Source organism: Vibrio fortis (genome assembly GCF_024347475.1).
Taxonomy (GTDB): domain Bacteria; phylum Pseudomonadota; class Gammaproteobacteria; order Enterobacterales; family Vibrionaceae; genus Vibrio; species Vibrio fortis.
Genome location: NZ_AP025488.1, coordinates 691,512 through 922,197 on the forward strand (window position 1 = coordinate 691,512; position 230,686 = coordinate 922,197).

A 230,686-nucleotide genomic window follows, 5' to 3' on the forward strand; every position below is an offset into this window, starting at 1 on the left:
ACCCTCTACCAGTTAATTAATGAACAGGTCATTCCGGGAACCGGTATTAATGCCGAAGATTTTTGGCAATCATTTGCTGATATCCTCAAAGACCTTGCCCCAAAAAACAGAGAGCTATTGATCAAGCGAGAAGACTTGCAGCATCAAATTGATGTGTGGCACCAAGAGCGTGCGGGTCAAACGTTGGATCCAGTTGAGTACAAAGAGTTCTTGCAGCAGATTGGTTACCTAGTACCAGAAGGTGATGATTTTGAAGTTACTACAGCGAGCGTAGAGCCAGAGATCGCGACTCAAGCGGGCCCACAATTGGTTGTGCCTATTATGAACGCACGTTTTGCGCTTAATGCGGCAAATGCTCGTTGGGGCAGTTTGTACGATGCCCTTTATGGCACAGACGTCATCAGTGAAGACGATGGTGCAGAGAAAGGCGGCAGTTTCAATCCAGTACGCGGCGCAAAAGTAGTCGCTTATGCTCGTGAATTTCTAGACGAAGCGGCACCACTTAATGGCGTATCCCACAAAGACGTCACAAAATACAGCATCAGTAATGTCAGCATTGGCAATACGCTGACCGCGACCCTAGAAAACGGCGAAGAAGTTACGCTTATCGAACAGGGGCAATTTATCGGCTACCGAGGCGATGCAAGCGCTCCTTCTTGTATTCTTCTTAAGCACAATAATTTACATATCGAAATCCAAATCGACCCAAGTGCCCCTATCGGCAGTGTCGATGCCGCTGGGGTTAAAGACGTTCTGGTAGAAGCCGCACTTACAACCATTATGGACTGTGAAGACTCCGTTGCAGCGGTAGATGGTGAAGACAAAGCGCTAGCTTACCGAAACTGGTTAGGCTTGATGAAAGGTGACTTGCAAGAGTCATTGGAAAAGAATGGAAAGACGATAGTTCGTAGCCTAAACCCAGATCGCCAATACACAAGTGTCAGCGGTGGTGAGATCTCTTTGAAAGGTCGAAGCATGCTGTTTGTGCGTAATGTTGGCCACCTAATGACTAACCCAGCCATCATTGATGAAAAAGGTAATGAAGTACCAGAAGGCATCATGGATGGCATGATCACTTCTCTCATCGCGATGCATGATTTGAAGGGTAATAGCCCATATCAAAACTCAACAGCGAACAGCATCAATATCGTAAAACCTAAGATGCATGGCCCAGAAGAAGTGGCGTTCACTAATGAGTTGTTTGGTCGAATCGAAGATGCCTTAGGCCTTGATCGTTTCACGATTAAAGTTGGCATTATGGATGAGGAGCGTCGTACCTCAGTTAACTTGAAAGAGTGTATCCGAGCAGCCAAAGACCGAGTGGTGTTCATCAATACTGGTTTCCTAGATCGCACCGGTGATGAGATCCACACTAGTATGGAAGCAGGCCCATTTGCTCCAAAAGCACAATTGAAAACCATGACTTGGATTGGCGCGTACGAAGATCAAAACGTCGATCTTGGTTTGGCATGTGGCCTACAAGGCAAGGCTCAAATTGGTAAAGGTATGTGGCCAGAGCCAGACAATATGGCCAAGATGATGGAAGCCAAGCTAGGTCATCCTAAAGCGGGTGCGAATACGGCATGGGTTCCATCGCCAACCGCGGCAACGCTGCATGCGCTTCACTACCACCAAGTTAGCGTACCAAGTCGTCAAAAAGAGCTTCGTGAGCGAGTACGAGCGAATGTCGATGACATCCTAACGATTCCATTACTGGGTAACCAAAAACTAACGGCTCAAGATATTCAGAGTGAACTTGATAACAACACTCAAGGTATTTTGGGTTACGTAGTGCGCTGGATTGACCAAGGTGTCGGTTGTTCTAAGGTGCCAGACATCAACGATGTCGGTTTGATGGAAGACCGTGCAACACTGCGTATCTCTAGTCAGCACATTGCAAACTGGATTCGTCACGGTATTTGTGATGAGGCACAAGTGATGGCAACCATGAAGCGCATGGCTGCTGTGGTTGATGAGCAAAACGCAGGAGACCCAAATTACCGTAATATGGCGGATGACTTTGAAAATAGCATTGCGTTCTCAGCTGCTTGCCAGTTGGTCTTCGAAGGTTGCGCTCAGCCAAGTGGCTACACTGAGCCTGTGCTTCACGCGATGCGCCTGAAATTAAAAGAATCTACCCAATAACAGATATCTAATAAAACGAATTTCACAAGAAAAGTGAAACTGTAAAATCCCTGTTATTAACCAAGCCCAAGGTGCCGCACTATTTAGTGCGGCTTTTTTTGTTTTAAATTTCAGTGGTATAGATTGACTCTTTGTCTGGTTTTAGCTCAGTCAATCAAGATGATCTTGCGCTGTAAAATTGACAAAATCTGTAAAATTAACACTGTGAAGTTTTTGTTGTGAAATTGTTTCTAAAATCGATGTAGTCTTTAGTTACTGCAAAACACAACGCAATAATCAATTAAAAACGGGTCGATTAAGCTTTTTGATCTAGATGGAATTTAAAGCCGTACGAGGGAAAGACTATGAACATGCTTACATTGGATAAAACAGAACTTCACAGAAACCATTCTACCTTTATCGCTGAAGCTGTCTTTGCTGTCGAAATGGTTAAAGCGGATAAACAGATGGAAAAGCAACGCATGGCGAAGCAACTGCTTGATACGCTTTTCCCTCTAGAAAACGGTTCGCACGAAGATGCAGTGAGCTACGAGATCGATTACCGTCACGTTCAAGTTTACTTCAAAAATGGCGAACACACGGGTTTGAAAAGAGCGAAGCACTTTGTGGCTTACGCAGGCGACAAATCTAAGCCTTCAGCAATCCTGTTCCGCGATGAAAGCGGCACACACGTTGAAGTGACTATAGGCGCTCGTGCTGGTACTGGTCGTCTAGAGCTAGTAAACATCGAAGATATTCAGCTAGAAACATGCACCACATTTGGTCAATCGGAAGAGAGCTACTCATCAGGCATTAGACACTGGGTTAGCTTGGTACAGGGTGATGAGAAAGGTCGACCAACAGCGTGTAGCGAAGATAAAGAGTACACGGCGAAAAGTGGTGACGACTACAGCCTAGGGTTTAGTTTTGCACTGTAAGGTGACTTCAACGAGGCGGGATAATCTTAAACCGTAGACATAAAAAAGAGCGACAGCATTTAATGCGAGTCGCTCTTTTACTATCTAGGGCTCAATTAAGCGTTTAGCTCATGCTTAATTACATACTCTAAGCCACCCACGATTGCCGCAACTTGAGCGTCATTACACTCTTCGTCAGTCACTTTGTCGCTGTCAGGGTAAACTTCAGTTGTTGTGCCGTATTTGCAGTTAGTTACGCCACCACACAGGCCAAGCTCCTTCATTGGATAATTAATCACACCGTGTTGAGTCACCTCTGAACCAATGATCTTGCCTGCCGCATCTGCTGGTGCGATATGAGTAACCTTCTCAACAGATGCGATAACTGCTGCTTGGAAGTCAGGCTGCGGGTTTTCTGTATCACCCACTGTGTAGAAGCCATCTGGGATCATACCTTCGATGTACTCAAGACCGTCACGCGCAGCGAGAGCAGGGCGGAATTCAGTTTCATCAGAGTCCGTTGTTTCATGAAGGTCTATGTGCATTAGGACTTCTTTAGGAAGAGAAGCAACGAGTGCACGTAAGTTCGCTGACTCTTCTGCAGGTGTATTGTCGTAGAAAGAGCGGTTTGGATCGACAGCGTTTGGATTCCAACGGTTAATCACTTCGTAACCCCAAGGGCTCACACAAGGTGCGATAACGATGTTGAAGTATTGGCTGTAGTGTTCTGCTTGTGTATCTGCGAACTTCAGTGCGCCATGAACACCGCTGGTTTCGTAACCATGAACACCACCTGTCACTAATACTGTTGGTTTGTTCTCATCCCAAGCCTTGGTCTTGATTGCGAATAGAGGGAAGCGCGTTTCGTCATAGCTGAGTGCGCCGTATTGCTCTAAGTCGAAACGCTCAGCCAGTGCTTTGATTTTTGGCACGACTTCTTGTTGGTATTCACGCTTGATTGTTTGGCTTTCACGCCATTGTCGACGTTCAGCTTCGCCCCATTTTTGTCCAGCAATACCGATAGGGTAAGTTGAAGAGGTGTGCATATCCATGTCCTATTAATTGAGCTAAGTATGTGTGGAGGATAAAGTGCAATAAGCAGTAAAACAATCAATTAGAAGGATGTTGATGAACAATTGACATAAAAGGCTTATTCTACCCGCAGAGTTTGGAAAGGGAGTGATTCCCAAAGGAAATATGATGCTAATTCTTATTCGTCTTTTAAAGCTTGCGGTTATTTGTGCGATATTTTTTTCTGCATTCGATTTGATTGAATATGGCCAAATTGAATGGGTAGGTCGGTTACTTAGTCGTATCTAGACCAGTCTAATCTTGCTTCAATAAAAATGCCGCTGACAGAAAGTTAGCGGCATTTTTGATTCTTGTTTAGTCGTCCCTTTGGGTGGGGATAGACGTCGAGGTGATTACTTTACTGTCCAAGCAATCGTCTCACCACCACGGATTGGCACTACGATGTCTGAACCAAACGGCATCGTTTCTGCTACGTTCCACTCCTCTTTAGTTAAAGTCACGGTGTCGGTGTTGCGCGGTACACCGTAGAAGTCTGGGCCGTTGTGGCTTGCAAATGCTTCTAGGTTTTCAAGCTTACCTTCTTGCTCAAATACTTCTGCATAAAGCTCTACTGCTGCGTGTGCTGTGTATGAACCTGCACAGCCACATGCTGATTCTTTCGCGTCTTTTGCGTGAGGAGCTGAGTCTGTACCTAGGAAGAACTTCTTGCTACCGCTTGTTGCAGCTTCAATGAGCGCTTGCTGGTGGGTGTTGCGCTTAAGGATAGGTAGGCAGTAGAAGTGTGGTTTGATGCCACCAACCAACATGTGGTTGCGGTTGTAGAGTAGGTGGTGTGCTGTGATGGTTGCAGCAACGTTTTCGTTGGCGTTCTTCACGAATGTTGCAGCATCAGCCGTTGTGATGTGCTCTAGGACAATCTTAAGATTCGGGAAGTCATTGACGATAGGTGCCAATACTGTGTCTAGGAACTCTTTCTCACGGTCAAAAATATCAACGTCGTGAGTCGTCACTTCACCGTGTACAAGCAGTAACATGCCGACTTCTTGCATCGTTTCTAGTACGTGGTAGATATTCTTCGCAGACGTCACACCTGAATCAGAGTTTGTTGTTGCGCCAGCTGGGTAAAGTTTCGCAGCAACAACGGCACCTGATGCTTTCGCTTTGCGAATTTCGTCAGGAGTGGTGTTGTCGGTTAGGTAAAGTGCCATCAGTGGCTCGAATTGCTCACTTGGCTTTTCTGCCATGATACGCTCACGGTAAGCCAGCGCCATTTCTGTATCAGTTACAGGTGGGACAGTGTTTGGCATGATTAAAGCTCGACCATTGTAACGGCTGATATCGCGAACTGTATCTTTCAGAACTTCGCCATCGCGTAGATGAACGTGCCAGTCGTCAGGACGAGTAATCGTAAGTTGTGTCATTGAAAGCTCCCACCAATTGAAATGTTATGTAGTTGGAGCCTAAACGAAGCGAAATCTGTGAAAGCAATCGCTTACGTTTAGGCGACAGGATGATAGTGGAAAAGCTGTTTTATTTCATCCTATTTTTACTACTTCATTGGTAGAAGCTTCGATCTCTAAGACTAAAAGTAATAATTGTATTAAATATGTTCGATTATCGAGTCGCAACCCATAACCCATGGATCATCCCCGGCACCCAGAAGAAAATCGTAAGTACAATGTTGATCAAGAGGTCTTTGCCTGCGCCGCGTGCGACAAACACACCTAGCGGTGGAAGAAGAACACATAGGATGATGACGAGTAGTTTATTCATGATAATTCCTTTTTATTCAATGAAGTTCTAGAGGTCTCACCTTGCAGGTTACTCTGAAGCTGCAAGGTCTCTATTTTTATAACACGACCAATGGTTAAAAGTATATTTAGCTCACTTCTCAATATAATAGCTGAATATCAAGTGTTTAGTGCGAGTCAGTTCCTAAAACTATGTGCATTTGTTAGCATTGTTAAAAATCTAATAACATTGGAGTCGTTATGTCAAAGTCCTCGGAAGTGCAAAGTCCTTATCTCTCTCAGGTGAATGTTTACCCTGTTAAATCAGTTGGTGGGATTTCACTATCAAGTGCATGGGTAGAGAAACAAGGTCTGAGTTTTGACCGACGTTTTATGTTGGCGCTGGCAGATGGATCAATGGTGACGGCTCGTAAGTACCCACAAATGGTGAAAGTGTCATCTAGTTTGCAACCTGATGGCTTGATTTTCACTTGTGAGGGTAGGCCTGCTCTGCGTTTGAAATACAGCGAGTTCAAAATGCAGGAGACACCGGCAACGGTTTGGAAAGACAATTTCATGGCTTACACCACCAATGATACTGCTGATGATTGGTTCAGTGATGTTCTTGGACAACGTGTCGAGTTACTGTTTACAGGTGAGCAGTCTAACCGTGTGCGTGAGAAACTTGGTCATAACGTAAGCTTTGCCGATGGTTACCCGCTTCTCATTATTAGCGAAGCATCATTAGAAGAGCTAAACCGCCGTAGCCCAGAGCTACATACCATGGACCAATTTCGCACTAACTTAGTGGTGTCGAATACGGAAGCCTTTGGAGAGGATGGTTGGAAACGAATTCGAATCGGTGAAGTCGAGTTTGAAGCGGTGAAGCCTTGCCAGCGCTGCATCTTAACCACGGTTGATGTGGATAAAGGTGAGTTTCGACCTTCCAAGGAGCCACTGAATACCTTCTCTCAATTCCGAGCTGATGAGACTGGGGGCGTTTTCTTTGGCCAGAATCTTGTCGCGAAAAATGAAGGTGTGATTAAAGCAGGCGATAAGATTGAAGTGCTTGAGACCAAGCCTAAAGAGCAGTATGAAGATACGTGGGTTGAGTCACTGCACTTAACATGTGTTGAACGTGAAGAGATCGCACGAGACTTCACCACATTTTGGTTAGAGCCTGTGAAAGGTGACAAGGTCTTACCTAGTTATCAGCCAGGTCAGCATCTTCCGATTGAAATGACTATCGATGGCGAAAAAGTTTCGCGTCGCTATACGCTGTCTTCTAGTCCATCACGAGCGGGTCGTCTCGCTATCTCGGTGAAACGTGTCGATGATGGTCGAATCTCAAACTGGTTAAATGATCATTTCCAGGTCGGTGATACGCTAGTGGCGCAAAACCCAGACGGTGCTTTCTACCTAGAAGAGAATCCAAGTCACCCACTATTGCTGCTTTCTGCGGGCAGCGGTGTCACGCCTATGCTTTCGATGCTGCGTTACCTTTCTGACCACAACCAAGTGGAAGATGTGGTGTTCTATCATCAATGCAGCAGTGAGTTGGACATTCCTTATCAACAAGAGATTCAAGAGATTGCCGATAAGCATCCAGGCCTGAAAGTGATTTACTCACTAAGTCAGCCTGCCAAAGATTGGCAAGGATTGTCTGGGCGCTTGAGTGTTTCTCACATCGCGAAAATCGACGATCTTCATCGACGCCAAGCATTTGTGTGTGGCCCAGATGGTTTCATGGACAATGCCAAAAAGATGCTGATTCAAATGGGCTTGAACCCACAGCATTACCATCAAGAAGCATTTGGTGTTAACCAAGCGACTGAAGAAGTGGTGAAAACCCTACAGTTGAGTGTGAATGGTTACCTGTTTGAAGGCAACAACCAAGGTACTCTGCTTGACCAAGCAGAAGCCGCGGGTGTTTCAATTGCGTCAAGCTGTCGAGCTGGATTCTGCGGGGCATGTAAGGTGACTCTAGAGTCGGGACAAGTGCATCAACCTGATGTTCCAGCCCTGCAAGATCATGAGCGTAACATGGGGCAAGTATTGGCGTGTTGCTGTGTACCACAAACTGATATTGAAGTTGTCGATTAAGTTGATGGCTTAGCCGAGAAAGGCCAATAGACGTTAGTAACAAAACGAAATAGCTAAAAAACGAAATGAAAAGGCCGACGGTGAACTCACCGTCGGCCTTTTGCTTAGCTAATCTCGTGTTTTATAGGTGCGTGATTTATTACGCCAGTAGCCAGAGTTTAGTCGTAGATCGTTGGGATCGGTTGACGTTTGTGCTGGGTCGCTTGGTAGATGCTTACTAGACGATCAGAAACCTCTTTAGACACTTCTTTGCCTTCAAGGAAGTCATCAATCTGGTCGTAAGTTAGGTTAAGTGCATCTTCGTCCGCTTTTTGTGGGTCGAGTTCTTCTAGGTCAGCTGTAGGTACCTTCTTAACCAGAAGCTCTGGTGCGCCTAGTGTCGCTGCTAGTTCACGAACTTGGCGTTTGCTTAGGCCAAATAGTGGTGCAAGGTCACATGCGCCGTCACCATGCTTAGTGTAGAAACCTGTGATGTTTTCTGCTGAGTGGTCAGTACCGATGACCAAGCCACCTACATAGCCAGCAATTTCGTATTGAGCAATCATACGAGCACGCGCTTTTACGTTGCCTTTCACAAAGTCAATCTTAGCTGAATCTGTTGGGAGTAGACCTGTGCCTTCAAGCGCAACATGAGACGCGGCATGCAGGCCATCTACGCCCGCTTTAATGTTTACTGAAACAGATTGAGACGGCTGGATGAAAGAGAGAGCTAGCTGCGCTTCATCTTCGTCTTTTTGCTCACCGTAAGGTAGGCGAACTGCAATAAACTGGTATTCGTTGCTGTTGCTTGATTCGTTAAGGCTGTCTACTGCTAGCTGAGCGAGACGTCCACATGTTGTCGAGTCAACACCACCGCTGATACCCAGTACAAGCGACTTACATCCTGATTGTTGTAGTTTGGTTTTGATGAACTCTACGCGACGATCTACTTCAAATTGAGCGTCAATTGATGGGAGAACGCGCATTTCATCACGAATTAACTGTTCCATTCGTATTCCTTTCCTGCAAGCAAATTGAAATCTAGTGTTATCATACCGAAATCAATAGAGATAAAAACCTCTTTACACAGTGAGATAAAAGAAGGCAGCAACAAGCGATGGAAAAAATAGCGGTTTTTGGTAGTGCATTTAACCCACCAAGTTTAGGGCATAAAAGTGTCATTGAATCTTTGGTGCACTTCGACCGAATTTTATTGGTACCGAGCATTGCCCACGCATGGGGGAAAACCATGTTGGACTATGATATTCGATGTCAGCTTGTTGAGGCATTTATCAATGACTTGGCTATTGAGCAAGTTGAACTATCTTTAGTAGAGCAAAGTTTGTACACCCCAGGTGAGAGCGTCACAACGTACGCGGTATTAGAAAAGCTTCAAGAATCTCATCCAATGGCCGATATAACTTTTGTCATCGGGCCGGATAACTTCTTTAAGTTCTCGTCTTTTTATAAGTCAGACGAGATCACTGAGCGTTGGTCTGTGATGGCTTGCCCAGAAAAAGTAAAGGTTCGTAGCACCGATATCCGCAATGCGATAATAAATGGTGATGACTTTACAAATTTGAGTACAAAGTCAGTTACAAACATCTTGCAAGATGGTGGGCTGTATAAGACAATGTAGCCCTTAATCCTAAGAGGTCAGAGCACTATGCTAAAAAGAGCACTCTTAACGACAAGCTTCGTCGTTACCTTCAGCCTGCACGCGCATGCTGAATGTGATCTATTCAGCCTAGACTCGATCATGTTTGACTCTGATGAGCAGACAACATGCCTCAACTTTTCAGACAGCCTTGAATCTTTCAGTCAACGAATGCTGAGCCTGAGTGGTTTCAGCGATGAAACGGAAGCATCTTCAAATGACTACTGGTCTGATTGGGTACTGAAAACTAAAGATTCACCTATCATCACCCAAAGTATTAGCTCAAATTATGTTGGTTTGGGTATGTGGTTCCCTGAAGATCTCGAAGACAAAAAGTACGACATGACCACAGAAGAGTGGATCCTAAACCATGGCTTGCAGTTGAGTATTGGCTTTGGTGAGAAGTCAGTGGGTGAACCTCGTATGCGTTTCGATTATCGTTGGCACGATGCTAGAGAAGCCGACATGATGATGCAGATAGAGTTCCCGTTCTAACATAGCGCATCTCAAGCAAGATATAGACTGTAGAAAATCAATCCGAATTAAAAAAGCCGCGACACTCATTGTGTTCGCGGCTTTTTGTGGTTCTGGCTGATGATTTCAGTTTATAGCGTATCGCCAAACACAAGCATACATAGCTGCTCAAATTCTTCGGTTTGACCTGAGAACAACTCATCGATCACTTTCTCTTTCTTCTGGCCAGATTGCATGCGCTTTTTCGCTTCACGCATTACCATCACAAGCGTCTGTTCTTGAGAAAGTGGCGAGTCTTCAATATTCCAGCTATTGAATCGCTGAGATAATTCGCTTTCACACAGCAGTGGCTTAAAGGTCAACACCTCTTGCTTAACGACCGCTAGCAGCTCTTTGAAGGTAGGGGATGCGTTGTTGGTGTCTTTGTTTTTAACAGCCAACGTTGCCAGCTTATCGAGCAGCGCTTGAGACAATGGCGTTTGGTTAACGTAGCCCGCTTGCTTAGGGAAAGCATCGGTTAGGCGTACTGAAAAGTCGACGCGAGCGATCCGAGTGTTTGGAAAGTAGGTCAGTGAGGTTAAACAATCAAATGGGATCCAAAGGCTCTGGCCTGGCTCAATTGCGTGTTCCTGTTTACCAATCTTAATCAAAACTAATCCGCTTTCAACGGATACAAGGCTATGTTTTACCACTTTTTTTCTAGGAGTGATTTCTAGGTGGGAGTAGTAAGCCGATGTGTATTCGATAGCGAAGTTCATAGAAGGTCCTTAGTTTTGCGGCCGCTAAGATTACCGTTAATTTTAACGTATGCCAACAATAATGCAGGTAAATCCGATGTTTCTGGTCTGACCTTGTCAAAAGTATGGGCTCTGTAGCTGCGAGAAAGCAAAACAATGCGTAGAATGAGCCAGCTTTTTATTAGATGTAGTGAAAAATGACCTCTCAGACTGATCCATATATTGATATTCGTCCTTATAACGACGATGAAATTCCTGCTGCACTTGATCGCCTAATTAATGATGAAGAATTCATCAGCGCGATCCTAAACTATCGTTTCTCTAACCACGCAGCTTGGTTCCAAGCCATTATGAGCCCAATCTTGCGTGTTTATTTGAAAATGAAATGGAGCAAGCTGCAGAGCGTAGAAGCGATTCAGATCGAAGTAAAAAAATACCTTCGTGATACGTTAGCTAATACGACTAAAGGTGTGACTTACACTGGGCTTGAGTCGTTAGATCAAAACCAGTCTTACCTTTTTGTCTCTAACCACCGCGATATCGCCATGGATCCAGCTTTGGTTAACTACGCACTGCATCAGCAAAATCACAATACATGCCGCATTGCGATTGGTGATAACCTGCTTAAGAAACCATGTGCGACTGAGCTTATGCGTCTAAACAAGAGCTTTATTGTGAAGCGCTCGCTAAAAGGCCCGCGTGAGATGATGAAAGCGCTTGGTCAACTCTCTTCTTATATCAAGCACTCTCTAGATACTGGAAACTCTATCTGGATTGCGCAGAAAGAGGGACGTGCGAAAGATGGCAACGACTTCACTGATCCAGCAATCCTTAAGATGTTCCACGTTGAAGGACGTAAACAGAAAGTCGCATTCGCCGAGTATGTAAAATCGCTGAAAATCGTTCCGGTTGCGATCTCTTACGAAAATGACCCATGTGATACTGCTAAAGCGCTGGAGCTGTTTGAAAAAGACGTCAATGGTTCATATGAGAAAGGTGAATTTGAAGATATCGAAAGCATCATTCAAGGTATTGTTGGCAATAAAGGCCATGTACATGTTGGCTTTGGTTCAGTGATTGAACAAGATTTTGAAACACCTGAAGCATTGGCTGAAGAGATTGACCGTCAGATCCATGAGAACTATAAGTTGTTCCCAGTTAATCTGCTTGCAGCAGACAAAGAAGACGATAGCATCACTGACGCAGTAAAACGTGAGTTCGAAGAGAAACTGTCAAGCATTCCTCAAGGTGCTCATCAGTACCTGATTGATAGTTATGCTAACCCGGTAAAGAATGTCGGTTAATTTAGTCTCTTAGTTTAACGACTAGCTTAACGACGAACTTGTGAAATATAAAAAGGAGCGTAATGCTCCTTTTTTGATCGCTTTACATAACAATCCGCCATGCCGGAAGCTGTTTATCGGGCTACGGCGCCCCCCAAGTTTAGTGTCGTTGGCCACTTGCTAATAACATTCCCACCAAGATAGATATTGCCATTCACTGTCATCACATCGGGAAACTGCGTAATCGCAGAGCCACCTATATAGAGGTTACCTTCAACTACGATACCATTTGGTAATTCGGCCAATGGGGTTCGGATTAAGCTCAAGTCGCCTTTTACACGGAATCCATTTGGCAACTTCTTTAGGGGTGTATCGGTGAAGTTGATAAACCCACCCACCTTGACTCCTTTCGGCCAGTTTTGAATCTGACTACCAAGTAAGTTGGCATAGCCTTTGATGGAAGTACCCGATGGTACACGACTGAGTGAGCTGTTGGCGGCTTGTAGGCTACCACCGATTTCTAGCCCTTTGGGCAGTCGTTTTATCGAAGTTTTCTCTATATTTAAATTACCTTTGACGATCAGCCCACTTGGTAACTCTGTATACGGCTTATTGCGTAGATAGAGATTTCCGTAATTGTCGAGATGATTCAATATTTGATAGTGATCGAGGGGCAGGGAATAACTATTTGATATGGTGAGTAAGCACGCAAGCAATGTGACAATTCTGAGCATAATGGCGATCTTCTAACAGAGTTGTGCTTACTATATCGGAATTTGCATACGAGCCCAGAAATATTGCCAATAATTGTTAATTTTAGCCAATTAAAAAGAGAGCGAAATATAAGTGAAAAGATTAAATGCAATTAAAGTCATATCTTTGACAGTAATCGCGGGTCTATTTGGGAATAACGCAAACGTTTATGCCGATAATATTATTTCGGTACCAGCGAAAAAAGCCGTGATTGTTTCACAAAAGAATACGCACCCAAGGGTCTGTTATTATGACGACAAGGCATACAGCTTAGGGGCTGTGTTAGAAATATCTGGTGTTGTGATTCAGTGTGCTGAGCAGAATGATTTTGAGTCAAATGGCGCACTTTCCTGGAAAACTCTCGAAAAAAAAGACGAGCAATAGGCTCGTCTTTAACAATTGAGTAGGGCGCGTTATCGAGCGATTGAACGAGTTTTTAGTTCAAAAATAATCTTCTCAGCACTTACTTCGAACTTAAAACGTGTACGTAGTTCGTTGCTTTCTTCTGTTAGATCCGTTGATTCAAACTCAACGCTGCTTGAAACTTGTTTAGCTAAATCAATGTACTTAGCTAGCTCTGCTTCCATTGCTTCTTTCGAGTTACCGTAGATTACAACTTCCGCTACATCGTCGCCTTCTTTAATGATGAAACCCATTTCGCCTGCACAACCGCAAGCTTCGCATACATCATTAGTGCCAACATCTTGGTTCATAAATAATCCTCTTACAAAATCTGCGGTTATTTTACCGAGCAATTTGATCTGTATCTACAAAAATTAAATCCTTTGGCCTATCTTGCATTGGTATGCTATGTTGTTTGTTGAGGAAAACAATGAGCATGGCGTTTTATAAATGTGAATATGGGTGTGATCAAGCTCATATTTTTCTGAAAATTAGTGTCATTAATTTGTCAGAATATCATTCAGTTAGTTGCACCCTGAATGATTTTATAAGAGTATCTATCGCTTGATAGGTATTTATATAATGAATTTATTGTTTCGCATTTCATATTCTAAGCGGTTATTTTAAAACACTGCTTTAGAACGGTAAGGTGATTTCCGAAGACGAATTAAACAAAGTGCGCAAAGACGCAACACTGTAAAATTGGTCGTACAGAGTATTGTCGTGCTTTTAGGCGTAAATACTTGCGAAAAATCGCCTTACTCACATAATGCTGATAACGATTTTCATTCTGACTTCATTTGATGAGTTAGATGGATTTACAAAAAGAAGAGCCTGAATATGCCAAAGCGTAGTAAAGAAGATACAGAAATCACTATCCAGAAAATCATGGATGCCGTAGTTGACCAGCTACTAAGACTGGGTTACGACAAAATGTCATACACGACGTTGAGTCAACAAACGGGTGTTTCTCGTACTGGTATTAGCCACCACTTTCCAAAGAAGACAGATTTTACGGCAGCGCTTGATGGTCGTATCTTCAAAATGTTCATGGAACACATTGATTTTGAAAATGGTCTAGATGCATTTTCTGATAGCTGGATTAAAGCCCTGGAAGATGCTGAGTTCCTAGCAATCTTACGCCTGCTATTCCACCATATCGTTACTTCAGAAAGCGCACACGAGTTCGCAGCAAACGGTATTGATCGTCTATACAAACTGACTGAAACTCAGTTTGGTGACACAAGTGGTAAAGAACTAGAATGGTTAATTGGTAAGTCTCTGATTCAAATGAGCAAATAATCCATTGAAAGAAAAGCTCCTCATTAGGAGCTTTTTTTGTGCCTGCTGTTTCATGATCTACAATCCTTTGGCTCTTATGTTTGACCTAAAGACAATGAGGTAACCACGTTAAAAGGTAATGAATTTGGCACATCTAATCGTTCGATTTTTTGTGAATCTTTAGCAAGAACACCTATTGTTGATTTGGACAATAGCTTAAATGGCCGTGAATGGCGTTTTATGCCTTTAGAAACTAAAAAGAGCACCATGAGGTGCTCTTTTTGTTTTTTAGCCAGCAGGATGGACTTGAGGGAAGCTCATCGTTGGGTGTTTTTCGACGATACTTCGATATCCATAGACGTCTTCAATCATCTCAGGCTTTAGTGCCTCCCACGGCGTCCCATCACAGACGAGCTGTCCATCTTTCAGAACCACTAAACGATCCGAATATTGCGCCGCTAGGTTTAAGTCGTGGAGCACTACAATCACCGCTGCGTTTTGTTCGTCAGCCATCTTACGGGCGATTTTTAACGTGTTGTGTTGATGAGCAAGATCAAGAGCTGAGGTTGGCTCATCGAGCATCAATACACATTGATCGCCTGAATGGTGCAGTTGAGTTAACACGCGAGCTAAATGCACACGCTGTTTCTCACCGCCTGAAAGCGATGGGTACAGACGTTGAGCCAGATGAGAGACATCTGCAGTTTCCATTTTCTCTTGCGCGATTCTAGTCAGTGCTCGGTTGGGTTCTTGTAGTGGAATGCCACCAAGCTCAACTACTTCGTTCGCGAGGAATGGGAACGTGAGCGTACTGTGCTGTGGGAGCATGGCTAAATGCTTGGCCAGCGTACTCGGTGACCATAGTGATCTGTCTCGACCAAAGTAATTGATGTGACCTTGGCTTTCAATCTCTTGGCATAACGCCTTGAGTAATGTGCTTTTTCCAGCACCATTTGGGCCAAGAAGTGTGGTGACTTTACCTGCTTCGATCTCGATAGAGACATTATCGAGAATAACTTTACTGCCAAACTTTACATGAATGTCGCTGGCTTTTAAGGCTGGGGAGTGCATTACAAAATTCTCCCTTTTTGTTGGAACAGTAGATAGAGGAAAAATGGTGCGCCGATGATCGCGGTGACAATGCCAACCGGTAGTTCGGCAGGTGCTAGTACCACGCGTGAAAACATATCCGCAGCGGTCAGTAATAGCGCGCCCAATACTGCTGATAATGGAAGTAAGATGCGGTGATCTGGACCTGCGAGCATGCGACCCAAGTGAGGAATTACTAGGCCAATGAATCCAATCATACCCGATAGGCTTACCGTAATACCCACGCCTGCTGCCGTCAGCAAGATCAACTGGCGTTTGAGCTTTTGAACGGGAATACCTAAGTGTTGTGCTTCTGATTCTCCTAGTAGTAGGGCGTTTAGCGACATGGCTTGGCGATAAAATAAGATAAACAGTACAACCAAGGTAACAAGGGCCAAAATGATCCCTGACCATTTAGCTCCTGCCAATGACCCCATCGACCATAGAGAAAGATCCCTAAGCATTTGATCATCAGCGATGAAGTTTAAAAAGCCAATACCAGCACCTGACAGGGCGCTAATCGCGACGCCTGCCAATAGCATGATGGTCACGGAAGTACCGAACTTGCCTGTACCCAGCTTATAAACTAAAAGTGTCGTTAACGCGCCGCCAAGGAAAGCAAATACAGGAACCGCAGCAAAGTTCATGAAACCTGGGTAGTTAAGGGTCAATTCAGAAAAAAGAACGATTGCCAGCGCTGCACCTAATGCAGCACCTGCAGAAACACCAATGATCCCCGGCTCTGCTAATGGGTTTCTGAACAGCCCCTGCATAACAGCGCCACATAGCGCCAATATTGCACCAATCACCATACAGAGAATGGTTCGAGGCAGTCGGATCTCTTGAATCACGAGGTTGATGTGAGGAGCAAGTTCGTTGTTTGGGATAAACAAGCTAGCCGCACTGTCACTCAAGCTAATGTTCATTGGCCCAACAGTAATCGAAAACAAGGCAATGAAGACTAAGGCGATACCAAAGCCTGTCATTGAGGTTTTTAAAGGGACGGTTCTTAACAGCATAATGAGAGCCTTAAACTAAACGCACAATCAGTAAATTAATTCGGGTAAAAACGTGCGTTTAAGCGTTTTGCTTCGGCAAGGCTCGCAAGACCAAGGCCGCCTACCAATGCGCTGCCGTTGACGGTAATGATTTGTTTGTTCATGCCTGCTGGGGTTGCGGCGAGCATTGGTAGCGATTTGAGAATGGCATCTGCCCCCCCCATCTTTTGGTAGCTACGACCACTGACAAGAATGATATCTGGCTGCATCTCCACCATAGACTCCATAGATAGTGGTTTGTATGAAGTTAAGCTATCCGCGGCTGGGTTAATACCGCCAGCCAGTTCGATAATGGCGTTAGGTGAGGTCTCACTGCCTGCGACATTTGCTGGACGACCTTCGTGAAGTAATAAAAACAGAACTTTCTTAGCTTCGTTTTGAGGAACTTGGTTGGCTTCAAGCGCAGCGATCTGCTTGTTCACGCTCTCTTTGACCGCTTTAGAGTTCTCTTCCGTGTGAGTGATCTTTGCGATTTGGTCGATACGCTTGATTAAGCCAGCGACGCTTGCTTCTGTATTAACAATTTCCACATCAACACCGGCCGACTTTAGTTGTGAAATTGCGGTATCTGGACCCATTTCATCAGAGCCAATCAGAGTCGTTGGTTGCAGGGCAATTAGGCCCTCTGCTGATAGATTACGGTGATAGCCAATTTTCGGCAGTTTATCTGATTGAGGGAAACGACTAGTAACATCAATCGCGACCAGTTGATCTTCAGCGCCAAGCGCTAATACAAGCTCAGTGACTGCACTGCCAGCACTGATAATACGTTGTTGCGCTTCGTCGGCTGCAATCGCAGAGTGAGTCGCGAAAGAGAGACCTAACATCGCTGCGATCGAAAGTAGCCCCTTCTTGAGCGGCTTTTTAACTGAATGATTGAGCTCTTTAAATGTATTCATAATTCTATTCTTATTGTTTGTTTTTGTCGGTCCGCTTATTGGACGACATGATTTGAAAGTGTTGTTAAAGGCGTAGTTTGGTAGCTACGCCTTTGAATTTTCTGCCTATCTATTCGCCTTCGGTCAGTAGCTGCGTAGCTGGGATACCGTTGTCTTGCAAGAAGGAGAGTAGCTTGACGAGATTCTGCACATCTGCGGTTTTATCCGCACCTATGATGATTGGCTTCTTGCTGTCACCAGAACCGACTTCTTCAAGTAGCGCTAACTTAAAGTTCTCCCAATCAATGTACTCTTTGCCATTGATTGCCCAGTAAGGTTCGCGGTTAAGCAGGTTTACGCTGATCGAGTCTTTATGCACCTCAGACACATTGCTGCTGTCATTACTTGGTAACTCAACGTCTAACGACTCCAACTTCACGGAAGCGGTAAGAAGCAAGAACACCATCACGATAAAGATAATGTCCAAAAGTGGTGTCAGATCAGGCGCTAAGCTTGATGCATTGTGATTCTGAGAGACTTTGATCATGACTAGCGCGCACCTTCCGTTGCAGCAGTCTGCTGAGATGACGTAATGTGAGTGGTGGTTGGTTGCATCGACATGCCTTCTAACCACACGTTGACGTAGTTCAGTGTGTGCTCCAATTTCGCCAATACTCTGTCGGCCCATAAACCAAGCAGTTGTGCACCGGAAATGGCAGGAAGAGCGATGATCAAACCAGCTGCGGTGGTGCGCATCGCAAGGCCAAGTCCATCCGCGAGGTCATTCGGGGTGATACTGCCCGTTGTCGCAGCAACGCCTTTAAACATCTCGATGAGACCGAGAACAGTACCCAGTAGGCCGATCAGTGGGCTGATCACGCCAATCAAACCAAGCAGTCTTAAACCTGCATGTAGCTGGTGGCGTTTTTCTTGAAGCCAAATACCTGCGGCATCCTCGCGCAGTCCCTTTGAAAAAGAGTGGTGAGCCAGTACCATCGAAACGCCTTTGTAGAGCAGAGGTCGCTTGTTGGACAGGTCAGCGGCTAGCGTTTCAATTTGGCGGGTATCTGTTGGTGAGATCTGGTGAAGCTCTTTACGAATAGCGCGGCGTCCAACACCGATACTCAGCATCACTTGGAAAATACGCTCAACGATGATCATGGCAGTAAGTGCTGAGCAGATAAGCAAAGGCCACGTCATTAGGCCGAGTTGCTCTTGTAAATAACTGATTTGTTGCATGTGTTAGTCCAACTTAAAACGAACAGGTACTTGTACACGGTGAGCGATTGCTCGACCATTTACGGTGTGTGGTGAGAATTTCCATTTTTTGATCGCATCAAGTGCAGCCTTATCAAGAAGTAGGGCACCTGAAGAATTCACTAATGCTTGCTTAACTTGCTTGCCGTCTTCATCAAGCCAGATTTCATAAGTAGCAACCCCTTCTACGCCTCTGCGTCTTGCTTGCCTAGGGTATTTAGGCGGTGTCGGACGCGCACTGAAGGTTGGTTTGGTCACTAGTACAGGTTCTATATTTGTAAGGCCTTGGTTGACCGCTTGAGGCTGAGCTTCATTGTGCTCTCTACGCTCTACTTTTTTCTCGGCGATCTTCTTATCGGGCTGTGGTTTAACAGGCTCAGGTTTCTTTTCCACCACTTTCTTTTTGACTGGTTTTTTCTGTACGGGCTTTTTCTTTGCCTGTTTTTTTACTGGCGGTTTAGGCTCAGTTTTTTTGACGAGCTCTTTTTTGGGCTCAGGTTTTGGTTTGTTAGTGATCGCTTCTTTTTTCGGCTTAACCTTTTTCGGTTCTGCTACTGGAGGTGGTGTCGGTTCTACAGGCGCTTCTGTAATTTCAGGTTCAGGAGTGACTTCAGATTCAACGGGTTCGGTAACCGTTTCTTCACGTTGAACGGATGGTGGACGTTGAGGCTTGAAATTGAGCGCAACGGTTTTCGATTCTGCGCCCGCTGGCATAGCAAATACCTTTGATTCTTGCGCGACAAACAATAACGCAGCATGAATCACCAATGAGGCTCCCCCCGCTATGACATACCTTGGAACGTTCACAATTAACCCTTCACCTAAACGAAAATCTGGCACCGATTATTGCTTAGAATCTAAATAAGATCAATTATCAATTGCATTATCATTTCAGGCTATTTATGATTCTCTCAGTTTTTAGCGAATAGTCTTCCAAGCTTTGCTCGGTAAGCGTTTAGGTAATTTATATGACTCTCAATATTTATAAATTTGACGAATCTGTTTTGGGTGTTTCAACACCGGATCCGTTGCGTTTTGCGTTTGCGAAAAAGCACTCTGCACATGCTGGCGGAAGTTCGACGCCGATTGCTCAAGATAAGAAGTTGAATTTATTCGATGAATTGATGCTGACGGAAGGAAAAAAGCAGGATAAACGTTGTCTGTATATTCACATTCCTTTTTGCAGAGTGCGTTGTACTTTTTGTAATTTCTTCCAAAACGCAGCCAGTCGCAAGCTTGTTGATGATTATTTCGAAGCACTGCTTTGTGAATTAAAACAAAAAGCAAAAACGCCTTGGGCACAGTCTGGGCTTTTTCATGCGGTTTACATTGGTGGTGGTACACCGACCGATTTGTCAGCACTGCAAGTAGAACAACTCGGTAAGGCAATTCGTGAACACTTCCCATTAGCAAACGATGTTGAAATGACCCTAGAGGGGCGAATTAACCGTTTTAGTAATGAGATGTTTGATCGTGCACTAGAAGGTGGCTTCAACCGATTCTCTTTTGGTATTCAAAGCTTCAATACCAAGGTACGTCGCAGCGCAAAAAGGTTAGACGACCGCGAAGTGGTTCTAGAGAGAATCAGCTCGTTGAGTAAAACTGAGCAAGCACCAATCGTACTTGACCTGCTTTACGGATTGCCACACCAAACCATGGATGTCTTCGAGCAAGACTTACACGATTACATGTCGACGGGCGCTCACGGTATCGACTTATACCAACTGATTGTAGGTGGTGATGCGCCAATGCTGAACTTGGTTGATAAAGGCAAAATTCCACCTCCTGCGACAACCCCTGATAAAGCAAGTATGTATTTGGCTGGCGTGGAGTTCATGGAAAAGCACAAGGTGAAGAAACTGAGTGTCAACCATTGGGCCCGCGATAATCGTGAACGCAGCATCTACAACAGTTTAGCTAAGACATATGCCGAAGTACTGCCTATCGGTTGTGGTGCCGGTGGTAACGTAGGTGGTCACGGCATCATGCAGCACCGAACGCTAGAGACTTACATGGATTCGGTTAAACGTGGCGAGCTTCCAATCGCCATGATGACAAAGCAAAGCGAACTTGAACCTATCTTCTCTTCACTTAAAGCGGGTTTTGATTCTGGAGTGGTACGCAGAAGCTTATTGCCTACTTTCATGGGACAAGACACGTTTGACTATTTAAAACCTCTATTTTCGCATTGGCAAAGTAACGAACTGGTCGAATTATCTGAAGACTACTTAACTTTAACCAATGCGGGCAGCTTCTGGGCTGTGACATTAGCGCAAAGCGTTATTCAAATTTTGAATGCGGAGTACTTTGAAGCGAATCCACAAGCAAGACCTTCTCGTCCTGCTCATCACCCACATGCTGTAAAGAAACACGCATAATTAATAATGGAAATGAATTCAATGATAGATACAACGGTAGATATGATCGAAACACTAGAGCAAAGCGTGGCTCGTATTCTTGAAGAAGAGCCTAAGCTACTACCTACAGCGATTGCAGAAAAGTTAAATGTGACCGAAGCGGAAGTTGTGGCTGCATTCCCAGGCGACATGTCTGTAATGCTAGATGGTTCTCGCGCTCAAGAGATCCTTGAGGGCTTGGTTGGCTGGGGCCCAGTAACGACGATCGTTCATTCGTTTGGTTCAATCTTTGAAGTTAAGGCGCCTTTCCCTAAAGGTAAAGTGGCTCGTGGTTACTACAACCTGATGGGCAAAGAGGGTGAGCTACACGGTCACCTTAAATTAGACAACGTGAAACATGTGGCGTTGGTGAGTAAACCATTCATGGGGCGTGAGAGTCACTACTTTGGTTTCTTCAGTGAAACTGGCGAAAACATCTTTAAGATCTACCTAGGTCGTGACGAAAAACGTGAGATTATTGCTGATCAAGTAGAACGCTTCAACGTGTTAAAAACGCAAGGCTAACCCCAAGTTTCGCGACTTGAGATGAGTAACTATTAGAGCGAACCAAGGGGAAACAACAGTGTTTCTCCTTGGCCAAAAATATAATAATTTAGAGAAAGTAAATAAAGGAATCACCATGGAACAGCAAGTAAAACAAGAACGTCTTCAAGGTCGTTTAGGTCCTGAAATCAAAGAGTTCCGTCAAGAGCGTCGTACGCTGCAACTGGCTACTGTTGATGAAGAAGGTCGTCCAAACGTGAGCTACGCGCCGTTTGTTCAAAACCAAGAGGGCTATTTTGTTTTAATTTCTGATATCGCACGTCACGCTCGCAACCTGAAAGCGAACCCGAACGTCTCATTGATGATGATTGAAGACGAAGAGAGTTCAAAACAGCTTTATGCTCGTAAGCGTTTGACGTTTGATGCAACGGCATCCGTTGTTGAGCGTGAGAGTGAGCTTTGGACGCAAGTTATCGGGCAAATGAAGGAGCGCTTTGGCGAGATCATTGATGGTTTAAGCCAGCTTCAAGACTTTTCACTGTTTAACCTCAAAGCAGAAAGCGGCTTGTTCGTTAAAGGCTTTGGCCAAGCATACCAAGTATCAGGCGATGATCTGGTGGACTTCGTTCACCTACAAGAAGGTCACAAAAAAGTATCGAACGAATAACCTAGTCCAGTTGATTGATGAATGGCTCTCGCGTCTTGTGAGGGCCTTTTTTATGCGCCCAAGGTTGTGTTTATGTTTGCTTTTACCAAGGTAATATCTAATAGTGTGCACGAGATACCTATTAGGAGCATTAAGTGAAACCAGTAAGCCGAGATTGGGATGAATTCTGTTATCCGTTTATTTACGAAGAAAGTCCTGCGTGTGATTTTGAGATCCTCTCCGACGAGCTGTGCTGTCGTATTGGCTTAATTCTCACCATGGATCTCGAGCCGCAAGTTCGAGACGTTGTAACTCGCTTGCAGCCAAATGTTTATCATTTGAATGGTTCGGTTCGAGGGAAGCTGGCGATCACTGAACGAGAGCTGAGTGAGCTCAAGGCTGACTATCATGCGATACGCGAACGCTTAGAGGGCGGATTCTCTGGATTTGTATTGCCAGGAGGGTGCCGAGTTGCGAGCGAACTGCATTTGGCGCGTTGCCAAGCAAAGAAAGTGGTGAGAGCGCTGGTGGCAGTCGAACACAGCGGTAAAAAGTCACCGGCGGATATCTTATTCAAATATGCCAACTTAGTTGCCAACACTCTGTATGCGTTGGCGTCACTAACAAACTTTATCGAAGGTGTTGAAGAGGTGGAGTTTGTGAGCAAAAGCTACCCGATGCCAAAGAAGTAAAGCTCAAGAGTGCGGCGAGGTTTTCTCACCGTTAAATCGTAACTTGTTGCTTTTTAGGCGTGCTTTCTAGTGATTTTGCGCCTTTTAGCATCGCTTCTATCAATTCACCTGCATTGAACTTTTCTAGCGCCTCATGCGCACCGACTTGGCGTGCTCTATCAACACAGATCTCACTCGACAGCGAAGTATGCAAAATACAGTAAGCGTGGCGTAGTGAATCATCATTTTGTACTTCAAACGCCAGTTCATAGCCATCAAGTCCCGGCATCTCGATATCACTCACAAGAAGGTCTATCGCTTGCCCGCGTTGTGCTTGATCACGCATCATTTTCAACGCGTCCATACCGTTATTACAGATGCTATAAGGAATATTGATACTATCAAGCGCGTCCGAGAGCTGCTTTCTGGCGATGAGTGAGTCATCGACCAAAAGAATGTTGAGGGCCTTCAGTCGTTCACGTTCGATGTCAGTCAACATTGGGATCTGAGCATTCTCATATTCAGGGTAGATTTTTGACAGTAGCAGTTCAACATCCAGCATTTGTACGATGCGATCTTCATAGCGCGTAATACCAGTGACAAAAACGTTTCGGCCGACGCTCGGTGGCGGTGATTCAATACTTCGCCAATCACATTCGATGATCTTGTCGATAGAGCGGACTAAGAATGCAACGACGGTTCTTAAGCAGTCAGTGACGATCAAAACACAGCTTTGATACTCTTGTGGTGAAATCGGTCGAAAGCCGACCGCTGCCGACATATCAATCACAGGAACGGTAAGGTCACGTATGGTGACAGTGCCGATAACATGGTGGTGAGAGTAGGGCAGTTGAGTCATTGGCTGAAAGGGAACGATCTCTCTTACTTTCAACGTGCCGATAGCAAAACTCTGAGTCAAAGATAGCTTAAACATAAGCATCCCCTGAGACTGGCTCGCCTTACTGATCGTTTTCGCCATTGTTGTCTCCTGATTTCGACGTTGTTTTTGTATTTATAAAAATCAATGTAAAGGGAATCACGCACTGCGGCAAGGGACTTAATCAATTTTACTGCTGTTTTGGGCTTCGCCGAGCTTAATGGAGTGAAGATTGGTCAGTCTTGAGTTAAAATCACCGCATCGCAACACAATGAGAAATATCATGGCAAGAACCGCAGCAGCGCTTCATATTTTAGTGAAGCATAAAGAACAGGCAGAAGACATTATTAAGCAGCTGAAGAAAGGCGCTAAATTTCAGACTCTTGCTAAGAAGTATTCAACCTGCCCATCAGGCAAAAAAGGCGGCGACTTAGGCGAGTTCAAAAAGGGCCAAATGGTGCCTCAGTTCGACAAAGTGTGCTTTACCGGAGAAACATTAGTACCACACTTGGTGAAAACCAAATTTGGTTGGCATGTAGTGAAAGTACTTTACCGCACCTAGTGATTAAGCGTGTAGTGGAATATAAAGGAGCGTAAATACGCTCCTTTTTTGATACTTAAAGCCAGTTTTCCTTAAATATGGTGGAGTTCTTCATCCCAGATGTTATGCGATATTTTTGGCTACGCCCTGATTTATCCCCCTAAGCCTTAGCTAGGTAGGAGGATGGAATTCTTAGGCATGGCAATATAATTAACGCCATTCTTAGAGAGAATGTATCTGCAACCTTCGTCTTTTACTCTGTAGTTTAAGGTTGCGACTGAGTTTGGTAGGAGAACCACATGGAGAGTTCAGCAATGTTAAACCAACCAGCTACGGATGTTATTTTACATGCCTTCGATTGGCGTTATGCCGACATCGCGGATAACGCTGCACTGATTCAAGAGCTAGGCTATAAATCAGTATTGGTTTCACCAGCAATGAAGTCGCTACGTAGCGATAAGAACAAACCACAACAGAAACCAACCCAATGGTGGCAGCGCTACCAACCCCAAGATTATCGTGTCATCGACAACCAGTTGGGTGACACAAAAGACTTTGCTGCAATGGTTGATATCCTTAGGCAGCATGGCTTAAGAACTTATGTCGATGTGGTATTTAACCATATGGCGAATGAATCGAGCATTCGCAGCGACCTGACGTACCCAAATCAAAACGATCTTAACGATTACCAACAAGCGCCAGAATATTACGAGTCGATTCGATTGTTCGGCGATTTGTCGAAGCCACTATTTGATGAGAACGATTTTGTTGAAGCGTTTGGCATTAAGAATTGGCGTGATAAATGGGAAGTGCAGAACGGTCGTATTACTGGTGGCCCAACTGATCCGGGCTTACCAACCTTGTTAGACAACGAAAACGTTGTTGAGCAGCAGCGCAGTTACTTGAAAGCATTGAAAGCCATGGGTGTCAAAGGCTTCCGTATTGATGCGGCTAAGCATATGACTCTAGCGCACCTGCGTAAGGTATGGACAGACGATATTTGCGAGCAAATGCATATCTTTGGGGAGATCATCACTGATGGCGGTGCAACTGAAGAAGAGTACGAGCTGTTTCTAGAGCCATATCTTAAGCATACTCGCTTAGGTGCTTACGATTTCCCGCTATTTAATACTATCTTCAAGGCTTTTGATAAGAAGGGAAGCTTTAAGTCGTTGATCAACCCATACTGTTTTGGTCAGGCTCTTTCAAATACGCGAGCGATCACTTTTGCCGTGACACACGATATCCCGAACAACGATGTATTCCTAGAATACGTGATGGATGAAGATGCTGAGAAACTGGCTACCGCATTCATTCTAGGACGCGATGGTGGTGTGCCTTTGATATATAGCGAGCTTGATACTAGTGGAATCAAAGACCGTGATGGTAAGCCACGTTGGTTCAAGGATTGGAAAGCGCCATACATGCGTGGAATGATTCAGTTCCACAACTCTACTCATGGTGAAACAATGCGTGTTGTTGAAGCGAATGATGATCTATTAGTGTTCGTTCGTGGCGACAAAGGCATTGTGGTGATTAACAAGTCTAAGCGCAGTAAAACAGCCAATCTGACTTGGTGTGGCTCTGTGACTGATACCCTCTCAGGTAAAGTGTTTGAGAGCGATGAGAAGACACTAACACTCAAAGTGGAAGCCAACAGCTGCTTGATGTTACTGGCCAACTCTGAAAGTGAATCGGCTTAGTTGAGTTCTAATTAAGCAACTCAGGCACGGCAATTCGTATTAAAAAGGCCAGTTTGATATTCAAACTGGCCTTTGCTTTTTCAGTCATTAATAGCGATCAAGCTATTGAACGCTAACGCGAGTTACACGACGAACTTGTTCAGCAACTCATCTTGTTGGCGAACGTTATCTGTTTGTACTTGCATTGCTTCGTTTGCTTGCTGTGCTGATTCAGATACCTGAGTTGATAGGTCTTTGATCTTCACAGTGTTGTTGTTGATCTCTTCTGCTACCAGACTTTGCTCTTCGGCCGCTGATGCAATTTGAATGTTCATATCAGAGATACGTTGAATTGCATCACGGATACGGTCAAGTGCCGAGTTCGCTTCTTGAGCACGCTCTACTGCATCTGTTGCAGTGTCTTTACTCTGATTCATCGCGTTCGATACTGAGCTTGCGCCAGCTTGAAGCTGTTCAATCATGTTGCGAATCTCAGTAGTCGACTCTTGTGTGCGCTGCGCCAGAGTTCGAACTTCGTCTGCAACAACCGCAAAACCACGACCAGATTCACCTGCACGGGCTGCTTCGATAGCTGCGTTCAATGCTAGGAGGTTAGTTTGGTCAGCAATGTCGTTGATTACTTTCAAGATCGTTTCGATGTTTGCAGTCGCAGACTCAAGCACTTCAACTTCAGCTACCGCTTGGTCAATACGAGAAGATAGGTTGTCAATGGCTTGCGTAGTATCGCTTACCACTGAAGTACCATCTAGTGTCGCTTCATCGGCTTCACGAGCTGCTGCTGCCGCGCCTTGAGCGTTGTTTGCCACTTCGGTCGCCGTTACGGCCATCTCGTTCATTGCGGTTGCGAGCTGTTCAAGTTCTTGAAGCTGTGTGCTCATCGCGTGTGCAGACTCTTCTGCACCTTGAACCGTGATTTCAGTACCGCGCTTGATTTCAACACCAATCGCTTTCGATTGAATAATCTGTTTCTGAAGATTCTCAGTGAAGGTATTGAAGCCTTTCGCAAGTTCAGAGAACTCTTGGTCTGTGTTGGTATCTAGGCGCTTAGTTAGGTCACCTTGACCGCTTGCCACATCATTGATCGCTTGGTTTAGTGCGTCTAGTGGACGCATTAGTACACGAATCAGTACGGTTAGTGCGATAACGCTCAGAACAACAGCAATCAAAGAGTAGATGATCGAGCTGCTTTTTAGTTCAGAAACCGTTTGGAAAGCAATTTCTTCGTCGAGAATCGCACCCACATACCAGTTTTCACTTGGAATAGGCGTAAAGCTTACTAGGAATGACTTACCGTCAATTTCGATAGTCTGCGAACCTTCGCGAATAGAAGCTTGTGGTAGGTAGCTTGAAAGCTTCTCACCATTGTTCTTCGCTTCTGGGTGCGCGATGGTCGTGCCGTCAGCAGTGACTAGGAATAGGTAACCAGCGTCAAACAAGTTCACCTTATTCACGAGTGTCGCTAAGTTGGTCAGTTCTAAGTCGTAGAACATACCTGCTGTGAATTGGCCATTATCTTTAACGGGTGTACCCACAGAGATAATGACTTTTTTGCTTGATGCATCTACATATGGGGCTGTTACAACAAGAGAGTTTTTAGATTTAGCATCAATGTACCAAGGACGAACACGAGGGTCGTAGTCTGGACCTGCGTCCCAACCGTCATCATTCTCGATAACAAAACCATTCGCTTCATAACCAAAGCCTACAGCGAGAAAGCTGCTCTTTAGTTTTGGTTTTTCTAAGATAGTTTTTACGTAGTCACGATCTTGCGGTGCAATTTCGATAACTTCAGTTGTCGATTGGGCAAGTGCTTTTTTGGCCGTCATTTCAGATACAACGGTATTTTTCACACCTGCAACCATCTCCTTGAGGCTGGCGTTGACATGACTCTCAACCGCTCCTCGAACAGTGTATAGCTGCTGAATAGACAGTAGTGATACTGTGACTAGCAGTAAGGCCGATGATGCTGCGACCACCTTATGGCTAAATTTCATTGAGTATTCCCCTTCTCACAGGCTTTGCGAAGACCAAATTAACTATTGTTTTTATTGTTCTATATATATCGGCAAATAAATTCCTTACTTGAAGATATTTTCACAAAAAAGATTACAAAACCACAACAAAATAAACAACATAAAATTCCGTATGTTGTTTATTTATATATTTCTCATTAAAGTTCATAGACTTGTGTTGAAAGTATGTTAATCGTTTGCGCACCTATGATGCATAAGGCTTGGGCTCTTGTTGAGTTTAAGTTGAAGAGTGGGTTACTCAGATATTTTTAATACTTATCAATATAATTTAATTTATAAATGATGTGAGTGCTTAAATAATATACAAGGGGTTTTATATAGGTGGAGAAATAAAAAAGCCTCACATTAAGTGAGGCTTTGAATATCTTTGCATCAAGCGTAATTAAAATATCAAATGCGCTACGCCTGCGATAACTGGAAGGGTAATCAATGTACGAAGAATGAAGATGATAAACAGTTCAAAAATGTTAACTGGGATCTTACTTCCAAGTAGCAATGCCCCGACCTCTGACATGTAGATAAGCTGTGTTACCGACATCGCTGCAATCACGAAACGTGTCATTTCGTTATCAATAGAGGCAGCAAGAATGGCAGGGATAAACATATCCGCAAAACCGACAACAATAGTTTCAGATGCTGCAACCGCTTCTGGTACACCTAGTAGCTCTAGGAACGGAATGAAGGGTTGACCCAAAATAGCAAAGATAGACGTGTACTCAGCGATGATCAGAGCAATAGTACCTAGACCCATTACAACTGGAAGTACGCCAAACACCATATCTACTGCGTTGCGAACACCTTCACCAAAGACACCCTTAGCTGACTTTACTTGAGATGCTTTGCTAACGGCTAGCTCAAGACCCCAAGAAAACGTGCTGTGACCCGCTGGGATAGCGTCAGCATCTTCTTGTGGTTTAGAACCATCAATAAATGTGTCTTTTTTCATGCTTAGTGGTGGTAAGCGAGGAATCACAACCGCAGCAACGAAACCAGCTAGACAGATCGCAGCATAGAAAGGTAGGAACAGGTGCTCTAGTTCTACCTGTGCGATAACCACAAGGCTAAATGTAATAGAAACTGCTGAGAATGTAGTACCAACTACCGCAGCTTCACGCTGAGTGTAGAATTTGTTTTCGTACTGCTTGCTGGTTAATAAGATACCAACACTGCCGTCACCCAACCAAGATGCCATACAATCGATCGCACTACGGCCTGGTAGGTTGAAGATCGGGCGCATCACTTTACTTAATAGTGTGCCAAATAGCTCTAGTAGACCGAAGTTAAGAAGCAGTGGAAGCAGAAGACCCGCAAAGATGAAAACAGAGAATAGCGTTGGCAGTAGGCCTTCAAGTACTAGTCCACCTGTATTCTCTTCCCATACTGCCATTGGACCTACTTGGAAGAAGGTCATCACTGCAGCTGCACCACCGATAACACGTACCGCTAACCACAAAGGAGAAGGATTGAATAGGCCGTTTAAGAATGGGCTAGATTGAATAAACGCAGGCTTGAAAAGTTTAGTGCAAATGGACGCGAGCGCCATAAACGCAACAATCGCAGTGATTGCAGGTACCAACACATCACCAAATACGGCTTGGATGGACTTTGCAAGGATTGCAACTGGAATGGTTAGGTCACCTTCATAGCTGATAGGCGCCATGAATAAGAATAAACCGATGAGCGATGGGATTAAGAAAATCCAGAAACTGCTTTTTGATTTTTCAGTATTTGCAGTGTTCATGTTGTTAGACATTGTATAGTTCTCGTATATCTACTCGTAAAAAGCCACATCCTTGGCATTTTTATGCACTAAACATCCGTATTCTTTCATTGGCGGCAAGACTACATAGTATTATGTGAACTTGCAATACTATTCATCGTAGATCGGTAAATATTCACCACCTGCATGCTGCCATTGCCAGAAAGTTTAGTATAAAGTTTCGCAGATGTTACTTTTGTTTTCGTTATGTTGCTAGTTTTTTATAAAATATCTAGCTTATTCGTTTGGCGGTAGAGGTATAGCCAGTAGACAAACGCGATCACAAAGGCAAAAGAAGCTGGGAAGGCTAATGCAGTAATCTCGAATTTTTGGAATAGGCAAGCGCCCACTAAACCGCCTGATAAGAAGCCGATGACGATAAAAAGTAGCAGCTTGGCCTTACGGCGATCGAAGGGCGTACCTTTTAAGCGTGCACCAATCATAATACCAAGGTCAGTAATAATACCGCTCATGTGCGTAGTGCGAATGATGGCACCACTATAAGTCGTGATCATTGCATTTTGTAGTCCACACGCCGCTGACGCGAAGTATTGACCATAAGCATAGCCGTTAAGTAGTGCCCACAACGCTGTAAATAGCAGTGCCCCTTCAATACAGAGTGCGACACCATAACGTCGCCCTAGCTTGAGCGCTTGATTTTCTATAAAGAATCCACTGAATGCTGCACCTAGCATAAAGCTGACAATGATCAGAATTAGATGCCAAGAGATTAACGATGGGGTGAGTAGGCTACTACCCAGCAGTGAGATGGTGCCAGAGAGGTGTGAAATCGCTTGATGTTGGAACCCAAGCAGGCCAATTGCGTTAACACTGCCCGCTAGCCCGGCAAGTAAAAGTGCACCATATTCAATCCAACGAGGGAGTTTAGAGATCATGTGCGTGGCCTGATGAAGAAAAGAAGGGGCGGATTATAACGCTAGCAAAATCTAACGCTAGCGTTGTCCACAGAGAGAGTTTGATCTTAGGCAATCAATCGCGATTTAGTTAAAGCGTTCCATTTCACAATCAAACTTCACCCAGCCATGTTTGCGCTCTTCATAAACGGAAAAGCTTGGAATAGGGAAATCCCGCTCTTTGAATAGACCAAGGGGCACAATGAGAGCATCCGGAGCACCTGTAGTTTGCAATAACATAGTAGTGCCGCATTTTGGACAGAATTGATAGTGAACTTCGTTGCCGCTATCGCTAATGCGCGAAAAGCTGGTGACTTCTCCACTTAGGGTGACTTGTTCGCTGGCAAATCGAGCCTGCACGCCAAACACACTGCCAGTTCTCTTTTGGCATTCGTAGCAGTGGCATACCGCCGTTCTGAGTGGTTCACCACGGCAAACTAAGCTGATAGCACCACAACGACATTCACAACTTCTTACAGCTTTCTCATTCGCACTGTTTGTATTCATGCACAACTCGCTTTCTGGTTAAGCTCATATTGCTAATTATACTAAAGCCATTTAAGGTCTGCACAAGTCGATGAAAATCAAAGAATAGAAGTTCATGAAAAAGAAAATTTTACCGATTCCGCTGATCCTGCTAATCCCGATAGTGATGCTGGTGGTTGTGATTGTAGCGGGGCTATATCGCTTTAGTTTGACCGATGAGGAGATACTCGCCAAGTTCCCTTCGTCTCAGGTGAGCTACGATCCTGTGGTTGAACTGGTGTTTGACCTAAAGGCCACAAACCCTTGGACGATTAAAGTGCCAGAGACCCAAGCATTCGCTTTTATTGACGAGTATATGGATTCCAAGCACATCGCTTCTGGTCGATATGATTCAGGTGCAGAGCGCGGAACCGTACAAGTCGCGACTGATAAGATCGTCGCTTTTGCCGTTGAACAACACCAGATGTTTGTTGCACCAATGTGGGTTTCTAACCAAGGCTCTGGCGTGTTTCATTACTTGGCCCTGTTTAAGTTTGATAAAGCGCGTAGCCGAGTCGTATTAGTCGATGAGCTGTTATTGGGTGATCGTATTCAATTAGAAACGTTGGATGTTACTGATGCTGGTGGTGAAGCGCGAAATAGCTATCAGGGTTTGGTGAGCTTTAATCAACATAGTACCCAGCAATCTTACTCAGAGGCTCCTGACGAGAAAGTGATGTTGAGCTTTAGAGTAAATAAGCAATCAATTGAAGTGCATTAAAGGTTTTAATAGTGCATTGTTTTGTTGTTTATGTGAGCCAAATTACATATTATCTTAGATAGTTGACTGAAATTTAGACACAAAATTGGTTTTGTGTTGGACAATTTTTACAAATGGAGCTTGCGAATGATTAACAAACGCTTTTTTAAAACCAAAGATGAAGTAGAAGTGACCTTTGAGCTAGAGGCTCAAGAAGCGAATTCAGTGTCTATTGTCGCTGATTTCTTGGACTGGAAGGCTGCGCCGATGAAGAAACTGGCAAAAGGAAAGGTCTACAAGTTCAAAACACGTCTACCAAAGGATGGGGAGTTTCAATTCCGCTACCTAGTGGATGATCAACAATGGGTTAATGATGCCAATGCTGATCGCTATATCCCGAATGAGTTTGGCGAAGACAACTGCTTAGTGTCGACGGCAAACGCATAGCCGCGATTGACTCTTTAAACTGGATGATAAAGCAGAGGCAGTAATGTCTCTGCTTTTTTATTTCCACAGTGAATAGATACTGGAGAGTTCGGCGACAATAACTCAATGACTTAGCATGATCGAGTAAGATTGCGGTCATATTATGACAATGTATTGATGATTTATGCGTTTGAAAAGCATATCCTATGGTCTTTATATCGTAGAAAGACCTGTTTACCGTGTATTCAAAACTATTTTCATCTCCGTTTGCTGCGCTTTCGCCCGTAAAAAAGATAACCATTTTGGGATTGCCCGTATTCGCCTTAATTGGCGTGGCGATCAATTCATCTCAGTCGAGTTTAACGGGAACCATTGAACTCAACTTACCAGACTCAACCGTGATTGAGTCAATCCTCTCTCCATCACACAACGTGATTGAGCCACCGACATTCGAGTATCAGATTCAAACTGGCGATAGCTTGAGTGGTATCTTCACTCAATTAGGTTTCTCTTATCAGTCGATGATGAGTGTTATGGAGACGGACTTAAACTACTTAGCACTTGATACGCTTCAGCCAGGTAACCAATTGCGTTTTTGGCGTAATGAAGAGACAAACAACCTTGAGAAGATGGAGTTAAGCTTCAACGTCGCTGATAAGGTTGTATATCGTCGACTTGAAGATGGCAGTTATGAGTTTGAAGATATCTCTATTCCTGGCGAGTGGAAACAAAAGCCAATGGTTGGTGCTATTCACGGAAGCTTCTCGACATCGGCAAACAAACTTGGTTTGAGTAGCGTTGAGATCGACCAAGTGGTTTCGTTATTGAAAGACAAGCTTAACTTCAGTCGTGACTTACGCGCGGGTGATACCTTTGAGGTATTACAACGTGCTCAGTATGTGGACGGTGTCGCAACAGGTAAGCGTGAAATAGAAGCGGTGAAGATCGTTAATCGAGGTCGTTTAGTCTCCGCTTATCTTCATAGTGACGGTCAATATTATGATGCCAAAGGCGACAGCCTACAGAGAGCTTTCCAGCGCTACCCAGTAAGCCGAAACTGGCGTTTAAGCTCGAGTTTTAACCCGAAACGCTTGCACCCAGTAACAGGTCGTGTCTCACCTCATAACGGCACCGACTTTGCGACTCCAATTGGTACGCCAGTGCAATCGACGGGTGATGGTACTGTTATCATGACGCGCAAGCATCCATACGCGGGTAACTATGTTGTGATTCAACACAGCAGCACTTACAAAACGCGCTACTTGCATTTGAGTAAGATTTTGGTACGCAAAGGCCAGCAAGTTTCGCGTGGTCAGCGTATTGGACTCTCGGGTAAAACAGGTCGTGTTACTGGTCCTCACCTTCACTATGAATTGATTGAACGTGGCCGCCCGGTAGACGCTATGAAAGCAAATATCCCGATGGCAAACTCGGTGCCTAAGAAAGAGAAAGCCGAGTTCTTTGCTTTGCGTGATAAAGCCGATGCATTGTTAGCGGATCAGGCTAGCCTTTAGGTCAGTTTGAAACTCAAAAATAAGCCGTGAATAATGAGTTATTCGCGGCTTATTTTATGGCCCAGGGAATGGCTTCTAGTGTCTTGTTTGTCACCTTTCGTTTTCTAGCTGCGATTCAATTTCATCTCTATCAACAGTGAGTTCGATTTTTGATCTACCCTGTATCTTGGCGATCATGTCACGTGCGGGCAGAGGGCAAGAGAAGAGAAAGCCTTGTATCTTATCGCACCCCATCGTATGCAACTTTTCGAGCTGTCCTTTATGTTCGACCCCTTCAGCCACCAAGGACACACCTAGTCGATTCGCCAGTTGAACGATGAGCCAAACGACACTCTCTGCCGTGTCACTGGTCAGTAGTCCCTTAATAAAGGTTGCATCGATCTTGATGCAATCAATAGGGTAGCTGTGGATGTAATTCAAACTAGAGTACCCAGTACCAAAATCATCGAGTGCGATGGTAAAGCCTTGTAGCCGCATAGTACTGAGTACGTTCTTGGTCTCTTCAGTTGGGGATAGTAATACGGTCTCTGTCAGTTCAATAACAAAGTCACGTTTATCGAAACGAAAATGTTTGATCATCTTGGTTAAGTAGTTGAGATAGCGTTGGCTGTCATGCAGTTCGTGGGCTGAGCAGTTGATGCCGAGCCTTACCGGATAACCAAGACCATTTTCTAAAAGCGCTTTTGCTCTACAGGCGAGCTCTATGACTCTTTCCCCTAGCTCAACGATCAGCCCCGACTCTTCAGCCACTTCGATAAACTCAACAGGGGATATATTGCCATGTTTGTTCGTGCGCCAACGAGCGAGCACTTCAAAGTAATCCCACCGTTGGGATTGCTCACTTACTATCGGTTGAACTACAACAGTTAAGCCTTGTTCTGAACGTGGGTCGATGGGCTGAGAAAGCTCGGTTTTTAATGCGGCGATCAGTTCTGCCTTACGATGATAAGCCGCACTGAGGTGTGTGTCGTAGCACTTAACACGAGTATTCGCAGCCTGCTTACACGCTTTCAAAGCAAGGCTGGTATTAAAAATAAGTTGCTCGATATCTTTCATCCCATCTTGGGAGCGGGCGAGCCCAATACTGATGTTGAAGTCGAGTTGCAGTGTCGTACCGATACGGCTGTGTTTGAGTTCCCTCAATATGGCGTCGCAAACACTGAAAGGGTCCGAGTGATAGGTAATGAAGGCAAATTCATTGCCAGCTGTTCGGAATGTTAGGTTCTTCTCAGGCACTACTGCTTTGAGAATGTCTGCCAATTTCTGCAGTACCTTGTCACCAATGTAGTTGCCATGCATGTCGTTGATGGCTTTGAAGCTGTCGATATCAAGAATTGCCAAGGTAAAAGGAGGGTGACTCTGCTGAGTAATCGACTCTAATGTGTCCGCCAAACATGAGCGATTGAGTAGGCCAGTAAGACTGTCGTGAGAGACTTCATAACTGAGCTGGTGGACGAGCTGCTCTGATCGATCGTTGAACCACATCTCTCTAAGAGTATGAGTCATGATATTGGCAAAGATCTGATGATGTTGAATCACCTGTTGTTGAAGGTTGTTATCTAAAGGCTCCTTAAAAGATGAAAGTAATACTCCCATCACTTCACCGCTTGGTGTTTTGGTTGGTATTGCCAATAAATGATTAGTTTTAACTACTTGGGTAAAAGCTTCCGACGGCAATAGGTTAACGATATGTCTTGCAGCATTGCTATCCGGGTGATGATGACGAACAGCTTCTTGATAGAGCTGGCGATGCAAAGGGTTAATTCTGTCGTGATTTATACGATGATCGTGGGCAATGATCATGGGTGATATCTGATCGGGAAAGTACTTACGTTCAACCAAACTAGTGTAGTCAGTATCGTAAGCACTATGTAGACTCAAAACGGCAGATTCGAGAAGGTCTAAGCCATCTAACTCTAGAAGTTGACCGACAGTTTTGAGCTCAATTTCAGTGCGTTTATGGGCGTATATCATATGCACCCCCTAGCCATTTGCTTATTAAATTTAGTATATGCACATTGGTTAGTATGGCGCTTATTGATTAGATTTCAAATATCGTTGAGAACTTTTCTCACTCATCGTTCAACGTGACCAAGGGTTAATAGAGCGGGCTTCCCTCTTGTCTTAATCGCTCTTTTAAGTGGTCTAAAAAGAGTGTGGTTAACGTATGGGAGTAGTCGAGGCTAGGGTAGTAAGCATAAACCATGAGTTCATCCGCGGTTACGTCTGGCAGAATACGAACCAAGTTACCCTGTTTAAGTTCCTCTTTGATGATGGTGCCGTTGGTTAATAGAATACCAATACCTCTTTTCGCTGCGTGAAAGAGAGCTTCTGGGTTAGTCGTCGCAAAGTTTCCTCTAAGCGTTATCCGCTTACCTGTGGCGAGCCTTACCTCTCGATCAGGGCGTTCTCCCCACACCAAGGAATTATGTTTCCCTAACTCTGAAACGTCTTGTGGGGTGCCGTGCTTTTCTAGATAGTTTGGGGCTGCATAAAAGCCCGCCTTATGTTCAAAGAGAGGTGACTTTTTGAAAGCAAGTGAGTTGAGTTGCTCCAACTCGCGGCTAATCACGAGATCTAGGCTAAGCTCAGGGACTTGGCCAGGTGTTGTGGTGATCAGTTGAACCTTAATATCTGGGTATTTTTCCAAGAAATCATCAAGATACTGCACTAGAAATTTGGACCCAACTGCAATGGTGGCGCCGATTTTCAGCAGACCTGCAGGGGTTTGGTTAACAGAACGTGTCTCGTCTACGATAGATTGCCAGTTTTCCAACTGTGCCTTTGAGCGCGTGTAAAACAGTGCGCCCGCTTCTGTCTGGCTAATAGAGCGAGTTGTGCGCTTTAGTAGCTGTGTGCCAATGCGAGTTTCTAGCCAATTAACGCGCTTACTTATGGCTGAGCTGGTGGTATTTAGCGCCCTTGCTGCACCATTGAAACTGCCTTCTTCGACTACTTTTATGTAGCTCTTAACGTTAAGAATCCAATCCATATTCATTCCTAGTAGGACTTAATCTAATTCCAAAGTGGCTAATTATCATCGCGTAGCTTTGAATGTAGACTCATTATATGAATAAAATTGAATCAAAAGGAACGATATTGAACGCATCTGACTTTAAAAAGACGCCACTGCTCCTTGCAATGATGATCATTGCGACCGGGCAAGTGGGTGTGAGTATTTACTTGCCATCACTGCCACTGATTTCATCGGATCTGAATATTTCTCAGGTCGATGTTCAACTTCTTGTTACGCTTTTCTTAGTGGGTTTTGGTGCATCTCAGCTGTTTTATGGTCCTATGTCAGATGCAGTCGGTCGCCGGCCGATATTTTTACTTGGTCAAGGCGTTTATCTGATTGGTACGGTGATCTGTTTTACCTTTTCCGACAGTGTTGGCGCATTGGAGTTTGGCCGTCTATTACAGGGCTTGGGTGCTGGTAGTGCTTCGGTCCTGGGGCGTAGCGTGCTAAGAGACAGCTACGATGGAGGCCAACTGACCAAAGCACTCTCTTATATCTCGCTAACGGCTTCTATTATCCCAATCATTGCCCCTGTATTTGGCGGGTGGATAGCATTTCACTTGGGTTGGGAATCGGTATTTCTGTTTGTTTTGATTTATTTATCAGCCATCTATACCTTGGGTTACTTTGTACTGCCAGAAACCTTGCCTTATGGCAAAAGCCGATTTGAATGGAAAAGGGTGATTAGAAACTATGGAAGCTTGTTGTTGAATCGCCAAGTCGTCGGCAGCGCGAGCTATAACTGGGTGAGTTATCTTGCAAGCCTAGTGACCTTGTCTCTGTTCCCATTTTTGATGCAAGAGCAACTCGGATTGAGTGCGGCCGACTATGGTTCACTTATGATAGTCCCTTCCGCAGGCCTGATGATGGGTAGCGTATTACTGAATATCTTCAATAAACGCTTTTCAACGACGCAATTGATGGCAACTGCAATAACGATCATTTTTGCAGCAGGTACGTGGTTGCTGGTGAGTGAACTAACGATCTTTAATCTTATATGGGCCTTTACTTGGTTAGCCATTGCACAAGGTATCTCTTTTCCCTTATCGATCAGCATGCTTCTTGAGCCTCATAAAAAACAAGCGGGTGCCGTTTCTGCACTTTCTGGTTCCATCCAGATGTGCTTGGCTGGGTTATTAGGCGGCTACTTAGTTGAAACCTGGGTAACGACTCACGTTCAGCTTGGCTGGTTTTATATGGTATCAGGCAGTGTGATGGGCTTGGTGTTGTTTGCTTCGAACAAGCGCCGTATTGAGAAGAGCAGCGGTTCAAAGCAGTATGCATCGTAATGATTGAGTTTAGCGACGCTGTTTCTTACAATGTGCGAGTTCATTTAATAGGTAAATAAATCATGCAGCATAAAGAATTCGAAACATTGGTAAAGGCTATCTGTGATCTTGAGACACTTCCTCAAGCTCTGGAACTGCTAAAAAGCAGCGAAGAGGCTGAAGTCGCGGAAGCCGCAGCATCATTGAGTGGTCAATTTGCGCTGGCTGAAGTAGAAAATGAGAAGCGTATTTACCATGTGACTCAGCAAGAAAATGAGCAGGGTGAAGAGCAAGAGTTTGTTGAGCATGTAATGAATGAAGGTGACGATTTGATTAAATTCGCTGCGTGGTTCTTTGATTCTATGTTTGGTGTTAAGCAGAAAGAAACTTACCAAACAGCGGGCAAAACATACCGTCAACCTAAACGTAGCTAATCGACTCGATATTAACTGGACTATTTATAAGGTTAGATGACAGCTTAATTGGTTCCTGTATGAGCTCTACTTCGGTAGAGCTTTTTTGTACCCGTTGTCGACTTTAGGTTATGTTATGTAAATTAGTTACCAAAAAGTGTGATTAAAGTCTTGTTTTTGGGTTGTTTAGGTGTAAAATTACCACGTAAAGAAAATTTATTACATGTATGGTGATTATTATGAGTTACGAATTAGGCAATGTTTACGTGGGTCATATTGTAGCGAAAAACATGATGCACGAAGCGCTACATGGCAAACCAAAACAGAAGAAAATTTCATTCGTTAAACGAATGATGAAGAAAATGGCAAACTAGTCATTGTTCTAAAGGATTTTAAAAGGGCTTAAGCGAAATGCTTAAGCCCTTTTTCGTACTCAACATAACATCAGTTTTAATGAAATCACTGTTGATACGTCTCTTTGTGGATGGACACAAAATTCTGAGCGATGATTTTCGATACTAAACCTTAGCCATTGGATTGGTTAGAAAGGTCTACTACGTTGTTTGGAATGGTATCTAGCCCTTTCTCTTTCATCCAAGCTTCTAGATTATCAGCACCACCAATGTATTGACCGTCTAGCCAAATTTGCGGAACGGTGACTGGTGTTTTTTGTCCGATATGTGCCTTAACTTCTGGGATCATTCGGTACAGTGCTGCGCTGTCTTTTACTACATCGTGATACTGGTATTCGATGCCGGCTTCATCAAGCATTTTCTTAGCTTTTACACAGAAAGGGCAGGTTGCTTTACCATAAACGATGTTGCCTTTAAGGGTATCACGCTCAGTCCACTCTTTGATAACAGACTGCACCAATACACCGCGGTTTAGTGCTTCACCTTGGCTAACAACTTTTCCTTCTACGACTAAGATCGGAGCATGCCAAGCGCCATACTTCAACGGCTCCCACCAATGAGACAGCCAATCTTTTACCTCTAACTCTACGTCGACATCAGATAATTCATTATCAAACGTATCCTGTAGAATATCTTTGGTCAGGGTACACTCACCACAAGGGATATTGACTTTAAATGGTCCCCAGCTTCCGCCCCAGCGATATAAGGTAATTTTAATTGGTTTGCTCATAGTGACATCCTCGTTTAAATCTCTTGTAAATATAGAACGATAAGCTCTAATTTTTCTTTCAAAGAAATTTAAATTTATCTTCACTTCCTAATTGATTCGCAGTTTTCTGAGTAACAAAGAAGTAAAACAGTGTAAGACGAAATTAACGCTCTTTCTTGGTTTCCCTATGGGTAATGAAAGCAACAGAAGCAATGATGATCGCCGCGCCAAGCCAGAGACGCCCTGGTGGTACCCAGCTAAATACAATCCAACCAGCGAGTACATTAAGAGGCAGTTTCGCGTGATCAAAAGGTTGAACGAATGACGCGTCTGCAACCGAATACGCTTTTACAATCGCCCATTGTGCGAGCGCGGTGAGCACGCCAATAACAACAAGGATCGCCCAGATGTTAAAGCCACTCGGCATTTGCCATTCAGTGGCTGCCAACAAGATGTTAAATGGTGTAATGAGTAACAACAGGTACACCACCATAGTAGAAGGGCTATCGTCAGATGAGAGCTTTTTCACCATCAGTGAGTAACATGCCCAGAAAAATGCGGCGCCTACCGGCAATAGCGTTGCCCAGCTAAAGTCATCCGCCCATGGTTCGAGGATGATCATCGCGCCAGCAAAGCCAGCAAGCGTCGCGCCCCAGCGTGCTTTACCAACATTCTCTTTTAAGAATAAACCTGAACCCACAGTCGCAAATAGTGGCGAGGTCATAAGAAGTGCAATGCCTTGCCAAATCGGCACTGGGTATGCGAGCGCCCATATCCACAACTGGATACCAATAACCGATAAGAACACACGAGCGATGTGCATTTTTAGATTGTTGGTCTGTAGAGCTCTGCGGATCCCGAGTGTTTGCAAGTAAGGAAGAATTGCAAAGAAAGCGATGGCGTATTGAATAACAGCAACTGTCGTGGAGGCGAGCCCAAAATGGATACTGGCGATTTGGGTTAAGCTGTTAATGATTGCGAATGCAAGGCCAGCGGTAAGCATCCAGCTTGCGCCTTGAATCGGGTGATGTTGAGACATAATGTTTCTAGTTCATTGATGTGGTTTACGTATGATACGTATTTAGAACAATGAAACCAGAAAAAGAGTTGATGAAGTTGGTCGAAATAATTGAAGGAAACAAAAAAGCTGAGTAATTACTCAGCTTTTTGAGATTCTGTGTAGGATACTAGATTAGAAATCGTAGCGTACACCTAGGCGAAGCGTATCTTCACCTTCAGTTACAACGCCTGCAGTCTTAACTTCGTCTAGACCATTTAGGTAGTACGATAGGTAAGTACGGAAGTTGCTGTTGAACTTGTAGTAACCTGCCAGTTCAATACCGTCTACCGCATCAACTTTGGTGCCGTTTGCTAGTTCATTCTCTTGGTATGTGTATACCGCTGCTGCAGAGATTTGTTTAGTGAACTTGTATTGCGCCGCAAATTCCATCGCTGTGAACGACTCTTCGTCAGTCAGCGTTGCTTTGTCGTTTAGGTCACCCATTGAGTAAGTTGCTGCAAGATATAGGCTGTCTAAAGAGTAAGCAACACCCGCTAGAATTTGGTTTGCGCTACCTGCGCCAGCACCCAAATCTTCAGCTGCGTAAGTTAGACCAAGATCTAGACCGATAGGCAGTGAGTAAACACCAGAGATACCGTAGCCATCAGAATCTTTTGCGCTGTTTGTTTTGTAAGTTGCTTCTAGTTGAAGCGCATCAAAGCCACCGCGGTATGCAAATACGCCGTCTTCTTTATCAGAAGCTGAATCGATAACTTGCTGAACACCAGAGAACTCAGTGATATCGGTGAAATCTGAAACGATAACCGATGCCATGTCTTGACGACCGAAAGAGATAGCTTGGCCATCAAAGTCAACGCCAGCGTACATGTAACGGTTTTTAAATGTATCGTCGCCAGAGCCTTGCTCTGCTTCATAGAAGCCAAACGCAGTTGCTGTATCAGTTAATTGCGTTTCACCTTTTAGGTTTAGACGAAAGCGAGTTTTGTCTTCCATTGAGCCTTCAACTTCTGCACCACCTGAACCGATGAAGTCACCACGGAATTCCGCGCGACCACCGATTTTAAGTTCGGTGCCGTCAGAGCTGTAAACTGTTGCTGCTAGAGATGAACCTGAAACTAGTGCTGCTACCACTGCAGAAGCTAGAACTGCCTTTTTCATAATCACTTACCTTGTATTGTAAATTCCGTGAGCGTAGTGCTCGTTCTTTTCGAGATGGGGTTAATTTAGAGCAGCCAAATTAAGCTTTCATTTCTGAGAAATTACATTTTCGTGAATAGGGAACTTTTTATTAGTTATTAATTTCATTGCACTTTTGTTTCATTTTTATTTTTGATAGTGAATGAATAATCGATTATTGGGTTGTTTTTGATTTTTTATTCGTTTGCAACGGGAGGAGGAAATCGAGGGGTAACTTATTGTTATGACTCAATTCATTCATGGAATTAAAGGTTGTTATGAGGATCGATTAGGTTATGATTCAACCTGTGGTAAACGGATTAAATTAAGCGCAATGGCGGGGAAACCGAATGAAAACAGAGTACTTAGGAGATGTATTACAAGGAAGACAGGTAATTACCTCTCTTAATGTTGACGATCTCCCAGTTGGAGAGCACCAGTTTTGGTTTCAAGTGACCAGTGATGGGCTTGGTCAGCCTAAGAATATGCCTGTGTCTGTTTTCAAAGGGAGCCAAGACGGGCCAAAGCTAATGATAACTGCGGGTATTCATGGTGATGAGCTGAATGGTGTGCTTGCCGCGCAACAGATCATTCGTGAGCTAGTCGGTAAAACGTTGAAAGGGACGGTGACGATTGTACCGACCGTTAACCTACCGGGCCTGTTGAATCATAGCCGTGACTTTGTCTCCTCGGATCCAGGTTCGTGCCCTGCTAACTTAAACCGACTATTTCCTGGTGATGCTCATGGCTTAGCGGCCGAAAGATTTGTGGCATCGTTATGGGAGCATTTATTGAAGCGCAATGCCACGTTTGCTGTTGATCTTCATACCCAAACTCGTGGTGCGGTTTACCCACTATATGTATTCGCAGATTATCGTATCGAACAGTGTGTTGAAATGGCACGCCTAATGAGACCTGATTGTGTTCTAAATGATCCCGGTGATCCTGGTATTTTGGAAACGGTTTGGAACCGAAGTGGTATTCCAAGCATTACCGTTGAGGTAGGAATGGGCAAAGTGACCCAACCAGAAATGATTCAGCGTGCGGTGGATGGGGTATTCAATATTCTCGGTTATTACGGCATGTTGGATGAAAGCTTCGAAGCTTCTTCCTTACCTGATATCGATTGGGTCGCAGGTGACAGTGTTGTCTCCATACGAGCAGATATTGGTGGTTTTGTACTGCCTCAAGTGACGCTGTTACAGCAGGTTACCGCTGGTGATCTGTTAGCCATTCAATATGATGCGTTTGGCAATGAATGTCGTCGCTATTTATCGCCTTCGAAAGGGCACGTATTGAGTTACAACGTGGATGCGCTTCGAGAGCCTGGTGCTTTAGTTGCGCGTTTACTGTGTTAGATGAAACAGCACCGATAAATCATAGATAAAAAAAAATCGAGCAGAGCTCGGTTAAAGGACAGTGGCCATAGAGTAGGCATGTTTGTTGAGCTCTTTGTCTCAACACTCTCTAAGTTAGTCGCAGTAAATGAAACTTATGTGGACTAATGATGACACTTTGAAACCACTTTAATTTCATTGAGATGACGAAAAATGGAAGCGTAATTCGCTTCCATTTTTTATGCTGACTTAAAACGCTTGGTCTACGACGTCTTTAAGCCTGTCATAAGGCATGTATCCCGGAAGAAGCTGACCATTAATGATCATTGTTGGTGTCCCAGTTAAACCCAACGCAGAAAATGTTTGATGGTTGGTTGTAAGAACAGAATCCAGCTCAGGTGTCGACTTTAACAGGTCTTCTGTGCCTGTTCTTTTCGCTACCGCTTCCAGAGAACGAGTGGTATGTAAGCCGCTCTTTGCTACAAGGAGATCATGAACTTCGCTATACGCTTCTGGTTTTTGTTGCCACACATTCATCGCGTAGAGCGCAGAGTTGGTGTCAATTTTATCGAGTTTCTGCTGCTTGAATGACATGTAAACATTAATCACTTTAATGTCGTTACTCTCTTCGACGAGTTGACCTAATGCCTTCTCTAGACGTTTACAGTAAGGACAGTTGTAGTCAGTAAAGTTGATGATGATGTTTTTGCTGTCTGGATTTCCCATGATTGGATGAGCAGGGTTGTTGTAAAGCCAATCATGACTGTTAGCTTGTGCCTTTTCTGCTTGCTCCTTACCCGCTAGATATTGCTGTAAGCTGGTATGTAGGCCAGAAATGGTTTCTGGATTCTCTTTCAGAAAGGTGTTGATCTCTTCCAGTTGTTGCTCTTGTTGAGAGCTTAATGCTGCGAGTGCTGTGGTAGAAAATAAAGCACTAAGGATAACGCCAGCCAGTAGATGTTTCTTCATTATTGATTCTCTATTTGAGGCCACTCTTCATGTCTAGTTAGAGTGGCGTTGTTATCAGTTAGGTTGTTTACGCCAAGGCTGCGCGTAACCAAATGCCCAGAGGTGTGGTGACACCCGTTGTAATACTTTTGATTTCTCCATCTTTAATGATGGCAATAGTCGGCGTGACGCTGATTGCCCAATCACGGCCAATGTGACCGTTAGTATCGTTGAGCACACCAAAGCTGTAGTCCTTAGCTTGCATATAACGCGATACTCGCTCGTCAGAGCCGGAAGACAAAGAGACAGAGACGACATTGTGAGATTTCGCTAACCAATCGACACTTGGACTGACGAACTTACACGCGCCACACCAAGTAGCCCAGAAGTAGACAATCACAGGTTCTCCTTGCTTACTCAGCTCTAGGAGATCGATTTGTTCTCCTTGAATTGTCGTTCCCACCATAGGTAACGCATCACCTTGAGGCATAGACTGTGCGCGATAGAAATCCATTGCTGCAGAGATAATGCCGACAATAAGTAGGATGGATAGCAGCTCTTTGCTCCAACGTTTAATGCGCTGACTGACTCCGCCTTTCTTTTCAGCGAGTTGTTCCGTTTCATTGGTCTTGGGTTGAGCCATAATTGTTTACCTCGCAGATTCGATAGTACTAACCACCGTGTCACTATTTAAGATGACCGGCAGTGCGATACCTTTTGGTGCATCAGGGCCGTAAACAATATTGAATGGAACACCGTAGCGACCGTTACTTTGCAAATAGTCCGTAACGCGGTCACTTGGCGTGGTCCAATCGCCTTTCATCAGCACCATGTCTTGTTGTTGGAGGTGAGCATAGACAGGATCTTGCAAGATCACGCCTACCTTGTTCGCTTTACAGGTGATACACCACTCGGCGGTGACATCGACAAATACCGTTTTACCTTGAGCGACCAAGGCTGGAATTTGTTTAGCATCGAGCGGCTGCCATGGAAGATCGTCAATGATAGGGGTTCTCCAGCGCTCTGCCGTCATACTTCCGGCAATTAAGCCGACACCAGACAGTACAGTCGTGATCGCCAAGAGAGGCGCCATTACTTTACGTCCAAGTTTCATTCCTACCCAAATCAATACAGCGATGAACATCGTCGTGCAAAGAACAATGGTCGGAAATAACCCGATAAATGGCTTAAGCAGGCTAGCTAACCAAAGGCTGGTTACAAACATCATGAAACCAAACAATAGCTTCACTTTATTCATCCAGGTGCCAGGCTTAGGTAGGAGTCGTGTCAAACTTGGGAACAGAGCAAATACCAACCAAGGGGAGCTCATCCCTAAACCAAGTGCTAAGAAAATAGCCCAAAGTTCGACGTAGCTGGCGCCTAAAGCATAGGCAACCGCCGTCCCTAAGAAAGGAGCACTACAAGGTGTCGCCAGCAGCGTAGCAAACATGCCTTGCACAAAATGACCCGAGTGCGAATTGTCGCCCTGTGTCGCCATCCATGTACTCATTCCTGAGGGGAGTTGAAGCTCAAACAAACCAAGTAGGTTGAGTGAAAACAGTAGGGTAATGATTAACATCAATGTGATGAACCAAACACTCTGGAATTGGATGCCCCAACCAACGGCATTGCCGCCCAGTTTGAGTAACGTCATCCCCGTCGCAAGTAGGGCAAATGAAGTCATCACCCCTAGTGCTGACGCGATAAACGAGATCCGAATGTGGTTATTTGATGCCCCTTGATTCTGGACAATGCTGTTGAGTTTCATACCAAGCACTGGCAGCACACACGGCATAATGTTGAGAATCAATCCTCCAATCAGCGCAAATCCAACCATGACCCAGAAGCCTTGGGTTGTGTTTTCATACGCAATAGGCTGAGCGCCGACGGTAGCAGACAACTCTTCTGCGAAGCTGGTATCCGAGATGGTTACGTTAACGACACGCTCTGTAAGGTCGACTTCACCCAACCAATTTGAAACGTCAAATACTGCGGTTAGTGTGTTGTTTGTGATATGCAGAGTTGGCTGAGCAAAAAAGTCATCGATGACAGATTCACCATCAATCAAAACTTGCGGCTTGTCCCATGCTTGATCATTGTCGAGCTGAGCCACAAGCTGCTGATTGGTTTTGTCCCAGAACAACTGCTCGTTTGATACGTGGTAAGCAGACTTAGGAGCACGACTCATGCCTTGGTTGAACAAGAACATTGCCTGTTCATCAAGAGCGAGTGATTGACCATCAATAGGTAGCTCAATTGCGTAATCGTGAAGCACGCAGATGGTTGTACATGATGGGAACGTCAACTTGGCGCGAAACAGTGCGGGTTGACTCGGGTCTTTTAGCGTTAACGTCACCGGGAAGCTAACGTGCTTTTTGTACCCGAGCGTCATCACACCCAGTTGCTCGTAGTATTTTGGAATGGGCCAATGCCACTCGACAGATTCGATATTGCTCGACTCTGACCAGTCCCAGCTCGGCGGAATACCACCTTCACCTGGGCTGCGCCAATAGGTCTTCCACTCTCCAGAAAGCTCAACATCAAGGACAGTTTGAATGACCTTTCCGTCGTTTGATTGTTCGCCTGTCGACATCATCCGCATTTTTACGGGTGGGTGCTCAGGTGCGCTGATCCAGCCTGTGCTTTGAGCATAAGCAGCCATTGGCAACAGTATTAATAACGTAGCCAGAAATTTTACGCATATGCGAGTAGCGGCTGCTAAACGATCAGCAACGCTATGGGTTCGTGTGTTGTACACAAATGTATCTCCAAAAAGTAAATAAAAAGGGTGAGAGGCCCTCTATCTACTCTCTAAATATACAATGCTCTAAGTGAATGCGGTGCTTAACCGTTCTTGCTGCTCGATCGTGATTCGCTGGAATCCGAGAGGATCTAGGTGCGCTAACAAGTGCAATAACAAGTAAAAAAGCGAGAGGAAGAACCCATCCTGTTAGTGGTGCTGAAAAAGACGGTAGGTTTTTGGAGAGACTACAACTGCTTTTATCAGGAGAGGTCAAAGGCTGAGAAGCCTCAGGTCCAAAAACATTGTTATACAGCGACTGCACTTCTGAAGAAGTTTCAACAGAAGATGAGGGTTGGGTGGCATTAGTAATAGAAGGTACAGGTTGTGGGAATGTTTTACCTTTAGATATACCAACCGCCAAGCAAGTCATGATGACTAGCCCGGTAAGCATTAAAGCCCAAAGTGAGCGCTGCTGGGTCTGGTGGTAGTTGGGTAAAACAGACAGTGTAGATTCCTGCACATCATAAAATAGTGTGCACTAGGGTAGTGAATAAATGAATTGCCGACAAGTCATAATCGCGTTAAAGCTGAGAACAAATGTAACAAGGTGAATGGGTTTGACTGACACAGGGCAAAGAGTAACCACGAATGGAGAACAAGCTTGAAAGCGAACGATACAAAAAAGCCAACCCTTAGGCTGGCTTTAGATTTTTAATGTGTCGATTTTTGATGAATTAGTGAGTACGGCGAGGGCCGTTGCGCACTAAATCTTTACCCGTTTCGAATATCTCATCGGTGATCCAGCGAGAAAGAAGGAGTTGGTGGCTGCTATTGAATACAGCAACGAAGTGACGACCGTCTGCATTGTTGGTTGCCATACCAACGCCTTCAACACCCTCTAGGCCTAGACCGCCAGACTCAACGGCAATCAGAAACTTCTCTAGTTCTTCCAAAGAATCAATAATATCAAGTTCGTTATTCATCTTTATTACTCGTTATTTTACGGTTTAGCGACTTCCATTATAGCTTTTTATAGAGCCGCATTTTTTGTTGGGCGCTACTCTACAGGTCATCCGCGTAGAATGAAACTCTCAAATTTTTGAACTCTCTTGGAATTCTGAGCGAGATTTGAATTGTTTCTATTTAAATAATTGTTATTCATATTCTTTTTACTATTCTTTAAAGTGGTTTTCGGTCTTTATTAGAGGTTAAGGATGATGAATTTTTGGCGATATCTACTGTTGATGTTGGCACTGGTAACGTCTGTGAGTTTTGCAGAAAGCATCGAGAAAATATCAGAAACTCAAGATCAGTTAATGGTGGAGTTAAGTGAGCTACAATCCGCTCATGAGGCTGAGAAGCCTTTTCTAGAAGATATTTTGAGGCGTAAGAACCAAGGATTACGTGACGAGCTTTTCACTCAGTTATCTTCCGACAACAAGGTGCTGGTGGACAAAGTACTTGGGCAACAAGTAACGATGCTTGAGCAACTTCTGGAAATGAACGAAGTTAAGATCGTCACTCTGAGTAAGGAGAATAGAACGACAGAGGGTGAAGCGAAAAAGAGCATTGAGCTGCGCGTCCAGAAACGTATCGGCATGATGGATGATTACTATCGTCAGTTGGCGAAAACGCTCACTTGGTCAAGCGATCGTGGTATTGATGTCGCCGCATCTAAAGAGAAGCTTAAAATGGCGCTCGTTGCGCGCTCCGAATATCTGACTAATGCCATTTTATACACAGATACTCAGCGTCAAGATTTAGAAAAACGTCTCGCCTTTGTTGGTGACGAAGAAAAGGCGACTATAAACAGCGAGTTGGAACGTTTTAGTGAGCGTACGAGTGTGATGGTCGCCAGCCTTGAAGAGACCATCTCTTTGATGGAGCCTTACGGGGTCGATGTGACGTCATTCAAGCGAGTATTACTGGCAACAACCGGTGACATTAACGCCGATGTATTGGAGTGGAATGTTGCTCGTGACTTGCTAGAAGGCTGGGTGAGAAGCTTTGGTTCGTGGGCATTTGAGAATACACCATCGTTTGTGGTTAAGTTTGCGCTGTTTCTGGGCATTCTCTACGCAACCAGTCTGTTAGCAAAACTTGCTCGTAAAACCGTTCGAAAGAGTGTCTCTCACTCTAAGATGGACTTTAGTGTCTTGATGCAGGACTTCTTTGTCTCGATCGCATCAAAAGCGGTAGTGTTCATCGGCTTGCTCATTGCACTATCTCAGATTGGTATTGAGCTCGCACCGCTACTGACCGGTTTTGGTGTTGCGGGTGTGATCATCGGTTTTGCATTACAAGATACGCTCTCTAATTTCGCGTCGGGCCTTATGATCCTTATCTACCGCCCATACGATGTAGGCGATATGGTAAAAGTGGCTGGAGTGCAGGGCACAGTTAAAGACATGAGCTTGGTGTCGACGACAGTGCAGACCATCGATAACCAACGTTTAGTCATTCCGAATAATAAAATCTGGGGCGATGTGATTAACAACATTACCGCGGAGCGGGTTCGTCGTGTGGATATGGTGTTTGGTATTGGCTATTCCGATGATATCGACAAAGCGAAGGCGGTATTGAATGACATCATTATCACTCATCCTAAAGTGCTGAAAAAGCCAGAGCATATGATCAAGCTTCATACATTGAATACTTCATCGGTTGATTTCGTGGTAAGGCCTTGGGTTAAAACCGACGATTACTGGGATGTTTACTGGGATGTGACTGAAACTGTGAAGAAACGATTCGACGAGGAAGGTATCACCATTCCATTCCCTCAGCGCGATGTGCATATCTATAATCATGAACAGAGTTAGACGGTTAACTTGGTCGTTAGATTGAGCTACTGACAACAAGAGAGAAAATAGACGTTCGTACAGCGTCTATTTTTTTGTTCCACATATCTTTAAACGCGTATTAAATCTCTGTGATGTCGAATAATTCGGTATCATGGCCACAGACTGAAATAGCGAAGCATAGCGACATGGATAACCCAGAGCAGAAACCACGAATCAGAAAAGCGACCCGTATTGAGAGTGTCATGAACTCTGCGATGTGGCACCTCACTCAGCGAGATATGACTGAACATGAACTTATCTCTAAGCTAAAGGTAAAAACGGATAACCAAGAGTGGATTGATGAAGTTCTGCAGCGAATTCGTGATTTTGGGTATTTGAAATCGAATCAGGATTTCGCTGAACAGTTTGTCGAACAGTCCTTTTTTGGCGAGTTCGGGTCGTCCTATATTCTCGAAAAATTGAAGAAGAAAGGACTAAAAGAATCAGAGATTTATGATGCTATCCATAAAGTCAAAGCTGACAAGAATATCGATGAGCAGGGGCTACTCAATGAGCGGATCAATAGCTATTACACTGAGTTCAATATCAGCAGAGAAAAGCTGGTTGCTACCTTGCAGAAGCGAGGATTTAGCTATCAACAGGTCAAGATTGCCATTGATCAGCATCCAAGTAGTTCGAATCTGAAAACCAATATTCAAATCAAGGCAGAAAAGGCTGATTTAGAAAAAGAGGTTTTAAAGTACGCGCGTAAAGGCAAAGGGCTAACTGCCATCAAACAAGAACTCAAGCAACGTCAGATTGATACTGATGGTATCAACGAACTCATCGACAGGCTGATCAATGAAGAGCAACTAGACTTCTATTCAAGCTGTTTAGAACAACTTCAAAAGAAGTCTTACGACGTGAATGATCATAAAGAGCGAGCAAAGGCATACGCTATGCTCTCTCGTAAAGGTTTCTCTTCAGATGAAATTAAATTCGCACTCTCCGAGGTTGATGGCTCTAACGAATAGCGCAAGAGTTTTCGACAATGCCGAGCCCGTTTCTCAATGCGAATTGAGTCAACTCGATATGATTATCTAGGCCAAGTAATCCGAGCATTCGGTACTTATGAGACTCAATGGTTCGTGGGCTCAAATGGAGCTTCTCGGCACACTCTTTGGCGCTATGGCCCTGAGCGATTAATGCTAGCACTCGGGATTGCTTCTTCGATAACAAAAGCAGCTTGTCACTGTCGTCTTGCAGGCAAGTTTCACTCTGTTTCAATGAACGCGCCAACGTTGAGTGTTGCCAATAACAGAGCCAGATCTCACAAATCAATTTAAGACGCTGTATGTCGTCTTGAGCGAGCTTTCTTGAGGGATCATGGAAGTTGCTAAATGATAGTGCCCCCCAACGCTGTCCAAAAAGTTGCAAAGGGATAATGCAGTGCCATCTTCCCCCTTCATTGTGCAACTGCTTCAAAACAAAGTTGCCGTTGTTGGCCATCTCATGTTCGTTGAACGTGAGATAAGTTTTGGGTGTTTTGAGTAATTTGAGGTAATCATGGTGATTACCACCCACAAACAGGTTCTTATTGATAGGTGGGATATGCTGCTTAGATACAGAGCAAGTTTTGCCTTCTTCTAGACAAACCATTGAGTTTGGAAACAGAGTCAGTCTATCAATGTCAAACCAATCAAGCACGTCGAAACCAGCCTCTGACCAAGCACGATTAAAATTGGAAGGGTCACAGTTAATTAGCGCAGACGATTGCTCCATAACTAATTGTTCGAAGCTCTTTTTGTTTGTATCCATGTGTATACCGGGTATAGCCATATCAATTTCAAGAGAGTACTCAGTGATAATGTACACTGTTCAATTGGCGTATTTATAACACGCGGCGATTTATAAAAAAACAGCATAAATGCAAAGCAGTAAATGTACTGCATAAATCTTAGGTTAATTTTACGACAATTTATTGGTTTTCATTATAGTCTGTCGTTGCCATGAATTCTTTTAATAGCACTTTTTTGCCCATCACCGCATTACCTGTTTTATTGTTGCCTTTTAATGCTGCATCGTCCCCAATGTTTCTTTATGCTCAATCCCCAATTCACTCAAACGTTCTGTCAACGCAACTGCGGAGCGCCGAGCCGAATAGAACAGGAATCTTTGAGTTCAAATCTTCGTATACACAAGCGAGTATTTGGGCCCACACTAGCGATTATTCACTGGATTACTACCAGAATCAGACCCATCTAGCATTGCAGTGGCAAGTCTCTCCAGTTTGGAAAACAGAGCTCGAGTACCGCAAGGTGACAGCGGTAAACAATGGGTTGGACAGTTTTGTGATGGGCTTTCATGATCTATTTGGTATTGGTCAAAATGGTCGAGATGAAGTTGAAGATGATCAATTTAATATGGACTTTCACAAAGCAGGTATTTCAATCTCTGACTTCGAAGGGGATGATTTGACCAATGCTGTGACTTGGTACAACGAGTTACTACTTTATAACCATGGTCCAAGCGCATTATCGATTGGGGGCTCGCTGTTTTACAACAAGGTCAAAGGTGGTGAGTTTGCACGTTCAAGCTTCGAACAAGGGATACAAGCTAACTATAGTTTTATTAATCCACAACATCGAATCTTTACGACATTAGGATTGGTGCATCGTAATGGAGATAAATACGTAACTGAGCTTGAAAACTTCAGCTTTAGTTGGGCTGTCGGATACGAGTACATGTTCAATTTGCGCCATAGTGTTGTCCTTGAGTCATTGAACTATCATGGTTGGGCGACCAACGATCCTGACTTTTCAGAACCTTCTAATGAAGTGGTGCTTGGCTATCGCTACCGCTTGCAACCCGTCATGATTGAAGCGTTGATGACTGAAAACATCCGTAACATGGATAACAGCACCGACATCGCATTTACACTCAGTTTCGGAATTAAAATGTAACCTAAGCTCGATATATAGAGTTCAAATAAAATTCAGGAAAATTATGAAATGCCGTAAATTTACGGTACCTCGCTGAATGAAATTTAATGAGAATGGCGCCACACCAAAAGTCTTGCTGATAAAAGACTTAACAAACACAACATATAGGTAGTGGTCACCATGAAAAAAACACTCATTGCTCTTGCGATTGCAAGCATCTCTAGCTCTGCGTTTGCGGTAAGCACAAGCAGCCAAAATAGCCAAAACGAAGAAATGTTCGCGTTTAATCCAATGCACAAAGATCAGTTCTCAGTATCTGGTTCTTTCGGTGTGGGTGGTTACTACGATACAGGTTCAAAAGCATTCTATGACGATTGGGCAACAGGCCTAACTCTGGCTCTTAATTACCGCAATAACCGCGTTGTGGCTTACGTAGAAACAGACCTAATGCTTAACTACACAACAGACAACAATGTTGCGAATGCTGACGCTGCAACTTCTGGTTGGGTTAACGGCATCGACACTGGTCCTGCAACGCACGTTGATAAAGCATGGATCGGTTTTGATACTGGCTACGGTATCGCGTCTTTCGGTTGGGAGAACGACACAGCTCTAGATAAAGTTGATGGCGCTGGCGATACAACTTACGAGTTCGGTGCTTCTGCTGGTGATGCATCAGATGCGTTCAACGTAGTTAAGTTCCAAGGTGCAACCAACGGTTTTGCTTACGCTATCTCTTACTTCGAGACTGAAGACGATCACAACGATGCAGACAAAGGCGTGAATGGTTACATCGGCCTTGAGCAAGAAGTATTCAGCGTATACGCAGGTTACGAAACTCGTGATGATGAGAAAGACTACGAAGTTTACTCTCTATCAGGCAACATGAAGCTAGGCTCAATGAAACTTGGTCTAAACTCTTGGATTGATCAGAACGACGAGATGAAGAACACTGGTTTCTACTTCTCTGGTGGCTACACGCTATCTGAAGACCTAACAATCGCTGCAGGTTACGCGTTCAACACGAACGAAGAAGACAACCTATCGGATGTTGACTCTTCTTACATCAACGTTGCTGCAATGTACCGAATCTCTGATAACGCTGACATGGGTATCGATATCAAACAAGACCTAGAAGGCGCTCGTATCGGTAGCTCTGACCTTCAATACGATGAGGAAATTCACGTATTTGCAGCGGCTTACTACTACTTCTAAGTTCGTTAATCAGAGAAAGCTTGCCCGGTCTTTCTCTGGCTATTCTCGTGCTTAATAAGCTATCCACTGTTTACAATAAATCGCCACTTCTTTATCGAGGTGGCTTTTTTGCGTCTCTATAATTCTGAGAGTGACCAATGATCAAAAGCATAACAGCGCAGGGGGTGATTTATGGAAACCCTACACTGTTTACCTGCAATCCAAATCGTGAAGGCAAATATGAGCTGGCCCGCAAAGTAGGGCGAGTACCTGGCTCACGCCCACAAGACCTTCAAAACAAGGTATATGTAGATTCACTTGAAGCAGCCTATGAGCTGCTCAAAACAAAGCACTATTACATTGTGTTGTCAGGAAAGGTGTATGGTATTCACCGTAAGTCGTTAAGAAACATCGACTCGGTTGAAATCACTTACCATGAAGATGAATTAATGACACTAGCCTAGTGTATTGTATCTGCGAAGTTGCGCTGTGCCGTCCCTTTTTAGCGCGATAGGAACACCAATCAATCTCAGCATTGGTTTGTGTTTCGTTCTCTCGCCACTCATTTCGGCAACTGCAAACGTAGAACCACAATAAATAAGCCGCTCTATTTAGATTCTGGTCGATTAGAACTCTAATAGAGCGGCTTTTTGGATGATATGCGGCGAATGTTACCGCTTCATATACATTGATTAAGCGTGGTACTTGTCGGCTATATAGCCTTCAAACGCTTCTAGCATCATTTCGTCTGACTTTTGGTTGTTAGCGATCTCAAAGGCGCCATCAACAATACTAATTTGAGCGTTGAGGCTGCTAGCCGATGCTCTCTCTCGTTTCGAAAGTGCAGCAATCTTATCTTGCTCGATTTGCCAAGCTTGAGCGCTGGTTAGATTACACGCGTCGGCTAGGTATTTAGCATTAAAGCCTTCTCCAGTAAGACGCTCGATGGTGGTGTTGTGATTAACACGGTTTCCATCATGCCAGTAATGCTTAGCAAGCAAAGGTCCAATCTCTGGGTTATCGGTTAAGTAACCAAACTTGTCAGTGAAGTAAGCGCGCGTTTGATAAACCGCCATGTGTGCCAGTAAGTAACCTTGGTAAGCACAGGCTGCTTCGTCAGAAAGTAGGTGAGGGATCGCCATCAATGGGCGAGGGCTTGATTCTAACCCTAGGATTTCCTTCTCAGTACGACGAGCAAGTTGAGTGATGTTTTCCGGCGTTAACTCGCTGTCTTCGAGCTGGTAAAGTGCACGTTCAAAGTACGGAACAACCAGAATACAGCGTTCTTGATAAGCCTTGAACGGTTGTTTGCTGTCGATCATCGCTTTGATCAAAGAATCCGGAACAGGCTCGCCTTTTGCGTTCAGTGCATATTGCTTCAGCCAGTCTGCATCATCCAGTAGGCTGTCACAGAACATCGACTGAGTTTCTGCATAAGCCATTGAGGTTGGAGAAAACTCTTGTGAGAAGCAAGGTGCGTTCATCTTCACATTGGCGAAGTGCGCAGCATGTCCTCCCTCATGGAAAAGCGTATTGATACCATCGAAACCGCTGCCCACTTGATCGGGTTTGGCGTTACTGGTGAAGTTGACTTGTGCAGGCACCCATTGACCTTGGTCGTAAAAAGAGGGCGTAGGGCCGTGACAAAAACCATTTGGGTATTTGCCTTTTCTATCGAGTAAGTCGAGCTTAAGTGTCGCCTGGGAATACTCGATATTAAGACGCCCAAAAGATTCTACCCAACGTCTAAGTGATTGTGAAAAAGGCACGTATGGGTCTAGCTCATTCATCACATCACCTGCAAAGGAGTAGGTGAAGTTATGACCTGCGAGCGCAGATTCGCCTTTTTCTTTTGCCAAGTTATTAAGGCTGTTTAGGTGGCTGTCTCGAGTGCGAACCTCGAAGTCATCCAAAATGGCAAACAGCTCTTCGGTCGTCATTTGTTCGGTTTTCACAACTGAGTAGTCGAAGTAGTTATTAAAACCGAGCGAACGAGCGAATGCATTTCTCTGTTGGATCAGCTCAATGAAACCGTTGCCCAGCAACCACTGTTCAAGGTCAAGTAAGGCTTGGTGAGCAGAGCGACGAACAGCTTCACTAGCACTATTTCGAATAGAAGAACCCAGCACAGGTAACGAGCCTTCTACTTGTTTACCTTCTTCATTGGTGTAGGTCATGGTGTGGTTCTGTTTCTTCTCAAACAGTTCGGCTTCAAACGCAATCAATTCAGATTTAAATTTTTGCGCATCCTCACCCTCTATCGCATGAGCTTTGAACGTGGCCAACCAACCTTGAAGGCCTGTTACGGTTGCACTTTTCTCTTCGTCATCTTGGATTAGATACGCTTTATTCAGCTGCGCTTCAACCTCAGCAATTTTGTCTGCATTGCTGAGAAATTGAGTCCATGCTGTTTGTGCGCGCGTTGACCCATCATGGTCGCCGCTAATGCCCATGTACGTATCCCAAAAGAAAGCTTCTTTCTCCTGATGAACAGCTAGGTAGTCTTTGTTCAGCTGGTTGAGGTATTGAGTTGGGTTCATGTTATTCCCTTAATTGATATCCTGATTCGTGTGGCGATCTATCAATGTCACTAGCCCTCAATAATCTATTTTTCGACATCGCGATTTGATCATCGAAGAAGTCATAGCTTACGGCCATTTAGTAAAGTCATTGATATTTAGGAGGTTATTCCTAGGCCACAATGGTGCAAATCATACTTGAACGAGTTACACGGCACAGTGATGTCTATTCCTAAATGGTCATTTATTTGCTCAATTTTAGAAAGTTATTCGTTCTTTTGGTGAATATTAAGTCGCTACGTGTATGTTGAAATTAAATATATAGAATGATATTCTATTTGTGTAATGGTTCTCAACGTGATGGATTACGTTATTTAAGCAAAGTGATTTTCTCTGACGGGCATGCATGCCCGTTTTTTTTGCTTCCAATCCAGTGATTCGTACTTAATTTACTTATATGTACGTATAATCGAAGATTCTATGACAAGGATTTCTTCATGAAACGCATTTCGAACTTTTGCCTCTCTTTTATCCTTCTATTTAGTTTTTCGGCTTTCGCCAGTGAGTCTTGGTGGTTTCGCACCGTGTTTAGCAATGAAATAAGCGCTCCAGATGCCGCGAGTTTGGTGCATGATGCTGAACTGTTTGACTGCGGTGACGAAGAAGGAACGCTGCTGTGTAGTGATGAGACAAACTACTATGATCTAAAGGTGTTTGTTGAACTCGCGTTGATGGAGGGAAAGGTATCATTAACCCGACTCTCTTTAGCTAATACCAAGTTGAATGACACCAAGGCTCAACTCTATTTGCGTAAAGACGGATTACAGCTGAAATCGGCAACCATAAACGGAATTACTTTTGATGTTTTGAAAGAACTTGAGTTAGCCAAGCTGCGAGGTGAGAGCCTGCAAAGTGTCGACCAGGCACTGGTCACTTTTCTGAACACAACGCCTTCTTCGGGCTCTGCATTAATTAGCAGTAAATCCATGGTTTGGTATTGGCCAGAGAATGAATCGGCAGTGGTAATGATGCGACATGAAGAACAAGAAATTGTCATCGAGCTGACTAGAAATATGGTTAATCTGTAAACATCATTGGCCTTGTTCGGGGCTGTTTTTGTAAGAAGTTCACATTTTTGTAGTGGAGCTTATCGGCGATGGCTTTATTAATTTGAGGCTATAATTAAATAAGCATAGGATACGGTTATTACTGATATAGGAGATAACCCATGGTTGCAAAAGTAACAATCGCGCCACAAGGCCCAGATTTTTCTGAGCTGGTTCAAGGATACTGGCGTATGGCTGAATGGGGCATGACTCCTCAACAGCGCCTCACTTTTCTTAAACAGCATATCGACTTAGGCATTACCACAGTAGACCATGCAGATATTTATGGGAACTACCAATGTGAGAAGCTGTTCGGCGAAGCGCTCGCTTTAGAGCCAAGTGTTCGCGAGCAGATTCAGATCGTCACTAAGTGCGACATTAACTTGTGTGGAGACCATACTCCTGACCGCAAGATCAACCATTACGACACCAGTGCTCAGCATATTTATCAATCAGTGAACAACTCTTTGGAGCGCCTCGGCGTTGATGAGATTGACGTTCTACTTATTCACCGCCCAGATGTACTAATGGATGCGGATGAAGTGGCAGAAGCGTTCAACGAACTGTATAAGATCGGTAAGGTGAAGCACTTTGGTGTGTCAAACTTCACGCCTCGCCAATTGGAGCTTTTACAATCACGTTTGGGTAAGCCTTTAGTGACCAATCAAGTAGAGATCAATCCACTGAACTTTGAAGTGGCTCATGATGGAACACTCGATCAACTGCAGATGAACCGTATTCGTCCGATGGCATGGTCATGTCTCGCTGGTGGCGAACTGTTTACAGGCAAGAGCGAACAGGCTGTGCGTGTGCGTAATGAGCTGGAAGCGATTCGTAAAGAGGTTGGTGCTGCAAGTATCGACCAAGTGATTTATGCATGGGTTCGTCGTCTGCCATCAAAACCCTTGCCGATTATCGGCTCAGGAAAGATTGAGCGCGTACAAACTGCGATTGATGCGTTGAGCATCGAGTTGACGCGTGAGCAGTGGTATCGAGTTTGGGTAGCATCGAAAGGTCACGGTGTGCCTTAGGCTTTAATATATCTAGGTTTAGGATATAGAAAGAAGGCCAGCGTTTGCTGGCCTTTCTGTTATGGTTTGGTAGCTACCGTATACTTTTTAAGCTCTTCGTCATAGTCAATACCGTTTGATAGATCGGTAATGCCAGTGACCATTTCTCCATCAACTGCGTTATAAAGTAGGAATGGTGCTTGACTAAGATCACCCTCAATGCTGTAAAAATGGCAGTAGGAAAATTCACCAGTTGGTTGATTAATAAGAAATTTGTAACCGTTTTGTTTAGCTAATTGGAAGTTTGAAAAACTTGGGGTTCTGCTCGTACTTCCCCCTTCTTTAGGAGAATTACCGTAGCGGTTATCTTCATAATGATCAGAGTTAGTCAGATCTTGTAGTAGCCAATAGCAAGAACGATTGTTATTGATCGTTCTTTGGATACCCGACGCTGAATTCCAAACCGGGTAGCAGCTTCCGGTATAATTGGAGTAAATACCTTCGATATTGAAGTCAGTTGCGTTTTCATCACGCCCTTCTTCTACATCTCCCCCGCGCGCCAAACAAGCGGCTTGGTAAATGTTCACGGCAGTTTGAAAGTTTTCTAGTAAGGTAGAACTAGATGCTGATCTTGCATCATCGGCGATGGAAAGAAACCTTGGTGCAGCCACAGCGGCAATAGCTCCAATAATGACAATAATTATAATCAGTTCCAATAGTGTAAAGCCGTTACTAAGAGATTTATGTTTCATTTGCCAATGCCTGTTGGATTAATATTCTAATTTATCAATTAAGAATGATGTACGATAACATATTGAGGCGCTGAGTGTGTCTTAAATTTGAGATGCATTCACTCTCTTTATTAATGAGTAAATTAACAATGGCTACTATTGAGTGGAATATTTTCTAAAAACACTCATAATGCACTCTGTTTTTCATTAGCTGGAATTGTCCTGTGACCACTGCAAAATTCTCTTCAATTGCCCTAAAACCAGAACTTATTCAAACTCTGGACTCTTTGGGTTATACCGAAATGACACCTATCCAAGCACTGAGCTTGCCTTCTATCCTTGGTGGTAAAGATGTCATCGGCCAAGGCAAAACGGGTTCAGGCAAAACTGCTGCCTTTGGTTTGGGTGTGCTACAAAACCTTCGTGTTAAGCGCTTCCGAGTTCAATCATTGGTGTTATGCCCAACGCGTGAATTGGCTGACCAAGTGGCGAAAGAGATTCGTACACTGGCGCGTGGTATCCATAACATCAAAGTACTCACGCTTTGTGGTGGTATGCCAATGGGACCACAAATTGGTTCTCTAGAGCATGGTGCGCACATTCTTGTGGGTACGCCTGGTCGTATTCTTGATCACCTTGATCGTGGTCGTATCGACCTATCAGAACTGAATACACTAGTTCTTGATGAAGCTGATCGTATGCTAGAGATGGGCTTCCAAGATGCGATTGATGCGGTGATCGATGCAGCGCCGAAACAGCGTCAAACATTGCTGTTTAGTGCGACGTTCCCGAAACAGATCAAGTCTATTGCTGATCGTATTATGAATAACCCAGAAATGGTGAAAGTAGAGTCGACGCACGATCACTCAAGTATTCAGCAGCATTTCTATAAGCTTGAAGGCACAGAAGCGCGTGATGATGCACTAGAGCTGTTGCTTCTTCATCACCAACCAGAGTCTGCGGTTGTTTTCTGTAATACAAAGAAAGAAGTTCAGAACGTAACCGATGAGCTCGCACATCGTGGTTTCAGTGTAATTGAACTGCATGGAGACATGGAGCAACGCGAACGTGATCAGGCGTTGGTTCAGTTCTCAAACAAAAGTATCTCGATTCTAGTGGCAACAGACGTAGCGGCTCGTGGTCTTGATGTTGATAACCTAGATGCTGTATTCAACTTTGAGTTGTCTCGCGACCCTGAAGTTCACGTACACCGAATTGGTCGTACTGGCCGTGCAGGCAGTAAAGGTGTTGCTTGTAGCTTCTTTAGTGAAAAAGAGATGTACCGTGTTGCTCAAATCGATGAGTACATGGATATGCCGATTGAGCCATCTGAATTACCGGAAAAACCGGTTGCGAAGCCATATTACTCAAACATGGTGACGATTCAGATTGATGGCGGTAAGAAGGCGAAGTTACGTGCGGGTGACATCCTAGGTGCACTAACAGGCCAAGGTGGTATTGAGGGTAAGTCGGTAGGTAAGATTAACCTTTTCCCAATGCGTGCGTATGTGGCTGTTGAAAAGTCGGTGGCTAAGAAAGCGTTGCGTAAGATTGAATCTGGAAAGATGAAGGGAAGACAGTTCCGAGCTCGAATTCTTAAGTAATTCGAACGCCAAAGTTCTTGTGACGCCCTAACGGCACTCTGATTTCAAAGTGCCGTTAAGACTATCCACACAGCTCTATTCATCTGGGCGAATAGAATAGAGATCATTGATATGCTTACCCTCACCAAGATACCAGTTCATAGCTTCCTGACGATTGTTCGCTAATATCCTTACTGTGGTTATTTTTCCATCTTCAAAATAGCAAAGCTCATATTCTATCTCGCTCGAATAATGAGGAATAGCGGCCATAGATTGCCTCCCAAATACTAACCTGCGATATTTTATGCAAATATCATACCTTTTTGTATGTATAGTTGCTTATCAAGTGGTCAATAAATTACGAAATTCATCACTGCCAACAATTATTTTATTTTAATCATTTACCCAAATAGAGAACTTGGCAAGTTCATCTCTCAATTTCTTTATAAATCCCACCAAATGAAGCACAACAATCTAAACTTTCTGTGAGTAAATGTTATGGATAGAGTAGCTTGTATGAAATTTCATCGATATTTGGCGGTAATATTGGTAAGCCTTGCCACATTCGGATGTGCGACTAAGTTTGCATACAACAATATTGATTGGTTTATTATCTCGTATATTGACGATCTAGTGCCGCTGAGTTCAACGCAAGAGTCTGAGCTTGAGAATCGGTTGGAAGGGCTACAGCAGTGGCATAAATCCACTCAACTGCCTTTATATATTCAGCAAATCAATAACATTCAGGCAAAAAAGCGGCAAACGATCACCGCTGATTTTATTGGACAGCAGGGTAATGAAATTAGAACGCATATTCGAACTATTGTGACAAAATTTTCGCCAGATATATACGCGTTGAGTTTACAGTTGTCGCCAGAACAGGATCAAGAATTCTTAAAAAACTTCAAAGCGAAACAACAGGAATATTATGATGAGCGTTTATCTTTAGATGATAAACAAGCGCGTGAATTCTATTCCGAACGTCTGAAAAAAAGAATGGAACGTTGGTTAGGAGAAATAAACTCAGAACAGAATATCATCATTAAAAACTGGGCTAACGAGTGGGTAAATACTAATCAAGATTGGTTCCAATACCAGAAGAATACTTATCAAGCCGTATCAGATTTGGTGGAGAAAAAAGTCGACTTACCGTTTGTGCAAATGACGATGATGCAATTGTTGCTCGACAACGCCTCCTATTATCCAGATACGCTTCCTCAGAAGCTTAAAACCAATAATCAAATATCGGCCAAATATCTGGTACAAATTGCGAAGACGAGTAGTGACACTCAATGGCAGCATTTCATGGATGAACTGAGCACTCTCAAATCGACTTTGATCGATCTGCAAAAGTAATTCATGCCTATATGTGTCTTTGCTTCTCTAACAGTTGTCGTACCGCTGCTTTGCTTGTTTTCGAGATTTTTTGCATTAGAGCAAAGTCTGGGTTGGTGATACCGTGATGAGAGTGAAGCTCTTCTAACATCACTAGCCACAGTTTAGCTGTCATCTCCGAATCTGCTAACGCTCGGTGAAAGGTGCCGTCATTTTCAATCTGTTTGTAGCGTACAAGGTCACCCAACTTATGCGTTGGTGCATCTTGAATCAAACGGCGCGCGATCAACATCGAGCACGCGAATTGCCCATCATAACCTTTACTAACCAGCTCAAGCTCTGCATCTAAAAAACGCTTATCAAAAGAGGCGTTGTGTGCCACCAAATGGCTGCCTTGGATAAAGTCTGCGAACTCACTCATAACCTCTTCACAGCTTGGTGCAAGCCTTAACATGTTATTGGTAATGCCTGTGTAGCCCTCAATAAAACTGCTGACTCGAAAACCAGGGTTCATCAACTGCTGAAACGTATCGACGACTTCGCCGTTTACTAACTTAACAGCACCAATTTCAATAGCGCGGTCGCCCATGTTGGGAGACAGACCTGTGGTCTCGAAGTCGAGTACGATAACTGAGTGGGCAGAAGGAGATGGCATAGTAATTCCTGATGAAAGTGGCTTAGCGACAATTTTATTTGATGACAAGTTCGGTATATCCGGTCGACTCGTCATGTTCGCGCGTAAATGTGAGATCTGGGTAGGTGTGCAAGATAAGCTCAGCGGTGGTTGCGATGATTGTGCCTTCCAGCAGGTGCCCGCCAATGACTTTACCTGTTTCATCTGCGAGTGAAATATGAATGTGCTGGTGGTCGGGCGTCAGAGTCCCCATTACTGACACAATCTCAAACGGTGCTTCGATTTCAAGAGTCTGGTCAGCGTTGGCTAAACGAAGATGGATAGAGGACACACAGCCAACACAAGAGGCAATCGAGCCTGCTGAAATTTGGTGTTGTTTGACTAAACTTTGAATTGCTTGTTTGAGATCTTGTCCTCTGGACAGCCTTACGGCAATTGGAGTGATCATATTGCTTCCTTACCTTCACGCGAGAAGAAAATAAAAGCGAAGTCTTATGACCTCGCTTCGTTACAGAATGCGTAAATTCTGTTGTTCTCTTTTGTGCTTAGGTACGAAGTTAAGCACAGAAATTGGTACTGGTTTACGAGGCTCAAACCCTTCAATCACACGACGCTCAATCAAATGGCCGAGACGCTTCTCGATGATACAAAGATTTTTAAAGTCATCTTTAGAAAGGAATGAAATCGCCTCACCGGATGCATCTGCACGTCCAGTACGACCGATACGGTGTACATAGTCATCTGCAGGGAACGGTAAGTCGTAGTTGACTACGCGAGTCAGGTTGTCGATATCGATACCGCGAGCAGCGACACCTGTTGCCACAAGGAATTGTACTTTTCCTTTCTTGAAGTCTGCTAGGACTTTTTCACGAATCGCTTGGCTGCGGCCACTGTGGAATGATTCTGCGTGAATACCACGTTTCTCCAACTGAGAAACCAGTTTGGCTGCGCCGTGTTTGGTCTCGATGAAGATTAACGCTTGCTCCCAGTTTCCTTCCTGAATCATATGGCTCAAGAGCGCTGATTTGCGGTCTTTATCGACCGTCACTAGCCACTGTTCTATGTTGGCTTTTGATGCTGCGTGCTTAGCAATTGAGATCTCTTCCGCTTCTTGAATAGCGCTCTTAGCAAGATCACGAACTGGGTTAGATAAGGTAGCTGAGAACAGCAAGTTTTGTACGTCTTGAGGAAGGCGTGCAATGATTTTGTTGATGTCTTCAATGAAGCCCATGTCTAGCATGCGGTCTGCTTCATCAAGTACTAATACTTCTACTTCTTCAAAGTACACGGCTTTTTGACCGTACATGTCGATCAAGCGACCTGGGGTCGCAACCAAGATATCAACACCTTCAATTAAGCGTTCTTTTTGGTGCTTGTATTCAACACCACCGTACATTGCTAATGAGGTCAGGTTTAGGTGCTTTGCATACTTTTTGATATTGCGATCAACCTGAACCGCTAGTTCACGCGTTGGTGCAAGGATCACGGCACGAATACGTTTTTTACGCTGAGTTGTCCCTTTACTTAATATCTCCAAAATCGGCAACACAAAACTCGCGGTTTTACCGGTACCGGTTTGCGCTGCAGCGATAAGGTTACGACCAGAAAGAACAATAGGAATTGCTTTTTCTTGGATTGATGTCGGCTTGTCGTAGCCGAGTGCATTAACGGCTTTAACAATAGGGGAGCTTAATCCAAGTTTGGAAAATGGCATAGGAGCCTCTGTATTTATGAAAATAGAGTCATCGAACGACTCTATTTTAACTGAATCTGGAAAAATAAAAGGGCTCAGCGAGCCCTTTTATCGAAATAGTAAGCTGGCGATTAAGCGTTCTCGTTAGACGCCTGTTCAGCCATAGATAAAGCCAGCGCTTCTGCTGCTTTAATACCATCAATGCCTGCTGACAAGATACCACCTGCGTAACCAGCACCTTCACCTGCAGGGAAAAAGCCTTTGAGGTTGATGCTCTGGTAATCTTTACCACGTTTGATGCAAACAGGAGACGATGTACGAGTCTCAACACCTGTTAGTAGGCCGTCTGCACTAGCAAAGCCTTTGATCTTCTTATCGAACGCAGGGATTGCTTCACGAATAGCTTCGATAGCAAAGTCTGGCAGTGCTTTAGAAATATCAGTTAGGTGGATACCCGGTGTGAATGATGGTTGAACATCACCCAGCTCACTTGGATCACGACCTTTCAAGAAGTCACCGATTTTCTGTGCTGGTGCATCGTAGTTTTCACCACCTAGCACGTATGCGCCAGTTTCCAATTCACGTTGGAAACGGATGCCAGCTAGTGGGTCACCTGGGTAATCGCGTTCAGGATCAATACCTACAACGATCGCACTGTTCGCGTTACGCTCGGCACGCGAGTATTGGCTCATGCCGTTGGTAACAACGCGGCCTTCTTCAGAGGTAGCGGCAACCACAGTACCACCCGGACACATACAGAAGCTGTAAACCGTGCGACCATTCTTACAGTGGTGAACCAGTTTGTAGTCCGCAGCGCCAAGAATTGGGTTACCAGCGTTAGGACCGAAACGCGCTTCATCAATCATTGATTGTTTGTGTTCGATACGGAAACCGACAGAGAATGGCTTCGCTTCCATGTAAACACCGCGTTCGTGCAGCATTTCGAATGTATCACGAGCACTGTGACCAACCGCTAGGATAACGTGGCGAGACTTAATCTCTTCACCGTTAGATAGCGTTAGACCTGTGATTTGACCATCTTCCATGTGGATGTCATCAACACGTGTGCTGAAACGAATTTCGCCACCAAGTTCGATGATCTTCGCACGCATCTTTTCGATCATGGTAACCAGTTTAAAGGTACCGATGTGCGGCTTACTTACGTATAGGATTTCTTCTGGAGCACCAGCTGCAACAAACTCTTCGATCACTTTACGACCGTAGTGTTTTGGATCTTTTACTTGGCTGTATAGCTTACCGTCAGAGAAAGTACCAGCACCGCCTTCACCGAACTGTACGTTTGATTCTGTGTTCAGCGTACGCTTGCGCCAGAAACCAAAAGTATCTTTAGTTCGTTCACGTACTTCTTTACCACGCTCAACAACGATTGGTTTGAAACCGCTTTGCGCTAGGATAAGTGCAGAGAATAGGCCACATGGACCAAAACCAATAACAACAGGGCGCTCAGTTAGATTCTCAGGAGCTTGAGCAACAAACTTGTAAGCCATGTCTGGCGTTACTTTTACATGAGGGTCGCTCACGAACTCTTCGAGTAGCGCTTCTTCGTTCTCTACCGCGACATCAAGTGTGTAGATAAGAAGGATCTTTGTTTTTTTACGAGCATCGTAGCCACGTTTAAAGATATTAAAAGAGATAACCTGATCAGCAGTGATGCCCAGTTTCGCTTCAATTGCGTCTTGGATCTCGTGCTCTTCATGGTCGAGTGGAAGTTTAATTTCGGTTAAACGTATCATGTATAGATGTCTCGTTTTATAGGTGTCTTAGCTTGGCACTGCGGATCTCATCATAGTCGTTGAGAGAGTGCTTCGCTCACAATGGCGCGCATTTTACGAGAAATTGAATTCTCTGTCATAATAAATTGAAAGCAGAAGCGAATTTGGGGTGAGATTCCCTTGAGATAATATTGAATTTTGCTTTGGGATGAGTATTATCCCCATTCCTCAATTTTGACTAACTTAAGAGCAGAGCATCATGGCATTTGTCGTCGGCGATAATTGTATCCAATGTAAATACACTGACTGTGTGGCTGTGTGTCCCGCAGACGCATTTCATGAAGGTCCAAACTTCATGGTAATCAACCCGATTGAGTGTATTGACTGTGGCCTATGTGTGCCGGAATGTGATGCCCAAGCCATCTATCAAGAAGATGAAGTACCTGAAGATCAGCAGATCTACATTGAGTTGAATGCGGAATTAGCAGAGCTGTGGCCCGTTCAGACTGAAGTGAAACCTGCAATGGATGAAGCTGAAAAGTGGAATGGTGTGCCAGATAAGCTAGGTATGTTAGAGAAATAGAAAACAGAATGATTTAGAGGGTTGGTATGAAAATGCCAACCCTTTTTGTTATCTCATGATACGAGATACGAGATACGAGATACGGGATGCGAGGACGTCGTTGAGTTAAATTAACTGTGCTGACGACGCATGTTGTCGAGGATAATCCCTGTCGCCATCGCGACATTCAAAGACTCTGCACCACCAAAAGCTGGAATGGTGATTTTATCCGTTACGAATTTTGCTGCGTGCTCACGAATGCCGTGAGATTCACTACCCATCAATAGAATGCCGTTGGCCGCAAACTCTGTGCGGTGAACGCTCTCGCCTTCAAGGAATGCACCGTAAACCGGCAGGTTCGCTTTCTCAAGATAGCTTGGCAGGTCAGTTTGGCTAACTTGAACTCGACCAAAACTGCCCATAGTCGCGCTGATAGTTTTCGGGTTGTACGGATCTGCACAATCACTGCTCGCAATAATGTGCTTAATGCCATACCAATCGGCAACACGAATAATGGTACCAAGGTTACCCGGATCTGAAACGCCGTCGAGTGCGATCATCAATCCACTTGCTTTAGGTAGTTCAAAAGACGGGATTTCAACCACAGCAATAGCGGCATTGTTGCTGACCAGTGTGCTTGCTTTGGTCAGATCATCTAAAGATGCTTCGACACAATCAAACCCTTTCAATGCTGCTTGGTTGTGAGCCAGGAACTCAGCCGTTGCAAACACGTTCTTCACAACAAGGTCGCTATCCATAAGCTCAAGTACGTTTTTTTCACCTTGAACAAGGAATAGACCATGTGCTTTACGTTGTTTCTTTTGACCTAAAGCGCGCAGGAGTTTTAATTGGTTTTTTGAAATCATGTTTTTGTCCTAGATATAAGCCCGCGCATTATAGAGCAAAGGTTGGGGAAGACAAAGTGGGAGAGCTGTTTGCGTACTATTTAAAATCAAAAAGCGCACCTTTCGATGCGCTTTTGATGTCACTTAGCCATGTATGGTGAATACTGGATTAGTACGGTACTGGGTAACGTCTAAATACGGTATTGATGTCAGACAGTACTTCTTCGGAAAGTGGTTTACTGAATGCCGCCACATTCTCTTTCAGCTGGTCTAGGTTGGTTGCACCAATAATCGTCGACGTTACGCCATCAACTTGGTTACACCAAGCCAGAGCAAGTTGGCTTGGGGTAAACCCGTGGGTCTTGGCAACTTCGACGTACTCTTTGACTGCAGAGTTAGCTATTTCAGTGTCACGGAAAATACCTTTGCGTTGCATGTAAGTCCAACGACTGCCTGCAGGGCGAGCACCATCAATGTATTTGCCGCTAAGCATACCAGCAGCAAGTGGGGACCACGGTAGGAATGCAATGTCTTCGTGAACGCAGTTTTCAATTAAGTATGGCCAATCTTTAGCATGCAGGAGGCTGAACTCATTTTGAATCGACACCATACGAGGTAGGTCATGCTTGTCACTGAGCTTGAGGTAAGTATTGATGCCCCAAGTCGTGTCATCTGACAGACCGCAGTGGCGAATCTTACCGGCTTTAATGCAGCTCGCTAGCGCCTGTAAGATCTCAAGCATCTGATTTTCGTGCTCTTGACGGTCAATATCGCTAAATGAAATATGCCCTGGGAAATGCTTACCGAAATGCGGTGTAGTGCGATTTGGCCAGTGCAGTTGGTACAGGTCAATATAGTCTGTGTTGAGTCGCTTTAGTGATGCGTCGACCGCAGCAATAACGGCTTCTCCAGTAATAGGGCCGCCACCGCGAACCCAAGGCAGACCTGCACCGGCAATCTTGGTCGCGATGATCAACTCACCACGGCGTTGTGGGTTACGTGATAACCAGTCGCCAATAATCTCTTCTGTCTTTCCGTAAGTTTCTGGGGATGGCGGTACCGCATACATCTCTGCGGTATCGATGAAGTTTATCCCTTGGCTCAGGGCGTACTCGATCTGTTGGTCGGCTTGCTGTTGAGTATTTTGCAGGCCCCATGTCATGCTACCAAGGCAGATACGAGAAACAGGAATTTGGCTGCTTCCTAACTTTGAATATTCCATTGGTTACTGGATTCCTATTGTTATACGTCCACCGCAGATGAGAGTTTTGACGAAAAAATAGCGGGTGGCGTGAGATGGAATACAAATTAGTAACATAAAAAAGCACGTTGGGGTACGGTTTTTCACGAAGGAGAGAGTAGTTGAATGAATAGCAGAGCGAACACGCGTGAGCGTAAATTAACTTAGATAAAAGGTGTCAAGATTGGATCCGGATATGGGGAAACTAACGCCCTGCAGGGAGATATCAGGGCGTGATACGGCTCTAAGTGGATGATCGACTTGGACCTATTTTAGTCTTCCGCGTTCATTCCACCCTGTTGCTGAACCTGTCTTAAAGCTTCCAGTCTTTGAGATTCTTTGTCTGTCGATGCCGTTTTAACTTGTTCCTCAGTCGCTTGAGGAGCAAAAACAAAGTACTTATTGATAGTCATAATCGAACCCTCATGTAACGTATGACATAGTTTGCTCGAAGGATAAACTGTGATCATCATCCGTTTTGTTCTTTTTTTAGGCTGAGAGCAGAGGGCGTAGAATGCGAACAAAACGACCGTTTATCATCCTCTTGCAATAAGTAACTGACGAAACCCTCTAATTTCAAGTATAGGAAGCCCAGATCATTTCGCAGAAAAATGATTTAGAGCAAATTACTCATCCTTTAGGGGCGTAAGATGAGCGTTCACACATCAACGCTTCAAGACTACCTTTCTCAAATCTTAGTCTATTCGAATCATAATTATGTTGATGAATCAGTTAGTTAAATCCATGGTGAGAACAAGTTATGGAACAGTTAGTTGAACGTTTTCTTAAGTACGTGACCTTTGATACCCAGTCGAATCCTTCGAATGCGCAGTGCCCGAGTTCTAGTGGGCAGATGACCTTTGCAGAGGCACTTAAAGAAGAGTTGATTGCATTAGGGCTAAGTGATGTGAGCCTAGATAGCAATGGTTACTTAATGGCGAAACTGCCGTCGAATGTTGATTTTCCAGTACCCGCGATTGGTTTTATCGCGCATATGGATACCGCTCCTGATGCATCTGGAGCTAATGTAAAACCTCAAGTCATTCGTGATTATCAGGGTGGTGTGGTGCAACTGGGTAGTAGCGGAGAGTGTTTGGATCCAAAGCAATACCCCGATCTCAACGCGTTGCGTGGCCACGATTTAATTACGACTGACGGCACGACGCTACTGGGCGCTGACAATAAGGCGGGGATTGCTGAGATTATTTCTGCAATCGCGTTGCTTAAAGCTAACCCTGAGTTAAAACACGGCGACATTTGCATTGGCTTTACTCCCGATGAGGAGATTGGACGTGGCGCAGACTTGTTCAATGTTGAAAAGTTTGGTGCTGAGTGGGCTTACACCATTGATGGTGGTCCAGTAGGTGAGCTGGAGTTTGAGAACTTTAATGCCTCTAGTGCTGATGTTATCTGCCACGGGGTGAACGTGCACCCAGGGACGGCGAAAGGCAAGATGGTCAATGCGATGAACATCGCCGCACAATTCCAACTTATGATGCCAGCAGAAGAGACGCCTGAATGCACTGAAGGTTATGAAGGTTTCTACCATCTCAAATCAGCTGAGATGGGTGTCGCGCGTTCAGAGCTTGGTTACATTATTCGTGATTTTGAGCGTAAGGGCGTAGAGCAGCGTAAAGCGTTCATGCAGCAAAAAGTCGATGAGCTAAATAGCCGTTTAGAGAAAGGCCGCGTGGAGCTGGTTTTAACTGACAGCTATTTCAATATGAAAGAGATGGTGGAACCACATCAGCACATTATTGAGTTGGCAAAACAGGCGATGATCACGTGCGACGTAGAGCCGATGATCAAGCCAATTCGAGGCGGTACGGATGGCGCGCGACTCTCGTTTATGGGGCTACCATGTCCGAATATTTTCACTGGTGGCTACAATTTCCACGGCATCCATGAATTCATCACGGTTCAGGGTATGGAGCTTGCTGTGAAAGTGATCGTAGAGCTATCTCAAAGTACCGCGACACATTATCAAAAATAAGACGAGAATTAGTGCTTTATCCCTTTGTATTTTAGAGAGTATTCATTAATACTTTCTATAAATATAAGGGAGTAAGCGATGAAAAAGTTGATTCTACTTTGCACCCACCTTGCTGTGGGTGCTTTTGGTTTTGGGCTAGGGGTTTACGCTCTACCCATTTTGATTGAGCCCGAGTCACCGTCGGTTAACTCAGTGCAAGCCGTGACTGAAAAAGCAGTTTTGAGTGGTGAATTCACCAAAGATCGTCAAGACAGTGATTTTCTTCATTGGGGAGAAGGGATTGTCTCCATTACCGAGGATGCGATTGCCTTTGAGGGGGAGCTTGCTCCGGGGCCAGATTATAAACTCTATTTATCGCCGACCTACGTTGAGACAGAAGCTGCATTCAATGAGCTCAAGTCAACAATGATAAAAGTCGGCGATGTAAAAACCTTTGATCGTTTTATGCTCTCTTTGCCACAAGAGACAGATCTCACTCAATACAATACGGTTGTGATTTGGTGTGAAACTTTTGGCGAGTTTATTACTTCTGCAAAGATAAAATGATAGCCTAAAAGAAGCTGTTAATAACTCATAAAGCGCCTATTAACTGGGCGTTTTTATTAGGTAAAGTCATCATCATTCCAAAGGAAGTTGTAATGGAAAAAATGTGGCAAGTGATTGATTTCTTGTTGGCACACAAAGGTTTGTTCAGTGCATTAATCATCGCTGTTGTTTTAATTATTCGCCGAATCACACTATCTCAAATCCGAGGCGATGTTGCTTTTCTCTCTGAAGACCAGCGTAATTGGATGTCCCGCACCAAGAATGGCACCTTCGCTATCATTGTGGTCACTCTGTTCATTCTTTGGCAGTCAGAAATCAGTGAATTTGCACTGTCGTTAACGGCGATTGCAGTGGCGATTGTGGTGGCATCAAAGGAGATCATCCTCTGTTTTACGGGTTCTATCCAAAGGGCGAGCTCACGTTCTTTCCGCATTGGTGACTGGATTGAAGTCGGTAAGATCAGTGGTGAGGTCATTGAGCACAACTTGATGGCGACTGTGATTCAAGAGATCGACCTATACCACGGGCAGTACCATTACACAGGCAAAACCGCCACGTTGCCAAACAGCATGTTTTTTACTTATCCGGTAAAGAACCTGAACTTCATGAAGCGTTACGTTTACCACGACTTTTCTATTGTGGTGAAAGAGTTCGTTAACTTATATCCGCTGATCCCAGGGTTGATTAAGCAGATTGAGGCGCACAGTGAGGACTTTATTGAAGTTGCTCGTCGTTACAATGCCGTTATCGAGCGTCATGCTGGAGTCGATCTTCCTGGTTCAGAACCGCATATTCATGTAACGAGCGGAGCGACAGGGGAGCAAGTTGTGCACTTCATGATTTTCTGTCCTACAGAACAAGCTTCTCATCTAGAACAGGAAATCCGTCGTGACTTTATGGAGAGCTATGCTCAAGCCTTCCCAGAAAAAGAGTAATTGTTGGCACTGTTAAACAGGTCGTAACTATTTAACACGTCGTAACTGTTAAACAAGTCGTAGCCAATAAATAGTAGAAAGCCGATAACAGAGACCCTGTTATCGGCTTTTTTGTATGTGTGCATTGAGCGATATAAACGAATGAGCCCGCTCAGTATTGGGTTAATCCAGTTCTTCGACTGGTAACCAATCTACTTTTACGCCTGCTTGTTCGAACATATCTTGGCTGACTTTGATCTTATCGCCCCAACGCGACAGAAAGTCTTCACTCTGTGCAGGACAGTGAACCGCAGCAATGCCCGTTTGAATGATCTTCGCGGCGCAATTTGGACACGGAAAGTGTGTCACCCAGATTTCACAACCGTCTAGATCTCGCTTAGCAAAAAGAATCGCATTCTCTTCTGCGTGCAGTGTCTTCAGATACTTCATCTCACGATCATCGGTGTCGGCACTGTCTGACACACCATGCGGGTATCCATTAAAGCCAACGGAAACAATACGGTTGTGTTTGGTAATTACGGCACCAACTTGAGTCGAGGGATCTTTGCTCCATGAGCCGACCAACTCTGCCATTTGGTAAAAACGCTTAGCCCATTTTGAAATCATGTACATTACCTTAACGATATATAAGACATATTTTAGATATGAAGAGTCATCATGTTAGACAATATCCTGTCAGACTAAAAGCCTAAGCCTAAGATTTTCAGGAAAAATGTAGCGTAAATGTAAGCCATTTATGTGCATCAAGTTTCTATTTACATGCTGAAACATTTTGCCTGGTAATAATTGATATTCCTCGGACAATCGTCGCAATTGTGTTACGTAAATTTTTATACTGTTCTATTTTTAACTAGCGACGGTATACCAATGCGTAAAAAGCTACTCCTGACCGCTCTGGCCAGCTCTATGATCCTTGTCGGCTGTGGGCAAGATGCCCAAAACGCCCAACAAGCGCCTTTACCTCTCGTAGCAGTACAGGATGTTAATGTTATTCCTCACCAACAAAGCAAGTCTTATATCGGTCGTATTGAAGCTGTAGAAGATACAGCGATTACGGCTCAGGTATCAGGTTACCTTCAAAACCGTCATTTCAAAGAAGGACAAATGGTTGAGAAAGGTCAGCTGCTTTACACCATCGAGCCTTCTTCTTTTGAAGCGCAAGTAGCGAGTGCTAAAGCATCCGTTGCTCAAGCCAATGCTAACCTTAAGAAAGCAGAACTTGATTTCAATCGTGGTAAAAACCTGCTTCCAAAAGGCAGTATTTCTCAGTCTGAATTCGATGCACTCACAGCCGCGCTGTTAGGTGCACAAGCGCAACTTGAAGCAAATCAAGCTCAGCTCAACTCAGCGAACGTGCAACTTTCACATACTCGCATTGAAGCGCCGTTTGCAGGTCGTATTAGTGATAGCAAAGTAAGTACGGGTGACCTTGTGTCGCCATCTTCTGGTGTACTAACCACCTTAGTGAGCCTAGACCCAGTACATGCCGCGTTTAGTATCAGTGAACGTGAACGTTTAGCGCTAGGGATGGATCGTATCGAAGGCGATGGCAGCAGCGATACCGACCGCGTGGAAGTGCAAATCATCTTAGAAAACGGTGAAGCGTTTGAGCACCTAGGTAAGCTTGATTTCTTAGGTAACCGAATCAATCTAAATACCGGCACTATCGCAATGCGTGCTATTGCTGACAACCCACATCAACAGCTACTTCCAGGTCAACACGTACGTGTAAATCTTCGTGACAAGCAAGAAATCGACGTAGTGACTATCCCACGCCGAGCAGTTCAGACTGACCTTGAAGGGGATTTCGTGATGGTGCTTGTGGAAGGTGAAGGCGCGCCAGTCGCTGAGCGTCGCAATATCGACATGGGTCGCCAAGTTGAAGGTGGCGTGATTGTGCATTCTGGTCTTGAAAAGGACGATGCGATCATCACACAAGGCCTACAGCGCGTTAGAAATGGAATGTCAGTGCGTATTCAGCCTTCAGCTTCTGAGAAAGCGGAGTAAGGGGCACAAGTATGCTAAGTCGTTTCTTTATTCAAAGGCCTAAGTTTGCCCTTGTTATCTCAATTATTCTGACGCTGGCGGGGGCTATTTCATTGGCTATTCTGCCAGTTGCAGAGTATCCAAAAATCAGCCCGCCATCGGTGAGTGTTTCTGCATTCTATACAGGTGCGAGTGCTGAGGTTGTGGAACAGGCGATAGCCGACCCCATAGAGACCTCAGTCAACGGTGTAGAAGACATGATCTACATGTCGTCAAAGAGTGCGAATGATGGTTCATACAACCTAAACGTCACCTTTGATGTAGGTACTGATCCAGATATGGCTCAGGTAAACGTTCAGAACCGTGTTGCTCAAATTGAGTCGAAGCTGCCACAAGAAGTAAGAATGGTTGGCGTTACGGTGAAAAAACGTTCTCCAGACTTGCTGATGGTACTGAACTTTTACTCACCAAACGGTAAGTACGATGACCAGTTCCTGATCAACTACGTTAACCTCAACATCAAAGACCAACTGGCTCGTGTTAGTGGCATCAGTGAAGTAAACGTATTGGGTGGCGGTGAATACGCGATGCGTGTTTGGTTAGACCCTGAAAAAATGGCTAACCTAAATCTGACTACAACCGATGTTTATGCGGCGTTGGCTGAGCAAAACGTTCAGGTAGCAGCAGGTCGTATCGGTGCCGCGCCATACAACAATCCTCAAGAAGTTCAGTTTAACTTGGTGACCAAAGGTCGCTTAGAGACGGCAGATGAGTTTGAGAATGTTGTTTTACGAGCCAGCCAAGATGGTTCGACGGTTTATCTGAAAGATGTTGCTCGTATCGAGCTTGGTAAGAAGTTCTACGATGGTAACGGCAAATACCGTGGTCAAGACGCTTCTATCGTGACGTTGTCACTACAGTCGGATGCGAACGCACTTGAAAGTGGTAAAGCGGTTATGGCGATGCTAGAAAACCTTAGCCATAACTTCCCAGAAGGTATCGCTTATGAAGCGAGCTACGACACAACTGTATTCGTTGCTGAATCGATCAAGGGTGTAGTAAAAACGCTTATAGAAGCTATTTTGCTGGTTATCGCTGTAACCTACCTGTTCTTAGGTAGTGCACGTGCCACGTTGATCCCTGTTGTGGCCATTCCGGTATCCTTAATCGGTACTTTTGCCGTGATGCAGATGACCGGATTTACCATCAACACAGTAACCCTATTTGGTCTGATTCTCGCGATCGGTATCGTGGTAGATGATGCGATTCTGGTTATCGAGAACGTTGATACCACCATGGCGAAAGATCCAACTATCTCTCCTCGTAAAGCAACGCTGATAGCGATGAAAGAGGTAACGGGTCCAATCATCACATCTACCTTGGTACTACTTGCGGTATTTATCCCGGTTGCAATGCTTCCAGGTATTACCGGCATCATGTATCGCCAGTTCGCGCTGACTATCTGTATTGCCGTTGTTATTTCGTCGATTAATGCACTGACGCTATCTCCTGCATTGTGTTCTCTGGTTCTAAAGCAAGGCGGTGGCAACACAGCACGCTGGTACCAAGCGTTCAACCGTGGCTTAGAGAGCGTGACTAAGAAGTACGGTCAAATCGCAGGCTTCCTTGTGAAGAAAGGCGTACTGCTGTTTACCTTCTTCGTGGTGGCATTGGCAGCAGTAACTTACTTCTCGAAGACAACGTCAACCGCGTTCGTACCTCAGGAAGATAAAGGTATCTTGCTGGTTAACGTGCAATTACCAGATGCTGCTTCTCTGTCTCGTACTGAAGAGGTAACTGAGCACTTGCTAGAGATGGTTGAGCAAGAGCCTGGTGTTGATGGTGTAACGCTAGTAAATGGTTATGCGTTCATGACAGGTGCATCGGCATCGAATGGTGCGTCGCTGTTTATCAAATTGCACGATTGGGACATGCGTAATGCGTTAGATGGCGATCATTCAGCGTCAGATATCTCACGTCGTATTAACGGTCGCGCTGCGATGGAACTGCCACAAGCGGTGGTATTCGCAATGGGACCTCCAGCGGTTCCGGGTATGGGCGCAGCGTCGGGCTTTGAGTTTGTTCTAGAAGATACATTGGGCCGTAGCCGTAGTGATCTTGCAATGGTCATGGATGACGTGATTCAGAAAGCGAACCAGCAGCCTGAGATTGCACGTACCTTCAGTACCTTCCGTGCGAACGTTCCACACTACTACGTGGATATCGACCGTGAAAAGGCGCAGCAACTAGGTATTCCACTGTCTGAAATCTTCCAAACATTGCAAGGTAACCTGGGTTCTCTGTACGTGAATGACTTCACCATGTTTGGTAAGAACTTCCGCGTAACCATGCAAGCCGACAGTGAGCACCGAAGCAGCATGGAAGATCTGCAACGTTTCCACGTTCGTTCTTCATCAGGTGAGATGATCCCTCTTAGCACACTGGTGACGCATGAGCAGATCTTTGAACCTGATGTAGCATGGCGTTACAACATGTACCGCAGTGCAGTGATTCAAGGTCAGCCGGCTCCGGGTTACTCCAGTGGTGACGCGATTGCTGCAATGGAACGTGTTGCTGCCGAAGTTCTTCCTCAAGGCTACCAGTATGAATGGACAGGCATGGCGTATCAAGAAGTACTTGCGGGCAACCAAGCCATCTTTGCGTTTGCATTGGCTCTGATCTTCATCTACTTGTTCATGGTTGCTCAATACGAGAGTTGGACGATCCCTGTGGCGATCATACTGGTGGTACCGGTAGCGACATTAGGTTCATTCTTGGCGCTTAACTTAACAGGGACACCACTCAACTTGTACGCGCAGATAGGTTTGGTTCTGCTCATAGCGCTGGCAGCGAAAAACGCAATCTTGATTGTGGAATTCGCTAAGGTCGAGCGCGAAGATAAAGATGTACCTATCGACGATGCGGCGGTGAAAGGTGGTACCTTACGTTTCCGTGCGGTAAACATGACCTCTTGGTCGTTTATCTTAGGTATCTTCCCACTTATCTTCGCGGCGGGCGCTGGTCACGTGAGTCAAAACTCGCTCGGTATTTCACTGATTGGTGGTCTGTTATGTGTGTTGTTAGCAGGTACCTTCCTCATCCCAGGTTTCTACGCATTTGTTCAGCGTAGACGTGAGAAAGCCCATGGCGGGAATACCAAACTTATTCCGCTAGATGATGAATAACGCGATTTGAGATTAACCTCATGAAATAAAAGGCTTAGCTTCTGCTAGGTCTTTTTTATATCCAAACGGAATATAAATTCAGCTCTATATACTATTTATCGAAATATATCGTTGAGTTTGTACTCTAAAGTAGATCTTCTAATAAAATAGTGTTTTTTAAATAAGTGGCTGATATATAATGAAATACTTGCTTTCGGTGAACGTGTGTATGCTCGAAAATGTTTGCACAATATTGTGAAGTGATTCAAAATTACCGAGTTATATTTCGTTCTTTTGTGCATTGAGGTTCTTATGAAGGTCATTGATTTATTTAAACACCGTAGTGATAGTGTTTCGCCACAACACTCAGAGTTTATGCAATGGATGTCTCCAACTCTAAGAGAGTACTGGGGCGACTTTCTGAACCGCACACAAAATAGCCACTTCTTTGCATGGGTACGTGATCACCATAAACCTGCTGTAAATGAAGATGCGCCGATCACGCCAGTAGAAGTTGCACCGGTTGAAAAACCAATTGAGCTAAAGCCTGAAGCGCAAGCTGTATACGATGAGCTTTCTGCACAGATCGGTGAAGTGATCCATACGGGTGATTGGATTCATGTTGGCCAAGACCGCATCAACCAGTTTGGTGAAGTGACAGAAGATATGCAGTGGATCCATACGAATCCTGAAAAAGCGGAATCTGACTCGCCATTCAAAACAACCATCGCACACGGTTTCTTGACTCTATCTCTACTACCGCGTCTAACCGATAGCGTTGATCCTGATAAGTCACAGTTCCCGACGGCAAAAATGGTGGTTAATATTGGTTTAAACCAAGTACGTTTCCCATACCCAGTTAAATCAGGTAACAACGTGCGCGCGAAGAGTACTCTGACGAAAGTAACACCAATTCGTAAAGGTCTTGAGATTGAACGTGAGATTCGTGTCGAGATCGAAGGCGTACGCCGCCCAGGTGCTGTGGTTGTTTCAGTGATTCAACTGCACTTCTAAACGAGAATTAGTTTTTAAGAATAAAAAGAGAGAGCCTTGAGCTCTCTCTTTTTCGTTTGGGGTTCAGATTATTTCACTCGAGTGTATCCGTACTCTTCAATAAGGTCTTGTCCTTGTTTTGAGCTAACGAACTTAACAAAGTCTTTACTTTCATCTGAAACCGACTCTCTCTTGTAAAGGATCAAGAATGGGCGAGCCAGTTCATAGCTGTGATTTGCGATGTTTTTAGAAGTTGGTTCTACGCCATTGAATGAGATAGCCTTGATTGAGCGGTCGATTGAACCGACAGACACGAAACCAATCGCATGTGGGTTGTGGTTAACAATGGTTTTTACCATGCTGTTGCTGTTCACAACCAAGTTGTTTGGGTTGATGTCTGAGACCATGCGGTCGTTAATGATTTTAGTTAGACCCATTAAGCTTTCAAAGCTATAGCGAGATCCAGACGACGCTTCGCGAGTGACCACTGCGATAGGCTGGTCTGCGCCACCAATCTCTTTCCAGTTAGTGATCTTACCCTTGTAGATATTAAATAACTGTTCGCGTGTGATGTTTGCCAGTCCATTTGAACGGTTAACCACAACAGCCAAACCATCGTAAGCGATAGGCTTAACGGCTAAATCATCAGTTTGCTCTTGGTCGGTTAGACGACGTGAGCTCATCCCCAAATCCGAAACACCCTTGTTCACCATAGTAATGCCCGCAGTCGAGCCTATGCCTTGAACAGCGATATAGTTGTCAGCATGGGTTTTATTATACTCTTCGGCCAACACATCCATAACACGAGCTACAGAGGTCGAGCCTGAAATTGTGGTTTCTTGCGCTAGAACGGTTTGAGAAGACAAAGCGAATGACAAAAGAGAGGCAAGAGCGACTCGTAACATATACAACTCCTAGTAGATTACATTTGCCGCCTATCATAGGTAGCAAATATGACATTTTTGTGAAACTCCATGCGGTTGAATTATGGCAGTCTCGCGTACATTTCATAAATGCCTGCTCACATTTCATAAATGTCTTGTTCGCTAAACGAAGAGTTCAGTTCTAAGCTCTAATGAGGATTGTTCGCCAGACGAATTGGTGTCAAGGAGGGACGTGGATGTCGGTAGTACAGATAGAGCTTAGTCGACTTCTACATGGTGCAGAAAAGCTATGCACCTCACGCAACCAAAGTTTGCCCGTTGAGCTAGGAAAATCACTGTTTGAAGAGTGCGAGGGCGGTGTGGTTTTTTCAAAAGCTCACTACCTACTCGATTCATCTCATAGCGACTACACCGATGATGTTGCGAGGGTGGTATTCAGTCCGACCGATGCTATTTGGCTGGTGGAAGTGCCATTAGATGAAGGCTCGCAAGGAGATGTGGTGTTATGGGGGCCTTATCCTTACCTATCTCGTTCAAAGGATTTGGAATCGATTCTCCATGAAATAGAAAAAGACCCAAAAGCTTACTTCTGGGTCTAGTCGTTGATGTAATTGTTTCTCTTTTTAAATCGACTTATCTTGCCTTAATTTCAACGCCGGTACTCATTGCGTGGCTTTGCGCGATGAGTGCACGAAAGTCTTTGGGTGTTTTTCCATGATAGTTTTTAAATGCGGTACTGAAGTGTGCGGCACTTTTAAAACCAGACTCGTAAGCAATTTGAGTGATTGACTTAGTGGAGGTTCTTAGCTGCGTTGCAGCATGAGCAATTCGCTTGATCTTCAATAGATTTGAGAATGAGAGGTCTTCTGCTGACAAACGGCGTTTTAGAGTCGCTGGAGACATACCCATATAGCTCGCCAGCGTATCTAGCGAGATATTGTTTTCGATATTCTGTTCAATATAGTTAATCACCTTCTGTGTCACTGTCAGCTTTGAGGCTCTGCCAATGACAGCAAGAAGGGAAGGGTGTGCTTCGACCATTAAAGACAGCAGAGCGAGGCTCAACTGGGTGACTGCGTAGTCATTTTGAGTCGACTCACTAGCCAGTGCTAAGAGCATGTCTTTAAGCTGAGTGAGATTATGGTCGTCGGCATTGAACTTGATGTATTTTTCTGGTGGTCGTACTGACTCGAGATCACCAAATTGATTGATAAATTTTTGAAAAATTGAAAGGTCGAAATCTAAACAGATGGCGTTGAATTCGCCATGTTCGGTATGGACTGAAACGTCTTGTATTTCACCTGAATTGTAGAGCGCAAATTCACCAGCTTGGAGAGAGGCTTGAGTGCCATTGGGTAATGCAAAAGAGATACTGCCTTGACGAACGATGAAAACACCATTTCTTGAGGCGGGGTATCGTTCCCGTTTCCTGGGTGTAAAGTTTCTAAATTGAGTGACATTGATTGATGGCATATACACTTCTTTGACGTTCTGATTGCTTAAATGCTTCCTCACTGAACCTAATATGCATTAAGTTACTTAGTGTTATATAGCAATAATAGCTTGTTTTGTTGTTATTTTTAGCGAGACGGCAATAAAAAAGGCGCTAATTATTAGCGCCTTTAGAAGAGTTGCTCAATAAGGATTAGCTTGTTTGTTCGCTCGCTTCTTCCTCTTTGCTTGGTTGGTCAGCAAAGACTTGAGTTGGCTTAGCGACTAAGCTGCGGTTTTCTTGGTTAACCTCAGAGAGAACGACTTCTAATACGTCTCCCAGTCTGTATACCATTTCTTTATCGATAGATACAGTACCCATATCACCATTGCACTCAATTCTTTCTTTATTATCAAGAATGAGAGAGCCTGGAATGAATGCCGCTGCGCCGTTCTCTAGTAGGCGTACACGCATACCTGCACGGTTGATGTCGAAGATCTCGGCTTGGAAACGCGTTTCTTCCGCTGGTGCATTGGCAAGTGTACGAGCATATAGCCAATCGCCAACATTGCGCTCTGCCATACCGTGGTGACGGCGATGCAATGCCAGCTCTTCACCGACAGTTTCGTCTGGTGTTTGAATTGGTGCTTTGCCCAGAATATGTGCTTTCAGCATACGGTGGTTAATCATGTCGCCGTATTTACGGATTGGAGATGTCCAAGTCGCGTAGATATCTAGGCCCATCGCATAATGCGGTGCAGGCTCATTGCTGATCTCGCTGTATGCTTGGAACTTACGAATACGATTGTCGTAGTAGTTGCTCTCAAGTGAACCTAACCAACGACGCAGAGCTGCAAAGCCTTCAAGTGATGCGATTTGCTCTTCTGTATAAGGTGTTTCTGCTTGCGGGTTTACCAGTTCAAGCACGTCTGCCAGTTTGTCTGCTTTGAAGCCAGCATGACAGTTAAATACACCTTGGTTGAAGCTCTCTTTTAGCACACGACCAGCACAGATATTCGCGCTAATCATTGCTTCTTCAACTAGTTTGTTCGCACTACGGCGCATGTCAGCGTGAATCGCTACGACGTCGTTATCTTCACTCAGTTCAAAGCGGTAGTCAGGGCGGTCTGGGAATACGACAGCATTTGCTGAGCGCCAAGCAGAGCGAGCCTTAGCAAACTCATGAAGGTCAGTTACAATTGCTGCGATCTCTTCGCTTGGTTGCCACTTCTCTGATGCCCCAGTTTCTAACCAGTCAGACACGTTGTCGTATGCCAGGCGAGCGTGAGACTTGATGTTAGCTGCGAAGAATTTAATGTCATCGCCAATAACACCGTCTTTCGATACAGTCACAGTACAGCAAAGCGCTGGGCGCTCTTCGTTTTCGATCAGCGAGCATAGGTTGTCTGCAAGGTCACGTGGCAGCATTGGAATGTTACGGCCTGGTAGATAGATCGTGAAGCCGCGATCGCGTGCGACCTTATCCATTTCGTCGTCAGGTGAGATGTAAGCTGTTGGATCCGCAATCGCAATCGTCAGTTCAAAATCGCCATTCTCATTTTTCTTCGCGTACAGCGCATCATCCATATCTTTGGTGCTTTCACCATCGATGGTAACGAATGGTACGTGCGTCATGTCGATACGCTCTAAGTCAGCGTCATCGTTGATCTGCCAGTTGTCGATGCCTTCAGGCTCACTGTTCGGTAGATCGTTTTGAGCAAGCGTTACCCACCAAGGTGCGATTTTGTCATCAGCATCGGTGATCTTCTCAGAGATCTGTGCGAGGAAGCCGGTATCGCCTTTTAATGGGTGTTGGATGATGTGAGCAACAACCCAATCGCCTTCTTTTAGCGTTTCTGGGTTTAGACCCTTCTTCGCTTTGGCTTTTAGTTGTAGCTTTTTGAGCTGTGGGTGATCGGGTACAACGTTAAGGCGGCCTTTGAAAAGCTTAACGCGAGCGATAAATCGAGTAAGACCTTGTTCTACTAGCTCTTCTGGCTCTGCGACTTCACGTTCTTTTTCAGTACGGATGATCGCGACCACTTTGTCACCGTGAATACACTTCTTCATGTACGGTGGCGGGATGAAGTAGCTAGTTTTGCTATCTACTTCTAGAAAACCAAAGCCTTTTTCTGTTGCTTTGATTGTACCTTCCTTTTTAGGAAGTGTTTCTTGGATTTGCTGTTTTAGCTGAGCGAGTAGAGGGTTATCTTGAAACATCTTACTTTTATCTTACGAGAACAATTGAGCACACTATAATCATTGCGAGGCCTGATTACTACTTAAAGCACATGACAGTGCAAATTAAATGGTGACACAGAATATGGGTGACTTTGCACGATAAGTCCCCATTTGAGTGGGTTAACGTCAAATTTTGATGACAAGATAGCCAAAAAATCAGTAAATCAGAAAAATATGTGATGTATTTCAATTTTTTCTGGCTTTTTTTATGCATTTAAGGAATAATCCGCCTCCCTTAGACGTCCCTAATGGCTTGATGCGTTTTATTACTGCTTCGCAACTGAACGGAATCAGTATCTGATAGGATCAGTATTGGAATTGGTAGAGCTCCCGGGACCTTTTGTTTACTTAATATAGTGGGATCCCAATGTCCGAATCTGTAATTCAATTTAATGAATTAGCACTTAACGAAAACATCCTTTCAGCTCTTGATAGCATGGGTTTCGTATCTCCAACTCCAATCCAAGCGGCAGCAATTCCTCTTCTTCTTGAAGGTAAAGACGCACTAGGTAAAGCACAGACAGGTACTGGTAAAACAGCAGCTTTCTCTCTGCCTCTACTGAACAAAATCAACCTAAACCAACACAAACCACAAGCAATCATCATGGCTCCTACTCGTGAGCTAGCGATCCAAGTTGCTGCAGAAATCAAAAACCTTGGTCGTGATATCAAAGGCCTTAAGGTTATTGAAATCTACGGTGGTGCTTCAATCGTTGACCAAATGCGCGCTCTAAGCCGAGGTGCTCACATTGTTGTTGGTACACCGGGTCGTGTTAAAGACTTACTAACTCGTGACCGTCTACACCTAGATGAAGCACACACATTTGTTCTTGATGAAGCAGATGAAATGCTAAAAATGGGCTTCGTAGATGACGTTACTTGGATCCTTGAGCAAGCTCCAGAATCTGCACAACGTGTACTATTCTCTGCAACTATGCCTCCAATGGTTAAGACTATCGTTGATCGTTACCTACGTAACCCTGCGAAAGTTGATGTTGCTGGTACTAACCACACAGTTGACAAAGTAGCGCAGAACTTCTGGGTTGTTAAAGGTGTAGAGAAAGACGAAGCAATGTCTCGTCTTCTTGAAACTGAAGAGACTGACGCGTCAATCGTATTCGTACGTACTCGTCAAGACACTGAGCGTCTAGCTGACTGGCTATCTGCACGTGGCTTCAAAGCTGCTGCTCTGCACGGTGATATTCCTCAGTCTCTACGTGAGCGTACTGTTGATCACATCAAAGAAGGTGTTATCGATATCCTAGTAGCAACTGACGTTGTTGCACGTGGTCTTGACGTTCCACGTATTACTCACGTATTCAACTACGACATCCCATTCGATGTTGAGTCTTACATCCACCGTATCGGTCGTACTGGCCGTGCTGGACGTAAAGGTAAAGCGATCCTTCTAGTTCGCACTAACCAAATTCGTATGCTTCGCACTATCGAGCGTGTAACTAAGTCATCAATGGAAGAAATCCAACTTCCTCTACGTGACAAAGTAGCAGAAGCTCGTCTAGCTAAACTTGGTGCTGAGCTTGAAGCTGAGAAAGAGCACAAGTCTCTAGAAAACTTCGCTGAGCTAGTTGCTAAGCTACAAGAAAACCTAGAGATCGACCCAACGACTCTTGCTGCAATGCTTCTTAAGCGCCAACAAGGCAAGCGTCCACTGTTCTACATTGGCGAAGACCCAATGATCGCTGCTATCGAGCGCGATAAGAACCGTCGTAAAGAACGTCGTGAAAACCGCGATCGTGACGGTGGCCGTGGTGGTCGTGACTTCAGCAACCAAGACTGGGATACATACCAGCTTCAAGTTGGTCGCGAGCAAGGCGTTCAAGTTAAAGACATCGTTGGCGCTCTAGCAAACGAACTAGGCCTAACTAAAGGTTCTATCGGTGCTATCAAGCTTGACCAAGGTTCAACTTACGTTCAACTGCCAAAAGCAATGAACTCTGAAACTGCGGGTAAACTAAGCAAGCTACGCATTCGTCAAAAAGAAGCTGGCGCTGTTGTTGTTGATTTCAACGACTTCCGTGAGCCTCGTCGTGGCGGTGGTCGTGATGGCAACCGTGGCGGTCGTGATGGCGGTCGCGGTGGTTACCGTGGCAACCGTGATGGTAACCGCGAAGGCGGTCGTGGTGGCTACCGTGGTAACCGTGACGGCAACCGCGATGGTAACCGTGAAGGCGGCCGTGATGGCGAGCGTCGTTTCGACCGTAACCGTGGTGGCGACCACCGTGGTAACTACCGTGGCGAACGTGGTCATGGTAACGGTAATGGCGGCCGTGGTCGTCGCAATGACCGTGGCGAAGGTTAATCTTAACGATTACCAAGTCTAATTAAGAAGAAGCCGAGCATCTAGCTCGGCTTTTTTGTGCGTGTTACTTTGTTTAATTCGAAGCGAGTATTAATGCTTCACTATTTGCTCTGTTCGTTAAAAGACAGAAAAATAATCTCGCTAGAAGGCGAGGGGAAGCTTATCACTCGAATGGAACTGCTGTGTCCAATTGATAATACTTGGTAGCGGCTTTGGAGCACTGTACAGATAGCCTTGAATCAGATCGCAGTTCATCGCCATTAACGTATCTAGCGTCTCTCTGTTTTCGACACCCTCAACAATCACATCAAATTTTAACCCATGTGCCAGCGCAATGGACGTTTCGACGATGGTTCTATTTTTTTCATTGTGAACGATGTCTTGGATAAAGCTGCGGTCGATCTTGATTTGATCTATCGGTAATTCACTCAAGCGAGCCAGTGAAGAGTAGCCTGTGCCGAAATCATCCAAACTAATGCGATAGCCTAACTGTTTAATACGTTCTAAGCGGGATTGGCTATTTGGGATGTCACGAATGGCGGCCGTTTCTGTAATCTCAATGACTATGCTTTTCGTGATATTTGGATTCGCAGCAGACGCCTGCGCGAGTAACTTAAAGACCTTGCCGCCGATTATGTCTTTTGCTGATAAGTTAATGTGGATAGGCACAGATATGTTTTGAGCCTGAAAGCGTTCAAGATCCCCAAATACCTGTTTAATTACCCACAACGTAATGTCAGTGATCTTATTGCTCTGTTCTGCGATAGGAATAAATTGAGCAGGAGAGATAAACTCGCCCGAATCTGACTGCCAGCGAATCAGAGCCTCAAACTCGATGACTTGCTCAGTTCGAGGACAAACAATCGGTTGGTAGTAGAGCTTGAACTGGTTGTCGTCCAATGCATGCTGTATCTGACTAGCAATAGAGAGGTTTTGTCTCGCCCCTTCTATCATGGTTGGTTGATAAGAGATAAGGCTTAAGCCTTGGCTCTTTGCTTGATACATACTGATGTCGGCAAAGTTCAGCAACTGCGCCATATCTTTCGCATCGCTTGGATAGTGACTCGAGCCAAATACCACGCTCGTTGATACCTCGAACTGCCCGACGATGAACAGCTCTTTTAAGGCGAGTTCAATGTAACTGACAAGCTGGTTTAGTTCGAACTGAGAGTTACGATTGGTGATGACTACAAATTCATCCCCTCCCAAGCGAGTGAGTAGTTCATCAGACTTGGTCAGCTTTTGAATTCGCTGGCCTAGTTGAATAAGCAGTTGATCACCGCAGTGATGCCCAAGTGCATCATTCACTTGTTTGAAGTTCACCACATCAAACATCAAAACCGTAAAAGGTGAGTGTTGCTCAATGCGGCTAGACATTTCTTGTAGGCAATAGCACCTGTTGGGTAAGCCAGTAAGAAGGTCATGACGGGCGTTGTAGTGCTCCTCAATGGCTTTCTGATTGAGTTCGGTAATAGAAGCTAAGCTAAAGCGTACGACGGTAACCACAAAGACACTGCCAAAGAACAGGATCAGAGAAACACCCACCACCAGTGAGTCGATGTTGTCCAATACTAAAAGTGCATCTAAAAAAAGACTATAGCCGATAACAAAACCGACGATCAGCCCTGATAAAAGCTTCCACCCTCTTTTCTCTGTGATGTGGCAAATCTTATGCGCAAAAACCAGTCCAATGCCTAGAATGATGATACCTAGGGTGACTAATACAGCAGCAAAAATAGACAAGAGTTACGTTCCTTGTATCGTTATTTTAATTATACAGTTTGTTGTCCTGTAATTTAATTGTAGACCATATGTAGCATTGAGTACATATATTGTACATCTATGTGGTGGATTAATGGTCGATTCAGATTAAAGATGTCAATAAGAGACAAAATATTTTTGAGCGCAAAGTCTATAATTTATAGATATATACATCTGGTTGAATTCAACTATTTTTTAATTTTCAAGCGTAAAAGAAATGAATTGATGACTAGGATCAACTAATTTGTGTTAATTTAGTTAAATATTCAAAACAAAAGTTGAAAGATTCAAAAATTATTGAATAATGGGCTTAAATAAAATTGAAGTAAAAGCTTCATCAAATTCGTACTGAAACAGGATCCATATCCAATGTCTAATTCGTTTGTTCTGGTTATTAACTCAGGTAGTTCTTCTCTTAAATTCGCTGTTATCGATTCAGTAACAGGTGATGCAGTTGTTAGTGGCTTAGGCGAGTGTTTTGGCCTTCCAGAAGCGGTAATTAGTTGGAAACATAATGGTGAGAAAGTTGAAGAAGCGATTACGGCTCCTGACAACCACCACCAACATGCAATTACTCGTATCGTTGCACTAATGGAAACACTTGGTTTCTCAAGCGATCTTGTTGCTGTTGGTCACCGCATCGTTCACGGTGGCGAGAAATTTACTTCTACGGTTCGTATTAACGATGAAGTACTGGCTGAAATCGAAAGCCTGTCTGACCTAGCGCCACTGCACAACCCAGCAGGTGCAAAAGGCATTGAAGCTTCTATGCAAGCTTTTCCTCACCTTCCTCAGTTTGCCGTATTTGACACAGCGTTCCACCAAACAATGCCGCAAAAAGCATTTACTGGTGCGATTTCTGGTGAGCTTTACAAAGAATACGGTATCCGTCGTTACGGCTTCCACGGTACAAGCCACTACTTTGTTAGCCGTGAAGCTGCAAAAATGCTGAACAAACCCGTTGAAGAAGCGAGCTTCATCTCTGTTCACCTAGGTAACGGTGCGTCAGTTTGTGCGATTGAAAACGGTAAATCAGTAGATACATCTATGGGCTTTACGCCGCTAGCGGGTCTAATGATGGGTACTCGTTCTGGTGACCTAGACCCAGGTGTTATCGAGTTCCTAATCAAGAAAGGTTGGACGACTGAAAAAGTATTCGACACGCTAAACAAGAAGTCTGGTTTCCTTGGCGTATCTGGCCTAACTTCTGATGCACGCGGCATCCTAGAAGCGATGGAGAACGGTCACGAAGGCGCTAAGCTAGCGTTTGAAGTCTTCACTTACCGTGTTGCAAAATACATCGGTTCTTACATGATCCCTCTAAGCAGCCTAGATGCAGTAATCTTCACTGGTGGTATCGGTGAAAACTCTCTACCAATCCGTCGCGAGATTCTAGCGAACCTGAAACTTCTAGGTTTTGTTGAAGACGAGAAGGGTAACGAAGATGCACGCTTTGGCGCAGCAGGCGTTATCGCGAAGTCTGAGCTTCTAGACGCAGTAGCAATGGTTATCCCAACCAATGAAGAATTCGTGATTGCTAAGCAGTCAGTAGAGCTTCTGTAATCTGCTAAATCGTCATTACATATTGAAAAGCGAGCCTAGTGCTCGCTTTTTTCGTTTTGGCATGTTGGGTAGGCTAAAGCTAAATACCTACACTGAAAGCAACGGTCATTAGGTGTTTGGTTGTCTGGAGGTTGCTTTCAGCTTGTTCCTAGCTTTCCAATATCTCGATTGCATGTTTCGGTTCTAATTGTAGCTGCACCGTAGATGAGAGGTAATGTGAGATAGGTAACTCATTATGGTTTTAAGTTGCTGATAATGTTGAATTAAATGTTAGTTTTTGGGAGGGGAGGATCGCTTCGTCGTCACTTAACTGAGTAACTATTGTAACCAACTGTAACGCTGCACTGAGAGTGCAACATGCTCTAAGCTTAGCTGTTAGTTTCACTGTAAATAGTGAAACTGAAATAGGGCTTAAAATGACAAAGTTGTTGAGTGTGTTAGCGTTATCATCTGTAACTTTTGCCGCAGTGGCGAGTGACAGTGATACAACACAAGATATGTCAGATCCGCTAGCTGTATACACCCAGGTAGGTATGGGGTACACAGACAGAGGTTTGAACCTTAAGTTGGGGCAAACATTCGATACAGGCAATGACAACACCATGGGCATGAATGTCTTCGAGTTGAAGGGATTCATGGGAGAGACGTTTAGTTGGGATGATGAAGCGAATAATAGTGTTGATTCATTTCGTTTTAGAAGATTTGGGGCGGATTTGACGAACGGTCGAGGGTCTCAAATTGATGCTAATTACGATCTTGCGACTGAAAGCGGGACTCTCTCTTACAGTGTTATTCAAACAATCCCCAAAATTGGCCCAATACAGCTCTACCCATTAGCTGGAGTAGGGGCGTCAATTGGTAACAATGTTGTCGGCGATGATGGGCACGTCATTAGTGGCTATTCGATTCCCGGTACATTTGCCGTTATTGGTACCTATGGCAAACTCGATATTACGGACAAAATTTGGCTAAATTATAATCCAATGTGGATGTCGACTTTATCTGGCTCAGATAACTTCAAGAATCAAGGAATGGCTGGAAAGTCAGATCTACTCGCTCATGAGTTTGCTGCTTCATATCAAATTAATCCGCGATTGAACGTGAGATATTTTGCCAACTGGACCGAGCATGATAATTTTATGGACGGTGAACACCGTCTAGAAGTGAATTATCAACTTTAGGTTTTTCTTTAGCCACATAGCACCTTATAACCATCAAGCACCTGAAATTATAGGGTCATCAGTATAAAGCTCTTGGTGTCTGGGGGGTTAAAGAACCATCCCAGCTAATGAGAGCTTTGTGCAAGGTTACGTGATCAGAAAATCTCTAATTGGAGGGAATGTTATGGATGCTGCGTATGACCCATATGCATCTTTCAATCTGTTGTTAAGTGAAGATTTATATCCGGCTCTTTATAAATCGTTCATGACGACACCGCATAGAAAAACCTATAAAGCAGGGGAGCAGATAGTCTTTCAACACGTAGAGCTTGATAAGATGGGCTTTATACTGATGGGTGAAGCGGAGATCGAAATTGTCTCTGATGATGGTGATTTACTTATCCCTGAAAAGTTTTCCTCTAATAGTCTGATCAATGCAGTGTCGTTCATAGATGGTTGTAGTTCTCCTGCTGCAGTCGTGGCGGTCAGTGAATGCACAGTGTTATTTATTCCATATTCGAAGCTACGAGCCGATGCTGATCTGTGTCGTGAAGCAACCTTGATTGCAGGTTTATGTGCCGCTTCTTTGTATCGAATAGCCGAAAAACTGCTGTCTACGGCTTTGCTGTTACCTTTGAGCGAAAGGGTTTTGCAAAGGCTAGAGCGCCTAAAAACGGAAGGTAATCAAGTCTCTATTACAGCGGAAAAATTAGCTTCCTATTTGGCCGTCAGCAAACATAGGGTGCATAGAGTACTCAATAGCCTTGAACAGGAAGGTTTAATCGTCAATACATATGGAAGTGTTCAACTAGTCGATAGGTAGACTCGTGAGTGCTTCGCTCATGCTTGTTTTATCTCCATGGAAGCTTACCAAACCTTTATCTATGGCTTCTGAAATGGACATTCTTTTCTCCACAACAGCACCTAAGCTGGCTTGAGTCATAAGAATTACCTTTGATAAGGATTCTGGTGGCGGAACATCGATGGATATACCTCTAGATTTTTCAGAATCTATCTGCGACCACAATGGGATGTCGACCAAGACAATGTAGGCGGACTCAAAAGCGGGATCTTTCAAACTGTTTGCGAACAAACTCAACCACCAGGAAGCTCTTTGGAAGGTTGGTCCTGGTGGTAAGGTTGTTGGCTCCTCAATATCGCCGTGTTTGGAATAGAAAATGCTCGCGAATTTCATTTTTTCTGCTCCAGGAATAGCTTCTTGTTCAAAGCCATCAACCCCAAAATGCAGTGGACAGGCTAAAGTGGTTAATGGAACAACAAGGCTTAGCAACACCGCAATACTTTTCTTAAACATCTCTTTCCATTCGAGCCGTCAATCTAGTTAGTGGGGCAATAATATTCTGACGCTATCCTTCCAAAGTTGCATTTCGCAATTTTAGGCGGCGACCCTGTTGATATTCTGGATTCAACCTAATGAAAACAGGAAAACAACATGTCTAAATTATCTAAATTAGCTGTCGTGATGTCAGCAGTACTATCCACTTCTGTAATGGCAAGCACTTCACTATCTGTCAGTGATAATAGTGTGGTAAGCCCTACTGGTGCTGTTGTGGCAGAAAGCCTAAATGCTAAAGATGGACAGTACACAGATGGTGCTTACGAAGTGGCACCAGGTGTTTGGTCACTAACCGGTATGGGAATGGACAATGTAAACGTTGTTGAAACTGAAAACGGTATTGTTGTTTTTGATGGTGGTTTAAGCAAAGCATACGCTGAGAAAGCCATGTCTATGCTACCAGAGAACATAGCAAAACAACCTGTAGTAGGCCTGATTTACACTCACTGGCATTACATTGTTGGTGCTGGTAACTGGAATATTTCTGAAGACACCATTGTTGTCGCGCACGAAAACCACAAGGCAGAGCTAGGTGCTGCGCTGTCTACTGATTCACCTATGTCGAACGTCCGACAAATCCGTGGTGGAATCCAACTTGGTTCGTTTCTACCTGCAGAAGGTCCAGATTCACCGTCTGTGACAGGCCTTGTGAATGTTAACTTTACACCTGAAGAGATGAAATCTTACACCCCACCAAATAAGTTAGTTGGTGACGAAGAAACCTCAATTGTTATTGATGGTATGGAGTTTATTACTCACCAAGCACACACTGACACACTTGATGGACTCAGCATCTACATACCAGAGAAAAAAGCGAGTGTAGATAATACTTTCTGGGCTCATGGTCTGTTCAACTACTCAACCCTACGTGGCGACCGTTGGCGTGATATTGGCCACATGGAAACCGCTATCGAATGGCTGCTGTCTAAAGATATTGAACACAGTCTTAAAGTGCATGGAAAACCAGTCACAGGTGAGGTGTTTAAAGAGCAACTCGAACATCAGTTAATTGCTACACGCGCATTAGTTTCAGAGACAGAAAAGGCCATTGGTGCTGGTATGTCGCCTGACGAACTTCAGTACTCAGTGACTATTCCAGAAGAAATCGCTGACTCTCCTTGGGTGGCAGAAAACTATGGTGAGTGGTCGTATCATGTACGTCGTTACTACAACCATGTTATGCATTGGTTCGGAAACGACTCTATTGATCTTCATCCACTACCGAGAAACCTTGAAGCTGAGAAATTGGTAGAAGCCATGGGCGGTACGGGTAAGGTCATTGAACTCGCTAAACAAGCGCAAACAGATAATGATCATCAATGGGCAGCACAGCTTGCGACTTATGCCATCCGATCTGGAGACGAAGCCGCAAAACAAGTTAAAGCTGACTCTCTAAGAGCAATGGCTCAGAAAGCAACGGCATCTAATACCCGTAACTGGATGCTTACACACGCTTTGGTGCTAGAAGGGAAAGTTGAACTGCCAATGGTTCTAACTGGCGAGTATTAATCAAGTCATGGCCTCATTCCAAACGTTATGAGGCCAGTTTGGGTGGGTTATGAAAAAGTTGTTTGCGATTTACTTACACTCAATGATGCGTCTGGCTGAGAAAAACTCATTAGCAAGACGATTACTTAGAAGTGGCAACTCGGTATTAGTTCGTTATCTGGTCAATCGATACAAGAAAGGTGGGTTGGCGACATGGCAGTCATTCTGGGTTCCCGCTTTTCGTGAGTATGGTGATCACCGTTCATCTTACTTGATTAACAAGATGAATATAGACATCTCAGATGCTCAATCGGTGGGGTCTTATCATGACTATGAAGATCCGATCTTTGGAGTAGAAGGTCATTGGGAAAAAGATTCGGAAGGAAATGCTATGAGAGTTGAGACGGCCTGTGCTGTCTGTGATGACTTGATGAAAATGACCAATGATGAGAAGTGTCGAAGTGATTTCTGTCGCCACATTGTTACTGCCATGGAGCAGGGGACAGGTAAAGCGATAAATGAAAAGTATGACGTTGAAATTATTACTCTCCTAACAGAAGGTGATGAGTCTTGTAAGTTTGTTCATACGATTAAGTAGAGTTGTGTTTTTATTTATTCTTAATGGAGGCCACTCATAAATTGAGTGGCCAAATTGTCATGAAGTATTCCGACACCCTGATCGAAAAATATGGTTTTAGCGATCAACTAGCAACCAAACTAAGGGCTATGGGAAGGATAAAAACGGTAAAAAAAGGGAGCTTTGTCGTTTTTAAAGAGCAGACTGTTGATTTCTTAACTTTCCCACTCGAAGGTCGTTTTGGTTTAAGTTCGTCTTGTGCTGAACGCGCCAATAGTGTGTTTAGTATAATCACGCCTGGGACGGCTTTGAATGAAGTACAGTTGTTACTTCGGGAAGTTAGTTTAACTGACATATTGGCTACAAAAAACTCGGTGGTTTTGCAGCTGCCATTCTCCGCTTGTGAAGTGCTTTTGAAGGAATCTATCGAGTTTTCTAACTTTCTTGGTGTCTCTTTGGCTAAAAAACAACGAGTCTTTCACACGTTGTTTCAGCTTAGGGCGATGAAATCGAATTCAGAGAAAGTTAACCGTGCTCTGGAGTTAATAGCAGATATATCTGACAACGGCGTTGCCGCAATCAACTTGATCAGCCTTGCTTCATTATTGTATATGTCGCGAAACACGGTAAGTAAAGAAATCAAGAGCTTGATTGAGCAAGGAGGGCTTGAAGAGGTTGAGGATGGTTATCGTGTATGCCATCGCTAAATTGTCATTATTAAGTTGAAAGCGAGCCAAGTGCTCGCTTTTTCATTTTAGACATTTTGAACTGCTTTTTTCGCTACTCTCAACCCCATTTGATATCCAGCTTCTAACTTGTCTTTATCGGTAGTTAGCCTGCCTACCTCGAAGGCGTCATCAGGGGCAATGACCTCAATAGTACAGTCAGGCGGAGGGCTCTTAATGAACGCTAGGGTTTGATTGTATTGATCGGCGCGAGTGATCATTGCTTCAGCAAGCTGAGGCGTCTTTTTCATGAGCTTACGAAGTAACCAAGCCGATCTAGGCGGGCGCTTTTCATAACCTTGTTTTTGGGAGAGGATCACCGTGATCTTTTTGGCTCCACGATTATATGCTTCAATGACGGGAATTGAGTCGACTACACCGCCATCAATCATTTTTCGACCATTGATGGTTAGTGGCGTGCGATAAGCCATTGGTACTGAGCAAGATGCTTTGAGTAGCTCCTCAAGGTTATCTTCATTGCCTTGAGTATAAACCGCAGTACCGTTATCAACATCGGTGGTCACGACATGAAAGGGGAGAGGTTGTTCGTTAAAAGCTTGCATGTCATAAGGGTAGTTCTGTGCAATGTGATCCCAAAGCCAGTCAAGCTCTAACAGATGTCCGCCTTTAGCAAACCTTTTGAAGTCGATAAACTCAGGCCGGCAAGAGTAATCCGATATGATTGTGTAAGTCCGCCCACGTTGATTCGATAACCATGAGGCGATGTTTGTTGAGCCTGCAGACACGCCTATGCAGAAATCAAAAGGGTTGTAGTTGTGATCTAAAAAACCGTCCAATACACCAGCAGCAAAGATGCCTCTCATCGCTCCACCTTCTACGACTAGGGCATGTTTCATTTCTTTTGTCATTGTTTATCTATTCCCTGACGTTTGTACCTTCCATCTAATATTCATAGAAGAGCATAAACTCTATTAATACTAGATTCGTAGTTTGATGTGTAGATCTAGTATTAAAAACTCTTCTACCCATAACACTTCAACTCAACAAAACAGCGACAGAGGCTAGGTGGTCCAGCGTAATGTCCGCGTTTTTGGGAACGTAGCAAATTTAATGTAGTGTTATTGTTTAATGCTTGCTGCTTATTGCCTACCGCTTACTGTCTGGGTAATGGATAACGTTGTGAAAGACGGCGTTTTCGTTCCCTGTGTTTTTGTAGCCGTGTATTTGATGGGCATTGAAGCGGACGGCTTGTCCTGCATGTAATGGGTGCCACTCATCATCAAAAAAGACAGCCATTTCACCAGAAATACACAGAATATGTTCTGTAACACCTAAATTGTGTGGATCTGACTTATGTTGGTACTCAGGCGCTAAAGTCAATTCGAAGATCTCAAAGCCCAACTTTGGTTCGAATGGGAACAGCAGGCTGACGAAGAAGCCGACATTGTACTCTTCGCGCCTTAATTCGTTGGCATCTCTAAACAGGCTGGTGAGTTCATTATTTGAACTGGTTGCAATAAAGCTGGAAAAGGAGACTTCGAAGCCAGAAGCTATTTGCCATAGTTTTGCCACGGTAGGGCTAGACTCTCCACGCTCAATTTGCCCGAGCATCGCCTTACTAACCCCAGTTGCCAGTGCTGTTTTATCTAAGCTCCAACCCTTTTCTTGTCGCAGGCGTTTTAGGTTTTCGCCCACTTTTATTTCTGATTGCATATTTTCTCAACAAAAATTTTTGATAAACAACTTGTGCGTTATAGCGCACAGGTGCTAGATTGATTCTATGGACGTTATAACGCACATAGGGAGAGATTAACATGACTAAGCTAAAACTTTCGCATGTCACCACCGGTTTTATTGCCGTCTTCATTGGTTATGCGAGCGCGGCGGCGATAATTTACCAAGCTGCAATGAGTGCTGGGGCAACACAGCAACAAGTGGCGTCATGGTTCTGGGCGCTCGGAGTAGGAATGGGGGTTACAACGATATTACTTTCATTCTGTTACAAGAAACCGATAGTAACCGCTTGGTCTACTCCCGGAGCTGCATTACTGATTACATCCCTAGATGGTTTGACAATGAATCAAGCCGTTGCTGTATTCTTGTTCAGCTCGCTTTTGATTACTTTTGTAGGGCTCGCTGGGGTATTCGAAAGAGTACTCAAGCAGATACCGACAGCGCTCGCGTCTGCAATGCTTGCGGGTATTTTGCTTCAATTTGGTTTGGGTATGTTCGCATCTCTGACTGTTGAAGTAGAGATAGTAGTGGTCATGTTAGCTATGTTTCTTTTGGCGAGATCTTGGCTGGGAAACCTGTTGATCCCAAGTATTTTTGTGGTCGCTTTGATGATGTGTATCGGTATGGGGAAGCTCGATGTCAGTGAGGTTTCCTTAAGTTTGACAGTACCTGTCGTCATCGTTCCCGATTTTGAATTGTTCTCCTTGATCAGTGTAGGGGTTCCCTTGTTCATCGTGACAATGGCATCTCAAAATCTGCCGGGGTTCGCTGTATTGAAAGCCAATGGTTACCAAGTCGATTCGTCAAAAGTGATTACAACAACAGGGGTTACAGGATTGTTGTTGGCGCCTTTGGGTGGTTTTGCTTTCAACCTTGCGGCGATCACGGGGGCAATCTGTATGGGGCCTAATGCCGATGAAGATCCTAAAACTCGATATATGGCTGGGATATCTATGGGCGTGTTTTATCTTTTAGCTGCCATCCTCGGAATGTCATTGGTTTCTCTGTTCAGTGCTGTACCTACAGCGATTGTTATTGCAATAGCGGGGCTGGCAGTGATGCCGACGCTATTAAATTGTTTGACAGTATCAATGGCTGACGTTCGATATCGAGAGCCTGCGTTGTTTACCTTTTTGTTCACGGCTTCAGGGATCAGCCTAATGGGTATTGGCAGTGCATTTTGGGGTATTTGTATCGGGTTATTGTTTTGTTGGGTACAGGATTACAAATCTAAGTCTTTCAACGTAGATAGCACATCATCGACATAGTCACCCTTGACCCACTATTTGAGTACGACTAATGGAGAAGTGAATCTTAAGATGAAACGTGATGGTATAGGACAACCTTTCGAGCCTGATCTATTCACTAATTTAGGATTCCCAACGTGGCTATAACGATTGAACATCCAGAGTGGCTAGCGAAGTTTTGTAGTCAAACGCTTAACGCAACTTACCCAAACACAGATAAGACAATATCGCTCGGGTCTTTGACAAGTATTGAAATGCCAGAGTCCCCAAATATGACTGTTTCCGATGGGGCTACTGAGCCACATCGGCATCAGTTCTGTTTTGATTCAGAGCTGGGGCGAGTCAGAACCAAGTACTCGGAGACTCTGATTGATACCTTGATGTTGCAACGAGAAGCGCTGTGGTTGTCTCGTCTCAATAGTCAAGGGTTATCCTCCCAGCGCTGCCTCGACTTCTATCGAGATGGTACGCGTGCTGCGTTGTTGACTAACTACATTGAGGGACAGTCGCTTTCAGAGTTCATACAGCGCAATCAAACCAGTGATGTTGCCTTGGTTGCGAACATCATTGATCAGTTGTTGAGTGAGCTAGAAGAGTTACATAGACGCGGATATGTGCATGGAGATATCAAACCTTCCAATATTCTGTTATCGGAACAAAGAATTGTCTCTTTCATTGATTTCTCGAATGCCCGCCGCGTCGGAGATAGTTGGCAAGAACGAGGTATAGAACAATATTCACCGAGCTATCGCTATCCGAAGAACGCTTTTTCCCAACTGCGTCACCGTGAAGCGCATCCTGTTTGTGATAGCTACGCAAGTCTGATCACTATCGCGCTGTTAATCGGCGCTCCTGCAAACAACCTTCCCGTTGATTTAGGCAGTTCTCAAGCGATTGATTTCTTTCTAGGTTTGTCACAACACGAAACTTGGTTGTTACTGCCTAAATTAACTCAAGAGAGTGTCCAATCTCATATCGATAACGTGATTAAAGATTTAATCTAGTGGTCATTAAATAGGGTGCTCGTCACTCAGATAAACAAAAAAGGCTGATGTTCGTGTGGACATCAGCCTTAAATTTATCCGTCTTTGACCTTAGTGATTAAACTGATTCACCAGGCGTTTTAGGCTTTGTAGGTGGGTTGCGAGGGATTCTGCACGTCTCACGGATGTTGAAGAAAGCTCGCGCGTTTCAATAATCGCTTGCTTGACTCGAACAACATGGTCGTTGATGCCGTGGGTTACTTGCACTTGCTCTTCAATGGCTTGAGAAGTTTGAGCACTTTGCTCGTTGATCGATATAAGATCTTGAACAATCGCTTCAAAAGAGGCTCTGCTTTGTTGAGACTTCTCGACACAGACTTCAGAAGAGTGAATGCCTTCCTCGATAAAACGGCCAGTTTGATTTACGGTGTTCTGTAAGATCTCAATACGCGAGCGAATCTCTTCAACTGAAGAGCTTGTCTTGCCAGAAAGGGCTCTAACTTCATCAGCAACCACAGCGAATCCACGCCCTTGCTCACCTGCTCGCGCCGCTTCTATTGCTGCATTGAGCGCCAGAAGGTTTGTCTGTTCAGCGATACCTTGAATCATAGACAGAATCGCTTCAATACCATCTACGTCGTTGTACAATTGCTCAAGTGCGGATTTAGAGCCAGTTAAGTGTTCGCTAAGCTCATGGACAGTTTGAGCAGCTTCTTCAACCGTAGACGCTCCTTGCTGAGCCTGATCTTGCGCGTTAATCGCGAAGTCCGCGCTCTGTTTGGCTTGGTGGGCGACTTCATCTATTGATGCCAACATCTGCTCCGCAGATACGGCCATTGCGTCGGTAGCGAGATCTTGTTCTCCCAACTCATGATCAATACTTTGGCGATTCGCAAGCTCTTGTTTGGCTGAATCGATCAGGTCGGTAGACGTTTCTGAAGCTCGAGATGTAACTGCGCGTAGTTCCGCGCTCTTCATCTGCATGGCGAGTTCGATTGGAGATAAATCATCACAATAGCCCGTATATGGCTTTTCCATGATCGGATTATGGTAGTTATTTTCCGCCAACGCATGGATCGTCGAGAGACGCTGCTTAAACATGACAGCACAGCCTGCTTGAGCTAAAACAGTGGCCAGCAAAGCGAAAGCAACTATGGTTGTCGGAACGATACCGGATAAGAGTGCTAATCCTAGTACAGCTTGCAGACCGAGCAGTACGTAAGAGGTGAGAAGCCAACGCATTCTGCGCACTTTAACCTTTCCCGCATGCATTTGAGCATACAGGGCTTTGGCTCGCTCAATTTGGCTGTCGGTTGGTTGCGTTCGCACGGATTGGTATTCGTGGACAGAGCCATCAGCGTTACGAATCGGTGTAACAAATGCAGAGACCCAATAATGACCCTTATCTTTACACTTGTTCTTCACCAAACCCATCCAGCTGTTCCCCGATTGGATGTACTCCCACAGCTGAGCAAATGCCGCCTTTGGCATGTCTTTATGGCGAATAAGGTTGTGAGGTTGACCTAACAACTCTTGTTCGTTGTAGCCAGCAACATGGTAAAAGTCTTCATTACAATAAGTAATATTACTTTCTGGTGTGGTGGTTGAAATAAGACTATCCGTATCTGAAAAGCGAACTCGTTCATCATGATTGTTCATTACGTACTGCCTTGTATTTGTTATAAGAATTTATTGTTTTATAAGGCGCGTATTATCTTATAAGTGTCAAATTAATGCCTTATCAATAAATTGACGTCAGTCATTTTTTAACCAATTGAAAATTGATATGAGTTGATCTGGATCAATACGGAAAATATCTAAATAAAATATCCGTGAAGTTAATCGATAAATTGAGATTAATTGCCTCTATAAATGGAACCAATATTCCATATTTTTAATCATGTTCGCGCGTTTCCGTTATGGGGATTTTGGAATAATGCACCACTTTGGAGCATGCTCTGCATCATAATTGGGAGTGTAATTACTTGAACTGTATATAAATTAATCATACAAGTTAATTAATCCCCCTCTTTTGTATGTGGTCTATAAATTGCTTTGTTTTATATAGATATAAAATAAAACAAGGAATGTAGATGAACCTTACGGATCAGGAACGTCATTGGCTTAAATGGTTTGGCGCAACAGGTAAGATTGCGATGAGAAAGGCCTGTTTTCTAAATCGAACGCGAACTCGGGAATTAGAGCAGACGTTTGAAAGTATTGCGGAGACACGAGTACAGTTGCTCAACAATTGGGTAAAAAACCAATGGGATTTTCTTGAGGATGCCGCGCTATATGTTGCGAGTAGAACGGAGGAGCAGACGACTGAAACTTTACAGCGACTGCTCAATCGCAGCCCAGATATCTCAGAGTTGGCAGTTGTGGATGAAAGAGGCATAACCCAAGCGTCTAGTTACAGCAATCATGTCGGATATACCCTCACAGACCCTAAAGCGCTTACTGAAGGCTTAAAAAAGCGTTACTTACATGGGCCATACATTGATGAACGCACGCTAGCCGTCGGCGCTTCAAGTTCTTCTTTTCATGATCAAGTTACCCTGATGTTCTATGTGCCATTTTCTCGCGAAGACGGCAAGCCTCTGTGTTTGTGTGGTCGAATTCCTAATGATGTGATTGGCGATATTATTCAGCGTGAAGCTGGGCATATTTATAGTGAGTCGGGGGACAACTATATTTTTATGGTGCAATCGAACCATGACCCACGTATTGAGGCTGGAGTTGCACTGTCTCGCTCTCGGTTTGAAGACAATACCTTTTCTCATGGTGAAAACTTAAAGCAGGGGATTAACACGGATTGGGGCGTGGTGAAGGTTCAGCATCACACCGAGTTTGAAATTCGATTTACAGACCCTGCGACCAAGCAATTACACCCTGGCGTGAGGGAGACGATCAAAAACGGGAATAATGTATTTGTTGAGTACCCAGGTTATTCCGACTACAGACATATTCCTGTGATTGGTAAGGGCGTCACGTTTCAGCTCGACGGCTCACCGGATAAGTTCGGCATGATGTGTGAGTCTGACTTGGAAGAAGTGTATCGAGACCGCAGCCTGAGCTACACCTTATCCAAACATTTTATCGGCAGCATGCTCTTTACTCTTTTCTTACCACTCTTGCTCACCCATCTGTTTGATTTGTCACCTCTAATTCAAGTCGGCTTGATGTCGTTATGTATGCTGTTGAGCCTTGGTTTGTTTCGAGCGTTCAGTGCTAAACCTTTGGTCAATAAAATGAGTAAGATGACGATGGTAATGCAGACGCTTGCAGAAGGAGACGGTAATCTTAGTCGCAGACTCGACCCAACGACTTTTAGTAGCGATGAGTTAGGCAGTTTAGGGCGTTGGACCAATAGTTTTATAGATAACCTCGATGGGATTATCAGTGAACTTATTCACGCAAGCAGTGAGGTTCGCCAAGTATCGGAATCGATGTTTAGGCGCAGCGTAGTGATGAATCAAGCCAGTGATGATGCCTCTCATTCTCTTCATAACATGTTGGAATTGAGCCAACATCAACAGAGTGAGATTACTAACGCGACGGTTTCCGCAACCCAGATGGATACGGTGATGAAGCATGCTGTCGAAAGCGCTGAAGAGGAGTACAAACAGGCTGCGCAAGGAATGGAGTCTGTGCGTCATATTGTTGAAAGTTCGGCAACCAGTGTTAATGAAGTGAACAATGAGATGAGTAAAGTCTCAGATATCATCAACATCATTACCGACATTACAGCTCAAACGAACCTGTTAGCACTGAATGCTGCGATTGAATCAGCAAGGGCGGGTGAACATGGCCGTGGCTTCTCTGTTGTGGCATCAGAAGTGAGAACCTTAGCCGACCGCACTTCGCAAGCGGCCAATCACATTGGGGATCTTATGAAAGAGTTACATGCTAAATCGCGTAGCGCGGTCGCATCTATGGAACAGGGCGTAGAGAACGTGAGCCGAGGCAACTTGATGGTGGATTCTAGTGCGCGTAGTGAGCAGATGCAGGCCGCCGTCGCCGAATTGTTTGCGACCATGTCGAAGCTGGATGAGAACAGTCAAGAGAACGGTCACACCGCAGATAAAGCTCAACGTTCGATTTCGGATCTGCAAACCTCGACTCAGCAATTGGCACGTCGCGTGACGCTCATGGGGAATGCACTAGGCCGTTTAGAACAACTCATCGGTCGATTCGAAGTAAGTAAAAAAGCGGCTTAACACAGCGGTTTAATATATTTATTCTTCGACAGAATGGGTCGATTCCCTCACACCCACAAGTTATATCACGAGCAGTGGTAACGGCTTGTGGGTGTCTTCCTTACTCACTTCTCGACAACACCATACCAAGCATTCTGCTCAGCGAGGCTTTTCAACTTGGCGAGCTCGTTCTGATTCTCTTCAATAAGCCACTCAATGAGATCATCGATGACGGCACTCTTGGTATTTTGATGCAGGTAATATGTCCATGCGCTGTGTTGGATTTTTGCGTTTGGCGGGCAGTATAAAAAACCACGCTCCAGCTCGGGGATGATCAACAGTAGATCCGTGACAGTCACTCCTTGTCCTGAGAGGCATGCATTTAACGCCAAATCAAGAGAGAGGAAGCTGGTGTTTCTGACAGGAGTCGTTGGAGGGCGCAATACATCAGACAGCCACATCTTCCAGTCGGTATGATCAAGAGTAGGGTGCAACCTTGGTAATGTTAGGATTGAGTCTAAATCTAGATCGTCGGTCACTAGGGTGTGCGAACAAACCGGTGCCATAAACTCTTCTCGCAATACGCGAATGCCGGGTTTATTGTCGTAGTGGTTTTTCAGCTGGGTGTGAAAGACCAATAAATCATAATCGGTATAGTTAAGGGCTTCGTCCTCTTCAATGACGGGAATAATTACGATCTCGTAATCTGGATACCTTTCATTGAGTTGTCTGACTTTAGAAATCAGTACACGAGTGGCATAGCTTAACGCAGCCTTTATCACGATCCTTTTTTGCTTGGGTTCTTTCCAACTCGCTAATACGGATTCAATATTGCCGTAGCCCTCCCGCAGCGCAAGGTATAACTCATTGCCTTGTGGAGTCAGTTCGATAGCGCGATGCTTGCGACGTACAAGCGAAACCTCTAATTCATCCTCTAACTGTTTTACCTGTCGGCTAACGGCGCTTTGCGTTACGTTGAGCTCATCCGCAGCGAGAGTAAAGCTCATCAGTCGAGCAACAGACTCAAATGCTCGGAGTCCATTGTGTGAATAGGGCATGTTTGGATAAGGGGTCATAGATTGCTCGCATGAGTTTTTGGAATACTAGAGTGGCAGATATATCAATTGAAGGCTAGCCTTAAAAGCCTTAGGGTTTGTGGAAATCTTAAGAGGCTCTCATGAAAAAAATACTCGCGCTTGCATTCCCACTCATCATTTCACAACTAATATCAATGGCATTGGTTCTTACCGACGTGTGGATGATGTCTCGAATTAGCGTATCTGCGCTAGCTGCAGGTGGCTTGGGTGCTTCGATCTATTTCTTCATCTTTCTTATCGCGAGTAGCACCGTAGGTTGTGTCGCGAACCTGATTGCAATCGCATATGGTCAGCGAGTCGCTCGCCCAGAGTTCGGCAACCAACAGATCCGCTTGGCGGTAAAAGGCGCGGTCATGCTTTCGTTTGTGATGAGCGCTGTATTGATGTCTGGCTTCTGGTTTGCACCACAAGTCCTTGAAATGGCAAAGCAACCGCAGGAGGTCATTACTCTCGCGATGGAATATGTCCATGCTCTTAAGTGGGTGATGCTGCCGTCATTGTTACTGCTGGTGTTGCGTGGCTTAACCAGTGCGTTTGGTAACGTTCGCTCTATTTTGATTATGTCTATCGCGACGGTAATTCTGAATGTGCCGGTCAGCTATTTCATGACTTTCAAATTGGGCATGGGGTTGACGGGGCTAGGTTTAGGGACGGCGATTGCAGCGCTGGTGGTGATGATGGGTTATACGTTCTGGGTATTTCAGCGTGATGAGTTCAAACCATTTGCGCCATGGCTTCATCTAGATGAGTACTCATTCAAATTGATGGCACCACTGCTATTAATGGGCTTACCTATTGCTGTAGCGGCTATTCTGGAACATGGCCTTATCTATGGAGGCACCTTAATGGCAGGCACGATAAGTATTGCTTCGCTCGCGTTACATCAGATTCTACTTCAATGCTTGAGCTTTACTTGGAACTTCAATTTTGGTTTCTCGCAAGCCGCGGCTATTTTGGTCGGGCGTGACTTCGGCGCAGGCAATATTGAGGGCATTAAGAAGACGTCACTTAAAAGCTTCATTCTTGTCTCTTTATTGAGTTTAGTTCTGTGTGGTGTCTTTATTGCGTGGCCTGAAGCAATTGCGGCGCTGTTCCAGCTTGATGATGGCACAGATGCGATGTCTACTCTACTTACCTCGGTGATTTGGGTGGTTGCTCTTTGCTTTATTGTTGATGCTTGGCAGTTACTGGCTATTAACTTACTGCGTGGAATGAAGATTGTTTCCATGCCAACCGTGATGACAGCGATTGGTTACTGGGTGTTTGGCTTGCCAGCAGCATGGTATCTAATGCCTGACTATCAGCTTGCAGGCATTTGGGGTGGCATTGGAATTGGCCTTGGTGTCACGGGTATCCTATTGCTTATCCAACTCATGGTTGAGATTAGAAAGCAACGCAGCGTGGGTTGCTCAGCGCAATTAGCGCATTGATTTAATGAGAACAAAAAAAGCCTCTACTGCTGTAGAGGCTTTACAGATATCAAACTAATTGTTTCTAGTCTTGGACACGAACCATAGCTTCTGGTTCACGTTTGTCTTTTGATCTGTAGAAAACATTCGCATCGATACTTGGATTCCATGTCCACTCGATTAGATGATTACTCACCCAACCATTGTCGTAAACATCGTTCCACTCGTAAATTGCGTTCATCTCGGCAAAGCTACAGGTATGGTCGTCTTCTACCAAACACGGTAAATCACTTGGGTATTCATCCCAGCTCAGTTCTTCAACTTCGTTCCCAAAAGTAATGATCGCACCGCTTTGTGTGTAGGTATAAGTGACAGTCTCCCCATCATCTTCACTCATCCATGTAGTGCCAACGAAGCTGATCTCTTTCGCGAAAAGATCTTCAATGAACTCTTTACCTTCAGTCTCAGAGTAAAATGCTGGTGAGCTTGTCGCATCTTCTTCAGCATCTTCTCCTGCTCGTAATAGATTTAGCTTGTCATCACTCATCCATAATGACCACGCCTCGTTTGAGTACTCTGCTCCTGGATAGTTGTATTCGCCGTCATTGTAGTAGTAATAACTTGCTTGGTACATTTGTTCGCCATTACTAGCGATATATGGAACAGCAGTGAGTTCGCGTTTCTCCATATAGATTGGGTACCAAATGTGCTCCGTACTTAGCCTTGGCTCTGGTACGTAATACCATTTTTGTCCGTATGATAGCGTGTCACCTTCTAAAGCCATTTTTATCAAAGAGGCACTGGTTGGAGAGTTGAGTTCTTCGCTTTGATCAATATATTGAGTTCTTTTTACTAGCTCATAACCATAAACTGGATTTTCATTGAGATGTAATGATTGATTTGGTTCGATTTCTAAATCACGGTCGATAAAGGTACTCAATAAAACATCTTCAAAGTTTGCATCGGTAGACTTTGCAAACACTGCAATATTGTCACCTGCGTAAAGTAACGGCATACCTTCTGTGACAGTGGTATCGATATCAATTGCACATTCGTCCGCATCAGTACCATAGCTATCAATTTTACTGAAAATGTCGTAGTTACTAACTGAGTAACGACCGTCATCGAATCGCTCATTGATTAAAGCAAAGCTGTATTTCGCTTGCCCTTCATTGGTATAGCCGTATGTGCCTTCATAACCGAGTTGGTCATTCTTAACATATCCTAGAGATTCACAGCTTTGTGCGAACCAGATATCAACATCTAAGGGCTCGTTATATTCCATGCTGCGCTTGTTGTGGATGCTTTTAGATTCTGCATCAATAGAGGTCAGCTCTCCGTTCACATAACCATAGGCGTGGTTTCCCGCCCAGTAGTTTGTGGCTGCTTCTTGGCCGTATAAGAAAGTAACGGGTTCTGAGGTTGCAATATCAGTTAGAGCATAACCTTCGCCTTGCGCTTTAGTAATGGCCGTTGTCGTCTCTTTTACGAATAGGTGAAGACGTGGCATGTGGCTATCTGATTTATCTTCATTCAATATCATCTGCACGGTCATGCCATTGAGTGTCATCTGAACATCATCACCAGCCGTTTTCCATGTACCTGCTGTAACAAAGCTATCAGCACTTGGACAGCTTGCCCCTTCTTGCTCTGCTTCTGCGAAAGTACCATCAGCTTTTAATTGTGAACCATAACAATATACGACAGTCTTTCCGTTCTGGTTGCTATGACCATAGCGGTAAGAAGGCTTCGCCATCAATAGTGCGGCCAATGTGTTGGTTGGCTCAGGAACGAATGCAGGCTCTACTTTTGGAAGGTTGAGCGTAACATCCGCATCGAGAGCCCCATCGCTTGCAACGATAGTAACTTGATAGCCTGTCCCCGATTCTGATGGTGTGCCTGACAAGACCAGAACATCACCCGAAATGTTCGCATCTAGGCCAGATAGTGTTGTTGTCGCTTGATAGTTGAGCTCATCTTGTTCTGCGTCAGTGAACAATTCTTTCAGAGAATATGTCGATGCCGATAACTCGATATCTTGTTCTAGGTACAGTGCGTTAAAGCGTTCTTGCAGTGCTGACTTTTCATCTGTGTTGATAACAGGAGCTGTGTTGGTTGGTGGATCAATAGGTGTCCAAGCCATAGGTAAAATTTCAGGAAGTTCAAGCTCTGTGGTTGCGCTTAGCTCGCCATCGCTTGCTTCTAAGAGAATTTTATAACCAGTACCAGCTTCTACAGGAGTGCCTGTTAAGTGAATAACATCACCGATGACCTTGACCTCTAGGCCAGACGCGTTGGTAGTAGCGCTAACGGTTAGTTCATCGTTATCTTGGTCTACGAATAGGTCGATGATGTCGATCTGTTGGTCTGTAACTTCTGCTTGTTGAAGAGACAGTTTGTTGACTTCAATTTGAATACTATCTTGGCGAGCATGGTCTACCGTAGGTGCATTATTTACTGGAGGTGCTGGGAGTTGAACCTCTGGTAGTCTGAACTGAGCTTGAAGTTTGTTATTGTCTTCATCTATAGCCGAGATGTATAGTTTGAAACCATCTCCATCAACTTCTGGAGTGCCTGTCAAAGTGACGATGGTTGAATCATCGTTTAAATTTGAAGCTACACCTGCCAACGTAGTTTCTGCAATGATTGTTAGTTCATCGCCATCTTCGTCATAAAATAACGTCGAAATATCAATAACTTCAGGGTTCATTTCTAATCCCTTTGTCAATGACAAGTTATCAAGTACTTCGAACTGAATGTAGCGCATAGTCACAGGGTCAGTGCTTGGTTTAGTATTCAGAGGTTCAATGGTTAATGAAACCACAGTTCTAACATTACCTACGATCTCACCTTTTGAGTTAATGTCATCGCTTTCAAGCACAATCGAATATTGGCCATTGGTGACTTTAGAGCGCCCTGATTCATCGTTAACACTTTTTAGGGTTAGTGTGCCGTTTTCAATCGAGACAGAAATATGTTGTTCATCAAGCGCCTCTGTATTTGCAACTCGAACCGCTAGCGTTTGGCCTTGTTGGTCTTTATCGGAAAATAGGTTGTTGACGTTTGTATTGAGGCTATGTTCAAAAGCGTGAATAGTGGTTAGAGATAATTCTGAAAGTTCTTCATTGAGTGCGTCTACTGTATCGCCATCGACCTTGGCTTGGTAGTTGGTCACAGGCGGTTCAACGACAACCTCGCCATCTTTTTCACTCACAGGGATCACTGGTTTAAAATCTGGGTCGTCGATTTCGGTAGGACTTGCATTGTTAACTGTGTCGACAGCTTGTTCTGTCACTTCTAGAGCAACGCTATCGTAATCAACACCTTCATCTTCAGCGTTACTTTTGGTTTCGGTCAGCACTTGAGCCGTTTTGTGCATCTCTTTTGCAAGTTGCTGCTCTTCTGGTGTTGCGGCTGAATCGTGTTTCAACGCAACATAATCTGCATAGAGATCAATCGTACTTTCACTGTTGGTGGTAACCAAACCGTCCGTACCGTTGAGACCACTGAGCTTCTCAGCAACCAAAACTTCTGCTTCTTCCTGTGTGTTGCCTTTGTTCATTTCAGCGACGACGAGGTCAGTAAATGGGTTAGCAACGGTTTGGCCTGCAGGAGTTCGGAACACGATGTTTTTGTCCATAGGCTGGAACTCGTGATCCATGTCGACTGTATAGATACCAGAATCAACACCGAAGTTTGAATTGTCTTCATAAGGTTGGAGCACTTTAACTACGATAGGGTAGCTTGCAATGCTGCGTTGTTGATCTTGCGTAATCTTACCTTCTAGGTTGAGTTGACCATTTGCGTCGGTCAATAAAAGTTGCCCGTCGTGTGTTTTGATCTCTTCACCTGAATCACAGACACCGTTTGAATCGACATCAGAACAGACAAGGGCGTTTTTTAGGTATCCGTCCATCGTTGTGATTACGACACCACCCATTTGCGGGTTATTGCCTGATGAAGGTGAGGAGCTATCGCTACCGCATCCGCTTAATGTGAGCGCCGATAACAGAGAGGTTGTTAATAGGGTTTTGTTAAAATGCATATTTTCCAATTTATTCCATTAATTGAATTAGAAGAAATTGGAATGCTATTCCCATTATATAAAAAACAGTGTTTTATAAATCAGTGTAAATTGACGTGTCGCAAAGAAAAAAACAATCAGTATACTTTGTAAGCAGTTTGTTGTTATCACCCTGTTTAGCTATATAACTTTATAGATAATACGTAATTTATTCATATAGTTATGTTCTATTTATACGGCGATTACCATTTAGCTATATTCAGGGGTTATCATTATTGTCTGCTTTGATAACTAGTGTGACCTGAATCAAGGCTTAAGCAGTTACACCACTTAGACCAACGTCGTACAGAAACCCTTGCCTAAGCTGATTACACTGTAGTGAGAATCCAAGGAAAGAGGTTGTACAAATGGAAGTAGGGTTGTTTTGGGCCGAGAAAGGGATGTTGGTGCTGGGTGCTCTCTTTGTACTGACGAGCGTGATGCAATATGGAAAGCGCAGTTCCGATTGGAAAGGGGTGATTACGATGTTTTACAAGCGTATCCCTATGAGTGTCTCTGAATACAAGTGGTACCGATTAGGCATTGCACTGTTGGTGTTTGCCGTGATTTTGCGCTTTGCCTTACTCATTTTATGGCCTAGTTACCAGCTATAGCTAAGTTCTGTTACTCGTTTCTATTGAGAGCTTTGACGCCGGATTTATCAAACCTTATCGGTCGGGTGGGGTATTTGGATAATCTTCGAGCATTTATTAAGAAACCCTTTGTTATTAAGGGTTTCTGACTGCATATCTTCACTTCTCAAACATTGAAAAAACTTGTATTTATCTAGTCAATAATCACCATATTAATGGATTGCCCCCGTACCTGATACTATAAGAATCTGTTACACTCGCTCATATTCGCTTCAATCATTGGTGGTACATTAATGTCGTTTCCAGTTCTTATATGTGATGATTCTGCCTTAGCCCGCAAACAGATGGCGCGCTCTCTGCCGCCTTCGTTAAATGCGGACATAACTTTCGCCGTGCACGGATTGAATGCGCTCGAAGAATTAGCGAGTAATCAGTTTAAATTAATGTTCCTTGATCTCACCATGCCAGAGTTGGATGGCTATGGAACATTAGAAGAGATGCAACGTTTGGGTAACACAACTCCTGTGGTGGTTGTGTCTGGCGATATTCAGCCAAAAGCCAAACAAAAGGTCATGGACCTTGGTGCAAAAGCCTTCTTACAAAAGCCGATTGATCAAGATGCTCTTAAGGCAATCCTGCGTGAGTTGGTCGATCCACCAAAACAGCCGCAATTAGTGACACCAGCCCCGCTAGAGCTTCCTATTCTGCGTAGACGCGATATCTACATGGAAGTCGCGAACGTGGCGATTGGTCGAGCTGCGGATGCGTTAGCGCGTCACTTTGATGTATTCGTTCACCTGCCATTGCCGAACGTGAATATCTTTGAAGTCAGCGAACTTCATATGGCATTACGCGATCTGGCTGATAACGACCAGGTATCGGGTGTATGCCAAGGCTTCAGCGGTGAAGGTATCGCAGGGGAGGCGTTAGTTTTACTTAGTGATTCCAGCGTAAATGACCTGAAGAAACTGATGAAGGTACCAACAGACAGTGAAGAGCTCGAAGAGTTAGAGCTGCTGATGGATGTGTCTAATATTCTGGTTGGCTCTTTCCTCAATGGATTAGGTGCGCAGTCGGAAGTGCGTTTCTTCCAAAGCTCGCCTGTGCTTCTTGGTCAGCATATTCCGATTGATTCTGTTATCGCCAATACTAGTGGGTCATTCAAAAAGACTATGACCTTCGAGGTGAGCTACAACATAGAGGGTACCTCGATTCGCTGTGATCTGTTGTTCATGTTTGTTGATGAATCATTGCCACTGCTTGATAACAAGCTTGCTTATCTAATGGAGGAGTTCTAATTATGCTTCAGTTACCCGCAGAGTTTGAACAGTTCCATTGGATGGTTGATATGGTTCAAAATGTCGACATGGGACTTGTCGTGATTGACCGTGATTTCAACGTGCAAGTTTGGAATGGATTTATGACACACCACAGCGGTAAGCAGTCACATGATGCGATCGGTAAGTCGATCTTCGAGCTGTTCCCAGAGATACCGGAAGAGTGGTTTCGATTAAAAACCAAACCTGTTTATGATCTCGGTTGTCGCAGCTTTATTACATGGCAACAGCGTCCATATCTGTTTAAGTGTCGTAACGTACGCCCTGTAACGCAGCAAGCTGACTTTATGTATCAGAACGTCACGCTAAACCCAATGCGTTCTCCGACAGGCCAAGTAACATCACTGTTCCTTTCTATTCAAGATGCTACTGCAGAAGCGCTGGTGGCTCGTCAATAAGTGTCGTGGAACAGGCTAATTAAATAAAAAGGCACGCGGTTATGCGTGCCTTCGTCGTTTTAGCGAATTCGATTAACGTTTAGAAATTTAAGTATGCGCCGCCATAAACAGAAGCTGCACCTTCACCACTTGGTAGCCATTGGTAGCTAATACCGGTATCTAAAACTAGCGGTGAACCCATCAAGGCAAAAGTAATACCTGTGCTTGCATAAGGTTGAATGCTGCTGTCTGTGGTGGTTTTGGACACGCTATTCACGGCATCCCAACGAGTGACTTCTGAATCGATGTAGCTCGCACCACCTGAGCCGTATAAGTTAAACCCACCGAAACTCTGCTCCAATTTTAATCCCGCACTGTAAGAGTTGTACTTGGAAGCAAAACCGTCAGATTCTGACGTCACAGTGCTATCTAACGTCGCGGTGTGACCAAAGCTGAAATCAAGCGACACCATAGGTGACAGGTAATAGTTATAGCCTAATTGAGCGAAGTAGGCTGTTTCAGAGTCTGAACCATCTGAAATCGCAGTCGCACCTAGATTGGTATAAAAAGAGCCAGGGCCATTCTGTGCTAAGGCTGTGCCACTGATACATAGAAGCGCGAGTAGAGGGAGAGTTTTCTTCATAACTAACATCCTTGTAAGCCATTCAATGCGCTCTTGTTTAGAATAAAGAGCATCTTCAATAAGCAACTTATACCTGATTTTAGACGGTTTGGCTCGCAACATTTGTCTACAGCGTGACAGCATTTGATCTTTGCAACACTCAATATTATCTCGTGGCGGTGTTTTTTTAGACACTCAAACTAAAAAATCGAAAATTTATGACTTTTTGAGCTGAAACTGTTGATAGAAAAATGAGCTAAACCACACACTTTTCTCTCAGAAATACGAATAAAACGACAAAGTGGTGGTAGACGGGTGGGAAACGTTTGCGCAAATGTTGCGTGAGTTTGCGTCACGCTGTGCGCTTAAGTCGTTAATATCTAAGTAAATAGCTGAAAAATAGGGAAGGAGAGGAGAATCCGGATATGGAATCTTTGGGAGGATAGCATAAAAAAAAATGAAATATCAGACTTGCTGTTAATAAATCACGACCTATAATGCTGAAAACCGGAGCGTCTGCCAACGCTCCGGTTTTTTTGTGTCCGAAGAAAAGTAAACTCGTCTGCCAACGACTTTACAACGCACCATGCGAGTGACACATACATTTATGAATCAAGGAAAAACACCATGCGTATCGAACAAGAACTTAAGTTAGGCTTTAAAGATGTACTGTTTCGCCCGAAGCGTTCAACACTAAAAAGTCGTTCTCAAGTAAATTTAACCCGCGAGTTTACATTCAAGCATAGCGGTCGTCAATGGGCTGGTACTCCTGTTATTGCAGCAAACATGGATTCTGTTGCAAGTTTTGAAATGGCAGCGGCTCTTGCAGAGCACGAAGTAATGACAGCTGTACACAAACACTACACAGTAGAGCAGTGGGCTGACTTCGTAAAATCAGCAGACAAGAAGACGCTAAACAATGTTTTCGTATCAACAGGTACTTCTGACGCTGATTTCGAAAAAACAAAAGAGATCATGGCGCTATCTGAAGAGCTAATCTTCATCTGTATTGATATCGCAAACGGCTACTCAGAGCACCTAGTAGAGTACGTTCAAAAGGTACGTGCTGAATTCCCGAACAAAGTTATCTCTGCAGGTAACGTTGTAACTGGTGACATGTGTGAAGAGCTAATCCTAGCGGGTGCAGACATCGTTAAAGTGGGTATCGGCCCAGGTTCTGTATGTACTACACGTGTTAAAACAGGTGTTGGTTACCCTCAACTTTCGGCAATCATCGAGTGTGGTGACGCAGCACACGGTCTTGGCGGTATGATCATCGGTGACGGTGGCTGTTCATGTGCAGGTGACGTTGCAAAAGCATTCGGCGGCGGCGCAGACTTCGTAATGCTTGGCGGTATGCTAGCTGGCCACGAAGAGTCAGGCGGTGAAGTAGTAGAGCAAGACGGTAAGAAGTTCATGAAGTTCTATGGAATGTCTTCTCAGTCGGCTATGGACAAGCACTCAGGTGGTGTTGCTAAGTACCGTGCAGCTGAAGGTAAAACTGTTTTACTTCCGTTCCGTGGTTCTGTTCACGGCACTATCTCTGACATCCTTGGTGGTGTACGTTCAACTTGTACATACGTAGGCGCAGCAAAGCTTAAAGAGCTAACTAAGCGTACGACTTTCATCCGCGTACAAGAGCAAGAGAACAACGTATTCGGTAAAGAGTAATCTGGACGGATTCGAATAGTTTCAAAATCAAGAGCCGCTTTATAGCGGCTCTTTTTTTGTCTCTACTGAAACTAGATCATTGTGATACACCACAATCATGCATATGATTCAAAGCTTTATAAGTTGTTGTGCTTTGTAAGTAAGGATAAACATGCGTCGTTTGATCGGCTTAGTTCAAAAATATTGGTTGGCAATTACCTTGTTAGTCTTGGCTGCTATCACCATACTTTCCCTTTTTCCTGCAGCTAGCCTGCCGCCGGTTCCGGGCACAGATAAAACACATCACTTTATTGCTTATGCTGCGTTAACCTTCTCTGTTGCATTGGCAAGACCAAAGAACTGGCTGTTGATTGCACTTTTCTTTGTTGTTTGGAGTGGAGCGATCGAAATACTCCAACCTTATGTGAATCGCTATGGAGAGTGGTTGGATTTAGCGGCTAACGCTGGTGGTGTAGCGTGTGGGATCTTGTTAGCTAAAGTTGTGAACTTAGTCTTTCCTATGGATGAAAAAAAGCGAGAAGAAACATACCAATAGCCGTGAGATTTTGTTGTAAGTGGACTAAGGTTTTAAGTCGAACATAAGTGATATTGAGACAACTAAAGGATTAGAAATGTCAAAACTACTGGTTTATGCCACCGCTATTTTCTTTATCGTATATGGTGGAATGTTTCTTCTAATTCCCACGGGGATGGCGTATTGGATCACAGGAGTAGAGCTGAATCCAGCATCCGCTGTGATAGATGTTAGAGCGACCTATGGTGGTGCGCAGTTTGCAATTGGGCTGATGATGTTTCTTATCGTGAAGCTTAAAAATGATGTGGATCTTGGGTTGGTTTTCGTTGGTGTGGTTCTTTTGGCAATGGCATTTGGAAGAATTGTTGGCTTATTGAATGATGGTGAGGCGAACTTAGTGATGTATTTATACTTGGTTGGTGAGCTGCTATTTGGTGCTCTAGCCTTAGTGTTGAGAAACAAAAACGCGATCAAATCCTAGATTGTGTAATGGATGATTCATCATTGAGCGCTAATCTTTCTCTCTAACTTCTGAATGGCTTGCGTGATCTCGCTAACAAATATCCCTACTACTTTTGTGTATTAATTAAAAGCCATTGATTTGAGTCAATGGCTTTTTCATACCATCCTTTATAGATATCCAAAATACCTCAGATTATTGACTATGAGCTTTTCACTCAGTGGGTTCGTAGGAGAAGTCTATGGATAGCAAATAATAGCGAGCAAGAGTTGTTAGTGTTTCGCTCGTAGTGGGTGGTATATGAAGTCATCAAAACCAAAATTCTCCGAAGGTCGCCGCCGTTTTCTGCGCGATACCGCCAGAACTGCCGCTGGAGTTGGAGCCGCAGCGACAGTGCTAGGACTGCAATCTATGCAGAGTAAAGCACGAGACACAACAGGGCTGCCAGTGAGGCCGCCTGGCGCTTTAGAAGGTGAAGCATTTGAGTCAGCATGTGTAAGGTGTGGCTTATGCGTTCAAGCTTGTCCGTACGACACTTTAAAGCTAGCGACTTTGCTTTCGCCATTGCCATCAGGCACCCCTTATTTTAATGCTCGTGATATTCCATGTGAGATGTGTGAAGACATACCTTGCGTGGTGGAATGCCCAACTGGTGCGTTAGACCCACTACTTAAAGATATCGATGATGCGCGTATGGGTACCGCAGTATTAATCGACCATGAGAACTGTCTCAACTGGCGAGGTTTGCGTTGTGATGTGTGCTATCGAGTCTGTCCTCTAATAGATAAGGCGATCACGTTAGAGCACGTTCGCAATGATCGAACCGGTTACCATGCTAAGTTGATACCAACCGTTCACTCTGATGCTTGTACTGGTTGTGGTAAGTGTGAACAAGCGTGTGTTCTTGATGTATCTGCGATCAAAGTGATCCCGACCAACTTAGCCATGGGTAAGTTGGGTGAGCACTATCAGTTAGGTTGGGAAGAGGTCGACAGAGATCTAAACAACGCGCCAGTTGAAGATGTGATTCCAACCGATGCTCTCGAGTCTCTGAACTCCTTGAAGAAGGGGAATTTATAATGGCTAAGAATCTGGCAAAAAATGCAGGTAAAGAAGCGATCGAGACTTTAGGCTGGTGGCGTGCACATCGGTTTCTTATTCTAAGACGGTTATGCCAAATTGCAGTTATGATCTGTTTTATTGCAGGCCCAACGTGGGGAATCCTGCAAGGCAATCTATCATCGAGCCTGCTTTTAGGAACCGTGCCTTTGAGCGATCCCTTGATTGTGATGCAGACAATAGCAGCGGGTCATATTCCTGAGTTCACGGTGCTTGCGGGCGCGGGGATAGTGATTGCTTTCTATTTGATCGTTGCACCACGCGTCTTCTGTGGTTGGGTCTGCCCAATGAACATTGTTACCGATGCCGCTGCTTGGCTTCGTAGAAAGATGGGCTTGAAAGCGAGTTATCGTTGGTCGCCACAAATCCGTTACTGGTTAATTGGAGTGCTGCTGGTAGGTAGTGCTGTTACTGGAACGGTTTTATGGGCGTGGCTTGATCCAGTGGCGACACTGCATCGAGGGCTAGTATTTGGCATGGGCGCAGGGTGGATTCTTATTGCCTTGGTGTTTATCGTCGACTTGCTGCTTGTTGAACACGGATGGTGTGGCCATTTATGTCCATTAGGTGCCATGTATGGTGTGATTGGCCGTAAGAGTGTGATTCGCGTAAAAGCGGTTCGCCGCGAAGACTGTGATAAGTGTATGGACTGTTTTTACGTTTGTCCTGAGCCAGAGATACTTCGTCAGCCTTTGAAGGAAGGAGACAGACGAGTGATGTCGCAGAACTGTATCAGCTGTGGTCGTTGTGTAGATGTTTGTGCTGAGAAAGTCTTTGAGTTTAAAAACCGATTAGACGATCAGTAACTGAAGATGTAAATACGTTTTAGATTCCTCAAACCACTTGAACTCTCAAGTGGTTTTTTATTCATATCTATAAAAAATTCGTTTCACTTAATGTCTGATTTTCCACCTTAAAAATTGAGTAGTAACTCGAATAAAGTGAAAGTTATGTGGAGTATCAACATTTATTTATCATTGTTCTCAAAAATGAAACACATTCAAATTTTAAATGGTTGAACAAATGTAACAAGAAATTTATAAAGTAGTAACAGTTTGGCCAGGTGGTCTTTATAGAAGCGACGAAAACAAATAATAGATGCTTCTGTCGGTATTGCTGCTTTGGAATTGCTTGATGAAAATAAAACATAAACTATTTGGCCTGACTGGCCTAGCGATCAGTGCGCTTGTCGTTATTGTATTGATTACTGAAATCAGTAACTTAAAACTAATAAAGCTAGAAAAAACATTGATTGAAGTGAAAGATTTAGAACTTTCACTGCAAGAGATGAAAAGGATAGAGCTTCAGTTCTTGAACTCATCAGAAACCAGCTTGTCTGCTCAGTTTTCGAAGGAGTATGATCATTTCAATACTCTCTCACAATCTTTGCTTGCCCACCTTGTTGAACTTGAGGTTGTGGTAGATGACATGCCAAAGCTGCTGAAAGAAATAACCCAATACCAACAAGGGTTTGAATCATTGGTCTCCATTTACGGGGCTGACGAAACCAAAGCTACCAGCATCATCGCTCAGTCGGACTACCTCTACAACGACATCTATAAGATCTTCAAAGGTGTTGAGAAGCAGTTCGAACAAGAGATCGACTCTGCACAGTCTTCGATTAACCAATTTATCTTGTTCTCGCTTTCCATCGTCGTTGTTGCTCTTGCTTTGTTGTCTTACGGTTTAATCAACAGCATTCAACGCAGTATCTCTAATCTAAATCGGATTACCAGCCAAGTTGCGCGTGACCATGACTTAACGCTACGAGCTACGGAATCGAACGATGAAATCGGTGATATTGCCAAGGGTACCAACAAGCTGATTGTGAGTATTGAGAGTCTGATTACTCAAGTACAAAGCAGTGTTGAGAACCTAGGTGCTGTTTCTATCCAGCTTAAATCCAACAGTCACCAGACAGAGCTTTCACTACAGCAGCAACAGCTTGAAACGGACAGTGTTGCAACAGCGATCACCGAGATGGGAGAAACCATCAAAGAGGTAGCGGCAACGACAGAGCATGCAGCAAGCAATACACAGAAAGGGTTCACAGTTGCTCAACAAGGCTTGGTGGAAATTGAAACCACAAAGCAGACGGTGGCAGAGCTGTCTAATGAGTTGGAATCAGCTGAGAATGAAATTGAACATCTGTCAGAGCTTTCTTCAAAGATTAGCTCTGTAATTGGTGTAATCCACGAAATTGCTGAGCAGACCAACCTTCTAGCATTGAATGCTGCCATTGAAGCGGCACGAGCTGGTGAACAAGGTCGTGGGTTTGCAGTCGTAGCTGACGAGGTCAGAACGCTCGCGAGTCGAACTCAGACGTCGACGGAAGAGATCTCTAGCATCATCACTTCCGTTCAGAGCCAGACTCAAGCAGTTGTGTCGACCATGAAAGGCTGTCGTACTAAAGGCACAGTCAGTGTTGAATCTTCACAAGTAGCTTATCAACAGATTGAAGCTGTAATGGATGAGATGCAGAAAATCTTGGACAGCAGCACTCAAATTGCAGCCGCTGTAGAAGAGCAGAGCATGGTGTGTAATGAAGTCGCGCAGAACATAGTGGTGATTCGAGACACGACAACCACCAACGTTGAAGGTGTATCAGATAATACACGTTCAACTGAGATCGTTAGCCAGCAAAGCTCCGACCTTCAAAGTGCGATTGAAGCGTTTAAAGTTCATCGATAACACAAACCATTATTGAATTGTGCTGAGCCTAGTCAGCAATTGGTCAAACTTCATGTCATGGACAACAAGTTTGCAGGTTTCATGCTAGGCTCATGTTTTTGTTCAATAAAGGTAAAGTTATGTCAGAAATGTATACCAAGCATGCAAGCAAGTATGCCGAAGTGGTTAAGGACAATATCTACAACGCGCTGTTAGAGCGCCCGTCTACTTTATCGTTATTGGATGATGTGAAAGGTCTAAAGGTACTCGATTTAGGTTGTGGTCCAGGTGAGTACGCTCAGTGGTTTATGGAACAGTCAGTCGCAGAGTTGACCTGTACCGATTTGTCTGAAGAGATGATTAGCTTGGTGACAGAGCGTTTCGGCTCAAAGATAAACGCGTATTCTCAAGACCTTGCAATTGGGCTTCCCTATGAACTTGACCAGAGCATCGATGTAATTGTGTGCCCCTTAGTGCTGCATTACATTGAAGACCTCACTCCAGTATTTAAAGAGGTGCAAAGGGTTCTTAAACCTGGCGGTTACATGGTCTTCTCAACTCATCACCCATTTGCTGACTTCGAATGCTCTATTAATGGTAACTACTTTAGTCGTGAGTTTATTCAAGAAGAGTGGAATACCATAGGCGAACCTGTGCAGGTGAGCTTTTATCGTCGTTCACTTACTGAGATCTGCAATGCGATTGCTGCATCAGGGTTAGTGATTTCAAGGATAACCGAAGGTGAGGTGGACGAGCGAGTGCGTGAATTGGATGAAGATAGTTACCATCATCTGAAAAACAATCCAAACTTCATTTTTGTTCGTTGTGATAAGCCGGCTTAAATAAAAACACTTGTTGTCAGCGAACTCACTGGTTTAACGCCCAAAGCGAATTTCGTTTTGGGCGTTTTTGTATCTTATTGTGCGATTAACGGATAGAACGGACGCTGGTCGTCATCAACCAAAACGCAGTCAGTAGCTGTGTGATAAAGCATCCGACGAACAGCCACTCAATACCAATCAGTGATGTTAAATACCCTGATCCTGCTAAACCAAAAGGCATCAAGAGCTTAAACAATGAACCTGTAATGCCATTGACTCGGCCTAGAACGCTGACATCGAAGGCTTCTTGGCGGTAACTCCAGATACAGATGCTGCTATATAGACCCACCGCGGACACCCAAAAGAACCCAGCAATAAGCGCTGTTTGATTCTCCACTGCCAGTGGAATAACAAACCCGATGGATTCGAGTGCTATAGAGATAATGAGAAGCCATCCCAGCCCCCATCTCTTGCGTAGTTTATCGGCGCTGAATGCACCAATGAGACCACCAAGGCCAGAAGCGACGATGAGGTAACTGACGCCAACCGCATTCAATCCTAAATCTGCTTTGGCATAGTAGATTGCTTGAATCCAGAACACAGCACCTGTTGTGTTGATGACCATGACAGCAAGGGTGATCAACCACATGTTATGTTCATTGCGTAGTGCGTGCCATCCCTCTTTTATGGCGCTGAAAGTATTTTGTTTGTCTTTGTTGATGGGTGTTTTTACGTCGAGTCTTTTGAGCTGCCAAAACGCCAGTAACATCAGAAGCGCAACGCCGATAAAGACGTTATGAATGGTCGCCAGCAACATAATGGCCCCTGAGAGCACAGGTCCAACGGTTTCCATAAAACTACCCAAGGAGCTTATTCGAGCTGTCGCCACATTCTGAGTTTCATGGGAAAGCGCGCTTTTCTGAATCGACATTCGCGCATTATGGTAGCCGTAGTTAAACGCCATCATTAAGAACGCACATGGAAACAGAACCCATAATGGCTCTGCAAGGAACTCAACCGCGAGGAACGAGATAAACACCGTCATAGCCTGACCAAGCAACATGGTCAGCGACCACTGCTTTTTATCACTGCGATCAACCCACACGCCAATAAACAACGCCAGTAATAAGTTGGGCAGAAACTCAACAGCTCTCATCCAACCCATCCATTCAGAAGACTGGGTGAGTTCATAAACTAATAACGGCAATGCAAGCGTGTAAATTTGGCTGGCGAAGCTTACAAACAGAGCACTGCTAAACAGCGTAACGAAGGTTCTATTCTTCCAGATGGAGCCATGAGACTCGGCTAACGTATTCATCTAAATGTCCTTTTTATTTTTGGTAACACGGCTATTATTTGAAAATAAAAGATGAAGAAAAATAGAAATATAATTTTAGGATTTCACCTTTATGCGCTATTGGTTAGCTTTGGTATTTTTGCGAGATTTTGAATTTGAGATAGGTAAGTGGACACCGATTTCATTGGATGACATTACGAAAGCGTTGAACTGCACGCGTCGTAACGCTCAGCTAGTCATCAAAAGGCTGGTGGAAGAGTCGATAATCGATTGGAAGTCGGGTGTTGGCAGAGGTAACTTGCCTCAGCTTCTTCTCAAAGAGTCGGTACACACCACATTAATCGAACAAGCGAAGTTTTGGATGAATGAGGGGAAAGCCGATCAAGCATTGAACCTAATCAGAAACAAAGATCGTGATCAGTTTATTGCTGAGTTCGTTAGTCAATATCAACAGCAAGATAACGATCAAGACATTCTCCAAATCCCATTTTATCGAGCGACGCACAGCTTGATACCTTATGAAATATCAAGGCGTACCGAGCAACATATCGCTGATTACCTCTACGCTAAGCTGCTTCGCTTTAATAGAGGCTCAGGCCAGTTGGAAGGCGATTTAGCGCAAACTTGGGAACATACTGGTGATGCGCTTAAGCTTCGATTGCGCAAATCACTTAAGTTTTGGGATGGCTCAGCGCTTACTGCATTTGATGTGAAGGCTGCCTTTGAATCGATCATCTCGTCAAACTCGGTGAGTCGAGGTCTGTTCTTACTTATTGATGACTTTTCTGTGGTCGATGAGAGCACCTTGTTAATCCGCTCTAAACGTTTGTCTCACTATCTGCCAAGGTTGATGGCGCATGGTGCGCTGTCGGTTTCCAAATTGAACAGCGACGGTTCGATAGTCGGAAGTGGAGCGTTTCGATTGGCAGAGCAAACCAACTACCGAACTCTACTGACTGTATCTCCTCATTATCACGGCTATCGACCTTGGTTAGATGGTGTTGAGATCTGGAATATGGGCTTATCTGCAAATGACTTTCAAATGCACTGCGATATTGTGCATGGCAGCTCGGCTCCGGATATTGCTGATGAATTCACGCAGGTACAACAGTGGGAAGAGGGCTGTATCTACGCATGTTTAAACAGTGCAAACAACGCATGGATGAAGTTGACAAAACATCGTCGATACATCCAGCAGTTGCTGCAATCTTTGCCGATGAACGGTGTGAGAGACACTATGATTTATCGACGAGCATCAGGGATGACAAGCCGTGAACCCTTAAAACTAGGCAAAGCAGTAGACTTGTCTTCGGTAAATCAGGTGCCGTTGGAGGTGTTAACTTATCAGTTGCCTGGGCATATTGAAGCCGCTGAAAGTATTACTGAACTGCTGTGTCAGCACGGTTTAAATTCCAACCTTACTGTGCTGCCATATCCTGAATTTGATCAAGTAGAGCGACAATCTAAAGCGGATATTATCGTTTCTGGTGAAGTGTTTGGTGAACACAAAGAGAGTTCATGGCTCGGGTGGTTGTTGTGTACCAACACTGTGACGGCTAGCCTGAATAAGCAGTCAAAGTTATGGTTCGAGCAGCAAGTGTTTGATAATTTGGCTCAACCTGATGAAAATCAGCGTGTTGAAGGGTATCAGCGAATTGAACGCGAATTGATTCGAAAATCGATTTACATGCCTCTGTTTCAATGTGCTCAAGATATGAGAATCTCTCATAAAGTGAATGCGATGGATCTTCTTACTAATGGCTGGATCGACTTTAATCAAGTGGTCTTTGAAAACCGTTAGGCGAATTTCTGCGGTTAAATAGAATTAAAAAGAAAGGTGGTGGGTTTTGTCTATTCCTCAAGTTGGTTTTAGTCATCAACAATCGAATCAAGCCGAATTGCAGATTATGGAGCTATCCGATTTATATGAACAAGATAGGCTCGATCATAGCCCGGAGCGTGCTCACCGTATCAACTTCTTTGGGATCATATACATAGAACAGGGCACGGGAAACCACATGGTGGATTTTGAAGAGTATCCGTTTGATCAAGGCTCAGTTCTCTTCGTGCAAAGAGAGCAGGTTCATAGCTTTGATTTTTCCAATCGCCCAAAGGGGAAAATCTTACTGTTCACCCAAGCGTTTCTCGATCAAGTGCATGCCAATATGAAGCTGCCAAACTATACGCCGACGCACCTCAATGAAAAGCACTCGCCCTTGTTGCAGCTAGAAGCTCAAGATCAAACTCCAACATTGGTCTTTATTCGCCAAATGATCGAGGAAATCAACAGAGAAGGCAGCGAGCCTTTAATCGTGATGTATCTGTTCTCTGCCTTTGCTCTCTCTTTACATCGATTAAGACCTGAAATAAGGCAAGATAAACTGACTCAAGAGCAGAGCATTAGATTCGCACGCTTTTTTGAATTAATGCAAAGTCACTTTCACCAAATAAGAGATGCAAACTGGTACGCTCAGCAGATCAACACCACCTATAAGACACTCAATATCGTTTGCAAATTGGCGACGGGGTTGACCGCGAAACAGATGATCGATGCGTTTACTATTATCGAGATTAAGCGCCGCTTGGTGGTGAGTCACACTCCATCCCAACAAATGGCGTACGACTTTGGATTTGAAGATGCCAGTAACTTTGTGAAATATTTTAAGAACTTAACAGGGCTTACTCCAAGCCAGTTTAGTCAAAGATACAGAATTCCCGTACTTTAGGTTCGACATTCACCATAATTTAGCCCATTTTCACTCTAACGAATTCAGAGTTGCCCAATTAAGCTGTTAATAACAAAAACGAGAGGGCAACAAAATGATTACATCTCCAATTACTTCTTTCTTTTCTCGCACACTACTTGCTGCGAGTATGATGAGCCTCGCTGCATGCGCAAATGATTCCATGGTGAAAACCGATGACCTTTCTAACAAAGATAAGGCCGTTGCGGTGATATCAAGTATTGAAACCGGCGATGCCAACGCAATTAATTATATCAGTCCTACCCAATACACGCAGCACAACTTAGCGGTTGGCGATGGTTTAGAGGGCTTTGGCGAAGTGATGAAGGCACTTCCTGTAGGTAGCGCCAGAGCCGATGTTAAACGCGCTTATCAAGACGGCGATTATGTTTTTCTACATACGGAATATAATTTCTTTGGCCCTAAAGTCGGTTTTGATGTGTTTCGTTTTGAAGACGGAAAGATTGTCGAGCATTGGGATAACCTAGCCGAGCTAGCGACCCAGCCAAATCCAAGTGGCCGAACTCAGTTAGATGGGCCAACAAAAGTAACCGAGCTTGATAAGACAGAAGACAATAAAGCCATTGTTGCAGACTTTGTTAATACCATTTTAATGCAAGGCGACATGTCTAAAATCAACCAATTTATCGACGCCGAAGATGACGCTTATCTTCAACACAACACCATGGTCGCAGATGGCCTAAGCGGATTAGGCAAAGCGCTTGGCGAGTTAGCAAAAGTTGGTATGCCAATGGTTTACAAAGAGAATCACAAAATCTTGGGTGAGGGTAACTTTGTCCTCGCGATTAGCGAAGGCGTGTTTATGAATAAAGACGTCGCGTTCTATGACTTGTTCCGTCTTGATAACGGCAAGATCGTTGAGCATTGGGATGTGATCGAGAATATTCCGCCTCGCGAAGAGTGGAAAAACGACAATGGTAAGTTTGGTTTCGAGCACGACTACGTCGTGGAAGTGGCTTCTTTCAAACTTAAAGACGGTGTCGATCCACAAGAATTCGCAAAACTGGATAAAGCCGTTGCCGATAGTTACGTGTCAAAACAACCAGGATTTATTCAGCGTGAATCTGGATTAGTGGATGGCGATACATGGCGCGTGATTGTGCATTGGGAATCGCTGGATGATGCGGATGCATCGATGGAAAGCTTTATGAGTGCTTCTGCTGCGCAAGGTTTCCTAGCTGGCGCAGATACATCAACCATGAAGATGCAGCGTTACGAAAACTAGCTGTAATAAACTAAAAAAGACCTTATATCCGTAACTGTCTGTAGTTATAGGATATAAGGTCTTTTTTGTGTCCAGCATGCCTAACACGCGAACGTAGGCTATTTTCGAGCTTATAGAGATCGTGATTTTTGAAATTAGTTTGGTGATCTTTGATTAACTCACCAAGCATTGTCCCATAATCAAAAACGAACAGCCTATCGCAAACGACCAAGAGATCGATCGCATAACCCCAATATTGACCAAATACAAAATGTGGTAAGCCACTCGAAAACCGATATGGAGAATTGCAAACAACTGCACGCTCTCGTTGACAGTGTCAGTTGCTATGGCGAGAAGTATCGCAGCTGAAAATACGATGAGAGACTCAAACGCATTTTGGTGCGCGGCAAGTGCACGAGCTCCAAATCCCTTCAATTTCGCCTGCTGGTCGCGCGGATGATTATTGTCGTAACCACCGAGTCGGCTCATAGCGACAGCAACCGGGACTTTCGCTAGGTAGGGAAGCAGAGCTGCGGCGATTAAACAGTAAATTAGCGTATTCAATGGATATCCTAAGATCTATTCGTTGGTCAATTTCCCTGATGATATCAGCCAGTGTTATATAATGTTAATTGGTATTGTTTAAAGGAGTAGATTATGAGACCAGTTAAGATTATTTCTTTAGTTAGCGTTCTAATGTGTGTTTCTCCAGTCGCCTTCTCGGAAAAACCAGAATGGGCGGGAAAAGGGAAACCAAACTTAGAAGAGATAAAGTCGTCCTCCGACATTGAAAAGGCTGAAAAGCAGATTGAGGACCGCGATGAAGAACTCGAAGAGTTAATCGAAGAGAAAAAGAAAAAAGCTAAGAAAGTTAAAAATAAAAAAGATAAGAAAAAGCTAGAGAATGAGATAGAAGATTTAGAGGTTGAACAAGAGGAAGTTGAGGATCTAAAAGAGAAACTAAAAGATAAGAAATCTGGGCTCGAAAAACAAAAAGAGAAGAAAGCAGAGCAAGTTCGCAAAGAGGAAGGCAAAGGCTCAGAGCAAGGCCAAGCCAAAAGAGAAGAGAACAGCCAAAAATGGTGGAAGTTCTGGGAATAGACACACACATAGACTTAATGAGTAAAACTAACGCTCCAAGATACTATCGCCAAAGCTGATGGTTTTATGCCCGAAAACGCTTTCGTTCACGCTTTGGTAAATAATAATCTGCAAAATTATTACCTCCCTCGTGATAGTGCTGTTAGTATGGCTGCAATAGTCGGGGGGCAACTACATCGTTTTGTATTTGCTGAGATCGAATTTCGAGACCCGTTGAACCTGATTCAGTTAGTACTGGCGTAGGGAACTATTGACACTAAAACCTATGCGGTACTTCGATTCGTTATGTCTATTTTTACGATCTCTGGTGCCTAATCTTCTTAGTTTTAGTGCGGTTCTCCTGCGTCTTTTCGATGGTAGGAGCGACCATGACCCAGCATTCCAGCACAAAAATCGACACTCAATCTATTCCTTCAGACACACCTATTGTATTAACCATTGCGGGTTCAGACAGTGGCGGCGGCGCAGGTATTCAAGCTGATATCAAAGCGATGTCTGCAACAGGCAGCTTTGCTTGTTCAGTGATCACTGCGATCACGTCTCAGAACACTCAGGGCGTTTCTGCTATTTTCCCCATTCCTCTCGATCATGTCTCTAGCCAGCTTGATGCTGTTTTCAATGATCTTAACGTTGCTGCAGTGAAAGTTGGGATGTTGGCCGATTCAAGCATCATCAAGGTGGTCGCGGACAAGGTTAAGCAGTTCCAACCGAAACATCTGGTTATTGACCCAGTAATGGTAGCGACCAGTGGCGATCTACTGCTTGAGCAGTCAGCCATCAGCACTTTGAAAGAAGAGCTGATTCCACTCGCTGACATCATCACCCCAAATTTGCCGGAAGGTGCGGCACTGACAGGAAAACCTGTTCCTGAAAGCGAAGCTGATATGCAAGACATGGTTGAAGAGCTTCGAGCATTAGGCGCGAAAGCGGTGTTGTTGAAAGGTGGGCATTTAGAGCAAGATGAAAACAGCAATGACCTACTGATTCTGCCTACAAGAACAACCCTCATCAGTGCAAAACGATTCCCAACCAAGAACACACACGGTACTGGCTGTACGCTCTCTTCGGCTATCGCGTCTTACCTTGCTCAAGGTAATGACCTTACTCAAGCCGTTGAGTTAGGTAAGCGCTATATCTCTGAGGCGATCGCGCATGCCGATCAATTGGACGTAGGTCAAGGTCACGGTCCAGTGAATCATTTTTACGCAGGCCATGCGGATGTGCGATAAGCCTCTTGGCGTTGAGTTGACCAACGCCAGCATTCGCTACCTCGATAACGAACGATCGACACTGCAAGGTCTTAACTTGTCGGTTGCGGCAGCGCAATGGACGGTATTGCTTGGACGAAGCGGTTGCGGAAAGACCACAATTCTTCGTTATCTAGCTGGTTTACTGAGTCACAATATCGAGTGGCAGGGTGGGTTACACACCAGTGACGGTGAGCCATTGGAAGGTCGAATCGCGTATATGGCACAACAAGACCTTTTGTTGCCTTGGTTGTCGGTGATTGACAATGTTTGCCTCAGTCAACGCTTCTCAGGAAAAGGTTGGCGAGGTATGGAGAGCATTTCACAAAGCAGTGAACAGATTCAGCAGCGCGCAATGTCGTTGCTTGAATCCGTTGGGCTTGCTGAATACGCTCACGCTATGCCGCAACAATTGTCCGGTGGTATGCGTCAGCGAGTGGCATTGGCGCGTACGCTGATGCAAGACAAACCAATCGTGTTGATGGATGAACCGTTTTCAGCGTTAGATGCGGTCACAAGGCATAAACTGCAAACGTTAGCAGCCCATCTGCTTCAAGATAAGACCGTTGTCTTGATTACTCATGATCCACAAGAGGCGGTTCGACTCGCTCATCATCTTTATGTGCTGCAGGGAACACCTGCTTCAGCTCAAGCGTTGAAAGTGCCGACAACACTGCCACCTAGAACCATCGACGGCCAATGTGCCAGCATTCAGCAACAGATCTTGGAGCAGCTGGAGCAAGACTATGCATAGTTCCGAAGCGCTAACCAAGCCTCAATCAGTATTGAACCATGAGGATCGCTCTATGAGCCCGTTACTGCGTGTCGTGATAAGCACCGCAATTATTCTGGGTCTGTGGCAGTTGGTGGTTGTGGTATTTGAAATGCCTAGCTTTATTCTGCCAGCGCCTGTGGAAGTGTTTAACAAGCTAATTGAACGCTATGACGTATTGCTCAAGCACACGTGGGTAACAGCGCAAGAGATCCTTTTTGGGCTGCTACTTGGCTTATCGATGGGATTGTTCTTCGCACTTCAAATGTTGTTATTCGAACCGCTTAAACGTTGGTTGCTGCCGATATTGATTGCCAGCCAAGCCGTGCCTGTGTTTGCTATCGCTCCGGTCTTGATGCTGTGGCTTGGCTACGGCATTGCCTCCAAGGTGGTGATGGCGGCGATCATCATCTTTTTTCCTGTAACGACTTGTTGCTACGACGGTTTGCGTAATACGCCTCGGGGTTACCTCGACTTAGCTCAAACGATGGGGGCGACTAAGTGGCAACGGCTTCGCCATATTCAACTGCCGGCTGCATTGCCGACCTTGGCATCGGGTGTGCGTGTGGCGGTGGTGATTGCACCTATCGGCGCGGTAGTCGGCGAGTGGGTCGGTTCGAGTGAAGGGCTTGGGTATCTAATGCTGCAAGCTAATGCACGAATGATCATTGATGAAATGTTCGCTGCGCTGTTTATCTTGGCTGTGCTCTCTATCTCTCTTTACTTCATCACTGACAAGTTACTGAAAAAGGCGATCCCTTGGGAGAACCAGCACTAAATATCAATCGAGCTAAAAGGCTAAACCAGTTTAAAAACGGCGAGGGTAGATAGGTGTAACGCTGACACTCTGCTCGCCAACACACTATAAAAATCGAGAAAGTTCAAAAGGAAAGGTTAACTGTGAAAAACACAAAATTGATGGGTGCGGCAGCACTGATTGCTTCATTGGTTTCTGGCCATGTTATGGCGGATGAGTCAAAAGTCACACTGATGCTTGATTGGTTTGTAAACCCGAACCACGGCCCAATCGTGATTGCTCATGAGCGTGGTTACTTTGAAGAGCAAGGCTTAGAAGTTGAAATTCAAGAGCCAGCGGACCCAAGCACACCCGCTAAGCTTGTGGCCGCAGGGCGTGTTGATCTTGCTGTGACTTATCAGCCAAGCCTGACGATGGATGTGGCTGCGGGACTGCCGTTAGTGAGAGCATCTACGCTTATCGCGACACCATTGAACACGCTAATGGTTTTAGATAACGGCAAGAACGATTCGTTAGCTGATCTAAAAGGCAAGAAGATCGGTATCGCTATCGCGGGCAATGAAGAAGCGACGATCGGCACGATGTTAGCGCAAGAAAATGTTGCCTTTACTGACGTTCAAACCATCAATGTGGGTTGGGCGCTTTCTTCATCTCTGGCTTCTGGCAAAGTCGACGCTATTTGGGGCGGTCTACGCAACTTTGAAACTAACCAGTTAGCTCTAGAAGGTTACAAGGCAAAGGCTTTCTTCCCTGAAGAGCATGGTGTGCCAGCTTATGATGAGCTTATCTTCGTTGCTAATGCGAAAAAGCACGATGACCAAGCAATCAGAGCATTCAACAAAGCGCTTGAACAAGCGACGACCTACATCGTGAACCACCCAACTGAATCTTGGAAAGAGTTTGTAGCTTACTCACCAGACACACTAAACAACGAGCTTAACCAGCGTGCATGGAACGATACTCTCACTCGCTTCGCTCTTCGTCCATCCGCGGTTGACCTGAAACGCTACGATGATTACGCACAATTCATGTACGACAAAGGCATCATCAAATCACTGCCAAAAGCGGCTGACTACGTACCGACGTTCGAATAAGGAACATCATGAAATATCAAGATTTAATTGAGGCATGTCAGCAAGATTGGCAGGACTATACCGAGCATGAGTTTGTGCAAACACTGGCACAAGGTAGTTTGCCTCAGCCTTGTTTTCTCCATTACCTGAAGCAAGATTTTCTGTTTCTAAAGCAGTATGCCCGTGCTTATGCGCTAGCTATTTACAAAGCGAACACATTGGCGGACATGCGTCGTGCTCTACCAAGTGTGCATGCGCTTTTGGATTCTGAGATTGGACATCACGTGACTTACTGTGAAAAGTGGGGATTAACCGAATCTGACCTTGAGAATGAACCTGAAGATTTTGGCACCGTTGCGTATACGCGTTATGTACTCGATGCAGGTATGACTGGGGATCTGGTTGATCTCTACGCAGCGCTTGCACCGTGTTCTATTGGTTACGCGGTGATTGGTAAAGCTTTGTTGGAAGATTCAAAGACAGTGTTAGAGGGTAACCCTTACCGCAGCTGGATAGAATTGTACGGCGGTGAAGAGTTTCAAAGCGGTGTCGCAGTGGGAGCGGAGTATTTCGAGCAGTTGCTTGCTGAAATTGATATCAACAGCCAGCGTGGACAAAAGCTGATCCACATTTTTAAAACTGCAACACGCATGGAAGTGGCGTTTTGGCAGCAAGGGCTGGATGCCAACAACTCAACGTTTCCAACGTCTAACTAGAGGTTTTTATGCTTATTGAACAGATCACACGCTCGCTACAAACGTTGCGAGAACAGAAACCGTTGGTGGTTAACATCACGAATTACGTTGTCATGAATAACAGTGCCAATGCGCTATTAGCTTTAGGTGCTTCTCCGATCATGGCGCACTCAAAGCAAGAGATGGCAGAGATGATGTCTTTTGCTGGCGCACTGGTGATCAATATCGGCACGTTAGACAGCACTTGGACGCCACGTATGGAGTTTGCCGTAGAACAAGCGAATGCCAATGGAAAAACGGTTGTTCTGGATCCCGTAGGGTGTGGCGCAAGCCTGCTGCGAACTGAAACTTCGCGCCGTATTGCACAATTAGCAGATAGCTTGATCATCCGTGCTAACGCCTCTGAGGTCATCGCATTGGCAGGTGAGCAAGCGCAAAGCAAAGGTGTTGATGCCTTAGACAGCAGCGAAGCGGCTCTGGGGGCTGCCAAGTTCCTCGTGTCTGAATATAACGCTAGTGTGGTGATTTCTGGTGAGACTGATTATGTAGTGACTGCAGAATCGGTAACCCAGCTCAATAATGGCCACGCCATGATGCCTTTTGTGACGGGCATGGGTTGTACCCTATCTGCGTTAACGGGGGCGTTTGCCGCGGTTGGTGATAAGAGCGGTTTGGCGGCAGCGGCGGTATTGGGTGTTGCTGGTGAAATTGCGGCTGTGCAGGCTCAAGGTCCAGGTAGTTTGCAGCTCAATATTCTTGATGCTCTATATCAATTAGATGAAGAGACACTAGCAGCCCGCCTAAAGTTAACGGCTTAGTTGGCCGATTGGAAGAACTCTGAAATCTAAAAACAATAACCCCGAGTCTTATCAACTCGGGGTTATTTTAATTGGTGCTAAATGACCTGTCGTGGTTAGGGCTCAAATTGAGCACTAGGCACTTCTGAACCGGTCTACTTGGCTCTTAAGGTGGTGTGCTACCTCGGTTAAGTCGCTTGCTGCTTCTGAAATCTTAGCGACAGATTCTTGGTTGCTTTGGGCAATGGTATTGGCACCTTGGGCGTTATCACCTAGCGAGCGGGTTAGACTATCTTGCTCATCGACTGATATTGCGATCTGGCTGTTGGCTTGGTTCAAATCTTGAATGTGTTGATTGATGACATGCAAGTTTTGAGACGCTTGTTGAGCCTGAGTCGATGCCTGAGATACCGTACCATGACTCTCCTTAATCGATTCTAGAGCGTCTTTAGCACCGCGCTGCAGTGAGGTAATTAGATCATTAATTTGGCTTGCTGACTCTTGAGTGCGTTGCGCTAGGGTACGAACTTCATCTGCAACCACCGCAAAGCCTCGACCTTGCTCGCCAGCCCGCGCTGCTTCGATCGCTGCATTTAGAGCAAGTAGATTAGTTTGCTCGGTAACACCTTGAATTACTTCCAGAATTGCACCAATGTTCATCGACTCTGCATGCAGGTCGCTTACTTTTTGGCTGCTGAGTTGCATCTGTTCGTCGGCTTGGCCAATCTCTTGCAAGGTCTTATCTACTTCGGTTAAACCCATAGCAACGTTAGAGGTAGCATGGCTCGCAACCTCAGACGCATGGTTAGCGCTAGACGCGATCTCTGAAGTGCTTGATGCAAGTTGGTTAACGGCGGAAGAGATATTGATGATCTCATCGTTGAGTCGTGCTGCGTTATTAGAGCCAGTTGTCGTCACACTATCGAGCGATTCTGACATTTCGCCAATGCGTAGGCTCGAAGCGTTCACTTGCTGAACGATATCGCGCAGAGATTCAATGGTGGTTTTCATGTTTTCAAGCAACTGACCTATTTCGTTTTGGTCAGTGACTTTGACGTCAACGCTTAGGTTGCCTTGTGCCAGTTCATTGGTAATCTCTTTGACTTGTGCAATACCCTTGTTGATTGAACGCGTTACGAAAATCGCACTTGTTGTGCCGACTAATAGAGCAATACCAGTAAGTAACACTATGATTTGAATAGAGCGTTCCTCACTGAGTGCTAGCTCTGGGATAAGCGCGTTCTTTTGTTGTTCTAAGATGGACTGTGCATCGAGTACCGCAATCGCAAGCGTATCACCTAGGCTAGTTAACTGAATTTGAAGCTGCGCGTTTTCCAACTTTTGCTGGTGCACTTGGTCAAATCCTGCAGCATAGGCTTCTCGCTGAGCGGTAAAACTGTCGATTAACTCTGCTTGGTAGTCGGACGATTCTAGAGAGCGAATGTCACCTTCAATGCCGGGTAGGGCGTACTCAAATAGATCTTGGCCTGTTTCGTAGGTTTTTGGGTTACCGTCGTTGGAGTAGCTTAAGACTGCGATTTTCGCCGCTAAGAAGTTCTCCATTAACATACCTGCGTATAGGCTCGCGTTAGAGTCATCGTTGTTATAAGACTCGTAAAGTAAGCTCTGAGCTGCTTTAAGCGCGTTCTCTTCTCTTTTTACCATCTCAACCGTGACGAGCTGGTGGATCAATTGTTGGCTTTGGCTCATTAATTGATACGCTTGGTCGAATGCAGTAATGCTTTGCTGCACTTGAGACAGTCGCTCTAAGCTGTCGACATGTTGAGTTTGATTAAGTAGAGATTGTAGCTGCTGATCGATCTCACTTTTATTGGCGAGGTAAGCTTGCTGATATTGTTCATCAAGCGTTGCAAGGTATCGCTCAGACGTGAGGCGCATCTGTAAAAAGTGGGTTTCAATATTGCTGGATTCTGCTGCTTGTCCACTCAATAGACTGTAATCTTTGAATCCGTTAGACAGGGTTTGGATCCCTTGAAAGCTAACAAAGCCCGAGATGATGAAAAAGAGTAAGCAGATCGCATAACCCAGTTTCACTCTTAAAGAGATAGATAGTTGACGCATATACATCCTTATAATCCGCGTTTCACTGTATTCTTGCCCGTAAGTACTCGCAGAGTATTTCACATTTACTATGTAAGAGCATGCAAAATGTAACATTTTTGTGTCACTTGTAGGCGTTTTGTTGTGTTTGGATGTTGCTGTCAGAGTTTTTGAGATGTTTTATGTGTGTTTAGTGACATATTGTCAGGCGTGTGGCGGTAGAGAGCGGACTATGATCTGGCAGCAAACATTTAAAGACGAGTATTTGATGTCTCTAGCGCACTCAAACGGTAAACTAGATGTTCAATAACAAAGCACCGCAATAAACGGTTTGTGCGTTTAAAGGATACCAAATCAATGAGCAACCCATACAAACTCTACCTTGTTACCGATGACCAACAAGACTTAGCCACTCTAGAACATGTGGTAGAGCAAGCCGTCGCGGGTGGTGTGACCATGGTTCAAGTAAGAGAAAAGCATGGTGACGTAAGAGCTTTCATTGAACGTGCACAACGAGTCAAAGCTATTTTGAAAGGTACAGGTGTTCCTTTGATCATTAATGACCGAGTTGATGTGGCATTGGCGGTGGATGCAGATGGACTTCACTTGGGGCAATCGGATATGCCAGCGACGATTGCGCGCCAATTGATAGGTGGAAATAAGATACTTGGATTATCGATTGAGAATGAACAGCAGCTGGAAGAATCCAATCACCTGCCGATCGATTACATAGGCCTGAGTGCGATTTTTGCAACGCCAACCAAAACCAACACTAAAAAGCACTGGGGTGTGGAAGGACTAAAGAAGGCACTTGAAACAACCAGGTTGCCAATTGTCGGCATTGGTGGAATCAATGAAAACAATATTCCAGAGTTGATGGCGACGGGCGTTCATGGGTTAGCACTGGTGTCTGCGATTTGTCACGCAGATGACCCAAAGGCTTCATCTGAGCATCTACTTTCGTTAATGCGCTAATTCGAGGTCAATTGACTAGAAAACAACGCTTCAACAAGAGCAACCTGTTTTCTAGTCATATCTTAGTGAGATCTGAATTAGCTCAACTCAGCTTATTGAACGCAGAGAGCAATGGTGCCAACAATCATAAGAGCGATAGCAACGTACCACCCGATTTGTGTCTTGTTGTCCGCAACGAATATCTTGATGTAATTCACTTCTTCATGAGCCATTGCGATAAAGTCGGTGTAGTTAATCGACAATTCGCGACGTGTCTCACGTAGTTCATTTTGAAGCTTGTTGAAAGCCTCATCCATAAACCCTTTCATTTCACTTGCTGCTGGCTTACCCATTAGCAGAGTGTCCCAAATTGCCATGCGTGAAGCGTACTCACTATCACTAACACAGTTCAGTACACGCAAGTCATACTCGCGCTTGTCACGCTCTTTCCCCATTTTTAGTGGGCAAATATTCTTTAAAACGTTCACAAATAATTCCAAAGGTTCATTCAGGTAGAAACGAGCTCCAAAATGAGCTCATAAACTGGGGTGAATCGAAATTCAAAAATTGACCTGAGCAATGAACATGATTGACGTAACGCATTTAAGTATCTGAAGATTCCTTAACCAATCAGACGCCTTGCATAGTAATTTTGAGACCCAATCACATCAACTAGGGTGTTTTGTCTAGACGACAAAGATAATTGTTAGAAAAATTGGTAGTTTGTGTGTTTGGTGAGCGATCAATCAATATTCGGACTATATTTGTCATTATAAGGATTGACCTTCCCCTTGGGGTAACCTTTATAGTAATACTTCACGTTATATGGATTGGTTATGACATACTCACTTAAGACATTCTGGATTACGATCTTCAGCATCCTTGCGATGTTGTTGTCGACGGGTGTTTCTAGTGCGTCAACCATAGAAATGCAGATGATGGATAAAGAGACCATGGCTTGCCCGCATGCCAGTATGATGACTCCTGAAATCGCTGCAATGTGTTCGGTCTCGGACGCTCATCAATCCATGCACGACATGGCTCAACATGAGCCTGGTCATTGTTCACATGGTGGCGATGGCTTTGCCAATTGTTGTGTCTCTATCTGCCTGAGTTGGTCCTATCCGCTCCAATCAATGAATACCTTATCCAGTTTTGCCTACTCGCTTGCTCCCTATCATGACGTGATCATCGGTAGCAAGGTCGCGCGTATTCAATTTATTCTTAGACCGCCTTCCGCTTAATTCACTATTCCACAATTTCATTACCTATCGGTCCGTTGTAACGACTGTCCCTAGGTGCGATCTATGCGTTTTTTAACGCCATAAAATGGATTTATTCTTGTGAATATTGAATCAAGATGGTTGGTGCTACCGATTTGCACCAGCTTATTGGCGATGCCTGCATTTGCTTTCGCGGCATCGTCGAATACGACGGTGACTTCGACCAGTGCGAGTCATTTAAATAATGGCAGCGACAGTGAATCTCAACGAGTGTATGAGCGTGAGCTCTCACTGCTCATTGAGCAAGCACTGCTACGTGATAGCGGTCGCCAGCAGATCATTGCCCAATCTCAAGCTACTCGTCACGCGGGCATCGCGTCGGCGACGTTGAGCGATCCTAAACTTAAAGTGGGTTTTGGCGGCTTGCCCGTTGATAGCTTTAAGTTTGATGAAGATCCAATGACCAACATTTCTGTTGGATTGATGCAGCAGTTCGAGCGTGGTTCGACGTTGGATTTGAAAGAGCGTCAATCAAGTCAACAGGCTGATGGCATCCAATTTCAAGTTGCCGTTCGAGAAAGAGAAATCACTAATACCATCACCACTCTGTGGCTAGAGCTTGGTTATCAACAAACAGCGCGTGCAACCTTGTTGGAAAGTCGTCGATTGATGGCAGAGCTAGAGCGATTCATTGAGACCAATTACGGAATCGGTAACAGTGAAGCGCAAGATCTTCTTAATGCTCAGCTTAACGTGGTGAAGTTTGATGAAAAACTGCAAGCCAACCAACAGCAGCAACGCCGTATCATTGCACAGTTATCCGAATGGTTGGGTGATGAATGGTTGAATGCTTCTTTGGCTTCAAGCCAAACGCCTGCCAAAGACTCGTCAACTAAGACTATTCAAGCCAATAACGCGTTGGGTTGGCAAGATCTTGAAACGCGGTTAACGCCTTACACGGGCAACTCTCAATTCTATCCATTGTTGCAATCGCATCCTATGGTGCGTGCGGCGGATAGCGCTATCACCGTTAACGAAACTCAAGTAGAGATCGCAGAGCAAGCTTACTTGCCTCAGTTTGGTGTCGAGGTGATGTACGCCTATCGCCAAGCCAATAACATGCAAGGTAATCCTGCCTCTGATCTCGTGAGTGCGTATGTGACCATGGATATCCCACTGTTCACAGGTAATCGACAAGATAAAGGTGTAGAAGCGGCCCAATATCAAGTGGGTTCAGCACGCGCTCAGAAAGAGACCTTATTGAGCCAAATGAACGCCAAAGTAAATGCGCTTTTGGTAGACAGAGACAATCTGTCTCAGCGTATTGAGCGTTATCAAAAAAGCTTTATTCCTCAAGCCGATGCGACCACACAGGCGGTCGAGCGCGGCTATCAAAATAATACCGCGCAGTTTAACGATGTGATCACTGCCATGACCAATGCGCTCAATATTCAGTTAGAGCAACAGAGACTGATCACGGATCTCAACATCGTCAATAGCCAGTTAGCGGCGCTTGTGGGTGGGTCATACCACCAGCCTTCACAATCACAAAAGACAACGTCTCAGGCGCAATAAGGAATCTTCATGAAATCATTTAAAGTCGCAAGCATTGCACTAGTCGTTGGCGCTGCAATCGGTGTTGGTGCGAGTCAGTTTTTTTCAATGAACCACGCTGCAATGAGCAGTGAATCATCTACCAGTGGTGCAGATGAACCGCTCTATTGGGTGGCACCTATGGATCCGAACTATCAACGCGATCAACCGGGTAAATCACCGATGGGCATGGACTTAGTCCCAGTTTACGCCGATGACTTAGCAGGCAAGAAAGACAAGCCAGGTACGGTAACTATTGATCCTGCGGTTGAAAATAACCTTGGGGTGAAAAGTGAAACGGTGAAATTAGAGCCTCTGACCCCAAAGATCGAGACCGTTGGATACGTTGCGTTTGATGAGAGCCGTTTATGGCAGACCAATGTCCGTGTTTCTGGTTGGGTTCAAGAGTTATTTATTAATGCAGTGGGTGAGAAGGTATCAAAGGGGGAAGTGTTATTCACGCTCTATTCTCCTGAGTTAGTAAAGGCACAAGAAGAGTTGCTCAGTGCTTATAAAACCGGTCGAAAAGGGATGATTGGAGGTGCGAAAGAGCGATTGCTTTCACTCGGTGTTGATAAGTTGCAAATCAATCACATCGTGAAACGGGGTAAGGCCTCACAAACTATTGAAGTAAAAGCGCCTGCCGATGGTGTTATTGCGACCTTGAACATCCGAGAAGGGGGATACCTTTCCCCAGCCCAAGCGGTGATCAGTGCCGGACCACTCGATGAAGTCTGGGTGGATGCCGAAGTATTTGAGCGCCAAGCGCATTGGATCTCTCAAGGTACAGCAGCTTCGATGACGCTAGATGCTGTACCGGGCGGTGAGTGGAGTGGTCGTGTGGATTACGTCTACCCAATTCTCGATCCTACAACACGTACTTTACGTGTACGCCTCAAGTTTCCAAACCCAGATGGTGAGCTAAAACCAAACATGTTCTCAAACATCACTCTTAAGCCTGAAAGCGAAGATGATGTGTTAACAGTAGCGCGCTCTTCCGTGATCCATTCAGGAGGTATGACGCGAGTAGTGCTTTCTGAAGGCGACGGAAAATATCGTTCTCATCGTATCCGAGTGGGTCGTGAAGCAGGTGATCGTGTTGAAGTGCTAGAAGGGCTAGAGCCGGGTATTGATGTGGTTACCTCTGCTCACTTCATGATTGACTCAGAATCGAGTCAAACAGCGGATCTGTCTCGTATCTCTTCAGTTAATGATGAACCAAACCAAATGAGCAGCTCTGTTTGGGCAAAGGGTACTATTACTAACTTGATGGTTGGACATCGCATGGCAACGATAGAGCACCAACCTGTTCCTGAGTGGGATTGGCCGGGCATGGTGATGGACTTTACCTTCTCTGAAGACGTCGATTTATCGGGATTGGCGAACGGTCAAGCGATCGACTTTGAGATGGAGAAGACAGAATCAGGCCAATACCAAGTGACGGATGTGAGTCAGAGTGATGACGTAATGGCGACAGAGGTTTGGGTTGAAGGCGATATCACGATGTTGATGGCAGACTTCGGGATGATCACGGTGAACCATCAAGCCGTTGATGAGTGGCAGTGGCAAGCGGGAGAGATGAACTTCACCACAAGCGACGATATTCCGCTTGGCGATTATCAAGAGGGACAGAAAGTACGTTTTCTAGTGGTGAAATCGGGCACAGATTATGTGTTGAAGCAAATTGAGTCGGCTGAGGATTAGTGATGATAAATGCAATTATTCGCTGGTCGATCAGCAATCGATTTTTGGTACTCGTCGCCACTATCGCGTTGACTTTGGGGGGGCTCTACAGTGTTAAGAACACACCTGTTGATGCGATTCCTGATCTCTCTGATGTACAGGTTATCATCAAAACTAGCTATCCGGGTCAAGCGCCTCAGGTAGTGGAAGATCAAGTAACCTATCCATTAACCACGGCAATGCTTGCGGTACCCGGCGCTGAAACGGTGAGGGGTTACTCGTTTTTTGGTGATTCTTACGTCTATATCATCTTCAATGACGATACTGACATGTATTGGGCGCGTTCAAGGGTGTTGGAATACCTGAGCCAAGTTGCGCCTAAGTTGCCAGCCAGCGCCAAGCCAACACTTGGTCCTGATGCGACCGGTGTGGGCTGGATATATAGCTATGTTTTGCAAGATAAAACGGGTCAGCACGATTTAGCTGAGCTGCGCAGCTTACAAGACTGGTTTTTGAAGTATGAACTTCAAACCGTGAATGGTGTGTCTGAAGTGGCGACCGTTGGCGGCATGGTGAAGCAGTATCAAGTGCAGATCGATCCTGCCAAACTGCGTGCTTACGACCTGACATTAAAGCAGGTGAATAGCGCTATTCAGAGCGGAAACCAAGAAACAGGCGCTTCAGTGATTGAGGTAGCAGAAGCGGAACACATGGTGCGCACATCGGGTTATCTAACGGGGATTGAAGACCTAAAAGCCTTGCCTTTAAAGGTGACGGCGAAAGGAACCCCTTTGCTGTTAGGTGACATTGCCGACGTTAACCTTGGTCCACAAATGCGCCGAGGCATCTCAGAGCTAAATGGGGAAGGTGAGGCCGTTGGCGGCGTCATTGTGATGCGTTTTGGCGAGAATGCCAGTGAGGTGATCTCTGAGGTAAAAATTAAGCTGGAAGAGCTACAACGAAGCCTGCCGGATGGTGTCGAGATTGTTGCAACCTATGACCGTTCAACTCTGATCGATTCTGCGGTTGAAAACCTTTGGCAGAAGCTTGCCGAAGAGTTCTTAGTGGTTGCGATTGTGTGTGCCTTGTTCTTGTTTCACATTCGCTCATCGTTGGTGATCGCGCTAAGTCTCCCGGTGGGTATCTTGTCGGCATTCATCGTGATGCACTGGCAGGGTATTAACGCAAACATCATGTCGCTTGGCGGCATCGCGATTGCAATCGGCGCTATGGTGGATGGTGCGATCGTGATGATTGAAAACGTGCATAAACATATCGAGCGCACACCACTTAATGACAACAATCGTTGGCAGGTGATCGGCAAAGCTGCAGAAGAGGTGGGTGCACCGCTGTTCTTCTCACTATTGATCATTACATTGAGTTTTGTGCCAGTGTTCGCCTTAGAAGGTCAAGAGGGCAAGATGTTCTCGCCTCTTGCGTTTACTAAAACCTACGCGATGGCAGCATCTGCCGGTTTGGCAATCACATTAGTGCCTGTGCTTATGGGTTACTTCATTCGCGGTAAGGTACTTCCTGAGCATAAGAACCCGATCAATAAGGGTTTGGTTGGCTTGTATCGTCCGCTTCTGAATATAAGCCTACGCTTCCCTAAAACGATTATCGTAGTGGCAGTTGCTTTGATGGCATCAGCGTATTACCCAACCAGCAAACTTGGTAGTGAGTTTATTCCTCCGCTCGATGAAGGGGATTTGATGTACATGCCAACGACCTATCCAGGGATCTCGATAGGTAAAGCGCGTGAGCTACTCCAGCAAACCAATAAGCTTATTAAAACCATTCCTGAAGTGGAAACGGTGTGGGGCAAGATAGGTCGTGCTGAGACAGCGACGGATCCGGCACCACTAACCATGATTGAAACGGTTATTCAGTTTAAGCCTAAAGATACATGGCGTGACGGTGTCACCTCTGAGTCTTTGCGTGATGAACTCAATAGTCTGATTCAGTTCCCCGGTTTAACCAATGCTTGGGTTATGCCAATCAAAACCCGAATTGACATGTTGGCTACAGGTATCAAGACACCGATCGGGATCAAGATTGCCGGCCCAGACCTTAAGGTGATTGAGAAAATCGGCGCGGATATAGAGCCGATCTTGAACGAATTGGCGGGAACAGCTTCAGTTTATGCCGAGCGTGTAGCGGGTGGTCGTTATGTGACCATCGATATTGATCGTCGTTCGGCTGCGCGATACGGCTTAAGTATTGCTGAGATCCAACAGGTTATTTCAACTGCTGTTGGCGGGATGAACGTTGGTGAAACCATCGAGGGGCTTGAGCGCTACCCAATCAATGTGCGTTATCCACAAGCCTATCGTGATTCAGTGATTAAGTTACAGAACTTACCTCTGATCACCGCGAATGGAGCGCGCATTGCTTTAGCCGATGTCGCCGATGTGCGCTACGAGGACGGCCCTCCAATGATCAAAACAGAAAACGCACGACCAAATGGGTGGGTGTTTGTTGATATTGAAGGACGAGACTTGGGGACTTATGTCGATAACGCTAAACGTGCGGTCGCAGAACAGCTAGAGCTTCCTGCTGGGTATTCACTGGCATGGTCTGGTCAATATGAATACATGGAGCGAGCAAAAGAGCGCTTGAGCATTGTGGTGCCGATTACCATTGCCATCATCATGCTACTGCTTTACCTAAGCTTCCGCCGCGTTGGAGAGGTGATGGTGATTATGCTGACTCTGCCATTGGCGATGGTGGGGGGCGTTTGGTTGATGCACTACCTTGGCTATAACTTCTCAATAGCGGTAGGGGTTGGCTTTATCGCGTTAGCGGGAGTTGCCGTTGAGATTGGCGTGATCATGCTGGTTTACCTAAACCAAGCTTGGAACTTTAGAAAGCAAGATCATGAAACGACCCATACGCCATTACAACACCAAGACCTCTTGGATGCGATTCGTGAAGGGGCTGGGTTGCGAGTGCGCCCCGTGATGATGACAGTACTGACAGTCATTATCGGTTTGATTCCAATTATGTATGGCGAAGGGACAGGCTCAGAGGTGATGCAAAGAATTGCGGCTCCTATGATTGGTGGCATGGCATCTGCCTTACTGTTGACCTTACTGGTTATCCCAGCCATTTTCGTGCTTTGGAAACAACGAGAAATTAAGTAACTCATTATTAAACGACTGAATTTAAAAGGCCCAGTTATGTTCACTTGGGCCTTACTGAGACTAGGAATTATTATGAAAAAGACAATTATCGCTTTGGGCTTAGCTCTGTTTACAACTTCTGCTCTTGCTCAGATGGACCACTCTAAAATGGATCACGGCAAGATGGACCATGGCAGTATGAATCATGGTGAGATGGATCATTCAAATATGGATCACTCCAACATGATGGGAATGCAACGTACCTCAAGTGTCGGTATGCCGGCTAATGGTGCTAAACCCGATAAGGTGATTCACGTTATTCTTAGCGACGATAAAACCATCACCTTCAAGAAAGCTGTTGATATAGAGCCAAATGACGTAGTGCAGTTTGTTGTGATGAATACGGGAGAGCAACCTCATGAGTTCTCAATTGGCAGTAAGGAAGAGCTGCAAAGTCATCGCAAAATGATGTCAGCAATGGCTGGCATGGAGCACGATACCAAGAACTCGATCGTCGTTGAGCCAAAGAAAGCCCGTCAGTTTATGTGGCACTTCCACGGTGATAGTGACGTCGAGTTTGCTTGTAACTTCAAGGGTCACGCTGAAGCTGGGATGACAAAAACGATCAAGCTTTAACTTGATTCGAGTAGAACGTCACTTGATGTTAAATGGATTGGGTCGCCTATAGCGGCCCTTTTTTTGTTTATTTGCATATGGGGCAGGGACAATCGAACGTCATGTCTAAATAAACGGATGGCATAAAATGGTAAGTAAGTAGTTTAGTATCCGGCAATATGGATTCCAGACGACTTTTTAACTATAACTGAGGGCCCTCCATGATTATTCATTTCCGAATTCAAGATGTTGAAGAGCTTGCTGGATCCATCGACCTAGCAAGTTATTTACAACTCGCATTACGAGAGGTTTCTACTCGCCCCTTAAAGCTCTGATTGAAGTGATACGTCGTTTATGGTGCTTTCCAGTATCATGTTATCCATTCTATTAAGAGGATGAGATTGAGCGCTGATAGATTTTAGGTGTGAGTCCAGAGACTCGTTTAAAAGCTCTCGAAAAATGCGAAATATTGGTGTAGCCAAGCTGACTTGAAATGTAGGTGAGAGAGTGGCCTTTCTCCATCAATTCACAGGCTACTGAGTACATTAGATTCTCTTTGATCTTGCGAAAAGAGGTGTTCTCTTGCTTAAGTTTTCGTTGGAAGGTACGCACTGAAAAGTTGAGTAACTGTGCGGCGTCTTCGATCGAAAGATCTTGCTCTTTCATATACGGCTTGAGCAGCTCGTAAACACTATCAGTAAAGCTGGTATGCCACTCAACCAGAGCGGGTTTTGGGCTTAAATCCTTACTAGTGAGTTGAATGGGCAGTTGTAAAATATCATTTGGGATCAGCACTGCCGTCTGCCCTTGCTCAACAAATAGCTGACAATGGCTGGTGGTTATGGTGCTAACCACGTCGCTCTCATAGCCCTGAAGCCGAATCTTCATAGGGTGCCAAGGGCGGTTTGAAAGTATGCTGATGAGTTCAATAATGTAAATGATGGCAAACGCTTCTCCCCATTGGAAACGCGGGGAGTCCTCATCAAGTACTCGCCTGCAAAACCATACTTGGCCGTGTTCTTCAACCAGTGTGATCTGGCTTCCCGGTGAGTCGCTAGAGAAGATTTTACTTATGTTCTGTAGTGCATCTCCGACAGTTTTGTAATCAACAAACTGATGCAAGACATGTGGGATGATGCGACGTCGAAAGGCTAAACCAAGTAGGTCGGTAAATTTAGAGACGCCCAGTTGAACCGAAGTGAGGTAGATAAGGCGTTTTATCGATTCAGAGGGCACAAAATCGCTGTCGGACTGAATCAAATCTGGTGGCAGTCCCGACTCCTCTAGTAGTTGGTGTAAATCTAAGCCGTGTTCAGAGAACATTTGCACCAGAATCTTTGCATAATTCGTTTGAATCACAGGAACTTGGTAACTCGAATCTACCATAACGAAACAATCCTTTGCGTCCAGATGCATTAATTAGACGTACTTATCAATTACAGAATGCCACTTGATAAATCTAACTCTAGTGTCTTGAGTTTTCCACGACAAGGATTATTTTTAAAGTACTAATTTTATTAATGTTACCTAGTTAAACGGGAGTGCTATGTCTGAAGCCAACGAACCAGAGGCGTCTTCAAACGACGAGCCAGTGAGTCAACCAAACAAGAAAGATAAAGTAAGGAAGGTCACTAACTATTTGTTGACCTTTGTGGCTGTGACGCTGGTGTTTAGCATCGTGTCTGACCGACTCATTCCTATCACTGATAATGCGCGTGTCAAAGGTTACATCGTCCCTATTAAACCCGAAGTCTCAGGGAAAGTATTGGATATTCGCGTTCAGCCCAATCAATTAGTTGAGCAAGGTGATGTATTGGCTGTTTTGGATGACTCAGATTATCGAATCGCCGTGGCACAAGCTGAACAAAATCTAGAGATCGCGGGACAGAATGTAGGGGCGCAAACGGCTAACATCGCTTCAGCACAAGCGAGGTTAACCTCAGCAATCGTCGAAAGGCAGAACACCGACCTACAAGCCAAGCGTGTGTTAGCTATGGCGGACAAAGGTGTGGTGTCTAAATCGGATGCAGACAAAGCAAGAGCGGCCTTGGCGACATCAAGAGCCGCAGTAGTGAATGCTGAAGCCGATTTAGAACGTGCTAAACAACAAATGGGTAAAGAGGGCAAAGAGAACAGCCAAGTGAAAGCTGCTTTGTTGGCGTTAGAGCAAGCGCAACTTAACCTAGAGCGCACCGTGATAACCGCACCGACTCAAGGTGGGGTTTCCAACTTCAGTCTTTCTGAGGGATTTTATGCCTCTTCAGGACAACCGATTATGACTTTTGTTTCGACGCAGGATATTTGGGTCGAGGCTTACTACCGAGAGAACAGCTTAGGTAATGTTGCGGTAGGTGATGAAGTAGAAATCGCCCTCGACTTTGCACCGGGTAAAGTCGTCTCAGGGCGAGTCAGCAGTATCGACTGGGGTGTCGATTGGGGACAAAACGATCAGGCGGGCAAGCTTGCTCAAGCTAATCAACAAACAGGATGGTTGCGTCAAACCCAAATGCTGCCCATTACCATTGAGTTTGATCGTGACGAAGTGTCAGGCATGCTGAGAGTTGGCGGTCAAGCAGATGTGATTGTCTATAGTGGGGATAACTTTATCTTCAACTCGATCGGCAAGCTTTGGATTCGATTGATTAGCGTGCTTTCCTATGTCCGATAACGTCATCATAGATGAACAAGCTCAGCGACGGATTCTACGCTTTACAGTAGGCGTGATCCTTGCGGTTTTTCTGGCCGCATGGATCAACTGGCCGCTTGCGTTTGTCGCTCCGGTGTTTACCGCTAAGTTTCTTATTGATAAACCAGAACTACACAAAGAGACGGTGTATGAGTTGCTGCTCGCTCTTCTCGCCACCATGGCCTTGGGGTTAGTGCTTTCTCGGGGGATAACACATTATCCGATCCCATTGCTGGTGTTAGTCGGCTTGGTGATGCTGTGGGGTTACTACTTATTTGTAGACCCCAAATGGAACCTGTTTGCGACGGTTTTATTGATCGCTGTGTTGATGCTGCCGTTCATGGCAATTGATAACCCAGGCGTGTCAGTGATGCTTGCTTCTGGACTAGCGACATCTGGGGTGGTTGCTGTAGCCATTTTTGCTTTGGTGCATATCTATATTCCCGAGCCTAAATCCGACTTTTCTGGCTTTGCTCCCGCGCCGTTGCACAGGAAGCAACGTTGGTATGCGGCATTTAGAGCCATGTTCATCTCGTATCCCGTCGTCTGTTTCTTTTTTATTTTTCAAATTTCAGAAGCATTGTTGACTATGATGTTTATTGCACTTCTGTCTTTGATGATCACGGCTGAAAAATCCGTCAAACTCAGCGCTTTTTTGGTGATCAGTAATGGGATAGGAGGGCTTCTGGCCATCGTTGCGTTCTCTATTTTAGCGATTGTGCCCAACATTGTTTTTTACTCGCTGTTTATTGGGCTGGTGGCGATTTTTATGGCGACAAAAATCTATACCGTGCCAGATAAAGCGCCCGTTTTTGCGACGGCATTCAGCACCTTGTTGGTGTTGATAGGCAGCACTTTGATGAGTTCTGGGGATATCGATAGCAACACTCTGACACGCATTGTTCAATTGGTATTAATTGGTGTTTACATGATTTTGGCTTCGCTGTTTCTTGAAACACGGAATTGGAAGTTCCTACAAAATCAGCCGTAATTTTTATTAACAAGGATGTCTAATGAAGTTAACTGAAGATTTTTCGAAACAAGCGATTGATGCAGCGATAAAGATCGCAGCGGTAGCAATACTTGTCTATTGGTGTTTCTCGATTCTAAAGCCGTTTGTGCTATTGGTGATATGGGGTGCAATCATTGCTACAGCTCTGTATCCCGTGGCTGTGGTGATTTCCAACAAAACGGGCATGTCGAAGGGTAAGGCGAGTGGCCTATTGAGCTTTATTGGTGTTCTGTTGCTGCTAATTCCTCTCATTGCACTGTCGTCGGGCATCTATACCAGTGCCGCAGATTTGGTATCTGGATTGCAAGACGGTACTTTGTCCGTCCCTAAACCTAAATCATCCCTGCAAGATATCCCTTTTGTTGGCGAGAAGATCTACAGCGCTATGGTGTACGCTTCTACAAACATTGAAGGAGCATTTGTAAAGTATGCCGAGGAGATCAAGCAATTTGCGGCTAAAGCAGCCTCGATTCTTGGGTCTTTGGGTGGTGGTTTTGTGCAGTTTATTATCTCAACCATCATCGCTGGCGTTTTCATGAATAACGCTGAGAAATGTCAGATAGGTCTGACTCATTTGGTTGCACGATTAACGGATGGTCGCGGTGAAGAGTTAGTTAAGCTATCCAAAGTGACAGTAAGAAGTGTTGTTCAGGGGGTGATTGGGGTGGCTGTTATCCAATCGGTACTCTCTGCTATTGGTTTAGTTATTGCGGGTGTGCCTGCAGCGGCATTCTGGGCACTAGCTGTGCTTCTGGTCGCCATTATTCAATTGCCTCCAATTCTGGCTTTGCTGCCTGCGATTATCTACATGTTTAGTGTCGAGTCGACCATGGCGGCTGGTCTTTTCTTGGTTTGGTGTCTGCTCGTGAGCGGCAGTGATGCATTCCTTAAACCGGTTCTATTGAGCCGTGGTTCTCACATTCCGATGTTGGTGATTTTGCTCGGCGCTTTAGGTGGTATGGCGATGTCTGGCATCGTCGGTTTGTTTGTTGGTGCTGTGGTATTGAGTTTGACTTATGAGTTACTGATAGTTTGGCTCAACTTAGATCAAGAAACCCCAAAGGATAAAGAAGAACAACAAGAGGCGAACTAAATGAAGTCAGTTTCTAAGGACGATAACTTTTACTTTTTGTTCTTCGCTTTGTTGGTACTGTTCTTTGGTTGTGCCGTAATGCAGCAGTTTTATCCCCAAGGGCAAAAGACCATTTTGTTTCTGATTATCATCACCTTAGCGGTTTCTATCGCCGGGATTCATCAAGAGCGAGCGCTGTATCGCTCTTGGTATGGTCTGCTGTTGTTAACGGCTGGGGTATCAGGCATATTTTCATTTTTTGAAGACTACAATCTTTCAATTGTTACGCTATTAGCGCTGGCCGCGTTTCTGTTCTCCCATATCTATTCTGCACTTAAACAGGTAATGCAGGCGTCGAATGTCACCAAAAATCACATTATCGGTTCAATCTGTATATATCTGCTGATTGGTTTGGCGTGGGCAACAATCTATCTGTTGATCTTGGAGATCTTACCCAATGCGTTTAATGGGCTAGAAGGTCGAGAATGGTTAAGTAATCTGTTTAATGCGATGTACTTTAGCTTTATTACGCTAACCACAGTAGGCTATGGGGATATTTCTCCAGTGCTTCCTGTTGCTCAGTTCTTTGTATTTATGGAATCGATTATTGGTAGCTTCTACTTGGCTATCATGGTGGCAAGTTTAGTGAGCATTCGATTGAATCAAGGGCAGGATAATCAGAGTTAGTTAGAAAGGCGACGATTCCTTCTCTTAACATAGTAAAAAGGCCGGTGAGAGCACCTACGCTCTCAGCGGCCTTCATGTTTTTGAAACTAAGTTATGCCCTACCGTTGTTTAATGCTTCTAGCTCACTGATGGTTGTTTGGGAAACTAATTCGCCATTCATGTAGTAGCTCACGTCTTGACCTTCTTTGATGCCGGTAAGGGTCGCGCTTTCACCTGTGTTGTAGACGATGTCCATTTGAATGGTGTTTTCATCAATCTGAATCATTTCGCCTGTTTCAATCGTGCGATTGTTAGACAGCGGTGCAACAGGCGCCTCTTTTAGGCTTGGATCCAATTCGTCATTTACTTTGAAGTGCGTATCTGTTTTGGTATCAAAGACGTGTGGTGCACCACTGATAGGGTTTTTACCCGTCCAGAATTCAAGAGAGTTGAACACCACGTAGTCGGCAGCAGTAGTGATACCGTAGACTGGAGCAAGTAAGAAGTTCACTCCCGCACGAGCGTAGCGGTTATCTACGACTTCTACGTTGAATTTCATCACTTTCCCTGTGACAGCATTGCTGCCGACACACCCCGTTAGCGCAGAAGCTAAAATAGTGAGTCCTACAATCTTTAGTGCCATCTTTTTCATCTTAGTACCCGTATTTTTTGATAAGTCTGTTTCGTTGGAACAGGTGTAGTATCGGCGATTTGTTTTGATGAGTTTTACCATTTAACGCCACTGGTTGGATAAACTTTCATCGTTTTAGGTTCTACGAGATTGTTAACCTGAATGGTGAAAAACAAAAAAGCGCTACCTTTCATCAGGTAGCGCTTTAAGAAAAATTTTGGTTGGGATGCTCGACGCGTTTTAGTCTATTTCATGACATATCGATAAGCCTTAATGGCGATCCAACGGAAACATTTGAATAAAGTGGCGCAGGCTTTGATAACAAACTGGGCTGTAGATGCGAGTAGCTCACCCGCAACGACAACGCATTTATGTAGGTCGGATTCTTTGTAGTCTGAGTATGTCATGGTGTTCTCTTATTTAGTTGGGAGACTCCTGTCTGCGATACAACCCTTGTGTATGTAATGTACAGATTTTAGCGGTCCAGGATTTACCATTTAGTGCCATGAGTGCCTATTATCTGGTCACTTAAAGAGATATTTGGACTCATAGGGCGGACTCGCTCCAAAAACAAAAGTGATTGATGTTATGCTCCCCAGTCATCGCGTATGAAGTAGAGACACAAAAGGAAAGAGAATGAGTAACCTTACACCTGAGCAAGAGGCGGCTTTGGCGACATTTAAAGAGAACCTGCATTTACCAAATGGTGGTTTTCACACTTTGATCACCGAGCTAGGTAAGGAGTACCAACTTCCTTTTCAAAAAGTCCGTTCTGTCGTTAAGCAAGCGCAAAAGAACGTTGAGCGTCGCATTAAATCTGATTTTGAGACGATTGACGCTGATGCGCTTACTCAAGCGAACTGGATTGCTGCGATTAGAGTAGAGCTCGAAGAGCTAGCTAAAGAGACAGAGTCTGTCATGGACAAGCTCAAGGCCAACCCAAAGTACTTAAATGTCACTGCAGCGATAGAAGGGGCTATTTCAACCGAAGACGAACGTGATGAGTGGATCGAGCAGCTGATTCAAGTCTACGAAAAAGAAGTGCTCAAGCCGCTACTGGCGATGCTGCGTACGACTAAGTTGTATTGGACGCTAATGCTGGTGGACGAAACCTGTAAGATGACGCCAGAGCAGCGCGAGAAGTTTGCGGATTACCCACAGCATATGGAAGCGGCTGAACACCTTTACGAATTAGATAAAAAGCTTAGAGCGAAAGCCCTGACGGAATAGAGCTCTGACCATAAATGTCTTTCTGTTCATGGCATTGAAACTATCGTCATGGCAAAGAAGCTCTCTTCATCGTAAAGGAACTCTAAAAAAACGCCCAAGCATTTCTGCTTGGGTGTTTTGATTTCAAAGGTAATATTTACCTAGGAATAATGCTATTTCATTGCCGCTGGCTCATTGAGCTTTTTTACGCCACCGCGAGAGGCGTTAACCAGTAACACACCTACCGACAATACAATCGAACCACACAGTAGGAATAGGGCACGACCAGTGATGTCATTTGGAATCAGAGCCATTGCTAGGATACCGAAACCTGCAGTACAGATTAACTTACCAAGCATTGAGCGCTGTTTAGTGTCTAGGTTTTGCTGCTCTTGAGACTCTGCCACAACCGGTGTGTTCCAGTTCTCGAATAGCTTCTCAACTTCCGCTTCACGCTCAGGCGTACGACCTTTGTAAACCAATGTTGTAGCTAGGAAGAAGCCACCAGTGAACACCACGTGTGCTGCTAAGCTCAGTGCCACTTTCAAGTCAGACCATTCGCGACCTGTCAGTGCGTGTTCTAGGTTAAACCAGTTTTGAACGTCTTCAGCTTGTAGAGAGATACCGAAGATGTAAGAAACGAAACCACCTACAATCAACGTTGCCCAACCAGCCCAGTCTGGAGTCTTACGAACCCACATACCTAGAAGTACAGGGATAAGCATAGGGAAGCCAATCAATGCACCCACGTTGAGTACGATATCGAACAGGCTTAGGTGACGCAGTGAGTTGATGAACAAGCCAATACCAATGATGATGAAGCCCATCATTACGGTTGTTGCTTTACTTACTACAACCAACTCTTTTTGTGTCGCTTGTGGGCGAACGATAGGGCTGTAGAAGTTCATTACAAAGATACCAGCATTACGGTTTAGGCCAGAGTCCATAGAAGACATGGTTGCCGCGAACATTGCAGACATAAGAAGACCAACCATACCTGCTGGCATTACGTTTTGTACGAATGCTAGGTAAGCGGCGTCTGCTCCCACTGAACCGTATTGCTCAGCGAAGTCAGGCATGAATGCACTTACGTACCAAGCAGGTAAGAACCAAATTAGTGGGCCAACAATCATTAGTACACATGCAAGGCCAGCTGCTTTACGTGCGTTTTCGCTGTCTTTTGCACATAGGTAACGGTAAGCGTTGATGCTGTTGTTCATTACACCAAACTGCTTGATGAAGATGAACACAACCCAAAGGATGAAGATGCTCATGTAGTTCAGGTTGTTACCAACCATGAAGTCGCCATCAAAGTTTGCAACAATATTACTTAGGCCACCACCGTGGAAGTAAGCCGCTACCGCACAGGTAATCGTTACTGCCATGATAACAAGCATCTGCATGAAGTCAGAGGCTACAACCGCCCAAGAACCGCCGGTTACTGCCATTAGCATCAATACAAGGCCGGTTACAACAATCGTTGCTTCCATTGGGATGTTGAATACAGCGGCAACAAAGATTGCGAGGCCGTTCAACCAGATACCTGCTGAAATCAAGCTGTCAGGCATACCAGCCCAAGTGAAGAACTGCTCTGAAGTTTTACCAAAACGCTGACGAATTGCTTCGATTGCGGTAACTACGCGAAGCTGACGGAATTTTGGAGCAAAATAGATGTAGTTCATGAAGTAGCCAAATGCATTGGCTAAGAATAGGATTACAACGACGAAACCGTCGCTGAACGCGCGTCCTGCGGCACCTGTAAACGTCCATGCTGAAAACTGTGTCATGAAGGCGGTTGCACCAACCATCCACCACAACATTTTGCCGCCCCCTCTAAAGTAATCACTTGTTGAAGTTGTGAACTTACGGAACATCCAACCAATGGCTACAAGAAAGAAGAAGTAGGCAAGAACAACAAGAGTATCAATAGTCATTTTTTCAGCCTTTTAAGTGTGATCATTAACTGACTCCTAGATTACTCTTTTATGATTATATTTGTACTACAATATGCTTTTATTGTGATCCAAACCAAGAGCTTTTCTATATATGAAAATTCTGACAAAGCTATGACATACAGGGCTTTCAAGCATTTTTGTAAAATTCAAGTTACGATAATGACCTCTTTAAAATGTAACTATTTGTAATACTATTGAGTTCTTTTTAAATCAGTGAGTTAGCTGTAAAGGCGCTGGTTTTAACCTTTGGGTGCCATAACCCTAATCGATTAGTGGATGCTGTTTAACTTCTCAAGAGTGATAAGTATAGTTCGTTCTGAAGCGTTACTGCGCGTCAGCGGTTTAGGCTAATTGTATTGATATCATCATACTATTAGTATGCAAAATTCGTGTTAGCACCATCCTAAACGAAAAAAGCGAGCCAATAGGCTCGCTTTGAACATAATCTGTCGTCAGATAAATTATTTTGCGACGTGATTCACTGCATCACGTACTAGAGCACCTAACTCGTCCCACTTACCTTCGTCGATAAGTTTTGTTGGAACCATCCAAGTACCGCCACACGCCAGAACTGAAGGAATAGATAGGTATTCATCAACGTTCTTCAAGCTAACGCCACCAGTTGGCATGAATTTCACTGGGTAAACGGCTGTCAATGCTTTTAGCATGCTTGTACCGCCTGAAGGTTCAGCAGGGAAGAACTTCAGTGTGCGTAGGCCCATTTCCATTGCTTGCTCAACTAGGCTTGGGTTGTTTACACCAGGAACGATAGCAACACCTTTATCGATACAGTATTGAACGGTGCGTGGGTTAAAGCCAGGGCTCACGATGAAGTCCACGCCCGCTTCGATAGATGCGTCAACTTGCTCGTTAGTCAGTACCGTACCAGAGCCGATCAGCATGTCTGGGAACTCTTTGCGCATGATGCGAATCGCTTCGATTGCACATTCAGTACGTAGCGTGATTTCAGCACACGGCATGCCGTTTTCAACAAGTGCTTTACCTAGAGGGATAGCGTCTTCAGCACGGTTGATAGCGATTACAGGGATAACTTTCAGGTTAGCAAGTTGTTCATTTAATGTCGTCATGGATAATATCTCACGTCAAAATTGGCCGATAATCACTGAATTATCAGCATTTTAAAATCTATTGGTACGTCTCTTTCACTATTCTAATTGAGAATAGCATGACGCTAGATCTGCGTCATGCTTGCATCAAATTAAGAAGACAGAGACAGTGTAGGCATTGCTTCTTTAGGAATAATCGCACCTTGGTGCTGAATCACCGCACCAGCAACGCAGTGACCTGCAAATGCTGCATCACGAGCATTACCACCACAGAAACGTTTTGCTAGGAAGCCAGCACTGAATGAATCGCCCGCCGCAGTGGTATCGATAACGTTATCCACTGGGTTTGGTGCAACATAATGCGCTGCATCGGCTTCAACGACGAGGCAGTCTTTGCTACCGCGTTTAATGATGATCTCTTTAACACCACTCTTTGTGGTGCGTTCAATACACTGCTCAATGCAAGTGTCACCGTAAAGCTCTTGTTCGTCATCGAACGTTAGCAATGCAATGTCTGTAAACTTAAGCATCTTCATGTACCAAGACTGCGCTTCTTGTTGGCTATTCCAAAGCTTAGGGCGGTAATTATTATCAAAAATCACTTGGCCATTTTGCTTTTTGTATTCTTCTAGGAAAGTCAGAAGTGCTGAACGGCCTTTTTCTGTAAGAATCGCCAGTGTAATACCGCTCAAGTAAAGCGCATCGTATGAAAATAGCTTGTCTAAAAGCGAAGATGCATCATCGCCATCAAGTAGGTATTTCGCCGCAGCGTCATTACGCCAGTAGTGGAAGCTACGCTCACCCGTTTCATCGGTTTCGATGTAGTAAAGGCCAGGCTGCTTTTCGTCAATCTGTTTTACTAGGCTAGTGTCGATGCCTTCCGCGTTCCACTTCTCAAGCATGTCTAGGCTAAATGGGTCATTACCCAGCGCCGTTACATAGCTGGTTTTGATATTTTGCTCTTGGGTTAAGCGAGATAGGTACAAAGCCGTGTTTAGTGTATCACCACCAAATGTTTGCTTAAGCCCATCATCTTTTTTCTGTAGCTCAACCATACATTCGCCAATGACCGCGATATTAAATGATTTCATGTGCTTACCTTAGCAACTGAGGTTGCGCTATAAATTATTTTAGGAAATCTTCGCGAGCAGGGTTGAAGATATCAAGAAGAATGCTGTCTTGCTCTAGAGCAACGGCACCGTGCATCATGTGTTTGCGAGCAAAGTATGCATCACCTTCTTTAAGTACTTTCTTCTCACCTTCGATTTCAGCTTCAAAACTACCGCGAACGACATAACCGATTTGGTCATGAATTTCGTGTGTATGAGGGTGACCAATTGCGCCTTTGTCAAAAGATAGGTGTACAGCCATTAGATCGTCTGTGTATGCCACGATCTTACGCTTGATGCCGTCGCCCAGATCTTCCCATGGTTGTTCGTTATTGATAAAGAATGCGTTCATTGTGTCTCTCCAAAGCGTATAAATTTTTTATATGTTCATTAAGTTGTCTTCATCATAAGGGATTAGGCTTAATTATAATACAATATATCCAGAAATGTGTGATATTGATCAAGTGCTACTTTTTATATCTCTGTAAAATCAATGACTTAACATAACTCTGATAATTGTTATTGGCTTTTTAGATCAAAGGTTTAGCGAGATTTATGTGATTCTGCTCATCATTTAGCGATGAATAGGTAGGATTAAACCTCATATTGTATTACTTTATATGAAGTTTAAGAAATAGATTGAAATTCAAATACAGAAACTCTTCATCGAGGGTGATAAAGAACATGACTACACAACCAATACTACTAACGGACGCGGAAATTGAAGCACTTCATTTAGAAGTTGGCCGTTCAAGTCTAATGGGTAAGACGATTGCAGCGAATCAAAAAGAGCTGGAAGCCTTCATGCGCCTACCTATTGACGTGCCTGGGCATGGCGAAGCGGGTGGTTACGAGCACAACCGTCATAAACAAAACTACACATACATGAACCTAGCTGGTCGTTTGTTCCTTATCACTAAAGAGCAGAAGTACGCTGATTTTGTTACTGAACTACTGGAAGTTTACGCAGACAAGTATCTAACGTTTGATTTCCATGTTCAGAAGAACACTAACCCAACGGGTCGTCTTTTCCACCAGATTCTAAACGAACATTGCTGGTTAATGTTTACTAGCTTGGCGTATTCGTGCGTTAAGTCTACTTTGACGCAAGAACAACGTGACAACATTGAGTCTCGTATCTTCGAACCTATGTTAGAGATGTTCACGGTGAAGTACGCACACGACTTCGACCGCATCCATAACCACGGTATCTGGGCTGTAGCGGCAGTTGGTATTTGTGGCCTAGCATTAGGTAAGCGTGAATACCTAGAGATGTCTGTATACGGTCTTGATCGTAACGACACAGGTGGTTTCTTAGCACAAATTTCTCAACTGTTCGCGCCTTCTGGCTACTACATGGAAGGTCCTTACTATCACCGTTATGCGATTCGCCCTACGTGTGTTTTCGCTGAGGTGATCCATCGCCATATGCCAGAAGTCGACATCTACAACTACAAAGGCGGCGTGATTGGCAACACAGTACAAGCAATGCTTTCAACGGCTTACCCTAATGGTGAATTCCCAGCACTGAACGATGCGTCTCGCACTATGGGCATCACGGACATGGGCGTACAAGTTGCTGTTAGCGTTTACAGCAAACACTACGCAGTGGATGGTAAGGTTGATGAAAACATCCTAGGTATGGCGAAGATTCAAGATGCAGTATGGATGCATGGCTGTGGTCTAGAACTTTCTAAAGCATACGAAGCGGCAAGCGCTGAAAAAGAAATCGGCATGCCTTTCTGGCCAAGTGTTGAGTTGAACGAAGGTCCAGAAGGTCACAACGGTGCGCAAGGCTTCATCCGTATGCAAGACAGCAAAGGCGATGTGTCTCAGCTGGTGATGAACTACGGTCAACACGGTATGGGTCACGGCAACTTCGATACGCTCGGTATTACCTTTTTCAACCGTGGTCAAGAAGTGCTACGTGAATACGGATTCTGTCGTTGGGTGAACGTTGAGCCAAAATTCGGTGGTCGTTACCTAGACGAAAACAAGTCTTACGCACGCCAGACTATCGCGCACAACGCGGTAACAATTGATGAGAAATGTCAGAACAACTTTGATGTTGAGCGCGCAGACTCTGTTCACGGCTTACCTCACTTCTTCAAAGTAGAAGACCAAAAAATTAATGGTATGAGTGCGTTCGCGAACGACCATTACGAAGGTTTTGACATGCAACGCAGTGTGTTCATGCTAAACCTTGAAGGTCTGGAATCTCCGCTACTATTAGATCTGTATCGCTTAGATTCAGAAGATGGCGAGCACCAATATGACTACTCTCATCAATACGAAGGTCAGATTGTTCGCACTAATTTCGATTACCAAACACACAAAGAGCTCCACACGCTAGGCGGCGACTTCGGTTACCAACACCTATGGAATGTCGCAAGTGGTGAAGCGAACGAGACTGCGCTAGTGAGTTGGCTACAAAACAACACCTACTACACATGGCTAGGTACAAGCTCGAACGATAACGGTGAAGTTATCTTTACTCGCTCTGGTGCGAATGACCCAAGCTTCAACCTACGTTCAGAGCCAGCGTTTATTCTGCGTAGCAAAGGTGAAACAACGCTGTTTGCTTCAGTTCTAGAGACGCACGGTTACTTCAACGAAGAGTTTGAGCAGTCAGTGAACGCTCGTGGCCAAGTACAAGACATCAAAGTACTGGCGCACAACAACATCGGTTCTGTTGTTGAAATTGAAACGAATACCTCTCGTGTCACAGTGATGATCAGCAACCAACTGGGTGCAACTGACACTACTGAACACAAAGTCGAATTAAATGGCAAAACGTACAGCTGGACAGGTTTCTACTCGCTAGAAGAGAACCTAATTGACTCAACTTCAGCTGGTCAGGAGAAATAAGAATGAGCTATCAACCACTTTTACTGAACTTTGAAGAAGCGGCAGAGCTTCGTAAAGAACTTGGCAAGGATAGCCTATTAGGAAAAGCACTTACTCGCGACATCAACCAAACTGACGCTTACATGGCAGAAGTGGGTATTGAAGTTCCGGGACACGGCGAGGGCGGCGGTTACGAACATAACCGTCACAAGCAAAACTACATCCATATGGACCTTGCGGGTCGTCTATTCCTTATCACAGAAGAGACAAAATACCGTGACTACATCGTGGATATGCTAACAGCTTACGCGAAGGTGTACCCATCGCTAGAGAGCAACACTAGCCGTGACTCAAACCCACCGGGTAAGATCTTCCACCAAACATTGAATGAAAACATGTGGATGCTGTACGCGTCATGCGCATACAGCTGTGTTTACCACACGATTTCTGAAGATGAAAAAACGCTGATTGAAAACGACCTATTCAAGCAGATGATCGAGCTGTTCGTTGTGACATACGGCCATGACTTCGACATCGTACACAACCACGGTCTTTGGGCAGTAGCAGCGGTAGGTATTTGTGGCTATGCAATCAACGATCAAGAATCGGTAGATAAGGCACTTTACGGCCTTAAGCTAGACAAAGTGAGCGGCGGTTTCCTAGCTCAGCTAGACCAACTGTTCTCGCCAGACGGTTACTACATGGAAGGCCCTTACTACCACCGTTTTTCACTGCGTCCAATCTACCTGTTCGCAGAGGCAATCGAGCGTCGTCAACCTGAGCTTGGTATTTACGAATTCAACGATTCAGTTATCAAGACAACGTCTTACGCGGTATTTAAGACAGCATTCCCAGACGGTACGCTACCTGCACTGAACGATTCATCGAAGACAATTTCTATCAACGATGAAGGTGTGATCATGGCAACGTCTGTGTGTTACCACCGCTATGAGCAGACTGAAACTCTGCTTGGCATGGCTGATCACCAACAAGATGTATGGGTTCATATCTCAGGTAAAACACTATCAAACGCGGTTGAAGCGGCTGACGACATCAAGCCATTCAACTGGGGTAGCCTGTTCGTGACGGATGGCCCTGAAGGTGAGAAAGGCGGCGTGAGCATTCTTCGTCACCGTGATGAGCAAGACGACGACACAATGGCTCTGATTTGGTTTGGTCAGCACGGCTCGGATCACCAGTACCACTCTGCACTTGACCACGGCCACTACGATGGTCTGCACCTAAGCGTGTTCAACCGCGGTCACGAAGTACTGCACGATTACGGCTTCGGTCGCTGGGTAAACGTTGAGCCTAAATTTGGCGGTCGTTACATCCCAGAGAACAAGTCTTACTGTAAGCAGACTGTGGCGCATAACACAGTAACGGTTGACCAAAAAACTCAAAACAACTTCGACACAGCACTGGCTGAGTCTAAGTTTGGTCAGAAGCACTTCTTTGTGGCAGACGACCAGTCTCTGCAAGGCATGAGCGGTACAATCTCTGAGTACTACACAGGTGTAGATATGCAGCGCAGCGTCATTCTTGCTGAGCTTCCTGAGTTTGAAAAACCACTAGTGATTGATGTGTACCGCATTGAAGCTGATGCTGAGCACCAATACGACCTACCAGTTCACCACTCTGGTCAAATCATTCGTACTGATTTTGATTACAGTATTGAAAAAACGCTGAAACCACTTGGCGAAGACAACGGTTACCAACACCTATGGAACGTTGCTTCAGGTAAAGTGAACGGTAGCTCTTTGGTTAGCTGGTTGCACGACAGCAGCTACTACAGCTTAGTAACAAGCGCTAATGAAGGCAGTGAAGTGATTTTTGCGCGTACTGGTGCGAACGATCCAGACTTCAACCTGAAGAGCGAACCAGCACTTATCTTGCGTCAATCTGGTCAAAACCACGTGTTCGCTTCTGTATTAGAAACGCACGGTTACTTTAACGAGTCTATCGAAGCCTCTGTAGGCGCTCGTGGGCTTGTAGAATCTGTGTCTGTTGTGGGCCATAACAGTGTCGGGACTGTTGTTCGCATTCAGACCACCTCTGGCAACACTTACCACTACGGTATCTCTAACCAAGCTGAAGATGTTCAGCAAGCGACTCACACCGTTGAGTTCGCAGGTGAGACTTACTCATGGGAAGGTGCATTCGCGAAGCTGTAATTTTTCAGAAAGCGAGTGAGGTTCTAAACGGGTGTCTTCGGATGCCCGTTTTTTTATTCCAAGTTTTGTGAATGTGATGGAATGTTGGAATAGCTCTTTAATTAAAGAGAGTAGGCGATATGTATTGAGAGTATTTGGAATAACAACCTAGTTAGCGGTAAGCCGCGATGTGAAATGCAAATGACTAGGTCTGTCTTGGTGTTGCTGCTACGAGTGAAACGTGGCGATGTTTCTAGTGGAGGAGCGATTTGGCTCTAGAGGATTGTGAAATGTCCTAGCTTCTGTCCACTGCTCGAGATAATGGTCCCGATACTCTCTCTTTCATCAAATTCGAAGTCGATGAGATAACTTGTGTGTTGCAGCCTCGGTAAGATGTGGCGATGCAAAATGTCACTGTTTAATTGTCGTATCTCGGTGACCCAAGAGATGTTTTCTTTTAATAAGTCTATTTTGATTTTGAGCATTTATGGCCTTTAAATTTATTGAGCGATTTCTCGCGAGTCAGTTGGTACCAATGGATTTGTCGTGTTGTTCTTCTAGACATAATGTGCCTCGTGTTTATTACAATAATATTGAGATTAACCAGATAGTTTTACGGCGATCAGTGGATCAGTTGTGCGAAACCAAATGGGATGTTTGGACAAAAAATGACGCTATTGAATGACTATCGAAGTAAAGCTGACGCAGAGATGGTGTAACGATGTATCGTGAACTGTCTTTGTGGGAACTTGGACTGGGATGTTGCATTAACAGCTCATGTTTTGAGCCAGATGGCGTAATATACGCCTCGTTTTTTATATTTCAAGCATTATTTCGAACATTTTCAAAATAAATACTGCGATTTTTCCTATGTAAATACGTTGAGTGCATGTTTCGCATAAATATTATTTGTTCTTCACAGAAAAGTCGCCAGTAATTTCTATACTGATCATTAGGTTATAGATAAATCTAATTCGTATGAGTGATTAAGGATTATTGAATGAAGTGGATTGGTGCTTTGCTAGCCGCAAGCTGTTCTTGCAGTGTGTGGGCTAATGTTGAACAGTTTGTACGTTATCAATATCAGGATCAAGTGAGTTACGGCCTACTAAAAGGGGATACGATCACTCCGGTAAAAGGGGATCTTTTCGCGGAACACAGTTTATCTGATAAATCTGTTGCGCTTGCTGATGTTGAAGTATTGCTTCCGACAAAACCTGAGAAAGTGTTCGCAGTGGGTATGAATTTTCGCAGTCACGCGGCTTCTCATCCTGATCTTCCTCCTCCTATGTTTCTCAAACTTCCGTCTTCTCTGATCCTTTCAGGGCAACCCATTCATGCGCCATTTGATGCGCGTAACGTGCACTATGAAGGAGAGTTAGTGTTGGTGATTGGTAAGACGCTGCACAAAGCGGATCAAGAAGAGGCAGAAGCTGGGATATTTGGCGTGACGGTTGGTAACGACCTTACAGAGCGTTCATGGCAGGGCAGTGACCTTCAATGGCTTAGAGCGAAAGCGTCTGATGGTTTTGGACCCATCGCCAAAACCATATCACGTGGGGTTGATTACAATAATGTTGAATTGACCACCAAGCTCAATGGAACGGTTGTCCAACAAGAAAACACGACCTTTATGATTCATAGTCCTAAGAAAGTGGTGAGTTATCTCAGCCATTATTTCACTCTGAAACCGGGTGATTTGATCTTTATGGGGACGCCGGGTAAGACTAAGGCGCTTAAAGATGGCGATATGGTGTCTGTCAGTATTAAAGGCGTAGGAGAAGTCTCTAATACGATCTATTTTTAGCATTATACAATCAATTAGTTAGATTGAATTTACATTGTAAACCGCACTGCGGGTTCCCCACCTAGCTTATTCGGATTTTATCTATTGTTCAGCGAAATGAGACCTAAATAATTTGGGTTTTGTTTCGCTTATTTCTTTTCTCGAAAGTTGCCCTGCTCAAGCAAAAGTATGATCACGCGGGCATTATTCTCTTTTGTAATACTCATATTTACATTTCTAAATGACAAAGTTGTTGTAGGGCATATTTTGCGAGAATATAATTGATAATAATTCTCAGTTGCGTTACAAATTTGTTGTCAAGTTAATGACATACTTTAACTAATCGTTATCTCGCAGTTGTACGGTGAATTACACGACCATCCTTTTCGTGTGTTTGATAAATAGCCGTCATAACAGCAAAGGAATAAAAATGAACAAAATACTTAACTCAGCTCGTAAGCTGGTGACTGGCTTAACTCTGGTTTTGGCGTCGTCTGTACTGATGACAGCTCACGCAAAAACAGTGACGGTAGAACACATTAAAGGCACTACAGAAGTCTCTGGTGTACCTCAGCGTGTTGTTGTTCTTGGTCACGGTAGCTTAGATGTATTAGATCAAATCGGTGTCGCTCCGGTGGGTGCTTCACATTCACTATTGCCAGATTATTTACAGTCTTACCTAAAAACGACCAAGAATACGGGCTCTCTAAGTGAACCTGACTTCGAAGCGATCTACATGCTCAAGCCGGACCTGATCATTGCAGAAAATCGCATGCTTAAGGTGTACGAGCAACTCGCTCAAATTGCTCCAACCGTTATGTTCTATGTCGAGGGTGACAAATACTGGGCAGATACGCAGAAAAACTGGCGTACAATGGGTGAGATTTTTGAAAAGCAATCTCAAGTTGAAGCTCTGATTGAAAAGACTCAACAGCAGATTTCGGCAGTCAATGCGAAGGTCACTCAAGATGAAACAACGGCAATGATGCTCATGAACAACGGTAGCAATATTGCGATGTTCAACAAAGGCAGCCGTTTCTCTATTATTTTTGATGACTTTGGATTTGTTGAATCTAAGAGTGCGAAAGTAGCGCCGATCAAAGGCAGCCACGGTAACCTTATCTCTTTTGAATACATCGCTGATGCGAAACCAGAAGTCATTTACGTACTTGACCGCGAGCAGGCGATTGGCCGATCTGAAGGTCGCGCTAAGCAATTGTTCGACAATGCATTAGTGGCAGAAACTCCAGCCGCTAAGCTAGATAACATTGTGTTTATCGATTCTAGTGCGTGGTACTTGGCAGGTGGTGGTGTAACAGCAACTCAACGTATGCTGAATGACATCGACCGTACAGTTAAGCAATAAGTCTCCACTTAATTATCGGGCTTATAAGTGTTTTGCTTATAAGCCCTTTTGAATTTTATACCGGTTAACCCCAACCCTCCTTAGTATTACTTTTTATGTTTAAACCCATTGTTGCCGCCGTCTTTCTCGTCGTGCTGTGCGTAGCTTCTTTGATGATCGGTGTTGCTGATATCAGCTTCAGTGATTTTTTTAGCGGAAGTGACCACGCCAACTCTATTTATGTTGTAAGCCGAATTCCTCGATTACTCGCTATTGTTCTTGCTGGCGCGGGGTTGAGTGTATCAGGGTTAATCATGCAGCAAATTGTACAGAACAAGTTTGCTGCGCCATCGACGATGGGCACCATTGATTGTGCAATGCTTGGCTATATTGTTGGTTTGGTTCTGTTAGGCAGCGCTGCGCAATGGCATTACTTGGGGTTCATTTTTACGTTCGCTGTGTTGGGTACCATGCTGTTGGTGCGCTTCCTACAGCATTTGAAGTTTAAGAATGCGGTATTAGTGCCTTTGATTGGCATCATGTATGGCAATGTTGTTTCTTCTCTCACCACTTTCATTGCTTATAAGTACGACTTAGTTCAAACGATGTCGGCGTGGACGATGGCGAACTTTGCAAGTGTTCTACAAGGTAGCTATGAGATTCTTTATCTAGCCGTACCTGCTTGTATCTTGGCATACATTTTTGCTAGCCAGTTTAGTGCGGCGAGCATTGGTGAGAGCTTTGCTCGCAATATCGGTTTGAACTACCAGAAAATCGTCTTTATCGGTGTCGCGCTGGTGGCGGTGTGTGCTTCATCGGTAGTGATGATCGTGGGGGTTATTCCCTTTCTTGGTTTGATTGTGCCAAACATTGTCTCGTTGATAATGGGGGACAATATGAAGAAGATCCTACCTTGGACGGCGTACTGGGGCGTGATCTTGGTATTGGCGTGTGACCTGCTCGCTAGGGTGATTATTTTCCCTTATGAAATTCCGATCTCTATGGTTATTAGTGTCTTCGGTGGTTTGATTTTCATTTTCCTAATCCTGAGAGACAAGTCCAATGCGTGATTCCATTAAAATGGCGCTATTAGCCGTTGTCTGTATTGTCATGATCGCTGTGTTTATTGGGCAGGGGGTAACATGGGACAACTACGAGTTTTTCCTAAAGTTGCGTACACCGAAAATGTTGTCAATCGTATTGGCCGCGATTGCTATTTCGACATCATCTTTGGTTTTCCAAACGATTACCAACAACCGCATTCTGACACCTTCGATTTTGGGTTTTGATAACCTGTACATGTTAGTTCAAGTCTCACTGCTGTTTGTATTTGGTAGCCTTAGCTTTTGGGTGGTCGATGCCGTCGCGAACTTTACACTTTCCGTGTGCATCATGGTGCTCTTCTCATTCGGTTTGTTCCATTTCTACTTCAAGAGTAAACGCAACAATGTGTTCACGCTGCTCCTCATCGGTATTGTTTGTGGCAGCGTTTTCGGTAGCTTGTCGAATTTTCTAGCGATGACCATCGATCCGAATGAGTTTGCGGTGTTGCAGAACGTGATGTTTGCAAGCTTCAACAATGTTAAAGGGGAACTGGTTTACCTAAGTGCTATTCCGCTTGGCTTATGTTTGTTTGCTTTGTGGTGGATGGCTCCGAAGCTTGATGTGTTATGGCTGGGTGTCGACAATGCAACCAGTTTGGGAGTGAATACCAAACGTCTAACACAGGGCATCTTGGTTATTGTGTCGATTATGGTGGCGGTCTCTACGGCGCTAGTCGGCCCTGTACTGTTTTTTGGATTGATTACCGTCAGTTTGGCTCGTCAGATGTTTAAATCCTATCAACATCGAGTGCTGATTGTTGCGAGCAGCTTGCTTGCAGTCGCGTTGCTGGTTTCTGGACAATGGTTCGTCGAAAAAGTGATGAGTTTTGAAACCACGGTGAGCGTCATCATCAACCTAGTGGGTGGTTTGTATTTTATGTTCTTGTTGTTACGCACCAGAATTCAATAAAGGTAGTGAGAAGTGATTAAGTTAACAGGTTTAAGTAAGAAGTATGGCAAGACAACCGTTGTTGATGACGCCAGTGCACTGTTTCCAAAAGGAGAGGTGACTTCTATTATTGGCCCGAACGGTGCGGGGAAAAGTACGCTACTTTCTATGGCGAGTCGTCTTACAGACAGTGATGCCGGCGAAGTCCTAATTGGCGATAAACTCCTTGCTGAATGGGACACCAAAGAGCTTGCAAAGCATCTTGCTGTATTAAGACAGTCGAACAACATCAATATGCGCTTTACTGTGCGCGAACTTGTCTGCTTTGGGCGTTTCCCTCATTCACAAGGCAGAATGCAAGATAATGACCATAAGGTGGTGGACACGGCTCTAGAACATTTGGGTATTACCGATATCCAAGATAAGTATCTCGACCAATTGAGTGGTGGTCAGCGTCAGATGGCGTTTATCGCTATGGTAGTGGCGCAAGATACTGACTATGTCTTCTTAGATGAGCCGCTGAACAATCTTGATATCAAGCACTCCGTTGAGATTATGCAGACTCTGCGCCGTTTAGCGCATGAGTTTAATAAAGCGGTAGTGATTGTTATCCATGACATTAACTTTGCTTCGAGCTACTCGGATAACATTGTCGCAATGAAACGTGGGCAGGTGATAAAAGCGGGCAAAGTAAGCGAAGTTGTCGACAAGGAAATTATGGAGTCTATCTATGAGATTCCATTTGAGATCCGCGAATTTGATGGTGTGAAGATCTGTATGTATTACTCAGGCCGATAACGCCAGCGATTAAAAGATTCAAAAAACGAGGTAGAGCGCCAGTGTTAGGCGCTCTTTTTGTTAGGAAAAGTACTCTATCTATAAGTTGATAAGTGAGAGGTAAGTCTTTCTCGTGGTTTGCATTTGTCAGTTTGAAGCGTTCTAATGGATTAGATATGCAGCTTGTTTTATTTCTCTCGTCAAGAGAGCTATCAAGCGATACCAAATTCAGGATGAGTTCGAGAACTGTCAATGGACCTAAAAAAGTTTGATCAATTTTTAGAATTGTTAGATGCAGAGCAGCGAGTCATTATTCAGGCCCATGATTTCCCCGATCATGATGCGATCGCGTCGGCCTTTGCAATGGCGTATATTCTGACGCAAAAAGGCTTTCGTCCTTTTCTTTCCTACCAAGGCTTTATTGACCGCGTCTCACTCCACAATTTGATCGGTTGGTTAGATATTCCGATCGTAAATTCGCACCAACTCGATTTAAAACCCAGCGACAAAATCATTGTGGTTGATGGTTGTATTGGGGAGGAGAACATCACCGATTTACCCGGTTTAGAAGTGGCGGTGATTGATCACCATGAGGTTAAGGTACCAAGTTATGTTTGGTACTCAGATGTGCGACCTAATTATGGTTCGACGGCAACGATCATGGTGGACTACTTCAATTACTACAATATTAAAATTCCGAAGAAGATCGCAACCGCGCTGCTTGTGGGTTTGACGTTTAATACTGATAGCTTTACGAAATCGATAGGTGAGATGGACATTAAGGCACTATTTCAATTGCAGAGACGTGCCGATATGGTGACTGTGAATGGAATATGTCGAAATCAAATTGAGTATAAAGAACTTCGTTATTTTGACTCAATGCTTGCCACAATGAAGCGGGACAAAAACAGCGCTTTTGCTATTGCACCTGAGGGTTGCCCTGAGAATATGCTTGGGGTATTGGGGGACTTTCTGTTGACCGTCGATGAAATCGATGTGGTTGTGTTGAGTGCGCGATCTTATCAAAGGACGTTTGTGTCACTTCGTTCTGAGTGTCAGGAGAATGATGTTGCTGAGGTGGTACGACAGGCGTTGAATGACCGTGGTATTGGCTATGGCGGAGGTCGCGCTCACAAGGCTGGTGGTGTCATTAACCAACGATTCAGAATGGCTGATGAGCTCGCCTACCTTTATGAATTGATTCGGCCTCGGCTGACACTCGGATAGTATTGCAACGATGATATCAAAATGCCCTATAAACTAATTGGATAGGGCATTTATGTAGATAGAAGTGGCATGCGCTCCTATCTAGTCATACATCAACTCTTTCGCTTTTTCTTCATCAAACTCGTTTAATGACTTCCTGGCAAGATGCCTAAACGGCAGCGCTTTGACTATCTCTTCGAAAGGCTGGATTGCGAACGCCCAGAAGATAGAGCCATCAAAACCGAAGATAATCAATGCACATAGCGGTATTGAGGTGATCCATTGACCGGTAAAATTAATTTTGAATACCGCAGTCGTTTTACCTAGCGCTCTCAATACATGTCCATGAACCGTGTTGTAGCCGCGAACAAAAGGCAAAAAGATGTAGAGCGGGGCGATAACGGTCAGAGCGTCATAAGTCGGCTCGTCTAAATCTGGATAGATATCACCAATAAAGAAGCTGAGTGCGACAAAGAAAAACATCGATAGGATGGAAATAATAACCGCAATATCGATGCTAGCATCAACGTTCTTTCTTAAGTCCGCCATTTGACGTGACCCAATCGCTTGACTGATGGTGATCGCAGAGGAGTGCGCCCAAGCGGTGATAAATTGTGTACCAGCGCGTATCCAAGGCATGACTAAGGTAATGGCTACATAGGCGTTAATGTTGAGCTGCGTATAGAGCAGCTGATAAATGGTCGCACCGATCGACAGCATGGTGACATTGGCTGCGACAGGGAATATCTCTTTGAAGTGGTTAATGACATTGCGTGAAAAGTTTGTGCCAAACGAATTGAATGAAACTTCAACACAGTTCTCGAAATGGATGCATAGGTATAGATACACAGTGCGAATGATGATTGCCACCAGACTGCCAATTGCAGCACCTTGGACTCCTAACCCTTCAAAACTCGACCAGCCATGAATAAACAGATAACTCACAAGTGCGTTGATTGGTAGCTCAATCAGATAACCTCTAAATGGCACCTTTGTTTTGCCCAATCCGTTAAACAAAGCGATGATCACTTGTGTGATTGCCGTGAATAACACGATGTATTTGGAGAAGCTGAGGTACACGGCAATTTCGTCATGTAGAGAAGTATCATCGGTTAACGCGCTGATCAGTGAATCGTCGAAAGCGGTTAAAGCCAAGAAAAACAGTAGAGCAGCGCCAAAGTTAATCAACATCCCTGCAAGAAAAGAGCGTGACAACGTGGCCTGAACGCCAGAACCTACCGCACGGCTTAGCACCAATTGGGTACCGTTGGCGAGCGCCATTTGAATTCCAAGAATAAATGCGATTACAGTCGTCGCAATGCCCATAGCAGCAAGTGAAATTTCACCTAATGGAGAGACTAAAAGAGTGTCGATCATTAGCATAGATTGCATTAACAGGGCGTTAAGAGCTAATGGCCAAGCAAGAGATAGGTTCTTTTTGACGTAAGATTGAGAAAGCACAGTGACCTCGTAAAGAGCGTACTCATGACATAAACGCGTTATGCCATGAGCGTTTCAAGTCGGATATATCGGTAAAGTGACGTTGTTTACCAGTTATGCTATCGCGACCTGTTTAAGAGGTACTTTGGATAGCTTTTGGTTATCGTCATTTAACAGGCTTTGAGAAGCTATCCGTGCTCCCTCACTATTCCCTGACATAATGGAGTCATAAATCGCTTTGTGCTCCGCTAAACAGAAGCGTCCACCTTCTGCAGAATGATCAATAAATTGTCGGAAAATAGCTGACAAGATATTGCCAAACGGAATATAGAATTGGTTACCTGTAGACAGGAATATCGTGCGGTGGAACAGGTGGTCGTTTACCGTCCAACTTCCATAATCGAAGCCTTCAGCCGCGAGGGTCATTTTTTGGAAGAGAATAGAAAGCTCTTTACGTTGTTCCACCGTCGCATTTCTAGCTGCAAGCGCACAAGCTTCAGGCTCTATGGCTTTACGAAGGCCTAGGAATTGCGCCAGAAACGGTTTTGTGTCTTCCAGATCTTGAATCCAATCGAGGAGTTGTGGGTCTAAAAAGTGCCAGTTAGAACGAGGCATAATGCGTGTGCCTACTTTGGGTTTTGATTCTATAAGCCCTTTCGCTGACAACAATTTGGTTGATTCTCTCAACGCGGTACGACTTACGCCGAATATTTCACAAAGCTCCATTTCACTGGGTAATTTTTCTTCTTCTTTTAGTTCACCAGATAGGATTTTGCGGGCGACCTGTCTTGCAACTTGGACATGAATGCGGCGGCTAGAATCTTCCACCAGCGTGAATACGGACATGTAAACCACCTATTTAAAAAGGGTCAAAGCCAGAGTGAACTGGCCTTGGGTTGTCAGTGCTACGTCGTCGGTGTTCGAAAGGGCAGTCAGTATAAGATGTGATAAAGAGAGTTAGCTCAACCAAATTCACCATTTCAATATGCTGCTGACCACATTAAATACTCTATGCGAGTATTTAGACGCATCACTGCAAATCATTGAGATGTAATAAGGACATCTCGGTTATGGCCCTTAACTGGACCTGACGTTGTTGTATAAACGATTAGCGAGTTTTTAATAGACCCAATGAAATATCGCAATTTCGACCGAAACATATGCCGTTAACAAGACTGAGAATATAAAAACAAGCTTTAATTAATAATACAATAGCATGTATTTGAATCAAGCAGTACATGACCAAAATCCACCATATATGGCTATATACGGTGAGAAAGATACATATATGTGACATTAGTCGTACAAAATAAAGCGCTAGATAGAAGTGAGAATCATTATTAAGCTATTAGTTGATGGGCAATTTTGAGCGTATTATTTGCGTAATCTAATTTATGCTATTTGTTTTGTTTAAATCTGGGACGGAGCGCAGCAACGATATTTGGTAGTTGAATATATAAGTGATATAGTAAGGATTAAATAATACATAAATAACAACAAGTGAACTTATGGTCGGAACATTCAATTCAATCTCAGGCTCTAAACGTAGTCTGCACGTGCAGGTTGCTCGTGAAATCGCTCGCAGTATTTTATCAGGTGAGCTGGCTCAAGGCTCTATCATCCCTGGTGAAATGGCACTATGTGAGCAATTTGGTATTAGCCGTACAGCACTGCGTGAAGCGGTTAAATTGCTAACATCAAAAGGTCTATTGGAGTCTCGTCCAAAAGTTGGTACTCGTGTTGTTGATCGCGCTTACTGGAACTTTCTCGATCCTCAACTTATCGGTTGGATGGATGGTTTAGCTGACACAGACGAATTCTGCTTCCAGTTCTTAGGCCTTCGTCGTGCAATTGAACCTGAAGCATGTGCTTTAGCTGCGAAAAATGCATCAGCAGAACAGCGCATCGAGCTTTCAGAGACGTTCCAAGAAATGGTGGAAGTTTCAGAAGCTGAAGTATTTGACCAAGAGCGTTGGACGGATGTGGATATGCGATTCCATAGCCTAATCTTTAACGCAACTGGCAACGATTTTTATCTTCCGTTCGGTAATATCTTAACAACAATGTTTGTTAACTTTATTGTTCACTCTTCGGAAGAGGGTAGTACGTGTATCAATGAACACCGTCAGATCTACGATGCGATCATGGCTGGTAATAGTGAAAAAGCACGTGCTGCTTCTGCAAATCACTTGCAAGAGTCGAACCACAGACTACCTGTAGCAAGCTAATGCTATCCACTCTTTAGGATGTGAAGAATGAGAAAAGCCAGCAGATTTGCTGGCTTTATTGTATCGTGAGCAAAGATATTAGAAGCTGTAAGTGATACCTACACGGCTTCGTAGTTGACGGTCAGAACTATCTTGAACGTTACCGAACTCTACATATGGACGCCAGTTCCAATCAGACTCTTTATAGCCAACCTTAAAGTTGTAATCCCACTCGTAGTCAGCACCGCCGCCGCCAGTCCATTCATTGTTTGCAAAGTCTTCCGCATAGTTGGCTTCAAAACCAAATTGGAATGCATTCCAATTGTAATCTAGGTTACCTGTGATTTTACTGCGGTTTCTGTTGTCGTTAGAAGAGTCCGAAGTGTAATCACGGAATTCGTGGCGGTAGCGTAGTTTCGCTTTTAGTCCGGATTCAAACGAGTATTGAACACGTACTTGCGGTTTGTAAGTGACGCTGTCAGAACCGAAGGTGACAGGCATACTTGGTTGGATCATCCATTGATCATTCAGTTTGAATCGGTAGCCGTACTCAAATTCGTTATCTGCAGCTTCCCACTCAGAAAACGGCTTACCTTTTTGCTTCATCTCAGCACCAAAGAAGTGGTTATCGACTGAACCGCTCATCTTGATACGGCTTGCCCAGTCTTCCGAACCATGTTTGTACTCTTGGCGAGCATCAAGAGATGCAGCTGAAAGGCTGCCAGCAAATAGAGTTGCTGTAATAGCTAAAGCAATTTTATTTTTAGAAATCATAATGTTGTTCCACTGTAATTAAAAGTTATGAGGGGTGGGTATGTGTTGACCCACCCGTGGGGGATTTATAGTTTTGGGTAAAGCAGCTCGATATCACGTTGCGCCCAAACCTCTGCTAGGTTCTTTTTCACCGTGAATTCGCTAAAGTCAGTTTCTGTTGCGAGCTTGACCCATTCAGGCTTGTCCATTGCAACGCCTGCTTTTAGATAAAGCGGTGTCATGCGCTCAATGCGACGGCGCTTATCTTTTTGGGTATAAGGCCACTCTTTGTCTAGATCGTGGTAAGTCGCCATCAGTTGAATACCTGTCTCTAAAGAACCGCCTTTTTTATTGGTGTAGTTCCAAAGGTCGATATCGACTTTTTCTCCGATCTGAGCCATCCCGACAAGCGGATCTAAGCTGAAGTAGTGGTAGTGGTACGCGCGAGTACGTTCGATTTCATGTGGTTGAGAGCCGTCTTTCTCGAACTGAGTGTCGATGCGCATCTTGCCTTTCTGAACCATTTGTTTTGCTAGTGGTTCGTTACCAATGAAGTAGGCAATGCTGGCAACTTGGTAGTCATACCAAGTACCGTGGTTGTTCGCGGCGTAGGCTTCACCTTTAGGGCCTCCGGAAAGGTCGTCGACAATTAGCCAATCTAGGTAATCGCCATACCATTGTTTGATTTGTGCTTCATCGTTTTCTGTCCATGCAGGCGATTGAGAAAGCATGGCAATAGAATCAAGCATGCGATCAGCAAGAGAACGGGTATCAATGATGCCGCCACGACGGCCTTCCGCGACTCCCGGCACACCTTGGCCGTAATTCACGTTAGGGTTCATCTTGGTTTCTTCGTTAATGAACCAAGTTCTAATGTAATCAATACCTTGCTGAGCATATTTTTCGTCTTGGCTAAAGTAGTAGGCAATCGCTAATGCACGAACAGAGCGTGTGAAGTGGCCGATTCGTTTTGAATCTGTTTCGTCAGTTTTTGAGGCTGGATTGGTTTTGCCATCATGACGAATCCAAGGTAGGCCATCCTCTTTGTTTTCGTCTGGCCACCAGTATGGGCTGATACTCATGTAGTCGTTTTTGTTGCCGCTTGGTGGGGTCATTCCTTTGTCTGCAACACTGAAAGGGCCATCTTTCATCGCTAAGTCAGCTTCTTCCAATAGCCGTTCATAGGTGACTTTCATTGTGTCTGATGCTTTGTCAGATTGAAGAAGGGTACGATTTGCTTCTAACGTTGCTTCGTCTAGGAAAACGAAGTCGGCTGCAATGACATTTGAACCAAACGTAATTGCTCCAATACAAGCGGCTAAGTGTAGGGGACGTAGGGCTTTCATAAAGTGCCTTTTATTATTGAGTTAAGATAATACAAATATGCTATCCCAATAATTTCATGACGATCTGTGAAATGGATCTACTTGTGTTTATAAAATGGTAGGTAACAAACAGTTACATTCTGACATGATTGTGATAAGGCTATGTTTTATATGGTATTGCTGTATTCATTAGGATCGTTGTGCAATAAATGCACGTTTGAGAATTGTGCTCTTAATCATGAAATTGAGAAGAGGGGGTTTAATGTTTATTTGTAATACATTAATATTATTTGAGCTGGCGTGAAACAGTGACTGATGGTGATTCGTTGTCATTAAATTGATTCGTTCCAGTTATCGGATCTTAGGCATTGATTGAAGTGCCTTACCCCGGTATTTCTATTCTTGCTCCCAACTATACTAATGACGACTTCTATTGAACTGCGTTGAGATAGAAGAAGGTGGTGGCAATACTGCCTTTACGCCCATGTTGATACAGGCAACATGGGCGTTTTTTTTTGACCATCATTCCTAGATTTCCTCTAATAGTATTATTTATATGTCGTTTGTGATTGTGTTTTAGTCGCGAGTTGTAGAAACAGTAACCATGTGTCAATTGGATACTCTTTTCGATGAAAGTTCTATTTATAATATGGTTACTTTGTTCTTTATTGGTTTTGTGAATAAATAAGTATCTGTTATTTATTGTATTTATTCTTATTTTGGTTTGTGTGTTTATTTGGTCGTCCAAGTGAACATTGATTTTGAAGTCGATCACTCATCTTGCTTTTCTAATGTGAAAACTAAGATTTGAATCACGCATTTGAGTTATTGTAGTACAAATGTGATTGAGTGATATCTATAGTCGACCTAACAAAAACACAAATAAAGGTCTCTACGATGGAACTCAATACACTGATAGTAGGAATTTACTTTCTATTCTTAATAGCGATAGGGTGGATGTTTAGAACATTCACTAGTACAACCAGCGACTACTTCCGAGGGGGAGGTAGTATGCTCTGGTGGATGGTGGGCGCAACCGCATTTATGACTCAATTTAGCGCCTGGACCTTTACTGGTGCTGCAGGTAAAGCCTTTACCGACGGTTTCGCGGTCGCCATCATCTTTATTGCTAACGCATTTGGCTACCTGATGAACTACCTATACTTTGCTCCAAAATTCAGACAGTTACGTGTAGTAACGGTAATTGAAGCGATTCGTATGCGTTTTGGTAAGGTCAATGAGCAAGTGTTTACTTGGTCTGGTATGCCAAACAGTGTGATTTCAGCGGGTATCTGGTTGAATGGTCTTGCAATCATCGCATCAGGTATCTTTGGCTTTGATATGACAACAACCATCATTCTTACTGGTTTGGTTGTATTGGTGATGTCGGTAACAGGTGGTTCTTGGGCAGTTATCGCGTCTGATTTCATGCAGATGGTTATCATCATGGCGGTAACTGTGACCTGTGCTGTCGTGGCTATGTACCACGGTGGTGGTGTGACCAATATCGTTAACAACTTCCCGACTGACTCTTTCATCACGGGTGATAACCTCAACTACCTAAGCATCTTTAGTATCTGGGCGGTGTTTATCTTCCTGAAGCAGTTCAGTATCACCAACAACATGCTGAACTCATACCGTTACCTAGCAGCAAAAGACTCGAACAATGCACGTAAGGCTGCACTGCTTGCATGTATTCTGATGACACTAGGCCCAATCATTTGGTTTATGCCTTCTTGGTTCATTGCTGGTCAAGGTGTCGACCTAGTTTCTCAATACCCTGAAGCCGGCAGCAAAGCAGCCGACTTCGCTTACCTTTACTTCGTGCAAGAATACATGCCGGTTGGTATGGTGGGTCTGTTAATCGCCGCTATGTTTGCAGCCACTATGTCTTCTATGGACTCAGGTCTAAACCGTAACTCTGGTATCTTTGTTAAGAACTTCTATGAACCAATTCTACGTCCAAACGCGAATGAAAAAGAGTTGGTGATTGTTTCTAAACTAACATCGACCTTCTTCGGTATCTCCATCATTCTTGTTGCTCTATTTATCAACTCGCTTAAAGGTCTGAGCCTGTTCGACACCATGATGTACGTTGGTGCTCTAATCGGCTTCCCGATGACAATCCCAGCGTTCTGTGGCTTCTTTATCCGTAAGACACCAGACTGGGCAGGTTGGGGCACATTAGTTGTTGGTGGCTTTGTTTCGTACTTTGTTGGTTTCGTGATTACAGCAGAGATGATTGAAGGTTGGTTCGGTCTTAATGAGCTTACTGGTCGTGAATGGGCAGACCTCAAAGTAGCAATTGGTCTTATTGGACACATTGTATTTACCGCTGGTTTCTTTGTTCTTTCAACCTTGTTCTACAAGCCATTGCCAGAGCATCGTGAAAAAGACGTTGATACTTTCTTTGGTAACTTGGCGACGCCGCTTGTTGCAGAAAGCACAGAGCAGAAGAAACTGGATAATAAACAGCGTCGTATGCTAGGTACGTTGATCGCAGTAGCGGGTGTCGGTGTCATGACCATGTTTGTTCTACCAAACCCAATATGGGGACGTTTAGTGTTTGTATTGTGTGGACTGATTGTATTCTCGGTTGGGCTGCTATTGGTGAAAGCTGTCGATGATAAGGTCGAGGGTGCTCAACAAGAAACAACCGCATAATAAAAGTTAATAAATTCAAAGCCGCTCGTGATGAGCGGCTTTTTTTATTGCTCGAAAAACGCTTTGGGGTTGGAACAAACATCACGTCTATGTGAGCGCGTCTAGGATTTAGCGAATTTTTTACTTAGTTCTGTTGAGGACTTAAATTTGCGACCTACACTTGATAAATAACTAGTTGATTTATATTGGGGTAATAATGAGTAGTAAACCGACCGTTTTAGTGATAGACGACACACCCAGCAATTTAGATGTGCTCACCGGAATACTCAAAGATACCTATCAAGTGAAAGTCGCGATCAACGGCCATATTGGTATGAAAATCGCTAAGACGGTTCCCCAGCCCGATCTGATTCTGCTTGATATCATGATGCCAGAGATCGATGGTTTTGAGGTCTGTCGTCAGCTCAAAGCTCAACCCAACACAGCTCATATCCCTATCATATTTGTTACTGCGAAAATTGAACCGGAAGATGAAGTCAAAGGGCTCTCTTTAGGTGCCGTTGATTACCTAGCCAAGCCTATTACCCCTGAAATTGCCCTGCAAAGAGTGAAAACGCATGTTGCTTTGTATGACCAACAGCGCGCACTGTCTAGCCAAGTTAAAGAGAAAACTCGAGAGATCAATCTTGGTAAGTTAGAGACTCTCAGTATTTTGGGTCGGGCCGCTGAGTTTAAAGATAATGAAACGGGCATGCATGTCATGCGCATGAGCCATTATTGTGAAATATTGGCTAAAGCCTCCGGTATGACAGATGAAGACGCAGAGACGTTACGCGACGCAGCACCCATGCATGATATTGGCAAGATAGGCATTCCAGATAGCGTGTTACTTAAGCCCGGTAAACTCGATGCTGAAGAGTGGACCATCATGCAAAAACACGTTGAATATGGTGTCGAAATTCTTGGCACACAGAGCGACTCCAAGCTAATGAAAATGGCAATTCAAGTGGCGCAGTATCACCATGAAAAGTGGGACGGAAGTGGTTATCCAAATCGTATTGCAGGTGAAGATATACCATTGGTCGGAAGAATCGCTGCGGTAGCAGACGTGTTCGATGCCCTAACTGCGGAGAGACCTTATAAAAAAGCGTGGAGCGTCGATGAAGCTCTGAGTTTGTTCGAAGAGCAAAAGGGCAAGCATTTCGATCCTAGGATTGTTGAACTGTTATTTGAAAACCTGCCTCAGATCTTAGCGGTCAAAGACAAATTTAAAGATGAGTGAGCGCTTCATGCTGAAGTTAAAAGCTACGGTTGTTTCAGTTTGTCTGTTGATTCAGCTACTGTTTGTGGTGAATGTCAGTGCGTCTGAGATTAGTGATGAGCAACTAAATCGTTGGTTAGACAATAAACCCACGATAACGTTTATAGCTCTTACCAACCATTACCCATACTCCTTTATTGACGATGATGGAAAGGTCTCTGGCATTATCAGAGATTGGACTCTCGACCTTGAAGAGAGGTTTGGTATTCATGCGCGGTTTATTAGCGTTAATTCTCGCAGTGACGCAAAAGCTGCGTTACTTGATGGTCGAGGCGACGTATTTCCCTTTCAACAGTTTGACCCCAGTGACGGTGGACGGTTTTTAGCGAGTGAACCGTACATTCCCTATCAGGTTGCCGTAATTGTCCCTATTGATAACGGAATATATGGCAACTTGGATCAAAACACGAAACGCCGCATAGCTATGGTTAATGAAAATATCGACCTACAAAGAGCGGGCGTACAGCTAAGTTCTATTGAACGAGTGGATTTCGACAATGTGATTGATGCGGTACGTGCATTAGGTGCCGGCAGTGTCGATGGCATTGTTGGGGAACCCATTACTACGATGGGGTTAGCAAACGAAGTGGGTGTTCATGATCTCGCGATTAACTATGTATTGGAGCATTGGAAAAAACTAGAAGCCTCAATGGTGGTGAGATCGGGAGAGTCTGAAGTTCTCACACTGTTAAACAAGCAGATTCAAACATTCTCCATTAGTAAAAAGAACCAAATCTTATCGAAGTGGTTAGACAGTTCGCCGTATCGACCGCCTTTAAAGGGAGTCTTTGGTTTTGGTAACCCACCTTATATGTATCCCGGTAGTACAGCCGTAGGGTTGGAGCATGACATAATGCAGCGTGCTTTTAATGACATGGGGTACAAGTTGGGTGATGTTGTCACACTGCCACCCAGTGCAGCTCGCAAAGCGATAGAAAGCAATAACTCAATCTCTTTTGTGTCGGGTGTGCAAGTTGATGACCCAGACGCGCACTTCTTGAGTGACAGTGTTCTAGATGTTGAGTTTGTGCCCGTTTCATTGGCTCGACGTCAATTGAATCTGCAATCGAAAAGTGATCTTTCACTGGGAGCTCTTCTATTTGATGAGACTTCTCCAATAAAAAACTCGGTTGAAGTTCTAACGAGTAAATTGACTATTGACCGAATCGAAGATTACGAAAGTCTTGAATCGGCATTTGCCCAGTTGAGGGCGCAAAATGTCGACCTTTTAATGGTCGAAAAACGGGTTCTAAAATGGTTCATCACTAACACTCGCTTTATTGAGATGGCGGAGTTAAAGCTGCATGACAATTATAAGGTGACATACCCAATATATGTGGATTTTAAGACTCAAGAACTGAGAGACAGTTTTAATGCAGCGCTCTCTGATCTAAAGCAGACCGATGATGGTTTGCGCCAGATTATCGAAACCCATGTACAAAATGACCTGAGTCAGATACTAAAAAAGGCGAGCATTATTGCTCAAGCTTCAGCTTACTTTATTGTCAATGACCGCTTTGATGAACTGTTTGATTTGTTTGAAGTTTTTGATACCGACAGCTCATTTCAAGTGATTACGGCGCAAGCTGATAACAATAATCGACCGATTAAATCTTGGTATCTCGGTAACTTAGTCGATGACCACGGGGAGAGGAAAAATACGTCTCACTTTGCATCTGTCACCAAAACGGCAAATTACCGGACTAAAGGGGGAGCGATTAATTCAGGCTCGATGACTTTCTATTTTGATACTCAGTCACCAGTCCGTAAGCACGTTTACTTTCCTACCATAGAACAGTTCGACCAGTTCGGTGATGCGGCAAAACGTTATATTGCCGATGTGTATCAAGCGAACAACTTGATTGGGGAAATACTCGATTTAAGCCAAGAAGAAAGACAGTGGATCAAAGACACTCCGAATGTGCGGATCGGAATCGATCCTAATTCGCTCCCTTATGAGGCCGTCTCGAGCGCCGGTGAATATATTGGGATGATTGATGACTACTTAAAACTCATCGAACAAAAAACAGGTCTAAACATTGAGCATGTTGATGTAGCGAATTGGTCAGAAACCAGAAGCTTAGTCGACCGTCAGCAAGTAGAGCTGGTTTCTGCAGCTAAAGAAAATGTTTCTCTGGGTGAAAATGTTAGAGCCGCACAACGCTTGTTTTCGAGTCGATTAGCCATCGCTTCAAGACGGGATGTCAGTAGCTTAGTTTTAGAAGAAGCGTCAGGCTGGAAGATTGGTATTCTAAAAAATGCGGCCAATACCAGTGCGATAATGGAGAAATACCCCAACGTCGAGTGGGTTTTGGTTGAGTCAACGGCCAATGGCCTTAATCAGCTCGATGACCAAACCTTAGATGGGATGATAGATACCGTTGATGTCCTAAATTATCTCATTGACTCATTCGGTCACCGAGAGATCGGAATTATTGGTCGACTTGATTTCTATCTCTCACCAACTCTGCATGTGATTAAAAGTGAACCTCAGCTTTATTCAATCATCAATAAGGCGATCGAAAGCATTTCCGCAGATGAGCACCAAAAGATATCAACGAAATGGGCCGCTCCGAAAGCGATAGAGAGAGTCGACTATCAACTTGTCTATACCATCTCAGTTTTTTCTCTGGTGATTGTTTTTCTAATTGTCTTTTGGAATCGCAAGCTCGCAAAACAGATTCGGATTGCGAATGATGCCACCAACGCGCTCAAGAAGGCACAGGCAGAGCTTTATAACATGTTGAATAGTTCTCCCATTGCAGCCGCTGTTGTATTTGAAGAACAAGTTCGTTACGCCAACGATACAGCAAAACACTTATTTGGGGTGGAGAATGTCGAACTCTCCTCAATTGACGTATCGTCTATTCATGATTCACTGGAAGTACGCGACGAGATCCACAACGAACTGAATGTGAATGGCAAGGTTGAGAACAAAGAGTTGGTGTTGAAAAAGTCTGATGGAACACGATTCGTTGCTCTAGTTAGTTACTACCTGTTTGAGTTAGACGGAGAAATTGCCACGCTGTTTTGGGCTTTTGATATTTCGGAAATGAAACGCCTTAACGAACAATTGGAAGAAGAGAAAGAGAGAGCGGATCTTGCAAGCCAAGCTAAATCTGAATTTCTAGCGAATATGAGCCACGAAATCAGAACGCCAATGAACGCTATTATTGGTTTGTCTTATTTGGCCATTGGCGAAATCACTAACCCCGTGGCAAAAAACTATGTTGAGAAAGTCCACCGCTCAGGTCAGTCGCTACTCACTATCATTAATGACATTCTGGACTTTTCTAAGATAGAGGCGGGTGAGCTTGGCATTGATAGCATACCGTTTAGCGCTATTCAGCCTTTGAATGAAGTTGTAGAGCTAATGGAATCGAAAGCGAGCGAAAAGCAACTGGCACTGCATACCGATTTTGATATTCCCAATGACCTAGCGCTGATTGGCGACCCCTTGAGACTATTCCAAGTCGTGCTGAACCTCGTAGGCAATGCGATTAAGTTTACTGAGCAGGGTCACGTTACCATTCAATGTCGTGTCATAGGCGAGTCTTTGGATACGACAACCTTGAGTGTCTCCGTTGTCGATACTGGTATCGGCATATCAAATGAGCATAAGAAACATCTCTTTGAAGCATTCAAACAAGCTGATAGCACCACGACCAGACGTTTTGGTGGTACTGGACTTGGGCTCAATATCAGCCAAAAACTGATTCAAGCAATGGGCAGCGAGATACATATCGATAGTGAGTTAGGGAAGGGGAGTTGTTTCTATTTCACTCTCGAACTGCCTAATGCCTCACAAGCGGAAGTAGCCAAATTCAGAACCAAAGAAGCGGCCAAAACGCAAACTGTGTTCTTTAACGGCGAACGCGTGCTTTTGGCAGAAGATAACGAATTGAACCAAGACCTAGCGCTGGCGTTTCTCAAGAGAATGAACTTAACAGTCGACTTGGCAGAAAATGGCCAACAGGCGGTAGATTGCGTTAGAAACAATGACTACAAACTTATCTTGATGGACTTACAAATGCCTATCATGGATGGTTATGCTGCAACGCGTCACATTAAACAAATTAAGGGGGATATCCCAATCATTGCTATGTCTGCAAATGCATTCTCAGAGGCTAAGCAGCGGGCGATAGAAGCGGGTATCGATGATTTCCTTGATAAGCCTATTATGATCGACAAAGCCGTGGCGAAGATCGCTGATTATCTTGGGGCAAGTATTGCTAACGATACTAGTCAAGAGAGTGAGCCGTTCATCACAAGCCAAAACTCTATCTCTCGTTTGGAAACAGAGGGGGAGATATTGTCATTGACTGTGATCGACCGCTCTACCCAAGGTGATGAGTTGTTGAAGCAGAAGCTACTCTCTCGCTTTAACGCTCAGGCTCAACCCATGCTGGAACATGCCCAAGCTTATCTCAACGATGGAGATTGGGAGGCTTTAGAACGAGAATTGCACTCACTGAAAAGCATGTGTGGCGCGATAGGCGGAGTTAAGGCTCAGAGCGCTTTGGCTTACTTTGAACGTAGAGCGAGAGAGCGGAGCTTAACTGGGGCTGATTTAGAGACTGCGGCAGCGAGAATCGCCGAGTTAATTGAAGCCCTTCGCCCTTATCTCAAACAAGAGCGCCAACCAAGTAACAATTTGCTTGATGACGGTTTAAGTCATGAATCAATAGCGATGACTTTAGAACAAAAACAGAAGCTGATTGAATTGATCTCTAATTACGATAGTGAAGCACTCGACTTAACAAATGAGTTATTGTCGAGCACCACGGAGTCTGGGTTAAAAGAAGTTCAACAAGCTCTTGAACAATATGATTTTGATACGGCATTGGAACGTGCAAATCACATTAAATCATAGCCCGGTGTAGGGGAGTGCAGGGCTATGGGCAATAGAGATTGAGCTATGACGGTTGTTCTATGCTGTTGGCAAAGGTCTGTTTAATCAAATCGATCACAGTATCGTATCGGCGTGGCAGTGTTCGATTTCTCTTTTGAACCAAGTAAAGCGCCTCTTCGACTTTTACTTTGGGTGGCACTACGTGCAATTGCTCTTTATTTGGGAAGTTATCTACGGCTCCCTCGGGGAGCACCGTAAAGCCAAGCCCTTTGGATACAGGCAGCAGGATTTGATGAAGTTGATTGATGTATCCGGTTTTCGGTAACTCGTTAATATTGAGCTTTTTCAGTGCCTCATCTCCGCATGAGTCGAAATACAGAGAAAGGTAGTGCGTAGAGTCTGGGTGAGCAATCAGGCCAAGCTGGTGGAGTTTCTCTGGTGTGATCTCGACATTCTCTAGGCTTTTATGAGTGATAAGGCACAAGGCTTCCTTACCAATCATTTCCGTTTGGTAGACTCTGTCATTGGGAAGTTGCGTTACGATGCCGACATCAATGGTTCCCTGTAACACATCATTAAAGATACGCTGATTGGGTGAAGCCTCGACATGAATGCTGAGCTCTGGGTGTTGGGATTGCAGTTCAAGAAAATCCGGATAGAGCTGCAGAGCAAGTGTACCAGAGCATGAGAGGTTACATTGACCAGCGAATGGGTTGTCAAATCGCAGAGATTCAAACAGCTCTTCTTGCTCTTTATTCAGCTTAAGTGCGTAGCGATAGATAATTCGACCTTGCTCGGTTAGCTCAAAGGTTTTGTTTTCACGAGAAAGTAGGGAGCAGTTACAGGCTTGCTCCAGTTTCTTTATGTGCTGGCTCACTCCTGGCTGAGTCATGTAGAGTTTCTCTGCCGTTTGAGTGAAGTGGCCGACTTCCACAAGTGTTTTAAAAGTGTTGAGCCAAAGCGGATTAATCATTACGAACCTTATATAACAGATTATTATCACAAGCTTTAATTAGCATAACTCAAAGTAGTCATGTTGGATAAATATATCGTCATGAATGTCGGCCATTAAAGGGTTGCAACTTTGTTGTCATTTTGTTGTAGTTGCCACCTAGTGCATAAAAGGTGGCAAAATGAACAGGAACGTTTGGATACTCTCTCTCTGTCAGGCTCTATTGATGACTGGCAATATTCTACTTATCTCGGTGATTGGTTTAATTGGAAAACAGATCGCTCCGAGTCAGAGTATGATCACCTTGCCCGTTGCATTGCAGTTTCTTGGCTTAATGGCGGCGACTATTCCTGCCTCTCTTATCTCTGGAAAGTTAGGGCGCAAACGCGGCTTTAGCATCGGTAACCTAGTCGGTATTTCTGGAGCGAGTCTGGCAACCTTTGCGCTCTCTACTCAACACTTTTACCTGTTCTGCTTTGCGACTTTTTTACTCGGTATCGGTATCGGCTTCGGAACTTTGTATCGATTTGCTGCGATTGAAGTTTGCAGTGAAGAAGCGCGCCATAGAGCGATCTCTATTTCAATGGCGGGTGGGGTCTTGGCGGCGGTGTTGGGGCCAAATTTAGCCGTGATGTCACAACAGTGGTCACAAGATGGCCTTTACATCGGTGCTTTTGCATCTCTCATTGGGCTCAACGTGCTCGCACTGGTTATTCTGCAGACGGTTCAATTCCCTAAGTTCAGCCTAGCAAACCAACACGTTAAAACTGATTCAGTGCGTACAATGATCAAAGCGCCTAATTTTGTTGGTGCTGTGTTTGCCGCTATGGTCGCCTATGCGGTGATGAATATTTTAATGACAGCGACACCCTTGGCGATGATCGGATGTGGTTTTGATTTTACCAAAGCAGCTGGCGTCATTGAGTGGCATGTATTGGGCATGTTCGTTCCTGCTTTCTTTACTGGTGGGCTCATTGAGAGGTTTGGCGCTAAGCGCATGATTTTGGCTGGGGCGGTACTGTTCTTGTTGTGCATTGCCATCAACATTCATGGCGAGTCGATCTGGCACTTTAGAGCGGCGTTGGTGCTACTTGGCATTGGTTGGAACTTTATGTTTATCGCGGCCACAGGGCTATTTAGCCAATCTTACCAATCTAAGAATAAGTCTAAGGCGCAAGCCTTGAATGAGTTTGTTGTATTTAGTTGTGTGAGTATTACGGCACTGCTTTCTGGTTGGCTTGAGTCGACGGTCGGCTGGCAAATGCTCAACATCTACGTATTGCCGTTTGTTCTGTTGGTGATCATGGTGTTCGCATTTAGTGCGAAGAAATCGAGCCGTCCATCAGTAACTCAGTAGCCGCTGGTCATCTCTTATAATCTCATCTTAATTGGAGTGCTCGAACGGTTTAGGACGAGCACTTTATTCTGAATCTCATATTGTTAAATGTTTGATAAATAATTAAAAAGTTCAAATTTTCTACATCTTTTATTGGGTTTGTCGATTTTAATCCCATGATCGACAGATTTTTTACATAGCTTTATTCGATATTTACTTTTTTTTCATGAATCATATGTATAATTGCGCCGCTTTTATTCTAGGAGGCGTAATGAAAGTTGTAGAACGTCCAAAGTTAACGTTGTCTTTGTTGTTACCAAAATACTGGTGTGTTTGGTTTGGGTTTGGGTTCTTAGCTCTGCTAGTGAATCTTCTTCCTTATCGTGTATTGGTTTTTATTGGAGAGGGTGTTGGTCAACTGGCAAAGTTGATCATTAGTAAGCGTGCAAAGGTGGCTCGACGCAACTTTGAGTTAGCATTTCCAGAATTGTCTGAACAAGAGATTGAGAAGTTAGTTCGACGAAACTTTGATTACGCTGGTATGGCTTTAATTGAAACAGGTATGGCTTGGTTCTGGCCAGATTGGCGAGTGAAGCGCCATATGCGCGTTGCGGGAAAAGATCTTATCCTAGAGCAAGAAGAGAATGGACGTGGTGTGCTGGTGGCATGCGGTCATTTTCTTAACCTAGAGATGACAGCGCGAATCTTCAGTTTGTTTGCCCCTGGTTACGGTGTATATCGACCGCACAGTAATGCGGCTTATGAGTTTATTCAACATCATGGAAGAACACGTAAAGGGCACAAAATGATCGATCGCTCCGATCTAAAAGGCATGCTCAAGGTACTTAAATCAGGCAATCGGCTGTGGTACTTACCGGACCATGATTACGGAGCAAATGCCTCTGTTTTTGTCCCGTTCTTTGGCGTCGACAAGGCTTCAACAACAGCGGGGACTGGCTTCTTAATTGATGCAACCAAGTGTGCCGTTATGTCAGGAGTAAGTGTGAGAAAAGGTGGAGTTTATGAGTTGCAGATCAGCGAGGACTTCAGCGATAAATTCCCACGTAAGCAGCCAGAAGTTGCAGCACAAGTTATGAACCAAGAAATTGAACGTCTAATTTTAAAAGACATCAGTGCTTGGATGTGGTTACACAGAAGGTATAAGACTCTGCCGGAAGATCATATCGGTCCCTGCCGTTATGCCTAGTCTGTTCGAATAGCACCGCTCTATTCATAATTTTCTTTAAGCCTTGGGTGTCAATCCGAGGCTTTGTTGTATTTGTGACCTATTACGATAACAAACGAACAAAGTACCGTCATTTGCGCAAAATGTGAGGTTCATATTTTGTCATAATTTCAATTATTGTATATATTCGCCTGCTAAAATTATAAATACCATAAAGCAACGAATAATGACTGCCAGCCTATCTTCTCAACGACGTGAAACACTTTTAAACGATACGGATCAACTAGTATCGACGACCGATCTAAAAGGCGTAATTACCTACAGCAATGAGGCGTTTTGTCGAATTGCGGAATATGAACAAGATGAACTATTGGGTCAGAACCATAATATTGTTCGTCACGATGAAATGCCTAAAGCAGCTTTTGCTGATATGTGGGTCAACCTTAAACAGGGTAAGGCCTGGCGCGGTATTGTTAAGAACAAAACCAAATCGGGTGGCTATTACTGGGTGGATGCGTATGTAACCCCAATTTATAACGATGGCGTTATCAGCGGCTACCAGTCGGTACGTGTAAAGCCTAAAGCACAGTGGGTGCAAGTGGCGGACAAAGCGTATCAAGGCTTATTGAAGGCTGAGAAAAATGGACGTCAATGGTCGTTGCAAATCAGTGACAGTGTCCGTTACGCCATTCTTTTAGGCTCACTTTCAGCTCCAGTTCTATCGAACATGATGGATCTTGGACAGGCATCGCAATGGCTGTGCAGCTTACTTCCTGTTTCTGCGCTCGCATTACTGTTTAGACAAGAGCTGATCGACACGCCTCGCGAGCTGAAAAAGCTTCAATCTAAGTTTGATAGTGTTAGTCGTCTGGTGTACTCAGGTAATAGCCAGTTTTCGGTAGCAGATTTCCACTTGAAACTCGCGTCAGCCCGTATTCGCACTGTATTGGGTCGTATGACAGACTCAGCCAAGCCGATTCAGGATTTAGCTGATAACCTAAGCGCAACGTCTTATCAAGTTACTGAAGCGCTTGATCAACAGACAAAAGATATTCTTGAAGTACGTGAAGCGACCTGTGAAGTTGAAGTGACTGCAGACGAAGTATCATCGACGACTCAAGAAGCGCACCAAATCGTAGAAATCACCTTCAAGACATGTGCGAGTGCTAAAGATAGCATCGAACAAACACACAGCAACCTAGATAGCTTGAATGTACAAGCAGAAAAGGCGACTCAAACGACTTATCAGCTAAGCGACCAAGCCCAAAACGTTAGTAAAATGATGGAAGAGATTGGCGGTATCGCAGAGCAAACCAACTTGCTGGCCCTGAACGCAGCGATTGAAGCTGCACGAGCAGGCGAGCAAGGTCGTGGCTTTGCTGTCGTAGCAGATGAAGTGCGTGCTTTGTCTGGTCGCACTTCAAAAGCGACCGTTCAGATTAAAGAAAGCATTGAAACTATGCTTCACACTATTGAAGGCTGGCAGCGCGATATCTTGGATAATCAAGCACAAACCGCGAAGTGTGGTGAATCAGCACAGGTAAGTTCGGAGCGATTATCTGAAGTTGAAGCGTTAATGGAGCAGATGAACCAATTGATGCAGTCTGTCGAAAATGCAGCCAATCAGCAGCGTCAGCTTACCAGTGACGTAAACCTTCACATTCAGTCGATTGCGTCTACAGCGGAACAAAATCTAGCTGCGACGCATTCCGTTAAAGAGCATTCGAACGAACTTAAGAACCAAGTAGGGGAGTTCTACTTGCTTGCACAGCGTTTTGAAGAAAAGTAACCATCACCAAGATTGAGCTGTAAGATCACAAAGCCCCGCACTCGCGGGGCTTTTCTTTGGTACTTTAGTTTATGAACTATCCATAGAAAGTAAGTATATAAATTATTCACATGATTCGGCTTGATCGGTTATTATCCTATATGCATTGACACGCAACAGTGTTCACGCGAATAGATTATAAGGATAATATAAAAAATGATAAATATGGCAAAAACGTCACTAGCAGTGGCTCTATCGTTAATTGCATTTAATGCTAGCTCGGCTAATATTATCGCGGATGGTCGCGGTAATGGTATGGGTAATACAGGCGTAACGTCTGCTGATTTTCTTCTTGCTCCTTTCTATAACCCTGCGTTGGTGGCGGTTCATAGAGAAGAAGATGATTTTGGTTTATTAGTGCCTTCAATTGGAGTAACAGCGAAAGATACCGACGATACAATTTCTTTGATCGAAGACCTACAAGATGCCATTGATCGAAATCCTGGTAGTATTAACGATCCTGAAGTTGATCGCTTATTAAGTGAAATTAAAGGTAACTCACCTGTTGCGGTAACTGCTGGTGCTGGGTTAGCTGTTGCTTTTCCAATTAAAGCTCTTTCTGCAAACCTTTTTACTCGCGGGTATGCAGAGGTTATTGCTGTGCCGGACGTAGATACTTCGGGGAACACGACAGCTGATGATGTAGCAGCATCTGAAGTACACATGGTTGCATTTGGGTATTCCGAGTTTGGTTTAGCATTAGCGAAGCGGATCAACCTCGCGGGCTATGATGTTTCTTTTGGAATCACGCCAAAATACCAAGAGTTGATGACTTACCAAGAGTCTGCCAACATCAATGATTTTGATATCGAAGATTATGATCAAAGTGAAGTGAGCGAGACAGCTTTCAATGTTGACTTAGGTGCTGTACTCATACACAACAATTATCGTATAGGAATTGCCATTAAAGACCTGTTGGCACAAGAGGTAAAAACCTTTGACGGCAATGATACTTACAATTTAGATACACAAGTTACGCTTTCAGGTGCTTATGCAATGGAACTATTCACGGCAACTGTCGATTGGGACCTGACTACCCAAGAGCGGTTCGCTAGTTTAGCGGATGACACGCAGTTTTTACGTTTTGGTGTAGAAGGCAATGCTTGGGGTTGGGCTCAGCTTCGTGCTGGATATGAGATTGATCTAGAAGATACATTGGATAGTTCAATAACTGCCGGAATTGGAATCAGCCCGGGAGACTTAGTTAGTCTTGATATTGCAGGAAGCTATGCTGGTGATAACCAGTTTGGTGTTGGCGGAAACCTAGCCTTTACTTTTTAATATCATACCAATTGTTTAAACAAAGCCCCGCACTCGCGGGGCTTTTCTTAGGTACTTTAGTGTTTGAATTATCCATTCAGGCTTTTGTAGAGGTATTTCTCACAGGTGCGGTCGCTTGTACGTTTGAGTACGTGAGAGATCAACGCAACTACGACTAAGCCAAACAGTAATCTCCCCCAGAAGATCGAGATGAAATCGGCACCTATCAACATGATGAGAATGGTGTCTTCAATCATACTGTGGACTAAGTTCAATAACATGATAGCGGTAAAGATATCTCGTGCCGGGATATGTCCTTTGTTGGCCTCATTAATCAATAAACCTCCACCGAAAGAGATCCCTAGTGTCATACCAACGATGGTCATGTTGGTTGCTTCTGGGCTAATTCCAAGAATTTTTAGTACTGGGCGCAGAGCGATGGCGATAAGTTTTTCAATGCCCAAAATCTTGAGCACTTTGAGTGTAAATAGAAGTACAGAAATGACGACAAAAATCATAAATAGGCTTTCTACTTGGCTCCAAGCCCATTCAAGGTAGCTTTGCTCATTGGTAAGGTCGGGAGCCCATATGACTTGCGCTGATTGCTCAAGAATCCCGCCCCATGTGTAAGTCTGGTGAAGAATCCAAGCAAACAGCAAACCTCCACCAAGTCTGAGTACCATAGTCGCGAAAACGCTCACTCCGGCGCGTTTGGCCACAGCCGCTTCAATGGGCAATGAATGTGCAATCAACATTAATGAACCTAATACCGATACTTGTGCGACGCTGAGCTCGGCGTTGGTGTTCATAAACACTAATAACCCGGCATAAATGTTGGTAAGAAGTGTCGTAGCCCATACAAGCCCCATCTCACTTGGCAGACCAACAAAGCTCATTAAAGGGCTTAGCCATTCGCTTAACACAGTAATGCCATCCATCTCTTCAACGATTTTGATGATGATAATGATGGGGATCATCAATTTATACAGCGTCCAGGTCACATCAAAAATTTCGCGCCATAGCTCTGAGAAGAAATTGTGGAACTTTCTCATTGTTATATCCTTTTCATTACAACTGATAGAGAGAATGCTAAGGTATTCACGGGAAATATGTTTAATGAAATGAGTGGTTCTACGTATCCAGATTTCTTGTTTTATTTAAATGCTAACAAAAATTTCATAATTATGAGGTTTTGGGAAATATATGGAATTAGACCGAATTGATCGAAGTATCTTGGCTATTTTGCAAAAGAACAACCGTATCGCCAATGTCGATTTGGCAGAGGAGGTCGGCCTCTCCGCTCCAGCTTGTCTCAAGCGGGTCAAACGCCTTCGTAAAGAGAAGGTGATAGTTGGGGATGTCTCTCTGATTAACCCTGCGTTGGCAGGTAACAAGATGACCTTGATTGTCTCTGTGGAGATGGAACGTGATAGAGGTGATATCTACAGTGTATTTCGAAACTCTGTTGAGCAAGCACCAGAGGTGACTCAGTGCTACCAAATAACGGGTGGCTACGATTTTCTGATTGTCCTATCTGTGCCAGATATTCAAGCCTATGAACGCTTTATTGAACGGGTGCTTCATCAAGATAAAAACATCAGAAAATTTCACACCTCAGTGTCGACTAAAACCGTAAAGTTCAGCACAGAAGTGAATGTAGAAGAGATACAATAAAAAATGCCCCGCTTAAATAGCGGGGCATTTTGATATCGAGATGCAGAGATTAAGCTAGCAGCTCTTTCGCTGTGTTTACTACGTTTTCAGTAGTGAAACCGAACATCTTGAATAGCTCACCTGCAGGTGCAGATTCACCGAATGTTGTCATACCGATGATCTTGCCACCGAAACCAACGTACTTGTACCAGAAGTCAGCGATGCCAGCTTCTACAGCGATACGAGCTGTTACGTCAGATGGAAGTACAGATTCACGGTACTCAGCGTCTTGCTTGTCGAATGCGTCTGTAGCAGGCATTGAAACAACGCGTACTTTCTTGCCTTCAGCTGTTAGCTCAGCCGCAGCGTTAACTGCTAGCTCAACTTCAGAACCTGTAGCGATAAGGATTAGCTCTGGCTTGCCTTCACAATCTTTCAGGATGTAACCACCCTTCGCGATGTTCGCTACTTGCTCTTCGCTACGCTCTTGCTGTGCAAGGTTTTGACGAGAGAAGATTAGAGACGTTGGACCGTCTTTACGTTCGATAGCCAGTTTCCAAGCTACTGCAGACTCAACTTGGTCACATGGGCGCCATGTGCTCATGTTTGGAGTCAGACGTAGAGAAGCCATTTGCTCAACTGGTTGGTGAGTTGGACCATCTTCGCCAAGACCGATAGAGTCGTGCGTGTAAACTTGGATGTTCTGAACTTTCATCAGAGCAGCCATGCGCATTGCGTTACGAGCGTATTCCATGAACATTAGGAAAGTAGCGCCGTATGGTACGAAACCACCGTGCAGAGCGATACCGTTCATGATCGCCGTCATACCGAATTCACGTACACCGTAGTGGATGTAGTTACCCGCTGGATCTTCAGCAGAAACAGACTTCGAACCAGACCACATAGTTAGGTTAGAAGGTGCAAGGTCAGCAGAACCGCCTAGGAATTCAGGTAGCATAGCACCGAACGCTTCTAGTGCGTTTTGAGACGCTTTACGTGATGCAATGTTTGCTGGGTTAGCTTGAAGGTCAGCAATGATTTGGTTTGCTTTCTCTTCCCACTGTGCTGGAAGTTCACCGTTTACGCGGCGTTTGAATTCAGCTGCCAGCTCAGGGTGTGCTGCTTCATAAGCTGCAAGTTTCTCGTTCCACGCTGCTTCCTTAGCTGCGCCTGCTTCTTTCGCATCCCACTCTGAGTAGACTTCCGACGGAATTTCAAAAGGACCGTGCTCCCAACCAAGTTCTTTACGTGTAGCTGCAATTTCTTCAGCGCCTAGTGGTGCACCGTGACAGTCGTGTGAACCAGATTTGTTTGGAGAACCAAAACCAATGATAGTCTTAGTACAGATTAGCGTAGGACGTGGGTCTGCTTTCGCTGCAACGATAGCTGCGTTGATAGCTTCTGCATCGTGGCCGTCTACTGCTGGGATTACGTGCCAGCCGTATGCTTCAAAACGCTTAGGCGTATCATCAGAGAACCAGCCTTCAACTTCACCATCGATAGAGATGCCGTTGTCATCCCAGAAAGCGATAAGCTTACCAAGACCTAGCGTACCCGCTAGAGAACATGCTTCGTGAGAGATACCTTCCATCAGACAGCCGTCACCCATGAATGCATAGGTGAAGTGGTCAACGATGTCGTGGCCTTCTTTGTTGAATTGTGCTGCTAGAGTTTTCTCAGCCAGCGCCATACCAACAGCGTTCGTGATACCTTGGCCTAGTGGACCCGTTGTTGTTTCGATACCCGGTGCGTAACCGTACTCTGGGTGACCTGGAGTCTTAGAGTGCAGTTGACGGAAATTCTTAAGATCTTCGATTGATAGCTCGTAGCCTGCTAGGTGAAGCAGAGAGTAAATCAGCATTGAGCCGTGGCCGTTTGAAAGAACAAAACGGTCGCGGTCAGCCCACTCTGGGTTTGACGGGTTGTGGTTTAGGTGATCACGCCAAAGAACTTCAGCGATGTCAGCCATACCCATAGGTGCGCCTGGGTGGCCAGAGTTTGCTTGTTGTACGCCGTCCATGCTTAGAGCACGAATAGCATTAGCTAGATGTTTACGATCCATAATAACTACCAGTGTTTAAAATATTGCAATTGGAAATTGAAAGGGGAACGCAAACGTTCCCCTTTTTTAATTCTGTGTGATTACAGTTTAGCTGCGATCATGTCTTCTAGTTTGCCTTGGTCAACTGCGAAGTTGCGGATACCTTCTGCAACTTTCTCAACTGCCATTGCGTCTAGGTTGTGCTCCCATAGGAACTCAGCGTGAGTCATTGGAGCAGGGCGCTCTTTAGAGCCTTTAGAGTCAACTAGCTTCTCTACAACTTCACCTTCAGCTGCTTCTAGTTCAGCTAGAAGAGCAGGAGCGATAGTTAGACGGTCACAACCAGCAAGTTCTAGGATCTCGCCGATGTTACGGAAGCTTGCGCCCATAACGACAGTGTTGTAGCCGTGCTCTTTGTAGTAGTTGTAGATGTCAGTTACTGAGATTACGCCTGGATCTTCTGAAGCTTCGAAATCGCGACCTTCTTTCGCTTTGTACCAGTCCATGATACGACCAACGAATGGAGAGATAAGGAATACGCCAGCTTCAGCACATGCACGAGCTTGAGCGAAAGAGAATAGAAGCGTTAGGTTACAGTTGATGCCTTCTTTCTCTAGGATTTCAGCAGCGCGGATGCCTTCCCAAGTTGAAGCCAGTTTGATTAGGATGCGATCGTTAGTGATGCCTGCGTCGTTGTACATTTTTACAAGCTGACGAGCTTTAGCTACGCTGCCTTCAGTGTCGTAAGAAAGACGAGCATCTACTTCAGTAGAGATACGGCCTGGGATCGTTTTAAGGATTTCTTTACCGATGTTTACTGCAAGCATGTCACAAGTGTCTTGTACTTGTTGTGCTTTATCAGCGCTTTGTGCTTTAGCGTATTCGATTGAAGCATCGATAAGTGGCGCATACTCTTCGATTTGAGCCGCTTTAAGAATCAGAGAAGGGTTAGTTGTTGCGTCTTCTGGTTGGTACTTTTTGATTGCATCAATTTCACCAGTGTCTGCTACTACTGTCGTTAGTTTACGAAGTTGCTCTAATTTGTTGCTCATGTTGATCATCCTATCTATCGCATAACATCTCGAGTGAAGTGAGATGTGGGCATTTGCAAGCTAGCTAATAAACTTCTCATCACCAAATCATTGGTTCAGTTGTTCATTAATTTTAAAATTTCGAGCTGACGAACATTTGCTTCGAACATATGTTCGTTGGCTGAGTAAATGATGAAGCCATATTTATCCGATCTCACGGTAAAGTCAATGGCAAATAGTGCAGTAAAGTGACTTTAATCAAATATAATTTACTCCAATAAACACGGGGTCTGAAAGCAAACGTTTAATGCTCGCGTGTTAACCAGTTCAATTACACTTTGGTGACAGCGGATTGGGTGAGCATTTGTTTTCTACCATTACATATGTTCATAGTGTAAACTATTGCGACAGTTGCTTTGTTATCGAGCAATTGCTGTTTATTTAGGTAAATAATTTGTTAAATACTTGTTGGGTGGTATATGAGTAAGAATATTCAAGATGTGTCGGAAGAAAATACTGATCTTCTCACCGAAGTGGCGGTTGCCTACTATCAAGACGGTGCGACACAGGAAGAGATATCGAAAAAGTTCTCAATCTCTCGTGCAAAGGTTGGTCGAATGCTCAAGCAAGCCCGAGACGAAGGTATCGTAGAAATTACGGTTAAGTACCACCCTGTATTCAGCGCCAAAATAGAGCAACGCCTAATTGAACGTTTTGGGGTTAAACGTGCGCTTGTCGCGCTAGACCAACCGAATGAAGAACAACAGCGACAACAAGTAGCGGGTCTAGTGTCCAACTATCTAACCAGTACCCTAAAAAACGGTATGGTAGTGACCGTCGGTCAAGGCCGTAACGTATCGTCTGTCGCACATCATACCGGTGTAATTACTCCCCGTGACTGTAAGTTTGTATGTGGCATCGGTGGTATACACCCAAGAGGTGGTATGTTTAACGCAGACCACATTTGTCGTCAGCTAGCGAAAAAGTATGGCGGTTCATCGGAAACTCTGTATGCGCCCGCTTATGCGGAGAACAAGGCTCAGAAAACGGCCTTTATGGAAAACAGCACAGTTAAGCAAACCTTAGACCTTGCTCGTAAGGCAGATGTGGCGTTAGTGGGTATTGGTGACATGAGCGAGAACAGCTATATGGTTGACCTAGGCTGGTTTACAGCAGGGGAGGTTGTTCAATCTCGCTTGTTACAAGGTGTGGTTGGTGACTTTGCTGGCTATGACTTTTTTGATGTTCACGGAAAAGCAGCCAACACAGTAATGAGTGACCGTGTTATTGGTTTGGGTCTAGAAGAGTTTCGCCCTATTGCGGAGGTGATTGCTATCGCAGCCGAAAACAGTAAACCATTAGCACTGCTTGGTGCGCTTCGTACTGGGGTTGTGGATGTGATTGCGACCAGCGTAAGTAATGCACTAACCGTTCTCAACTTAGACGAACAGATGAAATATGCAGAAAAGGGTGAGGGTACTAACTAGATAGTGTGCTTATTCGCTTACCAGAGCGGCTCTTTGGGTTATACCTAATAAGGATGTAAAAAATGGAAGCACGCGCTTCCATTTTTTTATGCTTCACACTCTTCTTTTAATGAAGGAGCATATTGTTTGAGGTACTGGCTGAGCTCCTCATACGGTATCGGGCGCGAGAAGTAGTAGCCTTGCATTAAGTCACAGTGACAAGCCTTTAACACATCAAAGTGTTCTTTGGTCTCAACCCCTTCTGCCAGTACTACCATGCCAAAGTTTTTACCAATGGCGATGATGTTTTGAACCATAGTCAGAGATTGCGCATCGCAGTTAATGTTCTCAATAAAGCTCTTATCGATCTTCAATTCGTATATTGGTAGAGCTTTCAGCATACTCAGTGAAGAATATCCTGTTCCGAAATCATCCAGTGAGATCTTAATACCTCTGTCATTGAGTGACTCAAAGATAGGGCGTACCTGTTGCACGTCTTCAATGAATAAGTTCTCCGTGATCTCAAGCGTTAGATAGTCACTCGGGAACTGGTACTTTTCCAGTGTCGCTAGAAGATGTTCCGTAAATGAAGCATGCATAAACTGACGCACTGAAATGTTGATCGATAGCCCTAGCTTGACCATCTCAATTCGGTGTAGATGCGCGATTTGTTGAACACTTGATTCAATGATAAACGCGCCTAATCTAGGCATTAATCCCGTCTTTTCAGCAATAGGGATGAATACGTCAGGCGGTACAAAACCAAGCTCGTCATCAATCCAACGTACTAAGGCTTCAACACCATTCACGTTACCATCTGCTCGCAGAAGCGGTTGGAACACCATAAAGAGCGTCTGTTTTTCAACGGCAACCCTTAACTTCTGTTCCACTTTCATCTTGTATAAGTGCGTTTCCTGCATTTCGGCTGTGAACATGCTGTATGAGTTCTGCTGCTGTTTCGCCTTGTACATCGAGATATCTGCTGAGCGGAGAAGGCTATCGAGATCTCGACCATGTTGCGGGAACTGCGCGATACCGATGCTACAGCTCAATAAGAACTGCGCTTCGTCTACATCGTAAGGCTTGGACAATACCTCGATAATTCGTTCAGCTAAGCGGTGCAGTTCGCTCTCATTAGTGAGTGGCGTTAAGAATAAGAACTCATCACTTGAATCTCTGATCACTAGGCTAAGGCGAGATTGGAAGCGGCTCAGACGCAGGGCGATTTGTTTCAAGATCTTATCGCCGAAGTCATGACCATGAGTGTCGTTCACGCTCTTGAAGTTATCTATATCGATAAACAGTAGTGTAAACGGATGCTTCTCGTCATCGAGCCAACGACTGATGTTCTGGCGCATATAGAAGCGATTCGGTAAAGAGGTCAGTGGGTCATGGTTTGCTTGGTAGATAAGCTGCGTGCGTGTTCGTAGCTCGCTCTTCGAGATAGACTTAACCAATATGTAAAAGCCGGCGTGTAACAATAAGAACACACCGATATAAATGCTAAATTCTTGCCAAAATACTTGGTCAACATAAGCGAGTTGCGTGCTAGCAATTACCCACAAATTGTAGTCTTTGAGGTAGGTCGTAGTGACAATGCAATTCTGGCCAGAATCCTCAACGATGATCGAGTAGATGTCACCGCTATTTTTCGCGTCTTGAATATTGGTTTTGTAAGTTTTCGCAAAGCTATCAGCAATACGATTAACCATGTTTTCATCGACAGGTGTTGAGTAAGCTCTTAGTGAAACCACGTCTTTAGAATAGAACTGTCTGTATAGATCATCACGTAGCAAACTTAAACTGTTGTGATCTGCAGTGTTTACGTTCTTTTTAAACAAAATGGTGCTGTTGAGTTTTAACCCAGCCGTCATTACCGCGGCAACATCAGTGCCATTGATGGATATCGATTTGCGGATTGGGATGATCAACGTACCTAATGAGTCTTGGAAATAGGTTCGACCCAATACCATTTTCTGGCTTTCAATGGCCTCTAGAAACGACTCACGTGTGTAATCGTAATCAAGCAGGTTACTTTGTTCTGTAAGCATTAAGTTGGAGCTAACGGCCAAATACTCACCTTGAGGGTTTATCAAACCAAAGGCCGCAATTGCAGGGTGTGTATCGAGCAGTTTATCCAAGATAGGACGAATTTGAATCGCAGCCGTGCGGGTAAAATCAGATTGCTGCACTAGTTGATGGCCGACGACCTCAAGCAGTGCTTCTTGGCTAGTCAGTAGTGAGTCGACAGAATTCGAGAATAGCTCAAGCTGCATGTGTTGCTGGCGAGTGAAGTCGTCACGATTGGTTTGCCACTTGATAATCCCAAATGCGGAAAAAAGTATCGTAGTCAGTAGTACGATCAATACGTACAACGTCCAGATATTTTTTTTGAATACAGCCATACAACGCCTTTGGGTCTAGATAACACTCATGTAACGGCCAGTTTTGAGAAACCTTGAATCGAAATTGCAAAAAAAGAACGCCGTATTTGTTGTGTTGTATAGTAACAAAACACATAGCGACGCAGTATCTTTTCGATCAAAGTTATTTGTTATCTAGACCAATTAGCCGTTATTTTTATGACTTGGTCACTTCGATCGGTAGCTCTTCTTTGGCTCCCCACTCAGTCCACGAACCATCGTAAACACTCATAGGGTTTGTATGCCCTGCAATTTTAGCCGCCAGCAAAATAATGCAAGCGGTAACACCAGAGCCGCAGCTAAAGACTATAGGCATAGTTTGCTCTAGGTTTAGATTGCTAAAGATAGACTTCAGTTCTTGGTCTGATTTTAAGCGACCATTTTCCATAACTTGTGCAAAGGGTAGGCAGATTGAATTTGGAATGTGCCCACTTCTTAGGCCCGGCCTAGGCTCAGGTACCTTAGAATCGAAACGAGCTTGCGAACGTGCATCAAGAATATTTGCTTGTTGCGTTCTAGAGTATTCGTTTACTTGAACGGCATCGATGAAGTAATCCTTGTCGAGCGAGCCTTCAAAGTCCCCTTGTGCATCGACGGCGGTGTAATCTGAAACGGTCTCAAATCCACACTCTACCCATGCTGGTAAACCACCATCTAGAATCAGCGTATTGTTGTGTCCCATAGCATGAAACATCCACCAAGCACGTGGCGAAGCAAACGTACCAGCATTGTCATAGACAACGACGGTGCTGGCGTTGTTGATGCCCAATGCTCTAGCACGCTCATTGAAATGCTTCTCGGTAGGGAACATGTGCGGGAGCAAAGTATGCTTATTGCAAAAGTCTTTGTCATAGTCGAATTTAATCGTGCCAGGAATGTACTGGTCTGTGATTTTCTGTGCTTCTCCCGGGATCTGAAATTCGATACTGGCATCGAGAAGGATAATGTCTTGCTGTTTTAACAGTTCGTTTAATTGAGCGGGTGTGATCAGAGGTTGAGTCATGGTACTCCACTTCCTGTGTTGTGTGATTTTAGATATCTAAAAGCGATGATTTTTGGATACGCTAATGAGTAGCATCAGCAGCAATACAGCGCTGATATTTATAGCTTTGTTGTCCGGTTGTTTGATTCAATAATGCATCAACAATCACTACAGAATCAATGGGGCAATCAAGAGTCGCTGGTACCGACAATCGAAAGCTTGGCTCGCCATCAAGTTTTAAGGTCAGGTAACGGCGATGACCATCAAGAGATTGGGTCAACGTATTCGCCATAACGATTGCCCGTTTTTGTATGGGATCAGAGGAGGGGGCGGTCAACTGTATTAGCACCACTAACACCAGAATACCTGCGCCGAGAACAACAAACGCCAACTTTAGCTGTTTCATAGAGTGTTATTTTAACTCCTAGACTGTATGCAATTAGTTTTAAGATACGCCAGTTATCCATATTTGTTAATCAAGCGTGTCGAGCTCGTGAGGTAACCAACAACAAAAAGCGAGCCCATATAGGCTCGCTTATCGTTGCTCAGTTATCTACCAGGTTACTTGCATAACATCTGATGAAACCACTTGTTGAAGCGGTGGTTGACCGTCATAGAACCAGATTTCAATAAGGATACTCTCCTCACTGATTGGGGCCGTAAATGAAGAACTGAACTGCCCATTATTTAGTGATCCAGCAATTAGTCGGCTTGAGTAATCTGGTTTAAATGTAGCATCACTGCGCTCAGAGTAGCGGCTGTAAACAGACACAAATGAACGGCTCGTCGAAATGTGGCTGATATCGATATCAAGGTCATGCTGCTCTACCGGGTTGTAGTCAAAGCCATCTGGTACGGTTAAATTAGACATCGTGCTTGCCACTGCCGGAGCGGGCGCAGCTGTTGAACCGCCACCTCCGCCGCCACCTCCACCACAACCAAAGATTAAAGTAGTACTGGCGATTAATGTCATCAATGAAGCTTGTTTAACCATGGCTCTACTTCCTTTTGTTAATGTTCCCTTTACAGCTGATGAATCAAAGTTATAGCGACTAGAGTGTGAGGATTTCATTTGCTTGTTCATCATTATTACTCCTCTGTGCTCAAGTCATAGCATTGACCAGCTTCAGGTGACTGGAACCAGTTGGTAGCATCTGCACCGCCAGATTCTGCGAACGTTTTGAATTGTGGATATGCAGTAACAATGTCTACACGCTCTTGTGGCCATTCCCATTCAGTGGTTGATGTGATCATTAGTGCCCAAGGATGATTCTCCGCTGTTTTGAAGTACTTGCCTTCGCTTGGACTACTGTCATCAACACCTAAACCCGTTTCAAATAGATTTGCGCTGTCAAAGGCCTCTGTTGGTGCCTGGTCTGCCAAATGTACTTCCCAACTGCGACCTGGGTGCAGAGGTAGGTTGGGACCGTGATAGTGCCCTGGTGTTGCAAAGATGAACGGGTCATACGGCATGTCTGTCCAAGCGCTGGTATCAACGCCTTCACCATCCAGTGAAATGCCAATTTGGAACGCAAATTGTTCGTCATCTTTACAGCCATTCTGGGTACGATAGAAATCACAGCTGGTGGCAATTTTCTCAGTGAGATTCTCTGCGACAACAAAGATAGCTTCGCTACGACCACTTTCCATATTTAGAGAAGTAAAGACACCGTTCTCTTTCATATAGGAGTTGCCAGTGCTAACAGAACTCGGTGCAAGATTTGGTAGGCGTACGGCAAAGCCATTTAGGTAATCAGCGCCGACAGCGACTAAACGACCATCAATAGTGGATTTGACGACTTTGCCATCTTTTAAGATCTCTGTGATGCGATAGCGAAGCACGGCATCGTTCATGTCGTAATCCGCTTTATACGGCCAGTTATCTTCGTACGCTAGTGTTGCGTAACCAGAAGCGCTTGGGAAGTAGCGAGCAGTCGCTCCATCGTTAAGCACATCGACTTGAATATCGACAACCTCACCCGATGTTGAACCGCCATAATATTCAAGGTTGGTTTGTTGACTGAAACGGAATCGAGCCCAAGTAGTCCCCGTTAATGCGCTGACATCGACATTAAGGAACAGCTCATTTTCACCTGCAGACAGTTGGTAGTCAGCAAAGACTTTTTCGTTTTCGCCGTCAAAGCTGCCATCTTGGTTCCAATCAATCCAAGCTGACAGGTAACCTGTCGTCGAAGCTTCAATCATCACTTTAGAATTGAGGCCAGCCTCAAGTGCCGTAACAAATCCGATACCACCGTTGGTCCATTCATCATCGACACCGGTTGTTTCATCAGACTGAGGTGATACAAAGCCATCTTGTTCGCCGTCTGGTGCCTCTGTTCCGAGCCAAGTAATTCCATCAAGCTCATGACGAGGGCCATTGCTGTTCAGCAGTGTTAAGTAGCTGTCTGGTGCATCACCGAAATCGATATTTGAATCTTCGTCAATAACAGGAGCATTGGCACAACGAGCACCGTCATTTTGACCAGAGCTAGGGCCATTAGAGACAAACTCTACAGCAGGGACTATGCCTGCAGCGATATTGGCTGCGTTATCTGGCGATAGATTAACACGGTAGATTTTGCCGTCTTGGTTACGTGACACATAGTAGTTACCATTGACATCGAAATAGCCAGCACCAAATGTACCCGTTTCGCCCGTATCACCGATCGAAGTTTCTGCGCCTGTGTTAGGGTCGAAGGAGTAGAGTACTCCTGAATTGTTATCGATACCGTAAAGCTTGCCATCACTTGGATGGAACGCAAAGTCTGTGAGTTTAACAGTGGCAATATTAGACACTTTCACAACGGGTAGGACTGCATTGGGATCCGACGCGAGTGGTGTTAAGTCGATAGTGAACAGTCCTTTACCAGTGCGGTACAGATAGTAGGTACTGTTATAAACATCCCCGACATAAAAGGTGTGGTCAGTCGGTAGGCCACTTGTGTTGACGACTTCGGCTTGGAAATCTTCCCCAAGTCGAACAATTCTTTTATTGGTTGTGTCGTAGCCATAGATATAGCGGTCATCGAAGCTGAAACCGACACCATTAATATTGACGTCCATACCTGTGTCCGATTGCAACAACGTGGTAGAGCCTGTGACGAGATTGACGCCATATACTTGAACTGGCGTAGATTGAAATAGATATGCCTTACTTGGGCAAGTTTCAAAAGGGGCTGCTTGCACTATCATTGGTGCGCTTAGAAGCAAACTTAACGTTGGGATTCTCATATCAACATCCTTGTAATGGAAGATAATGTATGAGTATCAATTCTTATGCCAATCTTAAGTTGTTGTTTTGTAGGGTTTAAATTTTGACTCGGTTAATTTTCTCAAAATGAGAATTGAAATGGTAACGAGATGAGAGGCGATGTAGTGCGCGTTATCAAAATGAAAATATGCGAGGGTAGCTATAAAAAAAGCTTCAACTTAACAGTCGAAGCTCAATTGTGAAAATGATATGGGTGTTACTTAAAAAACTGGGTTAGCCACACACTGTACAAGTGGGCATTTTCATCAGTTTCATTTCTCGCCAACTGTGGGACATAGCATCTAAGATAAGTAGCTTGCCTTCTTTTGGGGAGCCGAACTGCGCAATCACTTTGATGGCCTCTAACGCCTGCGCAGCACCGACCATACCAACCACTGGCGCCATAACACCGGCCTCAACACAGCTAAGTGCCGCATTACCAAATAGTGCACTCAAACATTGATAACACGGAGTGTTTTCGTCTTGGTAGGTGAATACGCTGATCTGTCCTTCCATACGAATGGCTGCACCAGATACCAAAGGTACCTTCGCTTGATAGCAGAGACGATTGAGTTGGTTTCGGGTTTCTACGTTATCACATGCATCCAATACCAAAGAGTGAGATTGTACTAAGGCGATTAGTTCGTCATCTGACAGGCGTCGATCAATGGTCTCAACAGCCAAATGAGGGTTTAATAATTTAAGTGACTCAGCCGCTGATTCAACCTTCTTCTTGCCGATGTCTGCATCAGTATGAAGAACTTGTCGTTGTAGGTTAGACAATTCGACCACGTCATCATCGATAAGCGTGAGTTTGCCAACACCTGCAGTCGCCAGATACTGAGACGCCGCACAGCCTAAACCGCCAGCGCCCAACACAAGTATGGAGCTTTGCTTGAGCGCTTCTTGTCCCTCAAAATCGAACTGTTTAAGGATGATCTGGCGGTTGTAGCGAAGCATTTCCGCGTCAGACAAAATTTCCATTAACAAGCCTCGTTAGTAGAGTGTTGAATTGAACAGTTGGATTTGCACGGTTTCACCCGCCTCAACTCGGCCGCGTTCACGTTCAAGTACCACAAAGCAGTTTGCAAGGCTCATTGAGCGGAATGCGCCCGAGCTTTGATTACCTGTTGTCTCGACAACAAACTGACCATTTTCAATGGTGTAGATTCCGCGTTGGTAGTCGGTGCGTCCTGGTGCTTTTTTAAATGCAGAGCGTGTTGTCGCAGGGATTGATTCAGGTGCTTTCCAAGCCGTATTGCCAGCCAATTTCGCAAGCATTGGTTGTACAAGTACGTACATGGTTAAAACTGCAGACACTGGGTTACCCGGTAAGCCACAGAACCAAGCGTTCTCTAGTTCACCAAAAGCAAAAGGTTTGCCCGGTTTAATCGCCAGTTTCCAAAAGCCAATCTGCCCAAGCTCTTCAAGGATGTCTTTGGTGTAGTCAGCTTCACCAACACTTACACCACCCGAAGTGACTACGACGTCAGCGAGATCTTGCGCTTTTTCGAATGTTTGTTTAAGCGTAGCAGGGCAATCAGGAATGATGCCTAAGTCGATTGCTTCACAGCCGAAAGCTTCAATCAGTGGCTTGATACCGTAACGGTTGCTGTCGTAGATCTGACCATCTTCCAATGGCTGACCCAAAGGCTTAAGTTCGTCGCCTGTAGAGAAAAAAGCCACTTTAGGTTTACGCAGCACTTGAATGTGGCTAATACCTAGAGAGGCGATCATTGGAATATCACGAGGAGTTAGGCGTTCGCCTTTACTCAGTACAACATCACCCTGTTTGATATCATCACCAGTAGGGCGAATGTTGTTATTTGGCTTGATGTCAGTTTGCTGAATTTCAATGCCGCCTTCGGTTTCACGCGTGTTTTCTTGCATGATCACCGCGTCACAACCTTCAGGTATCTTAGCGCCAGTCATGATACGAATGCAGGTGTTTTGTGGCCATTGACCTTCAAACGGTTGACCTGCAAAAGATTTACCAGCGAGTGGAAGCGTGTAGCCATTTTCTAGATCCGCTAGACGCAGGGCATAACCATCCATTGCTGAGTTATCAAAAGGAGGAACAAAAATAGGTGAGAGAATATCTTCAGCAAGAACGTAGCCTAAAGCATCCGCCAGCGGTAGTGATAGTGTTTCATGAATTGGTGTGATTGGTGATAGCAGCTTATCAAGTGCTTCTTCAATTGGCATCAAGCCGGGAGCGTCGCAACAGCCCATAATTGAATTCCTTTGATCGTTATTATTTTGATTTGTTTGTTGGTACAGCGGTATCAACGAAATTGATGCCACTTTAGCATAGTTTGAGGCCCGTAAATAATGACCTCCCTTAAAATATGGGTGTAATTATTCAAAATTCCGAGTATCCTTGTCTGCCATCCAAAAGGGGTAATAGAAGAGGAAGTTCAATGTCAGGTCTTAGCGAATCAGCGAAGTTGGTTAAAGATGCGCTAGCGAGCCGCGGGTTAGAAACACCAATGAGCCCGAATCAGGTAAGCCGTGAAGAGAAAAAAGAACGAATCGAACACCATATGCGTGAGATTCTGACTCTTCTAGAACTTGATTTAACGGATGACAGCTTAGAAGAAACGCCGCATCGTATTGCTAAAATGTATGTCGATGAGATTTTCTCTGGTTTGGATTACGCCAACTTCCCTAAAATCACCGTAATCGAAAACAAGATGAATGTTCGAGAAATGGTACGCGTGAAAGACATCACGGTAACCAGTACATGTGAGCATCACTTGGTGACGATCGATGGCAAAACGGCGGTTGCTTATATCCCTCGTGGAAAAATCATTGGTCTTTCTAAGATCAACCGCATTGTTCGTTTCTTTGCACAACGCCCTCAAGTTCAAGAGCGCATGACGCAACAAATCCTAGTTGCACTGCAAACTTTGTTGGAAACTGATGATGTTGCAGTAACCATGGATGCGGTTCACTACTGTGTGAAGTCTCGTGGCGTCATGGATGCAACCAGTGAAACAACCACAACGGCTCTGGGGGGGATTTTCAAGTCAAACCCAGCAACCCGTCATGAGTTCTTGCACGGTTTACGCTAATCTACGATTGATTAGATAAGTTCGATTTCGCTTTTTTAATCGACAAGAAATATTCGAAGCCTCGCACTCTGCGGGGCTTTTTTGTATCTGATTCGCATCATTGCCTAACGTAACAAATAGTATTAGGAGGAACCCCTTAATACATATGTGGTTTTGTGCTAGCGATAGATCCCCGACTCAGTCGTCCCTCCTTCTCGGGGATGACGGTGTTCGTGTTATTTGTATCTTTGAGTCGTTGAGCAACAGGTCAAGGGATGGCAAAAAAACACACCCGTCATTCTCTAGAGCGAGGGACGAGCGTAATAGGGAATCTCTTACGGCGGGATTGCAAGAAATGCGCTCTGCAACAGCAAAGCGCATTTCTCATTTGAGTGTGAAGCTATTAAGACAGGTTAAACAAACGCTTAAAGCTATGAATGAAACCCGATGGCTTATTCTGCGCCTGATAGATGTTCAAACCATCGTAGAAGCTACCCATGAACGCAACACGAATCTCATCTTCAGTCTGCCTAACTATTCGGCATAGTAGTGAGGCTGTCGCCATTGCATGATCGTTCGCTAGGCTGTAATCCATACCCATACGCCCTTGGACAAACAGCCAAAGATGAGTGATGAACTGCAGCTTTTTCGAACTTGAATGGTTGAACTTTTGACTATGCTCTTGCCCAACGGTTTCTTCGAGAACTTGCTGCATCGCTTCGCTGGCATCTTTGTCAGCACTAAATTCGTAGCTTGCGTCGATGTGGGTCTTTGTAAGCAAGCCGAGTAGGGTCTGAATGCTGGAGTTGTCAGGCTTGTTTTCACATGCGTGCTTGAACAAAGACTGATTACTCTGGATAAAGTCTTTTGATTCTTGCTCAAACCCAATTTTTAGCGCTTGAATCTGTTCGTAGCCTGCTTCTGATAAACAGTGTTCGAGTTTACTCATAGTGCTGATGTTATTCGTTGCTTTGCAGCTCTTCCCAAGTCACTTCAGCAGACTGGGTATCACTGTTAACAAAGGCTGAATTGCCCGTAAGCATCACTGAAAGATCCATGGTGCGTTCTGTCATTTCCGCCAGCTGTTCAATGCCTTCGTTGCTAAGTCGAACAATTTGAGCATCCAAGTAGCCAAACTTACCGCGGTTCTGTTCCCACCAAACATTTGATTTGGTGTTGAAGCTGAATACTTTCACTGATTTTGATAATCGAGTGGCTTTCTTAACGCGCTCTGGATCCGGTTCACCTACGTCGATCCACTCTAGGATTTGGTCATCAAGAGACTTTTGCCATAGGTCTGGCTCTTCAATAGTCGATAAACCTTTGGTGAATTGAAGCTCTGGTGAAGCATTGATACAAAACGCCATGATACGTGCCATCATGCGTTGTTCAGTCTCAGAAGGGTGCTGTGCAATAGTAAGGTTGAACGAGTCGTAGTAATCTCGATTCATGTCAGTGAGAGAGATACGAAATTTGTAGATTGTAGGTTTAAGAGCCATTAGCACTGTCTTGTATTATAAATTGACCTCTATCTTACCTTAACTGAATGAATTTTGGGTAAAAAAATAGCCAGCGTCGGCTGGCTATTTCAGGAATGCTTTAAGCGATCAATTAGATTACTTTGATGCTGTCTGCTTGAGGACCTTTTTGACCTTGAGATACTACGAACTCAACTTTTTGGCCTTCAGCAAGAGTTTTGAAGCCGTCACCAACGATTGCAGAGAAGTGTGCGAATACGTCTGGACCGTTCTCTTGTTGGATGAAGCCGAAACCTTTAGTTTCGTTGAACCATTTTACTGTACCAGTAACTGTGTTAGACATGATGATATCCTAAATTATTTTTTATTTGAGCCTATTGCGGCACCGATAGCGTGGAAAAGTTTATTGCTATTGCGTACAACACAACGGGGGGTTACTAGTAATCCGACGATATGTTTATATACAAAGAACTTTCTTTCTAGCCGAAATCGAGTCTAAATCAAACAGGGTCGGTGTCAATGGTATCTTGTGCTAAAGGTTGCAGAACTTTGGAGGCAGTCAAACTTTCCATCCCTTAGATATCATGTAGTTACAATGGTATGGTGTTTTGTTGTACTTTTTGTGACAGATAGGTGTGATTTTTGGCAAAAAACTGGAGTCAAAGCACTAATTCAACAGTTATTAATATCAATAATGGATGTGAAATGTGAGGCGTAAAACAAAATAAAAACGAGACTCATTCGAATGACTAATCCCTTGTCTAAAAGGGTTCCAAGGCCGATAGCACGTCAAAAAGACGACAATATACAACCTTGGCTACTAACCTAATGGGTTACGCGATACAAATTCCCGTTGTCGGTACTAAAGTAGATATCACCCTCTGGCGTCACTTCAATATCACGGATTCTTTCTCCCATTTCTTCAAACAATCGCTCTTCCGCAACGGCTTGGTTTTTATTGTTGAGTGTCACAACATTAATATGGGCAAGCTTTAACGCACCAGATAGCAGTTTGCCATCAAGCTCAGGGAATTTTTCTCCTCTGTAAAGCACCAAGCTGCCTGGAGCGATAGAGGGAACATAGACTTTTACAGGCGACTCAATACCTTTCTTAGTCTCTGCTTCGCCAACCTTAATTGGGCCCCAATACTCTTTACCGTGGGATGTGACTGGCCAACCGTAGTTTGCGCCTTTTTTGATCAGATTGATTTCGTCACCACCTCGAGGCCCATGCTCAATGGACCAAAGCTTTTTGGTTTTTTTATCATAGAAAAGACCTTGAGGGTTTCTATGGCCATAACTCCAAATCTCGTTAAGCACGTTTTTGTTTTTCACAAAAGGGTTGTTTTTGGGTACTTGGCCGTCAGGTGTTAGCCGTAATATTGAACCTGCATGGGTTTGCGTGTCTTGGCCGTTGTCTCGTTCACCGCGATCACCAATCGAGAAATAGAGACTGTTACTATCAAAAGTAATTCGGCTACCAAAATGTCGACCTGTATCCGTCAAGGATTGAGAAACGAACACGTCTTGCCAATCGGTAATCAGCTTCCCGTTGTAGGTTGCGCTGGCAAGAGCTGTGACGGAATCACCTTGTTGCTTCTTACTGTAGGTGACGTAAATTTTGTCTTTTTCAAATGGAGAGAGGGCAATATCTAAGGCACCTCCTTGTCCTTTAGCCCATACGTCAGGCAGGCGAAAAAGAGTCTCTTGTTCACCAGTCTTTAGGTTAACTTGTTTGATCACGCCTTCGCGCTCCGTCACCAACATCGTGCTGTCGTCAATGTATGCAAGCCCCCAAGGAATCAACAAACCATCAGTGATTTTCTCAACTTGAAGTGCTTGACTAGGTGATGCAATAGCTAGGCTTAAAGCAGCGGTAATACAATGACTTAATCTCATACAGTCTCTCCAACTCATCCCTTGTCTTTTAGTGTAGCGTTACTATTGCTCGTGAAAAGTGACTATTTCGAAAATAAATGTAAATAGTATTGTATGAATAAACCATGTGGCGTATGTTATTTCGTCTTTTCTCATAATGCATTTCAACTATAACCGGCAAAGTTGGTAAGCATTGTTTCAGTCGCTCTTAGTTACACTCGTCAAAGTTAGGTTGTGAAGCCATGAAGTCCAGTTTTGAATTTAAAACTATCTTGCTCGCTTGTCTGATCATCAGCGTTGGTCAACTTAGCATGGGCTTGGTGTTTCCATCGCTACCTTGGATTGCCAAAGACTTCGATGTTTCACTGGAGCAAGCTCAATTGTTGGTGAGTGTCTACCTGCTTGGCTTTGGACCTTCACAGTTCTTATACGGACCGATTTCCGATGCGTTGGGACGCAAAAAGGTATTGTTAACGGGTCTTTTGATCGCCTTGATGGGGCTACTCGTGATCATTTTTCTTAGTTACTCGTTCACGAATATGGTCGTTGGCCGTTTCTTACAAGGTTTGGGAACTGGTTGTTGTGCTGTACTGGCTAGGGCAACAACGCGTGACAGATATTCAGGCTCGGAGCTACCAATCGCCATGTCTTATATTGCGATGGTAGCGTCAATTACACCTCTAATTGCGCCGGTCATTGGTGGTTTCATTAACTTCCATTTTGGCTGGAGCATGGTCTTTGTTTCACTGCTTGGCTACGTCAGTTTGGTGTGGTTTGTTATTGCTTTTCGCTTTAAAGAAACGGTCAGTCAGTTTTCGAAAATCCCATCACCTAAACGCATGATCATTCAGTATAAGGAGTTACTAAGCTCAAGGTATTTCATTAGTTTTGCCAGTATCGGTTGGCTTAATTTTAGTTTGATGATTACCACTGTATCGGTTATGCCGTTTATCATGCAGAACCAAATTGGAATGACATCGGATCAATACGCAATGTGGGCCGTGATACCGGCATTGGGTATGTTAGGAGGCACCAGCTTGTGTAGCAGGATCCGACCTATCTTGGGCAGTAAGAAAACTCTACTAATCACACCTATTCTTCATATCTGTGCAGCGGTTTGGCTCTTTGTTTGTCCTTTGGAGCCTTTGTACCTAATGCTCGGGCAGTTACTGATGATTCTTGGAAACGGTATTGCACTGCCGTGTGCGCAAGCTCTAGTGATGCTTCCGTATAAAAAGAATGCAGGTGCGGCGGCAGCTATGTCCGGTGGAGGGCAGATGGTGGTTTCGTCGTTAGTGAGTATGGGATTGGTTCAGTTAGGTTTGGGAGAAGCATGGCACCTGTCGATTGTGATCGCGGTGTTTACTTTGATTACACTGTTTAATATCACTCGTGGCTTTAATAGCCCCGAAGCACAGCAGGCCAATGTTTAGCCTGCTGTATATGGATTGATTTTATTATTCACACACAACGGCCACTTTTTGACTAGCCAGTGTATCTGCTGGCACAGGGTGATCGATCAGTTTGATTGGTGATTCATATAACTCTGAGAGTGTTTTCTCACTTAGCAAGGTATCGGTACCACCTTCAAAGGCAATCTTTCCCTGCTTTAGAGCGACGATGTGGGTGGCATAACGCAGTGCTAGGTTAAGATCATGAAGGATCACTATGATTCCCACACCTTCATTTTTATTAAGCTCAGCCAGTAAACTCATGAGCTGAAATTGATGATGAACATCGAGAGCCGATGTCGGCTCATCGAGAATCAGCAATGGGGATTGTTGCGCGAGTAGCATCGATACCCAAGCACGCTGACGCTCACCACCAGAGAGTTCATCGGCTAGCGCACTTGAAAACTGATCGATATCGGTGCGTTTCATTGCTTGCTCAATGATCGTGGCATCTTCTTGATTCCAACGTCCAAAGGCGCCCCGCCAAGGGAATCGTCCTAATCGAACTAATTCCGAAACTGTGAGTCCAGCTGAAGTAGGAAGTTTTTGTGGCAAATAAGCAATGCGTTTGGCGAGCTCTTTACTTTTTAGCGAATTCAACGAGGTACTGTCGAGCTTCACTTCTCCTTGTTCTGCTTGCATTTGACCCGACAACAAATTCACCAATGTTGATTTTCCTGAACCGTTATGACCGAGCACCACAGTGAGCTTATCGGTAGGTATTGTTAAGTCAGGGACTTTCAAAATGGTTCGGTCGTCGCGGATCACTTCAATATTAGAGAGCTGGAACATAAATCGCCTTTGATGGAGTAGGTACTGAATGTCGCTGGTTATTTTTCAGGTTTAGTTGTCTTGCGCTTGTTGTCTGGGTGTCGAGGGCAGTCATCACACAGTTTACGAGACTCACATTTATAAACGAGGCAGCAACTGGTTCGAATCAATTTCAACATTCCCGTTTCAGGATCGGTTCTAAGGCTGCTTAAGTGGCGAGTTGGAAGCTCACAAGCCTCTAACCATAATCTCGCTTGTTCAAGGATATATTCATTGCTGAACTCATTGTGGTGACGTTGAACTTTAATGAGTGCCGCTAAAAGGTGATCAGCCAACAAGTGCTGAGTAAAGCCCGGACGAATACGTGTCCAAGTGTTAATTTGCTCTCGGTAGAACTCAGCTAAAGCCAATAACGCTTTTCCCGCTTCTGGTATCAGCTCTTCTGGCTTTCCATGTTGGTGTGCATCAGTGCCGAAACGATAGCCCGTGATAAAGCCTTTTATACGCGACTGACCAATATTTTGAATGTCAGGCAATGAGTGCAATGCGTAAATGGAGATAAAGGTAACGTAAATTGGTTGCCAGCTTAATAGGTCCCAAGTGCGGGTTAACCAATATGGATTTCCCGCTTCCGGATGGTTTTTTGCCAAGCTATCATAAACACGTTTAATCTCGATATGGCTGTCTGGATTACTGATTACGATGCTTTTGCCGTAAATTGGTCCAAAACTGCCTTTTAAGAAAGGAGTGACTTCTTTGGAAAGCGAGAATACTTTTTTATGAAGGGGAGGCGCTTTTTTACGGGTAACAATATCGTGTATCTGAGCCAGCATAAGATTGGTATAAATGATAATCAATTTCGTTATCATAACCAAACGGAGAGCACTTCACCATACAAATTGGGGCATTAACATCGTTTGAAATGGAATTTATAGACCGAATAACAAACGGTGCGTGACCCGAATCGAGGTTAATGATACTAATATTTGTAAAACGAATGTTATTTATCCATCTATCATCCACTAAAGACGAAGAAGTATTAACGTTGAATAAGAACACCCCTGCATTTGAACGAATTAGTAAGGTTCTAGGCTTTATTCACAGCAACCTTAGCAGTCCGCTTTCGTTAGAAGAGATTGCAACCCAAAGCTGTTGGTCTCGTTGGCAGTTGCAGCGTGTTTTTCAGTCTGAGACGGGGATGACCGTTGCGAACTACGTTCGTGAACTTAAGTTAAGTAGAGCCGCTGAATTGTTGTTAGATGAAGATCAAAGAGTGATCGATATTGCTATCGCACTCGGATTCAATTCAGAAATCAGCTTTAGTCGCTCCTTCAAGCAAATGTTCGAAATTAGTCCTAGCCAATATCGAAAAAGCGGTAAAAGAGTAGGTCTGAAGAAGCCCATCGAGGTTTCGGATTTCTCTGCTGCTTTAGAACAAGAGAGTCGCGCTCGTTTTGTAGAAGTGAAAATTGATGAGCGTGATGCCTTTTTGATCAAAGGTATGAGTACTGAGATCAGCGGGCTGTTTTCGCTTACTCAGGACTTTGCACAGAAGGTTCCACAGTTGTGGGCTCACTTAGAGCAGGAAGTGGTGTTACCTAAGGAACAAGACCTACGTTTTATGGGTGTGGTCGATATAACCCAAGCGAATTTCGATGGTACTAACCTAAAATATTGGGCAGGGGTGGTTTTGGATGAAAAGGTGTCTATGCCCACTTTACCTAGTGTGGTTTCTGAAAAACTCGAGATACTTACTGTACCCAAGCAAACCTATGCAGTGGTTAAGCATAAAGGGCCCATCCAAGGGTTACCAAAAACTCTGTCTTGGTTTGTTCTAAATTGGCTCCCATCTTCAGGCTATCGTGGAATTGATGGTTATGAGCTTGAAGTCTATCCAAAAGACTATCAATCACAGTCACAAGATGCCGAAATGGAGTATTGGATTCCAATAGTTCGAGCATAATCAACCTCTCCCTGTTTATGGGTAATACATGATTTGACCGTATTTATAGAAGGGTCAATTGCTTTTTTCCTAAGCAATTGACCCTTTTTTATAGATATTTGCACCAAATTGTTAATTATCGAGTCGTCAGATACATACAATGCAAATGAGATTTATTATTATTTAACTTAAGCATTGGTATCTGAGGGACTCATGAACACCCACACTCAATTCAAGTATTCCGCACTCGCTATCGCGCTTGTTAGTGCGCTATCAACTCATGCATATGCAGAAGAGCCGAATAAAAACTCTGAGCAAGATGTAGAAACAGTAACGATCCTAGGTAAGGCGTATCGTAATACGGCGACGAAATCTGCACTAGAGCCAGAAGAAACGCCACAGGGCATTACTGTCATTGAAGGTGAACAACTTGAACAGCGTGGAGTGAAGTCTCTTAATCAGGCGCTTCGTTATGTGTCGGGTGTGGTTACTGAACATCGAGGTGGCTCGGTGACGATGTATGATGAGTTTTCTATTCGAGGATTTAGAACAAGTAACGCTAGTTACTACGATGGCTTGTCTCTACAAGGTCTAAATGGTTGGAACCTGCAGCCTCAAATTGATCCAATTGCGTTGCAACAAATAGAAGTATTTAAAGGGCCGACATCTGTCCTTTATGGATCGATGCCACCTGGAGGCATGGTCAATATGATAGCAAAGGCTCCTCAACAAGAATCATTAACGAACGTGGGGGTTGCAACGGGGTCTCGTAACCTAATGGAAGCCTCGATTGATACAACGGGTCAGTTTGGTAACAGCGACTTTTCGTACCGACTTATTGCTCTCGCACGAAAACAAGATAGCCAAGTGGATAATGCAGAAGAAGAGCGTTACTTGATTGCTCCATCTGTCGACTGGCAAGCTACGGATAAGACACTGATCAACTTCAATCTTTATTACCAGAACGATCCGAACATGGGTATCAACTCATCAATGCCTTTAGAGGTGTTGAAAGCAAGCGATTCGTCGGTATCGATGGGAGATAAAAACTGGAGTAAGTTTGAACGCGAAATCTTTATGGTTGGCTACAAGATAAACCATGAATTTAACAGCGATTGGTCGTTCCTCCAAAATGCACGTTATACCGACGCTTCTTTGTATCAAGAGAATACATATCACCAAGCTTATGATTCTAGCAATCCGAATCAGCTTGTTCGTGCGCTCTATTCTACAGATGAAAGCTTTAAAGGGTTTGTAATTGATAACCAATTGAGTGGTGCTATTGCTGTTGGTGGCGTTGAGCACAATCTCTTGCTTGGTCTTGATTACCAAGACATGGATGGCAACGCAAACTATTCAACGTATACAACGTCAGGTGCTGGGTTCGGTAACTTTGATCCATTAAACCCAAATAATGATTTATTAGATCGAAGTGATATCACTAAGACAGGCGAATACCTAGATGATACGACATCTAGCCAGCTCGGTGTTTATGTTCAAGACCAAGTTCGTATCAATAAACTGGTTCTTATTGGCGGCGCTCGATTTGACCATTATCAGTCAGAGAGTGACTACTACGCCCATGAATCTGATCACAAACACCTGACTTATCGTGTTGGTGCTTTGTATGAATTCGACAACGGCGTTTCTCCATTTGCTAGTTTCGCGACGAGTTTTGAGCCAGCTCCTGGTGTAGATAAGTCAGGTTCCGAGTTTGATCCAGAAACGGCTAAACAAGCGGAAGTTGGTATTAAATACCTAGCGAATGACATGTCAAAAGAGGCAACGGTGTCTCTATTCCATATCACGAAGCAAGACATGCTGATGGCTGATCCAACAAATGTCTACGGACCAAAGATTCAGATTGGTGAAGTTGTATCTAAAGGGGCAGAAGTCAGTGGTAAGTGGTATGCAACTGAAAACTTCGATCTATCAGCAGCTTATACTTTTGTTGATATGGAAATCACAGAAGATGCAAACAATGGTTTGAAAGGTACAACACCAATCTATGTTCCGGAACACTCAGCCAATGTATGGGCAAAGTACAACGTGTTTAGCGGCCCACTGGATGGAACTCGCTTAAGTGCGGGGGCTCGCTATGTAGGTACGATGCAAATGAATTCAAGTAATACACAAGGCAAAGTACCAGCCTATACGCTAGTTGATTTAGCTATTGGTTACGATTTATCTGCCGCTAGCGACAGCTTAATTGGCGCGTATGCAAATCTTTCAGTGAACAATCTATTCGATAAAGAATATTACGCGTGCTACGACCAATCAAACTGTTGGTTTGGCGCTGAACAGACTGTGGAATTGAGTGTTAATTACGAATTCTAAAAGGGTCACATAACCCCAATAAACAAGCAGCCCGAGAAGGCTGCTTTTGTCGTTTAAAAAGAAACAACTAAAACCGATAGGGAATACTATGGATTTAATAAATAAAGGCTTACTACTTACCAAAGTGGGAATAGGTTTATCAATCATGGCTAGCATATGGTCAGGCCAAGTGTTTGCCGAGTTTCAGGTACAAGACAGTGAGGGTATAAAAACCTTGACGTCCGCGCCGCAGCGAATCGCCGCACTTAACTGGGATATTGCAGAACAGGTTATTGAGCTAGGAGTGACACCAATTGCGGTGCCTGATATCGCTGGATATAACGAATGGGTTGTTCAGCCTCCTATTCCAGAAGGAGCGCAAGATGTGGGGACACGAACCGAACCCAATTTTTCGGTTCTTAAACAGTTAAAGCCGGATGTTATTTTGATCGCTTCACCGCAGAAAGATCTCGAATCTCGTTTATCGGAAATTGCGCCTGTTCTTTACTATCAAACTTACAGCGAAACTCATAATAACGCACACGCTGCAATCGATAATTTCAAGAAAATAAGTCATGTTCTTGGTAAGGAAGAAATAGCGGATCAAAAACTGAAAGCGATGACTGAACGACTCGCAGAACTCAAAGGTTTACTGGATAAAGCATACCCAGCGGATAAACCGAAAGTAACGTCGTTTCGTTTCGCAAGCACCAACTCTGTATTTATCTACGGTGATAACTCGATCCCTCAGTATGCGCTGCAACAACTTGGCTTTGAAAATGCGATGCAATTACCAGCTAGCCAATGGGGTATTACTCAGAAAAGAATCACTGAACTTAAACACGTAAAAGATGGCATTGCATTGTACTTCGAACCTTTCCCTTACACTGCCAAGTTAAATCGTTCTCCTGTATGGAAAAGCATGCCATTTGTGAAGAATAACCAAGTTGGATCAGTGGCGCCGAGTTGGAGTTATGGCGGTGCAATGTCAATTCTCTATAACGCTGAGGCGATAGCTGAATCTATGCTGGAGTTGGCTGAGCAGTAATGAAATACAACGGGTTAATTGTTGTGGCTGTGCTGTGGTTAGCAGCCATTGTTCATTTATGGTTAGGGCAGAGCGATTTTGGGCCAGTACCACTGCTAATGAAAGAGATAGTGACAGCAGGAAGCTGGTCGGCTCTGCAACGCTTATATTCAGAATCGTTTGAGCTGATGGGGTTTGTTGATGTCAATTTGCCTCGTTTGGTAATGGCGATATTGGTTGGCGCTTCTCTGGGTACAGTCGGTAGCTTATTCCAGCAATTAACTCAGAATCGAATGATGTCACCATTGACGCTGGGGACATCTGCAGGCGCATGGCTTGGACTAGTGATGCTCAATGTCTTTGCTCCAATGTTGGTAGGGCAATTTTCCGTGATTTTTGCTCTATTGGGTGCATTGACAGCGATGGGGTTGATTGTCGCGATTGTCGGCTTCAAGAATATGAATGGGTTACCCATTGTGTTGGCTGGTATGGCCGTGAATTTGCTACTTGGTGCATTTGCGACGGCAATTATTCTTCTCAACGATCAATATGCACAGAACCTGTTTATTTGGGGGGCGGGTGATCTCGGTCAGAATGGTTGGGAGCAAGTTGAGTGGCTGCTTCCCAAACTGCTACCTATTGTCGCAATAATACTGTTTGCACCACGCGTATTAACGCTGTTATCTATCGGTACAGAAGGCGCTGCGGCTCGTGGTTTAAATATTGGAACCACCTTCTTTCTTTTAATGTTCATCGGAGTTTGGTTAGTTTCGGTGTCGATTACGACAGTGGGAGTGATCAGCTTTATTGGCCTTATTGCGCCAAACATTGCTCGTTATCTCGGGGCGATGAAAGCCAAGCATGAGTTGTACGCGAGTGGATTGTTAGGCGCCTTACTTCTGTGTATGACCGATAGTTTAGCTATCTTTGTTGGGCAGTGGTCTTTCGATCTTATTCCAACAGGTACTGCAACCGCTGTGATAGGCGCTCCGGCCTTGATTTTGATTGCAAGAAAGCAGTTAACTGCACAAGACCAAATGTTCTTCTCGATGCCAAAAGGTGCTAAAGAGACAAGTGCGCGCATCTACATAATGATTGGAGCAATCATGCTCGCCTTGATCGGGTTAAGCTCATTTTCACATCCACTCTCGACTGAACACTATTTCCAATTTCCTGATGCATTTGAGTGGTCAATTCGATGGCCACGTATGTTGACGGCTATTTTTGCTGGTGGAGGTTTGGCGGTGGCCGGGGTAATTCTACAGAGGCTAGTTTACAACCCGCTTGCGAGCCCAGATATTCTTGGGGTGTCGTCAGGCGCGGTATTGGCGTTGATTCTGAGTAGTTTGTTGTTTGGTCACTCAATTCATACGTTAAGCCCTTGGGTTGCTTTTTCTGGTAGCTTGGGCGCGCTCGCTCTATTACTGTTTCTTGGTAAAAAGCATCAATATGCGCCTTCCATATTAATCTTAACGGGGATCTCGTTAACCGCGGTGTTGGAAGCTTTGGTGCAATTTTCACTAACCCGTGTGGGAGAGGGTAAATATACCTTGTTGGCTTGGCTCGCAGGCTCTACTTACCGTGTTAAACCCGAGTCGGCGTTGATTCTAGCTATCGTAATTTCTGCGATAGTGACTGTGGCTATACTGTTGAGTCGTTGGATAACGTTAATTGGTTCAGGGAGACAGTTCGCATCGGCTCGTGGTCTCAACATTTCAGCGGCATATTTGGTGTTGCTCTGCTTGGTTGCAGTGCTGTGTGGTGTAGTAACGACTACCATGGGGCCCGTTGCATTCGTTGGTCTATTGGGGCCGCACATCGCAGCAATCGTGGGAGCAAGAACGGTTAAAGAGCAAATTTTGCTTTCGATGTTCATTGGCGCAACACTCATGTTGTTTGCTGATTGGCTAGGGCAAATAGTTGTATTTCCAGCTCAATTGGCCGCAGGGACTCTGGTTTCTGTGATTGGCGGTAGTTACTTCATATTTCTGTTGTTAAAAGCGAGGCGTGATTGATGTGCACGTGATTGATTCTGTTGATTCCTGAGTAGTACTTGGGTATTGCTTTTACTATGTGAAATCACATGAATACATCGACTAAGTATCAAATTTACATCGAGACGTTTGAGAATGTTAATAAAATGTTTACTCTAAAAGTAAGCCCATGACATCGGATGTCTTACCTTATGACGAATCAAGATCGTGTAATTTGCACTATAGATGATAACAACATCGCGACAGTAACCCTCAATCGGCCTGATAAATTGAACGCTATCGACATGGATATGTTTATGGCTGTCAATCAACTTACTCGAGACTTGAAAAAGAATCGAACCCTTCGCGCTGTGATAGTAACAGCCAACGGGAGTGATTTTTGCTCGGGTCTCGATGTGAAATCACTGCTCACCAGTAAAACAGGTGCGTTAAAGCTATTGTTCAAATGGTGGCCCACTCAACCAAATGCCGCACAACGCTTTTCCACTGGGTGGCGCGAGATACCATGCCCAGTGATTTTTGCGATTCACGGTAAGTGTTGGGGAGGAGGTTTACAGTTGGCTTGCGGTGGAGACTTCCGAATCGCGAGCTATGATTCCAATTTTTCTATTATGGAAGGGAAATGGGGATTGATCCCGGATATGGGAGGATCTCTCGCCTTTCGAGAAGTGATGCGCCAAGACCACACCTTAGAAATGGCAATGACGGCAAAGGTGATCGATAGCCAAACAGCGAAAAGTTATGGACTCGTTACTCACCTCTCGTCAGATCCTTACATGGAAGCGTACAACTTGGCACTCGAATGTGTTAACCGAAGTCCTGATGCGATTGCAGCCAACAAAAAGTTGTATCAGAAAACGTGGTGGACGAGTCCTGGTAAAGCACTCATGTTAGAGACTTGGTACCAAATAAAAGTGGGTATGAGTAAGAATATGAGGATTGCGGGTCAACGAGAGCGAAATCGCGAAGAACCAAGAGCTTTTGAGGCGAGGCAGTTTAAGTAGGACTTGGCTAGTAATACGCGTTATTCCATTTGTTTATAGAGGTTTGAGATACCCTATAGCTAGTTTAATTATTCACTAGCTAGATGAGCCTCCTTTGATGAAAAACTGTTTAAAAATCTCAGTAGCTGCAGCCGCAATTATGGCGAGCTTAAATGTTTCCGCTAGCGGTATCTTCCTTCAAGAAGCTGTGATCGCAAATGCAGGTACCACAGGAGCAGGGGATGGGGTCTACACCCGTTCTGCTGCCGCAATGTGGACAAACCCAGCGACCATGTCCTATATGGGCGAGAGCAAGACGACTATCAATACCATGGTGTTCGACTTGGAAATGGAGTACACAGATAGAAATGACTCAACTGACAATGGACGTGGTCACTCTGTTCTCCCTTCTGCTGGTGCATTTCACGCTCACCAAATTACAGACAAGCTTCATTTAGGTATTGCACTCGGTGCAGCAGGCGGCTCAAGCTTAGATTACGGCAGTAACTGGGCTGGTGCCGCTTTACTTGAAGACATCACACTTACGGCCATGCAAATCAATCCAGCACTCAGCTACCAAGTGAATGATCAGTTGTCTGTTGGTGCGGGTGTACAACTGGGCTGGGCAGCGTTCCAACAAACAACGTCAATGTTAACTGCTAAGCAAGACACTGATTGGGCTTATGGCTACAACTTGGGTGTGATGTATACACCAACCGAACAAATTAAGTTGGGAATTAGCTATCGATCCAAGTTAGAGCATGAGTTCAACAATGATGTCAAAGGCCTCGGACCACTAGATTCAATGTCAACGGGCATCGCATTACCAGAGATCGTTGATGTTAGTGCAAGTTATTCAGTTAACGAGCGCTTAGACCTATTAACCAGCGTTCAGTTACATCGCTGGAGTGCTTGGGATGAAACAGTTTTAGACTTCGGGACACAAATAGGTGGTCTACCAATTAAGCGCGATTGGGATGATGTTTGGAAGTTTGCCGTTGGTGCTGACTACCAACTGAACTCTGACTGGCGTCTAAAAGCAGGTTTCTCTTACGAAAGCTCTCCTCAAGATGATCCTACGATGCAGTGGGTTGATGTTCCTGTTGGCGAGCAATACCGCTACTCAGTAGGAGCTTCTACTTATTGGGATGACATCTTAATTGATGCTTTCTACGAATATGCAGATTTTGGTTCGGTTGATATGAATCGAGCGGGTGTAAATGGCACATTTGATGGCCGTATTCACTTTGTTGGCGTTAGTGCGACCTTCTAATGAAATCAAAAAGCAGATTGCTTGCAGCGGTACTCGTCCTTTTTGGTTCAGCACCACTGCATGCCGATGAAAAGCATCATGAAGACCCGACCAAGATCGTTACTAAAGCGGGCATAGCATACAATGAAGAACTCAAGTTTTCGGGATCTATCGGGCTTGATGAAGCTCGGATGATCAACGCTCGAATCAATGCTGATGGCGATGAGTGGCGAGTTGGTGGTTCATGGTTACTCCCATTGGGTATTGTGAACTTTAACTTCAGTCGCTCTGAGTATGATAATGACGCTTATAAGAATAATTACAGCATTGGTACCTTCGTACCGCTTAGTTATTTTGGTTTAGAACCCTATGGCTGGCAGTTGTTTCCTATGGCTGGCTACAGTTATAACGATGGTGAAGTCGCGTATTTTGATGACTCGAGCGTGGACAATGATTATGTCTTGATTCCAACATCGACCCATGGCGGATATTTAGGTGCGTTTGGCTTAAAACCGCTTAATAAACAGTGGTCGTTGCTAGCATTTGGTGGAGGCTCTATGGGTTCTGACGACTATTCTGGCTATTGGGCCGGAATTGGAGCGAGCTACAAAATCTCCAAAGCGCAGTCATTTAACCTGTTTAGTATCTTCGCTGAAGATGACTTTGGAGAGAACAATAGTGTAGGTGTCTCGTACACTTATGAATTCAATTAGACTCATAGGTAACTTCTTTTATCTGGATTAAGGCTGGCTGATTAAGTCAGCCTTTTTTATGGCTCATTCCACCTATTAAATACGAATGATTTTCATTTTATTGATCTATCTGTAAGAAAGCACAAAAGAACATCGATAATATGATCGTATATTCAACTGTTTAGAGGTCTTTATGAAAACTGTCGCGATTTGGGGAGCTGCGAGTGGTTTAGGTGCTGCAATGGTCGAACAATTCCACCAAAGTGGTTTTAATGTGATCGCTATTGCTCGAAACCCGAGTAAAAATCCACGTTTAGGTGAGCTTCAAGTTCAGACGTTAATTTGCGATGCAACCCTACAAGACCAAGTGGATGCCACTGTTGAGGCGTTACCTCAAGACTGTTTGGTTTTATCAAGCATGGGCAGCTTTAGAGCTGACGTTCCAGTCGACTATATCGGACATCGTTATTTGATAGATGCTCTGCAAAAGCGTGAGATTAAGCGCTTTTTATTAGTGACATCCTTAGGGTGTGGCGATTCGTGGCGATTCTTATCGGAGCGTGCAAGGCAAGGCTTCGGTGCTGCGGTAAGGGAGAAGAGTCTCGCTGAGGCTTGGCTTATGTCAAGTGATTTGGATTTTACTATTCTACGACCGGGCGGGCTTATTGATGGCAAAATCACGAACCGAGGTGAAGTCTCTCAAGTGGGCGAAGTTCATGGCGTGATTTATCGTCAAGAAGGCGCGCGAATTGTTGAGAGTTTGCTAACCGATGACGCTTGTATCGGCGAGATATACCAATGTGTTGACCAGACGGTGAAATATAGCTAATCAAAGGCGCTGACAAGCTAGTGGCTGGCATTAAGGAATTTGGCGTTAGTTTCTTATCAAAGGATGCATGAACCTTAATCTAGATTAACTTCTGGCTTGCTATTAGCCGTTACTATTCGAGTCATTCACGACATCGTTCGTATTGAACAGTGAAGAGCAACCTTCGAATTTTTCGATGGTTGCTCTTTTTCGTTTATCGACACCGAAAACAGATCAAGAGGGTTCCAATTGAGTACTTTGTTCACCGAAAATCGCCTTGGCAATATGGTTCTAAAGAATCGATTCATGCGCAGCGCGACTTGGGAAAATATGGCGACAGAAGATGGTCATATGACGGATAAGCTCTATGCGATTTATGAAGAGCTTGCACAAGGGCAAGTAGGGTTGATTGTTACCGGTTACGCAAATATCGTTGCAGAAGAAAAACCGAATGCAGGAATGATGGGGATCTACGATGATTCGTTCATCGAAGAGTACCAAAAGCTTATTTAACTGGTGCAAAGCTATGGTTCGAAGATCGTTATGCAGCTTGCTTACGGTGGCACAAAAACAACTTATAACGTTGGTGAACGTGTCATCTTTGCACCGAGTGATGTTCCAGAAATGGGCACTAAAACACAGGGAACAGCAATGTCGAAACAGGACATTGACTACATTGTTGGCGCTTTCGCTTCTGCTAGTTTAAGAGCAAAACAATCAGGTTTCGATGGTGTAGAAATTCATGCCGCGCACACTTACCTGATCAATCAGTTTTTAAGCCCTTACTACAATCAACGTCAAGATGAATACGGTGGCAACTTAGAAAATCGTATGCGCTTCTTGGTCGAGATTTTCGAAAAGACGCGAGAGTTGGTAGGTCAGGATTACCCGATTTTCGTAAAGCTAACAGCGACGGAGTTTTTTGAAGGTGGCTTGACCTTTGAAGAGACAAGGCAAATCTGCCAGCGCTTAGATCAATTGGGCGTAGATGGGATCATCATGTCTGGTAATGTTCATGGTAAAGCGAATACCATGGTTGGCGATAGCTATGATGGATATACCGTGCAAGAAGAAGGTTACTTCCATGAATACGGTGATATTGTCAGCCGTGAGATAAAAGCGCCCGTAATCACGGTGGGAGGGCTAACAGATATTGACGCCATTGAACATATCGCAAACAACACCGGTATTGAGTACTTTGCTTTGTCGCGTCCTTTGCTTTCTGAACCAAAACTTATTAAACGTTGGCAGGAAGGCGATCGTACCCCCGTTGAATGCGAACGTTGCTCTAAATGCCGAACCAAACGTGGCAATTTCTGCGTTGTTAATAAAGATCGAAAAGTACAATTAGCCGCAATGTAATGGGTTAAGTATCAACATCGCGCCGACAATGATTACATTAGCACGAGTGACTAAAGCGTTAACACCAGTCGTGTTGACCCTTGCTCAACCCGTGGTAATTTCTCCTAGAATCATCATCAGTCAGTAACAGTCAAAAAAGCCCAGCAATGATGCTGGGCTTTATCAATTTAGGTGTTTTCACGCGATGTTACGTTTGTAAGTTAAAGTAGAATCGCGGTTTCAAGAACGTGGTGTGCCTCACTGCTTAGATCTGGCATTTCGGTCATGATCTTTTTTAGCTTATCGTCAATTGATTCAGCTTCACTTAGTGCCTGAAAGTTGAGAATTGCTTGCATAGGCTGTTGCTCAACGTAACCCTTCAACATGCTAAGCTCAACCTTGTTCGCATTTTCAACTTTAGTTAGCGCCACTGTAATGGCTTCTATGCTTAAATTATTGTTTTTTAACATTTTAATTATTACAACATTGCTTTCAATGCGCGAACACTAACACAAAGATAAACTTGCTATATTGATTGAGATTATGAAATAGCTTTGAACGGTTGAAACTTTCGGAGTTTGTGACTGTGTATACATATCGATAGGATATTAGTGATACAAAGCTAAACTAGCGATTCAGTGAGAGATATTAAAACGTTCACAAGTGAGATGTTTGAGAATATTGGAGCGTGCAGCGGGAATCGAACCCGCATCATCAGCTTGGAAGGCTGAGGTAATAGCCATTATACGATGCACGCTTATCGTCTTATTGAGAAAGACTAAGCAGGTTTAAGAGTTGGAGCGTGCAGCGGGAATCGAACCCGCATCATCAGCTTGGAAGGCTGAGGTAATAGCCATTATACGATGCACGCACATCGTCTTAACGAGATTGATAATGCCACATCTAACTGAAAACGAAACCTTTTTTTCCCTATTTTTATGCTAAGTGGTCGCATAATCACCGTTGCGCTATTTTTTTGTGCGTTATGGTCTTGTAAGGGGGTAATCTGCGTGAGCAAAGTCTCATTTGTCGCTGGGTTTTATTTCCGTATTGTTTAGCTGTTTATATGGCATTGATATGATTGATAACTACAAATAGGTATGTTGTGCGATATTATTTTTGTAGTGCAAAAAAAAGTACTAAAATGAGTAACTAATTCACCCAAATGGCTCGTCAATTCGACTCACGTTTGTTACATTTGCCGCATATTTTTTCACCTCTATAACGTCCATGCCTTCCCAGTATCGAATTAACAAAATTGTTGAAATCGGCGACACTCTACATCGCAGTGGCTGTGCTCCTTATAAACTTGAAAAATACACGCAGCACTATGCAAAAAAGCATGGTGTGGATGTGATGATTCAAGCAACACCAACGGCGATTAACTACCAATTTCCTGATGACAATAATGCGGTTATTTTGAAGCGCCTTAAACCTGCTTCAATTAACTTGAGCCTGTTAGCGAATACGATCATTCGTATTAACCAACCAAGTAGTGAACCAGTTCCTGAGCCCGTTGGTTATTCAAAGTTCGTGACGGCTCTAGCGAATATGGGTATACCTCCAGCGTACCTTATGCTAGTTGGGAGCACCTTAGAGGCTGTTGGCTTTTCTGTATTACTAGGCCTTATGGTTTGGTTATGCCAACAAGTTTATCATGGACGACGTGCTATTGCGGTGGAGTTTATTGCTGCTTTGATTACCGGTATTTTTGTCGCATTTCTTGCTAGTACCGGACTACCGATTCCCGTGTGGGCCTTGTGCATTGCTTCAATTGTTCTATTTGTGCCCGGATTATCGATTGCCAACTCATTAGAGTGTCTGGCGTTTAATGACTTGGTTTCGGGTACGAGTTTGCTGGGACAGAGCGCGTTAACCTTGATTAAACTATTTGTCGGCATTGTTATGGGGCTGAATATTGGTGAGGCATTGTGGGGGCAGGCTGCATCTATTTCATACACCAACGAGGTACCGACGTGGATGCACGTATCAGGTTTGGTTTTGATCTCTGTTTCGATTGGCGTGATGTTTAATGCTCGTCCAACAGATATCTTGTTAGGTTTGCCTGTCGCTGTGCTGGGTATGTGGGGGCCTTTCTATCTAGGTTTTGACAGCGGTTGGGTTGTCGGTACTTGGGTTACTACAGTATTGATAACACTTTATGGTACTTGGATTGCTAAGAAGATGGATCTCACGGGCTCAATCTATATTGTTCAAGGTATTATCATCCTAGTTCCGGGTAGTCGTGTCTTGGTTAGTGCCAGCCAATCTGTATTTGAGCAATCTATATTGCCAATTCCAAGTATAGGTTTGTCAGCACTCTTCATGTTCTCTGCAATCGTTGCAGGCCAAATCACCGCATATTCAATTTACTCTCCAAAAGTAGAAAGATAATCCTCATTTATTCACGGCGCCTATTTGATACAGGCGCCGTTATTCATTTCTATGTTTGCCTTTTCTTTGAAACCATAGTCATTCTTTTATGCTTTAGTGTTAAGACTTCAACGCTAATGCTGAGCCAAACAATACTAAACCGGCTCCACATACCTGGTTTAAGCGCTGTTTGAATTTATTTAACCAGTCCTGCAGTAGCGGTGACGTAAACAGAACAGCGACAAGCGCGAACCATGCCATATGCAGGGCCATCATATAGATGCCGTAACCCATTGCGAATGCATTGTCGGTTGAATTATTGGTGATCAACTGACTAAAAATACTTAAGAAAAATAGCATTGTTTTTGGGTTTAACACGTTACAGAAAAATCCTTCCAGTATGTAACGCTGCCTCGTTTTCTCATTTCTAACCATGCTTGGCGATGTTTGTTCTTTGGCAAAGATCCCTTTCAATCCTAGGTAGATCAAGTATCCCGCACCTAAATAGCGAATAGCATGAAAAAGCGCTTCATTCTGTGAGACCAAGTAACTGATCCCCAACATTGAATAGCTAATATGAACACCAATCGCTAGGCTGATCCCGACAGCGGTCAGAGTTCCTGCTCTTCTACCAAGATTAATACTGTTCTTTAATACCAAAACAAAGTCAGCACCTGGGCTTATGACGATTAATATACCTAAGATAGCTAAACTGATTAGTTCCATTTGGATTGACTCTTATGATGAATGAGCCACTATTGTATGCGTGGTTTTAGCTGACTATAATCGAAAAGAATTCTGATTATATGTGAGAAAAATTCACAGATGAGACACCTAAAAGCCTTTCAAGTATTCAATGTCGCAGCCAACGTTGGGAGCTACAGTGAAGCTGCGAAACAACTCAACATTACTCACGGTGCCGTTAGCAAGCAGATCAGAGTACTGGAAGAACATTTAGCGTGCTCATTGTTTTATAAGCAGGGGCGCGGTGTTGCTTTAACCTCAGAGGGTGAACTGCTTAGAGGTTATACAGACCAAGCATTTTCAACACTCCAAGCTGGAATTAACTTATTGAGTCAGCAGAGTAACAATGTTCTCGAAGTATCTTGTGAGCCAACATTGACCATGCGTTGGTTGATGCCGCGAATCTCAGAATTTTTTGCTGCTTCTGGTATCGATGTGCGTCTGTCGACGGCTGGTGGTCCTGTTACTCTTGGAACATCAGGACTTTCGCTTGCTATTCGTCGAGATGACTTTGACACAAGGGCGGACTATCAAAAGCTGTTTCTGGTCGAAGAGTGGGTAGGCCCAGTGTTTTCTCCGCAATACTGGGAAGAAATCTTACAAACAAGTATAGATATAAAATGTTTACATAGTGAAACTCGACCAGAGGCCTGGAAAAACTGGTTGTCACATTTCGATCAATCAACGTCAGTTAATGAACAGGCAGAACTTAATCCATGCTTTAATCTATTAAAGAATGCTCTTAAGCCGTCATCGACCAATCACACAATGGGACACTTTTATTTCTGCTTACAAGCGGCTGTTGATGGATTGGGTGCTGCTATTGGATCCTATCCATTAATAGAAGACGATTTGAAGCGAGGAAATCTGATTGCGCCATTTGGTTTTGTGAAGTCAGGCTTCAATTATGTTTTGCTTGCAGAGCAAGGGAAGCTACCCAGCAATGAAGCGCAATTTAGTGATTGGCTTAAAGAAGAGCTGGCCAAGTCAGTGCCGCATTGAGTTGAGCGGTATTTAAGCCGGTTTCTATTTTTGTTAAGCCCTTAGCGCTATATCATGGGGCGGCATCCCAAAGGTCTTCTTAAAAGCGTTAGTAAAATTAGACGGGTGTTGATAACCAGCCTCGTACGCAGCTTCGGTGATGGAGACTAATCCACGTTCTAAGTGCTGGCGTGCTATTTCAAGGCGTCTGAAGCGAATGTAGCCGTTGATGGTCATGTTGTACGATTGTTTAAAGCGTCTTTGAATGTTAGAGACACTCATAGAAAACTGTTTAGCTAGAAGTTCTAGGCTTAGATCTTGGTCCAAGTGCACCTCAATAAAACTGATCATTTCCTCAATACGTTCATCATTACTCCTGTTTTGCATGCGACTTTCATTTTTCGATAGGGCAATTTTCTTGCGATCATTTTGGCATACCTGACAACAAGATAGAGGGAGCTGAGAAAGTGAATTTGCTAAAAGTTGCTGGGTGAGTGCTTCAATGTGCAATTTTTGGTGAAAGTCGTCAGGCGTTGAGCTGGTGGTAAGTTGTTGAGCTAGATCCAGTATCTTGTCTGTGATGTTGAGGTGGTAATTAGCGGTGTGAGTTTTAATGAAATTACGACTGGTACATCCTTCGTTCATGCGAGCTTCGAGCCATTGTGGTTTTACTAAGATATTGATCTTATTTAAATGATTGTTAGCTATCATGGCACGGCGAAAATTTGCAGGCTTTGCCAGATTGACGACCACCCCTTGTGGCTTTTCCGATGCATCAAGGCTGAATTCAAGATCATCGTAACCGAACGATAACTTACCCTCTAAGAGTATTGTGACCAATACGGCAGCGTGCGCTGTTGATACGATCTTGGTATCGACTAACTCAACACAGCGACCACCATGCACAAATATCTGGTCATTGTATTGATAAGAAAGAAAAGTGCCTTCTGCGAGTGAAGTCTGTGTGGGTTGGCCTTGTGTAACGATAATCTGTTTCTCTGTCTGCTCTAGCTTTTTGGTCAGAGTAACCTTGCCCATTTTAGTTCGTTTTGAAACCACTTCACCCATTTGACCTTTCCTCATAACACCTATGCGATTTTGCATAAGTGAATCGTCTGTCCATTTATAAACTCGACCCATATTATAAATGAGAATTATTATCATTTATATCTAGGAAAAGAATTTATGGAAAGCCCAATCCATTTGACCATTAAGCGCTCAACACTCTGCCTCGCAATTGGCGCGGCTATCGCTAGCCCAGCCTTTGCCGACGATACAACATCACACTTTGAAGAAGTGGTTGTGTGGGGAACTAAGGTATCGAGTAACTCTGAGTCTATGGTGTCTGAGGACATGTCACTCAAACAGGCGGACCATATGTCTGATCTACTGCGCGATATTCCTGGTGTAGATGTGGGAGGAACGCACTCTGTTAACCAGCGTATTACTATTCGTGGCTTAAGCGAAACAGACCTCGACATTCGTTTAGATGGTGCGTCACAGCATGCGAACATGTTCCACCACATTGGTAACCTGACACTGAATCCAGATATTTTGAAGTCTGCTGACATTCAAGTAGGTAACAACTCGGTGACGCAAAATGGCTTGGGTGGTGCGGTTTACTTTGAAACGAAAGATGCAAAGGATTTATTGCGTTACGACGAGACCTTTGGCGCTCGCGTCTATGGTGGTTATGCGACTAATGATAGCCAACAGGGCTCACTAACGGTTTATGGCGCGCCAACAGATACCATTGATCTGATGGTATATGGCAACTATGTCACTCGTGATGACTTCAAAGATGGTGATGGTAATAAGACTTTTGGTGCTGCCGGTGATGTTTACAACATTCTTGGCAAAATTGGTTACGAGCCGAGTGATCTTCACCGCTTTGAATTAGCTTATGATATGTATCGTGACAGCGGTGATTACAGCCCACGCCCTGATATGTCTGGTGGAGCAAACGAAGGCTTGTCGAGCGATAAGCTTATCCCAACGGATTATGACCGTGACACCGTCACACTGAGCTATGAGATGCGTGGCAGTACACATCAAGCAGACGTAACACTTTATAACACCATGACAGAGATCGTTCGTGACGAATCTGTGATGGCTCCAGCTTGGCCGGCTAACCGCCTATCGAAAAACAGAGCCAAAAACCAGAACTTTGGTTTGACTGCAAAATTGCAATCTGACTTTAACATCGCAAGCTTCGACAATACTGCGACCTACGGTTTTGATGACATGGACAAGACATCAAGTGCTTATTACGGCAGTAGCAAGTTCATGGATGAGTCTGCGATTTCAACCGCTTTGTTTGTTGAAGACCAATTTTACTTTACAGATAGCTTCTCTATAACAGCAGGTCTTCGTTTCGATGACTATAAACGTAAAGCAGAAACGGGTACTGATGATTTTGATGATGTGACATGGGCGTTGGCAACCGAATGGGGCGTAACACAAGATTGGACGATATTTGCCAGTGCACGTTCACTGTTTAAAGGCCCAGAACTGCTAGAAAGCTTTATCGCTTACCAAGATGTGGCATACCTGTCTGAAGACATTAAAGCAGAAACTGGTTTGAATACGCAGGGTGGAGTTCGATTTAACAAATACATCGAAGATCATTTCTTAGGTGCCAATGTAACGGTATTTCAAACCGATATTGATGACTATATTGCTGAGGCTTATCAAAGACCGACGCAAACCTATCTTATCTACAATCTAGGCGACGTTGAAATTAAAGGTTTCGAGGCAAGTGTGTCTTACGGTTATGACATGTTTAACAGTAAGCTTTCTTACTCTCGCTCAGATACAACCAACAAAGAGACAGGTGGCTATGTACCAGGAGGGAATGGCCGAAGCATTGATATGGGGGATAGCATAGCGCTGACGTTGGATTATCAAGCGGACTCTCTGGAGACAATCTTCGGTTGGACGTCGATCCTTGTTAAGGATGAAACTAACGTCGCTGATGGTGCGCCAATCAAAGAAGGTTATGACGTACACAACTTGTATGCGCAATGGGTGCCAAATAGCGTTGAGGGTTTATCGGTTACGTTCGGTATAGATAATGTATTCGATGAGCTATACACCTCTCACGCTTCACGTTCAGGTACAGCTCGTGGTTTTGTGCTAGACGATTACGAGCCTGGTCGTAACTATAAACTGTCTGCAGCATACCAATTCTAGTCGTGTGCTCATTTGAGAGTCGAAGTGACGTGCATTTGCACAGCAACTAATATTTAGGATGCATACAGGAATGCTAACGTTCATTCTATATCGAGTTACTCCATAGGTATCGATATAGAATTAGCTTGGGCGCTAAACAAACGTTAGCTATCTTCGTAGCGAAATGGCCTCGGGCAATCAGCTCGGGGCCATTTTTTTAGCGATCGAGATACACACGAGAACGCGTTTCGACCCATTTAAATAGGCGAGAAAGGGCGAAACATAGTCCAAAATAGACTGCGCCTACAATCAGCCATATTTCAAAGATAAGTCCAGATGAGTTGGCCATCTCTGTGCCTACAAAAGTCATCTCTTGAATTGAGATTAGCGAGACAATCGATGTGTCTTTGACGAGAGAAATCGCTTGTCCTGCCAAAGGTGGAGTTATAGCGGTGAGCACTTGTGGACCAATCACAAAGCGGTATTTAGACAAGCTAGACAGCCCGAGCGAATCCGCTGCTTCCCATTGCCCTTTTGGAACGCTTTCTAAACCTGCGCGAATCACCTCGGCAATATAGGCCGAAGAGAGTAAACCAATACAGATAACACCCGAAGCGAGGTTTTCCCACAGGTTTGATGGGCCGAACAATACACTTTGTAGAGTGTTTATCTCACCGTTGTGGTTTCGTAATAGGCTCTCTAACCCAAGTAAAGGAATGAGCTGATTAGAGATAAAGAAGTAGAAGATAAATACAAACACCAAAGGTGGAATATTACGTACCAATTGAATGAACAGCAGTGCTGGTGTTCGAAATACAGGAATAGATGAGTGACGTGCCACTCCGAGCACTATGCCAACAGAGAGTGCCAGTACCATACTCCATACACTGAGACGCAAGGTCGCGATCAAGCCCTGAAAGAAATACGGAATACTACCTTCGGAAGGGGGGACGAAGATGAGGTTAAACGCATTTTCCCAACGCCAATGATAGTTAATACCAACCGAAGAACGATAGTAAAGCCAACCACAGAAAAGGCCGGCAAGGAGAAGTAGCACGCCATCGAGAAGAGTAAGACGTTGGTACCAAGTTTTGCTTTGTGGGCTAGGTTTGGTTGCTATGAGAGGGCTTGTGTCCGTCACTGATAACCTATGTGTAGATTCATACATGATAATTTTTGTTTCAAAGTAGGCTCTTAGAACCCACTTTGAAACTGAATTATGAAGCGGCCAGCCAAATAACTGACCGCTGATTTATTACTGACCTTGAGCTATCTGATCTTGCCAATCTAGAGTTGAGAACCAGTACTCGTAACGTTCTTGCAACCAACCATCTTCAGTACGCGCTTGAATCCACTTGTTGAAGAATTCTGCTTTGTCTGTTTCTCCTAGGCGAACAGCAAAGGCTTCGTTACCTTTTGAAAGACGCTCAGTAAAAGGGATAAATAGTGTATCGGAGTTCTTAATGCTTTCATGCTCTGGCTTAGGACTAGAAGCGATCACTGCGTGCGCGTTACCATTTAGGACTTCTTGGAATGCTTGAGCATCGTCATCAAACTGTAGAACTTTTGCTTTCGGGAAAGTTTCACGAGCAACTTGAACGGTGAATGCTCCGCGACGAGCGGCAATTTTCACGCGGCGTGAATCAAAATCAGAGATTTCTGAGAAGCCTTTAGCTAACTCTTTGTTCGCAGCGAGCTGAACACCAGAGTGAGAATAAGGTTCGGTGAAAAGAACACTTTTAGCGCGAGCTTCTGTGATCGACATTCCACCGATAATCACATCAAACTTTTTGGACAGCAAAGAAGGGATAATGCCATCCCACGCTGTTGGAACAAACTCAACTTTCCAACCTGAATCTTCGGCAAGACGCTTAGCGACATCAATTTCAAAGCCCACGAGATCGCCTTGCTTATTGCGCATTGCCCACGGAACGAAGGTCGACATACCAACGCGCAGTGAACCACGATCGTTTATTTTATCGAGGTTTGGTGTTTCAGAAGCAAGCGTAGGCAAACTGACGGCTAACGCCAAAAGCGCAGTAATGGCTGATTTAAATAGCTTCATGCTGATATTTCCTTATTGTGTGCGCCAATTAGCTCCGAGCTTATGCTCAAGCCAAGCTGCAATGGCAGAAAGTGAAAGTGTTAATGTAAGATAAATAAGCGCTACAGAGAACCAAATCTCAAACGGCATTGCTGTTTCAGAGACAATGTTACGTGCCTCTGTCGTAAGGTCGAAAATCGCCATCACACTAACAATAGAAGAGTTCTTGATTAAAGAAATCACTTCATTGGTCAGCGGCGGCAACGTTCTTTGTATAACTTGTGGCAGAACCACATCCCAAAAGGTAAAGGTTTTAGAGAGACCTAATGACTGAGCAGCTTCAAATTGGCCTTTGGCGATACTGTTTAAGCCTGCGCGGAAAATCTCAGCTGTATAGGCGCCCTGAAATAGCGCAAGAGCGAGAACGGCAGTGCTAAAGCGATCTAACCCAATGACTGGGCCAAATACAAAGTAGAGAAGGTAGATCTGCACGAGCAGTGGTGTGTTACGGATTAGCTCTACATAACCACCTGCAATGGCTCGACCCACGATTGAATTCGAATTTCGCAGTAGCGCCGTCGTTAAGCCAATTACTAACGTTGCGACTAGAGCCAAGAGCGATATCTTTATGGTGACAAATAGCCCCTCAATAAGCTCTGCTGGCCACCACTCACCATCTTCATAAAATGCAATGTAGTCTGGTACACGCTCCCATTGCCAACGATAGCCCATGGCCTGTGCACCAGAATCTAGAATCCAGCTTACCGCAGCGACGAGTACAAGGATTTGCAATAAGGCTGAGAGTGTTGGTTTTAAAATTCGGATGATCATCAATAGCTTAATATCTGGTTTAAGAAGGCTTGAGTACGTTGATGCTTTGGGTTTTCAAAGAGTTCTGTTGGTGTGTTGGACTCTACGATCTCACCTTCATCCATGAAAATAACTCGGTCAGCCACTTTCTTGGCGAATCCCATTTCATGGGTAACGCACACCATAGTTATGCCTTCTTCAGCAAGCTCGACCATCACATCGAGCACTTCGTTGATCATTTCAGGGTCGAGCGCTGATGTCGGTTCATCAAAC

The 230,686-nt window shown here is 44.5% G+C and carries 200 protein-coding genes, 2 tRNA genes, 2 pseudogenes and 1 riboswitch (2 of these 205 only partly in view); of the genes and pseudogenes, 112 read left to right on the forward strand and 92 right to left on the reverse strand.

Going from position 1 to position 230,686, the window contains the following annotated elements; translation table 11 throughout:
- Nucleotides 1-2,145, forward strand: partial view of a malate synthase G gene (locus tag OCV50_RS17625; RefSeq protein ID WP_261905109.1) — the 3' portion only. It extends 42 nt beyond the left edge of the window; only the last 2,145 of its 2,187 coding nucleotides appear in the window; its start codon lies beyond the left edge, outside the window; its stop codon occupies nucleotides 2,143-2,145.
- A gap of 344 nt (nucleotides 2,146-2,489) precedes the next feature.
- Nucleotides 2,490-3,062, forward strand: coding sequence for an aldolase/citrate lyase/malate synthase family protein (locus OCV50_RS17630; RefSeq protein ID WP_261905110.1), 573 nt, complete (start codon nucleotides 2,490-2,492; stop codon nucleotides 3,060-3,062).
- A 95-nt stretch (nucleotides 3,063-3,157) separates the two neighbouring features.
- Here OCV50_RS17630 and OCV50_RS17635 read toward each other — a convergent pair whose 3' ends face one another.
- The 3 genes from OCV50_RS17635 to OCV50_RS17645 all read right to left on the reverse strand — a co-directional run bounded on the left by OCV50_RS17635 (nucleotide 3,158) and on the right by OCV50_RS17645 (nucleotide 5,846).
- Nucleotides 3,158-4,087 carry a M14 family metallopeptidase gene (locus tag OCV50_RS17635; protein ID WP_261905111.1) on the reverse strand — a complete coding sequence of 310 codons (930 nt, stop codon included), beginning with the start codon at nucleotides 4,085-4,087 and terminating at the stop codon, nucleotides 3,158-3,160.
- Nucleotides 4,088-4,465: 378 nt separating this feature from the next.
- Nucleotides 4,466-5,494, reverse strand: coding sequence for a dihydroorotase (gene pyrC / locus OCV50_RS17640; protein WP_261905112.1), 1,029 nt, complete (start codon nucleotides 5,492-5,494; stop codon nucleotides 4,466-4,468).
- A gap of 193 nt (nucleotides 5,495-5,687) precedes the next feature.
- Nucleotides 5,688-5,846 carry a YqaE/Pmp3 family membrane protein gene (locus OCV50_RS17645; RefSeq protein WP_032550463.1) on the reverse strand — a complete coding sequence of 53 codons (159 nt, stop codon included), beginning with the start codon at nucleotides 5,844-5,846 and terminating at the stop codon, nucleotides 5,688-5,690.
- Nucleotides 5,847-6,064: 218 nt separating this feature from the next.
- Between OCV50_RS17645 and OCV50_RS17650 the strand changes: the two genes are divergently transcribed.
- Nucleotides 6,065-7,906, forward strand: coding sequence for a hybrid-cluster NAD(P)-dependent oxidoreductase (locus tag OCV50_RS17650; protein WP_261905113.1), 1,842 nt, complete (start codon nucleotides 6,065-6,067; stop codon nucleotides 7,904-7,906).
- A 158-nt stretch (nucleotides 7,907-8,064) separates the two neighbouring features.
- Here OCV50_RS17650 and nadE read toward each other — a convergent pair whose 3' ends face one another.
- Nucleotides 8,065-8,895: an ammonia-dependent NAD(+) synthetase gene (gene nadE / locus OCV50_RS17655; RefSeq protein WP_261905114.1), complete on the reverse strand. Its 831-nt coding sequence runs from the start codon at nucleotides 8,893-8,895 to the stop codon at nucleotides 8,065-8,067.
- Nucleotides 8,896-9,002: 107 nt separating this feature from the next.
- On the opposite strand from nadE, the gene OCV50_RS17660 reads away from it, so the two are divergent.
- Complete coding sequence (locus OCV50_RS17660) at nucleotides 9,003-9,524, forward strand: nicotinate-nicotinamide nucleotide adenylyltransferase (RefSeq protein ID WP_261905115.1); 522 nt, start codon at nucleotides 9,003-9,005, stop codon at nucleotides 9,522-9,524.
- A 27-nt stretch (nucleotides 9,525-9,551) separates the two neighbouring features.
- Nucleotides 9,552-10,037, forward strand: a complete 486-nt coding sequence (locus OCV50_RS17665; RefSeq protein ID WP_261905116.1) for a hypothetical protein — start codon at nucleotides 9,552-9,554, stop codon at nucleotides 10,035-10,037.
- A 110-nt stretch (nucleotides 10,038-10,147) separates the two neighbouring features.
- On the opposite strand, the gene OCV50_RS17670 is transcribed toward OCV50_RS17665, so the two are convergent.
- Complete coding sequence (locus OCV50_RS17670; protein WP_261905117.1) at nucleotides 10,148-10,774, reverse strand: AraC family transcriptional regulator; 627 nt, start codon at nucleotides 10,772-10,774, stop codon at nucleotides 10,148-10,150.
- Nucleotides 10,775-10,950: 176 nt separating this feature from the next.
- Here OCV50_RS17670 and OCV50_RS17675 point away from each other — a divergent pair, with 176 nt between their 5' ends.
- On the forward strand, nucleotides 10,951-12,057 hold the full coding sequence (locus OCV50_RS17675; protein ID WP_261905118.1) for a 1-acyl-sn-glycerol-3-phosphate acyltransferase: 1,107 nt from the start codon (nucleotides 10,951-10,953) through the stop codon (nucleotides 12,055-12,057).
- A gap of 113 nt (nucleotides 12,058-12,170) precedes the next feature.
- On the opposite strand, the gene OCV50_RS17680 is transcribed toward OCV50_RS17675, so the two are convergent.
- Entirely contained in the window at nucleotides 12,171-12,770 is a 600-nt protein-coding gene (locus OCV50_RS17680) for a hypothetical protein (RefSeq protein ID WP_261905119.1), read from the reverse strand.
- A 130-nt stretch (nucleotides 12,771-12,900) separates the two neighbouring features.
- On the opposite strand from OCV50_RS17680, the gene OCV50_RS17685 reads away from it, so the two are divergent.
- The gene (locus OCV50_RS17685; protein WP_390905171.1) at nucleotides 12,901-13,173 is read left to right on the forward strand and encodes a DUF1496 domain-containing protein; all 273 of its coding nucleotides are present in this window, start codon (nucleotides 12,901-12,903) and stop codon (nucleotides 13,171-13,173) included.
- Between the two features lie 29 nt (nucleotides 13,174-13,202).
- Here the strand turns inward: OCV50_RS17685 and OCV50_RS17690 are convergent, their stop codons facing one another.
- Nucleotides 13,203-13,502: a YfcZ/YiiS family protein gene (locus OCV50_RS17690; protein WP_239839663.1), complete on the reverse strand. Its 300-nt coding sequence runs from the start codon at nucleotides 13,500-13,502 to the stop codon at nucleotides 13,203-13,205.
- A gap of 529 nt (nucleotides 13,503-14,031) precedes the next feature.
- Between OCV50_RS17690 and OCV50_RS17695 the strand changes: the two genes are divergently transcribed.
- On the forward strand, nucleotides 14,032-14,493 hold the full coding sequence (locus tag OCV50_RS17695; RefSeq protein WP_032550453.1) for a TetR/AcrR family transcriptional regulator: 462 nt from the start codon (nucleotides 14,032-14,034) through the stop codon (nucleotides 14,491-14,493).
- Between the two features lie 267 nt (nucleotides 14,494-14,760).
- Here OCV50_RS17695 and OCV50_RS17700 read toward each other — a convergent pair whose 3' ends face one another.
- The 6 genes from OCV50_RS17700 to OCV50_RS17725 all read right to left on the reverse strand — a co-directional run bounded on the left by OCV50_RS17700 (nucleotide 14,761) and on the right by OCV50_RS17725 (nucleotide 19,561).
- Nucleotides 14,761-15,543, reverse strand: a complete 783-nt coding sequence (locus tag OCV50_RS17700; protein WP_261905120.1) for a heme ABC transporter ATP-binding protein — start codon at nucleotides 15,541-15,543, stop codon at nucleotides 14,761-14,763.
- The gene (locus OCV50_RS17705) at nucleotides 15,543-16,580 is read right to left on the reverse strand and encodes a FecCD family ABC transporter permease (RefSeq protein ID WP_261905121.1); all 1,038 of its coding nucleotides are present in this window, start codon (nucleotides 16,578-16,580) and stop codon (nucleotides 15,543-15,545) included. Before OCV50_RS17705 ends, OCV50_RS17700 begins: the two co-directional genes overlap by 1 nt.
- Nucleotides 16,581-16,615: 35 nt before the next feature.
- Entirely contained in the window at nucleotides 16,616-17,518 is a 903-nt protein-coding gene (locus OCV50_RS17710) for a heme/hemin ABC transporter substrate-binding protein (protein ID WP_390905167.1), read from the reverse strand.
- A 109-nt stretch (nucleotides 17,519-17,627) separates the two neighbouring features.
- Nucleotides 17,628-18,044 (reverse strand): ExbD/TolR family protein, encoded by a 417-nt coding sequence (locus OCV50_RS17715; RefSeq protein ID WP_239839667.1) that lies wholly within the window; start codon nucleotides 18,042-18,044, stop codon nucleotides 17,628-17,630.
- A gap of 2 nt (nucleotides 18,045-18,046) precedes the next feature.
- On the reverse strand, nucleotides 18,047-18,736 hold the full coding sequence (locus OCV50_RS17720) for a MotA/TolQ/ExbB proton channel family protein (RefSeq protein WP_261905122.1): 690 nt from the start codon (nucleotides 18,734-18,736) through the stop codon (nucleotides 18,047-18,049).
- A 3-nt stretch (nucleotides 18,737-18,739) separates the two neighbouring features.
- Nucleotides 18,740-19,561 carry an energy transducer TonB gene (locus OCV50_RS17725; protein ID WP_261905226.1) on the reverse strand — a complete coding sequence of 274 codons (822 nt, stop codon included), beginning with the start codon at nucleotides 19,559-19,561 and terminating at the stop codon, nucleotides 18,740-18,742.
- Nucleotides 19,562-19,722: 161 nt separating this feature from the next.
- Here OCV50_RS17725 and hutW point away from each other — a divergent pair, with 161 nt between their 5' ends.
- The 4 genes from hutW (at nucleotide 19,723) to OCV50_RS17745 (ending at nucleotide 22,992) form a co-directional block, all read left to right on the forward strand.
- Nucleotides 19,723-21,132, forward strand: a complete 1,410-nt coding sequence (hutW, locus tag OCV50_RS17730; RefSeq protein WP_261905123.1) for a heme anaerobic degradation radical SAM methyltransferase ChuW/HutW — start codon at nucleotides 19,723-19,725, stop codon at nucleotides 21,130-21,132.
- 21 nt (nucleotides 21,133-21,153) lie between these two features.
- A complete protein-coding gene (hutX, locus tag OCV50_RS17735; RefSeq protein WP_261905124.1) occupies nucleotides 21,154-21,675 on the forward strand; it encodes a heme utilization cystosolic carrier protein HutX in 522 nt (173 codons plus the stop codon).
- A gap of 115 nt (nucleotides 21,676-21,790) precedes the next feature.
- Nucleotides 21,791-22,321, forward strand: a complete 531-nt coding sequence (hutZ, locus tag OCV50_RS17740) for a heme utilization protein HutZ (protein ID WP_261905125.1) — start codon at nucleotides 21,791-21,793, stop codon at nucleotides 22,319-22,321.
- A 134-nt stretch (nucleotides 22,322-22,455) separates the two neighbouring features.
- Nucleotides 22,456-22,992, forward strand: a complete 537-nt coding sequence (locus OCV50_RS17745; RefSeq protein ID WP_261905126.1) for an ATP:cob(I)alamin adenosyltransferase — start codon at nucleotides 22,456-22,458, stop codon at nucleotides 22,990-22,992.
- Nucleotides 22,993-23,023: 31 nt separating this feature from the next.
- Here OCV50_RS17745 and OCV50_RS17750 read toward each other — a convergent pair whose 3' ends face one another.
- Nucleotides 23,024-23,950 carry a chemotaxis protein gene (locus OCV50_RS17750; RefSeq protein ID WP_261905127.1) on the reverse strand — a complete coding sequence of 309 codons (927 nt, stop codon included), beginning with the start codon at nucleotides 23,948-23,950 and terminating at the stop codon, nucleotides 23,024-23,026.
- Nucleotides 23,951-24,131: 181 nt separating this feature from the next.
- Here OCV50_RS17750 and ppiC point away from each other — a divergent pair, with 181 nt between their 5' ends.
- Together ppiC and OCV50_RS17760 are read left to right on the forward strand one after the other, a co-directional pair.
- On the forward strand, nucleotides 24,132-24,410 hold the full coding sequence (gene ppiC / locus OCV50_RS17755) for a peptidylprolyl isomerase PpiC (protein WP_032550441.1): 279 nt from the start codon (nucleotides 24,132-24,134) through the stop codon (nucleotides 24,408-24,410).
- A gap of 278 nt (nucleotides 24,411-24,688) precedes the next feature.
- Nucleotides 24,689-26,092: an alpha-amylase family glycosyl hydrolase gene (locus OCV50_RS17760; RefSeq protein WP_261905128.1), complete on the forward strand. Its 1,404-nt coding sequence runs from the start codon at nucleotides 24,689-24,691 to the stop codon at nucleotides 26,090-26,092.
- 122 nt (nucleotides 26,093-26,214) lie between these two features.
- Here OCV50_RS17760 and OCV50_RS17765 read toward each other — a convergent pair whose 3' ends face one another.
- The 4 genes from OCV50_RS17765 to OCV50_RS17780 form a co-directional block, all read right to left on the reverse strand.
- Nucleotides 26,215-28,086 (reverse strand): methyl-accepting chemotaxis protein, encoded by a 1,872-nt coding sequence (locus tag OCV50_RS17765; protein WP_261905129.1) that lies wholly within the window; start codon nucleotides 28,084-28,086, stop codon nucleotides 26,215-26,217.
- Between the two features lie 421 nt (nucleotides 28,087-28,507).
- A complete protein-coding gene (locus OCV50_RS17770) occupies nucleotides 28,508-29,878 on the reverse strand; it encodes a YjiH family protein (protein ID WP_239839676.1) in 1,371 nt (456 codons plus the stop codon).
- Between the two features lie 227 nt (nucleotides 29,879-30,105).
- Nucleotides 30,106-30,780: a YoaK family protein gene (locus OCV50_RS17775; RefSeq protein WP_239839677.1), complete on the reverse strand. Its 675-nt coding sequence runs from the start codon at nucleotides 30,778-30,780 to the stop codon at nucleotides 30,106-30,108.
- A 105-nt stretch (nucleotides 30,781-30,885) separates the two neighbouring features.
- Nucleotides 30,886-31,305 carry a GFA family protein gene (locus tag OCV50_RS17780; RefSeq protein WP_261905130.1) on the reverse strand — a complete coding sequence of 140 codons (420 nt, stop codon included), beginning with the start codon at nucleotides 31,303-31,305 and terminating at the stop codon, nucleotides 30,886-30,888.
- Between the two features lie 94 nt (nucleotides 31,306-31,399).
- On the opposite strand from OCV50_RS17780, the gene OCV50_RS17785 reads away from it, so the two are divergent.
- From OCV50_RS17785 to OCV50_RS17795, 3 genes are all read left to right on the forward strand, one after another.
- On the forward strand, nucleotides 31,400-32,044 hold the full coding sequence (locus OCV50_RS17785; RefSeq protein ID WP_261905131.1) for a hypothetical protein: 645 nt from the start codon (nucleotides 31,400-31,402) through the stop codon (nucleotides 32,042-32,044).
- Between the two features lie 126 nt (nucleotides 32,045-32,170).
- On the forward strand, nucleotides 32,171-32,470 hold the full coding sequence (locus tag OCV50_RS17790) for an isoamylase early set domain-containing protein (RefSeq protein WP_261905132.1): 300 nt from the start codon (nucleotides 32,171-32,173) through the stop codon (nucleotides 32,468-32,470).
- A gap of 218 nt (nucleotides 32,471-32,688) precedes the next feature.
- On the forward strand, nucleotides 32,689-33,963 hold the full coding sequence (locus OCV50_RS17795; RefSeq protein WP_239839679.1) for a peptidoglycan DD-metalloendopeptidase family protein: 1,275 nt from the start codon (nucleotides 32,689-32,691) through the stop codon (nucleotides 33,961-33,963).
- A 90-nt stretch (nucleotides 33,964-34,053) separates the two neighbouring features.
- Here OCV50_RS17795 and OCV50_RS17800 read toward each other — a convergent pair whose 3' ends face one another.
- Complete coding sequence (locus tag OCV50_RS17800; protein ID WP_261905133.1) at nucleotides 34,054-35,937, reverse strand: putative bifunctional diguanylate cyclase/phosphodiesterase; 1,884 nt, start codon at nucleotides 35,935-35,937, stop codon at nucleotides 34,054-34,056.
- A 124-nt stretch (nucleotides 35,938-36,061) separates the two neighbouring features.
- The gene (locus OCV50_RS17805; RefSeq protein ID WP_261905134.1) at nucleotides 36,062-36,955 is read right to left on the reverse strand and encodes a LysR family transcriptional regulator; all 894 of its coding nucleotides are present in this window, start codon (nucleotides 36,953-36,955) and stop codon (nucleotides 36,062-36,064) included.
- A gap of 107 nt (nucleotides 36,956-37,062) precedes the next feature.
- On the opposite strand from OCV50_RS17805, the gene OCV50_RS17810 reads away from it, so the two are divergent.
- From OCV50_RS17810 to OCV50_RS17820, 3 genes are all read left to right on the forward strand, one after another.
- A complete protein-coding gene (locus OCV50_RS17810) occupies nucleotides 37,063-38,271 on the forward strand; it encodes a multidrug effflux MFS transporter (protein WP_261905227.1) in 1,209 nt (402 codons plus the stop codon).
- 62 nt (nucleotides 38,272-38,333) lie between these two features.
- Entirely contained in the window at nucleotides 38,334-38,684 is a 351-nt protein-coding gene (locus OCV50_RS17815) for a hypothetical protein (RefSeq protein WP_261905135.1), read from the forward strand.
- A gap of 218 nt (nucleotides 38,685-38,902) precedes the next feature.
- Nucleotides 38,903-39,037 (forward strand): hypothetical protein, encoded by a 135-nt coding sequence (locus tag OCV50_RS17820; RefSeq protein WP_255232076.1) that lies wholly within the window; start codon nucleotides 38,903-38,905, stop codon nucleotides 39,035-39,037.
- A gap of 151 nt (nucleotides 39,038-39,188) precedes the next feature.
- Here the strand turns inward: OCV50_RS17820 and OCV50_RS17825 are convergent, their stop codons facing one another.
- The 3 genes from OCV50_RS17825 to OCV50_RS17835 form a co-directional block, all read right to left on the reverse strand.
- Nucleotides 39,189-39,806 carry a glutaredoxin gene (locus tag OCV50_RS17825; protein WP_261905136.1) on the reverse strand — a complete coding sequence of 206 codons (618 nt, stop codon included), beginning with the start codon at nucleotides 39,804-39,806 and terminating at the stop codon, nucleotides 39,189-39,191.
- A 142-nt stretch (nucleotides 39,807-39,948) separates the two neighbouring features.
- A complete protein-coding gene (locus OCV50_RS17830; RefSeq protein ID WP_261905137.1) occupies nucleotides 39,949-40,824 on the reverse strand; it encodes a DMT family transporter in 876 nt (291 codons plus the stop codon).
- A 153-nt stretch (nucleotides 40,825-40,977) separates the two neighbouring features.
- Nucleotides 40,978-41,964 (reverse strand): porin, encoded by a 987-nt coding sequence (locus OCV50_RS17835; RefSeq protein WP_261905138.1) that lies wholly within the window; start codon nucleotides 41,962-41,964, stop codon nucleotides 40,978-40,980.
- A 368-nt stretch (nucleotides 41,965-42,332) separates the two neighbouring features.
- Here OCV50_RS17835 and OCV50_RS17840 point away from each other — a divergent pair, with 368 nt between their 5' ends.
- Entirely contained in the window at nucleotides 42,333-43,340 is a 1,008-nt protein-coding gene (locus OCV50_RS17840; protein WP_261905139.1) for a succinylglutamate desuccinylase/aspartoacylase family protein, read from the forward strand.
- A 228-nt stretch (nucleotides 43,341-43,568) separates the two neighbouring features.
- On the opposite strand, the gene OCV50_RS17845 is transcribed toward OCV50_RS17840, so the two are convergent.
- The 4 genes from OCV50_RS17845 to OCV50_RS17860 form a co-directional block, all read right to left on the reverse strand.
- The gene (locus tag OCV50_RS17845; protein WP_261905140.1) at nucleotides 43,569-44,288 is read right to left on the reverse strand and encodes a DsbA family protein; all 720 of its coding nucleotides are present in this window, start codon (nucleotides 44,286-44,288) and stop codon (nucleotides 43,569-43,571) included.
- 67 nt (nucleotides 44,289-44,355) lie between these two features.
- Nucleotides 44,356-44,910: a protein disulfide oxidoreductase gene (locus OCV50_RS17850; RefSeq protein WP_261905141.1), complete on the reverse strand. Its 555-nt coding sequence runs from the start codon at nucleotides 44,908-44,910 to the stop codon at nucleotides 44,356-44,358.
- Nucleotides 44,911-44,916: 6 nt separating this feature from the next.
- Nucleotides 44,917-46,929, reverse strand: coding sequence for a protein-disulfide reductase DsbD family protein (locus tag OCV50_RS17855; RefSeq protein ID WP_261905228.1), 2,013 nt, complete (start codon nucleotides 46,927-46,929; stop codon nucleotides 44,917-44,919).
- An 815-nt stretch (nucleotides 46,930-47,744) separates the two neighbouring features.
- Nucleotides 47,745-47,993, reverse strand: coding sequence for a hypothetical protein (locus OCV50_RS17860; protein ID WP_261905142.1), 249 nt, complete (start codon nucleotides 47,991-47,993; stop codon nucleotides 47,745-47,747).
- A 231-nt stretch (nucleotides 47,994-48,224) separates the two neighbouring features.
- Between OCV50_RS17860 and OCV50_RS17865 the strand changes: the two genes are divergently transcribed.
- The gene (locus tag OCV50_RS17865; RefSeq protein ID WP_261905143.1) at nucleotides 48,225-49,829 is read left to right on the forward strand and encodes a mechanosensitive ion channel family protein; all 1,605 of its coding nucleotides are present in this window, start codon (nucleotides 48,225-48,227) and stop codon (nucleotides 49,827-49,829) included.
- 167 nt (nucleotides 49,830-49,996) lie between these two features.
- Entirely contained in the window at nucleotides 49,997-50,824 is an 828-nt protein-coding gene (locus tag OCV50_RS17870; protein WP_261905144.1) for a RecX family transcriptional regulator, read from the forward strand.
- Here OCV50_RS17870 and OCV50_RS17875 read toward each other — a convergent pair.
- On the reverse strand, nucleotides 50,814-51,608 hold the full coding sequence (locus OCV50_RS17875; protein WP_261905145.1) for a response regulator transcription factor: 795 nt from the start codon (nucleotides 51,606-51,608) through the stop codon (nucleotides 50,814-50,816). The genes OCV50_RS17870 and OCV50_RS17875 overlap by 11 nt on opposite strands.
- A 242-nt stretch (nucleotides 51,609-51,850) precedes the next feature.
- On the opposite strand from OCV50_RS17875, the gene OCV50_RS17880 reads away from it, so the two are divergent.
- The 3 genes from OCV50_RS17880 (at nucleotide 51,851) to OCV50_RS17890 (ending at nucleotide 54,390) form a co-directional block, all read left to right on the forward strand.
- Entirely contained in the window at nucleotides 51,851-52,753 is a 903-nt protein-coding gene (locus OCV50_RS17880) for a DUF3187 family protein (RefSeq protein WP_261905229.1), read from the forward strand.
- A 159-nt stretch (nucleotides 52,754-52,912) separates the two neighbouring features.
- Nucleotides 52,913-53,947, forward strand: coding sequence for a porin (locus OCV50_RS17885; protein WP_261905146.1), 1,035 nt, complete (start codon nucleotides 52,913-52,915; stop codon nucleotides 53,945-53,947).
- A gap of 137 nt (nucleotides 53,948-54,084) precedes the next feature.
- Nucleotides 54,085-54,390 carry a hypothetical protein gene (locus OCV50_RS17890; protein ID WP_239839693.1) on the forward strand — a complete coding sequence of 102 codons (306 nt, stop codon included), beginning with the start codon at nucleotides 54,085-54,087 and terminating at the stop codon, nucleotides 54,388-54,390.
- A 228-nt stretch (nucleotides 54,391-54,618) separates the two neighbouring features.
- Here the strand turns inward: OCV50_RS17890 and OCV50_RS17895 are convergent, their stop codons facing one another.
- On the reverse strand, nucleotides 54,619-56,466 hold the full coding sequence (locus OCV50_RS17895; RefSeq protein ID WP_261905147.1) for a M3 family metallopeptidase: 1,848 nt from the start codon (nucleotides 56,464-56,466) through the stop codon (nucleotides 54,619-54,621).
- Nucleotides 56,467-56,942: 476 nt separating this feature from the next.
- Here OCV50_RS17895 and OCV50_RS17900 point away from each other — a divergent pair, with 476 nt between their 5' ends.
- Nucleotides 56,943-57,533: a hypothetical protein gene (locus OCV50_RS17900; RefSeq protein ID WP_261905148.1), complete on the forward strand. Its 591-nt coding sequence runs from the start codon at nucleotides 56,943-56,945 to the stop codon at nucleotides 57,531-57,533.
- A gap of 140 nt (nucleotides 57,534-57,673) precedes the next feature.
- On the forward strand, nucleotides 57,674-58,582 hold the full coding sequence (locus OCV50_RS17905) for an aldo/keto reductase (RefSeq protein ID WP_261905149.1): 909 nt from the start codon (nucleotides 57,674-57,676) through the stop codon (nucleotides 58,580-58,582).
- 59 nt (nucleotides 58,583-58,641) lie between these two features.
- Here OCV50_RS17905 and OCV50_RS17910 read toward each other — a convergent pair whose 3' ends face one another.
- On the reverse strand, nucleotides 58,642-59,313 hold the full coding sequence (locus tag OCV50_RS17910; RefSeq protein ID WP_261905150.1) for a prepilin-type N-terminal cleavage/methylation domain-containing protein: 672 nt from the start codon (nucleotides 59,311-59,313) through the stop codon (nucleotides 58,642-58,644).
- A gap of 203 nt (nucleotides 59,314-59,516) precedes the next feature.
- On the opposite strand from OCV50_RS17910, the gene dbpA reads away from it, so the two are divergent.
- Nucleotides 59,517-60,896, forward strand: coding sequence for an ATP-dependent RNA helicase DbpA (gene dbpA / locus OCV50_RS17915; RefSeq protein ID WP_239839697.1), 1,380 nt, complete (start codon nucleotides 59,517-59,519; stop codon nucleotides 60,894-60,896).
- 75 nt (nucleotides 60,897-60,971) lie between these two features.
- On the opposite strand, the gene OCV50_RS17920 is transcribed toward dbpA, so the two are convergent.
- Nucleotides 60,972-61,145 carry a hypothetical protein gene (locus tag OCV50_RS17920; protein ID WP_032550409.1) on the reverse strand — a complete coding sequence of 58 codons (174 nt, stop codon included), beginning with the start codon at nucleotides 61,143-61,145 and terminating at the stop codon, nucleotides 60,972-60,974.
- A 246-nt stretch (nucleotides 61,146-61,391) separates the two neighbouring features.
- On the opposite strand from OCV50_RS17920, the gene OCV50_RS17925 reads away from it, so the two are divergent.
- Nucleotides 61,392-62,231, forward strand: coding sequence for a DUF6279 family lipoprotein (locus tag OCV50_RS17925; protein WP_261905230.1), 840 nt, complete (start codon nucleotides 61,392-61,394; stop codon nucleotides 62,229-62,231).
- Between the two features lie 7 nt (nucleotides 62,232-62,238).
- On the opposite strand, the gene OCV50_RS17930 is transcribed toward OCV50_RS17925, so the two are convergent.
- The 4 genes from OCV50_RS17930 to OCV50_RS17945 all read right to left on the reverse strand — a co-directional run bounded on the left by OCV50_RS17930 (nucleotide 62,239) and on the right by OCV50_RS17945 (nucleotide 66,291).
- Nucleotides 62,239-62,865: a 3'-5' exonuclease gene (locus OCV50_RS17930; protein WP_261905151.1), complete on the reverse strand. Its 627-nt coding sequence runs from the start codon at nucleotides 62,863-62,865 to the stop codon at nucleotides 62,239-62,241.
- A gap of 34 nt (nucleotides 62,866-62,899) precedes the next feature.
- Nucleotides 62,900-63,292 carry a PPC domain-containing DNA-binding protein gene (locus OCV50_RS17935; RefSeq protein WP_261905152.1) on the reverse strand — a complete coding sequence of 131 codons (393 nt, stop codon included), beginning with the start codon at nucleotides 63,290-63,292 and terminating at the stop codon, nucleotides 62,900-62,902.
- A gap of 60 nt (nucleotides 63,293-63,352) precedes the next feature.
- Entirely contained in the window at nucleotides 63,353-64,558 is a 1,206-nt protein-coding gene (locus OCV50_RS17940) for a DEAD/DEAH box helicase (RefSeq protein WP_261905153.1), read from the reverse strand.
- A gap of 110 nt (nucleotides 64,559-64,668) precedes the next feature.
- Nucleotides 64,669-66,291 carry an NAD(P)/FAD-dependent oxidoreductase gene (locus tag OCV50_RS17945; RefSeq protein ID WP_261905154.1) on the reverse strand — a complete coding sequence of 541 codons (1,623 nt, stop codon included), beginning with the start codon at nucleotides 66,289-66,291 and terminating at the stop codon, nucleotides 64,669-64,671.
- Between the two features lie 238 nt (nucleotides 66,292-66,529).
- On the opposite strand from OCV50_RS17945, the gene fdxA reads away from it, so the two are divergent.
- Nucleotides 66,530-66,853, forward strand: coding sequence for a ferredoxin FdxA (gene fdxA, locus OCV50_RS17950; protein ID WP_239839702.1), 324 nt, complete (start codon nucleotides 66,530-66,532; stop codon nucleotides 66,851-66,853).
- A gap of 110 nt (nucleotides 66,854-66,963) precedes the next feature.
- Here fdxA and OCV50_RS17955 read toward each other — a convergent pair whose 3' ends face one another.
- The 3 genes from OCV50_RS17955 to OCV50_RS17965 all read right to left on the reverse strand — a co-directional run bounded on the left by OCV50_RS17955 (nucleotide 66,964) and on the right by OCV50_RS17965 (nucleotide 69,330).
- Entirely contained in the window at nucleotides 66,964-67,698 is a 735-nt protein-coding gene (locus OCV50_RS17955) for an RNA methyltransferase (protein WP_261905155.1), read from the reverse strand.
- 148 nt (nucleotides 67,699-67,846) lie between these two features.
- Nucleotides 67,847-68,899 carry an aldo/keto reductase gene (locus OCV50_RS17960; RefSeq protein ID WP_261905156.1) on the reverse strand — a complete coding sequence of 351 codons (1,053 nt, stop codon included), beginning with the start codon at nucleotides 68,897-68,899 and terminating at the stop codon, nucleotides 67,847-67,849.
- Nucleotides 68,900-69,189: 290 nt separating this feature from the next.
- Nucleotides 69,190-69,330: a hypothetical protein gene (locus OCV50_RS17965; RefSeq protein WP_239839704.1), complete on the reverse strand. Its 141-nt coding sequence runs from the start codon at nucleotides 69,328-69,330 to the stop codon at nucleotides 69,190-69,192.
- Between the two features lie 347 nt (nucleotides 69,331-69,677).
- On the opposite strand from OCV50_RS17965, the gene pepT reads away from it, so the two are divergent.
- From pepT to OCV50_RS17980, 3 genes are all read left to right on the forward strand, one after another.
- Entirely contained in the window at nucleotides 69,678-70,910 is a 1,233-nt protein-coding gene (gene pepT, locus OCV50_RS17970) for a peptidase T (protein WP_261905157.1), read from the forward strand.
- A gap of 78 nt (nucleotides 70,911-70,988) precedes the next feature.
- Complete coding sequence (locus OCV50_RS17975) at nucleotides 70,989-71,456, forward strand: DM13 domain-containing protein (protein WP_261905158.1); 468 nt, start codon at nucleotides 70,989-70,991, stop codon at nucleotides 71,454-71,456.
- A gap of 92 nt (nucleotides 71,457-71,548) precedes the next feature.
- A complete protein-coding gene (locus OCV50_RS17980) occupies nucleotides 71,549-72,391 on the forward strand; it encodes a mechanosensitive ion channel family protein (RefSeq protein ID WP_239839707.1) in 843 nt (280 codons plus the stop codon).
- Nucleotides 72,392-72,553: 162 nt separating this feature from the next.
- On the opposite strand, the gene OCV50_RS17985 is transcribed toward OCV50_RS17980, so the two are convergent.
- Entirely contained in the window at nucleotides 72,554-72,997 is a 444-nt protein-coding gene (locus OCV50_RS17985) for a dCMP deaminase family protein (protein ID WP_239839708.1), read from the reverse strand.
- A 261-nt stretch (nucleotides 72,998-73,258) separates the two neighbouring features.
- Here OCV50_RS17985 and OCV50_RS17990 point away from each other — a divergent pair, with 261 nt between their 5' ends.
- The 3 genes from OCV50_RS17990 to OCV50_RS18000 all read left to right on the forward strand — a co-directional run bounded on the left by OCV50_RS17990 (nucleotide 73,259) and on the right by OCV50_RS18000 (nucleotide 78,555).
- Nucleotides 73,259-74,398: an efflux RND transporter periplasmic adaptor subunit gene (locus OCV50_RS17990; protein ID WP_239839709.1), complete on the forward strand. Its 1,140-nt coding sequence runs from the start codon at nucleotides 73,259-73,261 to the stop codon at nucleotides 74,396-74,398.
- A gap of 11 nt (nucleotides 74,399-74,409) precedes the next feature.
- Nucleotides 74,410-77,562 carry an efflux RND transporter permease subunit gene (locus OCV50_RS17995; RefSeq protein ID WP_261905159.1) on the forward strand — a complete coding sequence of 1,051 codons (3,153 nt, stop codon included), beginning with the start codon at nucleotides 74,410-74,412 and terminating at the stop codon, nucleotides 77,560-77,562.
- A 291-nt stretch (nucleotides 77,563-77,853) separates the two neighbouring features.
- Complete coding sequence (locus OCV50_RS18000) at nucleotides 77,854-78,555, forward strand: MaoC family dehydratase (RefSeq protein WP_261905160.1); 702 nt, start codon at nucleotides 77,854-77,856, stop codon at nucleotides 78,553-78,555.
- A 68-nt stretch (nucleotides 78,556-78,623) separates the two neighbouring features.
- On the opposite strand, the gene OCV50_RS18005 is transcribed toward OCV50_RS18000, so the two are convergent.
- The gene (locus tag OCV50_RS18005; RefSeq protein WP_261905161.1) at nucleotides 78,624-79,439 is read right to left on the reverse strand and encodes a phosphate ABC transporter substrate-binding protein; all 816 of its coding nucleotides are present in this window, start codon (nucleotides 79,437-79,439) and stop codon (nucleotides 78,624-78,626) included.
- 215 nt (nucleotides 79,440-79,654) lie between these two features.
- Between OCV50_RS18005 and OCV50_RS18010 the strand changes: the two genes are divergently transcribed.
- Nucleotides 79,655-80,017 carry a DUF3024 domain-containing protein gene (locus OCV50_RS18010; RefSeq protein WP_239839713.1) on the forward strand — a complete coding sequence of 121 codons (363 nt, stop codon included), beginning with the start codon at nucleotides 79,655-79,657 and terminating at the stop codon, nucleotides 80,015-80,017.
- Between the two features lie 34 nt (nucleotides 80,018-80,051).
- Here OCV50_RS18010 and OCV50_RS18015 read toward each other — a convergent pair whose 3' ends face one another.
- Both OCV50_RS18015 and rnb read right to left on the reverse strand, forming a co-directional pair.
- Complete coding sequence (locus tag OCV50_RS18015; protein WP_261905162.1) at nucleotides 80,052-80,891, reverse strand: AraC family transcriptional regulator; 840 nt, start codon at nucleotides 80,889-80,891, stop codon at nucleotides 80,052-80,054.
- Between the two features lie 172 nt (nucleotides 80,892-81,063).
- Nucleotides 81,064-83,070, reverse strand: coding sequence for an exoribonuclease II (gene rnb, locus OCV50_RS18020; protein ID WP_261905163.1), 2,007 nt, complete (start codon nucleotides 83,068-83,070; stop codon nucleotides 81,064-81,066).
- Between the two features lie 388 nt (nucleotides 83,071-83,458).
- Between rnb and OCV50_RS18025 the strand changes: the two genes are divergently transcribed.
- A complete protein-coding gene (locus OCV50_RS18025; RefSeq protein WP_239839716.1) occupies nucleotides 83,459-85,411 on the forward strand; it encodes a DEAD/DEAH box helicase in 1,953 nt (650 codons plus the stop codon).
- Between the two features lie 141 nt (nucleotides 85,412-85,552).
- On the opposite strand, the gene OCV50_RS18030 is transcribed toward OCV50_RS18025, so the two are convergent.
- Complete coding sequence (locus tag OCV50_RS18030) at nucleotides 85,553-87,154, reverse strand: putative bifunctional diguanylate cyclase/phosphodiesterase (RefSeq protein WP_261905164.1); 1,602 nt, start codon at nucleotides 87,152-87,154, stop codon at nucleotides 85,553-85,555.
- A 387-nt stretch (nucleotides 87,155-87,541) separates the two neighbouring features.
- On the opposite strand from OCV50_RS18030, the gene OCV50_RS18035 reads away from it, so the two are divergent.
- From OCV50_RS18035 to OCV50_RS18045, 3 genes are all read left to right on the forward strand, one after another.
- A complete protein-coding gene (locus OCV50_RS18035; protein WP_261905165.1) occupies nucleotides 87,542-88,735 on the forward strand; it encodes an acetate/propionate family kinase in 1,194 nt (397 codons plus the stop codon).
- 416 nt (nucleotides 88,736-89,151) lie between these two features.
- Nucleotides 89,152-89,916: a hypothetical protein gene (locus OCV50_RS18040; protein ID WP_261905166.1), complete on the forward strand. Its 765-nt coding sequence runs from the start codon at nucleotides 89,152-89,154 to the stop codon at nucleotides 89,914-89,916.
- Between the two features lie 163 nt (nucleotides 89,917-90,079).
- Complete coding sequence (locus OCV50_RS18045) at nucleotides 90,080-90,718, forward strand: Crp/Fnr family transcriptional regulator (RefSeq protein ID WP_261905167.1); 639 nt, start codon at nucleotides 90,080-90,082, stop codon at nucleotides 90,716-90,718.
- Here OCV50_RS18045 and OCV50_RS18050 read toward each other — a convergent pair.
- Nucleotides 90,704-91,210: a hypothetical protein gene (locus OCV50_RS18050; protein WP_261905168.1), complete on the reverse strand. Its 507-nt coding sequence runs from the start codon at nucleotides 91,208-91,210 to the stop codon at nucleotides 90,704-90,706. The two genes, OCV50_RS18045 and OCV50_RS18050, sit on opposite strands and share 15 nt — an antisense overlap.
- A 138-nt stretch (nucleotides 91,211-91,348) precedes the next feature.
- Between OCV50_RS18050 and OCV50_RS18055 the strand changes: the two genes are divergently transcribed.
- Genes OCV50_RS18055 through OCV50_RS18065 form a run of 3 tightly spaced genes read left to right on the forward strand, consistent with a single transcriptional unit; the run spans nucleotide 91,349 to nucleotide 94,024 of the window.
- A complete protein-coding gene (locus tag OCV50_RS18055; protein WP_261905169.1) occupies nucleotides 91,349-92,761 on the forward strand; it encodes an alkyl sulfatase dimerization domain-containing protein in 1,413 nt (470 codons plus the stop codon).
- 49 nt (nucleotides 92,762-92,810) lie between these two features.
- Nucleotides 92,811-93,338: a hypothetical protein gene (locus OCV50_RS18060; RefSeq protein ID WP_261905170.1), complete on the forward strand. Its 528-nt coding sequence runs from the start codon at nucleotides 92,811-92,813 to the stop codon at nucleotides 93,336-93,338.
- A gap of 59 nt (nucleotides 93,339-93,397) precedes the next feature.
- Nucleotides 93,398-94,024 (forward strand): Crp/Fnr family transcriptional regulator, encoded by a 627-nt coding sequence (locus tag OCV50_RS18065; protein ID WP_261905171.1) that lies wholly within the window; start codon nucleotides 93,398-93,400, stop codon nucleotides 94,022-94,024.
- 47 nt (nucleotides 94,025-94,071) lie between these two features.
- On the opposite strand, the gene OCV50_RS18070 is transcribed toward OCV50_RS18065, so the two are convergent.
- Together OCV50_RS18070 and OCV50_RS18075 are read right to left on the reverse strand one after the other, a co-directional pair.
- Nucleotides 94,072-94,911, reverse strand: a complete 840-nt coding sequence (locus OCV50_RS18070; RefSeq protein WP_261905172.1) for a patatin-like phospholipase family protein — start codon at nucleotides 94,909-94,911, stop codon at nucleotides 94,072-94,074.
- Between the two features lie 238 nt (nucleotides 94,912-95,149).
- On the reverse strand, nucleotides 95,150-95,716 hold the full coding sequence (locus OCV50_RS18075; protein ID WP_261905173.1) for a helix-turn-helix domain-containing protein: 567 nt from the start codon (nucleotides 95,714-95,716) through the stop codon (nucleotides 95,150-95,152).
- Between the two features lie 101 nt (nucleotides 95,717-95,817).
- Between OCV50_RS18075 and OCV50_RS18080 the strand changes: the two genes are divergently transcribed.
- The gene (locus tag OCV50_RS18080; protein ID WP_261905174.1) at nucleotides 95,818-97,005 is read left to right on the forward strand and encodes a benzoate/H(+) symporter BenE family transporter; all 1,188 of its coding nucleotides are present in this window, start codon (nucleotides 95,818-95,820) and stop codon (nucleotides 97,003-97,005) included.
- 116 nt (nucleotides 97,006-97,121) lie between these two features.
- Nucleotides 97,122-97,988: a protein kinase domain-containing protein gene (locus OCV50_RS18085; RefSeq protein WP_261905175.1), complete on the forward strand. Its 867-nt coding sequence runs from the start codon at nucleotides 97,122-97,124 to the stop codon at nucleotides 97,986-97,988.
- Nucleotides 97,989-98,078: 90 nt separating this feature from the next.
- Here OCV50_RS18085 and OCV50_RS18090 read toward each other — a convergent pair whose 3' ends face one another.
- Complete coding sequence (locus tag OCV50_RS18090) at nucleotides 98,079-99,626, reverse strand: methyl-accepting chemotaxis protein (RefSeq protein ID WP_261905176.1); 1,548 nt, start codon at nucleotides 99,624-99,626, stop codon at nucleotides 98,079-98,081.
- A 434-nt stretch (nucleotides 99,627-100,060) separates the two neighbouring features.
- On the opposite strand from OCV50_RS18090, the gene OCV50_RS18095 reads away from it, so the two are divergent.
- Nucleotides 100,061-102,187, forward strand: a complete 2,127-nt coding sequence (locus tag OCV50_RS18095; RefSeq protein ID WP_261905177.1) for a methyl-accepting chemotaxis protein — start codon at nucleotides 100,061-100,063, stop codon at nucleotides 102,185-102,187.
- 104 nt (nucleotides 102,188-102,291) lie between these two features.
- Here the strand turns inward: OCV50_RS18095 and OCV50_RS18100 are convergent, their stop codons facing one another.
- Nucleotides 102,292-103,242: a LysR family transcriptional regulator gene (locus tag OCV50_RS18100; protein WP_261905178.1), complete on the reverse strand. Its 951-nt coding sequence runs from the start codon at nucleotides 103,240-103,242 to the stop codon at nucleotides 102,292-102,294.
- Between the two features lie 101 nt (nucleotides 103,243-103,343).
- Between OCV50_RS18100 and OCV50_RS18105 the strand changes: the two genes are divergently transcribed.
- Nucleotides 103,344-104,693, forward strand: coding sequence for an MATE family efflux transporter (locus tag OCV50_RS18105; RefSeq protein ID WP_261905179.1), 1,350 nt, complete (start codon nucleotides 103,344-103,346; stop codon nucleotides 104,691-104,693).
- A 64-nt stretch (nucleotides 104,694-104,757) separates the two neighbouring features.
- Here the strand turns inward: OCV50_RS18105 and OCV50_RS18110 are convergent, their stop codons facing one another.
- Nucleotides 104,758-108,717: a hypothetical protein gene (locus OCV50_RS18110; RefSeq protein WP_261905180.1), complete on the reverse strand. Its 3,960-nt coding sequence runs from the start codon at nucleotides 108,715-108,717 to the stop codon at nucleotides 104,758-104,760.
- 386 nt (nucleotides 108,718-109,103) lie between these two features.
- Here OCV50_RS18110 and OCV50_RS18115 point away from each other — a divergent pair, with 386 nt between their 5' ends.
- The 3 genes from OCV50_RS18115 (at nucleotide 109,104) to OCV50_RS18125 (ending at nucleotide 111,063) form a co-directional block, all read left to right on the forward strand.
- On the forward strand, nucleotides 109,104-109,349 hold the full coding sequence (locus OCV50_RS18115; RefSeq protein WP_261905181.1) for a hypothetical protein: 246 nt from the start codon (nucleotides 109,104-109,106) through the stop codon (nucleotides 109,347-109,349).
- 272 nt (nucleotides 109,350-109,621) lie between these two features.
- On the forward strand, nucleotides 109,622-110,626 hold the full coding sequence (locus OCV50_RS18120; protein ID WP_261905182.1) for a response regulator: 1,005 nt from the start codon (nucleotides 109,622-109,624) through the stop codon (nucleotides 110,624-110,626).
- A 2-nt stretch (nucleotides 110,627-110,628) separates the two neighbouring features.
- On the forward strand, nucleotides 110,629-111,063 hold the full coding sequence (locus tag OCV50_RS18125) for a PAS domain-containing protein (RefSeq protein WP_032552840.1): 435 nt from the start codon (nucleotides 110,629-110,631) through the stop codon (nucleotides 111,061-111,063).
- A gap of 79 nt (nucleotides 111,064-111,142) precedes the next feature.
- On the opposite strand, the gene OCV50_RS18130 is transcribed toward OCV50_RS18125, so the two are convergent.
- A complete protein-coding gene (locus OCV50_RS18130) occupies nucleotides 111,143-111,685 on the reverse strand; it encodes an outer membrane beta-barrel protein (protein WP_239839737.1) in 543 nt (180 codons plus the stop codon).
- Between the two features lie 606 nt (nucleotides 111,686-112,291).
- On the opposite strand from OCV50_RS18130, the gene OCV50_RS18135 reads away from it, so the two are divergent.
- The 7 genes from OCV50_RS18135 (at nucleotide 112,292) to OCV50_RS18165 (ending at nucleotide 118,940) form a co-directional block, all read left to right on the forward strand.
- Complete coding sequence (locus OCV50_RS18135) at nucleotides 112,292-113,335, forward strand: GMP reductase (RefSeq protein ID WP_032552837.1); 1,044 nt, start codon at nucleotides 112,292-112,294, stop codon at nucleotides 113,333-113,335.
- A gap of 151 nt (nucleotides 113,336-113,486) precedes the next feature.
- Nucleotides 113,487-113,870, forward strand: a complete 384-nt coding sequence (locus OCV50_RS18140; RefSeq protein WP_261905183.1) for a VanZ family protein — start codon at nucleotides 113,487-113,489, stop codon at nucleotides 113,868-113,870.
- 76 nt (nucleotides 113,871-113,946) lie between these two features.
- The gene (locus OCV50_RS18145; protein ID WP_261905184.1) at nucleotides 113,947-114,330 is read left to right on the forward strand and encodes a DUF4345 domain-containing protein; all 384 of its coding nucleotides are present in this window, start codon (nucleotides 113,947-113,949) and stop codon (nucleotides 114,328-114,330) included.
- A gap of 279 nt (nucleotides 114,331-114,609) precedes the next feature.
- Nucleotides 114,610-115,389: a ferredoxin-type protein NapG gene (napG, locus tag OCV50_RS18150; protein WP_150870166.1), complete on the forward strand. Its 780-nt coding sequence runs from the start codon at nucleotides 114,610-114,612 to the stop codon at nucleotides 115,387-115,389.
- Nucleotides 115,389-116,234, forward strand: a complete 846-nt coding sequence (gene napH, locus OCV50_RS18155) for a quinol dehydrogenase ferredoxin subunit NapH (protein WP_261905185.1) — start codon at nucleotides 115,389-115,391, stop codon at nucleotides 116,232-116,234. Before napG ends, napH begins: the two co-directional genes overlap by 1 nt.
- Nucleotides 116,235-116,562: 328 nt before the next feature.
- Nucleotides 116,563-118,119, forward strand: coding sequence for a methyl-accepting chemotaxis protein (locus OCV50_RS18160; protein ID WP_261905186.1), 1,557 nt, complete (start codon nucleotides 116,563-116,565; stop codon nucleotides 118,117-118,119).
- Nucleotides 118,120-118,238: 119 nt separating this feature from the next.
- The gene (locus OCV50_RS18165) at nucleotides 118,239-118,940 is read left to right on the forward strand and encodes a class I SAM-dependent methyltransferase (RefSeq protein ID WP_261905187.1); all 702 of its coding nucleotides are present in this window, start codon (nucleotides 118,239-118,241) and stop codon (nucleotides 118,938-118,940) included.
- A gap of 85 nt (nucleotides 118,941-119,025) precedes the next feature.
- Here the strand turns inward: OCV50_RS18165 and OCV50_RS18170 are convergent, their stop codons facing one another.
- Entirely contained in the window at nucleotides 119,026-120,237 is a 1,212-nt protein-coding gene (locus OCV50_RS18170; RefSeq protein ID WP_261905188.1) for an MFS transporter, read from the reverse strand.
- A 91-nt stretch (nucleotides 120,238-120,328) separates the two neighbouring features.
- Between OCV50_RS18170 and OCV50_RS18175 the strand changes: the two genes are divergently transcribed.
- From OCV50_RS18175 to OCV50_RS18185, 3 genes and pseudogenes are all read left to right on the forward strand, one after another.
- Nucleotides 120,329-122,017, forward strand: a complete 1,689-nt coding sequence (locus OCV50_RS18175) for an ABC transporter substrate-binding protein (protein WP_261905189.1) — start codon at nucleotides 120,329-120,331, stop codon at nucleotides 122,015-122,017.
- Nucleotides 122,018-122,063: 46 nt separating this feature from the next.
- Nucleotides 122,064-122,942, forward strand: a complete 879-nt coding sequence (locus tag OCV50_RS18180) for a helix-turn-helix domain-containing protein (RefSeq protein WP_261905190.1) — start codon at nucleotides 122,064-122,066, stop codon at nucleotides 122,940-122,942.
- A gap of 94 nt (nucleotides 122,943-123,036) precedes the next feature.
- A pseudogene (locus OCV50_RS18185) lies at nucleotides 123,037-123,912 on the forward strand (nuclear transport factor 2 family protein); the annotation flags it as partial.
- 447 nt (nucleotides 123,913-124,359) lie between these two features.
- Here the strand turns inward: OCV50_RS18185 and OCV50_RS18190 are convergent.
- Nucleotides 124,360-124,749 carry an MAPEG family protein gene (locus tag OCV50_RS18190; protein ID WP_261905191.1) on the reverse strand — a complete coding sequence of 130 codons (390 nt, stop codon included), beginning with the start codon at nucleotides 124,747-124,749 and terminating at the stop codon, nucleotides 124,360-124,362.
- Between the two features lie 90 nt (nucleotides 124,750-124,839).
- Here OCV50_RS18190 and OCV50_RS18195 point away from each other — a divergent pair, with 90 nt between their 5' ends.
- The 7 genes from OCV50_RS18195 (at nucleotide 124,840) to thiM (ending at nucleotide 130,648) form a co-directional block, all read left to right on the forward strand.
- Nucleotides 124,840-125,286, forward strand: a complete 447-nt coding sequence (locus tag OCV50_RS18195) for a hypothetical protein (RefSeq protein ID WP_315974664.1) — start codon at nucleotides 124,840-124,842, stop codon at nucleotides 125,284-125,286.
- A gap of 151 nt (nucleotides 125,287-125,437) precedes the next feature.
- Nucleotides 125,438-125,549: riboswitch (TPP riboswitch) on the forward strand.
- 105 nt (nucleotides 125,550-125,654) lie between these two features.
- Nucleotides 125,655-126,515 (forward strand): bifunctional hydroxymethylpyrimidine kinase/phosphomethylpyrimidine kinase, encoded by an 861-nt coding sequence (gene thiD / locus OCV50_RS18200; protein ID WP_261905193.1) that lies wholly within the window; start codon nucleotides 125,655-125,657, stop codon nucleotides 126,513-126,515.
- A complete protein-coding gene (locus OCV50_RS18205) occupies nucleotides 126,505-127,287 on the forward strand; it encodes an ABC transporter ATP-binding protein (protein ID WP_261905194.1) in 783 nt (260 codons plus the stop codon). Before thiD ends, OCV50_RS18205 begins: the two co-directional genes overlap by 11 nt.
- 52 nt (nucleotides 127,288-127,339) lie before the next feature.
- Nucleotides 127,340-128,083, forward strand: coding sequence for an ABC transporter permease (locus OCV50_RS18210; RefSeq protein ID WP_390905172.1), 744 nt, complete (start codon nucleotides 127,340-127,342; stop codon nucleotides 128,081-128,083).
- 122 nt (nucleotides 128,084-128,205) lie between these two features.
- Complete coding sequence (locus OCV50_RS18215) at nucleotides 128,206-129,156, forward strand: ABC transporter substrate-binding protein (protein WP_261905196.1); 951 nt, start codon at nucleotides 128,206-128,208, stop codon at nucleotides 129,154-129,156.
- Nucleotides 129,157-129,164: 8 nt separating this feature from the next.
- The gene (tenA, locus tag OCV50_RS18220; RefSeq protein WP_261905197.1) at nucleotides 129,165-129,851 is read left to right on the forward strand and encodes a thiaminase II; all 687 of its coding nucleotides are present in this window, start codon (nucleotides 129,165-129,167) and stop codon (nucleotides 129,849-129,851) included.
- An 8-nt stretch (nucleotides 129,852-129,859) separates the two neighbouring features.
- On the forward strand, nucleotides 129,860-130,648 hold the full coding sequence (thiM, locus tag OCV50_RS18225; protein WP_261905198.1) for a hydroxyethylthiazole kinase: 789 nt from the start codon (nucleotides 129,860-129,862) through the stop codon (nucleotides 130,646-130,648).
- Between the two features lie 114 nt (nucleotides 130,649-130,762).
- Here the strand turns inward: thiM and OCV50_RS18230 are convergent, their stop codons facing one another.
- A complete protein-coding gene (locus tag OCV50_RS18230) occupies nucleotides 130,763-132,709 on the reverse strand; it encodes a HAMP domain-containing methyl-accepting chemotaxis protein (protein ID WP_261905199.1) in 1,947 nt (648 codons plus the stop codon).
- Nucleotides 132,710-133,045: 336 nt separating this feature from the next.
- On the opposite strand from OCV50_RS18230, the gene thiE reads away from it, so the two are divergent.
- Nucleotides 133,046-133,663 (forward strand): thiamine phosphate synthase, encoded by a 618-nt coding sequence (thiE, locus tag OCV50_RS18235; RefSeq protein ID WP_261905200.1) that lies wholly within the window; start codon nucleotides 133,046-133,048, stop codon nucleotides 133,661-133,663.
- Nucleotides 133,664-133,755: 92 nt separating this feature from the next.
- Here thiE and OCV50_RS18240 read toward each other — a convergent pair whose 3' ends face one another.
- Nucleotides 133,756-134,097, reverse strand: a complete 342-nt coding sequence (locus tag OCV50_RS18240; RefSeq protein WP_239840443.1) for a thiamine-phosphate diphosphorylase — start codon at nucleotides 134,095-134,097, stop codon at nucleotides 133,756-133,758.
- Between the two features lie 381 nt (nucleotides 134,098-134,478).
- Between OCV50_RS18240 and OCV50_RS18245 the strand changes: the two genes are divergently transcribed.
- The 5 genes from OCV50_RS18245 to copI all read left to right on the forward strand — a co-directional run bounded on the left by OCV50_RS18245 (nucleotide 134,479) and on the right by copI (nucleotide 141,899).
- The gene (locus tag OCV50_RS18245; RefSeq protein WP_261905201.1) at nucleotides 134,479-134,886 is read left to right on the forward strand and encodes a hypothetical protein; all 408 of its coding nucleotides are present in this window, start codon (nucleotides 134,479-134,481) and stop codon (nucleotides 134,884-134,886) included.
- Nucleotides 134,887-134,991: 105 nt separating this feature from the next.
- Entirely contained in the window at nucleotides 134,992-136,440 is a 1,449-nt protein-coding gene (locus tag OCV50_RS18250; RefSeq protein ID WP_390905173.1) for a TolC family protein, read from the forward strand.
- 9 nt (nucleotides 136,441-136,449) lie between these two features.
- Nucleotides 136,450-138,162 carry an efflux RND transporter periplasmic adaptor subunit gene (locus tag OCV50_RS18255; protein WP_261905202.1) on the forward strand — a complete coding sequence of 571 codons (1,713 nt, stop codon included), beginning with the start codon at nucleotides 136,450-136,452 and terminating at the stop codon, nucleotides 138,160-138,162.
- A gap of 2 nt (nucleotides 138,163-138,164) precedes the next feature.
- Nucleotides 138,165-141,284, forward strand: coding sequence for an efflux RND transporter permease subunit (locus OCV50_RS18260; protein ID WP_261905203.1), 3,120 nt, complete (start codon nucleotides 138,165-138,167; stop codon nucleotides 141,282-141,284).
- Nucleotides 141,285-141,356: 72 nt separating this feature from the next.
- Nucleotides 141,357-141,899, forward strand: a complete 543-nt coding sequence (gene copI, locus OCV50_RS18265; protein WP_261905204.1) for a copper-resistant cuproprotein CopI — start codon at nucleotides 141,357-141,359, stop codon at nucleotides 141,897-141,899.
- Nucleotides 141,900-142,265: 366 nt separating this feature from the next.
- On the opposite strand, the gene OCV50_RS18270 is transcribed toward copI, so the two are convergent.
- Nucleotides 142,266-143,264: an AraC family transcriptional regulator gene (locus OCV50_RS18270; protein ID WP_261905205.1), complete on the reverse strand. Its 999-nt coding sequence runs from the start codon at nucleotides 143,262-143,264 to the stop codon at nucleotides 142,266-142,268.
- Nucleotides 143,265-143,424: 160 nt separating this feature from the next.
- On the opposite strand from OCV50_RS18270, the gene OCV50_RS18275 reads away from it, so the two are divergent.
- The 4 genes from OCV50_RS18275 to OCV50_RS18290 are packed head-to-tail and all read left to right on the forward strand — an operon-like array spanning nucleotide 143,425 to nucleotide 147,335.
- Nucleotides 143,425-144,546, forward strand: coding sequence for an HlyD family secretion protein (locus tag OCV50_RS18275; protein WP_261905206.1), 1,122 nt, complete (start codon nucleotides 143,425-143,427; stop codon nucleotides 144,544-144,546).
- Nucleotides 144,536-145,555, forward strand: a complete 1,020-nt coding sequence (locus OCV50_RS18280; protein ID WP_261905207.1) for a DUF2955 domain-containing protein — start codon at nucleotides 144,536-144,538, stop codon at nucleotides 145,553-145,555. Before OCV50_RS18275 ends, OCV50_RS18280 begins: the two co-directional genes overlap by 11 nt.
- Before the next feature lie 22 nt (nucleotides 145,556-145,577).
- Complete coding sequence (locus OCV50_RS18285) at nucleotides 145,578-146,669, forward strand: AI-2E family transporter (RefSeq protein WP_239839764.1); 1,092 nt, start codon at nucleotides 145,578-145,580, stop codon at nucleotides 146,667-146,669.
- Entirely contained in the window at nucleotides 146,670-147,335 is a 666-nt protein-coding gene (locus OCV50_RS18290) for a potassium channel family protein (protein WP_261905208.1), read from the forward strand.
- A gap of 91 nt (nucleotides 147,336-147,426) precedes the next feature.
- On the opposite strand, the gene OCV50_RS18295 is transcribed toward OCV50_RS18290, so the two are convergent.
- Nucleotides 147,427-147,966, reverse strand: a complete 540-nt coding sequence (locus OCV50_RS18295; RefSeq protein ID WP_315974662.1) for a DUF3332 domain-containing protein — start codon at nucleotides 147,964-147,966, stop codon at nucleotides 147,427-147,429.
- Nucleotides 147,967-148,190: 224 nt separating this feature from the next.
- Nucleotides 148,191-148,352: a hypothetical protein gene (locus OCV50_RS18300; protein WP_239839767.1), complete on the reverse strand. Its 162-nt coding sequence runs from the start codon at nucleotides 148,350-148,352 to the stop codon at nucleotides 148,191-148,193.
- 229 nt (nucleotides 148,353-148,581) lie between these two features.
- On the opposite strand from OCV50_RS18300, the gene OCV50_RS18305 reads away from it, so the two are divergent.
- Nucleotides 148,582-149,175: a hypothetical protein gene (locus OCV50_RS18305; RefSeq protein WP_261905210.1), complete on the forward strand. Its 594-nt coding sequence runs from the start codon at nucleotides 148,582-148,584 to the stop codon at nucleotides 149,173-149,175.
- Nucleotides 149,176-149,327: 152 nt separating this feature from the next.
- Here OCV50_RS18305 and OCV50_RS18310 read toward each other — a convergent pair whose 3' ends face one another.
- The 4 genes from OCV50_RS18310 to OCV50_RS18325 all read right to left on the reverse strand — a co-directional run bounded on the left by OCV50_RS18310 (nucleotide 149,328) and on the right by OCV50_RS18325 (nucleotide 153,637).
- Nucleotides 149,328-151,088 carry a sodium:solute symporter family transporter gene (locus tag OCV50_RS18310; protein ID WP_239839769.1) on the reverse strand — a complete coding sequence of 587 codons (1,761 nt, stop codon included), beginning with the start codon at nucleotides 151,086-151,088 and terminating at the stop codon, nucleotides 149,328-149,330.
- Between the two features lie 482 nt (nucleotides 151,089-151,570).
- Nucleotides 151,571-152,197, reverse strand: a complete 627-nt coding sequence (locus OCV50_RS18315) for a bifunctional 4-hydroxy-2-oxoglutarate aldolase/2-dehydro-3-deoxy-phosphogluconate aldolase (protein WP_032552779.1) — start codon at nucleotides 152,195-152,197, stop codon at nucleotides 151,571-151,573.
- A 131-nt stretch (nucleotides 152,198-152,328) separates the two neighbouring features.
- A complete protein-coding gene (locus OCV50_RS18320; RefSeq protein ID WP_239839770.1) occupies nucleotides 152,329-153,267 on the reverse strand; it encodes a 2-dehydro-3-deoxygluconokinase in 939 nt (312 codons plus the stop codon).
- 34 nt (nucleotides 153,268-153,301) lie between these two features.
- The gene (locus tag OCV50_RS18325; protein WP_239839771.1) at nucleotides 153,302-153,637 is read right to left on the reverse strand and encodes a cupin domain-containing protein; all 336 of its coding nucleotides are present in this window, start codon (nucleotides 153,635-153,637) and stop codon (nucleotides 153,302-153,304) included.
- Between the two features lie 332 nt (nucleotides 153,638-153,969).
- Between OCV50_RS18325 and OCV50_RS18330 the strand changes: the two genes are divergently transcribed.
- Both OCV50_RS18330 and OCV50_RS18335 read left to right on the forward strand, forming a co-directional pair.
- On the forward strand, nucleotides 153,970-156,153 hold the full coding sequence (locus OCV50_RS18330) for a heparinase II/III domain-containing protein (protein ID WP_261904169.1): 2,184 nt from the start codon (nucleotides 153,970-153,972) through the stop codon (nucleotides 156,151-156,153).
- A 2-nt stretch (nucleotides 156,154-156,155) separates the two neighbouring features.
- Nucleotides 156,156-158,306 (forward strand): heparinase II/III domain-containing protein, encoded by a 2,151-nt coding sequence (locus OCV50_RS18335; protein WP_239839773.1) that lies wholly within the window; start codon nucleotides 156,156-156,158, stop codon nucleotides 158,304-158,306.
- Nucleotides 158,307-158,560: 254 nt separating this feature from the next.
- Here OCV50_RS18335 and OCV50_RS18340 read toward each other — a convergent pair whose 3' ends face one another.
- Nucleotides 158,561-158,770 (reverse strand): hypothetical protein, encoded by a 210-nt coding sequence (locus tag OCV50_RS18340; protein ID WP_261904170.1) that lies wholly within the window; start codon nucleotides 158,768-158,770, stop codon nucleotides 158,561-158,563.
- Between the two features lie 515 nt (nucleotides 158,771-159,285).
- On the opposite strand from OCV50_RS18340, the gene OCV50_RS18345 reads away from it, so the two are divergent.
- The 6 genes from OCV50_RS18345 to OCV50_RS18370 all read left to right on the forward strand — a co-directional run bounded on the left by OCV50_RS18345 (nucleotide 159,286) and on the right by OCV50_RS18370 (nucleotide 165,412).
- A complete protein-coding gene (locus OCV50_RS18345) occupies nucleotides 159,286-160,092 on the forward strand; it encodes a fumarylacetoacetate hydrolase family protein (RefSeq protein ID WP_261904171.1) in 807 nt (268 codons plus the stop codon).
- A 409-nt stretch (nucleotides 160,093-160,501) separates the two neighbouring features.
- Nucleotides 160,502-161,437: a siderophore ABC transporter substrate-binding protein gene (locus OCV50_RS18350; protein WP_261904172.1), complete on the forward strand. Its 936-nt coding sequence runs from the start codon at nucleotides 160,502-160,504 to the stop codon at nucleotides 161,435-161,437.
- Nucleotides 161,438-161,532: 95 nt separating this feature from the next.
- Nucleotides 161,533-162,486, forward strand: coding sequence for an ABC transporter permease (locus OCV50_RS18355; RefSeq protein WP_261904173.1), 954 nt, complete (start codon nucleotides 161,533-161,535; stop codon nucleotides 162,484-162,486).
- On the forward strand, nucleotides 162,479-163,429 hold the full coding sequence (locus OCV50_RS18360) for an iron chelate uptake ABC transporter family permease subunit (protein WP_261904174.1): 951 nt from the start codon (nucleotides 162,479-162,481) through the stop codon (nucleotides 163,427-163,429). The genes OCV50_RS18355 and OCV50_RS18360 overlap by 8 nt, the downstream gene beginning before the upstream one ends.
- A gap of 12 nt (nucleotides 163,430-163,441) precedes the next feature.
- Nucleotides 163,442-164,206 carry an iron ABC transporter ATP-binding protein gene (locus tag OCV50_RS18365; protein WP_261904175.1) on the forward strand — a complete coding sequence of 255 codons (765 nt, stop codon included), beginning with the start codon at nucleotides 163,442-163,444 and terminating at the stop codon, nucleotides 164,204-164,206.
- A gap of 231 nt (nucleotides 164,207-164,437) precedes the next feature.
- Complete coding sequence (locus tag OCV50_RS18370; RefSeq protein WP_261904176.1) at nucleotides 164,438-165,412, forward strand: DHH family phosphoesterase; 975 nt, start codon at nucleotides 164,438-164,440, stop codon at nucleotides 165,410-165,412.
- A gap of 81 nt (nucleotides 165,413-165,493) precedes the next feature.
- Here OCV50_RS18370 and OCV50_RS18375 read toward each other — a convergent pair whose 3' ends face one another.
- Both OCV50_RS18375 and OCV50_RS18380 read right to left on the reverse strand, forming a co-directional pair.
- On the reverse strand, nucleotides 165,494-166,783 hold the full coding sequence (locus OCV50_RS18375) for an MATE family efflux transporter (protein WP_390905174.1): 1,290 nt from the start codon (nucleotides 166,781-166,783) through the stop codon (nucleotides 165,494-165,496).
- Nucleotides 166,784-166,945: 162 nt separating this feature from the next.
- The gene (locus OCV50_RS18380) at nucleotides 166,946-167,677 is read right to left on the reverse strand and encodes a FadR/GntR family transcriptional regulator (RefSeq protein ID WP_239839781.1); all 732 of its coding nucleotides are present in this window, start codon (nucleotides 167,675-167,677) and stop codon (nucleotides 166,946-166,948) included.
- Between the two features lie 662 nt (nucleotides 167,678-168,339).
- Between OCV50_RS18380 and OCV50_RS18385 the strand changes: the two genes are divergently transcribed.
- Nucleotides 168,340-169,059, forward strand: coding sequence for a FadR/GntR family transcriptional regulator (locus OCV50_RS18385; protein ID WP_239839782.1), 720 nt, complete (start codon nucleotides 168,340-168,342; stop codon nucleotides 169,057-169,059).
- 78 nt (nucleotides 169,060-169,137) lie between these two features.
- On the opposite strand, the gene OCV50_RS18390 is transcribed toward OCV50_RS18385, so the two are convergent.
- On the reverse strand, nucleotides 169,138-169,812 hold the full coding sequence (locus OCV50_RS18390; RefSeq protein ID WP_239839783.1) for an oligogalacturonate-specific porin KdgM family protein: 675 nt from the start codon (nucleotides 169,810-169,812) through the stop codon (nucleotides 169,138-169,140).
- Between the two features lie 65 nt (nucleotides 169,813-169,877).
- Nucleotides 169,878-171,137: an alginate lyase family protein gene (locus tag OCV50_RS18395; protein WP_261904178.1), complete on the reverse strand. Its 1,260-nt coding sequence runs from the start codon at nucleotides 171,135-171,137 to the stop codon at nucleotides 169,878-169,880.
- Nucleotides 171,138-172,013: 876 nt separating this feature from the next.
- Between OCV50_RS18395 and OCV50_RS18400 the strand changes: the two genes are divergently transcribed.
- From OCV50_RS18400 to OCV50_RS18410, 3 genes are all read left to right on the forward strand, one after another.
- On the forward strand, nucleotides 172,014-173,780 hold the full coding sequence (locus tag OCV50_RS18400; RefSeq protein WP_261904179.1) for a sodium:solute symporter family transporter: 1,767 nt from the start codon (nucleotides 172,014-172,016) through the stop codon (nucleotides 173,778-173,780).
- A 196-nt stretch (nucleotides 173,781-173,976) separates the two neighbouring features.
- Nucleotides 173,977-175,002: an HD-GYP domain-containing protein gene (locus OCV50_RS18405; RefSeq protein ID WP_261904180.1), complete on the forward strand. Its 1,026-nt coding sequence runs from the start codon at nucleotides 173,977-173,979 to the stop codon at nucleotides 175,000-175,002.
- On the forward strand, nucleotides 174,995-179,914 hold the full coding sequence (locus OCV50_RS18410; protein ID WP_261904181.1) for an ATP-binding protein: 4,920 nt from the start codon (nucleotides 174,995-174,997) through the stop codon (nucleotides 179,912-179,914). Before OCV50_RS18405 ends, OCV50_RS18410 begins: the two co-directional genes overlap by 8 nt.
- 43 nt (nucleotides 179,915-179,957) lie before the next feature.
- On the opposite strand, the gene OCV50_RS18415 is transcribed toward OCV50_RS18410, so the two are convergent.
- The gene (locus OCV50_RS18415) at nucleotides 179,958-180,866 is read right to left on the reverse strand and encodes a LysR family transcriptional regulator (RefSeq protein WP_261904182.1); all 909 of its coding nucleotides are present in this window, start codon (nucleotides 180,864-180,866) and stop codon (nucleotides 179,958-179,960) included.
- Between the two features lie 160 nt (nucleotides 180,867-181,026).
- Between OCV50_RS18415 and OCV50_RS18420 the strand changes: the two genes are divergently transcribed.
- The 4 genes from OCV50_RS18420 (at nucleotide 181,027) to OCV50_RS18435 (ending at nucleotide 186,476) form a co-directional block, all read left to right on the forward strand.
- Nucleotides 181,027-182,202, forward strand: coding sequence for an MFS transporter (locus OCV50_RS18420; RefSeq protein WP_261904183.1), 1,176 nt, complete (start codon nucleotides 181,027-181,029; stop codon nucleotides 182,200-182,202).
- A gap of 250 nt (nucleotides 182,203-182,452) precedes the next feature.
- Entirely contained in the window at nucleotides 182,453-183,388 is a 936-nt protein-coding gene (gene lpxL / locus OCV50_RS18425; RefSeq protein ID WP_261904184.1) for an LpxL/LpxP family Kdo(2)-lipid IV(A) lauroyl/palmitoleoyl acyltransferase, read from the forward strand.
- Between the two features lie 205 nt (nucleotides 183,389-183,593).
- Nucleotides 183,594-185,156 (forward strand): methyl-accepting chemotaxis protein, encoded by a 1,563-nt coding sequence (locus OCV50_RS18430; RefSeq protein ID WP_261904185.1) that lies wholly within the window; start codon nucleotides 183,594-183,596, stop codon nucleotides 185,154-185,156.
- 195 nt (nucleotides 185,157-185,351) lie between these two features.
- Complete coding sequence (locus OCV50_RS18435; RefSeq protein ID WP_261904186.1) at nucleotides 185,352-186,476, forward strand: conjugal transfer protein TraF; 1,125 nt, start codon at nucleotides 185,352-185,354, stop codon at nucleotides 186,474-186,476.
- 68 nt (nucleotides 186,477-186,544) lie between these two features.
- Here the strand turns inward: OCV50_RS18435 and OCV50_RS18440 are convergent, their stop codons facing one another.
- Complete coding sequence (locus tag OCV50_RS18440) at nucleotides 186,545-187,507, reverse strand: hypothetical protein (protein WP_261904187.1); 963 nt, start codon at nucleotides 187,505-187,507, stop codon at nucleotides 186,545-186,547.
- A gap of 151 nt (nucleotides 187,508-187,658) precedes the next feature.
- Here OCV50_RS18440 and OCV50_RS18445 point away from each other — a divergent pair, with 151 nt between their 5' ends.
- A complete protein-coding gene (locus OCV50_RS18445) occupies nucleotides 187,659-188,129 on the forward strand; it encodes an Lrp/AsnC family transcriptional regulator (RefSeq protein WP_239840447.1) in 471 nt (156 codons plus the stop codon).
- Nucleotides 188,130-188,178: 49 nt separating this feature from the next.
- Here the strand turns inward: OCV50_RS18445 and tkt are convergent, their stop codons facing one another.
- Nucleotides 188,179-190,170: a transketolase gene (gene tkt / locus OCV50_RS18450; RefSeq protein ID WP_261904188.1), complete on the reverse strand. Its 1,992-nt coding sequence runs from the start codon at nucleotides 190,168-190,170 to the stop codon at nucleotides 188,179-188,181.
- Nucleotides 190,171-190,250: 80 nt separating this feature from the next.
- On the reverse strand, nucleotides 190,251-191,201 hold the full coding sequence (gene tal / locus OCV50_RS18455) for a transaldolase (protein ID WP_032552749.1): 951 nt from the start codon (nucleotides 191,199-191,201) through the stop codon (nucleotides 190,251-190,253).
- A 458-nt stretch (nucleotides 191,202-191,659) separates the two neighbouring features.
- Between tal and OCV50_RS18460 the strand changes: the two genes are divergently transcribed.
- On the forward strand, nucleotides 191,660-192,667 hold the full coding sequence (locus tag OCV50_RS18460) for a sugar-binding transcriptional regulator (RefSeq protein WP_261904189.1): 1,008 nt from the start codon (nucleotides 191,660-191,662) through the stop codon (nucleotides 192,665-192,667).
- A gap of 86 nt (nucleotides 192,668-192,753) precedes the next feature.
- On the opposite strand, the gene OCV50_RS18465 is transcribed toward OCV50_RS18460, so the two are convergent.
- The 7 genes from OCV50_RS18465 to moeA all read right to left on the reverse strand — a co-directional run bounded on the left by OCV50_RS18465 (nucleotide 192,754) and on the right by moeA (nucleotide 201,536).
- A complete protein-coding gene (locus OCV50_RS18465; protein WP_239839794.1) occupies nucleotides 192,754-195,051 on the reverse strand; it encodes a bifunctional diguanylate cyclase/phosphodiesterase in 2,298 nt (765 codons plus the stop codon).
- 175 nt (nucleotides 195,052-195,226) lie between these two features.
- Nucleotides 195,227-196,072 (reverse strand): sulfurtransferase, encoded by an 846-nt coding sequence (locus tag OCV50_RS18470; RefSeq protein ID WP_261904190.1) that lies wholly within the window; start codon nucleotides 196,070-196,072, stop codon nucleotides 195,227-195,229.
- 61 nt (nucleotides 196,073-196,133) lie between these two features.
- Nucleotides 196,134-196,457 (reverse strand): hypothetical protein, encoded by a 324-nt coding sequence (locus OCV50_RS18475; RefSeq protein ID WP_261904191.1) that lies wholly within the window; start codon nucleotides 196,455-196,457, stop codon nucleotides 196,134-196,136.
- 147 nt (nucleotides 196,458-196,604) lie between these two features.
- Entirely contained in the window at nucleotides 196,605-197,138 is a 534-nt protein-coding gene (locus tag OCV50_RS18480) for a hypothetical protein (RefSeq protein WP_390905155.1), read from the reverse strand.
- A 2-nt stretch (nucleotides 197,139-197,140) separates the two neighbouring features.
- Nucleotides 197,141-199,285, reverse strand: a complete 2,145-nt coding sequence (locus OCV50_RS18485) for an LruC domain-containing protein (protein ID WP_261904193.1) — start codon at nucleotides 199,283-199,285, stop codon at nucleotides 197,141-197,143.
- A gap of 253 nt (nucleotides 199,286-199,538) precedes the next feature.
- The gene (gene moeB / locus OCV50_RS18490; RefSeq protein WP_261904194.1) at nucleotides 199,539-200,288 is read right to left on the reverse strand and encodes a molybdopterin-synthase adenylyltransferase MoeB; all 750 of its coding nucleotides are present in this window, start codon (nucleotides 200,286-200,288) and stop codon (nucleotides 199,539-199,541) included.
- Nucleotides 200,289-200,300: 12 nt separating this feature from the next.
- Complete coding sequence (gene moeA, locus OCV50_RS18495) at nucleotides 200,301-201,536, reverse strand: molybdopterin molybdotransferase MoeA (RefSeq protein ID WP_261904195.1); 1,236 nt, start codon at nucleotides 201,534-201,536, stop codon at nucleotides 200,301-200,303.
- Between the two features lie 188 nt (nucleotides 201,537-201,724).
- Between moeA and folE the strand changes: the two genes are divergently transcribed.
- Nucleotides 201,725-202,378: a GTP cyclohydrolase I FolE gene (folE, locus tag OCV50_RS18500; protein WP_239839801.1), complete on the forward strand. Its 654-nt coding sequence runs from the start codon at nucleotides 201,725-201,727 to the stop codon at nucleotides 202,376-202,378.
- Nucleotides 202,379-202,760: 382 nt separating this feature from the next.
- Here folE and OCV50_RS18505 read toward each other — a convergent pair whose 3' ends face one another.
- The 4 genes from OCV50_RS18505 to OCV50_RS18520 all read right to left on the reverse strand — a co-directional run bounded on the left by OCV50_RS18505 (nucleotide 202,761) and on the right by OCV50_RS18520 (nucleotide 205,734).
- Nucleotides 202,761-203,306, reverse strand: coding sequence for a hypothetical protein (locus OCV50_RS18505; RefSeq protein WP_261904196.1), 546 nt, complete (start codon nucleotides 203,304-203,306; stop codon nucleotides 202,761-202,763).
- Nucleotides 203,307-203,316: 10 nt separating this feature from the next.
- Nucleotides 203,317-203,856: a YaeQ family protein gene (locus tag OCV50_RS18510; protein WP_239839803.1), complete on the reverse strand. Its 540-nt coding sequence runs from the start codon at nucleotides 203,854-203,856 to the stop codon at nucleotides 203,317-203,319.
- 112 nt (nucleotides 203,857-203,968) lie between these two features.
- A complete protein-coding gene (locus OCV50_RS18515; protein WP_032552737.1) occupies nucleotides 203,969-204,178 on the reverse strand; it encodes a cold-shock protein in 210 nt (69 codons plus the stop codon).
- Between the two features lie 482 nt (nucleotides 204,179-204,660).
- Nucleotides 204,661-205,734 (reverse strand): PQQ-dependent sugar dehydrogenase, encoded by a 1,074-nt coding sequence (locus OCV50_RS18520; protein ID WP_261904197.1) that lies wholly within the window; start codon nucleotides 205,732-205,734, stop codon nucleotides 204,661-204,663.
- A 221-nt stretch (nucleotides 205,735-205,955) separates the two neighbouring features.
- Between OCV50_RS18520 and OCV50_RS18525 the strand changes: the two genes are divergently transcribed.
- The gene (locus tag OCV50_RS18525; RefSeq protein WP_261904198.1) at nucleotides 205,956-207,146 is read left to right on the forward strand and encodes a multidrug effflux MFS transporter; all 1,191 of its coding nucleotides are present in this window, start codon (nucleotides 205,956-205,958) and stop codon (nucleotides 207,144-207,146) included.
- A 24-nt stretch (nucleotides 207,147-207,170) separates the two neighbouring features.
- Here OCV50_RS18525 and OCV50_RS18530 read toward each other — a convergent pair whose 3' ends face one another.
- Nucleotides 207,171-207,956, reverse strand: coding sequence for an ABC transporter ATP-binding protein (locus OCV50_RS18530; RefSeq protein ID WP_239839806.1), 786 nt, complete (start codon nucleotides 207,954-207,956; stop codon nucleotides 207,171-207,173).
- Between the two features lie 38 nt (nucleotides 207,957-207,994).
- Complete coding sequence (locus tag OCV50_RS18535) at nucleotides 207,995-208,768, reverse strand: siderophore ferric iron reductase (RefSeq protein ID WP_261904199.1); 774 nt, start codon at nucleotides 208,766-208,768, stop codon at nucleotides 207,995-207,997.
- Nucleotides 208,769-208,932: 164 nt separating this feature from the next.
- On the opposite strand from OCV50_RS18535, the gene OCV50_RS18540 reads away from it, so the two are divergent.
- The 9 genes and pseudogenes from OCV50_RS18540 (at nucleotide 208,933) to OCV50_RS18580 (ending at nucleotide 220,311) form a co-directional block, all read left to right on the forward strand.
- A complete protein-coding gene (locus OCV50_RS18540; protein WP_261904200.1) occupies nucleotides 208,933-209,898 on the forward strand; it encodes an AraC family transcriptional regulator in 966 nt (321 codons plus the stop codon).
- A 192-nt stretch (nucleotides 209,899-210,090) separates the two neighbouring features.
- The gene (locus OCV50_RS18545; RefSeq protein WP_261904201.1) at nucleotides 210,091-212,214 is read left to right on the forward strand and encodes a TonB-dependent siderophore receptor; all 2,124 of its coding nucleotides are present in this window, start codon (nucleotides 210,091-210,093) and stop codon (nucleotides 212,212-212,214) included.
- A gap of 145 nt (nucleotides 212,215-212,359) precedes the next feature.
- Entirely contained in the window at nucleotides 212,360-213,241 is an 882-nt protein-coding gene (locus OCV50_RS18550; protein ID WP_390905175.1) for an iron-siderophore ABC transporter substrate-binding protein, read from the forward strand.
- The gene (fhuB, locus tag OCV50_RS18555; RefSeq protein WP_261904203.1) at nucleotides 213,241-215,235 is read left to right on the forward strand and encodes a Fe(3+)-hydroxamate ABC transporter permease FhuB; all 1,995 of its coding nucleotides are present in this window, start codon (nucleotides 213,241-213,243) and stop codon (nucleotides 215,233-215,235) included. Before OCV50_RS18550 ends, fhuB begins: the two co-directional genes overlap by 1 nt.
- A 170-nt stretch (nucleotides 215,236-215,405) precedes the next feature.
- The gene (locus tag OCV50_RS18560; RefSeq protein WP_261904204.1) at nucleotides 215,406-216,218 is read left to right on the forward strand and encodes a crotonase/enoyl-CoA hydratase family protein; all 813 of its coding nucleotides are present in this window, start codon (nucleotides 215,406-215,408) and stop codon (nucleotides 216,216-216,218) included.
- Between the two features lie 97 nt (nucleotides 216,219-216,315).
- On the forward strand, nucleotides 216,316-217,470 hold the full coding sequence (locus OCV50_RS18565) for an OmpP1/FadL family transporter (RefSeq protein WP_261904205.1): 1,155 nt from the start codon (nucleotides 216,316-216,318) through the stop codon (nucleotides 217,468-217,470).
- Nucleotides 217,470-218,162, forward strand: a complete 693-nt coding sequence (locus OCV50_RS18570) for a hypothetical protein (RefSeq protein ID WP_261904206.1) — start codon at nucleotides 217,470-217,472, stop codon at nucleotides 218,160-218,162. The genes OCV50_RS18565 and OCV50_RS18570 overlap by 1 nt, the downstream gene beginning before the upstream one ends.
- Before the next feature lie 172 nt (nucleotides 218,163-218,334).
- Nucleotides 218,335-218,970, forward strand: a complete 636-nt coding sequence (locus OCV50_RS18575) for an SDR family NAD(P)-dependent oxidoreductase (RefSeq protein ID WP_261904207.1) — start codon at nucleotides 218,335-218,337, stop codon at nucleotides 218,968-218,970.
- A 228-nt stretch (nucleotides 218,971-219,198) separates the two neighbouring features.
- Nucleotides 219,199-220,311, forward strand: a pseudogene (locus tag OCV50_RS18580) (NADH:flavin oxidoreductase).
- A gap of 200 nt (nucleotides 220,312-220,511) precedes the next feature.
- Here the strand turns inward: OCV50_RS18580 and OCV50_RS18585 are convergent.
- The 3 genes from OCV50_RS18585 to OCV50_RS18595 all read right to left on the reverse strand — a co-directional run bounded on the left by OCV50_RS18585 (nucleotide 220,512) and on the right by OCV50_RS18595 (nucleotide 221,161).
- Nucleotides 220,512-220,760: a hypothetical protein gene (locus OCV50_RS18585; protein WP_239839818.1), complete on the reverse strand. Its 249-nt coding sequence runs from the start codon at nucleotides 220,758-220,760 to the stop codon at nucleotides 220,512-220,514.
- Between the two features lie 212 nt (nucleotides 220,761-220,972).
- Nucleotides 220,973-221,047: transfer RNA gene (locus OCV50_RS18590), tRNA-Gly, on the reverse strand.
- Nucleotides 221,048-221,086: 39 nt separating this feature from the next.
- Nucleotides 221,087-221,161, reverse strand: a tRNA-Gly gene (locus OCV50_RS18595).
- A gap of 359 nt (nucleotides 221,162-221,520) precedes the next feature.
- Here OCV50_RS18595 and OCV50_RS18600 point away from each other — a divergent pair.
- Nucleotides 221,521-222,684 carry a threonine/serine exporter family protein gene (locus OCV50_RS18600; RefSeq protein ID WP_261904208.1) on the forward strand — a complete coding sequence of 388 codons (1,164 nt, stop codon included), beginning with the start codon at nucleotides 221,521-221,523 and terminating at the stop codon, nucleotides 222,682-222,684.
- 99 nt (nucleotides 222,685-222,783) lie between these two features.
- Here the strand turns inward: OCV50_RS18600 and OCV50_RS18605 are convergent, their stop codons facing one another.
- Nucleotides 222,784-223,389 (reverse strand): LysE family translocator, encoded by a 606-nt coding sequence (locus OCV50_RS18605; RefSeq protein ID WP_261904209.1) that lies wholly within the window; start codon nucleotides 223,387-223,389, stop codon nucleotides 222,784-222,786.
- 99 nt (nucleotides 223,390-223,488) lie between these two features.
- Between OCV50_RS18605 and OCV50_RS18610 the strand changes: the two genes are divergently transcribed.
- Nucleotides 223,489-224,409 (forward strand): LysR family transcriptional regulator, encoded by a 921-nt coding sequence (locus OCV50_RS18610; protein WP_261904210.1) that lies wholly within the window; start codon nucleotides 223,489-223,491, stop codon nucleotides 224,407-224,409.
- A 33-nt stretch (nucleotides 224,410-224,442) separates the two neighbouring features.
- Here the strand turns inward: OCV50_RS18610 and OCV50_RS18615 are convergent, their stop codons facing one another.
- The gene (locus OCV50_RS18615; RefSeq protein WP_261904211.1) at nucleotides 224,443-225,552 is read right to left on the reverse strand and encodes an AraC family transcriptional regulator; all 1,110 of its coding nucleotides are present in this window, start codon (nucleotides 225,550-225,552) and stop codon (nucleotides 224,443-224,445) included.
- A gap of 21 nt (nucleotides 225,553-225,573) precedes the next feature.
- On the opposite strand from OCV50_RS18615, the gene OCV50_RS18620 reads away from it, so the two are divergent.
- Entirely contained in the window at nucleotides 225,574-227,580 is a 2,007-nt protein-coding gene (locus tag OCV50_RS18620) for a TonB-dependent siderophore receptor (protein WP_261904212.1), read from the forward strand.
- Between the two features lie 196 nt (nucleotides 227,581-227,776).
- On the opposite strand, the gene OCV50_RS18625 is transcribed toward OCV50_RS18620, so the two are convergent.
- From OCV50_RS18625 to OCV50_RS18640, 4 genes are all read right to left on the reverse strand, one after another.
- A complete protein-coding gene (locus OCV50_RS18625; protein ID WP_261904213.1) occupies nucleotides 227,777-228,700 on the reverse strand; it encodes an amino acid ABC transporter permease in 924 nt (307 codons plus the stop codon).
- A 114-nt stretch (nucleotides 228,701-228,814) separates the two neighbouring features.
- Entirely contained in the window at nucleotides 228,815-229,624 is an 810-nt protein-coding gene (locus tag OCV50_RS18630) for a transporter substrate-binding domain-containing protein (protein WP_239839826.1), read from the reverse strand.
- Between the two features lie 12 nt (nucleotides 229,625-229,636).
- A complete protein-coding gene (locus OCV50_RS18635) occupies nucleotides 229,637-230,434 on the reverse strand; it encodes an amino acid ABC transporter permease (RefSeq protein ID WP_261904214.1) in 798 nt (265 codons plus the stop codon).
- Nucleotides 230,434-230,686, reverse strand: partial view of an amino acid ABC transporter ATP-binding protein gene (locus OCV50_RS18640; protein WP_239839828.1) — the final stretch only. Its footprint extends 464 nt past the window's final position; the window shows 253 of its 717 coding nt (coding positions 465-717); its start codon lies off the right edge, out of view; its stop codon occupies nucleotides 230,434-230,436. The genes OCV50_RS18635 and OCV50_RS18640 overlap by 1 nt, the downstream gene beginning before the upstream one ends.

Bases quoted from the DNA above. Each gene is read 5' to 3' on its own strand.
- OCV50_RS17630 (WP_261905110.1), top strand. From the start codon at position 2,490: ATGAACATGCTTACATTGGATAAAACAGAACTTCACAGAAACCATTCT.
- OCV50_RS17635 (WP_261905111.1), bottom strand. From the start codon at position 4,087: ATGCACACCTCTTCAACTTACCCTATCGGTATTGCTGGACAAAAATGG.
- pyrC (WP_261905112.1), bottom strand. From the start codon at position 5,494: ATGACACAACTTACGATTACTCGTCCTGACGACTGGCACGTTCATCTA.
- OCV50_RS17645 (WP_032550463.1), bottom strand. From the start codon at position 5,846: ATGAATAAACTACTCGTCATCATCCTATGTGTTCTTCTTCCACCGCTA.
- OCV50_RS17650 (WP_261905113.1), top strand. From the start codon at position 6,065: ATGTCAAAGTCCTCGGAAGTGCAAAGTCCTTATCTCTCTCAGGTGAAT.
- nadE (WP_261905114.1), bottom strand. From the start codon at position 8,895: ATGGAACAGTTAATTCGTGATGAAATGCGCGTTCTCCCATCAATTGAC.
- OCV50_RS17660 (WP_261905115.1), top strand. From the start codon at position 9,003: ATGGAAAAAATAGCGGTTTTTGGTAGTGCATTTAACCCACCAAGTTTA.
- OCV50_RS17665 (WP_261905116.1), top strand. From the start codon at position 9,552: ATGCTAAAAAGAGCACTCTTAACGACAAGCTTCGTCGTTACCTTCAGC.
- OCV50_RS17670 (WP_261905117.1), bottom strand. From the start codon at position 10,774: ATGAACTTCGCTATCGAATACACATCGGCTTACTACTCCCACCTAGAA.
- OCV50_RS17675 (WP_261905118.1), top strand. From the start codon at position 10,951: ATGACCTCTCAGACTGATCCATATATTGATATTCGTCCTTATAACGAC.
- OCV50_RS17680 (WP_261905119.1), bottom strand. From the start codon at position 12,770: ATGCTCAGAATTGTCACATTGCTTGCGTGCTTACTCACCATATCAAAT.
- OCV50_RS17690 (WP_239839663.1), bottom strand. From the start codon at position 13,502: ATGAACCAAGATGTTGGCACTAATGATGTATGCGAAGCTTGCGGTTGT.
- OCV50_RS17695 (WP_032550453.1), top strand. From the start codon at position 14,032: ATGCCAAAGCGTAGTAAAGAAGATACAGAAATCACTATCCAGAAAATC.
- OCV50_RS17700 (WP_261905120.1), bottom strand. From the start codon at position 15,543: ATGCACTCCCCAGCCTTAAAAGCCAGCGACATTCATGTAAAGTTTGGC.
- OCV50_RS17705 (WP_261905121.1), bottom strand. From the start codon at position 16,580: ATGCTGTTAAGAACCGTCCCTTTAAAAACCTCAATGACAGGCTTTGGT.
- OCV50_RS17710 (WP_390905167.1), bottom strand. From the start codon at position 17,518: ATGAATACATTTAAAGAGCTCAATCATTCAGTTAAAAAGCCGCTCAAG.
- OCV50_RS17715 (WP_239839667.1), bottom strand. From the start codon at position 18,044: ATGATCAAAGTCTCTCAGAATCACAATGCATCAAGCTTAGCGCCTGAT.
- OCV50_RS17720 (WP_261905122.1), bottom strand. From the start codon at position 18,736: ATGCAACAAATCAGTTATTTACAAGAGCAACTCGGCCTAATGACGTGG.
- hutW (WP_261905123.1), top strand. From the start codon at position 19,723: ATGACTCTCAATATTTATAAATTTGACGAATCTGTTTTGGGTGTTTCA.
- hutX (WP_261905124.1), top strand. From the start codon at position 21,154: ATGATAGATACAACGGTAGATATGATCGAAACACTAGAGCAAAGCGTG.
- hutZ (WP_261905125.1), top strand. From the start codon at position 21,791: ATGGAACAGCAAGTAAAACAAGAACGTCTTCAAGGTCGTTTAGGTCCT.
- OCV50_RS17750 (WP_261905127.1), bottom strand. From the start codon at position 23,950: ATGGCGAAAACGATCAGTAAGGCGAGCCAGTCTCAGGGGATGCTTATG.
- ppiC (WP_032550441.1), top strand. From the start codon at position 24,132: ATGGCAAGAACCGCAGCAGCGCTTCATATTTTAGTGAAGCATAAAGAA.
- OCV50_RS17760 (WP_261905128.1), top strand. From the start codon at position 24,689: ATGGAGAGTTCAGCAATGTTAAACCAACCAGCTACGGATGTTATTTTA.
- OCV50_RS17765 (WP_261905129.1), bottom strand. From the start codon at position 28,086: ATGAAATTTAGCCATAAGGTGGTCGCAGCATCATCGGCCTTACTGCTA.
- OCV50_RS17770 (WP_239839676.1), bottom strand. From the start codon at position 29,878: ATGTCTAACAACATGAACACTGCAAATACTGAAAAATCAAAAAGCAGT.
- OCV50_RS17775 (WP_239839677.1), bottom strand. From the start codon at position 30,780: ATGATCTCTAAACTCCCTCGTTGGATTGAATATGGTGCACTTTTACTT.
- OCV50_RS17780 (WP_261905130.1), bottom strand. From the start codon at position 31,305: ATGAATACAAACAGTGCGAATGAGAAAGCTGTAAGAAGTTGTGAATGT.
- OCV50_RS17785 (WP_261905131.1), top strand. From the start codon at position 31,400: ATGAAAAAGAAAATTTTACCGATTCCGCTGATCCTGCTAATCCCGATA.
- OCV50_RS17790 (WP_261905132.1), top strand. From the start codon at position 32,171: ATGATTAACAAACGCTTTTTTAAAACCAAAGATGAAGTAGAAGTGACC.
- OCV50_RS17800 (WP_261905133.1), bottom strand. From the start codon at position 35,937: ATGATATACGCCCATAAACGCACTGAAATTGAGCTCAAAACTGTCGGT.
- OCV50_RS17805 (WP_261905134.1), bottom strand. From the start codon at position 36,955: ATGGATTGGATTCTTAACGTTAAGAGCTACATAAAAGTAGTCGAAGAA.
- OCV50_RS17815 (WP_261905135.1), top strand. From the start codon at position 38,334: ATGCAGCATAAAGAATTCGAAACATTGGTAAAGGCTATCTGTGATCTT.
- OCV50_RS17820 (WP_255232076.1), top strand. From the start codon at position 38,903: ATGAGTTACGAATTAGGCAATGTTTACGTGGGTCATATTGTAGCGAAA.
- OCV50_RS17825 (WP_261905136.1), bottom strand. From the start codon at position 39,806: ATGAGCAAACCAATTAAAATTACCTTATATCGCTGGGGCGGAAGCTGG.
- OCV50_RS17830 (WP_261905137.1), bottom strand. From the start codon at position 40,824: ATGTCTCAACATCACCCGATTCAAGGCGCAAGCTGGATGCTTACCGCT.
- OCV50_RS17835 (WP_261905138.1), bottom strand. From the start codon at position 41,964: ATGAAAAAGGCAGTTCTAGCTTCTGCAGTGGTAGCAGCACTAGTTTCA.
- OCV50_RS17840 (WP_261905139.1), top strand. From the start codon at position 42,333: ATGAAAACAGAGTACTTAGGAGATGTATTACAAGGAAGACAGGTAATT.
- OCV50_RS17845 (WP_261905140.1), bottom strand. From the start codon at position 44,288: ATGAAGAAACATCTACTGGCTGGCGTTATCCTTAGTGCTTTATTTTCT.
- OCV50_RS17850 (WP_261905141.1), bottom strand. From the start codon at position 44,910: ATGGCTCAACCCAAGACCAATGAAACGGAACAACTCGCTGAAAAGAAA.
- OCV50_RS17855 (WP_261905228.1), bottom strand. From the start codon at position 46,929: ATGGCTGCTTATGCTCAAAGCACAGGCTGGATCAGCGCACCTGAGCAC.
- OCV50_RS17860 (WP_261905142.1), bottom strand. From the start codon at position 47,993: ATGAATAACGAACTTGATATTATTGATTCTTTGGAAGAACTAGAGAAG.
- OCV50_RS17865 (WP_261905143.1), top strand. From the start codon at position 48,225: ATGATGAATTTTTGGCGATATCTACTGTTGATGTTGGCACTGGTAACG.
- OCV50_RS17870 (WP_261905144.1), top strand. From the start codon at position 49,997: ATGGATAACCCAGAGCAGAAACCACGAATCAGAAAAGCGACCCGTATT.
- OCV50_RS17875 (WP_261905145.1), bottom strand. From the start codon at position 51,608: ATGGATACAAACAAAAAGAGCTTCGAACAATTAGTTATGGAGCAATCG.
- OCV50_RS17885 (WP_261905146.1), top strand. From the start codon at position 52,913: ATGAAAAAAACACTCATTGCTCTTGCGATTGCAAGCATCTCTAGCTCT.
- OCV50_RS17890 (WP_239839693.1), top strand. From the start codon at position 54,085: ATGATCAAAAGCATAACAGCGCAGGGGGTGATTTATGGAAACCCTACA.
- OCV50_RS17895 (WP_261905147.1), bottom strand. From the start codon at position 56,466: ATGAACCCAACTCAATACCTCAACCAGCTGAACAAAGACTACCTAGCT.
- OCV50_RS17900 (WP_261905148.1), top strand. From the start codon at position 56,943: ATGAAACGCATTTCGAACTTTTGCCTCTCTTTTATCCTTCTATTTAGT.
- OCV50_RS17905 (WP_261905149.1), top strand. From the start codon at position 57,674: ATGGTTGCAAAAGTAACAATCGCGCCACAAGGCCCAGATTTTTCTGAG.
- OCV50_RS17910 (WP_261905150.1), bottom strand. From the start codon at position 59,313: ATGAAACATAAATCTCTTAGTAACGGCTTTACACTATTGGAACTGATT.
- OCV50_RS17920 (WP_032550409.1), bottom strand. From the start codon at position 61,145: ATGGCCGCTATTCCTCATTATTCGAGCGAGATAGAATATGAGCTTTGC.
- OCV50_RS17925 (WP_261905230.1), top strand. From the start codon at position 61,392: ATGAAATTTCATCGATATTTGGCGGTAATATTGGTAAGCCTTGCCACA.
- OCV50_RS17930 (WP_261905151.1), bottom strand. From the start codon at position 62,865: ATGCCATCTCCTTCTGCCCACTCAGTTATCGTACTCGACTTCGAGACC.
- OCV50_RS17935 (WP_261905152.1), bottom strand. From the start codon at position 63,292: ATGATCACTCCAATTGCCGTAAGGCTGTCCAGAGGACAAGATCTCAAA.
- OCV50_RS17940 (WP_261905153.1), bottom strand. From the start codon at position 64,558: ATGCCATTTTCCAAACTTGGATTAAGCTCCCCTATTGTTAAAGCCGTT.
- OCV50_RS17945 (WP_261905154.1), bottom strand. From the start codon at position 66,291: ATGATACGTTTAACCGAAATTAAACTTCCACTCGACCATGAAGAGCAC.
- fdxA (WP_239839702.1), top strand. From the start codon at position 66,530: ATGGCATTTGTCGTCGGCGATAATTGTATCCAATGTAAATACACTGAC.
- OCV50_RS17955 (WP_261905155.1), bottom strand. From the start codon at position 67,698: ATGATTTCAAAAAACCAATTAAAACTCCTGCGCGCTTTAGGTCAAAAG.
- OCV50_RS17960 (WP_261905156.1), bottom strand. From the start codon at position 68,899: ATGGAATATTCAAAGTTAGGAAGCAGCCAAATTCCTGTTTCTCGTATC.
- OCV50_RS17965 (WP_239839704.1), bottom strand. From the start codon at position 69,330: ATGACTATCAATAAGTACTTTGTTTTTGCTCCTCAAGCGACTGAGGAA.
- pepT (WP_261905157.1), top strand. From the start codon at position 69,678: ATGGAACAGTTAGTTGAACGTTTTCTTAAGTACGTGACCTTTGATACC.
- OCV50_RS17975 (WP_261905158.1), top strand. From the start codon at position 70,989: ATGAAAAAGTTGATTCTACTTTGCACCCACCTTGCTGTGGGTGCTTTT.
- OCV50_RS17980 (WP_239839707.1), top strand. From the start codon at position 71,549: ATGGAAAAAATGTGGCAAGTGATTGATTTCTTGTTGGCACACAAAGGT.
- OCV50_RS17985 (WP_239839708.1), bottom strand. From the start codon at position 72,997: ATGATTTCAAAATGGGCTAAGCGTTTTTACCAAATGGCAGAGTTGGTC.
- OCV50_RS17990 (WP_239839709.1), top strand. From the start codon at position 73,259: ATGCGTAAAAAGCTACTCCTGACCGCTCTGGCCAGCTCTATGATCCTT.
- OCV50_RS17995 (WP_261905159.1), top strand. From the start codon at position 74,410: ATGCTAAGTCGTTTCTTTATTCAAAGGCCTAAGTTTGCCCTTGTTATC.
- OCV50_RS18000 (WP_261905160.1), top strand. From the start codon at position 77,854: ATGAAGGTCATTGATTTATTTAAACACCGTAGTGATAGTGTTTCGCCA.
- OCV50_RS18005 (WP_261905161.1), bottom strand. From the start codon at position 79,439: ATGTTACGAGTCGCTCTTGCCTCTCTTTTGTCATTCGCTTTGTCTTCT.
- OCV50_RS18010 (WP_239839713.1), top strand. From the start codon at position 79,655: ATGTCGGTAGTACAGATAGAGCTTAGTCGACTTCTACATGGTGCAGAA.
- OCV50_RS18015 (WP_261905162.1), bottom strand. From the start codon at position 80,891: ATGCCATCAATCAATGTCACTCAATTTAGAAACTTTACACCCAGGAAA.
- rnb (WP_261905163.1), bottom strand. From the start codon at position 83,070: ATGTTTCAAGATAACCCTCTACTCGCTCAGCTAAAACAGCAAATCCAA.
- OCV50_RS18025 (WP_239839716.1), top strand. From the start codon at position 83,459: ATGTCCGAATCTGTAATTCAATTTAATGAATTAGCACTTAACGAAAAC.
- OCV50_RS18035 (WP_261905165.1), top strand. From the start codon at position 87,542: ATGTCTAATTCGTTTGTTCTGGTTATTAACTCAGGTAGTTCTTCTCTT.
- OCV50_RS18040 (WP_261905166.1), top strand. From the start codon at position 89,152: ATGACAAAGTTGTTGAGTGTGTTAGCGTTATCATCTGTAACTTTTGCC.
- OCV50_RS18045 (WP_261905167.1), top strand. From the start codon at position 90,080: ATGGATGCTGCGTATGACCCATATGCATCTTTCAATCTGTTGTTAAGT.
- OCV50_RS18050 (WP_261905168.1), bottom strand. From the start codon at position 91,210: ATGTTTAAGAAAAGTATTGCGGTGTTGCTAAGCCTTGTTGTTCCATTA.
- OCV50_RS18055 (WP_261905169.1), top strand. From the start codon at position 91,349: ATGTCTAAATTATCTAAATTAGCTGTCGTGATGTCAGCAGTACTATCC.
- OCV50_RS18060 (WP_261905170.1), top strand. From the start codon at position 92,811: ATGAAAAAGTTGTTTGCGATTTACTTACACTCAATGATGCGTCTGGCT.
- OCV50_RS18065 (WP_261905171.1), top strand. From the start codon at position 93,398: ATGAAGTATTCCGACACCCTGATCGAAAAATATGGTTTTAGCGATCAA.
- OCV50_RS18070 (WP_261905172.1), bottom strand. From the start codon at position 94,911: ATGACAAAAGAAATGAAACATGCCCTAGTCGTAGAAGGTGGAGCGATG.
- OCV50_RS18075 (WP_261905173.1), bottom strand. From the start codon at position 95,716: ATGCAATCAGAAATAAAAGTGGGCGAAAACCTAAAACGCCTGCGACAA.
- OCV50_RS18080 (WP_261905174.1), top strand. From the start codon at position 95,818: ATGACTAAGCTAAAACTTTCGCATGTCACCACCGGTTTTATTGCCGTC.
- OCV50_RS18090 (WP_261905176.1), bottom strand. From the start codon at position 99,626: ATGAACAATCATGATGAACGAGTTCGCTTTTCAGATACGGATAGTCTT.
- OCV50_RS18095 (WP_261905177.1), top strand. From the start codon at position 100,061: ATGAACCTTACGGATCAGGAACGTCATTGGCTTAAATGGTTTGGCGCA.
- OCV50_RS18100 (WP_261905178.1), bottom strand. From the start codon at position 103,242: ATGACCCCTTATCCAAACATGCCCTATTCACACAATGGACTCCGAGCA.
- OCV50_RS18105 (WP_261905179.1), top strand. From the start codon at position 103,344: ATGAAAAAAATACTCGCGCTTGCATTCCCACTCATCATTTCACAACTA.
- OCV50_RS18110 (WP_261905180.1), bottom strand. From the start codon at position 108,717: ATGCATTTTAACAAAACCCTATTAACAACCTCTCTGTTATCGGCGCTC.
- OCV50_RS18115 (WP_261905181.1), top strand. From the start codon at position 109,104: ATGGAAGTAGGGTTGTTTTGGGCCGAGAAAGGGATGTTGGTGCTGGGT.
- OCV50_RS18120 (WP_261905182.1), top strand. From the start codon at position 109,622: ATGTCGTTTCCAGTTCTTATATGTGATGATTCTGCCTTAGCCCGCAAA.
- OCV50_RS18125 (WP_032552840.1), top strand. From the start codon at position 110,629: ATGCTTCAGTTACCCGCAGAGTTTGAACAGTTCCATTGGATGGTTGAT.
- OCV50_RS18130 (WP_239839737.1), bottom strand. From the start codon at position 111,685: ATGAAGAAAACTCTCCCTCTACTCGCGCTTCTATGTATCAGTGGCACA.
- OCV50_RS18135 (WP_032552837.1), top strand. From the start codon at position 112,292: ATGCGTATCGAACAAGAACTTAAGTTAGGCTTTAAAGATGTACTGTTT.
- OCV50_RS18140 (WP_261905183.1), top strand. From the start codon at position 113,487: ATGCGTCGTTTGATCGGCTTAGTTCAAAAATATTGGTTGGCAATTACC.
- OCV50_RS18145 (WP_261905184.1), top strand. From the start codon at position 113,947: ATGTCAAAACTACTGGTTTATGCCACCGCTATTTTCTTTATCGTATAT.
- napG (WP_150870166.1), top strand. From the start codon at position 114,610: ATGAAGTCATCAAAACCAAAATTCTCCGAAGGTCGCCGCCGTTTTCTG.
- napH (WP_261905185.1), top strand. From the start codon at position 115,389: ATGGCTAAGAATCTGGCAAAAAATGCAGGTAAAGAAGCGATCGAGACT.
- OCV50_RS18160 (WP_261905186.1), top strand. From the start codon at position 116,563: ATGAAAATAAAACATAAACTATTTGGCCTGACTGGCCTAGCGATCAGT.
- OCV50_RS18165 (WP_261905187.1), top strand. From the start codon at position 118,239: ATGTCAGAAATGTATACCAAGCATGCAAGCAAGTATGCCGAAGTGGTT.
- OCV50_RS18170 (WP_261905188.1), bottom strand. From the start codon at position 120,237: ATGAATACGTTAGCCGAGTCTCATGGCTCCATCTGGAAGAATAGAACC.
- OCV50_RS18175 (WP_261905189.1), top strand. From the start codon at position 120,329: ATGCGCTATTGGTTAGCTTTGGTATTTTTGCGAGATTTTGAATTTGAG.
- thiD (WP_261905193.1), top strand. From the start codon at position 125,655: ATGACCCAGCATTCCAGCACAAAAATCGACACTCAATCTATTCCTTCA.
- OCV50_RS18205 (WP_261905194.1), top strand. From the start codon at position 126,505: ATGTGCGATAAGCCTCTTGGCGTTGAGTTGACCAACGCCAGCATTCGC.
- OCV50_RS18210 (WP_390905172.1), top strand. From the start codon at position 127,340: ATGAGCCCGTTACTGCGTGTCGTGATAAGCACCGCAATTATTCTGGGT.
- tenA (WP_261905197.1), top strand. From the start codon at position 129,165: ATGAAATATCAAGATTTAATTGAGGCATGTCAGCAAGATTGGCAGGAC.
- thiM (WP_261905198.1), top strand. From the start codon at position 129,860: ATGCTTATTGAACAGATCACACGCTCGCTACAAACGTTGCGAGAACAG.
- OCV50_RS18230 (WP_261905199.1), bottom strand. From the start codon at position 132,709: ATGCGTCAACTATCTATCTCTTTAAGAGTGAAACTGGGTTATGCGATC.
- thiE (WP_261905200.1), top strand. From the start codon at position 133,046: ATGAGCAACCCATACAAACTCTACCTTGTTACCGATGACCAACAAGAC.
- OCV50_RS18240 (WP_239840443.1), bottom strand. From the start codon at position 134,097: ATGGGGAAAGAGCGTGACAAGCGCGAGTATGACTTGCGTGTACTGAAC.
- OCV50_RS18245 (WP_261905201.1), top strand. From the start codon at position 134,479: ATGACATACTCACTTAAGACATTCTGGATTACGATCTTCAGCATCCTT.
- OCV50_RS18255 (WP_261905202.1), top strand. From the start codon at position 136,450: ATGAAATCATTTAAAGTCGCAAGCATTGCACTAGTCGTTGGCGCTGCA.
- OCV50_RS18260 (WP_261905203.1), top strand. From the start codon at position 138,165: ATGATAAATGCAATTATTCGCTGGTCGATCAGCAATCGATTTTTGGTA.
- copI (WP_261905204.1), top strand. From the start codon at position 141,357: ATGAAAAAGACAATTATCGCTTTGGGCTTAGCTCTGTTTACAACTTCT.
- OCV50_RS18270 (WP_261905205.1), bottom strand. From the start codon at position 143,264: ATGGTAGATTCGAGTTACCAAGTTCCTGTGATTCAAACGAATTATGCA.
- OCV50_RS18275 (WP_261905206.1), top strand. From the start codon at position 143,425: ATGTCTGAAGCCAACGAACCAGAGGCGTCTTCAAACGACGAGCCAGTG.
- OCV50_RS18280 (WP_261905207.1), top strand. From the start codon at position 144,536: ATGTCCGATAACGTCATCATAGATGAACAAGCTCAGCGACGGATTCTA.
- OCV50_RS18285 (WP_239839764.1), top strand. From the start codon at position 145,578: ATGAAGTTAACTGAAGATTTTTCGAAACAAGCGATTGATGCAGCGATA.
- OCV50_RS18290 (WP_261905208.1), top strand. From the start codon at position 146,670: ATGAAGTCAGTTTCTAAGGACGATAACTTTTACTTTTTGTTCTTCGCT.
- OCV50_RS18295 (WP_315974662.1), bottom strand. From the start codon at position 147,966: ATGAAAAAGATGGCACTAAAGATTGTAGGACTCACTATTTTAGCTTCT.
- OCV50_RS18300 (WP_239839767.1), bottom strand. From the start codon at position 148,352: ATGACATACTCAGACTACAAAGAATCCGACCTACATAAATGCGTTGTC.
- OCV50_RS18305 (WP_261905210.1), top strand. From the start codon at position 148,582: ATGAGTAACCTTACACCTGAGCAAGAGGCGGCTTTGGCGACATTTAAA.
- OCV50_RS18310 (WP_239839769.1), bottom strand. From the start codon at position 151,088: ATGACTATTGATACTCTTGTTGTTCTTGCCTACTTCTTCTTTCTTGTA.
- OCV50_RS18315 (WP_032552779.1), bottom strand. From the start codon at position 152,197: ATGACGACATTAAATGAACAACTTGCTAACCTGAAAGTTATCCCTGTA.
- OCV50_RS18320 (WP_239839770.1), bottom strand. From the start codon at position 153,267: ATGAAATCATTTAATATCGCGGTCATTGGCGAATGTATGGTTGAGCTA.
- OCV50_RS18325 (WP_239839771.1), bottom strand. From the start codon at position 153,637: ATGAACGCATTCTTTATCAATAACGAACAACCATGGGAAGATCTGGGC.
- OCV50_RS18330 (WP_261904169.1), top strand. From the start codon at position 153,970: ATGACTACACAACCAATACTACTAACGGACGCGGAAATTGAAGCACTT.
- OCV50_RS18335 (WP_239839773.1), top strand. From the start codon at position 156,156: ATGAGCTATCAACCACTTTTACTGAACTTTGAAGAAGCGGCAGAGCTT.
- OCV50_RS18340 (WP_261904170.1), bottom strand. From the start codon at position 158,770: ATGCTCAAAATCAAAATAGACTTATTAAAAGAAAACATCTCTTGGGTC.
- OCV50_RS18345 (WP_261904171.1), top strand. From the start codon at position 159,286: ATGAAGTGGATTGGTGCTTTGCTAGCCGCAAGCTGTTCTTGCAGTGTG.
- OCV50_RS18350 (WP_261904172.1), top strand. From the start codon at position 160,502: ATGAACAAAATACTTAACTCAGCTCGTAAGCTGGTGACTGGCTTAACT.
- OCV50_RS18355 (WP_261904173.1), top strand. From the start codon at position 161,533: ATGTTTAAACCCATTGTTGCCGCCGTCTTTCTCGTCGTGCTGTGCGTA.
- OCV50_RS18360 (WP_261904174.1), top strand. From the start codon at position 162,479: ATGCGTGATTCCATTAAAATGGCGCTATTAGCCGTTGTCTGTATTGTC.
- OCV50_RS18370 (WP_261904176.1), top strand. From the start codon at position 164,438: ATGGACCTAAAAAAGTTTGATCAATTTTTAGAATTGTTAGATGCAGAG.
- OCV50_RS18375 (WP_390905174.1), bottom strand. From the start codon at position 166,783: ATGCAATCTATGCTAATGATCGACACTCTTTTAGTCTCTCCATTAGGT.
- OCV50_RS18380 (WP_239839781.1), bottom strand. From the start codon at position 167,677: ATGTCCGTATTCACGCTGGTGGAAGATTCTAGCCGCCGCATTCATGTC.
- OCV50_RS18385 (WP_239839782.1), top strand. From the start codon at position 168,340: ATGGTCGGAACATTCAATTCAATCTCAGGCTCTAAACGTAGTCTGCAC.
- OCV50_RS18390 (WP_239839783.1), bottom strand. From the start codon at position 169,812: ATGATTTCTAAAAATAAAATTGCTTTAGCTATTACAGCAACTCTATTT.
- OCV50_RS18395 (WP_261904178.1), bottom strand. From the start codon at position 171,137: ATGAAAGCCCTACGTCCCCTACACTTAGCCGCTTGTATTGGAGCAATT.
- OCV50_RS18400 (WP_261904179.1), top strand. From the start codon at position 172,014: ATGGAACTCAATACACTGATAGTAGGAATTTACTTTCTATTCTTAATA.
- OCV50_RS18405 (WP_261904180.1), top strand. From the start codon at position 173,977: ATGAGTAGTAAACCGACCGTTTTAGTGATAGACGACACACCCAGCAAT.
- OCV50_RS18410 (WP_261904181.1), top strand. From the start codon at position 174,995: ATGAGTGAGCGCTTCATGCTGAAGTTAAAAGCTACGGTTGTTTCAGTT.
- OCV50_RS18415 (WP_261904182.1), bottom strand. From the start codon at position 180,866: ATGATTAATCCGCTTTGGCTCAACACTTTTAAAACACTTGTGGAAGTC.
- OCV50_RS18420 (WP_261904183.1), top strand. From the start codon at position 181,027: ATGAACAGGAACGTTTGGATACTCTCTCTCTGTCAGGCTCTATTGATG.
- lpxL (WP_261904184.1), top strand. From the start codon at position 182,453: ATGAAAGTTGTAGAACGTCCAAAGTTAACGTTGTCTTTGTTGTTACCA.
- OCV50_RS18430 (WP_261904185.1), top strand. From the start codon at position 183,594: ATGACTGCCAGCCTATCTTCTCAACGACGTGAAACACTTTTAAACGAT.
- OCV50_RS18435 (WP_261904186.1), top strand. From the start codon at position 185,352: ATGATAAATATGGCAAAAACGTCACTAGCAGTGGCTCTATCGTTAATT.
- OCV50_RS18440 (WP_261904187.1), bottom strand. From the start codon at position 187,507: ATGAGAAAGTTCCACAATTTCTTCTCAGAGCTATGGCGCGAAATTTTT.
- OCV50_RS18445 (WP_239840447.1), top strand. From the start codon at position 187,659: ATGGAATTAGACCGAATTGATCGAAGTATCTTGGCTATTTTGCAAAAG.
- tkt (WP_261904188.1), bottom strand. From the start codon at position 190,170: ATGGATCGTAAACATCTAGCTAATGCTATTCGTGCTCTAAGCATGGAC.
- tal (WP_032552749.1), bottom strand. From the start codon at position 191,201: ATGAGCAACAAATTAGAGCAACTTCGTAAACTAACGACAGTAGTAGCA.
- OCV50_RS18460 (WP_261904189.1), top strand. From the start codon at position 191,660: ATGAGTAAGAATATTCAAGATGTGTCGGAAGAAAATACTGATCTTCTC.
- OCV50_RS18465 (WP_239839794.1), bottom strand. From the start codon at position 195,051: ATGGCTGTATTCAAAAAAAATATCTGGACGTTGTACGTATTGATCGTA.
- OCV50_RS18470 (WP_261904190.1), bottom strand. From the start codon at position 196,072: ATGACTCAACCTCTGATCACACCCGCTCAATTAAACGAACTGTTAAAA.
- OCV50_RS18475 (WP_261904191.1), bottom strand. From the start codon at position 196,457: ATGAAACAGCTAAAGTTGGCGTTTGTTGTTCTCGGCGCAGGTATTCTG.
- OCV50_RS18480 (WP_390905155.1), bottom strand. From the start codon at position 197,138: ATGATGAACAAGCAAATGAAATCCTCACACTCTAGTCGCTATAACTTT.
- OCV50_RS18485 (WP_261904193.1), bottom strand. From the start codon at position 199,285: ATGAGAATCCCAACGTTAAGTTTGCTTCTAAGCGCACCAATGATAGTG.
- moeB (WP_261904194.1), bottom strand. From the start codon at position 200,288: ATGGAAATTTTGTCTGACGCGGAAATGCTTCGCTACAACCGCCAGATC.
- moeA (WP_261904195.1), bottom strand. From the start codon at position 201,536: ATGGGCTGTTGCGACGCTCCCGGCTTGATGCCAATTGAAGAAGCACTT.
- folE (WP_239839801.1), top strand. From the start codon at position 201,725: ATGTCAGGTCTTAGCGAATCAGCGAAGTTGGTTAAAGATGCGCTAGCG.
- OCV50_RS18505 (WP_261904196.1), bottom strand. From the start codon at position 203,306: ATGAGTAAACTCGAACACTGTTTATCAGAAGCAGGCTACGAACAGATT.
- OCV50_RS18510 (WP_239839803.1), bottom strand. From the start codon at position 203,856: ATGGCTCTTAAACCTACAATCTACAAATTTCGTATCTCTCTCACTGAC.
- OCV50_RS18515 (WP_032552737.1), bottom strand. From the start codon at position 204,178: ATGTCTAACACAGTTACTGGTACAGTAAAATGGTTCAACGAAACTAAA.
- OCV50_RS18520 (WP_261904197.1), bottom strand. From the start codon at position 205,734: ATGAGATTAAGTCATTGTATTACCGCTGCTTTAAGCCTAGCTATTGCA.
- OCV50_RS18525 (WP_261904198.1), top strand. From the start codon at position 205,956: ATGAAGTCCAGTTTTGAATTTAAAACTATCTTGCTCGCTTGTCTGATC.
- OCV50_RS18530 (WP_239839806.1), bottom strand. From the start codon at position 207,956: ATGTTCCAGCTCTCTAATATTGAAGTGATCCGCGACGACCGAACCATT.
- OCV50_RS18535 (WP_261904199.1), bottom strand. From the start codon at position 208,768: ATGCTGGCTCAGATACACGATATTGTTACCCGTAAAAAAGCGCCTCCC.
- OCV50_RS18540 (WP_261904200.1), top strand. From the start codon at position 208,933: ATGTTATTTATCCATCTATCATCCACTAAAGACGAAGAAGTATTAACG.
- OCV50_RS18545 (WP_261904201.1), top strand. From the start codon at position 210,091: ATGAACACCCACACTCAATTCAAGTATTCCGCACTCGCTATCGCGCTT.
- OCV50_RS18550 (WP_390905175.1), top strand. From the start codon at position 212,360: ATGGCTAGCATATGGTCAGGCCAAGTGTTTGCCGAGTTTCAGGTACAA.
- fhuB (WP_261904203.1), top strand. From the start codon at position 213,241: ATGAAATACAACGGGTTAATTGTTGTGGCTGTGCTGTGGTTAGCAGCC.
- OCV50_RS18560 (WP_261904204.1), top strand. From the start codon at position 215,406: ATGACGAATCAAGATCGTGTAATTTGCACTATAGATGATAACAACATC.
- OCV50_RS18565 (WP_261904205.1), top strand. From the start codon at position 216,316: ATGAAAAACTGTTTAAAAATCTCAGTAGCTGCAGCCGCAATTATGGCG.
- OCV50_RS18570 (WP_261904206.1), top strand. From the start codon at position 217,470: ATGAAATCAAAAAGCAGATTGCTTGCAGCGGTACTCGTCCTTTTTGGT.
- OCV50_RS18575 (WP_261904207.1), top strand. From the start codon at position 218,335: ATGAAAACTGTCGCGATTTGGGGAGCTGCGAGTGGTTTAGGTGCTGCA.
- OCV50_RS18585 (WP_239839818.1), bottom strand. From the start codon at position 220,760: ATGTTAAAAAACAATAATTTAAGCATAGAAGCCATTACAGTGGCGCTA.
- OCV50_RS18600 (WP_261904208.1), top strand. From the start codon at position 221,521: ATGCCTTCCCAGTATCGAATTAACAAAATTGTTGAAATCGGCGACACT.
- OCV50_RS18605 (WP_261904209.1), bottom strand. From the start codon at position 223,389: ATGGAACTAATCAGTTTAGCTATCTTAGGTATATTAATCGTCATAAGC.
- OCV50_RS18610 (WP_261904210.1), top strand. From the start codon at position 223,489: ATGAGACACCTAAAAGCCTTTCAAGTATTCAATGTCGCAGCCAACGTT.
- OCV50_RS18615 (WP_261904211.1), bottom strand. From the start codon at position 225,552: ATGATAATAATTCTCATTTATAATATGGGTCGAGTTTATAAATGGACA.
- OCV50_RS18620 (WP_261904212.1), top strand. From the start codon at position 225,574: ATGGAAAGCCCAATCCATTTGACCATTAAGCGCTCAACACTCTGCCTC.
- OCV50_RS18630 (WP_239839826.1), bottom strand. From the start codon at position 229,624: ATGAAGCTATTTAAATCAGCCATTACTGCGCTTTTGGCGTTAGCCGTC.
- OCV50_RS18635 (WP_261904214.1), bottom strand. From the start codon at position 230,434: ATGATCATCCGAATTTTAAAACCAACACTCTCAGCCTTATTGCAAATC.